We start from the raw sequence: 225,866 nt of genomic DNA on the forward strand, positions 1-225,866 counted from the left end.
TTTAGTGATGAATGCGCGTCGGACACATTAGCGTTAGGTAGGAGTCAGGGCATGGCGGGAGTGATGGATTCGGTAAACCAGCGCACACAGCTGGTGGGTCAGAATCGCCTGGAGCTGTTGTTGTTCCGTCTCGACGGCCGACAATTGTATGGGATCAACGTGTTCAAGGTTCGCGAGGTGCTGCAATGCCCCAAGCTGACCCTGATGCCGAAATCCAGTCCCGTCGTGTGCGGTGTGGCGAATATCCGGGGAGCGACCATCCCGATTCTCGACCTGGCGATGGCGACCGGTTCCGGCCGACTGCTGGACCAGAGCAATCCGTTTGTGATCATCACCGAGTACAACACCAAGACCCAAGGGTTCCTGGTGCGATCGGTGGAGCGCATCGTCAACATGAACTGGGAAGAGATCCATCCACCACCCAAGGGGACCGGCCGCGACCACTACCTCACGGCGGTGACCCGGGTCGATAACCAGTTGGTGGAAATCATCGACGTGGAGAAAATCCTCGCCGAAGTGGCGCCGACCCCGGAAACGATTTCCGTTGGCGTGATAGATGCCGAGACCCAGCACAAGGCGGTTTCCCTGCGGGTGCTGACCGTCGACGATTCCTCGGTGGCCCGTAAGCAGGTCACACGTTGCCTGCAAACGGTCGGCGTCGAAGTGATTGCGCTGAACGATGGGCGGCAAGCGCTGGATTACCTGCGCAACCTGGTCGACGAAGGCAAGAAGCCGGAAGAGGAGTTCCTGATGATGATCTCCGACATCGAGATGCCGGAGATGGACGGCTACACGCTGACATCGGAAATCCGCAGCGACCCGCGCATGCAAAAGCTGCACATCATCTTGCATACTTCGTTGTCTGGGGTGTTCAACCAGGCAATGGTCAAGAAGGTCGGCGCCGATGACTTCCTGGCCAAGTTCCGGCCCGATGACCTCGCTTCCCGAGTCGTCGAGCGAATCAAGTCAGCAGGCTAAAGGTCGGGCGCGTTGTGCGCCCGGCAAGTCAATACAGTGAAAAGAGGCGGTATTTTGTCTACGGGTAATTTGGATTTCGAACAGTTCCGGGTCTTCCTGGAAAAAGCCTGTGGCATCTTGCTTGGTGAAAACAAGCAGTACCTGGTGTCGAGCCGTCTCAATAAGTTGATGGAACAACAGGGCATCAAGTCATTGGGCGAGTTGGTTCAGCGTATCCAGACCCAGCCGCGCAGTGGCTTGCGCGAGATGGTCGTGGACGCCATGACCACCAACGAAACCCTGTGGTTTCGTGACACCTATCCCTTTGAGGTATTGAAGAACAAGGTATTGCCGGCGGCCATCAAGGCCAGCCCGGGCCAGCGCCTGCGGATCTGGTCGGCGGCCTGTTCGTCGGGGCAGGAACCTTATTCCTTGTCGATGTCCATTGATGAGTTCGAGCGCACCAACATTGGCCAGTTGAAAGGCGGCGTGCAGATCGTCGCCACCGACCTGTCCGGGACCATGCTCAACAACTGCAAGACCGGCGAGTACGACAGCCTGGCCATCGGCCGCGGCCTGTCGCCCGATCGCCTGCAACGTTATTTCGACGCCAAGGGACCGGGCAAATGGGTGGTCAAGGCGCCCATCAAGAGCCGCGTGGAGTTTCGCTCGTTCAACTTGCTGGACAGTTACGCCAGCCTGGGCAAGTTCGACATCGTGTTCTGCCGCAACGTGTTGATCTACTTTTCCGCTGAGGTGAAGAAGGACATCCTGACGCGCATCCACAGCACCCTGAAACCGGGTGGTTATCTGTTCCTGGGTGCATCCGAGGCGTTGAACGGCTTGCCGGACCATTACCAGATGGTCCAGTGCAGCCCGGGGATCATTTACCAGGCGAAGTGATTGGCTTGGATGGTAGAACGGGAGTCCCTAGGGGCTCCCGTTTTTTTTTGCGTGCTCATATTCAATCACCACTGTCCCCTGTGGGAGCGAGCTTGCTCGCGATAGCGGTATTGCAGACGACATCAACGTTGACTGACAGACCGCCATCGCGAGCAAGCTCGCTCCCACATTTTGATTTCCTTTGCCTGGATGAAAGCGGCAGAAAAGCGGCATCCGGCGGAAACCGATTGCCGCTTTTCTGGCATTGCCGCTTTGCCGTTGCCCGCAAAGCCCCGGTTTACGGGCTTTCGGAAAGTGGCACGGCGCTTGCTAAAGCCTTCGTACGTACATTCTGGTCACCCAAAGGTTTCCGACATGAGCATCAGCTTCGATAAAGCGCTCGGTATCCACGAACAGGCCCTGAGCTTCCGCGCCCAGCGTGCCGAAGTCCTGGCCAACAACATCGCCAACGCCGACACGCCGAACTACAAGGCCCGTGACCTGGACTTTTCCAAGGTACTCGCCGAGCAGAACGAGAAGACCAAGAACGGCCACTTCGCCTTGAACATGACCAACAGCCGTCATATCGAAGCCGAAGGCGTAGGCAGCGGCGACGAATCGTTGATGTATCGCACGCCGATGCAGCCCTCGGTCGACCAGAACACCGTGGACGCTCAACTGGAACAGTCCAACTACGCGGAAAACTCCGTGAACTTCCAGGCCAGCTTCACCCTGCTCAACAGTAAATTCAAAGGGCTGGTATCGGCCCTGCGTGGAGAGTAAGTCATGTCGATCGCGAGCGTTTTCAACATCGCCGGCAGTGCCATGAGTGCCCAGACCACTCGCCTGAACACCGTCGCCAGTAACATCGCCAACGCCGAGACCGTTTCGTCAAGCATCGACCAGACCTACCGCGCCCGTCACCCGGTGTTCGCCACCATGTTCCAGGGTGGCCAATCCGGCGGCAGCGATTCGCTGTTCCAGGACCAGGACGCGGCGGGGCAGGGCGTACAGGTGCTCGGCGTCGTTGAAGACCAGAGCAACCTCGAAGCACGTTACGAGCCAAACCATCCGGCCGCGGACGCCAAGGGTTATGTCTATTACCCGAACGTCAACGTCGTCGAAGAAATGGCCGACATGATTTCCGCCAGTCGTTCGTTCCAGACCAACGTCGAAATGATGAACACCGCCAAAACCATGATGCAGAAGGTCCTGACCCTCGGTCAGTGATAAGGGGCGATTCATATGAGCGTCACCAATACAACAGGCGGTTTGAGCCTCAACGAGATTCTGGCCAACTCCTCGGTCAAGACCAATACCAAGGCCGATGGCCTGGGTGCGGCGACCAATGCGGCGAGTGGCAACCAGGAATTGGGCAAGGATGCGTTCCTGCAACTGCTCGTGACCCAGCTGAAAAACCAGAACCCGCTGGAACCCCAGGACAACGGTGAGTTCGTGGCCCAACTGGCGCAATTCAGCAGCCTGGAAGGCATCACCACGCTCAACGAAACCGTGAGCGGCATTGCCGGCAACTACAACTCGTCACAAGCGTTGCAGGCTTCGTCCCTGGTCGGCCGCTCGGTGATCGCTCCGGGTGACAAGGCCGTGGTCGACACCTCCAAGAGCCTCAACGGCACCGTGGTGGTTCCGGCGGCGGTGTCCTCCCTCACCGTCAAGATCATGGACAAGGATGGCAAGACCGTCCGCACCATCGACCTGGGCAGCCAGAAGTCGGGCAACTCTGCCTTCATCTGGGACGGCAAGAACGACGCGGGCACGACGGTAGAGTCGGGCACGTACACCTTCGCGGCCTCGACCACCATCGATGGCAAGGCCACGTCGCTGATCACCAACCTGCCGGCCACGGTCAGCAGCGTGACGATCAGCCAGACGGGCGGTGAGCTGATGCTCAACCTGGCCGGGCTGGGCAGCATCGCCCTGTCCAAAGTACAAACTATTGGTATGTAGAGCCGACTAACCGGCAAAAGGAGTCAACATGTCTTTCAACATCGGCCTTAGCGGTCTCTATGCAGCCAACAAACAGCTGGACGTGACCGGCAACAACATCGCCAACGTGGCGACCACCGGTTTCAAATCGTCCCGCGCGGAATTCGAAGACGTCTACTCGGCCACCAAGCTGGGTTCGGGCAGCAAGACCGTCGGCAACGGCGTGCGCCTGGCCAACGTTTCCCAGCAGTTCGGCCAGGGTGACGTGAACAACACCGGCAACGTGCTGGACATGGGGATCCAGGGCCAGGGCTTCTTTGTCCTGAGCAACGACGGCTCCCTGAGCTACACCCGTGCCGGTACTTTCAAGACCGACAAGGAAGGCTACGTCACCAACAGCGATGGCACGGCTCGTTTGCAGGGCTATGGCGTGGATGCCAACGGCAAGATCCTCAACGGTATCCTGACCGACCTGCGCATCGACACCTCGAACCTGCCGCCGCAAGCCACCAGCCTGGTTTCGTCGACCATCAACCTGAACTCGACGGCGACGCCGATCACTGCCGCGTTCAACCCGGCTGACACGGCGACCTTTACCAAGCAGTTCACCACCCCGATCTACGACACCCAGGGTAACCAGCACTCGATGGACCAATACATGGTCAAGACAGGCTCCAATACCTGGAACGTCTATACCTTGATCGATGGTCGTAACCTCAATGGCAGCTTGCCGACCACGACCGGTGCGACCGCGCCTGTTCCTTCGACCATGAACTTCGATTCGAGCGGCAAGTTGACCACGGTCACCACTCCGCCAGCGACCGTCAATAGCGATCTGGTGTTGACCGGCTGGGTTCCGGGCACCGTGACCAACGGAACCTGGACCGCCAACGGCGCCGCCAGCGCACCGACCATCACGATTTCGATGGGCAACACCACTCAGTTCAACGCCGACACCGCTCGTTCGATTCCTGCCCAGAACGGCTACGCCACCGGCCAGATCACCAACCTGACCATCGATGGCAGCGGTGTGATGCTCGCCAACTTCAGCAACAACCAGACCAAGCCGATCGGCCAGATCGCCCTTGCCAGCTTCACCAACGAGCAAGGCCTGCAGCCAGTAGGCGGCACCAGCTGGAAGGAAACGTTCGCCTCGGGTATCCCGGGCTACGATGCTCCACAGACCGGCACCCTGGGGTCGATCGTCTCCAACTCCCTGGAGGAGTCCAACGTCAACCTGACCAACGAACTGGTCGAGCTGATCAAGGCGCAGAGCAACTACCAGGCGAACGCCAAGACCATCTCTACCCAGAGCACCATCATGCAGACCATCATTCAGATGGCTTGATGCCGAAGGTCGCTTGAAAGCTGCACAAGGAGCCCCTCGAAAGAGGGGCTTTTTCATGAGCTTCAGTTTTGTATTGTTTGGGCCTGCCTCTTCGCGAGCAGGCTCGCGAAGAGGCAGGCCCAGGCGCCTACTTTTCGCCAGGCAAAAGAAAACCCCCGATAAACCAGCGGTCTATCGGGGGCTTCTTTCAGCGGGCGCCTTTACGCGCCCACCCGCTCAGCTTATTGGCAAGCTTCGCAATCCGGCTCATCGATCGCGCAGGCTTTTGGCACTGGCGCAGGTCCTGCTGGAGCAGCCAGGACTGAGTCATCACCGTGGTTGCCGCCAGCGGAAACCGCGTTCAGCTTGCCGGTGTTGATGGTCGACTTCTCGGTGCTGGTGGCGGCCAAGGCACGGAGGTAATAAGTCGTTTTCAGGCCACGGTACCAAGCCATGCGGTAGGTCACGTCCAGCTTCTTGCCCGAGGCGCCGGCGATGTACAGGTTCAGCGACTGAGCCTGGTCGATCCACTTCTGGCGACGGCTGGCGGCGTCTACGATCCACTTGGTGTCCACTTCGAACGCGGTCGCATAGAGCGCTTTGAGCTCTTGCGGGATGCGCTCGATCTGCTGCACCGAACCGTCGTAGTACTTCAAGTCGTTGATCATGACCGAGTCCCACAGGCCGCGGGCCTTGAGGTCGCGAACCAGGTACGGGTTGATCACGGTGAATTCGCCCGACAGGTTCGATTTCACGTACAGGTTCTGGTAGGTCGGTTCGATCGACTGCGACACGCCAGTGATGTTGGCGATGGTGGCGGTCGGTGCGATGGCCATGATGTTGGAGTTACGGATGCCTTTCTGCACACGGGCGCGAACCGGTGCCCAGTCCAGGGTTTCGTTCAGATCCACGTCGATGTACTTCTCGCCGCGCTGGGCGATCAGGATCTGTTGCGAGTCCAGCGGCAGGATGCCCTGGGACCACAGCGAACCCTGGAACGTCTCGTACGAACCGCGCTCGTCGGCCAGGTCGCAGGAAGCCTGGATCGCGTAGTAGCTGACCGCTTCCATGGACTTGTCGGCGAACTCGACCGCAGCGTCCGAACCGTACGGGATGTGCTGCAGGTACAGCGCGTCCTGGAAGCCCATGATGCCCAGGCCGACCGGACGGTGCTTGAAGTTGGAGTTCTTCGCTTGCGGCACCGAGTAGTAGTTGATGTCGATCACGTTGTCGAGCATGCGCACGGCGGTGTTCACGGTGCGTTGCAGCTTGGCGGTGTCCAGCTTGCCGTCGACGATGTGGTTCGGCAGGTTGATCGAGCCCAGGTTGCAGACCGCAATCTCGTCCTTGTTGGTGTTCAAGGTGATCTCGGTGCACAGGTTCGAGCTGTGGACCACGCCCACGTGCTGCTGCGGGCTGCGCAGGTTGCACGGGTCCTTGAAGGTCAGCCATGGGTGGCCGGTCTCGAACAGCATCGACAGCATCTTGCGCCACAGGTCTTTGGCCTGGACGACTTTGAACAGCTTGATCTTGTTGTACTCGGTCAGGGCTTCGTAGTACTCGTAGCGCTCTTCGAAGGCCTTGCCGGTCAGGTCATGCAGGTCCGGCACTTCGGACGGCGAGAACAGGGTCCACTTGCCGTCATCGAAGACGCGCTTCATGAACAGGTCAGGGATCCAGTTGGCGGTGTTCATGTCGTGGGTACGACGACGATCATCACCGGTGTTCTTGCGCAGCTCGATGAACTCTTCGATGTCCATGTGCCAGGTTTCCAGGTAGGCACAGACCGCGCCCTTGCGCTTGCCGCCCTGGTTGACCGCAACGGCGGTGTCGTTGACCACTTTGAGGAACGGCACGACGCCCTGGGATTTGCCGTTGGTGCCCTTGATGTACGAGCCCAATGCGCGGACCGGGGTCCAGTCGTTGCCCAGGCCACCGGCGAATTTGGACAGCATGGCGTTGTCGTGGATTGCGCCGTAGATGCCCGACAGGTCGTCCGGCACGGTGGTCAGGTAGCAGCTCGACAGCTGTGGACGCAGGGTGCCGGCGTTGAACAGGGTCGGGGTCGAGGCCATGTAGTCGAAGGACGACAACAGGTTGTAGAACTCGATCGCACGGTCTTCACGCTGCTTCTCTTCGATCGCCAGGCCCATGGCCACGCGCATGAAGAAGACCTGCGGCAGTTCGAAGCGCACGCCATCCTTGTGGATGAAGTAACGGTCGTACAGGGTTTGCAGGCCCAGGTAGGTGAATTGCTGGTCACGCTCGTGGTTGATCGCCTTACCGAGTTTTTCCAGGTCGAATTCGGCCAGGACAGGGTTCAGCAATTCGTACTCGATACCCTTGGCGACATAGGCCGGCAGGGCCTTGGCGTACAGGTCGGCCATTTCGTGGTGGGTCGCGCTCTCGGCGACTTCCAGGAAGCTCAGGCCTTCGGCGCGCAGGGTGTCCATCAGCAGGCGCGCGGTCACGAACGAGTAGTTCGGCTCGCGTTCCACCAGGGTCCGCGCGGTCATCACCAGGGCGGTGTTGACGTCCTTGAGGGCGACGCCGTCATAGAGGTTCTTCAGGGTTTCGCGCTGGATCAGGTCGCCATCGACTTCTTCCAGACCTTCGCAGGCCTCGGTGACGATGGTGTTCAGCCGGCCCATGTCCAGCGGCGCGAGGCTGCCGTCGGCGCGTGCGATGCGGATCGAAGGGTGAGCCTGGACCGGCGCGTCGGCCGGCGCGCGGGTGGCGCGCTCCTTGGCGCGGGAGTCACGGTAGATCACGTAGTCGCGAGCCACTTTCTGCTCGCCGGCACGCATCAGGGCCAGTTCGACCTGGTCCTGGATTTCTTCGATGTGGATGGTGCCGCCCGAAGGCATGCGACGTTTGAAGGTCGCGGTGACCTGTTCGGTCAGGCGGGCGACGGTGTCGTGGATTCGCGACGAGGCGGCAGCGGTGCCGCCCTCAACTGCGAGGAACGCTTTGGTGATGGCGACGGTGATCTTGTCATCGGTGTAGGGAACGACAGTGCCGTTACGCTTGATCACGCGCAGTTGGCCCGGCGCGGTGGCGGACAGATCCGGGCTCGAATCGGCGGCCAGCGGCGCGGTGCCCTGCGGGTTCTCGCGAGTTGTGTCGGTGTGCATGGGTGTCTCCACGTTCTCTATGTTTATTTGGGCACCATCACGGTGCCCACCGTTCCGTCCTGAAGCACTACAACCGACTGGCGCCGGGTATAACAACTTCGGGACAGTAGGGCGCGGGCCTGCGGCGTCGCGTCCATCCGAAGTTCTTGGATCGCGAGCCTGGGCTCGGAACCTGGTTTATCAAGGTGGCAGCAAAGGACTGCAACACCCGTACCGTTCCGGTCGTTTTCGACCTTGGAAACGGTTGCCATCCGCAGGGGCGGTCTGGACTTGTGAAACAGCGGTGTTGCAGAAGGACAGAGGCGAGAAAAGCGCTTGAATTCTCTATCCGACTTGTGTTTGGTTTTTGGCCGAAAACCCTACATGTAGGGTTTTTTACGCGGCGGGCTACAAGATAATGCGTTTTCGGACATGAATCAACGTGCTGCCTGTGGATAAGCCTGTGCGTAATTTGTGTGCGAAACTAGGAACTCCTCTGTAGGCCGCGACCTAGCTGGAGCGAGCCTTTTTTCAACGATTCTGACGACTCGAAAACCGGCCGGAGTTTTTTGCGGGCGCGGACGTTACCACACAAATCCAACCCGACCGAACGCATTTGTCCGCTTGTTTTCTGCGCAAGCCGCGTTTATACAATCGGCCGGTGCATGGGCGTGTTTATCCTCCTTTAACATGACAAACGATGGAGGGGCGGTGGGCATTGTGGGAGCGAGCTTGCTCGCGATAGCGTCGGACCGGTAACGGTGATGCTGGCTGACCCACCGCCATCGCGAGCAAACTCGCTCCCACAGAGTTCCATGTGCCCCACAACAATAAGAGGCCCCCAGTGGAACAAGAAGCCTGGCAGATATTGATTGTCGAGGATGACCAGCGTCTGGCCGAGCTGACCCGCGAATACCTGGAAAGCAATGGCCTTCGCGTCGCCATCGAGGGCAACGGCGCGGTCGCGGCGCAGCGGATCATCGACGAGCAGCCGGACCTGGTGATCCTCGACCTGATGCTGCCCGGCGAAGATGGCCTGAGCATCTGCCGCAAAGTGCGCGAGCACTACGACGGCCCGATCCTCATGCTGACGGCGCGTACCGACGACACCGACCAGATCCAGGGCCTGGACCTTGGGGCTGATGACTACGTCTGCAAGCCGGTGCGGCCACGCCTGTTGCTGGCGCGCATCCAAGCCCTGTTGCGGCGCAGCGAGCCGGAGCCGTCCGTGCCGCAGAAACCGCGCCGCCTGGAGTTCGGGCCGCTGGTGGTCGACGACGCCTTGCGCGAAGCCTGGTTGCAGGACAAGGGGATCGAGCTGACCAGCGCCGAATTCGACCTGCTGTGGCTGCTGGTGTCCAATGCCGGACGCATCCTGTCTCGCGAGGAAATCTTCACTGCCCTGCGCGGGATCGGCTACGACGGCCAGGACCGCTCCATCGACGTGCGCATCTCGCGCATCCGCCCCAAGATCGGTGACGACCCCGACCATCCACGGTTGATCAAGACCATTCGCAGCAAAGGCTACCTGTTCGTTCCCGAAGCTTGCGTAGACGCCGCTCCGTGAACTCGATCTTCCTGCGCATCTATGGCGGCATGTGCGCGGCCTTGGTGTTGGTCGCGGTACTGGGCGTACTGGCGCTGCATCAGCTCAACCAGACGCGTGCCGAGCAGTACCGCGAGCGCCTGGCCCATGGCACGTTTTCCTTGATGGCCGATAATCTGCGGCCGATGAACGGCACGGAGCGCCGTCGTGCCCTGGCGGTGTGGGCGCGCCTGCTGGGCATCCCGCTGGAACTGCAGGCGCTCAGCCAGGCCGACCTCGACCTGGGCCAGCGCACCCGCGTGCTGCGCGGGCAGGTCCTGGTGGAACAGACCGGCCCCCACGCGGCGAAGGTCTATCGGCTGGTCAGCGACGGCGAGCAGTTGACATTGGTAGGGGAGGTTCGCCAGATCAGTGAGCAATTGGCCCGGGCGACAATCTATTTACTGGCCGACGAACTGGTGCGTTACCCGGTGGCCGAGCAGCCCGAGCGGCTTGCACAACTCAAACAGGAAAAGGGCTTCGGTTTCGATCTGCGCCTGATGACCGTCGACCAGGCGGACATGGACGAAGACCAGCGTCGTCGGGTGTCCGAGGGCGATACGGTGATGGCCCTGGGCAAGGGCGGCGACTCGATCCGGGTATTCGCCGGGATGGTTGGCACGCCGTGGGTCCTGGAAATCGGCCCCTTGTACCAGATGAATCCGTACCCGCCCGAATGGCTGGTGCTGATCGCGGCGCTGGGCTTGAGCCTGATCGGTTTGATCGTCTACCTGCTGGTACGCCAGTTGGAGCGACGGCTGCGCGGCCTGGAATCGGCCGCCACCCAGATTGCCCAGGGCAGCCTGGAGACCCGCGTGCCGGCCCGGGGCGCCGATTCGGTGGGGCGTCTGGCCGCTGCGTTCAACGCCATGGCCGAGCACTTGCAGCAGTTGTTGGCGATCCAGCGGGAGCTGGTGCGCGCGGTGTCCCACGAATTGCGCACACCGGTGGCGCGCCTGCGTTTCGGCCTGGAAATGCTCGGCAGCGCCAGCACGCCCGAGGCCCGGGACAAATACCTGGCGGGCATGGACCACGACATCGAAGACCTGGATCGGTTGGTGGATGAAATGCTGACGTATGCGCGCCTGGAGCAGGGGTCGCCGGCGTTGAACTTCCAGCGGGTGGATCTGGATGCGCTGGTCAATCAGGTCATAGAAGAACTGGGACCTTTACGCGCCGGGATCACGGTGGAGCGTGGCCTGTGCCTGTCGGCCGCCGATTGCGACGACGCCTGGGTCGAGGCTGAGCCGCGTTTCCTGCATCGCGCCCTGCAGAATCTGGTGGGCAACGCCATGCGCCATGCCCGATCACGGGTGACAGTGAGTTACCAGGTGGGCCAGTTGCGCTGCCGGGTCGACGTCGAGGATGACGGGCCGGGGGTGCCGGAGGCCGCGTGGGAACGGGTATTCAAGCCGTTCCTGCGCCTGGACGACAGCCGGGCCCGCGCCTCGGGTGGCCATGGATTGGGGCTGTCGATCGTGCGCCGGATCATTCATTGGCATGACGGCCGGGCCTTGATCAACAAGAGCAAAAGCCTGGGCGGGGCGTGTTTCAGCTTGAGTTGGCCGAGGCATCAGGATCGGTCCTGAAAGGTGCGGCGCCTATGCCGCCCCTTCGAGAGCAGGCACTGGAGGTCTCAGGCCTCGATCCCCACCAGGCTCAACAACTGCCCATCCCTCACCCCGAACTGCCCTTGCAACTCACTGCCATGGCGCCACTCGGGCGAAAGATCGGTCAGTAGTCGCAGCCGCACCTGCCCATCATGGGACCACTCCAGCACCTCGGCATGTTCGAAATAGAAACGTTGCCCAACGACCGGGTACAGCGCCTTGAACAGGCTTTCCTTGACCGAGAAGGTCAGCGTAACCAGCAGCGCACGATCATCGCGCGAGACGGTCGCCATGCGCAGCAGTTCCGCAGGCGTGAGGATTTCGCCCGCCAGGCGCTCGGCGCGTTCGGGGTCGAGCAGGTTTTCCAGGTCCATGCCCAGCCCTTGCCAACGCTGCTTCTTCGCGACAATGGCGGCCGCCCGGCCGGTACTGTGGGTGATCGAACCGCTGACATGGGCGGGCCACACCGGTGCGCGGTCTTCGCCGATGGCGGGAATACAGGCGATTCCATCAAGCCGATGCAAGGCCGCCCGGGCGCAGACTCGCCCGGCGAGGAACTCCGCCTGGCGCTTGGCCACCGAGCGCTGGATGCTCGCTGGCGGCTCGATAGCGCTGTTGGGGAAATCGGCGGCGACGAGCAGCAGCGGATCGAAACGCGTACTGAGCAGCACCGTATCGGCCAGGGCATCGGGCAGCAGCCACTGTTCATCCAGAGGCGAGCAGCAGGCGGGTAGGGCGGGGAGTGGGTTCATGCCCGGCATTTTGCCGGGTTGGCTTGAGGCTGGGTAGTGGGGGAGGCTGGGAGCCGGATGCTTTTGTGGCGAGGGAGCTTGCTCCCGCTGGGCTGCGAAGCGGCCCCAAGATTGTAGGCGACCGCTACGCAGTCGAGCGGGAGCAAGCTCCCTCGCCACAAGAACGGTATGTGTCAGAAAATCTTCTTGAAGAACTTCTGCATGTCCGCCCATGACTTCTCATCGGCTTCCTTGTTGTAGCCGATGTCCGGCCCGCCATGCTCGCCATGGCTCAGGCGGTCGGCGTCGGGGTTGCTGAAGCCGTGCTTGGCGCCGTCGAGGCTGACGAACTTATAGTCGGCGCCGGCCTTGTCCATCTCGCTCTTGAACGCGGTCACGTTGTCTTCGGTGACCATGCTGTCCAGCGCGCCGTGCTCCACCAGGATCTTGGCTTTGACACTGCCTGGGGTGGCCGGGGTTTTGGTGACGAGGGCGCCATGGAAACTCACCACGCCAGCCAATGGGACGCCCTGGCGAGCGGCGTCCAGCACCACCTTGCCACCGAAGCAATAGCCGATGGCGGCAAGTTTGTCCGGATCGGTCTGCGGTTGTTTCTTCAGGAGGTCGAGCCCGGCCTGAAAGCGCGCGCTAGCCGCCTTGCCGTCCTTGAGCGCGGCCTGCATGAAGGCCAGGGCGTCCTTGGGGTGCTCGGTATTCTTGCCGTCACCGTACATGTCGATCGCCAGGGCGCTGTAGCCCAGGCTGGCAAGGTCGCGGGCGCGGCGCTTGGCGTAATCATTCAGTCCCCACCATTCATGCACCACCACCACGCCCGGGCGCGGGCCCTTGACCGCGTCGTCGTAGGCGTAATAGCCGATCAGCTTCGTGCCGTCGGCACTGGTGTAGGGAATCTCCTGGGTCTGGATGGCGGCGTGGCTGGCGCTGCTCAAGGCCAGAAGTACAACGGCAAGCAATCTGCGCATGATCGATCTCCTTAAAAAAGTGGGTGCACACAGACTAGCCGATTCATTCAGCCCAGGTTCAGAGAACGTTCAAGGAGGGTTCAGGGAGCAATGGCTATCGTGGCGGCGACTTCACACAACCCTTGCTTCAAAAGGAACTGATCATGACTCATATGAAAAAACTGCTGCTTGCATTCACTGTATTGGGTGCCACTGCCATGGCCCATGCCGATGACAATTTCGCCAGCCTGACCCTCGGCCAGACCAGTGACAAGGTCAAGAAATCCAATGCGCTGGACCGGAACCTGGGCAATCCGAACGCCGATGGCGTCATTGGCAAGGACACCACCTACGGCCTGCGCCTGGGCCGGCAGAACGATCAAGGCCGCTACTACGCTACCTATGACAACGTGTCGGGGAGCCACAACGGCATCAAGTTGCGCCAGGAAAACCTGCTGGGTAGCTACGATGTGTTTTATCCAGTGACCAGCAGCACCAAATTGTTCGGCGGTGGCACGGCGGGGCTGACCAAGTTGACCCAGGACTCCCCGGGCTTCAGCCGCGACACCGACATCGGCTACGCCGTTGGCTTGCAGGGCGGCGTCCTGCAACAAATTTCGCGAAACACCTCGGTGGAACTGGGGTACCGTTACCTGCGCAGCAATGCCAGCACTGAGATGAGCCCGCACGGGGGCGCGAAGGTCGGCTCCCTGGACCTGACCAGCAGCGCCCAGACTTACCTGTCCGCGAACTACACGTTCTAGGCGGCAGGCAATGGAGACGTGCAGCCGGGTCGGCCCAAGACGACCCGGCGCCTTGTTCGATACCTGCTGTCTTGAATCGCCTGGGAGAGGCCCATGAAACTATTGGTTGTCGAAGACGAAGCGCTGTTGCGTCATCACCTGCAAACCCGTCTCACCGACAGCGGCCATGTGGTGCAGGCCGTGGCCAATGCCGAAGAGGCCTTGTATCAGGTCCGCGAGTTCAATCATGACCTGGCGGTGATCGACCTGGGCCTGCCGGGTATCAGCGGCCTGGAACTGATTCGCCGCCTGCGTTCCCAGGACAAGTCCTTCCCGATCCTGATCCTGACCGCCCGCGGCAACTGGCAGGACAAGGTCGAAGGCCTCGCCGCCGGGGCCGACGACTATGTGGTCAAGCCGTTCCAGTTCGAAGAGCTGGAGGCCCGGCTCAACGCCCTGCTGCGCCGCTCCAGCGGTTTCACCCAGTCGACCATCGTCGCCGGGCCATTGCTGCTCGACCTCAACCGCAAGCAGGCGTCCCTCGATGAAGAACCGCTGGCGCTGACGGCCTACGAATACCGCATCCTCGAATACCTGATGCGCCATCACCAGCAGGTCGTCGCCAAGGACCGCTTGATGGAGCAGTTGTACCCGGATGACGACGAGCGCGATCCCAATGTCATCGAAGTGTTGGTCGGCCGCTTGCGCCGCAAACTGGAAGCCCCGGCCGGCTTCAAACCGATCGACACCGTGCGGGGCCTGGGTTACCTGTTCAACGAGCGCTGCCAGTGATTCGTTCCCTGCGGCTGCGCTTGATGCTGGCCGCCATGACCCTGGCGGTGTTGTTCATGCTGGCGTTGCTGCCGGCGATGCAAGGCGCGTTCAGCCTGGCGTTGCAGGAATCCATCGAGCAACGCCTGGCGTCGGATGTGACCACGCTGATTTCCGCCGCCCGGGTGGAAAACAATCGACTGAAGATGCCGGCGCAATTGCCCGACGAACGCTACAACCTCGCCGATGCCCGGCTGTTGGGCTACATCTATGATCGCGACGGACGCCTGGTCTGGCGTTCGAAGGCGACCCAGGAAGAGCGCATCAATTACGTGCCGCGCTACGACGGGCAGGGCAACCAGTTCGCGCGGATCCGCGAGGATAACGGCCAGGAGTTCTTCGTCTATGACGTCGAGGTCAAGTTGTTGGGCGGCCAGAGCGCGGCGTTCAGCATCGTTACCCTGCAGCCGGTGCGCGATTATGAGGTCACCTTGCAAGGACTGCGGGACAATCTTTACCTGGGATTTGGCGCTGCCCTGGCGGTATTGCTGGCGCTGTTGTGGATCGGCCTGACCTGGGGGTTGCGCGCCTTGCGGCGCCTGAGCCAGGAGCTGGATGAAATCGAAGCAGGCACCCGCGAAAGCCTCAGCTCCGCTCACCCCCGCGAACTGTTGCGCCTGACCGGCTCCCTCAACCGCCTGTTGCACAGCGAGCGCGAGCAGCGCAGCCGTTATCGGGACTCCCTCGATGACCTGGCTCACAGCCTGAAGACCCCGCTGGCGGTGTTGCAAGGTGTCAGCGAAGACATGGCCCGGCGCCCCCAGGACCGCGGACAGGCGTGGGTGCTGCAAACCCAGATCGAACGCATGAGCCAGCAGATCGGCTATCAGTTGCAGCGCGCCAGCCTGCGTAAAAGCGGTCTGGTGCGGCACCAGGTGCCCTTGCGTCCAGTGCTGCAAAGCCTGTGCGACACCCTCGACAAGGTCTATTGCGACAAGCGCGTTCGGGTCGATTTCGATCTGCCTGAGCAGGGCCAGGTGCCGATCGAACAGGGCGCCCTCCTGGAGATGCTCGGCAACCTTTTGGAGAACGCTTATCGGCTATGCCTGGGGGAGGTTCGGGTCAGCATGCACCAGACCCTCGGCGGTACGGAGTTGAGCGTCGAGGACGACGGCCCGGGTGTGCCACCGGACCAGCGTGCGCGGATTCTCCAACGGGGCGAGCGATTGGATCGCCAGCATCCGGGGCAGGGAATCGGGTTGGCGGTGGTCAAGGACATCATCGAAAGCTACGGCGCGCGATTGACCCTGGGGGATTCGGAGTTGGGCGGCGCGGCGTTTCGGATTCTTTTTCCGGTGGTTTGAGTGGCGTTTCAGTGTGTCGCGGGCCCCTGTGGCGAGGGGATTTATCCCCGCTGGGCTACGCAGTAGCCCCAAATGGGTGGCGGTGGTGTGTCAGACAGAATGCAGGGGGCCGCTTCGCAGCCCAGCGGGGATAAATCCCCTCGCCACAGGGCAGCACACCACAGAAGTGGGATATCCCCCATCAGTTTTCCAACTCCCGATAAGCCCCCGGCGTCACCCCGGTCCACTTCTTGAACGCCCGATGAAACGCCGACGGCTCGGAGAATCCCAACTGTTCGGCAATCTGCTGCAACGACAGATCCGCCCGGCCCAAATGGTAGATGGCGATATCCCGCCGCAACTGATCCTTGAGCTCCTGAAAGCTGGTGCCTTCTTCGCGAAGGTGCCGGCGCAGCGTCTGGGCGCTGATGTGCAGGTGTGCGGCGACGGTGTCCAGGTCGGGCCAGCGCGCCGTGTCGCGGCTGAGGAGGCGGCGCAGTTGGCTGGTCAGGCTGTGGCCGTCGTCTGGGCGCGACAGCAGGTCGGCGGGGGAGCGTTCGAGAAAATGCTTGAGGGTTCGCTCGTCCTGCAGCAAGGGCATTTCCAGGTAGCGACCATGGAATAACAAGCTGCTGCGTCGGGCCTCGAAGACCAGCGGGCAAGGGAACAGCAGGTCGTATTCTGCGCCGTGGCTGGGCTTGGCGTAGCTGAAGGTGGCCTGTTCCAGGCCGATCCGTTGGCCGATCAGCCAACTGCCGAGGCGATGCCAGATGACCAGCAGGCTTTCCGCCAGGAAGTGATCAGGGTCGCGTAGCGTCGACTCGTCCAGGGTCAACCGTACCCGGTCGCCTTCGCTCTCCAGGATCAGGCTCGGCGCATCGGGAAACAGGCTGTAGAACAACAGGCCGCGTTGCAGGGCTTTGCCCAGGGTCCGACAGTGGATCAACGTGTGACACATCATGGCAAACGTCCCCGGTTTACTCGGGGCGCTGCCGAATCCCAGGTATTCGTCCCCCAACGCCACCCACAGCGCCTGCAACAGGCGGGCGAACTGCTCGGGCGCGATGCGTGCCCGCGGCTCGTCGAGCAACTCCGGGCTGATGCCCAGCTGTTGCAGCAGCGACGAATAGTCAAAGCCTTGCCGGCGCGCGCCACCCAGGGCTGCGCGGGCGAAATGGCTGGCAATTGTGCGTTGGCGCATGAGGCATAGATCCGTCCGTTAGGCGAGCGATGGTAGCAGGGCGTCTGCGCTGGACAAGGCGGATATCCGCCAAATCCAGGAGTGAGAAATGGAGTCTTGGCGGGAATCCGCCATCCTTCGCCACCTGTTTAATCGACGATGAATAAACAAAAACGTTATGGGACGCGGGTTGTAGGGCATTTCTTAAAAATGGCACGGGCCTTGCGATGTCCTGTGCAGGTCTGCCCCGTGCAGCCGACAAAACAAATCCCTCCAGTGCAGGAGGGTTCGCAATTGAGGTGTCGTGGACAACAGGTGGATGTTGTCATACGGGACTCTTGAGGAAGGTTTGCCATGACGACTCGTCAGCCCTTGTACAAATCCCTGTATTTCCAGGTAATCGTAGCCATTGCCATCGGCATTTTGCTCGGCCACTTCTACCCGCAGACCGGCGTTGCCCTCAAGCCGTTCGGTGACGGGTTCATCAAGTTGATCAAGATGGTCATCGCCCCGATCATCTTCTGTACCGTCGTCAGTGGTATCGGCGGCATGCAAAACATGAAGTCGGTCGGCAAGACCGGCGGCTACGCGCTGCTGTATTTCGAAATTGTCTCTACCATTGCCCTGCTGATCGGCCTGGTCGTGGTCAACGTCGTGCAACCGGGCAACGGCATGCACATCGACGTAACGACCCTGGACACCAGCAAGATCGCCGGCTTCATCAATGCCGGTAAAGACCAGAGCATCGTTGCCTTCATTCTCAACGTGATCCCTAACACCATCGTCGGCGCGTTCGCCAACGGTGACATCCTGCAAGTGCTGATGTTCTCGGTGCTCTTCGGTTTCGCCCTGCATCGCCTGGGTTCTTATGGCAAGCCGGTGCTGGACTTCATCGACCGTTTCGCCCACGTGATGTTCATCATCATCAACATGATCATGAAGCTGGCCCCGATCGGTGCGTTCGGCGCCATGGCCTTCACCATCGGCGCCTACGGTGTCGGTTCGCTGGTGCAACTGGGCCAGCTGATGATCTGCTTCTACATCACCTGCGTGGTCTTCGTGCTGGTGGTGCTGGGCGCCATCTGCCGCGCCCACGGCTTCAGCGTGGTCAAGCTGATCCGCTACATCCGTGAAGAACTGCTGATCGTGCTGGGTACCTCCTCCTCGGAATCGGCCCTGCCGCGCATGCTGATCAAGATGGAGCGCCTGGGTGCCAAGAAATCCGTGGTGGGTCTGGTGATCCCGACTGGCTACTCGTTCAACCTCGACGGTACTTCGATCTACCTGACCATGGCCGCGGTGTTCATCGCCCAGGCCACCGACACTCCAATGGACATCACGCATCAGATCACCCTGTTGCTGGTCCTGCTGCTGTCGTCCAAAGGCGCTGCCGGCGTGACCGGTAGTGGTTTCATCGTGCTGGCGGCAACCCTGTCGGCCGTGGGCCATCTGCCTGTGGCGGGCCTGGCGCTGATCCTGGGTATCGACCGCTTCATGTCCGAAGCCCGTGCCCTGACCAACCTGGTGGGCAACGCCGTTGCCACGATCGTGGTCGCCAAGTGGGTCAAGGAGCTGGACGAAGACCAGTTGCAGACCGAACTGGCCTCCGGTGGTCGCGGTATCTCCGACGTGCGTGAAGACGACGACGCGGTTGCAACGGCCGAAACCGCGCTGCCAACCAAGTAAGCTTCAGCCCGTAACAAGAAACCCGCTTCGGCGGGTTTTTTGTTGGGCCGTGCTTTCCGGGTGAAGTGCTTTTTGTGGCGAGGGAGCTTGCTCCCGCTGGGTTGCGGAGCGACCCCAGGATGTACCTGCCACTGAGGGGCTTCGTGTAATACGCAAGGGGCTGCTGCGCAGCCCAGCGGGAGCAAGCTCCCTCGCCACGACGGCCCTCTGGATTGAGCGGATTTGTCAGCCTAAACGACACGCTTGGTAATTGCCTCAACGCAAGCCCCTGCCTAGTCTTGGATGCACATCCGAAGCGGAGATTTTCCATGCAAGGCCCACTGGCATCGCTCAAGGTACTGGATTTCTCGACCCTGCTGCCGGGGCCGTTCGCCTCGCTGTTGCTGGCAGACATGGGCGCCGAGGTGCTGCGGATCGAGTCGCCGGACCGTCCGGATCTGTTGCGGATTCTGCCGCCCCATGATCAGGACGTCTCGGCCAGCCATGCCTACCTCAACCGCAACAAGCGCAGCCTGGCACTGGACCTCAAGCAACCGGCGGCGCTGGAAATCATCAAGCGACTGTTGGACGACCATGACATCCTGCTCGAGCAGTTCCGTCCCGGCGTGATGGAGCGATTGGGGTTGGGGTATGAAGCCCTGAAGGCGATCAATCCGCGGCTGATCTATGTGTCGATTACCGGCTACGGCCAGACCGGCCCCTATCAGGCGCGTGCCGGTCATGACATCAACTACCTGGCATTGGCGGGTCTGGCGAGCCACACCGGGCGTGTCGGCAGCGGGCCGTTGCCGATGGGGATGCAAGTGGCCGACATCGCCGGCGGCTCTTTGCACGGGGTGATCGGGCTGTTGGCCGCGGTGATTGCACGTCAGCAGACCGGGCAGGGGCAACACTTGGACGTGAGCATGACCGATTGCGTCTTCAGCCTGAACGCACTGGCTGGCGCCGGTTACCTGGCCTGCGATGTGACGCCTGGGTGGGAGAATCATGTGCTCAACGGCGGCAGCTTCTATGACTATTACCGTACACGCGACGGGCGATGGATGTCGGTGGGCAGCCTGGAGCCGGTCTTCATGCAGGCCCTTTGCGAGACGCTGGGGCGGCCGGAACTGGCGGTCCAGGGGCTATCGCCCAAGCTTGAACAGCAACAGGCCCTCAAACTGGCACTGCAAGCCGAGTTCGAGAAACACGACTTCGACGAGCTGTGCCGCTTGTTCGCGAGGGTCGACGCCTGCGTCGAGCCGGTGCTGAGCCTGGAGGAGGCCGTGGGGCATGCGCAATTGCAGGCTCGGGAATTGGTCAAGCAGGTGCCCCGAGGGGATGGTTCGACTCAGGCGCAGATGGCCTGTCCGTTGAAGTTTTCCGAAGGACTGCCCGAGCCTCGGCATATCGGCGCGAGGCTGGGAGCGCACACGGACCAGGTGTTGGGTGAGTTGGGGTTCAGTGAGGAGCGGATTGCCCGGCTGCGTGATGACAGGGTCGTTGTGTAGCGTCCTTTCTGCCTCATCGCGAGCAGGCTCGCTCCCACTTGTGGACGCCGAAAATCCAGCGTGGGAGCGAGCCTGCTCGCGAAAGCGTCAGCCTGGACACTACAAAAAACAGCTACTCGACCCGCGTCTCCCCACTGAACACCAAAGTATTGCGGCAGCTACGGCACAAGTACCGCCGCCCCTGGCGCACCAGGCGGTGGCGTTGCGCCGTGAATGGGAAGTCGCTGCCGTCGCAAGGGCATTTGTAGATGTACCGGGTTGCGGTACGGCGTTTGATCTCGTAGGTGTGGCAACGGTTGGGTGGCAGTTCGTAGACCCCACGCATGATCAGTTGCCATTCCTCTCCATGGGCCTGGATACGGTCGCCAAACAGTTGGTGGGCGATCAGGTGCGCGACCTCATGGGCCACCGTCTGCTTGAGGAAATCCTCGGCGTTCTCCTGGTACAGCTGTGGATTGAAGCGCAGCAGATTTTCATGAAGGTGCGCGACACCGGCCTTTTGGCCGCGCAACTTGAGGCTGACCACCGGACGTTTGAAAGGACGTTTGAAAAAGGATTCAGCTTGTTGATAACACTCTTCGACGCGGGTATTGAGTTGCTCGAGCATGCTTTACGGGTCTCCAGAAAGCCGAGTATGCCGCAAGCGTTGGCCGTTGCGAATCGTTGAGGCGCCCAGCGGTCGTCCCAGGCAGAACCACGCACAGAGGAAGGCCGCCTTGCGGCGGCCTGTGGTGGCAGATCGATTTTGGTTGGAGAGCCTTAATCCTTCAATAATCCTTCAATTGGTATAGACCGGGCCCACGCCCAGCCCCCAGACAATCACCGTGAACGCCATGATCGCCACCAGCACCACCAAACCCACGGCCAGCACCGAACTGGAAAACAGGAAACCTTCGTCCTGAGGGATGTTCATGAAGGTCGGCAGCCCTACGTACAACAGGTAGACCGTGTAGCAGATCGCCGCGGTCCCGACGATCATCCCCAGCCACATGTGGGGATAGAGCGCCGCCAGGCCGCCGATGAACAGCGGTGTCGCGGTGTACGTGGCGAACGCGACGCAGCGAGCCAGGCTCGGGTTGGCGTCATAGGTGCGAGCCATCCAGTGGATGAACGCTCCCATCACCGCCACGCCGCCCAACATGGCCAGGTAAGACATGATGGTCATCCACAGGGCGCTTTCCTGGGTGAGCATGACCGGTGGACGATTGCCGATGACCCATCCTACCTGCGTGGTACCGATGAACGCCGATACCGCCGGGATGGCCGCCAGGATCAGCGTGTGGGTGAGGTACATGTGGCTGATGCTTTCCTCCTGATCGCCACGGATTTCCTTCCATTCTTGATCAGGGTGGGTAAAGAGCCCCACGACATGATGGATCATAGTCAGTCACTCCTTTGTTATTGCCATCGCCCCCCAACGGAGCGCCTACGGGCCAATTGGCCAGGTAAGTAAAGGTCTGTAAGTGTGTGCGACCTTATGCCGCAGTATAAGAAGGAGTGGCCCTCAAGGGGATGGGGCGCTTAGAGCAAATCGCGCTGTAGCCGGGAACGCTAATCGCCGTTAGGTCTGTGCGCAGGGTTGCGCAACCCGACGGGGATAAATCCCCTCGCCATAAAGGCACCTGTCGTCAGCCTTCGCCGACAGCCAGTTTTTTGCGTAAAATGCCGGCCTTTCGTCACACCTCACGGATTTCGCGTCATGGGCACTCTTACGGTCAACCAGAACAAACTGCAAAAGCGCCTGCGCCGCCTGGCCGGTGAGGCGGTCGCCGACTACAACATGATCGAGGACGGCGACAAGGTCATGGTCTGCCTGTCCGGCGGCAAGGACAGCTACACCTTGCTCGACGTGCTGATGCATTTACAGAAGGTTGCACCGATCAAGTTCGACATCGTCGCGGTCAACATGGACCAGAAGCAGCCTGGGTTCCCGGAACATGTGCTGCCGGCCTACCTCGAGTCGCTGGGCGTCGAGTACCACATCGTCGAGAAAGACACCTATTCGGTGGTCAAGGAACTGATTCCCGAAGGCAAGACCACTTGTTCGCTGTGCTCACGCTTGCGCCGCGGAACGCTCTACACCTTCGCCGACGAGATTGGCGCGACCAAAATGGCCCTGGGTCACCACCGCGACGACATCGTCGAGACCTTTTTCCTCAACATGTTCTACAACGGCTCGCTCAAGGCCATGCCACCCAAGCTGCGGGCCGACGATGGGCGCAACGTGGTGATTCGCCCGTTGGCGTATTGCAACGAGAAGGACATCCAGGCCTATTCGGATTTCAAGCAATTCCCGATCATCCCGTGCAACCTGTGCGGCTCCCAGGAAAACCTGCAGCGCCAGGTGGTCAAGGAAATGCTCCAGGAATGGGAGCGCAAGACTCCGGGCCGTACCGAGAGCATTTTCCGCGGCTTGCAGAACGTCATCCCGTCGCAACTGGCGGACCGCAACCTGTTCGACTTCACCAACCTGCGCATCGACGAAAACGCCACGCCGCGGTTCGTCAATGTGGTGAACCTGTAAGGTTGCCAACCGGTTTTATCCACGGCGCTTGCGAGCGCCGTTTCTTTTTCAATACCAGGAGAGGGCATGCGCGATTACAAGTGGCTGCACGAGTATTGTCTGAACCGCTTCGGTTCGGCGGCTGAACTGGAAGCCCACCTGCCTGTACCCAAGACCCCGGCGCAACTGCGCAAGATCAGCGACGACCGCTACCTCTCGACCATGGCCCTGCGGGTGTTTCGCGCCGGGCTCAAGCACAGCCTGGTGGACGCCAAGTGGCCGGCGTTTGAAGAGGTGTTCTTCAAATTTGATCCGGAGAAAGTCGTGCTGATGGGCGCCGAGCACCTGGAGCGGCTGATGCAGGACGCGCGGATCATTCGCCACCTGGGCAAGCTCAAGAGCGTACCGCGCAACGCGCAGTTGATCCTGGACGTGGCCCACGAAAAGGGCAGCTTTGGGGCGCTGGTCGCCGACTGGCCTGTGACTGACATCGTGGGCCTGTGGACTTATCTGAAGAAACACGGCCATCAACTGGGCGGCCTGTCGGCACCGCGTTTCCTGCGGATGATGGGCAAGGACACATTCGTGCCCAGTTATGACGTGGTAGCGGCGCTCAATGCCCAAGACATCATCGACAAAGCCCCCACGAGCCTTCGGGATCTTGCGACGGTGCAGGCAGCTTTCAATCAGTGGCACGAGGAGAGTGGCGGGCGGCCGATGTCACAGATTTCGATGATGCTGGCTTATACCGTGAATCATTGAGACCGGGTTGCGGCCATCGTCGGAACGCCGCCCGGAGCAAGCTCGCTTTCACAGGGGATTTTCGGCGTTTACAAGTCCACTGTGGGAGCGAGCCCTTCTCGCGAAGGCGGCGTATCAGGCGACGGCGATATCGCCTTCGCCAGCCAACCGCCGCTTCAACTGAAACCGCCAGCGTACGTACAGCAACGCCGAGCAGAACACCGCCACGCTCGCTGCCATTTCCAGCAAGCCGAACACATGCCGGTTCGGATCGTAGGCGGCCAGGGCGCCCTTGATGAAATACAGATTGACCACGAAACACATCCAGGAATGCCCGCGGGCGCTGCCGCTGAGCATGCCCGGCGCGAGGATCAGCAGGGGCACCAATTCGATCAGCAAGATCACCCACGGGCGCGCGCCGTGCAGGTCGGCGATGAGCAAGTAATACGCGCTGAGCAACCCCACCAAGCCGAAAAAGCACAGCAGGCTGACGGCGCGGGCGATGCGTACGCGTGGCTCCAGCCATTGGATGGGCGGCAGGATTTTCGGCTTCTTAGCCACGGCCGTTCTCCAGCAACAGGGCGGTTTTCGCCAGGCGCAATCCCAAGGCGCGGCACAAGGCAACTTCGTGTTCGTTCAAGCCGCTTTTGCCATCGGCGCCAGCATGGTGGCTCGGCCCGTAGGGCGTACCGCCGCCCTGGGTATCGATCAAGGCTGACTCGCTGTAAGGCAGGCCGGTGATCAGCATGCCGTGATGCAGCAGTGGCAGCATCATCGATAACAAGGTGGTTTCCTGGCCGCCATGCAGGCTCGCGGTGGAGGTAAACACGCCGGCGGGCTTGCCGACGAGGGCTCCGGTGAGCCAAAGGTTGCTGGTGCCGTCGAGGAAGTATTTCAGCGGCGCGGCCATGTTGCCGAAACGGGTCGGGCTGCCGAGGGCCAGGCCGGCGCAATTTTTCAAGTCATCGAGCGTGGCGTACAGCGGGCCTTGTTCCGGAATGTCCGGCGACACCGCCTCGCACTCGGCGGAGATCGCCGGCACCGTACGCAACCTCGCTTCCAGGCCGGCCTGCTCGACGCCCCGGGCAATCTGCCGGGCCATTTCGTTGGTGGAGCCGCTGCGGCTGTAATACAACACCAGGATGTACGGCGTGCTCACGGCAGGATCTCCAGAATCTTTTCCGGCGGACGGCCGATCACGGCTCTGTCGCCGGCTTCGAGGATCGGCCGTTCCATGAGCTTTGGATGGGCGACGATGGCAGCGATCAGATCGTCCTCGCCCAGGTTCTCGTTGGCCAGGTCCAGCGCCTTGTACTCGTCCTCGCCGGTGCGCAGCAATTGCCGCGCGCTGATGCCAAGCTTGCCCAGCAAGGCCTTGAGCTGCTCGGCGTCGAGCGGGGTTTCCAGATAACGAATGACAGTGGGCGTCAGGCCGCGGGCCTCCAACAGTTCCAGCGCACCGCGGGATTTGGAGCAGCGCGGGTTGTGATAAAGCGTCAGATCAGTCATGAGCAGGTCGCATCTTGCGTAAGGTGGCGGCTATTCTACTGTGCAGCGCGGCGCCTAGCACGTGATGGGCGGCCAGCGTTCACATTTCAGACAAGGATTGGCACATGACAAGGCGATTGGCGGCGGCACTGGCTTTTTTCGGCATTCTATTGCTCGCCGGCTGTGGAAACGATTATGGGGTGGACCAGAACGGCCAGCCGATCGCTTCGAAGCGGTTGGACAAACAATGGGTGGTGCTCAATTACTGGGCCGAATGGTGCGCACCCTGCCGCACTGAAATTCCGGAATTCAACGCGCTCGCCGAGCAGCTCAAGGGTCGAAACGTGGGCGTGTTCGGTGTCAACTTCGATCAGGTACAGGGTGAAGAGCTCAGGAGCGCCAGCGAAAAAATGGGGATTCGCTTCAGCGTATTGGCCCAGGACCCGGCCGAATTCTTCGATATCCCTCGCAGCGAAGGATTGCCGGTGACCTACATCATCGATAACCAGGGCAAGGTGCGTGAGCAATTGCTTGGGGAGCAGACGGCGGCGGCGGTGATGGCGAAGCTGGAGGCGTTGCAGGCGCTGAAATAGCGGGTTCAGTGGCGAGGGAGCAATTTCCTCGCCAGTGCCTGGTCAGGCAAGGCTTCAGCCTTCCTCCAACCACCAGCGCAGCGGCTTGCCCTGGGCGGGCCAGAAACGCATCTGTTCGATAGGGGAAACATCCCAGCGTTCGACTTTCTGTAGCGCCTGCAAGAATCGCGTCTCCTGCTCCATCACTGCCGGGGGGCAGAGTTTGCGGGTGCTGCCGATCTTGCCGAAACTCAGCCGGTCGCCTTCCAGGGTGTAGGGCGCAAACCAATGGTTGCAGCCGGCATTGCCATAGGCCCGGCCATCATCGCCGAGGGTGATGGTCAGGTGGCTGTAGTCCATCAATGGCCGCTCACCGATCCATTCAAGAATATAGCTGCGGTTTTGCTGCAGCTGCACCGGATCGGCGGCGCAACCCATCAGGCCAGCGCCGACCAGCGTGGCCAGGAACAGGCGTTTCATCAAGCGGCTTCCTGGCATTGGGGGCACAGATGCCTCTCGCCGACCGTCTGCCAGCCCAGCTCGGCAATGCGCGCGGTGGCGGCCGGTTTCTGGGCCTTGGTGCCGAGCTTGGCATCGACGGCGAATTCGAAGCTCAGTTCCTTGGTGCAGCGGTCGCAATTGACCTGCCAGGTGTGGATCGCCAGTTCGCCGAATACCGGGCCGGTAGTCATGGCGGTCCACTGGCCCATTGGCTTGAGCAGATGGCGAACGGTGTCCACGGTCAGGCGCATGGACAGGTCCTTGCTGCCCTTGAGGGTCACGAGCAATACGTCGTTGGCCTGGATCGAACCGCCATTGCCAGTGACCTGGTAACGGCCTGGGGCCAGGGCGCGGACCTCGGTCAAGGTGTGCTGCGGGTTCATCAGGGTGTAGCGAAAATCGTGTTCGGCCATGGGTCCTCCAAATAGGCGCGACATGCTAGCACGGGGCATGGCTGGGGCATGGACTCGATGAAAGGTTGGCCGACGAAACTCCATTCACTGTGGGAGCCAGCTTGCTCGCGATAGCGGTGTGTCAGTCACTTCAAAGCTGGCTGATCCATTGCTATCGCGAGCAAGCTCGCTTCAAAGAAAGGCGAGTCAGCTATCTATCAGGTTCTGCGGCGCGCCGGCGGCCCAGGCTGCGATGTTATCCAGTGTGGTCGTGGCGATGGCGGCCAACGCTTCGTGGGTCAGGCACTGATGCGAGCCTCGCTGGCCAGGCGATTGATGGCCAGCTCCAGGTCTTCCAGGGCCGCCGCGGCCTTCGGATCCTTCTGCTTGAGCAGGGTTTCGCTGCGCTGGCAGGCCGCGCGCAGTTGCGGTACGCCGCAGTAGCGCGTGGCACCGTGCAGGCGGTGGACCCGCTCGATCAGGGCGTTGTGATCGTTGGCTTCGCTGGCCTGGCGAATCGCCTCCCGGTCGGCTTCGAGGGATGCCAGCAGCATCGCCAGCATATCCGCCGCCAAGTCGGCCTTGCCGGCGGCCAGGCGCAGGCCTTCTTCATGATCGAGCACCAGCAGCTCACCGCTGCGATGGGCGTCCGCGCCCCGGTCCGGCACCTGGTTGCGCAAGGCCAGGCCGGTCCATTTGAGCACGACCTGGGCCAGCTGCCGCTCGCTGATGGGCTTGGTCAGGTAGTCATCCATACCGCTTTGCAGCAGGGCGCGTTTTTCGTTGGCCATGGCGTGGGCAGTGAGGGCAACGATCGGCAGCGGTGTGCAATGCCGCTCACTTTCCCATTGGCGGATCGCCTCGGTGCTCTGGCGACCGTCCATGCCGGGCATCTGCACATCCATCAGGACCAGGTCGAAGGTTTCCTGTTGCACCGCCTCGACCGCGGCGTACCCGCTTTCCACCGCCAGCACCCGGGCGCCCAGGTCCTCGAGCAGGGTTTGCACCAACAGCAGGTTCGCCGGGTTGTCGTCCACGCACAGCACCTTTGGCGCTCGGCTGGCCACCGGTTCATTGGGTTCGTTGCGCGTTGGGCGCGGGTTGACCAGGTCGGAAAGCGACCGCCGCAACTTGCGCGTGCAGGCCGGCTTGGCCTGCAATTGGCTGTGGGGGTTCGGGACGGAGAGGTGGTACAGCGTTTGTTCGGTGGTAGGGCACAGCACGAGGACTTTGCAGCCCAGGTGTTCCAAGTCCCAGATGTGCTGGTTCAAGCGCTCGGGTGGCATGTCGTTGCTGGTGATGCCGAGCACCGCCAGGTCGATGGCCTGTTCGGTCTGGTGAGCAACCGTGACCCCGTTGGTCAGGTTCTCCAGCGTGTTGAACGGCGTGACCTGCAAGCCACAGTCTTCGAGCTGGTGCTGCAAAGCCTGGCGCGCCAACTCGTGATTTTCCAGGACGGCCACCCGCCGGCCCAGCAACGGCGGGCCGGGGAGATCCTCGGCGTCGTCGCGGGTCTTGGGCAGGCGCAGGCTGATCCAGAACTCCGAGCCTTCGCCTGGCGTGCTGTCCACGCCGATCTCGCCGCCCATCTGTTCCACCAGCCGCTTGGAAATCACCAGGCCCAGCCCGGTGCCGCCGGGTTGCCGGGACAAGGAGTTGTCGGCCTGGCTGAACGCCTGGAACAACGCGCGAACGTCCTGGCTGGACAGGCCGATACCGGTGTCCTGGATGCTGATGCGCAGCTGCACGCTGTCTTCGTGCTCGTCTTCGAGCATCGCGCGGGCGACGATGGTGCCTTCCCGGGTGAACTTGATGGCGTTGCTCACCAGGTTGGTGAGGATCTGCTTGAGACGCAGCGGGTCGCCCACCAGCGACAGCGGCGTGTCCCGGTAGACCAGGCTCACCAATTCCAATTGCTTGGCATGGGCGGCGGGGGCGAGGATGGTCAGGGTGTCCTGCAACAGGTCCCGCAAGTTGAACGGGATGCTGTCGAGCACCAGCTTGCCGGCCTCGATCTTCGAGAAGTCGAGGATTTCGTTGATGATGCCCAGCAGGCTGTCGGCGGATTTTTCGATGGTGCCCAGGTAGTCGAGCTGGCGCGGGGTCAGTTCGCTTTTTTGCAATAGATGGGTGAAACCCAGGATGCCGTTGAGCGGCGTGCGGATCTCATGGCTCATGTTCGCCAGGAACTCGGATTTGATCCGGCTCGCTTCCAGGGCTTCCTTGCGGGCCAGGTCCAGCTCGATGTTCTGGATCTCGATGGTTTCCAGGTTCTGGCGCACGTCTTCGGTGGCCTGGTCGATGCTGTGTTGCAATTCCTCCTGGGCGTTCTGCAAGGTCCCGGCCATGCGATTGATGCCCGACGCCAATTCATCCAGCTCTTGACTGCCCAGCGGTGGCAGGCGGGTTTCCAGGTGCCCATCCTTGAGCTGCGCCACGGCCTGCTTGATCTGGCTCAGCGGACGGTTGATGGTGCGGCCCATGCGCAAGGCCAATAGCCCGGTGCATCCCAGCCCGGCGGCGATCAGGAGCAGGCTGGCGAACAGGCTGCGGTAACCGCGCAGCAACATGCCGCTGTGGGACAACTCCAGCTCGACCCAGCCCAGCAGGCGGTCGGCCTCTTCGGGGATCAGTTCGCCGGCCAGGTTGCGGTGCTTGCCGAACACCGGCAGCAGGTAGCGGGTGGCGTCGTTGCCGGTGCGTTGCAGCAGTTGACTGCTGTTGCCTTCCGGTGCCCGGTTGAGCATGGTCGGGCCGGCGTGGGCCAGCGGAGCGCGGTCGGGGGCCAGGAAGGTCACGGCCCGGACATCGGCTTGCTCGAGGGACTGGGTGGCGATGCGCTCCAGCAGTTCGGTGTCTTGGCGGCTAAGGGCGGGGGCGACCAGCGGCGCCAGCTGTTCGGCGATCATTTCGCCCCTTTGCAGCAGTTGGGCGTGCAGGTCCGATTGCTGCATCCAGGTGAAATAGCCGCCCAGAACCAGCGCCATCAGGCTGGTTGGCAACAGGGTCAGCAACAGCACGCGGCCTTTGATTCCCAGTTTCTTGAGCACACCTTGTCTCCTGCATCCAGCGGTCTGATTGAGCTTTGCGCGCATCCGGCACGCAACACCTGCGCAGTGTAGCGATTTGCAGGCGAGCCTTCTCCGTAAAATTCATGTCGCCGTGCATCCGCGTCGCTGCCAGGATTGAGCGGGGCGATACGCGGCGGTTGCCTGTAGGGAAGCGATCTTGAATAATTGCTCAACTGAGAATTATTTGCAGAAACTGATGAGCCCCCACGCCACCGTGCCGCCCCGTATCCTTTCCATAGAAGACGACCCCGTACTGGGTGCTTATGTTCATGAGCATCTGGGCCGCAGCGGGTTCGACGTCACTTGGTGCCAGAACGGCCAGGAAGGCCTGGAAATCGCCTGCCGGCAGGCTTTTGACGTCGTGTTGATGGACATCCTGCTGCCCGGCCTGGACGGTCTCGCGGTGTTGACGCATTTGCGCAAGCGCCAGGCGACGCCGGTGTTGCTGATGTCCGCGCTGGGCGCCGAAGCGGATCGCATCAGTGGCTTTCGCCTTGGTGCTGACGACTACTTGCCCAAGCCCTTCAGCATGGTGGAGCTACGGGTGCGCATCGAGGCCATCCTGCGGCGAGTCGCGCTGGACCGACGTCCGGCCCAGGTGGCGATCCTGCGCCAGAGCCAGGATCTGGGTTTCGACGAAGAGCGCAGCGATGTGCAGGTCCAGGGACAATGGGCGGGGTTGACGCGCAGCGAATATCGCTTGCTGGACGTGCTGCACCGCAGCGGCGAAGAAGTGTTGAGCAAGGCCTTCCTGTACCAGCACGTGTTACAGCGCGGTTACGCCCCCCACGATCGCAGCCTGGACATGCATGTCAGCCAGATACGCCGCAAGCTCAAGGCCATCGGCTATACCCAGCGCGAATTGCGCACGGTGTGGGGCAAAGGCTATGTCTTGAGTGTTGTCGATGAAATGGTCTGACCTGCCCGGCAGGCACTCGCTGTTCTGGAAGCTGGCATGCCTGCTGGTAGCGTTCTGCTTGCTGATGATCTGGCTGAGCTGGTCCTGGGGGCGCTACATGGAAGTGCGCAATCAGTTCCTTTCGGACGAAGCCCGCGGCACCCTCACGCGTTACGCCGCCGAAGCTGAGCAGGCGTGGCTGACCGATGGAAGCGCGGGCGTCGATCAATGGGTCTACGCTATGCAATATCGTGAAGCGAGCTGGGTAGGGGTGATTGGCGGTGACTTGCAGTCACTGAGCGAACACCCGCTCACGGACAGGGAAATCGAGCGCCTCACCTTTCTGCGCGGCCTCGATTGGCCCATCCACAAAAAGGGACGGCCGTGGTTGCGGGTGCCTTTCCCAGAGAATCCGTCCATCGGCAGCTTGGTGATCGAACTGCCCGAGCGTTTCCTGCCGGGACGTTATCGAGTGTTCTGGCGCGTGATCACCAACGGTGTCATTCCTGGGCTGTTTACCCTGCTGCTGTGTGTCGGGCTGTATCGCTTGCTGGTGGTGCCGCTCAATCAGCTGCGCGAACAGGCCAATGCCTGGCGCGCCGATCAGTTGAACGTGCGCCTGCCTGCCCGTACCACCGATCGCGCCGACGAACTGGGCGAACTGGGCCGCGCTTTCGATCAAATGTCCGAACGCCTGCAATCCACCGTCGCCCTGCAACAGCAACTGCTGCGAGACCTGTCCCATGAATTGCGCACGCCCTTGAGTCGCTTGCAGGTGGCGGGCGACAGTGAGCAGGACCTGATTCGCCTGCGCGAGCGCGTCGCCCGGGAAGTCGACTGCATGCAGGGGCTGGTCGAAGACACCTTGCAACTGGCCTGGCTCGATACCGACCGGGCGCCGTTGCCCGCCGAGGCGATCCAGGTCCAGGCGCTGTGGGAAATGCTCACCGAAAACGCCTGCTACGAAACCGGCTGGCCGGCGAGCCAGTTGCAATGCGCCGTCGACGCCAGCTGCTGGGTGCAAGGCAACCTCAATACTTTGGCTCAGGCCTTGGAAAACATCCTGCGTAACGCTATTCGCCATTCACCGCCCGGCGGCATTGTGCGCCTGGATGGTCGGCGTGAGGATGGGTTCTGGTTGCTGTGGCTGGAAGATGAAGGCGGCGGCGTGGCCGAGCAGGATCTCAACCGCATCTTTGATCCGTTCATCCGCCTGGATGGCTCCCGGCCAGGGAACGGCGGGTTTGGATTGGGGTTGAGTATCGCTCGCAACGCGGTGGAGCGCCAAGGCGGGCGGGTGTGGGCGCACAATGGCGTGAAAGGGTTGCGCTTGAATCTGCGGCTGCTGGCCGTTGAGCCGCACACCGCCGACGTGGCGAGGGAGCTTGTTCCCGCTGGGGCGCGAAGTGGCCCCTTAAAAACGGCCTGAAATACCGCGAAGTCCCGATTGGGGCGGCTTTGCCACTCAGCGGGAGCAAGCTCCCTCGCCACGGGACTGCACCGATTCCTAAAGGCTTATTCCCATAAGCCATAACCCCCTCACTTTGCGTGATATGGCCTCGCCCGGTTTGCCGGTATGATAGGCGCCCCCGCAGCCCGGATTGCGAATACGCCATGACTTTGCAGTACCCAACCATCGCCGATTGCGTCGGCAACACTCCGCTGGTTCGCCTGCAGCGCCTGCCTGGCGCGACCAGCAATACGCTTTTGCTCAAGCTCGAAGGGAATAACCCGGCGGGTTCGGTCAAGGACCGACCGGCGCTGTCGATGATCACCCGCGGCGAATTGCGGGGCCAGATCCAGCCCGGCGATACGCTGATCGAGGCGACGTCCGGCAATACCGGCATCGCCCTGGCGATGGCGGCGGCGATCAAGGGCTACAAGATGATCCTGATCATGCCCGACAATTCCAGCGCCGAGCGTAAGGCCGCGATGACAGCCTATGGCGCCGAATTGATCCTGGTAACCCAGGAAGAAGGCATGGAGGGCGCCCGGGACTTGGCCGAACGCATGCAGGCCGAGGGGCGTGGCAAAGTGTTGGATCAGTTCGCCAACGGCGACAATCCAGAAGCCCACTACACCACCACCGGCCCTGAGATCTGGCGCCAGACCGACGGCACGATCACCCATTTCGTCAGCTCGATGGGCACCACCGGCACCATCATGGGCACGTCGCGCTATTTGAAAGAACAGAACCCGAACGTACAGATCGTTGGCCTGCAACCAATGGAAGGCTCGGCCATCCCCGGCATCCGCCGCTGGCCCGAAGAGTATCTGCCGAAGATCTACCAGGCCGACCGCGTGGACCGCATCATCGACATGGCCCAGAGCGAAGCCGAGGACGTGACCCGGCGCCTGGCGCGAGAAGAAGGCATCTTCTGCGGCGTGTCTTCGGGCGGTGCCGTGGCGGGCATGCTGCGCCTGTCCCGGGAAGTCGAGAATGCGGTGATCGTCGCGATCATCTGCGACCGTGGCGACCGTTACCTGTCGACCGGCATTTTCGACGCGCCCAACTGATGGCCAAGCAAGAAAGAGGCTTGCGCTTCCAGCCCAGCGGCGGAAGCCGGGCCCCGCAAGTGCCCACCGGTAAAAAGCAGCGCTTGACCATCGAACGCCTGGCCAACGATGGCCGGGGCATTGCGTTTGTCGACGGGCGCACCTGGTTTGTCATCGGCGCCCTGGCCGGTGAAGAAGTCGAGGCGCGGGTGCTCGGTGCCCACGGCAAGGTGGTCGAGGCCCGCACTGAACGGGTGTTTTCGCCCAGCGAGCTGCGTCGTGCCGCGCCGTGTGTCCATGCCGGTCGCTGCGGTGGATGCAGCGTGCAGCATCTGCCCCACAACGAACAACTCGCCCTTAAACAGCGCATGCTCGCCGAGCAGCTGTCACGGGTGGCGGGCGTTGAGCCGCAAGAATGGGCCGAGCCCTTGAGCGGGCCGGAGTTTGGCTACCGGCGTCGAGCCCGCGTGGCAGTGCGTTGGGATCAGAAAGCGAAGAAGCTCGAAGTGGGTTTGCGTGCCGTCGGCAGCCAGGACATTGTCGCCATCGACCAATGTCCGGTGCTGGTACAGCCCTTGCAACCGATCATGAGCCGCTTGCCCCAGATGCTTCGTCGCCTGGGCAAGCCCCAGGCGCTGGGCCATGTGGAATTGTTCGCCGGCTCGTCCCTCGCGCTGCTGTTGCGGCATATGGCGCCACTGTCGGAAGCCGACCTGACGATTCTCAAGGATTTTTGTGCGTTCCACGAAGCACAACTGTGGCTGCATGGCGAAGGCGAGCCGCAACCGGTCGATCCGGGACGCTCCCTGGGCTATCGCCTGGAAACCTGGGACCTGGACCTGGCTTACCGGCCAGGGGACTTCATCCAGGTAAACGCCGCCGTCAACGAAGCGATGGTCGCCCAGGCCTTGCAATGGCTAGCGCCTCGCTCCGAAGAGCGGGTGCTGGACCTGTTCTGCGGCCTGGGCAACTTTGCCTTGCCACTGGCCAAAAGCGTGCGCGAGGTGGTGGCGGTGGAAGGCGTGCAAACCATGGTCGACCGTGCCGCGGCCAACGCCGTCAGCAACAATTTGCATAACACTGCTTTTTTTCAGGCCGATTTATCCCAGCCGTTGGCGGGTGCCGAATGGATCGGCGAAGGCTTTTCTGCGGTACTCTTGGACCCACCCCGTGACGGTGCTTTCGAGGTGGTGCGCAAGCTGGCATCCCTGGGTGCCAGACGGTTGGTTTATGTATCGTGCAACCCGGCAACTTTGGCGCGGGACACGGTCGAATTGATCAAGCAGGGCTACCGGTTAAAACGTGCCGGGATTCTCGATATGTTTCCTCAGACGGCGCATGTCGAGGCCATGGCGTTATTTGAAGCGAGCCAGGATGGCTTGTCCGACTGACCCGTTCGTGCACTCCGCCACGGCCCTGGGCGGAAACACGGGCAACGAAGGTCAGCGATGTTGACGCATTGAATCTGCGTCGTAGGGAAGGTAAGTAAAGATGGTACAGGTGAGAGCACACCAGCCGATCAACACTGACGGCAGTATCAATCTCGAGGCTTGGCTCGATCACGCGGTCAGTATCGACACGGCACTGGATCGCGAAGCCTTGAAGGCCGCTTGCGAGTTCGCTCGCGAGGCGGAGCAGCAACACAATGCGGCGAAGAACCTGTGGTCCGAAGGCACGTCGAGTTTCCAGACGGGCCTGGAGATCGCCGAGATCCTCGCCGACCTCAAGCTGGACCAGGATTCGCTGGTCGCCGCGGTGCTGTACCGCGGCGTGCGCGAAGGGCAGATCCAACTGCCGGTCGTCAGCCAGCGCTTCGGCACCGTGGTCGCCAAGCTGATCGACGGTGTGCTGCGCATGGCGGCAATCAGCGCCAGCCTCAGCCCGCGGCAGTCCATGGTGCTGGGCACCCAGGGCCAGGTGGAAAACCTGCGCAAGATGCTCGTTGCCATGGTCGACGACGTGCGTGTCGCGTTGATCAAGCTCGCCGAGCGCACCTGCGCGATCCGCGCCGTGAAATCCGCCGACGACGAGAAGCGCAATCGCGTTGCGCGGGAAGTATTCGACATCTACGCGCCGCTGGCTCATCGCCTGGGTATCGGTCACATCAAATGGGAGCTGGAGGATTTGTCCTTCCGCTACCTGGAGCCCGACCAGTACAAGCAGATCGCCAAGTTGCTGCACGAGCGACGCCTGGATCGCGAACGCTTCATCACCGACGTCATGACCCAGTTGCGCGAAGAGCTGCAGGCCACCGGCGTGGAAGCCGATATCAGCGGCCGGGCCAAGCATATCTATTCCATCTGGCGAAAAATGCAGCGCAAGGGCCTGGAATTCAGCCAGATCTACGACGTTCGCGCCGTTCGCGTGCTGGTCCCTGAAATGCGCGACTGCTACACCGCGCTGGGTATCGTCCACACGTTGTGGCGGCACATTCCGAAGGAATTCGACGACTACATCGCCAACCCCAAGGAAAACGGCTACCGCTCGTTGCACACCGCCGTGATCGGCCCGGAGGGCAAGGTGCTGGAAGTGCAGATCCGCACCCACGCCATGCACGAGGAAGCCGAGCTGGGGGTCTGTGCCCACTGGAAATACAAGGGTACCGACGTCAAGTCCGGCTCCAACCATTACGAAGAAAAAATCTCCTGGCTGCGCCAAGTGCTGGAATGGCACGAGGAACTGGGCGACATCGGCGGCCTCGCCGAGCAATTGCGGGTCGATATCGAACCGGACCGGGTCTACATCTTCACGCCTGACGGCCATGCCATCGACTTGCCCAAAGGCGCGACGCCGCTGGATTTCGCCTACCGGGTGCACACCGAGATCGGCCACAACTGCCGTGGCGCCAAGATCAACGGGCGGATCGTGCCGCTCAACTACAGCCTGCAAACCGGTGAGCAGGTCGAGATCATTACCAGCAAGCACGGCACGCCGAGCCGCGACTGGTTGAACCCGAACCTGGGCTACATCACCACCTCGCGGGCACGGGCGAAAATCGTCCATTGGTTCAAGTTGCAAGCCCGCGACCAGAACGTCGCCGCCGGCAAGACCTTGCTCGAGCGCGAGCTGAGTCGCCTGGGCCTGCCGCAGGTGGACTTCGACAAGCTGGCCGAAAAGGCCAACATGAAGACCGCCGAGGACATGTTCGCCGCCCTTGGTGCCGGCGACCTGCGCCTTGCGCAACTGGTCAACCTGGCCCAGCAGCTGGTGGAGCCGGAGCGGGGCAACGAGCAACTGGAGCTGATTCCGCGCAAGGCCACCGGCTACAAGCCGGGCAAACGCGGCGACATCCAGATCCAGGGCGTGGGCAACCTGATGACCCAGATGGCCGGTTGCTGCCAGCCGCTGCCGGGGGATGCGATCGTCGGCTACATCACCCAGGGTCGCGGCGTGAGTATCCACCGCCAGGACTGTGCGTCAGTGTTGCAATTGGCGGGTCGCGAACCGGAACGGATCATCCAGGTCAGCTGGGGCCCGGTGCCGGTGCTCACTTATCCAGTGGACATCGTCATCCGCGCCTACGACCGTTCCGGCTTGCTGCGTGACGTGTCCCAGGTATTGCTCAACGAGCGCATCAACGTGCTCGCGGTGAATACCCGCTCGAACAAGGAAGACAACACCGCGCTGATGTCCCTGACCATCGAGATTCCGGGGTTGGACGCGTTGGGGCGGTTGCTGGGGCGGATTTCCCAGTTGCCGAACATCATCGAGACCCGGCGTAATCGGACGCCGGGCTGATCGCTGGTTGTCTTGGTTGATGTGGGAGCTCGCTCCCACATGTTTTTTTGTGACGGGACGGATTGATGTACAGCCTCGAAGACCTGCTCCACCTGATGAACCGGCTGCGGGACCCGCAGTACGGTTGCCCCTGGGACATCAAGCAAACATACGCCACCATCGTTCCCCATACCCTGGAAGAAGCGTATGAAGTGGCTGACGCGATCGAGCGTGGCGATCTTGATCATTTGCAGGGTGAGTTGGGCGACCTGCTGTTCCAAGTGGTGTATTACAGCCAGTTGGCCCGGGAGGAGAACCGTTTCGAATTCGCCGGCGTGGTCGACAGCATCACCCGCAAGCTGATCCGTCGCCATCCCCACGTGTTTCCCACCGGCGAGTTGTATGCGCCCGTGGATATTCCGCGCCTGAGCGAAGAGCAGGTGAAGCAGCGCTGGGAGGAAATCAAGGCACAGGAGCGAGCTGAAAAGACGTCGGCGCCCGAGCAATTGTCACTGCTCGACGATGTGCCAGCGGCGCTGCCGGCCTTGTCCCGTTCGGCAAAGTTGCAGAAGCGTGCCGCACAGGTGGGGTTCGACTGGCCGGGGCCGTTGCCGGTACTGGACAAGGTTCGCGAGGAGCTGGACGAAGTGCTCGAAGCCATGGCGGACAATGATCCGGCTGCCATCAATGACGAGGTGGGTGACCTGTTGTTCAGCGTGGTCAACCTGGCGCGACACCTCAAGGTCGATCCCGAGACTGCCCTGCGTGGCGCCAACGCAAAGTTCGAGCGACGGTTCCGATTTATCGAACAGGCATTGCGCGACACCCGTCGTCCCATGGAAGATTGCACCCTCGAAGAGTTGGACGCCTTGTGGGGCGAAGCCAAACGTCAGGAAAAGAATTTGCCCAGCTGTGGCTGAGGCCGTTGCCTAAGTGAGTAAGCACCATGAGCCTTTCCCTTCGCGACCAGTTGCTCAAAGCAGGGCTGGTCAACCAAAAGCAGGCCAAGCAGGTCGGCAAAGAGAAACAGAAACAGCAGCGCCTGGCCCACAAAGGCCAGGTCGAACTGGATGATTCCCAGCAGCGGGCGGCTCAGGAAGCCATGGCCGAAAAGGTCAAGCGCGACCAGGAGCTCAACCGTCAGCAGCAGGAAAAGGCCGAGCAGAAAGCCCGTGCGGCGCAGATCAAGCAATTGATTGAAGTCTCGCGCCTGCCAAAGCTGACCACTGACGACTACTACAACTTTGTCGATGACAAGAAGGTCAAGCGCATTTCGGTCAACGCGCTGATGCGCAACAAGCTGAGCAGCGGTTCCCTGGCGATCGTCCACCACGCCGGCGGCTATGAAGTGATTCCGCGTGAAGCGGCGCTTAAAATCCAGGAGCGCGATCCCAAGCGCATCGTCCAGCTCAACACCCAGACTGAAGAAGTCGATGCCGATGATCCGTACGCGGCTTATCAGATTCCTGATGATTTGATGTGGTGAGGATGAACTGATCGCAAGACCTGTGGACGACCTGTGGGAGCGAGCCTGCTCGCGAAAGCAGTGTGTCAGCCAATACTGTTTGACTGATGTACCGCTTTCGCGAGCAGGCTCGCTCCCACATTAGGGTATATGTTGTTTTTCAGGATTGCGCGATCTCACGCAAGCGCTGCAGTTCCTCTCGCTCCAGCTCGGCCTTATAGCTGCGGGCATCTGTTTCGGAGTGGAACATCCCCACCAGCAAATCCTGTTGATGCACATCCCAGATCCGGATGCCGGCGGCAATGCCTTCGTGGGACATGTGGGCGTCGTCGCGTTCAGTTACTTTCACAGTCATCTTGCAAGCTCCAATCTCTGTTATCTGCAGCAAGGCGTGTGCAGGGTTTTGTTATAGATTTTGATAGCGTGCTAGGTAAATCCCTCGGTTCGTTAAGAAGTTTTCATGGAAAGTCCAACGATCCTGGAGGCCAGGCGGTGCGCGGCATTCGGTCGCAGGTGGTTTTTCATGAAGAAGTTTTCATGTCGTCAAGCAGGCTCGCTCCCACAGGGGTAGGTGGTGGGCTTGGAATAGCGAACAAAAAAAAGCCCCGCGTATGCGGGGCTTCGTGTTGTTGATGTGGATCAGCTGCCTTTAACAGCCTTGCCGTTGACCGTGCCGTCCTGGAGCATGATGTTGTACTCCTTGCCGTCAGTCTCGACCTGTTGCAGGCGTACCAGCAGGTAGTCCCAGTCCTTGGCGAACCAAAGCACGGTGATGCGCTTGCTCTGTGTCGGGTCGCGCACGCGCTCGACCTTGATCGCGTCGATCTGGCCGGCCTTGGTGTCGACTTTCTCCGAGCCCAGCACGCGGAAGTCATAGGTATCGACTTCGCCATCATCAACGACCTGGTAGCTCATGCTTTTCTTGCCGGCCGCGACGTCATGCTGAAGGGCGAGCTGATAAGTGGATTTGTCGACCATGCCCCGGTTCAGCGGGATCTTGACCGCGTCACCGCGATCGGTGCCGGTGACCATCTTGGTGTTCCAGTCGAAGTCCAGATCAGCCTTCTTTGCCTTGCCCAGACCACCGCGCTCGAAGTGGTAGGACTGTGGCAGGAGAGTGTCCTTGTCCAGGGTCAGGGTGCTTTCTTCGGTCAGGCTGGCGATCATCATCGAAGCCTTGAAGCTCAGCTTCCAGATGCCGTTGGCCTCTTTGGTCAGGCTGCGTTCGGCGGTGCCGCTCATGGGCAACTGCTTCCAGTCGGCGGTGTAGCTGGCGGAGAACGGTTGAAGGTCTGCCGCTTGTGCCAGGGGCAGGGCAAGCAGAGCGCAAGCGAAGAGCAGGGCGCGACGCATAAAATCTCCTAGTATCGAATCAAATGGCCGCTGGCGGCGAGCAACTGGCCGTCCAGTGAGGCTCCCCGATCGTCGAGGGCCAGCCGGCCTTCGGCAAACCAACGCACGGCCATCGGGTAGATCTGGTGCTCGCGGGCATGGACCCGTTGCGCCAGGCTTTGCGGCGTGTCGTGCAACTCTACCGGTATTACTGCCTGTACGACCAGTGGTCCGCCATCGAGTTCCTCGGTGACGAAGTGCACCGAGCAGCCATGCTCCGTGTCTCCGGCCTCCAGCGCCCGCTGGTGAGTGTGTAACCCTTTGTATTTGGGCAGCAGCGAAGGATGGATATTGAACAGGCGGCCTTGGTAATGACGCACGAAGCCGGCGCTGAGGATGCGCATGAAACCGGCCAATACCACCAGTTGCGGATTGAAGGCGTCGATCTGTTCGATCAACGCGGCATCGAAGGCTTCGCGGCCTTCGTATGCCTTGTGATCCAGGACGCGGGTGTCGATCCCTGCGTCCGTGGCACGTTGCAGGCCGTAGGCATCAGCGCGGTTGGAAATCACCGCGCGGATACGGACCGGGCTGTCGCCGGTCCGCGTGCTGTCGATCAGGGCCTGCAAGTTACTGCCGGTGCCGGACAGCAGCACCACCACGTCACAGGTTGCGGACATCAGTGTGCCTTAAGGTTTTGCAGCTCGACTTGCGCAGCGCCTTCGGCCGCGGTGGCGATCTGGCCGATGACCCAAGGCTGTTCGCCTGCGTCACGCAGCACGTTCAGGGCAGTCTCGACGTGCTCCTGGGCCACGCAGATGACCATGCCCACGCCGCAGTTCAACACGCGGTGCATTTCGGTTTCGTCGACGTTGCCTTTTTCCTGCAGCCAGTCGAATACCGCCGGGCGGGTCCAGCTCGCCACGTCGACCACGGCCTGGGCGCCTTTTGGCAGCACGCGCGGGATGTTGTCCAACAGGCCACCACCGGTGATGTGGGCCATGGCCTTGACGGCGCCGGTGTCCTTGATCAGCTTGAGCAGCGGCTTGACGTAGATGCGGGTGGGGGCCATCAGCAGGTCGGCCAGCGGCTTGCCGTCGAGCTGGGTGTTCTCGATGTCCGCGCCCGAGACTTCGATGATCTTGCGGATCAGCGAGTAGCCGTTGGAGTGCGGGCCGGAAGAAGGCAAGGCAAGCAGGGCATCGCCGGCGGCAACTTTCGAGCCGTCGATGATTTCGGCTTTTTCCACGACGCCTACGCAGAAACCGGCCAGGTCGTAGTCTTCGCCTTCATACATGCCAGGCATTTCAGCGGTTTCGCCGCCCACCAGGGAGCAGCCGGACAGCTCACAGCCGGCGCCGATGCCGGTCACGACCTGGGCAGCGGTGTCGACGTTCAGTTTGCCGGTGGCGTAGTAATCGAGGAAAAACAGCGGCTCGGCGCCGCAGACCACCAGGTCGTTCACGCACATGCCCACCAGGTCGATGCCGATGCTGTCGTGCTTGTTCAGGTTCAGGGCCAGGCGCAGCTTGGTGCCGACGCCGTCGGTGCCCGAGACCAGTACCGGTTGCTTGTAGCCGGCCGGGATCTCGCAGAGGGCGCCGAAACCGCCCAGGCCGCCCATGACTTCCGGGCGCGCAGTGCGCTTGGCGACGCTCTTGATGCGTTCGACCAATGCTTCACCGGCGTCGATGTCCACACCGGCGTCCTTGTAGCTCAGGGAAGGTTGCTTGCTCATGATCCAGGCCTTTAAAGGGGGGAATTCTGGGTAACGACCGATCGCCGGGGCCCTTGGATAACCGATGTACGATTATTCCGGATGCCCAGCCATTGCCGGTCTGCGAAGGCGCGCGATTTTATCAGGCTTGTGGGGCAGCGGCCATCCTCGCGCCGACGGGCAGGGTCATATCCGCCAAAAAAACCGATATTTCTTCTGTTGGTACTGCACGGTGCGTCTGTATAAGGTGTAGCGGTAAGCGACTGTGGTTGTGACGGTGTCGAAACTTGCCTCGGGCGGCTGAATGTTTTGCCGGGCGCCGTGTCACAGCCATGCTCAGTCTTCTCCACACGGCCGGTGCCAGCCGTTTTGTCCGGGAATTTTCCATGCGTTTGTTCAAACTCTTGTCTGTTGGCTGCCTGTCGCTGATCAGCCTGGCGAGCCATGCCGAAACCCTCAACAACCTTTATCAGGTACGTGAACCGGTCAGCAGCCAGGCACCGGACGAGCGTAACCAGGCAACATTGCGAGCGCTGGATACCCTGGTGCTGCGCCTGACCGGCGACGCCAAGGCCGCGCAGAACCCTGGCCTGGCGGCGATCCGCAAGGACCCGCAACAAATCATTCTTCAATATGGCTACGACGCCGGCCCGCCGGAAAGTCTGCAGGTGGATTTCGATCCCGCCAGCACCGACCGGGCGTTGCGTTCGGCGGGGTTGTCGCTGTGGGGCGCGAATCGCCCCTCGATCCTGGGCTGGTGGCTCAACGACTCGGTAGAAGGTTCCAGCCTGGTGGGGGATGGACAGGCCAGCGCCACGCCGTTGCGCCGCGCTGCCCAGCACCGGGGCTTGCCGCTGCACCTGCCGCTGGCGGACTTGAGCGAGCAGATTGTCGCCACTGCGCCGAACCTTGAAGGCAACGACCCGGCGCCGTTGCGCGAGGTGTCGGAGCGTTATGGTTCCGACGCGTTGCTGGCGGTCCACGCCAAGGAAGAGGGTGGGCAGTGGCAAGCGACGTGGCGCCTGTGGCTGGGCGACCAGCGCGAGCAGGGCAGTGCCCAGGGCGGCGATTCTGCCGCACTGGCCGACGCCGTGATGTTGGCGGTGAGCCAGCGCTTGGCGCCGCGCTTCGTGGCCAAGCCGGGGGTGGCGACGGAACAATTGCTCGAAGTGCAGGGCATGAACCTCGAACGTTACGCGGCGCTAGGGCGGTTGCTCGAACCGTTCGGTGGGCAGTTGCAGCGGGTCGAAGGCGACGTGATCGTCTACAAGGTCAATGGCAGCGCCGAGCAGTTGAAGGCACAACTGGCCTTGGCGAAACTCCAGGAAGTACCCGCCGGTGAGGTTGTCGCGCCGCCGCCCGTGGCTCAGCCTGCTGGCGATGGAACAATCTCGCCCGCGCAGCCAACACCGGCGCCGACCCCGAACCTGCGGTTTCGCTGGTAGGATTTCTTCCTTTATAGAGTCAGGAGTGGTTCATGGGCGATACGCGGCGTTGGTTCTGGTTGGGTGGGGTCGCCCTGCTGATTGCGTTTATCTACTTGCTGCACCCGATTCTCACGCCGTTCCTGGTTGCGCTGCTGTTGGCCTATCTGTTCGATCCGGTGGTGGATCGCCTGGAAAAACTCGGCTTGTCCAGGACGTGGGGCGTGGTGGCGGTGTTCGCGCTGTTCACCTTGATCGTCAGTGCCCTGTTGCTGGTATTGATCCCCATGCTCGCCAAGCAACTGTTGCGCCTGTATGAGCTGGCGCCGCAGATGCTTGATTGGCTGCAACACACCGCGGTGCCTTGGGTGCAGTCGAAACTGGGGCTGGCCGATGGCTTCTGGAAGTTCGACAAGGTCAAGGCGGCCATCAGCGAACATATGGGACAGACCACCGACATCGTCGGCGTGGTGTTGAGCCAGGCCACGGCTTCGAGCCTGGCGTTGATCGGCTGGCTGGCGAACCTGGTGCTCATTCCGGTGGTAGCTTTCTATCTGCTGCGCGACTGGGACCTGATGATGGCCAAGATCCGCAGCCTGCTGCCGCGTCACCGTGAAGAACGCATCATGACGCTCACCGGCGAATGCCATGAAGTGTTGGGGGCGTTCGTGCGCGGGCAACTGCTGGTCATGGTCGCGCTGGGCTTTATTTATGCGGCGGGGTTGATGCTGGTAGGGCTGGAGCTGGGGTTGCTGATTGGCATGATCGCCGGATTGGCGGCCATCGTGCCCTACATGGGCTTCGTCATTGGAATTGGCGCGGCGTTGATCGCCGGACTCTTCCAGTTTGGCGGGGACCTGTATCCCATGGTTGGTATCGTGGCGGTGTTCATGGTCGGGCAGGCCCTGGAAGGCATGGTGCTGACGCCGTTGCTGGTGGGTGATCGTATTGGCCTGCATCCGGTGGCGGTGATCTTTGCGATCCTGGCGGGGGGCGAGCTGTTCGGCTTTACCGGGATCCTGCTGGCGCTGCCGGTGGCGGCGGTGATCATGGTGCTGGTGCGGCATATGCACGACCTGTACAAGGATTCGGACATCTACAGCGGCGTTGAAGACCCCGAACTGTAGGTTTAATCCAGGGCGGGACGTCAGGGAAACTGACGCTTCGCTCCCTTGTCGCTGCAAACCTTTGATTTTGCTCGTGGTCCGGCGCATTGTGCGGTCTGCGTCACGGGTATAAACTTTGCAAACTTTACACAGAGGCCACTAATGGTTCCTTTGGAGCCGTTCAGTCAGCATGAAACCGATTCAGCTGCCCCTTGGTGTGCGTCTGCGTGATGACGCCACCTTTATCAACTACTACCCAGGCGCCAATGCCGCTGCACTCGGCTATGTCGAGCGGCTTTGCGAAGCCGACGCTGGCTGGACCGAAAGCCTGATCTACCTGTGGGGCAAGGACGGAGTAGGGCGCACGCACCTTTTGCAGGCCGCCTGCTTGCGGTTCGAGCAGCTGGGCGAGCCGGCCGTCTACCTGCCGTTGGCGGAACTGATGGATCGCGGCGTTGAAATCCTCGACAACCTCGAGCAGTATGAACTGGTCTGCCTGGATGACCTGCAGGCCGTGGCCGGCAAGGCGGACTGGGAAGAGGCGCTGTTTCATTTGTTCAACCGACTGCGCGACAGCGGCCGACGCCTGTTGATCGCCGCATCGACCTCGCCACGGGAATTGCCGGTGAAGCTGGCGGACCTGAAATCGCGCCTGACCCTGGCGCTGATTTTCCAGATGCGTGCGCTTTCCGATGAGGACAAGCTACGGGCATTGCAACTGCGTGCTTCGCGACGTGGCCTGCACCTGACCGACGAGGTTGGTCATTTCATCCTCACCCGCGGCACGCGCAGCATGAGCGCGTTGTTCGAGTTGCTCGAACGCCTCGACCAGGCATCGCTCCAGGCCCAGCGCAAGCTGACTATTCCTTTTTTGAAAGAAACCTTGGGATGGTAGAACCACTATTCGTAGTGGCTGATGGCCTGCTCTGAATGCGACAAAACCCGCGGTCCTGCTGAACGGCAGGCCACGTGATGTTCAAAATGGGCTTAAGCGCTTAGATGTAAACGCAAAACCGAGAAGTCACATTTGCATCGATTGAATTTGCAAATGAGGTTGATAGAAGGCATAGTCTCGCCATCTTTACTACTTCAGCCACGGTCGTGCCCATGCTCAGTCGCTTCGCACCCCTCGTGCCTCTCGCACTCGTTACCCTGTTGTTCGGTTGCGCTGCCCACTCTCCAGTGTCCCAGCAAGCGCAGCAACCCCAAGTCAAGAGTTCTGTAACTGCCCAATCTTCCTCCGTTGCGTTCCAGGAAGAAGTGGCCTCCGATAAAGAGCTGGCAGACTTCGCCGGCAGCAAGCCTTATCAGCTTCCGGTGCTGGCGGACAGCATCCTGGAACGCGGCATGTCCTTGATTGGCACTCGTTACCGTTTTGGCGGTACCTCCGAGGCCGGCTTCGATTGCAGTGGCTTCATCGGTTACCTGTTTCGTGAAGAGGCGGGCATGAACCTGCCCCGTTCCACCCGCGAAATGATCAACGTAAATGCCCCGCTGGTTGCTCGCAACCAGCTTGAGCCTGGCGACCTGTTGTTTTTCAGCACCAATGGTCGTCGCGGTCGGGTCAGTCACGCCGGTATCTACCTGGGCGACAACCAGTTCATCCACTCCAGCAGCCGCCGCAGCGGTGGGGTGCGAATCGACAGCCTGGGCGACAGCTACTGGAGCAAGACCTTCATCGAAGCCAAGCGTGCCCTTGCCATGGCACCGACCGTGGTCACGGCTCGCAAGTAAGCGCACAGTTTGTAGGGCAAACTTAAAGTCTTACTTGAAGTTTGTCCCATAGCCGCTAGAATCCTAGATCATTGATTGATGGCAATCCGCCTGCGTACTACGCGGGCGGATTTGTTTCCATCTCCACGGCAGAAAAGCCGCATCCAGATCAGGATTGTTCCGCATATGTCGACGTCGGCCCGCCTCGTTCTGATTGTTCTTGCCGCGCTGCTAAGCGCCTGCGCCAGTCGCACCCCACCGCCCGCGCCGGTGCGGGCTCCAGTGGTATTCGCACCCTCCCAGACTTTTTCTCCCGCCGCTGAAGACGTGCTTTTCCGTGCGCTGGGCTTGGTGGGGACGCCCTATCGTTGGGGTGGCAACACGCCGGACTCAGGTTTCGATTGCAGCGGTTTGATCGGCTATGTGTACCGTGACGCTGCCGGGATCTCTTTGCCGCGTTCCACCCGCGAAATGATCAGCATGCACGCGCCAGAGGTCGGCAAAGATGCGTTGCAGACGGGCGACCTGGTGTTCTTCGCCACCAATGGTGGATCCCAGGTCAGCCATGCCGGGATTTATGTAGGGGAGGGACGTTTCGTCCACGCACCGGCCACCGGCGGCACGGTCAAGCTCGACAGTCTGTCCAAGGCCTATTGGCAGAAGGCCTACCTCGGTGCCAAGCGGGTGTTGCAACCGGAACATCTGGCGCGTAATCCCTGACCCTGACGATTGATTTTTTGCGACGCTGGATCGCTCTTGTGGCGAGGTAGCTTGCTCCCTCGCCACGGGGATCGGTTTGAGCGTTAATTTTTCGATACCCGCCAGATCTTGTTCCCTACGTCATCAGCCACCAACAACCCACCTTGTTTATCGATCACCACGCCCACCGGCCGCCCCTGGGCTTTTTCGTCTGCGTTGAGGAAACCGGTCAGCACGTCCACGGGCTGGCCCACGGGTTTGCCGGCATTGAACGGGACGAAGATTACTTTGTAACCACTGTGGGGCTTGCGGTTCCAGGAGCCGTGTTGCCCGATGAAGGCGCCTTCTGTAAACGGCGCGGGCAATGTGCTGCCTTCGGCGAAGGTCAGGCCCAATGAAGCCGTATGAGGGCCGACGGCATAGTCGGGAGCAATGGCCTTGGCCACAAGTTCGGGATTTTGCGGCTCGACGCGCACGTCGATGTTCTGCCCGTAGTAGCTGTACGGCCAGCCATAAAAGCCGCCGTCCTTCACCGAGGTGATGTAGTCCGGCACCAAGTCGCTGCCGATCTCATCCCGTTCGTTGACCGCCGTCCACAGGGCGCCGCTGCGAGGCTCCCAGGCCAGGCCGTTGGGGTTGCGCAGCCCTGAGGCGAAGATGCGGTGACTGCCGGTGGCCCGATCCACCTCCCAGATGGCCGCGCGGCCTTCTTCCGCGTCCATGCCATTTTCCGCGACGTTGCTGTTGGAGCCGGTCGTGACGTACAACTTGCTACCGTCCCGGCTGGCAATGACGTTCTTGGTCCAGTGGTGGTTGAGGGGGCCGCCGGGCAAATCGACAACCTTGGTGGGTTGCGCCTTTATTTGCGTATCGCCTTCCTTGTAAGGGAAACGGATCAACCGGTCGGTGTCGGCCACATAGAGGTCATTGCCCACAAGCGTCATGCCGAACGGGGAATTGAGGTTTTCCAGGAAAATCGTCCGGGTTTCGGCGACGCCGTCGTGATTGGCGTCCCGCAGCAGGGTGATGCGATTGGGGCTGGGGACGCCAGCGCCGGCGCGGTCCATGACTTTCTTCATGACCCAGCCACGAATGCCTTGGGTATCGTCGGGCTTGGGGGGAGCGTTGGTTTCGGCCACCAGCACATCGCCGTTGGGTAGCACGTAAAGCCAGCGCGGATGATCCAGGCCTTCGGCAAAGGCAACCACCTTCAGGCCTGGGGCCGGGGTTGGCTTGGCGCCGTCCGGCCATCCGATGGCTTCAGCGATGTTCACCGTGGGCATCAGGGTCTTGTTCGGCTCGGGCAGTTTCGGTGACGGGCCGATGCCGTCGGAAACCTGCAATGTCGACGACTCGCCGCAAGCGACAAGCCCTGTAGCAAGGGCGGCGATCAACAGGTGATTTGGCTTGAGCATGCGGACTTCCCTATGAGTGCATGTGATTACTCATAGAGAAGCGTAGACGTGGGATGGTTCAACGGTGGGTCGACCCGCCTGGCAAACGAATTTCCTGAGGGAGCGAGCCTGCTCGCGAAAGCAGGTCAACCTGGCAGTGAAATGCGGGTTGCTCCCCCGTCTAGCGAGCAGGCTCGCTGCCACAATCAACCATGAGCCTGCTTGAACAGCACCGCGACCCCTGGGTGATAGTGTCCGGCCTCGTTGCGCAACTTGCGGTAGGCATAAGGGAAGTACCAGGCCACGGCGCAGGTGTTTTCCTTTTGCAGGTCATCGATCATGTCCTGCAACTCTTCTGGCGTCGCGCTTTGCTGGGCTTTTTGCGGGGCGATGAACAGGCAACCCAGTTTCAGGTCGCTGGCGTAGCTGATCCGCTTGGCGTCGCTGGTGGCTTCCAGCAACGGTTGGGTCAGGTTCAGGTTGTTGACCTTCGGCCAGCGCTGCGTGCTCTGGATGTAGGCGCGTTCATCGCTGCTGGCAATCAACAGATCGGCGCTGACATTACGTTCGCCTTCTTCATTCTGCTTGCGAGTCGCTGCGTCCTGCAGCGTGACCATCTCCGCCATCCAGGCTGCGGCCGACAGCAGACCGAGATTGGCTTTTTCATTGTGCCAATAGGGTGTGTCGTTATCGCCGCGCACGGCGTTGTAGCGGTCGATACAATCGAACCAGCGTTCCAGCACCGGGCGCAGGAATTCCAGTTTCGGATTGCTGATGATCATGCCTTGCATCGCATTTGCCCTCTTGTTCTTGTGATATCGGGTCGTAGTGTCTCTTTGATATCACTTGCCGCAGGATCACACAAGATTGACGTCAGCTTATTGATCCCGGCCAATATCCATTGCGCTGCCCATCGCGGCTTTAATTGACGCTCAACCCCCAACCCTCTAACCTTCGCGGCTTGTTTCAGGTGCTCTATGGCAATGGCCGATAGGGTGAAACAGGGAAGCCGGTGCGTGCACACAAACCCGGCGCTGCCCCCGCAACGGTAGATGAGTCAAGGCTGCGTATAGGCCACTGTGTCGCATGACATGGGAAGGCGCACAGCCAGGCGTTACGCCGCTCATGAGCCCGGAGACCGGCCTGATTCATCCAACGGCATCACGGTGGGCGATGCCAGGCTCGTTGCCGTCCTTTTTTATGCCCGCCCGCCGTTATCCAGTCCCAACGGAGAGCTCCCCCATGACCGACACGCCCGATCGCGACGAACGCCACCTGGCGCGCATGCTGCGCAAGAAAGCCGTGATTGACGAGCGCATCGCCAATTCGCCCAACGAGTGCGGCCTTCTGCTGGTGCTGACCGGCAACGGCAAGGGCAAGAGCAGTTCTGCGTTCGGCATGCTGGCCCGGGCCATGGGGCACGGCATGCAATGTGGCGTGGTGCAATTCATCAAGGGTCGCAACAGCACCGGCGAGGAGCTGTTTTTCCGCCGCTTCCCGGAGCAGGTGCGCTTCCATGTCATGGGAGAGGGCTTTACCTGGGAAACCCAGGATCGCCAGCGCGACATTGCCGCCGCCGAAGCCGCGTGGGCGGTGTCCCGTGAGTTGCTCAGCGACCCGTCCATTGGGCTGGTGGTGCTCGACGAACTGAACATCGCCCTCAAGCACGGTTACCTCGACCTGGATCAGGTCTTGAGTGATCTGCAGGCTCGTCCGCCCATGCAACATGTGATCGTGACAGGCCGCGGCGCCAAGCCCGAGATGATCGAGCTGGCCGACACCGTGACCGAAATGGGCATGATCAAGCACGCTTTCCAGGCCGGGATAAAGGCGCAGAAAGGCGTCGAACTGTGAGCCGAGTGTCGACCGCCAGCCGCCATTGCCCGGCGGTCTTGATTGCCGCCCCGGCTTCAGGCCAGGGCAAGACCACCGTCACCGCGGCTCTGGCCCGGTTGCACCGCAACCAGGGGCGCAAGGTGCGCGTGTTCAAGTGTGGTCCCGACTTCCTCGATCCAATGATCCTTGAGCGAGCCAGTGGCGCGCCGGTCTATCAGTTGGACATGTGGATGGTCGGAGAGCAGGAAAGTCGCCGGTTGTTGTGGGAAGCCGCCGCAGAAGCGGACCTGATTTTGATTGAAGGCGTGATGGGGCTGTTCGACGGCACACCGTCTAGCGCCGACCTGGCCCGGCATTTCGGCGTGCCGGTGCTGGCGGTTATCGATGGCACGGCCATGGCCCAGACATTCGGTGCCTTGGCCTTGGGCCTGGCACGGTATCAGCCGGATTTGCCCTTCGCTGGGGTCTTGGCCAATCGGGTCGGCACCTTGCGCCACGCGCAATTGCTCGAAGGGAGCCTGACCGAAGGCTTGCGCTGGTACGGCGCGCTTTCGCGGGAAACCGGCATCGAGCTGCCGAGCCGCCATCTTGGTCTGGTGCAGGCCAGCGAATTGAATGACCTGGACGTGCGTCTCGATGCCGCCGCCGAGGCGCTGGCGGGCAGTTGTGAAGTAGCATTGCCGCCTTCGGTGGAGTTCGCGGCGCCGGAACTGACGGCCGTTGAGCGGTGGCTCGACGGCGTCCGCATTGCCGTGGCCCGTGACGAGGCATTTGCCTTTACCTATGGCGCCAGCCTCGATCTGCTGCAAGCCATGGGCGCGCAGTTGAGTTTCTTTTCGCCGATCCACGACACCCAATTGCCCGAGGCGGACAGCCTCTATCTACCCGGTGGATATCCCGAGCTGCACCACGTTGCCCTGGCGCAAAACGCGCCCATGCTGGCGGCGATCCGTGCCCACCATGCATCCGATAAACCCTTGCTCGCCGAATGCGGCGGCATGCTGTATCTGCTCGATTCACTCACCGACGTCGACGGCACGCGCGCCGAACTGGTGGGTATGTTGAGCGGCGATGCGCAGATGCAAAAACGCTTGGCGGCCCTCGCGCTGCAATCGGTGGATCTGCCGGAAGGCAACCTGCGCGGGCATACCTATCATCATTCCTTGACCAGCACCACGCTTGAGCCGATTGCCCGTGGGCATAGCCCCAATGGCGGGCGAGGGGCGGAGGCGGTTTTCCGACAAGGGCGGATGACGGCTTCGTACGTGCATTTTTATTTTCCGTCCAATCCGAGGGCGACTGCCGCTTTGTTTGCGCCGGACCGAGAAGCAGCCTTCGCGAACAGGCTCGCTCTCACAGGGGATGGTGTGATCTCCAGTACGACGCCTGCCAGTGTGGGAGCGAGCCTGCTCGCGAATCGGCCATGACAGACAGCACTTTTTCCCAGGCCGAACGCGAGGCCGTCTACCGCGCCATCGCCGAACGCCGAGACATGCGTCATTTCATCGGCGGCAGCGTCGAGCCGCAATTGCTGCGCCGGCTGCTCGAAGCCGCGCACCAGGCGCCTAGCGTCGGGCTGATGCAGCCGTGGCGGTTTCTGCGCATCAGCGATCGCGCCTTGCGCGGCGAAATCCAGAACCTGGTGGAAGAAGAGCGCATTCGCACCGCCGAAGCCCTGGGCGAGCGTAGTGATGAATTCATGAAGCTCAAGGTGGAAGGTATCCACGACTGCGCCGAAGTGCTGGTGGCCGCGTTGATGGACGACCGCGAGCGGCACATTTTCGGTCGCCGGACCTTGCCGGAAATGGACTTGGCCTCGCTGTCCTGCGCGATCCAGAATCTGTGGCTGGCGGCCCGCGTCGAAGGGCTGGGGATGGGCTGGGTGTCGTTGTTCGAGCCCCAGGCCATGGCCGATCTGTTGGGCCTGCCGGAGGGCGCAAAGCCCCTGGCGATTCTGTGCCTGGGGCCGGTCGAGGGCTTTTACCCAGCGCCCATGCTCGCCTTGGAAGGCTGGGCGAAACCGCGGCCGCTCGAGGAACTGATTTATGAAAATCGCTGGGGAGTGCGTCCATGAGCGTAGCGTTGCTCAGTGCCGCCGCGGTGGCGCTGGATGCGTTGCTGGGCGAGCCCCGGCGCTGGCATCCTCTGGTCGCGTTCGGCCGTCTTGCCAATCGTATCGAACAGCGTTTCAACTCCGGTGGACGGGGCTGGCGCAGTCACGGTGTCACGGCGTGGATCATCGCCGTGCTGCCCTTGACGTTGCTGGCCACAGCCTTGTCCTGGGCGCCCCTGGTAGGGTGGCTGGTGGACATTCTCGCGTTGTATTGCGCCCTCGGCTTGCGCAGCCTTGGTGAACATGTCGAGCCAGTGGCCCGGGCGTTGCGCAGTGGCGATCTGGACGAGGCACGCCAGCGGGTGAGTTATCTGGTCAGCCGCGAAACCGCCGAGTTGGATGAAAACGCCGTGGCCCGCGCCGCCACCGAGTCGGTGTTGGAAAACGGCAGCGACGCGGTGTTCGCCGCCTTGTTCTGGTTCGCGGTGGCTGGCGCGCCTGGCGTGGTGTTGTATCGGTTGAGCAATACCCTCGACGCCATGTGGGGTTATCGCAACGAGCGCTTCGAACGTTTTGGCTGGGCGGCGGCAAAGATCGACGACATGCTCAACTATATTCCCGCGCGCCTGGTGGCCCTGACCTACGCGTTGCTCGGCAAGACCCGACTGGCATTCAGATGCTGGCGCACCCAGGGGCCAACCTGGGACAGCCCCAATGCCGGGCCGGTGATGGCCGCCGGCGCCGGAGCGCTGGGCGTGGAACTGGGCGGCGCGGCGATCTACCACGGCGAGCTGCACCAACGTCCGTCCTTGGGCGAAGGCGTGCCGGCCAGTGCCGATTCCATTGATCGCGGCTGGCAATTGGTGCAACGCGGCGTATGGTTATGGCTGCTGATTCTCTGCCTCGGAGCCGAGTTTTATGCTTGAGCATGGTGGACGACTGCGCAAGGCTTCCCGGCAATATGGCATTGCCGAGGCCGACTGGCTCGACCTGTCCAGCGGCCTGGCGCCCTGGCCTTTCGACGTTCCGCCGATCCCGCTGCGGGCCTGGGCGCGCCTGCCCGAGGCCGAAGATGGATTGGAGCAGGCCGCCTGCGATTATTACGAAGCGACGCACGTGTTGCCGGTGGCCGGTTCGCAGATGGCCATCCAGCTGTTGCCGCGCCTGCGCCGGGCCGGCAAGGTGGGTGTTTTGTCGCCCTGTTACGCCGAGCACGCCGAAGCCTGGCGCCGCAGCGGGTACATCGTGCGCGAAGTGCTGGAGACGGAAGTCGATTTTTTCCTCGACAGCCTCGACGTGCTGGTGGTGGTCAATCCGAACAACCCCACGGGCCTGAGCCTGAGCCCCGAACGCTTGCTGAATTGGCACGCACGGTTGGCCCAGCGCGGTGGCTGGCTGGTGGTGGATGAAGCGTTCATGGACATGACACCGCATCTGAGCCTCAGCGCCCACGCCCATCAGGTCGGGCTGATTGTATTGCGATCGTTTGGCAAGTTCTTTGGCCTGGCCGGGGTTCGCCTGGGGTTTGTCCTGGCGGAGCGGCGTTTGCTCAAGCTGCTCGCCGAGCAAGTCGGACCCTGGGCGGTGAGCGGGCCGACCCGGGTCCTGGGCGAGGCGTGTCTTCTGGATACCGAGGCCCAGGTTCGTCAACGACAGCGCTGCGAAGAAACCAGCCAACGCCTGGCATCGACGCTGCAACGCTTCGGCTTCAAGCCCCAGGGCGGCTGCGCATTGTTCCAGTGGCTGGTCACCCCGCACGCCCAGGCCCTGTATGAATTCATGGCCCATCGCGGCATTCTGCTGCGCCTGTTCACCCACACCAGCAGCCTGCGTTTCGGGTTGCCCGCCGATGATGCCGGGTTCCTGCGCCTCGAGCAGGCTTTCGAGGCCTACGCCAAGGACATTCGATGACAACCTTGATGGTGCAGGGCACCACCTCCGATGCCGGCAAAAGTACCCTGGTCACGGCGCTCTGCCGTTGGGTTACGCGCCAGGGTGTGAAGGTGGTGCCGTTCAAGCCGCAGAACATGGCGCTCAACAGCGCGGTGACCGCCGACGGTGGCGAAATCGGCCGGGCCCAGGCTGTCCAGGCACAGGCCTGTGGCCTCGAGCCCCATACCGACATGAATCCGGTGCTGCTCAAGCCCAACAGCGATACGGGCGCCCAGGTCATCATCCATGGCCGTGCCGTGACCACCATGAACGCGGTGGCCTATCACGATTACAAAGCCATCGCGATGCAAGCGGTACTGGCCTCCCACGCGCGCTTGAGCGCGACATACCCGGTCGTCATGGTGGAAGGCGCGGGATCGCCGGCGGAGATCAACCTGCGGGCCGGGGACATCGCCAATATGGGCTTTGCCGAGGCGGTGGACTGCCCGGTGCTGCTGATCGCCGACATCAATCGTGGCGGGGTTTTCGCCCATCTGGTCGGCACACTGGAGTTGCTTTCGCCCAGCGAGCAGGCGCGGGTAAAGGGTTTCATCATCAATCGTTTTCGCGGCGATATCGCCTTGCTGCAGCCGGGGCTGGATTGGTTGGAAACGCGCACTGGCAAACCGGTGATCGGCGTGTTGCCGTATGTAATGGACCTGCACCTGGAGGCCGAGGATGGCCTCGACCAGCGCCAGGCCGACAAGGCTGAACAGGTGCTCAAGGTGGTGGTGCCGGTGCTGCCGCGCATCAGCAACCACACCGATTTCGACCCGCTGCGCCTGCATCCGCAGGTCGACCTGCAATTCATCGGCCCTGGCCAGGCCATCCCGCCTGCCGACCTGATTATCCTGCCCGGGTCCAAAAGCGTGCGCAGCGATTTGGCCTACCTGCGGGCTAATGGCTGGGAAACGGCCATCCAGCGCCACTTGCGCTACGGCGGCAAGTTATTGGGTATCTGCGGCGGTTTGCAGATGCTCGGCCAGCAGGTCCACGATCCGCTCGGGCTGGAAGGCGTGGCGGGTTCCAGCGCCGGGTTGGGCTTGTTGGATTTCGAAACGACCCTGGAGCGCGAAAAGCAACTGCGCAACGTCCGCGGGCGACTGAACCTGGAAGACGCCGAGGTCAGCGGCTATGAAATCCACGCGGGCGTCACCGTCGGCGCGGCCCTGGAACATGCGGCGGTGTGCTTGGACGATGGCCGTTGCGATGGCGCCCAGAGCCGCGATGGGCAGATTTTTGGTACTTATCTGCATGGGCTCTTTGAGTCGCCGGCAGCCAGCAGTGCATTGCTGCGTTGGTCGGGTCTGGAGGACGTACAGACGGTGGATTACCACGGCTTGCGCGAGCGAGATATCGAACGGTTGGCGGATTTGGTGGAGCGGCATCTGGACACCGGGCTGCTGCGTGAGCTCTGTGGGATCTAGGGTGGCTGGGCTGGCGTCATCGCGAGCAGGCTCGCTTCCACATTGGTCTTGCGGCGCACAGAGATCCTGTGGGAGCGGGCCTGCTCGCGAAGGGGCCGGCACCCACACCGCCTATTTTGAAAGGGTATGAACATGCTCCAACTGATCCTCGGCGGCGCCCGCTCGGGCAAGAGTCGCCTGGCCGAAAAACTCGCCGCGAGCACAGGCTTGCCGGTGACTTACATCGCCACCAGCCAACCCCTGGACGGCGAAATGAACGAGCGTGTCGCCCAGCACCGCGCCCGGCGCCCCGCCGAATGGGCGCTGGTGGAGGAACCGTTGGCGCTGGCGCGGGTGCTGGAAGAAAACGCCGCACATGATCAATGCCTGTTGGTGGATTGCCTGACGCTCTGGCTCACCAACCTGCTGATGCTTGATGACGCCGACCGGCTGGTCGCCGAGCGTGAAGCGCTGCTGGATTGCATCAGTGCGCTTCCTGGCGAGGTCATATTCGTCAGCAACGAGACCGGCATGGGCGTCGTGCCGCTGGGGGAGTTGACCCGTCGTTATGTCGATGAAGCCGGTTGGCTGCATCAAGCCCTGGCCGAACGTTGTCAGCGCGTCGTGTTGACCGTCGCCGGCTTGCCCCTGACCCTTAAAGGAACTGCGTTATGAATCACCGCTGGTGGCTGGACCCGTGCAAGCCCGTCGATACCCAAGCGCTGGAACAGGCCGCGGCCCGTCAGCAACAGCTGACCAAACCGGCCGGCTCCCTGGGGCGACTGGAATCGATGGCGGTGCAACTGGCGGGCCTGCAAGGGCAGGTCAAACCGAACCTTGACCGGTTGTGGGTTGCGATTTTCGCCGGTGATCATGGCGTCGTGGCCGAAGGTGTCTCGGCGTATCCCCAGGAAGTCACCGGGCAGATGTTGCTCAACTTCGTCAACGGCGGCGCGGCCATCAGCGTTCTGACGCGGCAATTGGGCGCGTCCCTGGAAGTGATCGACCTGGGCACTGTAACGCCTTCGCTGAATTTGCACGGCGTGCGCCATTTGAACCTGGGTCCTGGCACGGCGAATTTCGTCCGGGGGCCGGCGATGACCCTGGCGCAAGGCGAACAGGCCCTGCAAGCCGGACGCGACAGCGTGGCGCGCGCGGTCGCGGCTGGAACGCAATTGTTCATCGGCGGCGAGATGGGCATCGGTAATACCACTGCCGCCAGTGCCCTGGCCTGTGCCTTGCTCGACTGCCCGGTGACGCACCTGGTCGGGCCGGGCACGGGCTTGGACGCGGCAGGTGTCAGCCGCAAGGCCCAGGTGATCGAGCGGGCCCTGGCGTTGCACGGTGGTGCGAGCGGCGACCCGTTGCAGACATTGTTCAACCTCGGCGGTTTCGAAATCGCGGCGTTGGTCGGTGCGTACCTGGCCTGCGCTCAGCAGGGCGTCGCCGTGCTGGTGGATGGGTTTATCTGCAGCGTAGCGGCGCTGGTGGCGGTGCGGCTCAATCCCGGATGCCGCCCATGGCTGCTGTTCGGTCATCGCGGTGCCGAGCCGGGTCACCGGCACGTGTTGGAAACCCTCGGCGCCGAACCGCTACTGGACTTGGGCTTGCGCCTGGGCGAGGGCAGTGGCGCGGCGCTGGCGGTGCCGTTGTTGCGCCTGGCCTGTGACCTTCACGGGCAGATGGCGACGTTTGCCGAAGCGGCCGTGGCGGATCGCCCGGCATGACCTTGCGCCTGGACCTGCTGCGTCACGGTGAAACCGAGCTGGGCGGCGGCTTGCGCGGCAGCCTCGACGACGCCCTGACGGCCAGGGGCTGGGAGCAGATGCACGAGGCGGTCGCCCAGGGCGGGCCGTGGGATCGCCTGGTGTGCTCGCCATTGCAGCGATGCGCCCGTTTCGCCGAACACCTTGGCGCCCGGCTTGGCGTTCCGGTGCAGGCGGACAAAGACTTGCAAGAGTTGCATTTCGGCGCCTGGGAAGGTCGCAGCGCGGCGGCATTGATGGAGACCGACGCCGAGGCCCTCGGTCGCTTTTGGGCCGATCCTTACGCCTTCACACCTCCCGGAGGTGAGCCGGTGTTGGCGTTTTCGGCGCGGGTGCTGGCGGCGGTCGAGCGCTTGCACCTCGCATATGCCGGTCAGCGCGTGTTGCTGGTCAGTCATGGCGGCGTGATGCGCTTGCTACTGGCCCAGGCCCGGGGGTTGCCACGCGAGCAATTACTGAATGTCGAAGTCGGCCATGGTGCGCTGTTTTCCCTGGCGGTGTCCTCCGGCCCCGTGCTTAGAGAGGCTGGCTGAGCATGTTGCCCTTCTGGATCGCCCTGCAATTTCTCAGCAGCTTGCCGATTCGCTTGCCGGGCATGCCTGAGCCCCGCGAGCTGGGGCGTTCGCTGTTGTTCTATCCCGTGGTGGGGCTGTTGTTCGGCGGTTTGCTGTGGTTGCTCGATGCGCTGTTGGCGGGCGCGCCGGTGATGCTGCATGCCGCGCTGCTACTGATGGCGTGGGTGCTGCTCAGCGGCGGGCTGCACCTGGACGGCCTGGCCGACAGCGCCGATGCCTGGCTCGGCGGTTTCGGCGATCGTGAGCGTACGTTGCTGATAATGAAGGATCCACGCAGCGGGCCGATCGCCGTGGTCACGCTGGTGCTGGTGTTGCTGCTCAAATGGACCGCGCTGGTGGCGCTGATCGAGCAGGAGGATGCGTTGGCCTTGCTCGTTGTGCCGGTGCTGGGGCGTAGCGCCTTGCTGGGGTTGTTCCTCACCACGCCGTATGTGCGTGCCGGTGGGCTGGGCCAAGCGTTGGCCGATCATTTGCCGCGCCGCTCGGGCTGGCAGGTGTTGTGGGCCGGAGCGCTGGGGTGCGTGCTGGTGATGGGATGGGCGGGGCTGTGGACGTTGGCGGTCGCCGTGCTGGTATTTATCGGTTTGCGCCACATCATGCTGCGCAGGCTGCAGGGATGCACCGGCGACACGGCGGGCGCCTTGCTGGAATTGCTGGAAATGGCGGTTCTGGTGGCGTTGGCGTTGAGCTGAATCCCGGCTTGTCAGCGGTCAGGGCCTCATTTAAATTTGCATTCATTTAGTCGCGGGTATATACACGCATCATGCTTCCTTCCCAATGTCTGTGCATCAACCTGCGTCGCGCCGCGCGTGGCGTCAGCAGGTACTACGACGGCGCTCTCGATGGCTTCGGGATCAACGTTGCCCAGTATTCTTTGCTCAATAACCTGGCGCGCCTGGACCAGCCGAGCATTTCGTCCCTGGCCGAGGCCATGGGCCTGGACCGCAGCACCCTAGGGCGCAACCTACGGGTGCTGGAAGGCGAGGGGTTGGTGAAGTTGGCTGAGGGCGACGATTTGCGCAACCGCATCGTTGTGCTCACCGAGGCGGGAAATGCCCGGTTGGCGGCGGCATTGCCGGCCTGGGAAGCGGCACAACAGAAATTGATCGACAAGCTCGGTGCCGAAAAGCGCGCGACCTTGCTCGCCTTGCTGGATGAGTTGGCGTGACGCCGGTTCGTCCGATGATAAGTGGGTATATACCCGCGACCGGAGAATAAGAATGACATCGATGTGGCGTACCTGTGGTTGGGTCCTGGTGGGCAGTGCGTTGATCCTGGCGTTGTCCCTGGGCGTGCGGCATGGCTTCGGGTTGTTCCTGGCGCCGATGAGCGACGAATTCGGCTGGGGCCGGGAGGTGTTTGCCTTCGCCATCGCTTTGCAGAACCTGATCTGGGGCCTGGCGCAGCCTTTCACGGGCGCCCTGGCGGATCGCTTCGGTGCGGCAAAAGTGGTGCTGATCGGTGGTGTCCTGTATGCGGTCGGCCTGGTCTTCATGGGCATGGCCGACTCGTCCTGGTCGCTGTCGTTGAGCGCCGGCCTGTTGATCGGCATCGGCCTGTCCGGCACTTCGTTCTCGGTAATCCTTGGTGTGGTTGGGCGGGCCGTGCCGCCAGAGAAACGCAGCCTGGGCATGGGTATCGCCAGTGCGGCCGGCTCGTTTGGCCAGTTCGCGATGTTGCCGGGCACGCTGGGGCTGATTGGTTGGCTCGGCTGGTCCGCGGCGCTGTTGGCGCTGGGCCTGCTGGTGGCGTTGATCGTGCCCTTGGTCAGTATGCTCAAGGATGCACCGGCACCCCTGAGCGGCAACGAGCAGACCTTGTCCGAAGCGTTGCGCGAGGCGTGCAGTCATTCCGGTTTCTGGCTGTTGGCGGTCGGTTTTTTTGTCTGCGGTTTCCAGGTGGTGTTCATCGGCGTGCATCTGCCGGCCTATCTGGTGGACCAGCACCTGCCGGCCAGCGTCGGCACCACCGTGTTGGCACTGGTCGGTCTGTTCAATATCTTCGGCACCTACACCGCCGGCTGGCTGGGCGGGCGCATGTCCAAGCCGCGCCTGCTGACTGGCCTGTACCTGGTGCGGGCGGTGGTGATCGGCCTGTTCCTGTGGTTGCCAGTGACGACGACCACGGCTTATCTGTTCGGCATGGCGATGGGTTTTCTCTGGTTATCGACGGTGCCATTGACCAACGGGACGGTCGCCACGTTGTTCGGTGTACGAAATCTCTCGATGCTGGGTGGGATCGTGTTCCTGTTCCACCAGTTGGGCTCGTTCCTCGGTGGTTGGCTGGGCGGCGTCGTGTACGACCGCACGGGCAGCTACGACTTGATCTGGCAGGTGTCGATTTTGCTCAGCCTGCTCGCGGCTGCGTTGAACTGGCCGGTGCGTGAGCGCCCGGTTGCCCGCCTGCAAGCCCAGGCGGGTGCGGCATGAGCCGCGTCGGCCCATGGTTGATCGCAGCCGGCGCCGCCGCGCTGCTGGCGGTCGCCTGGTGGGGCTGGCGCCAGGGCGGGTTGGCTTTGATGCAGCTGGGCATGGGCAGCTGCTGACGTGTGGACGGCATCGGGCGCGCGGAGTAACGTCGTGGTCTGACAGGCTTACAAGGAAAATCCGACATGATGCGTTGGTTTGCTGTTCCCACCCTGTTGCTGGCTATGACCGGGCATGTATGGGCGGCTGAATGCCCGTCACTCTTGGAGGGTTCGCTGCCCAAGCTGCGGGCCAAGGAAACCGTCGATTTGTGCCAGCGTTTCGCTGGCAAACCCTTGGTGGTGGTCAACACGGCCAGCTTCTGTGGGTTCGCTCCACAATTCAAAGGGCTCGAGGCGCTTAATCAGCGCTATAAAAGTGAAGGGTTGGAAGTGCTGGGCGTGCCGTCCAACGACTTCAAGCAGGAATCCAAGGACGGCGCGGAGACCGCCAAGGTTTGCTACGTCAACTATGGCGTGACCTTTACCATGACCGAACCGCAACCGGTACGGGGCGCGGATGCCATTCCCTTGTTCAAGCACCTGGCCGAACAGTCCAGCGCGCCGAAATGGAATTTCTACAAATACGTCGTGGATCGCCAGGGCAAGGTGGTTGGCAGCTTTTCCAGTCGGATAAAACCCGACGATCCTGATTTCATCAAGGCGGTGGAGACGGCTATCGCTTCCAAACCCTGATCCTCAACCACGAAAAAGCCCCGCTTTCTTTACAGAGAGCGGGGCTTTTTTTTTGCTTCAGGTGGCGACCGGCTGTTTATGCCTGCTCGCCGTGGATCATCAGAAGCGGTAGGTTGCGCCGACGCCGAAGCCGTTGGCGCTGTTTTCGTATTCAGCGTTGTAGGCCTGGCCCAGGGCGTTGGCTCTGTTGACGTTGACTTTTTCTTCCTTGAGATAGGAATAGGCCACGTCGATGGTCAGGTCGTCGGTTGGGCTCCAGCCGGCACCCAGGCTGAAGATGGTCCGGTCGCCGGTAGGAATGCGAGGCGAACGGTCGGCGTTGTTGGTCGGCGACTGGTCGAAGGACAGGCCGGTGCGCAGTACCCATTGCTTGTTCAACTGGTAGGAGGTACCGATGGCGTAGGCCCAGGTGTCGTGCCAGTTCTGTTCTTCGGTGATGGTGCCGAAGAGGGTTGGGTTCAATGCGCCGCCGCCGGTGATGTCGTTGTTCACGGTGATGTCTTTCAGGCGGCTCCAGCGAGTCCAGGTGCTACCGGCATAGACAGTCCAGGCATCGTTGATTTCCTGGGTTACCGAGAAGTCCACGGACTCAGGGGTCGTGATGTCCAGCGATGCGTCGTATCGGTCACCGCTCAACAGGAAGCCTGGCGTACCAGCACCCGGGCTCACTTCGGTGTGGCCCTCAAGCTTGTATTTGACCTTCGAGTGGTAAGTCAGGCCGACACGGGTGGTGTCAGTGGCTTGCACCAGCAAACCGATGTTGTAGCCGTAGCCAATATCGTCGCCCTTGATCTGGACGTTGCCATCATTAGGCGAGAATGGCGTGGTCAACGCCGACTCCAGCGAGCCCGAAATCCGGTTGATAGTCGGGCCAAAACCGATCGACACCTTGTCATTGAAGGCGTAGCTGATGGTTGGCTGGAAGGTCACGACCTTCACTTCGCTCTTGCTGCCGAAATTGCGGCCCTGGAAGCTGCTTTCGTAGTCGGTGATCAGGCCGAAGGGGGCATAGACGCCCAGGCCGAATGCCCATTGATCGTCGATTGGCTTGACGTAGTAGCCCATCGGAACGCCGGTGAACGGGACCATGTCGCCATCGTTCGTACCGGACTGGGTGCCGCTGGCATCGTTGATGTCGGTGGATGCGTCGATGACGGCGAAGCCGCCGGTGACTTGTTGGCGCTTGAGGCGCGACATGCCGGCAGGGTTGCCAAACACAGTGCTCGCATCATCGGCAGAAGAAGAACGACCCGCGAAGCCAGTGCCCATGCCACTGATGCTTTGTTCGTTCAAGGCAAAGCCACTGGCGAAAATTTGGGTGGATGCCAAGGTAACGGCAAGGCCAAGGGTGGTTTTGAGCATCATTTTTTTCATTGTTAGAACTCCAGGTGATCACCGGGGCGAAAATTACCAACATTTTTGCCCAAGCGCTATAGCTTGTATGGCTTGATTTAGAGGGGTTTTGTAGGACAATCCGACCAAAATCGTCGCAGTTGTAGGAAGTTTCCTTTTTTCCATTCAGCAAGCGACCTGGTTCAAGGGTGAAACACAGTTTTGCCACGCGCAGGTGAAGTCCCGCAGGCGACCAGTGGGATGAAAAACCTGGCGCCAGATGCGGGCCATGGCCAGCAAATCGTTTGAATCGGGAAGCGGGGTGGCGTGTTCCTCCACCAGCAACCAAGCGATGGCCGTGGCGTAGCGCAAATTGACGGTCAATTCCTGATGAGGGCCGCTCAGGAAAGCATGCTGGCTCGCCAGGCCCCGCACCAGGCTGGCTCGTTCCGGATCCAACGCCAGATAATCGTCCCACAGGGCTTGATGGCGCGGTTCAGTGATGCGGTACAAGCCGTGCCCACGACGATCGTGCAACGCGGCGCCCAGGCCTGATTGACTGGCGGCGATCCCCAGCAACAGGTTTTCCGCCGTTGTGCTGTGGCTCCCCAGGTAAAGGAGCGTCGGGCGGATCACATAACGACACAGTTCGCTGGCAGCGATACCCATAAAATCCTCGAAACGGGAAATGGGCGGAGCCTGACGGTGTGGGCTTGGCAGCGGGTGGATCGGATCAGGCTCCGCCGAAGCGGATCATGCCGCTCGAGTTGAAGTGTAGTGTCATATCTGCGCTGTAAAGGCCTGTTTTTAAACCATGTTCATCGAACGGTTATGACCGTTATAGCTGTTTGTGCTTAAGCCGTTGCGCTTTATCGAGAAATGCCGGGCAATAAAAAGCCCCGCGTTTTGGGCGGGGCCTTGGATGCTTCAGTGTCCTGGCGTGTCAGGCAACGAGTGCCTGACGGGTACGCTCGATGACCGCCTGCAGCGGTTCTGCGCTGGAGTACTGGTCGGGATACAAGCGTTCGCTGTGACGGGCGATGCCGTGTTCGTTGACCAGCGTGAAGCTGAAGCAGCCTTTGCGAGCGGCCATGATCAGGCAGTTCATTGGAGCAAAGGCGTTGGTTAGGGTGCGGATGGCATCCTGTGTCTGGATTTGATTAGACATGTTATGGGTGTTCCTACAAATGACACGATTAAGAACCGTGCAACGTTAAAACGTTCCAGTAACGTCGACCACTATTGGTCGAACGAAGAACCCGACTGGAACAAAGCAGCCAGTTTGAGCGCTATAAAAGGGCGCGCTTGGGCTGGCAGGTAGGTACTTAGGAGGGCAGGCAACACATCGAGGGCAAAGGTTCTGGGCCCGGGGTGAAGATCCTGATCAATTTGCAGGTTGGTTCGGTCAGAATAATGAGCCTGGCGGCAGCTTCGGATTCGTTCGAAGTGCGCAGCGCGAGCATTACCTGGAAACCATCGAGGGGGGCGGTCTCTTTTTCGGCAGGCTTCCCGTGGGGATAGCTGACCGCTGAGATGTTTCCGACCCGGAATTGACTTTCAGCTTGGTACTAACGCCGCGGATACTATCGAATCAAGCCGCTTTAGGGAAGGCCGTTGGTCAGAAAAATGCCGGTGCTGCCGCTGGGGCGCGAAAGCGCGCAGCGTGTAAAAGTCTGGGATCGGGGCTTTTCCACAGGGTCTTGAGCGCCAGATGCGTCAAAAAAGCGCAGCGATATAACCACTTCAGCTGTTACTTGTACACACTCCTATTGGCCGCTGTCACCGTATTGTCATCTTTGAACAATCCGGGGCGGGTGCCTGTATCCAAAATTTAAGTCAATGAAAAACATCGCTTTTTTTTACTGGTGAAAAAATCGACAGTTTGAGCGCAGGCCCCGTTCCATAGGGCTTGCGGCGAGTTCAGGGTAGGTTGTCCACTGAGTTATCCACAGCTTCTGTGGATTGTCCCAAGCGCTTGCTCTAGAACGGGCGTGCCGGTTTTTTTCGACTTTACCCGTACGAAAAAAGGAGTAGAGTGGCGCGCCTTCCGATCTGTCCCGTAGTGCGTTATGAAGTTTCGCTCAGTATCAAATCCTGTTACCTCCGTACCCTCAGGTGTTACCCCTCCCAAGCGCATATCGATGCGAGTTGCCGAGTGGCTGCTGGACAGCCCGAGCCTGGGAGAGCGTCCCAGCGTCAAGCACCTGGCTGGACGCCTGCTCAAACAACCGGCGCGCGAAGGCGTGGTGGCCGCACAAAGTCGCCTCGGTCAGCTGATGTGCCGCGAATGCGGCAATGCACGGGACCGGCGTATTGGCCAGGACCTGCTGCGCCAGGCCGCGCGGGCCGGCGATCACCGTGCCCGCCAGGCATTGGGCGAGATCGAAGACTGAGCTGGGCAACGCCGGGTTGCTTGGTTAACCTTCGGGCTTTATCTCTTGCGCGGGAATTGTCATGGCGATGGATTTGACCAGCCTGTTGCTTGGCCTGGCAGGCGCTGCGGTGCCGCTGTTGGCATTGGCCTGGCACCTGCAACGCCAGGCAAGCGCGGCACAGACCGAGCTGGCGTTGATGGAAGAACGCCTGGCGACCGCCCACATGGCACACGATGGGTTGAATGCCCAGCTCGATGCCTGCCGCGACGAAATCAGTGACTTGGGCCAGGCCAATGCCGCCAGGCAAGCCGAGCTTGCGGCTGCGTGTCGCGAGGTCGAACTGCTGCAGATCGAGCGTGACAACGCAAGGGACGCGGCGCATGCCTGGAACCTGGAGCGTGCCAATAAGGAAGCTGAATTGCGACGCCTGGATGCCCAGGCTGCTTCGTTGCAGGCCGAATTGCGCGAACAGCAGGAGAGCCATCAGCAGCGCCTGGACGATCTTCAAGGCTCGCGGGACGCATTGCGGGCCCAGTTCGCCGAGCTGGCGGGAAAAATCTTCGACGAGCGTGAACAGCGTTTCGCCGAAACCAGCCAGCAGCGCTTGGGTCAGTTGCTCGACCCACTGAAGGAACGCATCCAGTCCTTTGAAAAACGCGTCGAGGAAAGCTACCAGGCCGAGGCCCGGGAGCGATTTTCCCTGGGCAAGGAACTGGAGCGCCTGCAACAGCTGAACCTGCGCCTGAGCGATGAAGCCACCAACCTGACTCGTGCGCTCAAGGGTCAGAAGACCCAGGGCAACTGGGGCGAGTTGATTCTCGAGCGGGTCCTGGAACATGCCGGCTTGGAGAAGGGCCGCGAATACCAGACCCAGGTCAGTCTCAAGGGGCCGGATGGCGAACGGTTCCAGCCGGACGTATTGATTTATCTGCCCGGCGACAAGCAGGTGGTGGTCGATTCGAAGGTCAGCCTCACGGCCTACCAGCAATATGTGGCGGCCGAAGACAATGCCATCGGCCAGTTGGCTCTCAAGCAGCACGTCGTGTCATTGCGAGCCCACGTCAAAGGCTTGGCCGGCAAGGACTACAAGCGTCTGGACGGTCTGCACAGCCTGGATTTCGTCTTGCTGTTCGTGCCGATCGAAGCGGCATTTTCCGCAGCCTTGCAAGCCGAGCCGAACCTGTTCCAGGAAGCTTTCGACCGCAACATCGTGATCGTCAGCCCGACCACGCTGCTGGCGACGCTGCGGGTGATCGACAGCTTGTGGAAGCAAGAGCGCCAGAGCCAGAACGCCCGGGAAATCGCCGAACGGGCGGGGTGGCTGTATGACAAGTTCGTCCTGTTTATCCAGGACCTGGACGAAATCGGCAGTCGCTTGCAGCAGTTGGACAAAGCCTACAGCGCCGCACGCAATAAGCTGACGGAAGGGCGCGGCAACTTGGTCAGCCGCAGCGAGCAGTTGAAACTGCTCGGCGCCAGGGCGAGCAAGAGCTTGCCTACGGAGTTGCTTGAACGGGCGATGGCGGACGTGGATGGGTTGCCAGAGGAGACCGGCGAAGAAAGCCAGGGTCAGTAGCCTCCAAGGTTTGCACCGGACCCCTGTGGCGAGAGAGCTTGCTCCCTCGCCACAGGGGTTTACTTATGCCCGTATTACAACGGCAAGTGCCGGCTCAACAACGCCCTCAACGCCGCCGGCTTCACCGGCTTGGCCAAGTAATCCAATCCCGCCGCATGCACCTGTGCCACGGTCTCGGGCCGGCCATCGGCACTGATCACCACTCCGGGCACCGGCTCGCCCATGCGCGTGCGCAACCAGGCCATCAGTTCGGTCCCGGTTTCGCCGTCGTCCAGGTGAAAATCCACCAGCGCCAGTTGCGGCCGCCCGCCCTGGGCGAGCCAGCGCTCGCATTCTTCACGATTACGCGCCGTCCATACGCGGCACCCCCAGCGGGTCAGCAGGCTGTTCATGCCGATCAGGATGCTGTCTTCGTTATCGACACACAGCACCTGTGCGCCGCTGGGCAAATGGCCGTTGGCTTCGATCACGACAGTGGGCTCGACGGCTTGGCTACTGGCCAATGGCACGCTGACGCTGAACACGCTGCCGCGCCCTGGCCAGGAACGCACGCGCAAGGTATGGCCGAGCACGCGACACAGTCCATCGGCAATTGCCAGGCCGAGGCCGAGCCCTTTTTCGGCCCGGGTCTGATGGCTGTCCAGGCGTTTGAATTCTTCGAAGATGACCTGCAGCTTGTCTTCGGCGATCCCCGGCCCGCGGTCCCAGACCTCCAGACACAGCTCGCCGTTGCCCCGGCGCACGCCTAGCAGCACCGGGCCCTTGGCGTAGCGGAAGGCATTGGTGAGGAAGTTCTGCAGCACGCGGCGCAGCAGCTTGATGTCGCTGTCGATCCGCAGCCGCGAGCCGCGAACCCGGAATTTCAAGCCTTGCTCTCGAGCCAGCACGGTGAACTCGGCGCCGAGGGTATCGAATAGATCATTGAGGACAAACGGCTTGCGGTCGGGGTTGATCTTGCCGTTTTCCAATCGGGAGATGTCCAGCAGGTCCGTGATCAAGTCCTCGGCCGAGCGCAACGAGCTGTCCAGATGTTGCACCAACTGCCGGGCTTCGCTCGGCAAGCCGTCGTGCTGATGGGAAAGCGCGGCGGAGAACAGGCGCGCGGCGTTGAGAGGCTGCATCAAGTCATGGCTGACAGCGGCCAGAAAGCGGGTCTTGGACTGGTACGCGGCTTCGGCCGTGCTCTTGGCTTCGGTCAGCGCGAGGTTGAGTTGCGACAGTTCGCGGGTGCGTTCGGCCACCCGCTGTTCCAGCCCTTCGTTGGCTTCGGTCAAGGCCTGTTCGGCTTCGCGGTAAGCAGTGATGTCCGTGAAACTCATGACGAAACCGCCGCCGGGCATCGGGTTGCCGATCAGCTCGATCACACGGCCGTTGGGGAACAGGCGTTCCGAGGTGTGCGCGCGGCCCTGGCGCATCCAGTGCAGGCGCCGGGCGACATGGACTTCGGCCTCGCCCGGGCCACAAAGGCCGCGCTCGGCGTTGTAACGGATGATGTCGGCGATCGGCCGACCGACGCTGATCAAGCCGTCGGGGTAGTTGAACAGTTCCAGGTATCGACGGTTCCAGGCCACCAGCCTGAGGGACTGGTCGACCACGCTGATGCCCTGGGTGATGTTTTCGATGGCGCCTTGCAGCAGCGCTCGGTTGAATTGCAGCACTTCGGACGCTTCGTCGGCGATCCGCACGACGTCTTCCAGTTGCATCTCGCGGCCTTCGATGGCCGCTTTCACCACGGCTCGCGTCGACGACGCGCCGAGTACACCGGCCAGCAGCCGCTCGGTATGGGCGATCCATTCGCTGTCGGCGTTCTGGCTCGGGTTGAAGCCTTTGCCTTGGCGATAGGCAAAGCGAATGAAGCTCTGGCGCGCCCGTTCTTCGCCGACGAAGCGGGCCGCCAGCTGCAACAGATCCTCGATCTGGACCGCCAGCATCGAGCGAGGATTGGGTCGGGCGCTGATCTCCTGACCGATGAAGCGTCCAGCCTGCCAATGCTCCGACACACGTGTGCGCGACAGGACCGAAACCCAGGCGAACAATATGAAATTGCCCGCCAGGGACAGGACGACACCTTGGGTAAGCGGCGTGATCGGCAAATCCAGCGGATTGCCATGCAGCCAGGCCAGGCCGGGGAAGCTGCTCAGTGACCAGCCCAGGCTATGGGCGGCGATCGGCAGCACCAGCGTGTAGAACCACAGGAATATGCCCATGGCGAGGCCGGCGAACACGCCGCGTCGATTCGCCTGTTTCCAGTACAGCGCGCCGATCATGGCGGGTGCCAGTTGCGTCACGGCGGCGAAGGCGATCTGGCCGATGGTGGCCAGGCTCGCGGTCGAACCCAGCAGCCGGTAGCTGACATAAGCCAATAGGAGAATCGCAACGATGCTCACCCGGCGTACCGACAGCATCCATTGGCGGAACACTTCGAAAGGCCGCTCGGCGTTGTTGCGGCGCAATAGCCATGGCAGCAGCATGTCGTTGGAGACCATGGTCGACAGGGCGACACTCGCCACGATGACCATGCCGGTGGCGGCCGAGGCGCCGCCGATGAATGCCAGCACCGCCAGCGCCGGATGGGCCTGGGCGAGTGGCAGGCTGATGACGAACGAATCCGGCAGTACCGAGCTGGGCAACATCATTTGCCCGGCGAGGGCGATCGGCACCACGAACAGGGCGGCCAGGGCCAGGTAGGCGGGGAACACCCATTTGGCCAGGCGCAGGTCCTGGGGTTCGATGTTCTCCACCACGGTGACGTGGAACTGCCGTGGCAGGCAGATGATCGCCATCATCGCCACGCCGGTTTGCACCACCATGGACGGCCAGTTGATGGTCTCCTTCCAATACTGCTCCAACCGTGGCGCGAGCATCGCCTGGTTGAACAGGTCGTCGAAGCCGTCATAAAGGCCAAACGTGACGAACGCGCCAACCGCCAGGAAGGCGAACAGCTTGACCAGCGATTCAAAGGCAATCGCCAACACCATGCCGCGGTGGTGCTCGGTGGCGTCGAGGTTGCGAGTGCCGAAGACGATGGTGAACAGCGCCAGGATCAGCGAGACGATCAACGCAGTATCCTGCGCTCGGGTGCCCATGGCGTCGGCACCGGCGCCGATCAACAGGTTCACGCCGAGCACGATGCCCTTTAGCTGCAAGGCAATGTAAGGCAGCACGCCGACCAGGCAGATCAGGGCGACCACCACTGCCAGTGATTGTGATTTGCCGTAGCGGGCGGCGATGAAGTCGGCGATGGAGGTGATGTTCTCCTGCTTGCTGATCATCACCATCTTCTGCAAGACCCACGGCGCCAGTACCAGCAGCAGGATCGGCCCGAGGTAGATCGGCAGGAATGACCAGAGCTGTTCGGCGGCCTGGCCCACGGCGCCGAAAAACGTCCAGCTGGTGCAATACACCGCCAGCGACAGGCTGTAGACCCACGCGCGCACACGTGGTGGCAGCGGTGTGCTGCGTCGGTCGCCGTAAAAGGCGATGGCAAACATGATGGCCATATAGGCCAGGGCGACAACGGCGATCAGCCCGCTGGACAGCGACATGGAAACTCCCAGACAAATACGCCCGGGCTTGGGCCCGGCAAGACAGTCTCGCACGCCCGCTCGGGTTCGTCAGTGTCGACCAAGGTCGAGGCGTGGCGGGGTGTCGCGGGTGGGATTTTTTTATGCAGCGATGTTGCCGGCCTCATCGCGAGCAAGCTCGCTCCCACAATGGCTATTTATCGAATACAAGATTTGTGGCACACCGAAATCCAATGTGGGAGCGAGCTTGCTCGCGATGGCATTTTCACTGATCCAACGCCATATCCACCAACCGATACAGCTCCTCGACCTCCAGCGGCGCAGTGGCGAAGAGGATGCGAAACACCGTCGGCGCCACGATCACGTTCACCAACCGCTCGATCCCGGGATTCGGCTCGTCGGGATAACGATCCAGGATGATCTGCAACTGGCCGCTGATAATGCCCACGCAATACCCCGGCGTGGCGCAAGCCTGGATGTCACGCATCATATTGCGGCCAGGTTCTGAACTCATCTCGTCGAGGTATTGCTCGGCCCAGGCGCGCAGGTCGCCGCGCAGGCTGCCGGTGTTGGCTGGCTCGCTGTCCGGGCGCATGCGCGCGATGGCAACGTCGGCCAACAGCGCCGGCAGATCGCCCCAGCGTCGGTAGATGGTGGACGGCGTGACCCCGGCGCGCGCGGCGATCTGCGGCACGGTCAAGGTGGCGCGGTCCTGCTCCTGGAGCAGGGCGCGTACCGCCGAGTGAATCGACTCCTGAACCCGGGCACTTCTTCCGCCGGGGCGTAAACCTTCTTTAATAGCCATGCATCGGACCTTAACACAAAGAATTTGCTTTAAGCGCATGCCGGTAGCACACTCCGCAAAAGCAAAAAATTAGCTTTTATGAATCTCCTCGTGGAGCGTGCCCATGTCTCGTCCAGCTTCGACCCGCGCCAGTCTCATCTTCCTGGCGATCACCTTGCTCGGTTTTCTGGCGGCCTCCAGCGCGCCGACGCCGTTGTACCACCTCTACCAGGAACATCTGCAGTTCTCTTCGGCGATCCTCACGCTGATCTTCGGTGTGTATGCGTTCAGTCTGTTGGCGGCCTTGCTGGTCGTCGGCTCGTTGTCCGATTACCTCGGTCGCAGACCGGTGATCTTCGCGGCATTATTGCTCAACATGCTAGCGATGCTGCTATTCATCAATGCCGACAGTGTGGGCTGGTTGATGGGCGCGCGACTGATACAAGGCTTCGCCACCGGCATGGCCACCAGTGTGCTGGGCGCCGCGTTGCTCGACTTCGATCGCCAGCAAGGCCCCCTAGTCACCAGCGTTGCGCCCCTGCTGGGCATGGCGTGTGGCGCGATGGGGTGTGGCCTGCTGGCAGAATTTGCGCCGATGCCGTTGCAACTGACTTATTGGCTGCTGCTGGCGTTGTTTCTGGTCCAGGCGGTTTATCTCTGGCGCCTGGCCGAAAGCGTTAGCCCGCAGCCCGGGGCCTGGCGGTCGTTGCGCCCCACCTTGCATGTGCCGGTCCAGGCCCGGCGCGCGTTGTGGCTGATCCTGCCGCTGGACCTGGCGGCCTGGGCGGTCGGTGGTTTCTATCTGTCCCTGGCGCCGTCCCTGGTTCGCGCCGCCACCGGTTCGACATCGAACCTGATCGGCGGCTCGCTGGTGGCCGTGCTGACACTCAGCGGCGCATTGTCGATCTACATGTTGCGTAACCGCGCCGCGCAAATGATGCTGCGTCTTGGCGCGACGCTGCTGGTGCTTGGCCTGGCCCTGGTGTTGATTGCCGTACACGCGGCCAGCCTGCCGTTGTTTTTCATCGGCACGCTGGTGACCGGCAGCGGTTTCGGCGCGGGATTCATCGGCGCGCTGCGCAGCATCATGCCCTTGGCCTTGCCCCACGAGCGGGCTGGCTTGATGTCGGCGTTCTATGTGCTCAGCTATCTGGCCTTCAGCCTGCCATCGTTGCTGGCGGGGAATCTGACCCGTATTTTCGGCCTGATTCCGACCACGGACGGCTACGGCGCGGTGTTGATTGTCATGGCCGCCGGCGCGCTGGTGGGTTTGTTGCGTGAACCCGCACGGCCGCTGGCGGACGGGCTTCGGCCCTGATTGGTTATCTATAGAACAGAATAGATATAGAGAAATTACCCGTTATATAGATATTCGATCCGGTTCTAGCATAGCTCCACCTCATCCGAGGAGAGGAGTGATCATGACCTGCTTTGCTGAAAACCGTTTTCGACCGCTGAGCCATTTGCCGGGGCCATTGGAAGTCGTCCGCCAATTCACGCCGAACTGGTTTGCCGCGACCATGGGCACCGGTGTGCTGGCGTTGGCCCTGGCGCAACTGCCTGGGGCCAACCCTGGCGTATATGCGATTGCGCAAGGATTGTGGCTGTTCAATATCGTCCTGTTTGCCCTGTTCACCGGGCTCTACACTGCTCGCTGGGTGCTGTTCTTCGACGAGGCCCGACGGATTTTCGGGCATTCAACCGTGTCGATGTTCTTCGGCACGATCCCGATGGGGCTGGCAACGATCATCAACGGTTTCCTGGTGTTCGGCGTACCGCGCTGGGGCGAGGGCGTGTTGTCGCTGGTCGAGGCGTTGTGGTGGACTGACGTGGCGATGTCGCTGGCCTGCGGTGTGCTGATTCCGTTCCTGATGTTCACCCGCCAGGAACACCGCATCGACCAGATGACCGCCGTGTGGCTGTTGCCCGTGGTGGCCGCCGAAGTCGCCGCCGTCAGCGGTGGCCTGCTGGCGCCGCACCTGGCTGACGTGCATTCGCAACTGATCATATTGGTCACCAGCTACATACTCTGGGCATTTTCCCTACCGGTGGCGTTCAGCATTCTGACCATCCTGGTGTTGCGCATGGCCTTGCACAAACTGCCCCACGAGAACATGGCCGCTTCGAGCTGGCTGGCCCTCGGCCCCATCGGCACCGGCGCACTGGGCATGTTGGTGCTGGGCGGCGATGCGCCGGTGATCCTTGCCGCCAATGGCCTGCCGGGCGTGGGCGAGGTTGCATCGGGCCTGGGGTTGGTCGCCGGTATCACCCTGTGGGGCTTCGGATTCTGGTGGATGTTGATGGCGCTATTGATCACCGCGCGCTATTTGCGTGAAGGCATCCCGTTCAACCTCGGCTGGTGGGGCTTCACCTTTCCCTTGGGCGTGTATGCGCTGACGACGCTGAAGCTGGCAAGCCTTCTGGACCTGGATTTCTTCAGCGTGTTCGGCTGCGGGCTGGTGGCGCTGCTGGTGGTGATGTGGCTGATCGTCAGCTGGCGCACGCTGGTCGGCGCCTGGCATGGCGAGTTGTTTGTGTCGCCGTGCCTAGTGTCCTGTACCTCAAATACTGCTCCTTCTTGACTGCGTCTGTTGTCGTCATGCAGCGTTGCTGCTCCTTGCCATAACGGGCTATGACTCGTTGCTGCGCCTTGCCTGACGACAACAGCCACTCGCCAAAAAGAAACGTATTTGCGAAACAGGACACTCTCAGTGCTGGGGAAATAATCGCCAAAGACAGGTAATGTGTGGCCTGGATCGAAAAAGCGTCATTCCAATAAGCGTCCACGCCACTCAGGAACATGGAAGATGAGTCACCCTTCACAGTTCACCTTGCTTCGCACGCGGCGCTTCCTGCCGTTCTTCGTTACGCAGTCCCTTGGCGCGTTCAACGACAACGTCTTCAAGCAATCATTGATCCTCGCCATCCTCTACAAACTGGCCATCGAGGGCGACCGCTCGATCTGGGTCAACCTTTGCGCGCTGCTGTTCATTCTGCCGTTCTTCCTGTTCTCGGCGCTGGCGGGGCAGTTTGGGGAGAAGTTCGCCAAGGACGCCTTGATCCGCCTGATCAAACTGGGCGAAATCGCGATCATGGCGGTCGGCGCGGTGGGTTTCCTGTTCGATCACCTGTGGCTGATGCTGGTGGCGCTGTTCGCCATGGGCACCCACTCGGCGTTGTTCGGGCCGGTGAAATATTCGATCCTGCCGCAAGCCCTGCGCGAAGACGAACTGGTCGGTGGCAATGGCCTGGTGGAAATGGGTACATTCCTGGCCATCCTGGCGGGGACCATCGGTGCGGGGATCATGATGTCTTCGGCGCACTACGCGCCGGTGGTGTCGGTGGCCATTGTCGGCATTGCCGTGGCCGGTTACCTCGCCAGCCGCGGCATCCCACGGGCGGCGGCGGCCTCGCCGCAGATGCGCTTGAACTGGAATATTTTCAGCCAATCGTGGGCGACCTTGAAGCTGGGCCTCGGGCAGACTCCGGCGGTGTCCCGCTCCATTGTCGGCAACTCTTGGTTCTGGTTCGTCGGGGCGATCTACCTGACGCAGATTCCCGCGTACGCCAAGGAATGGATGCACGGCGACGAAACCGTGGTGACCCTGATTCTCACGGTTTTTTCAGTAGGGATTGCCCTGGGTTCGATGCTCTGCGAAAGACTGTCAGGGCGCAAAGTGGAAATCGGCCTGGTGCCGTTCGGTTCGTTCGGGCTGACGGTGTTCGGCCTGCTGCTGTGGTGGCACTCCGGTGGAATCCCCGACAGCGCCGACGGCCATGGCTGGCTGCAGATTCTCGGGTTTGGCCACGCCTGGCTGGTCCTGATCGATATCCTCGGCCTGGGTATCTTTGGCGGCTTCTACATCGTGCCGCTGTATGCGCTGATCCAGTCGCGTACCGTTGAAAACGAGCGGGCGCGGGTGATCGCCGCCAACAATATTCTCAACGCCTTGTTCATGGTGGTCTCGGCGATCGTTTCCATCGTCCTGCTGAGCCTGGCCAAGCTGTCGATCCCACAGCTGTTTTTAGTGGTGTCGCTGCTGAACATTGGCGTCAACGCCTACATCTTCAAGATCGTCCCCGAGTTCAGCATGCGCTTCATGATCTGGCTGCTCAGCCATTCCATGTACCGTGTGGAGCATCGCAACCTGGAGGCGATTCCCGATGAGGGTGCCGCGCTGCTGGTGTGCAATCACGTGTCGTTTGTCGATGCCTTGTTGATTGGCGGTGCGGTGCGTCGGCCGATTCGCTTCGTGATGTACTACAAGATCTACAACCTGCCGGTCCTGAACTTTATCTTTCGAACCGCTGGGACGATTCCGATTGCCGGACGCCAGGAAGATATTCATATCTACGAAAAGGCCTTCAGCCGCATCGCCCAATATTTGGAAAACGGCGAGTTGGTGTGCATCTTCCCTGAAGGAAAGTTGACCGCCGACGGTGAGATCAATGAATTCAGGAGCGGCTTGACGCGCATCCTTCAGGAAACGCCGGTGCCGGTGATTCCGCTGGCGTTGCAGGGGTTGTGGGGGAGTTTCTTCAGTCGCGACCCAGGTAAAGGGATGTTCCGTCGGTTCTGGTCCCGCGTGACCTTGGTGGCGGGGACGGCGGTAGCGGTCGAGTCGGCTGAGCCTGCGAAGTTGCAGGCGTTGGTGGGCGAGTTGCGTGGGGCTGTCAGGTAATAGCTGTTATTTTGCGGGCCTCTTCGCGAGCAGGCTCGCTCCCACAATGGACCGCATTCACTCGGTCGACTGTGGGAGCGAGCGTGCTCGCGAAGGCGGTGGAGGCTTAAGCGCTGGCCTTGAGCCCGATCAGCCCGGCAATGATCAACGCGACGCTGGCCAATCGGATCAGTGCCATCGATTCACCAAACAGAATGATCCCGGCGATCACCGTGCCTACGGCACCGACCCCGGTCCAGATTGCGTAGGCCGTGCCCAGCGGCAGTTCCTTCATGGCAAGGCCCAGCAGGCCAAGGCTGATCGCCATGGCCGCGATGGTCAATGCGGTAGGAAGCGGGCGGCTGAAGCCGTCGGTGTATTTAAGGCCGACAGCCCAGCCGACTTCGAACAGGCCGGCAAAAAACAGAATGATCCAGGACATCACACACCTCATCGATGGATGGGGTCGTCCCCAGACAAAAACGCTATGGCGCGCAGGGTCGTCCCCGCATCGGGCGCCAGAATGCCCAATGCTGACTGTTCGGTCAAGTCCGCCTATCAGTCCGCCGTCTGCCGGGAGAGCTCTTCTCTGTCCTGCTTTTCGCTCATGCGACGGAACCAGGTCGAGAGCAGGGCGCCGGAGATGTTGTGCCAGACGCTGAACAAAGCGCTGGGCACCGCCGCCAGCGGCGAGAAGTGCGCACTGGCCAATGCCGCGCCTAGGCCGGAGTTCTGCATGCCTACTTCCAGGGACAAGGTTTTACGCTGGGCCAGTGGCAATCCAAACAGCCGACCGGTGAAATACCCCAGCAGATAACCGAAGCTGTTATGCAGGATGACGATAGCCATGATCAACAGGCCGGATTCGGCGATTTTCGCCTGGCTGGCCGCCACCACGGCGGCGACGATGATCACGATACTGACTACCGATACCAGCGGCAGGACTTCTACGGCGTGACGTACCCGCGCACCCAACAAGCGCTGGGCAACGATGCCCAAGGCAATGGGTAGCAACACGATTTGCAGGATCGACCAGAACAAGGCGGAGAACGACACCGGCAACCAGGCCGACGCCAGCAGCCAGATCAGCGCCGGGGTCAGCAAAGGGGCAAGCAGGGTGGTGATGGCGGAAATCGCCACGGCCAGCGCCAGGTCACCGCGTGCGAGCCAGGTCATGACGTTGGACGAGGTTCCACTCGGGCAGCAACCCACCAGAATGACCCCGACGGCGATTTCCGGCGGCAGGCTGAACGCTTGGCAGAGCAGCCACGCGGTGCCCGGCATGATCACGAACTGGGCAATCACGCCCAGGGCCACGCGTCCTGGACGACGAGCCACTTCGGCGAAGTCTTCCAGCTTGAGTGCCAGGCCCATGCCGAACATCACCAGTCCCAGCAGTGGCACGATGGCGACTTTCAAATCGACGAACCATTGCGGTTGCATGAACGCCAGCACCGCAAAGAACAGCACCCAATAAGCGAATGTATTGCCGACAAAGCGGCTTAACGCAGCCAACGCACGCATGACCTGATCCTTATTATTAAGAACACCAAATACTAATGTGGGAGCGAGCTTGCTCGCGATAGCGGCGTGTCAGTCAACACCTCGGTGGCTGTCATACCGCTATCGCGAGCAGGCTCGCTCCCACAGGGCAATCGTTACTTCTTAGATCCCCTGCGGAATCTCTTCCCCACCCAGCGCTTCAACCAACGCCGGCAGGAATTCGCCGAACGTCAGCATCATGAGGGTAAAGCTGGCATCCAGTTGGCCGAGGGCTTCATCGCCGCCATCCTGCTCCGCCTGGTCCTGCAACAGGTCTTCGAACTTGAGGCGCTTGACCACCATCTTGTCGTCGAGCACGAAGGACAGCTTGTCCTGCCAGGCCAGCGACAGCTGCGTCACCACCTTGCCGGTGTTCAAGTGCAGTTGGATCTCGTCACTGGTCAGGTCCTGGCGCTTGCAACGGACGATGCCACCGTCTTCATGGGTATCGCGCAGCTCACATTCGTCCAGCACGTAGAAATCATCCGCGGCTTTCTGCGTCTTGACCCAGTCGGTCATGATCGCGGTAGGCGCTGTCTTCACTGTGAGTGGGCGTACCGGCAGTGAGCCGATGACTTCGCGCAGGGTGGAGAGCAGGTCTTCGGCACGTTTCGGGCTGGCGGAGTTGACCAGAATCAGGCCCTGTTTTGGCGCGATGGCGGCAAAGGTAGACGAGCGTCGGATAAACGCACGAGGCAGGAACGCCTGGATGATTTCATCCTTGATCTGGTCCCGTTCCTTTTTATAGACCTTGCGCATTTGCTCGGCTTCGATCTCTTCGACCTTTTCCTTGACCGCGTCGCGCACGACGCTGCCCGGCAGGATGCGTTCTTCCTTGCGTGCGGCGATCAACAGGAAGTCCTGGCTGACGTGGACCAGGGGGGCGTCTTCGCCTTTGCCAAATGGCGCGACGAAACCGTAAGTGGTCAACTCCTGGCTTGCACAGGGGCGCGCCAGTTTGCTCGCCAGTGCAGTTTCCAACGCCTCGGCATCAAAAGGCAGATCTTGGGTCAGGCGATAGATAAGCAGGTTCTTGAACCACATGGGGTGAGTCTCTCCTTTATACAAAGGGGGGCATTATTCTCTTCGCGGCGTCATAGGCCAACCCTTCGCTAAGCCTTTGGAAGACCTGAAAAAATTAATTTAAAAAGTGCTTGCCAGGTCGGGGAGTGCTCCGTAGAATGCGCGCCACACCGAAAGTGAAGGGTGATTAGCTCAGCCGGGAGAGCGTCTGCCTTACAAGCAGAATGTCGGCGGTTCGATCCCGTCATCACCCACCATTCGCTTCCAGTGTTACGCGCAGCGGTAGTTCAGTCGGTTAGAATACCGGCCTGTCACGCCGGGGGTCGCGGGTTCGAGTCCCGTCCGCTGCGCCATATTCGGTTACCTGGAACACTGAACACCAGGTCACCACAGAAAGCCCGCTAACGCGGGCTTTTTGCTGTTTGCAGTTACCGCGGTGCGTGTGAATCACATTTTTTTGCTGAATTTATCAATTAAATCAGCACGTTATAAAAAACTGTGAGAGAATGCGCCCCGCATCGAAAGTGAAGGGTGATTAGCTCAGCTGGGAGAGCGTCTGCCTTACAAGCAGAATGTCGGCGGTTCGATCCCGTCATCACCCACCAAACTTTCAATGTTACGCGCAGCGGTAGTTCAGTCGGTTAGAATACCGGCCTGTCACGCCGGGGGTCGCGGGTTCGAGTCCCGTCCGCTGCGCCATATTCGGCACTTGGAACACTGAACGCCAAGTGCTAACCAAAAAGCCCGCTCATTGAGCGGGCTTTTTGTTGCCTGTCATTTGGCCCCTTGCTACTGCTCAGCGTTCCGGCTGTGGCGGTAATCGCTGACCGCCTCGTACACTGCCTTGCGCAAACGGTTGATCCCACCAATGGGGCGATGGGCCTCGATGCCAAACCAAGGGTTGAAAGACTGGTTGTCACACGCCAGGTTCAGCTTGGGCGTATCGAAATCCTGTGCCGGAACCTTGATCCGCGCCACCGTTTCGAACGGCGCATCGCTTTCCTTCCATTCAATACTGGTGTCTTCGATCGGCATGTATTTGCTCGGGTCCTGGCGCTGGATCTGCAAGACAAAACAGGCCGGCACGCGATCGGTGGATAACTGCTGATTCAGCGCGCTACGCAAGAAATTCGGCAGATCCTGGTTTTGGGGCGGCAAGGTGTAGCCTGGGCAACTGTCCGGATCCGGCGCGACGCGAAACTTGGCATTGGCTTCGCCGAATTTGTAAGGCGAAACCGAAAAGTAGGTGGTCTGGGTCGGGCTTGCCGGAGGCGGCGAAAGTGTCGCCAGGGCGATAAACAGATGGCGGATCTGCCAAGTGCGTGGGTCCAGGCTTGGAAAGAACGCCATTGCCTTTTTTCCATCGGCTTGCGCGGCCACATTCTGACGGTACTCGGCGACATCACTGACGAAGAAATTCGGATGATTGAACATCACGAAATCCTGCTCGCCCTGTGTTTGCCGATCAGCCAGCAGTTGCTTGCCGGGCACGTCCCGCAGTTTGATCGCCATTCCCCGCGCATCGCGCAGGCTATCGAACTGGGGATAAGCGTTGCCATTGGAGAGGCGGATCGTTGCCTGCCAAGTCTTGCCCGGTTCAGCGAACACACCCTGGCGCAATGGCGCAGGCAGGTCACTGGGCACCTGGACTTCGGCCATGACGCAACCGTGGGCTTTGGCATGGGCATCGCGCAGGTAGCGGGTACCTTCGCGGTGCTGGTCGACGATGCGGATGGCGGTCTGGATGATGTCCTGGGTCATGGCGCTTTCGGCGGGCGGTATCTGTTCCTTGTCCGGGACCGGTCCGCTGTGTTGCCAGGCGAACCAAGCGGCAGCCAGGGCCCAGCCGAGCAGCCCGATGCCCAGCAGCCATAGAAGCGTCTTGCCCAAAAAGGCGCCGAGGCGCAGCCAGAGCGTGATCAGCATGCAAACATCCTTTTACCTGTGGGGTTCGTCATTACAGTTGCGACTCCAGTGGCCCGCCGAGCACCTTTAAATACTCCAGCAAGGCCCAGCGCTCTTGCGGTTGCAGCAAGCGACCGATAACGCCATTGCCTCGCTCGCCCGCGCGGAACTCATGGCCGCTGTTGTGATTGCCAGTGACCCGCGTATCGAAGAGAAATCCATTGGCAAAGGCCTCCGTGCGATAGCCCAGGTGTCGCGGATCGTACTCGAAGCTGCCTTTATAGAAGGTGGTGGCCCGCTCAGCCTGGGGCGACAACAATTGATAGAGGGTTGGCACGGAGCCGTTGTGCAGGAAGGGCGGGGTGGCCCAGACGCCCGCCAGCGGTCGCGCTTTGTAGGCGCGCAGTTCACGCACGCCGATGGGCAGGCCAAAACCATCCAGGGCCGGGCGCTCGGCTGGCGTGACGCCGGCGTCGCGATAGGCGCGGTTTTCGACGAATGCCGTGACATAGGCCAGGCCCTTGGCGACCGAGACCCGGCTAAGGTCCAGTGGCTCTGTCGGGGTCGGGTGCAGTTGTACATCCAGCTTCGCCAGTTCGGCCGGATCCCATTGCAGACTGGTCAGATTGAAACGGTGGTCGGCGATATTGTTCGCAGTGCCGGGGTCGGTGCCGATCACTTTCACCGGCAGCATGTGCAATTGCTGGACCGGTCTGTCGGGGCCCTGGATAACCTTGGGCACATGGCAGCCGGCACAGTTTTCGGTAAACAGCTCCCGGCCTTTTGCGGCCAACGGCTTGTCGATCGAGCCCAGCAATGCTTCCGGCCACGCTGGGGGCTTGAGCAGTTGCAGGGTTTCTTCGATCTTGTTCAGGTCGCGCACGCGTACGCTGGATGGATAGCGTGCGTCGCCCTGTAGCGGTTTGCCCTGGGCGTCGAAGAAGCTCAACGTGGCACCGACGCCCAACGCTTCGCCGACATTGCGGGCCATCGGTTGCTGGGCCGAGCCGTTCCATTGCACCCAGTCGAATGTCCACATTTCCCATAATTGCGGGTAATCCACCGGCGCGTTGGCGACCCGGTAGTTTTCTGCCGAGATGGCATCGCCAAAGCTTGCATTGGCGATACGGCCGAAGGCGTCGGTACGGCCAGGGCCTTCCTCGGTAGGGTAGAGGCCGCGGTGGGTGTCGTTCCAGGCCGTGCGCAGAAAAGTGTTCAGGGACACCTTGAACGCCTTGCGCAACTCTTCATGGCGGGCGCCGTAGTCGTTGCCCAACACCTGGCGGGCGAAGCGTTCGAATTTCCATGGGTTGTAGTAAGTCGAGGCGAGACTCGCGACCAATGCCTGTCCGAAACTACCTCCGCGCAGCGTCGGAACAGTCGATGGCAACACGTGCTGGGCTGAACCGCCGTCGATCCGTATCGCTTGGCCCTTGAAGCGCAATTCGCCGGTGTGGCAGGCCGCGCAGGTGATGTCCAGATATTGCTCGCTGCTGCTCGCATTTTGGTGCCGCGTGAAGCCTACCGGCAGGTTGCCGGGGTTTTCCGGCGTGGCCTTCTGCGCCGGATCGACGAGGAAACCGAAGCGCGCCAGGTACTCCGGCGAAGCGAAGCGCTGTTGCGAAAAAGGAAGTTCCAAGGCGGTGAACCAGTCATAGCGCAGGCCTTTGACCTGGGTGCCCTGGGGCGTGAAGTAGTAGGTTTGGCGCTCGGCGGGGCTCCATTGCTCCAGGTAATGCACCTGTTCGACAGGTGTATAGGCGGGCAGGCGCGGGTTGGCGACGTAATAAAGCACCACGGCCGCGGCGACGACAAGCAGTGTGAGGATCAGCAAAAGAATGCGAGAGAGGAGGCGCACGGTAACGTCCTTGTTTTTTTTGATATGCCCTTATGCCTCAGTGCCGCTTGGCCGGCAAGTGGCCATTACCCTGGGCTGGCGGCGGGGCGGCTATTTGTCCCGGTTCGTAATAGATGACAGATGCTTCATCTGCCCAGGATTAAAAAGCGTTTGCCGGCCTGAACTTATCATCACTTTGCGGCTCACATGCCGGTAGCCATTGGTCGTGGCCGCCTGATAAGCTCGCGGCTTTACTCGATTGCCCTTTAGGCGCATGAACAAGGAAATAGCATGAAACAGCATCGGTTGGCGGCGGCGGTTGCCCTGGTTGGCCTGGTACTGGCGGGTTGCGACTCGCAGACCAGCGTAGAGCTGAAAACCCCGGCGCAGAAAGCTTCCTACGGTATCGGCCTGAACATGGGCAAGAGCCTGGCTCAGGAAGGTATGGATGACCTGGACTCCAAAGCAGTGGCCCAGGGCATCGAAGATGCCGTCGGCAAGAAAGAACAGAAGCTGAAAGACGAAGAGTTGGTCGAGGCCTTTGCCGCACTGCAAAAACGTGCCGAAGAGCGCATGGCCAAGATGAGCGAAGAGTCGGCTGCGGCTGGCAAGAAATTCCTCGAAGAAAATGGCAAGAAGGCCGGCGTGACCACCACCGCTTCGGGCCTGCAGTATGAAGTCGTCAAGAAAGCCGACGGCGCTCAGCCCAAGCCGACCGACGTAGTGACCGTTCACTACACCGGCAAGCTGACCAACGGTACTGTCTTCGACAGTTCCGTGGAGCGTGGTAGCCCGATTGACCTGCCTGTCAGCGGTGTGATCCCAGGTTGGGTCGAAGGCCTGCAATTGATGCACGTCGGTGAGAAGTACAAGCTGTACATCCCAAGTGACCTGGCGTACGGCGCCCAGAGCCCGAGCCCGGCGATCCCTGCCAACTCGGTCCTGGTGTTCGACCTGGAGCTGCTGGCCATCAAGGACCCGGCAAAAGAAGACGCAGCCAAGTAATCGCGTCTGCTATAAAGACAACGCCTCGCTCATGCGGGGCGTTGTTGCATTCGGCTTTCGGTAAATGAGCAAAAAAACCGAACGCCCGGCAGCGACCACAGTCATAGGCAATACAGGCGTCGTGCTAGACCCAGTCGGCCAATCAAGTCAATGAAATATTGGGTTTTTTTATGTGAGTAAAAAACGCCCGATCTAAGCCGAGCCCTTATGAACCGTGGGCTTCAGCGGTGAAATGCAGCTCTGTTCACAAGGTTATCCACAATTTGTGTGGATAACATTTCAGTGGGAGAAGAAATGAAGGCGCCGTGGAATTTCACGAGATTTCTGCCCCTGGCGGGACGGCTTTTGGCCCGCGGCCGATTGCCGACATTACTGTTTGCCGTCGCCAGCAAGGGCGCGCGTGAAGGAGGGCGGCTGGGCAAGCTCAAGGACGACCTGCGCTTGCTTCAGGCGTTGTGCCTGGCTTACTGGCGTGGTGAATACCGGGCAGTCAGCGCCAAGTCGTTGCTTTCGATAGTGGCCGGGCTCATGTATTTCCTGAGTCCCTTGGACGCGATTCCGGACTTGCTGCCCATGCTCGGCATGTTCGACGACATCGCCGTGCTGGCGTGGATCATGAAGACACTCGACGACGAACTGAGCGCCTTCCGTGCCTGGCGAGACCGGCAGTCACCCGAGAAGCTCGCGTTGGTGGAAAGACTTCCCGATACCCCGGAACAACTTCAGCTCCAACGCCCGAAAAAGATCTGATCCAGCCCTATCCCTTCAGAAGATCATCGCCCCCGCGACCTTAGCCGCTATTTAGGATTACACTTCCTAGGAAAAAAGCTGACTCGCTAAGTGTTGTTGTCCTACGGGGTAGTCATGGATATTCAAGTAATCACACGCGACGGAGAGCCCGAGTACGCGGTTTTACCGTGGGATCAATACCAGTCGGCATTGAAGGCAGCAGGCATTAAACAAGCTCCGCCGCGCGAGGCAGACGTCCAGCCTGCGGCGGCACCCGGCCAGGTTCTCCCTGGTCTGGATCAATTGCGCAGTCTGCGCGAAGGGAAGGGCATCGCCATCGAGGCGTTGGCCCGCACGGTAGGCATCAGCCCGTCTTATCTGGCCATGATCGAGAGTGGTGAGCGTCAGCCCGACGCCGCTATCAAGCGCAGTCTGGCCTGGGAACTGACGGTGCCGGGTTGGAGGGATGAATCGTGAGTGTACGCATCAGTCGGCAACATTGGGACGGGTTGTTGGGTGAGTTGGACCAGGCGCGGCGCCAGCGCCATTTGTTGACCTATCGCGCCTTGCTGGAACGCTTGCAACTCCCCAGCCCGGCCATGCAGACCTTGACCGCAGCGCTTGAACACCTGGCCGCGCTGGACGCCCGCGCCGAACAACCGCTGCGCAGTTCGCTGGTCATCAGCCAAGGCGCCAGCCGGCTGCCGCGTACTGGATTTTTCGAATGCGTCGAGCGTCTTGGGCGCTTTTCCGGTCCTTCCGACGGCGTAGCCGCCGCGTCCTGGCATGCTTCGGAAGTGGTCCGGGTGTTCGAGTACGAATATCCCGAATCGGCGGAAGCCTAGTGCTCTGGCGTATCAAGGCCCGGGCTGGTTATTGGCTCGCGCGCCGGTTGTTTCATTGGCCATGGTTCGTTCGACAGCCGCGTGGCTGGGCCTGGCTCGAAGGTCAGTTCGCACGCATGGCGAACCTGGGCGACGTTGGCGCCCAGAGTTTCTACGGGCACATCCTGACATTTCGTGGCCAAGGGCTGGGCGCCCGGGAAGAGGGCATTCGCTTGCTGCGCCTCGCCGCACTGGCCGGCGATGGCAAAGCCGCATACCAGCTCGGTGTCATCAGCCTTGCCGGCAGCACCACTGGCGCGCCGGATCCGGTGGAAGCGGCTCGCTGGTGGACCTTGGCCGCAAAGGCTGGGCACCCACTGGCTGAAATAAAGCTCAAGTCGCTCAAGGGCCAGGAACCTTAGTTTCCTCAGTCTTTATTCCCCCGTTCTGAGGGGGATTGCCCTGCGGGGCTAATCAAAGAATTGTCCTACGCGCTCCGCCTCCTTATCTGACTTATTTCCCAAGCCGTCCCCGGCAAAGTCTCGCGCTCCGATTTCTTGCGAGACGCTTGCCCATGCCCGATCGTTTTCTCCTGCCGGTTCTTGATCGAGCCATGCGCTGATGGATCAGGCGCGCCGCATCGAGGCTGAACTCGACAGCTTCCAGGACACCCTTTCGCTTTATCGCGAGCAGTTTGATCGTTGGTATAGCCGGGCTGCGGATCGCGTCAGCCAAGCGGCCGACCTGCCTTCGCTGATGGGCATGGAACGACTGATTCGTTTCGGCCAAAGCACTACGGCAGTCGACGTCCGGGACAGGGACTTTTTATCCGTCGTCGCCCAGTGCCCGCAAGGCGGGATCATGACGATCGAGAGCAAGCTCGAGTCCGTGTACGACATCCCGCTGGGCGATATCGTGGTGGATGTGGTGGCGGTGGACACGGGCGAGGCCACGCCGGTCACGCTGGATGCTCAGGGCGTGGGTCGCTTCAAGGGCGAGGCGGGGCGGTCTTACCGGGTGCGTGTCCAGGGCGAAGTGTCCCCCAAGCGAATCGATGAGCTGTTTTCTTCCTACGACGGCCTGACGAATGATCTGACGGACTGGCTTCGCGGCGAGTGGCAGGGCTTCAAGCCGCAGTGGGCCCAGCAGTCATTGGCGACTTCGGCGGCAGCGGTGGGCAATGGCTTGCTCGCCGGCGGTTGGGCGGCGATCGAAGGCGTGTGGGACAGCATCAGTTTGCTGTCGGACATCCTCAAGGATCCCTCCCGGTTCGGCGGACGGTTGGGCAGCAGCGCAGCCGAGCTGGCCCAGCTTGCCGAGTCGGCGCCGCTGGTCATGGCGAAGCTGCAATTGCTCGCCAGCGACGAAGCGGCGCTGTGCTTGTTGGTGCGCACCGCCAGTCTCTGGCTGGACATGCTGCCCCCCAGTGAACTGGCGGGCGACACGGCGACGGTGTTATCCACAGTGGTCGTGCAGTTGGTCATCGACCTGTTGATCGGCGTGGTGCTGACCTTCGTCGGGGCAGGCGCGGGCATTGCTTATCTCTCGATGCGCCTGGGCCGGCACGGTGCTCGTCTGCTGGATGCCGTGAAGCGTTTTATCAGTGCCATTTTCGAGCTGGTGAACGGCTTCATGGGCTACGTTGACCGCTACAAGGCTGTGGCCGCGCGGGGCATTGCCGCCGGCGTAAAGAAGGGACGCATGCAGTTGCGCTGGGATGCGCAGCGCAACACCACGCTGAAAAAGCAAGAACACCACGACGACGCCCCCGCCCAATCGAAAAACCCCAACGGCGACCCCGCCGACAGCGCCGCCCAGACCCGCACCGACGGTTGCCCGGTGTCCATGGTCACCGGCGAAGAGCTGCTCACCCTCGAAGACGGCACCCTCGACGGCCGCTTGCCCTTCGTCTTCACCCGCCTCTACCGCACCAGCGCCGCCGACCTGGACATCGGGCTCGGCCGCGGATGGACCCATGCCCTGGCCCATCGCCTTTTGATCGACGGCGAGCAGGTGACCTGGGTCGACCAGGAAAACCGCCGCACCACGTTTCCCCGGCCCAGCCTGCAACGCCCAGCCATCCACAACAGCCTGGCCCGCGCGGCGATTTACCTGAGCAACGAGCCGGACGAATTGATCGTCGCCCAGCCCGGCGAAGACGCTCCTTTCCTACATTTTCGCGACGGTCATCTGATCGCCCTGAGCGATCGGTACGACAACCGCCTGACCGTCCAACGCAACATCTACGGCGACATCAGCCGTCTGGACAACGGTGCCGGCCGCTGTTTGCGTTTGCGCTACGAGCATCGGCACCTGGTCGCCATCGACTATCAGAGCTTTCACCCGGCGCTGACCCTCGACGAAGCCTGGCGCACCGAACAGACCCTGGTGACCTACCGCTACGATGCGCGTTTACGCCTCATCGAAGCGACCAACGCCGCCGGCGAGAGCGAGCGCTACGACTACGACGACCAGCACGTCATCCTCCAGCGGCAACTGGCCGGGGGCGCGAGTTTCTACTGGGAGTGGCAAGGCCTCGGCCCGGCGGCGCGCTGTGTCCGGCATTGGGCCTCGTTCGCGCAGATGGACAGCCGCTACACCTGGGGCGACGACGGCAGCGTCACGGTCCGGCATATCGATGGCAGCCAGGACGTGTATGTCCACGACGACCGCGCGCGGCTGGTGCGCCAGGTCGATCCCGCCGGCGGCGAACACCTCAAGGCTTATGACGAACAGGGCCGGCTGATCGCCGAGCAAGACCCGCTGGGCGCCGTCACCGAATACCGCTACGACGAAGTCGGACGGCTGGTGGCGCTGATTCCGCCGGAAGGCGAGCCCACGTCCTACGAATACCGAAACGGTTTCCTGCACGCCCGGACTCGCGGCAAGGCCGTGTGGACCTACTGGCGCAATGCCCAGGGCGACATCATCGAAGTCGTCGACCCGGCTCGCCAAAGCACCTGGTATCACTACGACGACCAGGGGCAACTGAACACCATCAGCTACCCGGACGGCGGTGCCCATCATTTTGTGCGAAACCCGTTGGGCCAACTGACGGAAGAAATCCTGCCGGACGACGGCCAGCGAGTTTTTTCCTACGACGCCCTGGGCCGTCTGCTGACCCGTCAAGACGAACGCGGCGCCGTCACCCATTACCAATGGGACGCCGTGGGCCGCTTGCTACAGACCACCCTGCCCACCGGCGCGACCCGTGCATGGAGCTACAACGCCTACGGCAAGGTCACCGCGGAGCGGGACGAACTGGGGCGCATCACCCGCTACGAATACGCCGACGATCTGCACCTGGTCAGCCGCCGCCTCAACCCCGACGGCAGTGAACTGAAGTACCGCTACGACTCGGCGCGGCTGTTGCTGACCGAAATCGAGAACGAATCCGGCGAAAAATATCAGCTGGACTACACGCCCAACGGACTGATCCGACAGGAAACCGGCTTCGACGGCCAGCGCACCGGCTACGCCTACGACCTCAACGGCCACCTGCTGGAAAAGACCGAGTTCGGCGCCGACGGCAGCCAGCGGATCACCGCCTACCAACGCGACACCGCCGGCCGCCTGCTGCGCAAGACCTTGCCCGACGGTGCCACAGTCGAGTACGGCTACGACGCCCTCGGGCGACTGATCAGCGTTGAAGACGGCCATTGGCCGCTGGCCTACGAATACGACAACCAGGACCGCCTCGTCGCCGAACATCAGGGTTGGGCGAGCCAGCATTATCGCTACGACAATGTCGGCCGGTTGGTCCATTGTCGCCTGCCCGATCGCAGCACCCTGGATTACCGCCACCTGCGAGGCGGGGCGCTGATCGCCATCGACCTCAACGGCACGTGCCTGACCGAACACCGCTTCAAGGGCGGCCGCGAACGCCAGCGCCAGCAGGGCCAGCTGCTCAGCGACTACAGCTACGACGAACAGGGTCGCCTCAAGGCCCAGACCGTGTGGCAAAGCCAGCAAAAACAACTGTTCTGGCGCGACTATTCCTACACCGCCAACGGCAACCTCGCCGCGCTTTCCGACACGCGAAACCGACGCGGCTACCAGTACGACGCGCTGGATCGCCTGGTGCGCATCGACTACGCCCACAGCCAACCCCCGGAACACTTTTCCCACGACCCGGCCGGCAATGTGTTGTTCAACGACCGTCCCGGCCCGACCACCCTCAAGGGCAACCGCCTACTGATGGAGGGCGATCGTCACTATGACTACGACGCCTACGGCAACCTGGTCCGCGAACGCCGCGGCCATGCCCAGTGCCTCGTCACGCAATACCGCTACGACAGCCAACATCGGCTCATCGGCGTCACCACCCCCGACGGGAGCGAAACCTCCTACCGCTACGACGCCTTCGGCCGACGCATCGAAAAGACCGTGGACGGCCTCACCACGGAATTCATCTGGCAGGGCGACCAGGTCATCGCTGAAAGCAGCGACCGTCACTACCAGAGCTACGTCTATGAACCCGGCACCTTCCGCCCCCTGGCCCTGCTGGAAGGCGCAGGCCCGGAAAAAGCCACGCCGTTCTACTACCACCTCGACCACCTCGGCACCCCCCAGGAACTGACCAGCCACCAAGGCGAAGTCGTGTGGGCCGCGCGCTACAACGGCTACGGCAAACTCACCGAACTGCGCCACGGCGACGGCAAGCGCCTGGAACAACCGCTGCGCTTTCAGGGGCAATACCACGACCGGGAAAGCGGCCTGCATTACAACCGGCACCGGTACTACAATCCGGAGACGGGGCGGTATCTGACGCTGGATCCGAGCAAGCTCAAGGGTGGGCTCAATGGGTATCGGTACACCCTGAACCCGACGGGGTGGGTGGATCCGTTGGGGTTGGAAGGTTGCCCTGGCGACGGATGTAAAAAACCTGCCATTGGTAAACAAGACCCGGCGACTAAGGTTGGGGTGGATGAGGGTGAGCCTGCGCTGCCGATGACGGCGGAGCAGCGGAGGGCTCGGATTGATGCGTTGGCGGAAGCGAATGCTTATCGGCGTTTGGATGAGATGGAGCGATCGATACCAGGCGCGCATTTCCTACAGAAACATGGTGCTCAGACTACTACGGAGGCTCAGTTGGAGCGCGTTACGACAGGGCGAAATCCTGGCACTGGGCAAATCGATGTATATCACAGTGGAAGTAATGCAGGGCTACCTGCTATTCCGTCTGCCGCAACTCGTTTCCTTAATCATCGTGATCAGCTCAATGCTATTTATCGAGCTCAATTGATTTTCAGGCGAGCAGGAATCGCCGAGTCTAAAGAACCAATTGAAATGGGGCGGGTAATTGGTGAGGGTTATAAAATAGATGGTTTGGAGTATATACAGCAAACTAAGGCGATTGTTATTCTTGATACAAGTGGCCTACCTAAGACAGCTTATACAGGACCGAGCACATGAAAAAACCGTTTGATTTGCACTGTATTTGGGGGTTGCTTTTTGTTTTTAGTATTGAGAATACTAATGATGTGGCGCGTGAGGAAATAATAACTTCAAAAAATGTAAATGATGACGAGGAATTGAGCCAGCTATTTGACTTGTTGATTCGTCCGGATTTTTTATGTCACACTTCAAAAGAGCAGATTTTACTAATTGATACTCTTGCCTATTTCTTAGGGTGCGATGACAGTTTTGATAGAGTTTTTTTAAATTTGGATACATACTTCGATCAGAAGGTTGAAGATCAGCGCAGATTTATGAGGGTTCTACTGGCTTCTTTAATGAAGTATAGAGCCGAGGCAATCTGATTAAGTTAGGGTTGGTTATAAATCTAGAAACAGCCTACGCAATTAACCAGACACACAACGTTTTCCATAAGAGGGGCTGCTACGCAGCCCAGCGGGAGCAAGCTCCCTCGCCACAGGATTTGTAGCTGCCATGCCGTTGGGGTGAAGGCACCCATTTTCACACCGACAGCCCCAACTCCAGGACCGGTACCTGCTCGATCGCACCATTAATCAAGTACAAACTCCCCCCAACAATTTCCTTGGCATGATGCTTGGCCTGGGAAGCGAGTTCGGCCAGCTGACTGGCATCCAGCCCCGCACAAGCCTCCGAGCGCAGGTGCACCACCCCAATCGACAGCGACAGCAACGCAAATTCCTGCCGCACCCCCTGTCGGTTCAGCGCAGTAAAACAACCAGCCTCCAAGTGCTCGGGCCGGTAGAAGCGGCGGCAGTGGTTCTGGAAGTCTTTCAATAATTGGGTCAGGCGTTTGCGCCAATCATCCGGGCCGAGGACCAGTAGGAAGTCGTCGCCGCCGATGTGGCCGACGAAGTCGCGGCTGGGGTCGATGCGTTCGTTCAGGCATTGCGCCAGGCACAGTAGGACTTCGTCCCCGCGACCGTAGCCGTAGATGTCGTTGAAGGGTTTGAAGCTGTCGATGTCGACGTAGCAGATTACCGACTCCTGACGCTGCTGCAGCAAGCGGGTAAGGCATTGCTGGATCGGCACGTTGCCGGGCAGCAAGGTCAGCGGGTTGGCGTAGCGGGCCTGTTGGATCTTCAGTTCGGTGATGAGCTTGAGCACGTCGATCACGCGCCCCAATCCCATGTAGCTGCCATTGAGGGTGATGATGAAATCTTCTTCGATGCGTTGTCGGGCGCGGCTGGTGATCAGGCGGCTGACTTGTTGCAAGGATTGGTTGAGTTCCACCGCGAGGAAGTCGTCGCTCATCAGGCGGCTGATGGGCTTGCGCGCGAAGAGGTCGGTGGCGAAGGGTTTGAGCAGCGCGTCCGAGAGCGAATGACGATGGACGATGCCGCACGGCTGGGCACGGTCATCCAACACTGCTAGGGAGTTGAGGTTGGCCTGGCGGCGGAACGCATCCAGGACTGCCGCCGTCGGGGTGTCGTGGGCCACCGCCGGTTGTTCGTTGAGCAGGGCGCCGAGGTCGCTCACTTCATCGCCCAAGGGCACCACCCCGCTGTCCTGCCGGGGCATCAGCGCTTTGGCATCCTGGCACGGGTGTTCCTGGGGCCGGGCAAGCAGATAACCCTGGACCAGATCGACGCCCATCTCGATCAGCACGGCCAGTTCTTCCGGCAGTTCTATTCCCTCGGCGATCACTTGGGCCCGTGATGCCTGGGCGATTTTCAGGATGGAACCCACGAATTCTCGCTTGAGCGCGTCCTGGTGAATGCCATCGATGAAGTGCCGGTCGATCTTCACGTAATCGGGGCGCAGTTCCGACCAGAGCCGCAGGCTTGAATAACCGGCGCCAAGGTCGTCCAGCGCAATGGAAAAACCCATCGCCCGATAATGATGCAGAGCGGTTTGCAGGAGCTGGAAATCATCGATCGGGGTTTGTTCGGTCAGTTCGATGACGACCTGGCTGGGCGGGATGCCGAAGTCCTGCAACAACTGCAACGTACGACCGGTCTGGTGTGCCGATTCAAGCAGGGATTCGGGCGAGACGTTGAGAAACAGCTTGCCCGGCAGTTTTTGCTCATTGAAGCGCTGGCAGGCGCTGCGACGGCAGGCCAGCTCCAGTTCGCTGAGTCGCCCGGCCTGGCGAGCCACCGACAGCAATGCGACAGGGGAGTGCAAGGGGCTGTTGGACGGGCCGCGAGTCAACGCTTCGTAACCCAGGATGCGTCGTTCGGAGAGGCACACGATGGGTTGGAACAGACTGTGCAAACCGCTGTGACTCAGGATCGAGCTCAAGGCACCCAGCTGTTCTATCGTGGTCATGGCAGTCTCTGGCGATAAAAAAAGGACGGGCGCAACCCCTGCTGGGGCGCGCCCGGTCCTGTATTTCACGACAGACTGATGTCAGTTTGATGACACTCCGACGAGCATCACCATTAAATGGCCATCATCTCAGTGCTTGGCGACCGCCGTGTTGAGTTTCAGGTAATCCAAAAGGATTCGCCCGGTTTCACTCAGGTAGGCATCATCTTCCGGCTTGGTCTTTTCCGGCTCGGTAATCAGGTCTTCGTCTTCTTTCTTCAGTTCTTTGAGCGGCTCTTCGCCCTTGGCTTTGCGACGCAGGTTTTCCATCGCCAGTTGCTTGGCCTCGATGTCGGCATGCTGTGCGCGGCGGTCGGCTTCGTTGAGTGTGACGGTTTTTTCGGTCATCAATTTTTGCGCCAAGGCCAGCTTGTCGCGAATGAACACGAATTCAGCGTCCTGGGCGGTGCGGGTGTCATGTTCGGACTTGAGCTGGGCCAGGAATGGCTTGAATGGGTCCACGGCCGGCTTGATCGCGGGACGGATGGTGTCCCACGGCATGGCTTCGGGCAGGGCGCTTTCACCGATTTCCTTGGTGTCGATGATCGACGGGTAATCGATATCAGGCAGCACGCCCTGATGCTGAGTGCTCTGGCCGGAAACACGGTAGAACTTCGCCAGGGTCAGTTTCAGTTCGCCGTGGTTCAACGGCTGGATGGTCTGCACGGTGCCCTTGCCGAAAGTCTGGCCGCCGATGATCAAGGCGCGGTGGTAGTCCTGCATGGCACCGGCGAAAATCTCCGAGGCCGAAGCGGACAGTCGATTGACCAGCAAGGCCATCGGGCCTTTGTAGAAGGCGCCCGGGTTCTCATCTTCCAGCACATCGACCCTGCCATCGGCATTTCGCACAAGCACGGTCGGGCCTTTGTCGATGAACAGGCTGGTCAATTCGGTGGCTTCCTGCAGCGAGCCGCCGCCGTTGTTGCGCAAATCGATGACGACGCCGTCGACCTTCTCCTTTTGCAGTTCGGTCAGCAGCTTCTTGACGTCGCGCGTGGTGCTCTTGTAGTCCGGATCTCCGGCGCGGAAAGCCTTGAAGTCCAGGTAGAACGCCGGGATCTCGATGATGCCGAGCTTGTAGTCCTTGCCGTCCTGCTTGAGTTTCAGGACCGATTTCTTCGCGGCCTGTTCTTCCAGCTTCACTGCTTCACGGGTGATGGACACGACTTTGCTGGTCTGGTCATTTGGCGCATTGCTGGCCGGAATGACCTCCAGGCGGACGACCGAGCCTTTCGGGCCACGGATCAGCTTGACCACTTCATCCAGGCGCCAGCCGACCACGTCGACCATTTCCTTGTTGCCTTGGGCGACACCAATGATCTTGTCCGCCGGACCGACCTGCTTGGTCTTGTCCGCCGGGCCCGCGGGCACCAGGCGCACGATTTTGACCTGGTCGTTGTCGCTTTGCAGGACCGCGCCGATGCCTTCCAGGGACAAGCTCATGTTGATGTCGAAGTTCTCCGCGTTATCCGGCGACAGATAATTGGTGTGCGGGTCGTAGGACATTGCAAAGGTATTGATGTAGGCCTGGAAGATATCCTCGGCCCGGGTCTGGTCCAGACGCGCCAATTGGTTCTTGTAGCGCTTGGTCAGGGTTTCCTGGATCTGCTTGGGATCCTTTCCGGCGATCTTCATGCGCAGCACTTCGTCCTTGACGCGTTTGCGCCACAGGTCGTCGAGTTCGGCCGTACTTTTGAGCCAAGGCGCGTCCTTGCGGTCGACCAGCAAGGTTTCCTTGGCATTGAAATCGATTTTGTCGACACCCTTGTTCAATTCGGCAAGGGCGTAATCCAGGCGCGCCTTGACGCGGTCCAGGTAGCGCTTGTAGATAATGAACCCGGCGTTCAGGTCGCCGCTTTTGAGGAAGTCGTCGAATTGAGTCTTCCACTTGTCGAATTCGGCAATGTCACTGGCCAGGAAATAGCTGCGCGACGGATCAAGCAGCTTCAGGTAGCTGTCATAGATGATGACAGAGCGCGCGTCATCGAGCGGCGGCTTGCTGTAGTGATGACGCTTGAGCAACTCAACGACGTTAAGGCTGGCGATCACCTCGTCGCGATCGGGCTGAAGCTTGTCCCAGCTGTTGGCCGCGAGCGCAGTGCTCGAAAGCGTCGAAACGCCGAGGCCAATGAAGAGGGCAAGTGCAGTACTGGGGAACAAGTGCTTCATGCTGATTCGACGCAGGGACAATTGATAACGCATATTAGGCCGTCTTTGAAGTCGCCGGTTCCATGTGGCCCGGGCGCATAATGCAAGAAAGCCCGGCGTTATAGCAGCGGGCCCAGTCGAGACTCACTATGGAGGCACCGTGAAAGCATTGCAAGGCGTTGAAGGCCAAGTGGTATGGGCAGATGAGCCAAGTCCGGCCTGCGATGCGGGCCAAGTTCGCATCCGCGTGGCTGCCGCCGGCCTGAATCGGGCCGATTTGCTGCAAAAAGCCGGGCATTATCCACCGCCACCCGGCGCGAGCCAGGTGTTGGGGCTGGAATGTTCGGGAGTGATCAGTGAAGTCGGGCCGGGCTCCTCCTGGCAGGTCGGTGACCGGGTCTGCGCATTGCTGGCTGGCGGGGGAATGGCCGAAGAGGTAGTGGTCGATGGCCGCCATGTCTTGCCCGTGCCGGAAGGCCTGTCGATGGCCGAAGCGGCCGCGCTGCCTGAGGTCTACGGCACCGCGTGGCTGAATCTGTTCCAGCTTGCCGGCCTGCGGCCAGGCGAAAAAGTGTTGCTGCATGCCGGCGCCAGTGGCGTCGGTTCGGCGGCGATCCAGCTCTGCAAGGCGTTTGGCAACCCGTGCTGGGTCAGCGTCGGTTCGGCGGATCGCCTGGCCTATTGCGAAGCATTGGGGGCCCAGGGCGGCGTGGTTCGCACCGACGATATCAACAGCCTGAACGACTTCGCGCCCTTCGACGTCATTCTCGATCCGGTCGGCGCGAACTACGCCGGCCTCAACGTGAAACTTTTGTCAGTTGACGGCCGCTGGGTGCTGATCGGCCTCATGGGCGGCCGCACGACCGAACTCGACCTGGCCCAGGTGCTGGGCAAGCGCATCCAACTGCTGGGTTCGACCCTGCGCAGTCGCAACGATCAGTTCAAGGCTGACTTGATCAGCGAATTGGGGCAGAACGTATGGCCGCTGTTTACCGATAAACGCCTGAGTCCGCAGCTGGCCAGGACGTTTGCAATCACCGATGCCGAGGCGGCGTTTGCGGAGCTGGCGACCAATCAGGTGTCCGGGAAGTTGGTGTTGGTGATCGACGAGAGCTTGAGCTGATCGGTCCCCTGTGGCGAGGGAGCAAGCTCCCTCGCCACAAAGCCACAAAGCCACAAACGCTTCAGGTGTTCTGGAGTTGATCCGCTTCACTTCCAGGTATGAATCGGCCAGCCAGCCAACTCAGCGTGAGCTTTCAATACCGGGTCCGGATTCACCACATGCGGGTAATCCACCCGCAACAGCAACGGCAGGTCATTGCGCGAATCGGAGTAAAAACTGGCGCCTTCGAGGTTCTCTTCCTCGGCATCCAGCCAATCCAGCAAGCGGGAAATCTTGCCCTCACGGTAGGTCAGGGTGCCCACGGTCTTGCCGCTGTACACCCCATGGGCCACTTCGAGGTCGATCGCCAGGATCTCATCGATGCCCAGGCGGTCGGCAATCGGCTTGACCAGGTGCGTGCCCGAAGCCGAGATCACCAGGATCCGGTCGCCGGCCTTGCGGTGTTCGGCGATGGCCTTGGTGGCGTCGCTGAAGATGATCGGCTCGATGAAATCTTCCACCCACGGTGTCACCAGGTGCTCGATCTCTTCGGGCGTGCGGCCGATCATCGGTTCCAGGCTGAAGTCCATGTACTCTTCCATGCGCAATTTGCCGTGGCTGTAGGCATCCATCAGCTCGTTGTTGCGACGCATGAACGACTCGGGATCGACCCAACCCAGGCGCCCCATCTGTTCGCTCCAGAGGGTGGCGCAGTCGCCGTGGATCAGGGTTTCGTCCAGATCAAAAATTGCCAGGGCCATCAGCGCGTTTTCCTTCTCAAGATCAGCTTCAAAAATCAACAAGGCCGTCAGGCTACCTCACACAGCGCCGACGGATCGATGGAAAGTGCCAACCGCGCACCGTCAGGATGCAGGTCGGCGGCCGAACGGTTGAGCACATCGACCACCAGCTCCACGCCACGGGCCTCGACCCGGTAGCGGATGACGTTGCCCAGCAGGCTGTGGCTGCGGATCAGTGCATCGGGCTCTCCATTGCGACTCAGTTCGATGGCTTCCGGGCGAATGGCGATGCGACCGTTCACTGGGCGTTGCAGCAGCTTCGTGGCGCTGTCGGCGTCCAGCAGGTTGTAGTTGCCGATGAAGCCGGCGGCGAAGACATCGACTGGCGCAGTGTAAAGGGTCTCGGCATCGCCGCTCTGTACGATCTTTCCCTGGTTCATTAGGAAAATCCGGTCAGACATGGTCAGGGCTTCTTCCTGATCGTGTGTGACGAAGATCGTGGTCAAGCCCAGTTCGCGCTGGATCTGTCGGATCTGTTCACGCAGGTGTTTGCGAATCCGTGCGTCGAGGGCCGAGAGGGGTTCGTCCAGCAGCAACAGGCGCGGCCGGGTCACCAGGGAGCGGGCAAGGGCGACACGCTGGCATTGGCCTCCTGAAAGCTGGTGGGGATAGCGCGCTGCAAAATCGTGCAACTCCACCAGACGCAGGATCTCCAGTACACGCTGACGGCTGTCCGAGGCATCCACCTTTTGCATGCGCAGGCCGAAGGCGACGTTCTGTTCCACGGTCATGTTCGGGAACAAGGCGTAGCTCTGGAAGACCATGCCGATCCCACGCTTCTGCGGGCTCAACGGGACGATGTCCTGGCCGTCCAGCAGGATCTTGCCGTCATCCACCGCCGTCAGGCCGGCAATGCAGCGCAACAATGTGGACTTGCCGCAGCCCGAGGGGCCGAGAAGGGTGACGAATTCGCCCTTCTGGATTTCGCAGTTGATGTCGCTGAACACCGGCGTGCCGGCGTAGCTTTTTTGCAGGTGTTGGACGCTGACGTAGCTCATTGGCTTTTGTCCTTGTTCAAGATGTTGGCCGCCCAGGTCAGGACCAGTACGAAGAAAAAGTAGGAAATCACCAGCGCACTGGTGAAGTGGCCGCTGCTGTTGCGCATGTTGTTCAGGTACACCTGCAGGGTTTCATAGCGGGTGCCGACGAGGATGTTGGCGAACACGAACTCGCCGAACAGGAACGAGAAGGACAGCAACAGCGCCACCATCAGGCCCTTGCGCAGGTTCGGCAGCACCACCAGCAGGGCGGCCTGGAAAGTACTGGCGCCGAGCAGTTGGGCAGCGTCCATCAGGTCACGCAGGTTGATGGCTTGCAGGTTGTTGGTGATTGCTCGGTACATGAACGGCAGGGCGACGGTGAAATAGCAGCCGATCAGGATCCACGGCGTGCCAACCATCGCCAGAGGCCCGGAACCATAGAGTTGCAACAGCCCCACCGACGACACCACCGGCGGCACCGCGAAGGGGAGCAGGATGAGGATGTTCATCAGCGCATCGAGCTTGGGAAAGTGGTAATGCACCACGAACAGCAGCGGCAGGATCAGCACCACCGAGAGCACCAGCGCCCCCACACAGACGACCAGCGATTGGCCGAAAGCATGGAGAAAGCGCGGATCGCTCCACAACTGCACGTACCATTTGAAGGTAAAGCCGCTGGGTAACACGGTGGCCGACCAGCTGCTAGCGATGGAGTAGACCAGTGTCCCGACCAGGGGCAGCAACAGAATGGCGAACAGCAGGTACACCACCGCTCGATGATAGAGCCCGACGGAGCCCGATTCAGCGCGAGACATGGTAGCTCCTCTTGAGCAGCAATTGATGGACGATGGTTACCAGAGTCATCAGCGCCACCAGCACCACGGCCAATGCACTGGCCATGTTCGGGTCAAGGGAAATGTCGCCGGAGACCATGGCGGCGATGCGAATCGGCAGGACGTTGAAGTTGCCGGTGGTCAATGCATAGACCGTCGCGTAGGCGCCGAGAGCGTTCGCCAGCAGGATCACGAACGTGCCCAGCAGCGCCGGGGTCAGCACCGGCAAGCCGATGTGCCGCCAGAACTGCCAGCCGCTGGCGCCCAACAGGGCGGCGGACTCACGCCAGTCTTCACGCAGCGCGTCGAACGCCGGGTAAAGCAGCAGTACGCCCAGGGGAATCTGGAAATAGGTATAGAGAATGATCAACCCGGTTTTCGAGTACAGGTTGAAATCCTCGATGATGCCCGCCTGCTTGAGCATGATCGTGATACTGCCGTTGAACCCCAGCAAGATGATGAAGGCGAATGCCAGGGGCACGCCGGCGAAGTTGCTGGTCATGTTGGCGAATGCGTTGACGAAGTTGCGCAGCCGCGAATCCACCCGACGCAGGGAGTAGCTGCCGAGCACGGCGATAACGATGCCGAACACGCTGGACCAGAAGCTGATTTCCAGGCTGTGCTGGATCGCTTGCCGATAAAACTTCGAACTGAAGATCTTGCTGAAGTTGGCCAGGCCCCAGCCGAACTCTTCCGATTCCAAGCTGTTGACCAGCACCCAGAGCAGCGGGGCGATCTGGAAGACGATGAAGAATATCGCGAAGGGCACCAGGCACAACGCTGCCAGCCATTTGCCGCGCGTCATGGCGTTCACTTGAGCAACTCCTGGCAAAAGGGTTTGTCGTGGGCGATGCCAAGCAATTGGCAAATCGTGCCGCACAGTTCGGTTTGCAGGGGAGCCGCGTCGGCGTTCAGGCTGAAACCATCCCCGAGGACAAAGAGCGGCACTTCCCGTTCTTCCGCCAGCAGCCCGTTGTGGGAGCGATCGTTGTTCATGCCATGGTCGGACGTCACCAGCACTTGGTAACCGGCGTCGAGCCAGGCTTGCAGGTAGACGGCCAGGTTGATGTCGGCCGAGCGGGCACTGTTGCGGTATTGCGCAGTGTCGAGGCCGTGCTTGTGGCCGGCGTCGTCGATGTTCATCGGATGCACCAACAGAAAATTCGGCAAGTAGCGCTGCCGCAGGTGTTCGGCATCAGCGAACAGGTGGGAATCGGGGTAGTGGTCGTTCCAGTAGAAATGGCCGTATTGGATCGGCAGGTCGGAGTTATGTGTATGGCGGTCGCGACCGGCAACGAAGGGCGAAACGTTATAGAGCTCGCTGACCCAATGGTAGGCAGCGGCCGCCGTGCTCAGGCCGGCCTCGGTGGCGTAATGGAAAATGCTGCGCTGGTTCGACAGGCGCGAGACGTTGTTGTGCACGATTCCACTGTCGATAGGCACGACGCCGGTGAGTATGCATTCATAGAGCGGGCGGGACAGTGCGGGCAATTCACATTCCAGTTTGTAGAGCGCCGCGCGTCCTGCGCCGACATATGCCTGCAAATGTCCCATGGCATGCCGGGCGACCTCGTAGTTGAGACCGTCGAGCACCACCAGGATGACGTTGTGCTTCATGGGGACCGGGACTCCGGGCAAGAACCAAAAAACCGGGTTCACCAAGCGTCCAATGTGGGAGCGAGCCTGCTCGCGATTGCGGTGTGTCAGCCAATATTCATGTCGACTGATACTCCCTCATCGCGAGCAAGCTCGCTCCCACAATGGATCAGCGGTGATCCGGGAGTGGAAGCTAGCGCCTCACTTCATCTCGACGATGACTTCTTCATTCCACTGCTGCGGCAGTGCCTTGGAGGTCTTCTCCCACGCATCCGCATCCTTGATCGGGGTCACGCCTTTGTACTGCTCGTTCGGCAGCAGCTTTGCCTGGACCTCTTCCGGCAGTTTCAGGTGCTCGGCGCGAATCGGGCGGGCGTTACCCTTGGCAAGGTTGATCTGGCCGGCGTCGCTGAAGATGTATTCGCGGGTCAGCTTGGCGGCGTTCGGGTGCTTGGCGTATTTGTTGATGATGGTGGTGTAGCCGGAGATCACCGAGCCGTCGGACGGGATCAACACGACGTAGTCATCCGGGTTGGCCATCTTGGCCTTGTAGCTCAGGCCGTTGAAATCCCAGACCACGCCGACTTCGACTTCACCTTTTTCCATCGTGGCAATGGTCGGGTTGGCCATGGACAGGCGCCCTTGCTTGGCAATCTCGGCGAACATCAACAGCGCGGGCTTGATGTTCTTCTCGTCGCCACCGTTTGCCAGGGCCGCGGCCAGCACACCGTTCGCCGCCTGGGCAGCGGTGCTCACGTCACCAATCGAGACTTTGTATTTACCGGTTTTCAGGTCGGCCCATTTGGTCGGGACGTCGGAGCCATGCAGCAGCTTCTTGTTGACGATGAAGGCGATGGTGCCGGTGTAGGCCAGGGCCCAGTTGCCGTCCTTATCCTTGGCCCAGTCCGGCACCTGTTCCCAGGTGCTTGGCTTGTAGGGCTGGACCACGCCCTGCTTGACCGCAATCGGGCCGAAAGCGGCACCGACGTCGCCGATGTCGGCGCTGGCGTTGTCTTTCTCGGCCGCGAATTTGGCGATTTCCTGGGCGGAGCTCATGTCGGTGTCGATGTGCTTCAAGCCATAGAGCTTGGCCAGGTCGTCCCAGGTGCCTTTCCAGTTCGCCCAGTCATCGGGCATGCCGACGCTGTTTACGGCGCCTTCCGCTTTCGCAGCGGCTTCCAGTGTTTTCAGATCGGTATCAGCGGCCATGGCGGCTGTGCACATGGCGATGGTCGAGCCTAACATTGATGCCAGGAAAAGCTGTTTCATCCGAAGCTCCTATGGGCGTTTTCAACGCTGCGATTGCGGTTGTGTTGGTCTAGGTCAGCAATACCTGAGCCAATGTAGGTGTCTCCCATGACATTTTGATGTCGACTGCAAGCGCGCCAGCAATCGTCGGGCTCACGGAGGGTCGCTGCGTCATAAGCGTAGACCATGAGTAAACAACTGATCTGCAAGGACTTGGCCGTTTAATTGCAAGCCAGCAAATAGACCGTTCAGCGGTTGTGTCATCTCTCAGTCATGCTCAGCGCCTAGGCTTGCAGGCATGCGATACGGATCGAAGCGGCAAAGATCCCGCCCCGAAACAGTGCTGGTCTAGTCCAGATAGGTAACGTTGATGCGCGTTGAGGCAACCAAAGCGGTGACATCCATCGGACAAGTCCTGCAAGAGCAGATCGACCACGGCTTGCTGGCGGCCGGCAACAAATTGCCAGCCGAGCGCAAACTCAGCGAACTGTTCGGCACCACTCGGATTACCGTGCGCGAGGCATTGTTGCAGTTGGAAGCCCAAGGGCAGATTTACCGCGAGGAACGTCGGGGCTGGTTCGTTTCGCCACCGCGGCTGGCCTACAACCTGATGCAGCGCAGCCATTTCCACGCGATGGTTGCCGCTCAAGGCCGGGTGCCGCGCACCGAAGTCATATCGGCCCGCTTGCAACCCGCCTCGGCGGCAATCTGCGCCTGGCTTCAACTGCCGGCGCTGTCCAGCGTCATCCAGATCTGTCGCACCCGGCGTATCGATGAAAGACTGGTGCTTTATGTGGAGCATTATCTGAACCCGTCGTACTTTCCGGACATTCTCGCGTTCGATCTCAACCAGTCCATGACCGAGCTGTACGCCCGCCATTACGACTTGCATTACGGACGGGTGAAATTCGACATCGTGCCTACCTCGCTGCAACCCGAGGCCGCGGCGGCGCTGAAAGTGTCGGTCGGCAGCCCCGGGCTGCGGATTGCTCGGGTCAACTATGACCAGCACCAACGGCTGATCGATTGTGACTTGGAATTCTGGCGGCACGACGCGATCCACGTTGGCGTGGACGTGCCGGAACAACCCGCCTGAGGCGTATTCAGGAGGACTCGTTGAGCTTCGCCATAATCCTGAACAGCACTGTGATAAGGATCAGCAACATGCCGATCCACATGGCGAACACCCCGACATTTTTGTCTCGGAAGTTGAAGCCAATGGCCAGCAGGATCATGCCGGCGATGATGGGCACGAGCATGGCGTTGAACGAGGACATGGAGATCATTGCGACGGCCTTGTCGGGAGGGATAAGGTCAGTCTAGTTCGGGTTTGCTTGGGGTGTGGTGAGGTGTGTCATGAGTTATCCAGACCTTTTCGCTGGATACCCTTGTGGCGAGGGAGCTTGCTCCCGCTCCAGTGCGCAGCACTGGCAAAACCGGTTTGGGGTGGCTGCGCCACCCAGCGGGAGCAAGCTCCCTCGCCACGAAGGCTTTATGGCAACTCGCGAGAAGCGTAGAACGCGCTCAGCACTTTCACCAGGTGCGCCAGGTCTTGGCTACCGCACAGTTCGCGGATCGAATGCATGGCAAAGGTCGGCAGGCCAATGTCCACGGTGCGCACACCCAGTTGACTGGCGGTGATCGGGCCGATGGTCGAGCCGCAACCCATGTCGCTGCGCACCACGAAACTCTGCACCGGTACTTCTTCGGCCATGCACAGGTGGCGGAAGAAGCCGGCGGTTTCGCTGTTGGTGGCGTAGCGCTGGTTGGTGTTGACCTTGATCACCGGGCCGGCGTTGAGCTTGGGGCCATGATTGGCGTCGTGCTTGTCGGCATAGTTGGGGTGTACGCCGTGGGCGTTGTCTGCGGAGACCAGCAGGGATTTCTGAATGGTGCGTACGAAATCTTCACCGTCGGGCAGCAGACGGCGCAGGGTCTGTTCGAGCATCGGGCCGTCCGCGCCACACGCCGAAGTAGAACCGACCTCTTCGTGGTCGTTGCACACCAGCACGCAGGTTTCTTCGGTGTCGGCGGTCAGCAAGGCTTGCAGGCCGGCATAGCAGGAGAGCAGGTTGTCCAGTCGCGCGCCGGTGATGAAATCACCATGCAAACCGATGACCGCTGCGCTTTGGGTGTCATAGAAGCTCAGCTCGTAATCGAGCACCACGTCGGCGTTCAAGCCGTGTTCCCGGGCCAACTGGTCAGTGAGCACGGCGCGGAAGTCGACGCGTTCGTCGCCAGCAAACTGGGCGAGGATCGGCGGCAGCTCGTTCTGCGGATTGATCGCCCAGCCTTGGTTGGCTTCACGGTTGAGATGAATGGCCAGGTTTGGAATCGTGGCGATCGGCGCCTTGAAATCGATCAGCTGACTCTCGACCTTGCCGTCACGGCGGAAGGTCACGCGGCCGGCCAGCGACAAGTCGCGGTCGAACCACGGCGCCAGCAGTGCGCCGCCGTACACTTCCACGCCCAGTTGCCAGAATCCCTGGCGTTGCAGTTCCGGCTGGGGCTTGACCCGCAGGCAAGGGCTGTCGGTGTGGGCGCCGACCAGGCGGATGCCGTCGTGTAGCGCAGAGTTGCGGCCCAGTTTGAAAGCGATGATCGAGGAATCGTTGCGCGTGACGTAATAGCGGCCGTTGGCCTCGGTGGCCCAGGTTTCGCGCTCATCGAGACGCTGGTAACCCGCCGCCTCCAGGCGCTGGGCAAGGCTGGCGGTAGCATGGAACGGGGTGGGGGAGGCCTTGAGGAAGTCGATCAGGCCCTGGTTCAACTCTGCGCGCATAAATAACTCCAGACAGCAATGGGCGCAAGTTTACCCCATCGGGCAGCGACATAGCAGGGCCAATGCCGCGCCCCGAATGGCTCAGTCAAGCAGGAGCCGGCCTTGCAGGAACACTTCTCGGCGCTCCTTGCGGCCCAGGTGGCAGTGCTTGCTGACCTGATACACCTTGTTGAAGTTTTCCATCGAGACCGTTGGCTTGCGATCGAGGTATTCCTCGACCAGGCTGTCGTACCGTGCTTCGGTGATGTACCGGTAGATTTCACGGTGGTACAGGAACCCGAGCTGGAAGCCGAGTGTTTCGCTGTGAAACGGCGTCGGCCGGGAAAAACAGTTCTCGAAATCGATCGCCATCAGCGGACGTTGTGGATCAGCCGGGTGCATGAGATTGCCAGCCCAGAAATCCATGTGGCTTATGTTCCTGCTTGTCAGGGAATCCAGCAGTTCGAAGGCTTTGTGGGTGAATGTTTCAATTTGTCCGGGATGTTCCGCCAGCCATTTTGCGCCGTCGGTGTAATCCTCCAGCAACTCGGTGATCAGGAAGTAATCCTGGGCCAGGCCTAATCCACTCCTGGTGTAGCCAAACCCCTGGAGCGTCGGCATCCGGACGCCGCGATGCTGGGCCAGCAGCGTGTTCTGCAGCTCTTCCAGTGGCCAGTCAAAGCGCCCGTTGCGCTGGGGGGTGCCCAATGTGACGCGTACTTTGCTTCGCCAACTGCCCAGGCGCTGGACCTTGGCAAACAAAGCCTGTTTGCTGCCCGCAATGATTGCCGTCGCCCTGGTCACCGCGCGCTTGCGGCGATTGATGATGAGCTGGCGCAGCGCTTGCTCGGTGCGATGACAAGGTTCGTCCCGTAGATGTAAATCCGTATTCAAGAAGCGGAAGGTATAACGGTAGTCCTGCTGAAGCGGTGGAGAATCTGGCACGGGCGTCCTGGCCTTGGCTAAATGCCACCATCTTAAGCATATTCCATTGAATGTGAAGACTTTTCCTACACACGGTGTCCCGGTCGAGGCCTCTGGCGCGTATCGCCAGAAGGCTCGACTTCGTTTGATCCCTTGTTCAGAACGGTGCCGGGCACTCGAAACGCAAGCGCTCGCCGCTTTGCGGATGGGTAAAGCTGAGCATGCTGGCGTGCAGGCACAGGCGCGGCCAGGCCGCCAATGCCTGCGGATGGGCATAGAGTCCGTCGCCCAGCAACGGATGACCGATGGACAGCATGTGCACGCGCAACTGATGTGAGCGTCCGGTGATAGGCGTCAGTTCGACCCGACACCAGTCGCCGCAACGTTCGAGTACACGCCAGAACGTCAGGGCATGCTTGCCGTGCTCATGGTCCACGACGTGACGGGGCTTGGTCGGTGGGTCGTAGCGCAAGGGCAGATCGATGCTGCCACTGTCCAGCTCGGGCTGGCCCCAGCACAACGCGGTGTAGGCTTTTTCGGTTTCGCGGTCATGAAACTGGCGGGACAGTTCGCGATGGGTATCCGGATCGCGGGCTAGCAGGATGATGCCGGAGGTTTCCCAGTCGAGCCGGTGCACGATTCGCGCTTCCGGATAGCCGTTTTCCTGCAGGCGAGTGATCAGGCAATCTTTATTGTCGTCCGCCCGGCCAGGCACGGACAGGAGCAGGGTCGGCTTGTCGACCACGAGTACGGCGGCGTCCTGGTGGAGGATGCGGATGTTGGACAGGGGCATTAAACAGTCTCGTAACAAACGGCAACGGCGGCTCGGGCCCTTCTCCAATCCCAGGGGGAGAGGAGAGGGCCCGAGCCGCCGTGGCTCCCGCAGGGTCGATCAGCGATCCGGCAGGGTGATATTGAGTTCCAGAATCGAGCAGCTGCCCTGGCTTTCGAGCGCCACATGCACGTCATCGTTGCCGATGTTGACGTACTTGCGGATCACTTCCACCAGTTCCTTCTGCAAGGCCGGCAGGTAATCAGGGGTGCTGCGCTGGCCGCGTTCGTGCGCCACGATGATCTGTAGACGCTCTTTCGCGACCGAGGCGGTACTTGGCTTTTTGTTGGCACGAAAGAAGTCAAAAAGGTTCATTACCTACCTCCAAACAGGCGCTCGAAGAAACCTTTCTTCGTGACGTCGAGGAATCGATGTTCGACGGTTTTGCCCAGTAGACGATCGACTGCATCGCTGTACGCCTGGCCAGCGTCGCTCTGGTCGTCAAGAATGACCGGCACGCCGGAGTTCGAGGCCTTGAGTACCGCTTGGGATTCTGGAATCACGCCCAGCAGGGTGACCGCCAGGATTTCCTTGACGTCCTCGACGCCGAGCATTTCGCCGTCGCTGACGCGCTGAGGGTTGTAGCGGGTCAGAAGCAAGTGTTCCTTGATCGGCTCTTCGCCCTGCTCGGCGCGACGGGACTTGCTCGCCAGAAGGCCCAGCATGCGGTCGGAGTCACGCACCGACGACACTTCCGGGTTGGTCACGACGATCGCTTCGTCAGCGAAGTACATGGCCAGGTGGGCACCTTTTTCGATACCGGCCGGGGAGTCGCAGACCACGAATTCGAAGTCTTCCTTGAGCTGCATCAGCACCTTTTCCACGCCTTCCTGGGTCAGCGCGTCTTTGTCGCGGGTCTGGCTGGCGGCCAGCACGTACAGGTTCTCAAGGCGCTTGTCCTTGATCAGGGCTTGTTGCAGGTTCGCTTCGCCATTGACCACGTTGACGAAGTCATAGACCACGCGACGCTCGCAACCCATGATCAGGTCGAGGTTACGCAGGCCGACGTCGAAGTCGACGATGACTGTTTTGTGGCCGCGCAAGGCGAGGCCGGTACCGATAGCGGCGCTGGTGGTGGTCTTACCCACACCACCCTTGCCGGATGTAACCACGAGAATCTTGGCCAAGGTGTTTCACCCCTAAGGAAAAAGGACTTTGTCAGCCCCTGAAAAACATCTCTGGAAAACTGCTGCAACTGCACAGGCTTGGCTGGAATAGGACATTGGGCCGGGTCTACTTCTGGTAAACACTGCCTGATCCTTTTTCCTACGTCGTTAAGCTGTTTTCGCTACGTTTTAGAGATGCTTGGAAAATGCGGCAGTATCCGTTAAAGCCGAATGATGTTCAACACGTCGCCCGACAGGCTGACCTGGACGCCAGCCCCCCACAACGGGTCGCGACGCAAATCCTCGGAAACCTTGTAATGCCCGGCGATGGAGACCAGTTCGGCGCTCAACTGCTGACAGAAGATCCTTGCCTTGGTGTCGCCCTTGACACCGGCCAGCGCACGGCCGCGCATCGGGCCGTATACATGGATGTTGCCATCGGCCAGAAGTTCCGCGCCCGGACTGACCGAGGACACGACGACCAGATCGCCACCCTGGGCATAAATCTGCTGTCCGCCGCGTACCGGCGTGGTGATCACACGGGTTGGCTTGACGGTGGGCTCTGCTGGTTTCTCGGGTTTCTTCGGTTCGGCCGGGCTCAGTTCCAGCACCCGCTCACGAGCACCGGAAGGCGGTAGCACCGGGATGTCAATGGCGATGGCGGCGGCGATGTCTTCGATGCGGCTGGCGCGGATCGCCAGCGTGCGCAGGCCGTGTTGGCGGCAGACGCGCATCAGGCCAGGCAAGTCCACTGAACCTTCGCCGGCAGGCAGCTTGTCCAGTGCCAGTACCAGGGGGGCATTGCTGAAAAAATTCGGGGCCTGGGCGACTTTCGCCGCCAACTGCCGGTCAAGACCTTCCAGGTCGTTACGGGCCAGTTCCAGCACCGTAATGGCGAGCATGCTGCCCTTCAGCTGGAACACGGGATCTTGGTCTAGCGGTTCGGTTTGGCTCATGGTCGGCGTACAACGACTTGTCACTAAAAGTGCCGAGACTTATAACGAGATCGCCCGTCAGCCGCAACCCGGGTCGAACAATGTAGAATGCGCGGCCCAAGTCTTTGTGGAAGCTGTAATGGATCGCCCGCGTCTTCGAGCTGCATTTTTTCATCCGCGTTTCTGGCTGCTGTGGTGCGGCCTGGGGCTGTTGTGGCTGATCGTTCAGTTGCCGTATCCGTTGCTGCTGCGGATCGGCCGGGCGCTGGGCGCGCTGATGTACCGGGTGGCCGGCGACCGGCGGCGCATCGCCAGTCGCAACCTGGAACTGTGTTTTCCCGAGAAGTCCGCCGCTGAGCGCAAGCGCTTGCTCAAGGAAAACTTCGCCTCCACCGGCATCGCGTTCTTCGAAATGGCCATGAGCTGGTGGTGGTCGCGTTCGCGCCTGGCGAAGCTGGCCCATGTCGAAGGGCTGGAGCATCTCAAGCAGGCCCAGCGCGAGGGCCGGGGTGTGATCCTGATGGCGCTGCATTTCACCACGCTGGAAATCGGCGCGGCGTTGTTGGGCCAACAGCACACCATCGATGGCATGTACCGCGAGCACAAGAACCCGTTGTTCGACTATATCCAGCGCCGCGGTCGCGAACGGCACAACCTCGATTCCCTCGCGGTGGAACGCGATGATGTGCGCGGCATGCTCAAGTTGCTGCGCGCGGGCCGGGCGATCTGGTATGCACCGGACCAGGACTACGGCGCCAAGCAAAGTGTATTCGTGCCATTGTTCGGCATCCAGGCGGCGACGGTCACCGCCACCAGCAAATTTGCGCGCTTGGGCAAGGCACTGGTCGTGCCGTTCGTCCAGGAGCGCCTGGCTGATGGCAGCGGCTATCGTCTGGTGATCCAGGCGCCGCTGGAGGATTTTCCGGGTCAGACCGAGGAAGCCGATTGCATTCGCATCAACCAGTGGGTAGAAAAATCGGTCAGCCAATGCCCCGGGCAATATCTCTGGGCCCATCGGCGCTTCAAGACCCGTCCGCCGGGTGAGCCGAAGTTGTACGAAAAACGCGGTTGAAATGTAGCCTAATTGACTGAGCACGGAGCATCGCGATGACCCCAGCTGAACCGGTAACAGGTTTGATTCTTTCCGGCGGCGGGGCTCGAGCGGCATATCAGGTGGGCGTATTGGCGGCCATCGCCGAGTTATTGCCAGACGGCGCAGACAACCCGTTCCCGGTGATCGTCGGCACGTCGGCTGGCGCGATCAACGCGGTCAGCCTGGCAAGCGGTGCGATGGATTTCAAAAGCGCCATCGAGCGGCTGACGGCGTTCTGGCAAGCGGTGCGCAGCCACCAGGTGATGCGCAGCGATTGGCGTGGCGTGCTCGTCCAGGCGACGCGTTTCATAACGCACAGCCTGTTGGGCCTGGGGGCCAAGTTGCCGGTGGCGCTGGTCGACAGTTCACCGTTGCGCGAATTGCTCCGGGCACAATTCCATGCGTCGGGTATCGAGCAGGCGATCGCCGAGCACCAGCTGCGAGCGGTGGCGGTGACCGCGTTCGGCTACGAGTCCGGACAGGCGGTGACGTTCTATCAAGGTCGCGGCACTATAGATGCCTGGTTGCGGCACCGGCGCATCGGTGTCCCGACGCAGTTGTCGGTGGAGCATCTGCTGGCCAGTTCCGCGATCCCCTTGCTGTTCGCACCGGTCAAGATCGGCCCCCAGTACTTCGGCGACGGCGCGGTGCGCCAATCGGCGCCGATCAGTCCAGCCCTGCACCTGGGAGCCAATCGTGTGTTGGTCATCGGCGTCAGTGGCAACCCCCGCGGCGCGGGTGGGCAAACGCCCCAGGAGCGCAGCTACACCGGCCAGCAACCCACCCTGGCGCAGATCGGCGGACACATGCTCAACAGCACGTTCATCGACAGCCTGGAAAGCGACATCGAGTTGCTTGGGCGCCTCAACCAGTTCAGTCACCTCCTGCCCGAGGGCGTGCCTGCCCATACCCTCGGTGCGGCACCGGTGGAGGTGTTGGTGATTTCGCCAAGCCAACCGATCGACGAGATCGCCGCCCGTCATCGCCAGGAACTGCCCCGCGCGTTGCGGGTGTTCCTGCGCGGGCCGGGCGCGACCAAGACCAGCGGGGCTGGGGTGTTGAGCTATCTGCTGTTCGAGGCGGGGTACTGCGGCGAGCTGATCGAGCTGGGGCGCCAGGATGCGTTGGCGCAGCGTGAGGCGTTGAGCCGGTTCCTGGGCTTGGCTCAGGAGTAGCGGGTCTGACGCCATCGCGAGCAGGCTCGCTCCCACAAGGAATTCCCTGTGGATGCTGAGCGGGTTTCCGCTCCGGGAATCACTGTGGCAGCGAGCCTTGGTCGATCAGAAATGGTACTTCAGCAAGAAACTGGTATTGCTCTGGTTGGTCTTGAAACTACCGCTGTCTTCGATCGCGTATTTGTTTTTCCAGTAGTCGTATTCCACACCGACATACAGTTGCTTGGCGCCCAGTTTCAAGGCCTTGCCCAAGTCATATTTGATCTGCGGGACGATGTGCAGGTTGGCGTGGTAGGTGCCCTTTGAGTTGGTGTCGTTGTCCACGACCCAGTCGATGAAACCATCGATCAGGATATCGGACGACCCCACGGGCACGGTGTAGGCCCAGGCCGGTGTGATCTGCCAGACGTTGTCGCCGGCACGCGAGCCTTCGGTCTGGCGGTTGTAGAAATTGAGCTGGAAATAATCGAAACCGGGAATGGCCAGGTCGAAACCCGGGCCGATCAGGTAAGACTCGTTGTCGCCTTCGCCAAACTCATAGGTCATCGCCAGCAGCACGTCCTTGATCGGACCCAGTTCGAGCTTCTGGTCAAAAATCTTGCCGAACGACAAGCGTGGGCTGAACTCGCCGTAATAGGTATTCGGGCCGGACTGGCTGTCGTCCTGGCCGTTGTAGAAGATCCGGTCGAGGAAGAAAAAGTTGTCGCCGTATTTCCACGCATCGGCATGCTCGAACGTCACGGTCTGCTGGATGCGTGGGTTGATCTGGAAATCCTTGCCATACAGGTAGCTCAGGCTGTTGCTCTGCCATTGGAGCAGGTCGCCTGCCACGGCCTGTCCCCCTGCCAACAAAGATCCCGCAACGATCAGGTTGGTGCACGTGCGTTTCATTCGGTTTGCTCCCAAAGGTAAGTGGTATCGCGTTTCTTGTCGTCAGCGCTCTGGTGTGGCGCTTTTTCTACGGATAAACATCCGTTCGGTCAGCTTTTTGTTTGTGACAAGAGCTGAAAACAGCGGCGTCGGTCAGGATCCGATTGTTATTTGGAGACGTCCGGATTCGAACGGCCGCGCAGGATACGGGCTTGCATGGAGGGGCTCAAGTGCGTTGCGACAGCGCATGGGCAACGGATGCGGGGCGTGAGTGTGGAAAGTGTGCATGGGGTGCTTTCCTCTTGTTGTTATTGTTGAGGCGCAGGCGGCCGCTGACGGGCGACCGGCGTGTGCCGGTCTGCCCGTCAGCGGTATTGCTGTGGATCGAGGCTTGCTCGGGTGGACTAGTTGGTCCGTGCACCTTGGGTGATCCAGGCGCCAATCAAATCGCGCTCCTGCTGGGTCATCTGGGTGATATTGCCCAGTGGCATGATCTGGGTGGTCACGGCCTGGGCCTGGATGCGCGCGGCTTCCTGCTGGATCTGCTGTGGCGTATCGAACATCACCCCGCCCGGCGCCGCGCTGAACAGCGGGCTGGTGGGCTTGGCCGAATGGCAGACCGAGCAGCGTTCCTGGATCACGCTGTGGACTTTATCGAATGACGGGCCCTGGGCATTGGCAGCCTGGGCAGGCGCGGGCGCCTGCGCTGGTACTGCGGGTTTGGCGCCGCCGCCCACCGCCGTCTCCGGCAGTGGCTGATACTCGATCACGCCGGGAACCTTCGCGACTTCCGGCGCGCCAGGCATCGGCTTGGGACCTGTGACATAAGCCAGGCAGATCATCGCCAAGGCGCCCACCGGCAACGTCCAGGCAAACCGATTGCTGTCATGACGCGTGTTGAAGTAATGCCGCACCAACACCGCCGCCACTGCGATACCCGCCAGGATCAGCCAGTTGTATTGGCTGCCGTAGGTGCTTGGGAAGTGGTTGCTGATCATGATGAACAGCACCGGCAGGGTGAAGTAGTTGTTGTGGCGCGAACGCAACAGGCCTTTGGCCGGCAGCGCCGGGTCGGGGGTGCGGTTCTCGGCGATAGCCGCCACCAGCGCACGCTGGGCCGGCATGATGATGCGGAACACGTTGCCGACCATGATCGTACCGATGACGGCACCGACATGCAGGTAGGCGCCGCGACCGCTGAACACCTTGCTGAAGCCATAGGCCGCGGCGATCAACAGCACGAACAGAATCAGGCCGAGCAGGGCGGGGCGCTTGCCCAGGGCCGAATCGCAGAGAAAGGAATAGATGAACCAGCCGACCAACAACGAGCCGAGGCCCAGGGCGACGCCTTCAGGGCCGCTCAGGCTGCTGCCGGGGGCCAGCAGGTAGACGGTCGGGTTCCAATAGAACACCACGCACAACAGTGCGATGCCCGACATCCAGGTGAAGTAGGCTTCCCACTTGAACCAGTGCAGGTTGTCCGGCATGGCCGGTGGTGCGAGTTTGTATTTTTCCAGGTGATAGATACCGCCACCGTGGATGGCCCACAAGTCGCCGGCCAGGCCGCTCTTGGGGTTGACGCGATTGAGGTTGTTTTCCAGCCAGACGAAGTAGAACGACGCGCCGATCCAGGCTACGCCAGTGATCATATGAACCCAGCGAATGCTCAGGTTCAGCCATTCCAGCATATGTGCTTCCACAGTCTTTACCTCTCGCCCGTCACGCTTGTTTTCGCGTGATCGGACCTTCTCTTATTGGTGGGGGGCGAGGATCAAAAACTCATCCTCTTTGAAAAAATGCTCATCGCAGTTGTTGCCTGTGCCACTGCGATCAACCACCAGGAAGTCATCCCGCTTTTCGATCGTCAGCACCGGGTGGTGCCAGACGCCGCGATGGTAATTGATGCCCTGCCTGCCGTTGGTGACGAAGGCGCGGACCAAGCCTGATACAGGTGCATCGCCAAGTGGCGCGACCACGATCAGAAAGGGGTTGCCGAGCAGCGGAATGAAGGCCTGGCTGCCCAGCGGATGGCGCTCCAGCATGCGCACGGTCAGTGGCATCTCCAGCGCGTCGGCGCGGAAGATGCTGATGATCGCCTTGTCGTCCGGCGTGGCGGTTTCTACCGTCGCCAGGCGATGAAAGCGCATGGTCGAACCGTTGTTGATCATGAAGTGATCGCTGCCGTCGGTTTCGATCACGTCACCGAACGGGGCGAAGGCTTCTTTGGTCAATGGTTCGATCTTGAGAGTGCGCATGCTGGTCTTCTTTACCTTGAATTCATTGTTGTCTGTTCTATTGCTATCGCGAGCAGGCTCGCTCCCACATTTGACCGCCTACCCTGTGGGAGCGAGCCCTGCTCGCGATTGGCTTCACCGCTATTTAGCGACCTTGCCAAGCACCCGCAGGCGACTCACGCCACCATCCGGGAACACGTTCAGGCGGATATGGGTGATTGGCCCCAGCGCCTTGATCTGTTCGGCGAAGGTGTGTTCGGCGTGCATTTCCAGCTTCTGGCTCGGCAGCAGCTCGCGCCAGAACAGCGATTGGGTTTCGATCTGGCTGTCGGTGCCACCTTTGACGAATGCGCCCTGGATCGAGCAGCTGTCCGGGTAATTGCCCTTGAAGTGCAGGGTGTCGACGACGACTTGTTCAACGATACCGGCATGGCCCAGGGCGACGATTACCCAGTCATTGCCAGGCGTGCGACGACGGGCGGTTTCCCAGCCATCGCCCATGTTGATGCCGCGGCCAGGGTTGAGAATGTTGCTCATGCGGCCGAAGTGCTCGTCGGAGCAGGCCAGGGCGCGCCCGCCATTGAGGGCGGCGGCCAGGTCGATCTGTTCGTTGTCGCCCACGGCGGACCAGTCGCGATACGGAACACCATAGACCCGCAGGCGAGCCACGCCGCCATCCGGATAAATGTTGAAGCGCAGATGGCTGAATGCTTGCTCGTTGCTGATTTCGTGGTAGTGGTGGCTGTTGCCTTGCAGCTCGACGGCCGACAGCACTTCAGTCCACTGGGTGGTTTCGTCCGGCTCGCCTTCGGCCAGGAAGCAGGCTTCCAGGGAAGCCGATGGCGGGTAGTTGCCGGTGAAGAATGAAGTGTCGATGTCCACGCCCTTGATCGAGCCCGGCACGCCCAGGCGGATCACCGCGCTGTCGTAGCCTTCGAAGCGCTTGCGGCGCGACTCCCAGCCATCCATCCACTTGCCGTTGTCATCGAACACGCCCTCCTTCCACACGGCCGGGGTCGGCTGGAACAGGCGGTTGGCGTCGGCGAACCAGTCGTCGGTGACCGAGATGATCTTGGTGCCCAGACGGGCGTCGGCCAGGTTGACGAACTTTTCGAACGGTACGGCGTAAGCTTTCATTCTTCTTGTCTGCCTTTGATAAGTTGGCTGGGGATGCTTGCAGGACCTGTCTTCAGGAGCCGCTCGCTAAAGGGTCAGTAATCGGAACAACGCGATCTTGTTGATCTCTGCCAGCGCGCATTTGAATTCGGCGTCTGCCGAGTGGTGGATGCGCGTCTCGAACGCGGCGAGGATCTGGTGCCGGTTGCTGCCTTTTACCGCCATGATGAAGGGAAACTTGAACTTGGCTTTATAGGCCTCGTTCAGCTCGGTGAAGCGCTGGAACTCTTCGGCCGTGCATTGGTGGATACCGGCGCCAGCCTGTTCGTTGGTGCTGGCTTCGGTCAGTTGTCCCTGGACGGCGGCTTTGCCGGCCAGGTCCGGGTGAGCGTTGATCAGGGCCAGTTGGCTGGCGTGATCGGCACTCAACAGGATGTCGCTCATGCGCTGGTGCAGGGTTTCGATCTCGTCGATCGAAGGGTCCTGGCCCAGGTCGAAGGCCTTTTCGGCCACCCATGGCGAATGTTCGTAAATGTCAGCGAAGGCTTTGACGAACGCTTCGCGGCTCAAGGTGGAAGGCTTGAGGGTTTGGAAAGCGGTCATTTGGACGCTCCCTGATACGGATGGGTCTGCTGCCAATGGCGAGCGATGTCGACGCGGCGACTGAACCACACCTGCTCATGACCCTTGACGTATTCGAGGAAACGCTTGAGGGAGGCCAGGCGCGCGGGGCGGCCGATCAGGCGGCAATGCAGGCCGATGGAAAGCATCTTCGGCGCTTCGGCGCCTTCGGCATACAACACGTCGAAAGCGTCCTTGAGGTACTGGAAGAAATCGTCGCCCTTGTTGAAACCCTGCACTTGGGTGAAGCGCATGTCATTGGTGTCCAGGGTGTAAGGGATGACCAGGTGCGCCTTGCCGGTGGGGTTGTTTGGCTCCCAGTAGGGCAGGTCGTCGTCGTAGGTGTCGCTGTCGTAGAGGAAGCCGCCTTCTTCCATCACTAGCCGGCGGGTGTTCGGGCCGGTGCGGCCGGTGTACCAGCCCAGCGGACGCTCGCCAGTGATTTCGGTGAGGATGCGGATCGCTTCGAGCATGTGCTCGCGTTCCTGGGCCTCGTCCATATATTGGTAATCGATCCAGCGATAGCCATGGCTGCAGATTTCGTGGCCGGCGGCGACCATCGCGCGAATCACGTCCGGATGACGCTGGGCAGCCATGGCCACGGCGAAGATGGTCAGTGGTATATCGAACTCCTTGAACAGCTTGAGGATCCGCCAGACCCCTGCGCGGCTGCCATACTCGTACAGCGACTCCATGCTCATGTTGCGCTCGCCCTGCAGCGGTTGCGCCGCGACCATCTCCGAAAGGAACGCTTCGGACTCCTTGTCGCCATGCAACACGTTGCGCTCGCCACCTTCCTCATAGTTGAGTACGAAGGAGAGGGCGATGCGGGCATTGCCCGGCCATTGGGGATGGGGAGGGTTACTGCCGTAACCGATCAGGTCGCGTGGGTAGTCAGCGCTCACTGCAGTCTTCCTTCTTGTTCGAACCATGTAGGTGGCGCCCTGGCGATGGATATCGGGCTGGCGTCACGACGATGGACTGATTGTATACAACTTTGTCTTCGACTTGTAAGCCTGTTTTTTGCATTTTTTACCGCCAACGTTGCCGTATCGGTGCTGCAAGAAACTTGCCTACCCAGTCAGCTAATGTTGCATAAGCCCTTATATGCCTGGGGTTGGGGTAAAAACAAATGACGATTGCCGTGGTTGGCGAAGTGAAGCAGATATCTGTTTTTTATTGTGTACAATTCAGCTTTAAAGTGTCTTAATTCGCTCACTGCCGTGATCTTTCGTGCTTCGAAATGGTGCGGCTTGTCTTTCAACTGATTCAGGAGGCGCCGTGCCTGGCTGTTCCGCATCCGGGCACGCACAATCGATGGGACGTCTGACTACACACGTTTTAGATGCCGCACACGGCTGTCCAGGCAGCGCGATCAAGATCGAACTGTATCGCGTCGAAGGTTCAGAACTGCAACGGGTTGCCAGTGCAGTGACCAACAGCGATGGCCGTTGTGACGCACCACTGCTGCAAGGAGACGACTACCGCAGCGGGGTCTACCAGATCCAATTCCACGCCGGCGATTACTACCGCGCCCGTGGCGTGCAACTGTCCGAGCCGGCCTTCCTGGATGTGGTGGTGCTGCGCTTTGGCATTTCGCAAGAGCAGGAGCATTACCATGTGCCGTTGCTGATTTCGCCCTACGCCTATTCAACCTATCGAGGCAGCTGAGCCCCCAAGCAGCTGCCTTGCCCTGGAAGCGACTGCGCATAGAGCTTCTTTGGTTTTTAGCCCGCTCACACTGCGGGCTTTTTTTCGCCTATCAAATAGGCGAGGGCCTTATCGCGAGCAAGCTCGCTTCCACAATCGAATGCGTTTCAACTGTGGGAGCGAGCCTGCTCGCGAAGATTTTTTTCTCAGCGGCTCAGCAAGGAGGCCGCCCCGGCCCCGCTGAACAACCCGGCGCTGACCCGGTTGAACCAGCTCTGGCCCTTGCCCGTGCGCAGATAGCGGGCAGCGCCATGGGCACCGAGGCCATACGCCAGCTTGCAGAGCAGGTCGAGCACGGTCCAAGTGGCGATCATCACCAGCAGTTGCGGCAAGAACGGCTGCTCGGCACTCAGGAATTGCGGCAGGAATGCCGCGAAGAAAAGGATGTCCTTCGGGTTGCTCGCGCCGAGTACGAACGCACGGCCGAACAGCGCGCGGAAACGCGGAATGGGGGCGGCTTGCGGTACCTCGGCACCCTGGGAAGGCTGGCGCGATTGCTGCCAGCTCTGCCAGGCGAGGTAGAACAGGTACAGCGCGCCGACGATTTTCAAGGCGCTGAACAACTGCTCCGACGCCAGCAACAGGGCACCGAGCCCCAGCGCCGACGCACTCAACAAGCAGATCGATGCCACCACTCCACCAAGGAAAGCCGGGTAGGATCGGCGCAAGCCGTAGTTCAGGCTGTTGCTGATCATCAGTAACGATAACGGGCCGGGGATAAGGATTACCACCAACGCGGCACCACTGAACAACAACCAGGTTTCCAGATTCATTGCTTTGCTCCTGACGTACAAAAGCCCCACCCGACAGGGTGAGGCGGGTAAGGCTCGTGCCGCTTACAAGAAGATGAACTTGGCGATAAAGATCGCACAAAGCACCCAGAGACTGACGGATATTTCCTTGTGTTTACCGGTGCCAGCCTTGAGCACGACGTAAGTGATGAAGCCGAGCGCGATGCCATCGGCGACCGAGAACGTCAGAGGCATCATGATGGCGGTGACGATCGCTGGAATGCTGTCGGTCGCTTCGTCCCATTCGATATGGGCCATGCCACCCATCATCAGCATGGCGACATAGATCAGGGCGCCGGCTGTCGCATAAGCAGGGATCATCCCGGCCAGCGGCGCGAAGAACATGGCGGCGATGAACAGCACACCGACCGTGACTGCGGTAAGGCCCGTGCGGCCACCGGCCGCGACTCCGGCGGCGCTTTCCACGTAGCTGGTCACGGGCGGCACGCCGACCATGGCGCCGAACACGCTGGAGGCGCTGTCCGCCTTCAACGCCTTGGACAGGTTTTCGATCTTGCCATCCGGTTTCACCAGGCCGGCGCGCTGGGCCACGCCCATCAGCGTCCCGGCGGTATCGAACATATGTACGAACAGGAAAGCCAGCACCACGCTGATCATGCTGACGTTGAATACACCGGCCACGTCCATGGCCATCCAGGTCGGTGCCAGGCTGGGCGGCGTGGACATCACGCCGTTGTATTGCACCAGCCCCAGGCCCCAACCGGCCAGGGTCACGGCGATGATGCTGATGAGGATCGCGCCGAACACGCGGTGGTAGCTCAGCACGGCAATCATCAGGAAGCATACGGCAGCCAGCAGCGGTCCCGGTTCATGCAGCGAGCCCAGCTTGATCAGCGTGGCGGGGCTGTCGACGATGATGCCGGCGGTTTTCAGGCCGATCAGCCCGAGAAACAGCCCGACCCCCGCGCCCATCGCGTAGCGCAGGCTCACCGGGATACTGTTGAGCAGCCATTCACGCACCCGTGACAAGGTCAGGAACATGAACAGCACGCCGGAAATAAACACCGCGCCCAAGGCGGTTTCCCAGTTGTAGCCCATGGTGCCGACCACGGTGTAAGTGAAAAAGGCGTTTAATCCCATGCCCGGCGCGAGGCCCACCGGCCAGTTCGCGTAGAGGCCCATCAGCAGGCAACCCAGGGCGGCGGCAATGCAGGTGGCGACGAACGCGGCGCCATGATCGATGCCCGCGTCGGCCATGATGTTGGGGTTGACGAAAATGATGTAGGCCATGGTGATGAAAGTCGTCACACCGGCAATCAACTCGGTCTTCACCGTGGTGCCATGCAAGCTGAGTTTGAAGATGCGCTCCAGCCAGCCACTGCGTGATGGCGGCGAAAGATCCAAGGTCTGGGCTTCGGGTTTGCGGCTTTCCACAGCGAGTACTCCTCAAGAGTTTTATTGTTATTTCCGGCACCGCACGCCCCCTGAGGGTGGCGGCGAGGCATTGAGGCAGGTAAGGCTGGCGTAGTAGTTGACTTGTTGGTCAGGAACTCGCACGAAGCGAATTATGCTTTTGTATACAAATAAAGCAAATAATGTTTTCTGTTTTGTTGACGAAATTTCGAGCGATAGGGATATATCCCTTCTGCGGACGCTATCGCGAGTGAGCTCGCTCACACAGTGGGCTGTGATGAATGCGAGATTTGTGATCACCGCTGAACGCTGTGGGAGCGAGTTTGCTCGCGATAGCGTTGGACCAGACGCTTTCACTCGCCAGATTTACCCAAGGCCAGGTTCACCGCCAGCCAGCCATCCACCGCCGCTTCCCCGGCCTCGGCAAACACCCGCTCCAGCAATTTCACTTGTTCGCGGCGCAGCGCCTGTTCGAATCGCTGGCCCTCGGCGGTCAGCTCCAACAATCGTTTGCGCTTGTCGGCCTCGGACGCGACGCTGTTGACCAGATGCATTTCCATCAATTGCCGCAATGGCATGTTCAATGCCTGTTTGGTCACGCCCAGCAGCGCCAGCAACTCCTTGACGCTCAAGGATGGGTAACGGGCGATGAAAAAGACGATGCGCTGATGCACTCGGCTCAAGCCCCGGCGTTCGAGCATTTCATCGGCCTTGGCGGTGAAAGCCTGGTAACCAAAGAAGAATGCTTCCATGGCCATTTGCTGGGAGGTGGGGTTTTTAAGGTCAAGCATATTGACGTTTCCAGAAAGAGCGGGGTAATTTCAGTCAAGCAGTTTGACTTATATTTCCAACGCTTCGCTACAGGTGACCCCATGGCTTTTTCCGAACGTGTCTCGCGCCTCAAAAGTTCTCTTATCCGCGAAATCCTCGCCGCGGCGCAGCGCCCGGAAGTGATGTCGTTCGCCGGTGGCCTGCCGGCCGAAGCCATGTTGCCAAAAGTGGAGTGGGCGGCGATGCCGTTGTCCATGGGGCAATACGGCATGAGCGAAGGTGAGCCGGCCCTGCGCGAAGCGTTGGCGGCGCAGGCGCGGTCGTTAGGGCTGGCTTGTGAGGCGAGCCAGGTTTTGGTGGTCAGCGGTTCCCAGCAAACCCTCGACCTGACGGCGAAGTTGTACATCGACGTCGGCACCGAGGTGATGCTCGAGGCACCTACCTACCTGGCGGCCTTGCAGATCTTCCAACTGTTCGGCGCCGACTGCATCACCGTCCCCCTTGAGGCGGATGGCCCGGACCTGGAACAACTGCGGGCGCGCCTGGAGCGGCATCGCCCGGCGTTCATCTACCTGATCCCGACGTTCCAGAATCCATCGGCGGTACGCTACAGCGAGGCCAAGCGCGATGCCGTGGCGGCGCTGCTGGATGAATTCGGCGTGACCCTGGTCGAAGACGAACCCTATCGCGAACTGACCTTCGACGGTGGCAGCGCCACGCCAATCGCCAGTCGCTTGAAAACGGCCAGCTGGATCTACACCGGCACCGTGTCGAAAACCCTGCTGCCGGGGCTGCGCGTGGGTTACCTGATCGCCAGTCCGGACCTGTTCCCGCACCTGCTGCGGCTCAAGCAGTCGGCGGACCTGCACACCAATCGCATCGGCCAATGGCAGGCGCTGCAGTGGATTGGCACCGAGCAATATCGCCGCCATATGCAGGAGTTGAGAGATTTCTATCGGGATCGGCGCGACCGCTTCGAGGCTGCATTGCAAAGGCATTTTGCCGACATCGCCGATTGGAACACGCCCCAGGGTGGGCTATTTTTCTGGCTGACGCTCAAGCAACCGCTGGACACCCGCACCTTGCTCGCCGCAGCGCTGGCGGCTGACGTGGCGTTCATGCCAGGGGAACCGTTTTTCCCTGAGCCAGACAAGCATCCTGGCCACTTGCGCTTGAACTTCAGCCACATCGATCCGGCGCGACTGGATGAAGGGTTGAAGCGGTTGGCGGGGGTGGTACGGGGGGCGTTGGCGGCCAGGGCAGCCTGAGATATCCAGTGGATGGGCCGACCCCATCGCGAGCAAGCTCGTTCCCACAGGGGACCGTGCATGATTGCAGATTTGTAATCAGCACCAGCCTTCTGTGAGAGCGAGCTTGCTCGCGATGAGGCCTTGAAGCTCACTACAAAACAATCAGACCGCCGAAAACCGCTTATCCAGATAATCAATGATCACCTTGGATTCATACATCCAGGTGGTCTCGCCATTTTCTTCAATGCGCAGGCACGGCACCTTGATCCTGCCGCCCTGTTCCAGCAGCGTCTGGCGATCCTGCTCGTTGTTCTTGGCATCGCGCAAGGCCACCGGTACGTTCAGGCGACGCAGGGTCCTGCGAGTCTTCACGCAGAAGGGGCAGGCATGAAATTGATACAGGGTCAGGCTGCGAGCGGCCTGGTCGACTTGCGCCTGGGCGTCGGCCGGGCGCTGTTTCTTGCCGGGGCGGGTGATGAAATCGATAAGGATGATGAGCTGGCCCAGGCCAACTCGAAGCGCTTTGACGATCACGTTATAGCCTCACGGCAGGGAAGAAGAGGGCGCGCAGCTTACCTGATTTTTCGCAGGCGAAAAAAAACCGGCGATCAATGCCGGTTTTCTTCGAGCGACGTTTTTATTTGATCAGGCTTAGGAATTCCATGCGGGTCGCCGCATTTTCGCGGAATTCGCCCAGCATCACTGAAGTGATCATCGACGAGTTCTGCTTTTCCACACCGCGCATCATCATGCACATGTGCTTGGCCTCGATCACCACCGCCACGCCCAGGGCACCGGTCACCTGCTGGACCGCATCGGCGATCTGGCGACTGAGGTTTTCCTGGATCTGCAGGCGACGGGCGTACATATCGACGATGCGCGCGACCTTCGACAGGCCCAATACCTTGCCGCTCGGGATGTAGGCCACATGGGCCTTGCCGATAAACGGAAGCAAATGGTGTTCGCACAGCGAGTACAACTCGATGTCCTTGACCAGCACCATCTCGCTGTTGTCGGAGCTGAACAAGGCACCGTTGGTGACTTCTTCCAGGGTCTGTTCATAACCGCGGCAAAGGTACTGCATGGCCTTGGCAGCGCGCTTGGGCGTGTCGAGCAGGCCCTCGCGGGAAACGTCCTCGCCCAATTGGCCGAGAATCGCGGTGTAATTCTGTTCCAGAGACATGAAACTACCTGTGGGATTTTACGCAAAGGGCAAGGGTACGGTGGCGGACACGGCGCTGCAAGCTCGGCAATCGAGCGGTTACTCGTCGCGGCCTTCCATCATGGTGCGCTTGAGCATCACGTAGACCGCACCGGCGCCGCCGTGCTTCGCCTGGCAGGAGGTGAAGCCGAGCACTTGTGGGTGCTGGCGCAGCCAGGTGTTGACGTGGCTCTTGATCATGGGGCGCTTGCCGTCCAGCCGCACGGCTTTGCCGTGGGTGACGCGTACGCAGCGGATTTCGAATCTGGTGGCTTCGGCCAGGAAGGCCCAGAGGGTCTCCCGGGCTTTTTCGACGGTCATGCCGTGCAGGTCGAGGCTGCCTTCGAAGGGGATCTGGCCTACCTTCAGCTTGCGCATCTGGCTTTCCTGAACGCCGTCGCGCGCCCACATCAATTCATCTTCGGGGCCGACGTCGATGACGAACTGATCGGACAAGCCATCCACGGTTGTCGCGTCGGTGCGCACGGTTGCGGCCTGGCGCAGCTTGGCGATTTGTGCGCGATCGGCCTTGGGTTTGCCCGTTTCGGCGCGATCGTGTTTGATTGGTTTTACGCCCTGGATCGCACTTTTGAACAGGGAAAAGTCGTCGTCTTGCATGTCAGCCTCCGCGAAGGCCGGCCAGTTTACCCAACTCCCGGGGATTAGGGCGCGACAAAACGTCGGATGGCGGATCAGTCGTGTTTTTTCATCAGATGCGGAGCCATGGCCAGCTCCAGGGATTGGCGGGCGCGACGGCGGCAGCGCCGCCAGAGCCAGATGCCCAACAGCAGTACCAGCAGTCCGATTGCCAGGATGACCGCCGAACCCAGCGGTGTGGCGTTCAGCTCGCCCAGTGCGGGCGGGCGACCGAGTAGGCTTGCGGCGCCAGCCATCGCCAGTAGCACGCCGAGCGTCGCCAGCAGGGCCGCGATCCCCGCGCCGATACGAAATCGCCAGTTGCTCGGGCCCTTGGGCCGCAAGCGACGTGCGTCAAAACCATCGGATATCTTCATTCCGACCTTCCTCAATGGGTATCGGCCCTTCGACCGGAAGATGTTCGGGTTGTTCCTGATACTCCAGTAATTGAAGCAAATGAGAGGCTTTTGCGGATGAGCGGCGCAGCAGGCCGCTCATCGAGCGCTATCAGGTGAAATCGTGGGTCAAGGCCAGTGTGGCGAAGTTGTCTGCCATGATCGCCATTTCGGTCTGGTGCACGTGGTCGGCGCTGAGTACGCCGCCCTTGTGCGGCAGATCACGAGTGGCGCAGGCGTCCTCGACCAGGGTGCAACGAAAACCCAGGTTCTTGGCTGCCCGCACCGTGGTGCTGACGCTGGAGTGGCTCATGAAACCACAGACGATCAGGTCCAGGGGACCGAGGTCTTCCAGGCGCTTCTTCAGGTCAGTGCCGTGGAAAGCGCTCGGCAGCAGTTTTTCGATCACGGTTTCGTCGCCCTGGGGTTCAAGGCCCGGAATGAATTCGCCGCGCTCGCCCTGTGGATCGAACAGCCCGCCATGGGTGCCCAGGTGGCGCACATGTACGATCGGCCGGCCGGCGGCGCGGGCAGCGCCGAGCAATTGCTTGATGTTCGCGACCGCCGCATCCATGCCGCTCAGGGCGAGGGGGCCGGCGAGGTATTCTTTCTGGGCATCGATGATGATCAGGGTCGCTTGACTCAGGTTGGCCGCTGCGTAACCGCGGCCGCTGAGTTGAAACATCGTTTTTGGAACGGACATTCTGGGGCTCCTTCGAGTGGGGCTTTTGCGACATTGTCCTCTGGCGGAGCGGTTCTGTGAATCGCTTCCATCACAAGCACCGTCGTTGCTGGCCTACAGCCTTGTCAAGACAGGCATCTTGTTCAATAGGGTTGACGGAAAACGGAAGGATCCTACGATTGCAGCGATATTTACTGTCGTCCTTGGAGCGCGTTTGGGTAGGCATGCGTTTGGCTGGTAGACTCGCCCGTCGATTTTCCTGGAGTTTGCCGCCGTGATCACTTCCCGCCTTCGTACCCTGCGCGACCATATCCGTTGGGCCGTCAGCCGTTTCCATGGGGAGGATCTGTTCTTTGGCCATGGCACCGACAACGCCTGGGACGAAGCGCGCCAGCTAGTCCTGGGCGCGTTGCACCTGCCTTGGGAAATTGCCGACAGCTACCTGGACTGCCGTCTAGAAGACGAGGAGTTGGTGCATGTGCAGCGTCTGCTGCGCCGACGTATCGCTGAGCGCATTCCGGCCGCTTACCTGTTGGGCGAGGCCTGGTTCTGCGGCATGTCGTTCATCGTCGACGAACGCGTGCTGATTCCTCGTTCGCCCATTGGCGAGTTGATCGAAAAACGCTTCGAGCCTTGGCTGGGCCAGGAGCCCGCGCGAATCCTCGACTTGTGTACCGGCTCCGGTTGCATCGGGATTGCCTGCGCCTATGAGTTCCCCGAGGCCGAGGTGGTGTTGGCCGACCTGTCGTTCGAAGCGCTGGAAGTCGCCAACCAGAACATCGAGCGCCACGGTGTGGACGAACGGGTGTTTACCGTCCAGGGCGATGGTTTCGATGGGCTTCCTGGGCAACGTTTCGACCTGATCGTGTCGAACCCGCCCTACGTCGACGCGGAAGATTTCGCCGACATGCCTCAGGAATACCAGCACGAGCCTGAGCTGGGCCTGGCCTGTGGCGACGACGGTTTGAACCTGGTACGCCGGATGCTCGCCGAGGCGGCCGATCATCTGACGGACAAAGGATTGTTGATCGTCGAAGTGGGCAACAGCCAGGTTCATGTCGAGGCGCTTTATCCAGAAGTCGACTTCGCCTGGCTGGAGTTCGAGCGCGGTGGGCACGGCGTGTTCATGCTCAGCGCCGAGCAATGCCGTGAGCACCAGGCGTTGTTCGCTTCGCGGGTTTGACGCTGGCTGTGTGGGCGACCCCATTCGTGGCGAGGGGATAAATCCTCTCGCCACGGGAGTTGCGTCAGACACTTCTGAGCAGCCATCAATGCCGTGTAGCAATCCAGATCAGCAACCCGGCCTGGAACATCGCAAACGCCACCAGGCAGGTGATGGTGAAGCGCAGGCCCGTGTCTTCACGCTTGAACTTATTGACCTTCTCTTCCTGCTTCTGCAGCTTGACTTCCTGCTCCGCCAGATTCTGCTCGGCCTGTTGCAACATCTGCGCGGCTTCGAGAATCTCGACGAACTGCAGCTTCTCGGTGTTCCAGTCGCCCAGCAGCTCGCCAACCTGGGCTTGCTTGACGCTGCCCTTGAGGTGTTGGGCATCGGCGTAGACCACTTCGAAGCCGTGGGCTTTGAGGAAGTGATCACGACGCAAGCGGGTGTCTTCGTTCAGCGCGTCCTTATTGTTCAGGTCAGTGCCGTCAACCCGATAGGTCGACCAACGCTTCTTGGCCCAAGTGATGCCCTGGGCGGCGAGGAAGCGGCCAATGCCCCGGTTCAAGGGCTCGACTTGCAAGCTGTCGGGCGAGAAGAACAGGCGTTTCTCGACGTGGTCGGCCCACACGTCGAGGTGATTCTGTTCCTTGCGCACTCGCTGGCCGGGCAACTGAATGCTCATGCGCAGCAAGCTGCGTTCCTTGCTATGGCGCTCGGCATAGCTGAACTCGACAAACCGCAGCGGCCGCGCACCGGTGGCGCGATCGGTCTTGAGCGGGGCCAGCCGAAGCATCTTGTGATGTTCGGCCTCAACGTCCGTCCAAGGCAGCTCGGGCGCCGATGGGCCTGCTGGCGCGGCCGCTTCGGCGGCGATGTCGGGAGAAGTCTGAGTCTCAGTCATAACGGCAAAAATCCTGTCCAGGCCGGCTTGTCGGCAGCCATTGCGCTGTCCGACACCGGTTTATCGGCCGGATTTGCCAAGACTAGAGGGCTATAGGCCACCAAACGCGCTTAACGGGCGGCCAACGTGCCAATAAAACTCAGGATGTGGGCACTGAGCTCCGCCGCCAGGGGCAGGTTCGGATCCTTGTAGGAGGCCAGTTGCCGCTTGACGTCGTTGGGCACGATGCGCATCACATGGTTCATGCCCTTGATCAGCGCCAGTTCGGCGTCGGGCTTGGCCACTTTCAATTGCCGGGCATCGTCGACGCTGACTTGGATATCGTGGCTGCCCTGGATGATCAGCGCCGGCATTTTCAGGGCTGCGAAGGCCTGGGCCGGATCCTGGCGGAACAGCGAGATCAAGTAAGGCTGCACGCTGGGGCGAAAGATGACCTGCAGTTGCGCAGGAACATTCGGGTCGGGACGGCCGGCCTTGAGGCTGTCGAGCAACTCGTTGCTGCGCAGCATCAGCGGCGGTGGCAGGCGGGCGCTGAGTTGCTGGCGCAAGACCTCGTCGATGGGGCGCGCGCTGCCGGCCACCGAGATGACCGCCGCCGCGTTGGCCTGGGGCGCGGCGAGGCTGGCGATCAGCGCCCCTTCGCTGTGGCCCAGCAGGATCAGTGGGCCCAGGCGAGGATCGGCGGCCAGCTTGTGGCTCCAGGCCACGGCGTCGGCTACGTAGGCTTCGACGCTCAGGTTGCGTTCGTCCGGTGTGGCGGCGAGGCTGGCGGCCACCCCGCGCTTGTCGTAGCGCACGCTGGCGATGTTCTGCCGGGCCAACACCCAGGCCAGGCGCTTGAGGCTGTCATTGCGCCCGCCTTCGGGGTTGTTTCCGTCACGATCCGTAGGGCCTGAGCCAGAAATGATCAGGACGACGGGCACCGGCGTGTCGGACTTTGGCAGCAGCAGGGAGCCGAAAAGTTCACCGTTGCCGGTGTCGAGGCTGATGGGACGTTGCAGGACGGTGGCCTGGGCGACGCCGCAGACCAGGCCCGTGAAGAGGGTAAGGCTCAACACAAACAGTTTTAACATCATGACGCCATGAGTTGCGAAGGTGCCGGTTGGACTGGCGGGCACTGATAAGGTTCGAGGATGAACTACTCGGGGAGCCTGCGTATACTGGCGCCCATCTCGATTTCTCAGCGATTTCTCGGAGCACCCTGCATGTCCGGCAATACCTACGGCAAGCTGTTCACCGTCACCACCGCGGGCGAAAGCCATGGCCCGGCGTTGGTCGCCATTGTCGACGGCTGCCCGCCGGGCCTGGAGATTTCCCTGGACGACCTTCAGCGTGACCTGGACCGCCGCAAGCCCGGCACCAGCCGCCACACCACCCAGCGCCAGGAAGCCGATGAGGTCGAAATCCTTTCCGGCGTCTTCGAGGGGCGCACCACCGGCTGTGCCATTGGCCTGCTGATCCGTAACACCGACCAGAAGTCCAAGGACTACTCGGCCATCAAGGATCTGTTCCGCCCGGCTCACGCCGACTACACCTACCATCACAAGTACGGCGAGCGCGACTACCGCGGCGGCGGGCGCAGCTCGGCCCGGGAAACCGCGATGCGCGTGGCGGCCGGGGCGATCGCCAAGAAATACCTGGCCAGCCAGGGCATCGTCATCCGCGGCTACATGAGCCAACTGGGCCCGATCGAAATTCCGTTCAAGACCTGGGACTCGGTCGAACAGAATGCCTTCTTCAGCCCCGACCCGGACAAGGTGCCGGAGTTGGAGGCCTACATGGACCAGCTGCGCCGGGACCAGGATTCGGTTGGCGCGAAGATCACCGTGGTCGCCGAAGGCGTGATGCCTGGCCTTGGCGAGCCGATCTTTGACCGTCTCGACGCCGAGCTGGCCCACGCGCTGATGAGCATCAACGCGGTGAAGGGCGTGGAAATCGGCGCCGGTTTCGCCTGCGTCGCCCAGCGCGGCACCGAACATCGTGACGAACTGACGCCACAAGGTTTCCTGAGCAATAACGCCGGTGGGATTCTCGGCGGCATCTCGTCGGGCCAGCCGATCGTCGCGCACCTGGCCTTGAAGCCGACGTCCAGCATCACCACGCCGGGGCGCTCCATCGATATCCATGGCAACCCGGTGGACGTCATCACCAAGGGCCGCCATGATCCGTGCGTGGGCATCCGCGCCACGCCGATCGCCGAAGCGATGATGGCCATCGTGCTGATGGATCATCTGTTGCGCCATCGCGGCCAGAATGCCGACGTTCACGTCGGCACCCCGGTGCTGGGTCAGCTTTGATGGCTGGCCTGCCGACCGCCGTGGCCTGACGACCATGGCGGCGTTGCCGTACTGGCGGCTTTCCAGTTTCTACCTGTTCTATTTCGCGTTGCTCGGTTCCACTGCGCCGTTCCTGGCGCTGTACTTCGATCACCTGGGGTTCAACGCGGCACGCATCGGCGAGCTGGTGGCGATCCCCATGCTGATGCGCTGCGTGGCGCCGAATCTCTGGGGGTGGCTGGGGGACTACACGGGCCGGCGCCTGGCGATCGTGCGGTTCGGCGCGATCTGCACGCTGCTGAGCTTCTCCCTGATCTTCATCGACAAAAGCTACGCCTGGCTGGCGATGGTCATGGCGCTGCATGCATTCTTCTGGCACGCGGTGCTGCCGCAGTTCGAAGTCATCACCCTGGCTCACTTGAGCGGACAAGCCTCGCGCTACAGCCAGATCCGCCTGTGGGGCTCCATCGGGTTCATCATCACGGTCGTTGTGCTCGGCCGCCTGTTCCAATGGCTGAGCCTGGACATTTATCCGGTGGCCCTGGCCTTGATCATGGGTGGCATCGTGCTGAGCAGCTTCTGGGTGCCCAACGCTCAGCCGGTGCAGGGGCCGCGGGTGGCCGGGGACGGATTCCTGCGGCAGTTGCGCAACCCGGGGGTGCTGGCGTTTTATGCCTGCGTCGGCCTGATGCAAATGAGCCACGGGCCGTATTACACCTTCCTGACGCTGCACCTGGAGCGCCTGGGCTACAGCCGTGGATTGATCGGCGTGCTCTGGGCCGTCGGCGTCGTGGCCGAAGTGTTGGTGTTCCTGTTCATGAGCCGGATCCTGGCGCGGTATTCCGTGCGTCGGGTGCTGATGGTCAGTTTCCTGTTGGCGGCGCTGCGCTGGTTGCTGCTCGGCTCGCTGGCCGAATTCCTCTGGGTATTATTGTTTGCCCAGGTGCTCCACGCCGCGACGTTCGGCAGCTTTCACGCCGCTGCCATCCATTTCGTGCAACGTAGTTTCGGCCCGCGCCAACAAGGTCAGGGCCAGGCGCTGTACGCCGCGCTGGCCGGCACCGGTGGAGCGCTGGGGGCGTTGTACTCCGGCTATAGCTGGAATGCCATGGGCGCCGGTTGGACATTCAACATCGCCAGCCTCGCAGCCTTCGCTGCAGCCGTTATCATTGCCACACGCATGCAAGAGGACAGGCCATGAGCCTTACCCGTGAACAGCTCGCCCAGCAGATCATCGACGCCGGGCGTTTTTTGTACGGTCGCGGTTGGTCCCCGGCCACCAGCAGCAATTATTCGACCCGTTTAGCGCCCGACCAAGCCTTGCTCACCGTGTCGGGCAAGCACAAAGGGCAGTTGGGCATCGACGATGTGCTCGCCACCGACCTGGATGGCAACAGCCTGGAGCCGGGCAAGAAACCGTCGGCTGAAACCTTGCTGCACACCCAGCTGTATCGCTGGCGCCCACAGATCGGCGCGGTGCTGCATACCCACTCGGTAAACGCCACGGTGCTGTCGCGCCTGACCGGCGAAGCGTTCCTTGACTTTGAAGACTATGAACTGCAAAAAGCCTTCAGCGGCGTCACGACCCATGAGTCCCGGGTCCGCGTGCCGATTTTCGACAACGACCAGGACATCGCGCGCCTGGCCGCCAAGGTCCAACCCTGGCTGGACGCGCATCCCGATTGCGCCGGCTACCTGATCCGTGGCCACGGCCTGTACACCTGGGGGGCGGGCATGAACGATGCGCTGCGCCAGATCGAAGCGTTCGAATTCCTGTTCGAGTGCGAACTCAAGACCCGCGCACTCCTGAACCGATAATTGCTGGAGCCATTGCCATGAGCAGCCTGTCCGTCTACCACGTCTCAAGTCCCGAGATCCCGAACAAGGTACTGACCCACTTCGAGGACATCGCCTCGACCCTGGCCGAAAAGGGCGTGCGGTTCGACCGTTGGGAAGCCGCGGCGAAAATCCAGCCCGGCGCCAGCCCGGAAGAGGTGATCGCCGCCTACAAGTCCCAGATCGACCAATTGATGACCGAGCGCGGCTACGTCACGGTCGACGTCATCAGCCTCAACAGCGACCATCCCCAGAAAGCCGAACTGCGGGCCAAGTTTCTTGATGAACACCGGCATGGCGAGGACGAGGTGCGATTTTTCGTCGCCGGTCGGGGCCTGTTTACCTTGCACATCGACGATTACGTCTACGCGGTCCTGTGCGAGAAGAACGACCTGATCTCGGTGCCCGCCGGTACCCCGCACTGGTTCGACATGGGCGAGCACCCGCATTTTGTCGCCATTCGCCTGTTCAACAACCCGGAAGGCTGGGTCGCGAAATTCACCGGCGATGACATCGCCAGCCGCTTCCCGCGCCTGGAGGACTGACGTCGTGACGATCAAAGCCATCCTCACCGATATCGAGGGCACCACCAGCGCGGTGAGTTTTGTCTTCGACGTGCTGTTTCCCTATGCCGCCGAGCACCTGCCGGACTTTATCCGCCACAACGCCGGGCGCGCCGACGTTGCTCAACAATTGGACGCGGTGCGTCGGGACAGCGGCGAGCCGGACGCTGATATCGAACGGGTTATCGCGATCCTCTTGGGCTGGATCGCCGAGGACCGCAAGGCTACGCCGCTCAAGGCGTTGCAAGGCATGGTCTGGGAGCAGGGCTACGAGGCCGGGCAATTGAAAGGTCACGTTTATCCGGATGCGGTGGATGCGCTGAAACATTGGCATCAGCAAGGCTACCGGTTGTTTGTGTATTCCTCGGGCTCGATCCAGGCGCAAAAGTTGATTTTCGGTTGCTCCGAAGCCGGTGACCTGTCGCCGCTGTTCAGCGGTTATTTCGACACGACCTCGGGGCCCAAGCGGGACGTGCAGTCCTACCAGCGGATCAGCGAGGCGGTGGGTGTCGCGCCGGGGGAAATCCTGTTTCTGTCGGATATCGTCCAGGAACTAGACGCGGCTCGTGGCGCCGGGATGGCCACGTGTGGCCTGGCGCGTGACGGGGGCGACCTGTCCGGGCACGAAACCGTTGAAAGTTTTGCTCGAATCGATCCGTCCCGGTTCGGCGCTTGAACGGCGGACAAAAAAAATCAGGCCATGGAGCCATAAGCTCCAGGCCTGATCCCGGCACAGCGTGTCAGGCGCTGTGATAGGTCGGTAGCGCGAAACGATGCTGGCTTTGCAGCATCGCCACAGGCGGCAATTCGCTGGCTTGTTCAGCCAGATCGCGGCGAATGGCACTGATGGCCCAGGACAACTGGTCCCCGGCGTGCAATTGCGCATAGGAAATCGTGCGTTTGAACAGTTTGCCGTCGCTGTTGCGCAAGGTCAGCAGGATCCCGCCATCCGGGCGTGCCTGGGTAGTGACTTCGTAGTTGGAAAACAGCGATGCAAACTTCTCTTGAATCATGTTCATCGTTCATTGCTCCATGGTATGGCAAACCGTGGAGGGGTAGTTGCAGTGTCTGTGCCAGTATTTGATTTGTTAAAAAATCCTTTTAAAACAATGGCTTAATAAATATCTATATTTTTGCTTTCGTGCAAGTTGCATGAACGGCCATCGTGCATCCTGCATTTTGCGTGGTCCGACAATTATTTTTGGAACCAAACCGTGTCCCCGCGCTCACGCTTCGCCTGTTCCATGCAGCGGATACAAAACATTGCAAAAACCGCGTGTACAGCCTTGGAATCGCTGGCGTACTTTCGATCCAGATTTCGCATAACCCCACACAAGAACCGCGACCCATAAGGTCGGCCGGGGAAGGATCACCCATGAGTCGTACACCCAGCGACGCTATTACCTGGGGCATGATGTTGCGCAAGTTGCCCGCCATCGCCAGAGCTGTTCCCCGCATTGTCAAAGGCATGAAACTCGCCAACGTCCAGGACCCCGCGCAGCCCTGCGGCCTGGGTTGGTGCTTCGAACAAGCCACGCTACGCAACCCCCGAGGCCCGGCGCTACTGTGTGGCGATACGGTGCTGAGTTATGCACAGGTCAACGAGCAGGCCAATCGCATCGCCCATTGCTTGTTGGCGCGAGGCGTCGCGAAGGGCGACTGCGTAGCGATTTTCATCGAGAACCGTCCACAATTGCTGATCACGGTGCTGGCGGTGGCGAAAGTCGGCGCGGTCAGCGCGATGATCAATACCTCGCAAACGGGGGATGCACTGGTCCACAGCCTCGCATTGGTCGCGCCTGTTGCGGTGGTGGTCGGGGATGAGCGGGTCGCAGTGTTCAACGATGTGCGCGGTCGAACCGCGCTACCGGATGCTCGAACGTGGTGGGTGGCGGACCAGGATGCCTCCTCGGCGCCGTCCGGATTTGTCGACCTGATGGGCACAAGCCAGCAATTCCCCGGCGCCGACCCGGCCAGCAGCCAGCAGGTGTTTTTCAACGATCCCTGTTTCTATCTCTACACCTCCGGCACCACGGGGCTACCGAAGGCGGGGGTGTTCCGCCACGGCCGCTGGATGCGCACGTCCACCAGTTTCGGCCTGATCGCCTTGGACATGCAGCCCGACGACATTGTCTATTGCACGCTGCCGCTGTATCACGCCACCGGGTTATGTGTGTGCTGGGGCGCGGCGATCTGCGGTGCCTCGGGATTCGCGATCCGCCGCAAGTTCAGCGCCAGCCAGTTCTGGAGCGACGTGAGAAAGTATCGAGCGACGACCCTGGGTTACGTCGGTGAGCTGTGCCGTTACCTGGTCGATCAGCCTGCCAGCATCACGGACCGGCAGCACCGCGTGACGAAAATGATCGGCAATGGCCTGCGCCCTGACGCCTGGGCGGCGTTCAAGACACGTTTCGGCGTTGACCACATCTGTGAACTTTACGCGGCCAGCGACGGCAACATCGGGTTTACCAACATCCTGAACTTCGATAATACGGTCGGGTTTTCACTGATGGCCTGGGAGCTCGTGCAATACGATCACGACAGCGGCGCGCCCTTGCGCAACCTGCAAGGCCGCATGCAAAAAGTCCCCAAGGGCGAACCGGGCCTGCTATTGGCGCGCATCGACGAAAAGGCGCCGCTGGATGGCTATACCGATCCGGCGAAGACCGAGAAAACCATCCACCGGGACGTTTTCGTCCCGGGCGACCGTTATTTCAACACCGGTGATTTGCTGCGCAACATCGGTTTCGGCCACGGGCAGTTCGTCGATCGTCTCGGCGACACCTACCGCTGGAAAGGCGAAAACGTCTCCACCACGGAAGTCGAGAACGTGTTGCTGCAACATCCGCAGATTGCCGAGGCGGTGGCCTATGGCGTCGAGATCAACGGCACCAATGGTCGCGCCGGCATGGCCGCGATCACACCGGCCGAATCCCTGGCGACCCTGGATTTCAATGAACTGCTGCGGTTTCTCCAGTGCAAACTGCCCGCCTACGCGGTACCGCTGTTCTTGCGCATCAAGGTGAAGATGGACACCACCGGCACCTTCAAATACCGCAAAACCCGTCTCAAGACCGAGGCTTTCGACCCGTGCCAGACAGGCGATGAGCCGATCTACGCCTGGCTGCCCGAGACCTCGACCTATGTGCCCGTGGACCGGCAATTGGCGATGCGCATCCAAGGGGGACAGTACCGCTATTGATTCTGGCTATGAGCATCGCAGAGAAAAAAGGGATGACAGCCCCGGAGTCCCTCGGGAAACTAGCGGCTTTGTGATGAGCCTGATGGAGTTTTCCCATGTCTGATACAAGCCGCCAGATGACCCCGGAAGAAGCAGCGGAATTTGCCGAGCAGGTCTTCAACGTTGCCCGCCAGGGCGACGCCGCGATGATGGCCGCGCTGCTGAGCAAGGGCTTGCCGCCGAACTTGCGCAATCACAAGGGCGATACCTTGCTGATGCTGGCCGCGTACCACGGGCATGTCGAGACGGTAAAAGTCTTGCTGGAACACAAGGCCGATCCGGAAATCCGCAACGACAACGGTCAGAGTCCCATTGCCGGTGCAGCGTTCAAGGGTGACCTTGCGGTGGTTTCAGCCCTGGTGGACGGTGGCGCGCAAGTGGAAGGTTCCTCGTTCGACGGTCGCACGGCATTGATGATGGCGGCGATGTTCAACCGAGTCGAAATCGTCGATTACCTGATCGGCAAAGGCGCCGACCCGAAGGCCAAGGATGCCAACGGCGTCTCGGCACTCGACGCGGCCAGGACCATGGGCGCGGTGGACACCACGGCGCAATTGGAGAAGTTGTTGGGCTGACCTCGCCAAAGGGAGTGGGGGATGCGCTATCCTTCGCGCCCGAAAAAAACACATCGCCACAGGATCCGCCCATGAAAGCCGTACTCATCGAACTCATCAGCAAAATCAGCTCCGGCTGCCTGGGCGAGGCGGACATCGAGAAGATTGCCGATGAGGCGGCCCAGGCCTACGCCGACCCGGTGGCGTTCCTGGCGGCCAACCCGGACATCAATTACGACGACACTTTCCCCATCGCGCTGGGCGAGTGGGTGGTGGTGGGCAGCTTGCCCGATACCGTGTTGTTCCAGGCGGATACCTACGTCGAGTTGTTCGAGCAGATCGTCGCCTCGTTCGGCCCCGGCGTCGCGTTCAACCTCAAGCCCAAGCAACTGGCCAAGACTGAAGCCCTGACCGCACTCAACCGCATCCAGATCCAGATGAGCAGCCTGAACAAGGAAAACGGTGGCTACGTGCTGATGAATTTCAGCCAGTTGCTCGACGATGAATTGCAGATGGTGCTGGTGTACGGCAACGACGTGCCGCGCGTGCTGGAGTTGTGCGCCGAGGTGGGCATCGCCGCGGCACCGTCCTTGGAAGCGCTCAAGGTCGCGGTTCACGTCTGAAGCAATAAAACGGAACCCTTGCCCAGGGGCCGCTATCCTAAATGGGCATATCACCATTCGGGAGCGACACCATGGGTTCCACTTTCAACGGCCTGATTGGCCTGATTATCCTGGCGCTCGATATCTGGGCGATCATCAACGTACTCAAGAGTGGCGCGGGCACCGGGGCGAAAGTCCTTTGGGTACTGCTGATCCTGCTGCTGCCGGTGTTGGGCCTGATCATCTGGGCGATTGCCGGGCCGCGTGGCAACGTGCGGGTCTGACCGCCCGATAAAAAAAATGCCCGACAGGTCATGACCTGTCGGGCATTTTTATTTGCGCGCCGTTATCAGGCTGTCGCCAACGAGGCCTTCTGCGAAGCGCTCAAGAAACGCAGCAAAGCCAGCAGCGGGAAGGCGCTGCCGACGATCACCACCCACAGCCAGCCGCCGTGTTCGTAGACCGCACTGGCGATGGACGAACCGAACGCACCGCCGACGAAGATGCTGGTCATGTACAGCGCGTTCAGTCGGCTGCGACTTTTGGCGTCGAGGGCGTAGATGGTGCGTTGGCCCAGGACCATGTTCATCTGTACGCAGAAATCCAGGACCACGCCGGTCACCGCCAGGCCAATCACGCTGTAGGCCGGGTGAATGAAGGCGGGCAGGAAACTCAAGCTGGCGAACAGCATCGCCAGCAGCGAAGCGACGCGGGTGTGACCGGCATCCGCCAGGCGCCCGGCTATGGGTGCGGCTATGGCACCGATGGCGCCGACCAGGGCGAACAAGGCGATGTCCGTCTGGGTGAGACCATGGTTGCGCGCCAGCTCCAAGGGCGCGGCGGTCCAGAACAGGCTGAACGTGGCGAACATGCAAGCCTGGTAGAACGCCCGTTGACGCAACTGCGGTTGTTGGCGCAACAAGGTGCCGAGCGATCCCAGCAGCTGGCCGTAGGAAGCGCTGTGATCGGGCTGGCGCTTGGGCACGGTCAGCGCCAGGACGATGCTGATGGCCGCCATCAGCACGGCGGCGATCATGAACATCGCCCGCCAGCCGAAATGATCGGCGACGACGCTGGAGATCGGCCGCGCCAGCAGAATTCCAAGCAACAGGCCGCCCATGATCCCACCGACAACCCGTCCCCGGGATTCCTCGGGTGCCAGGTGCGCTGCCAGTGGAATCAGCACTTGCACCGAGACAGAACTGAAGCCAACCAGTAGCGAGACCAGCAGGAACACATTCGGCTGATCGGTGAAGGCCGCACCCAGTAGGCTGGCTATCGCGACCACGGTGGTGAGGATCATCAAGCGCCGGTTTTCCAGCAGATCGCCCAATGGCACCAGGAAAAACAGGCCCAGGGCATAACCGATCTGGGTCAGCGAGACGATCAGGCTGGCCATGGTGCTGGACAGGCCGACGTCGGGAGCGATCAGTTCGATGATGGGTTGGGCGTAGTAGATGTTGGCGACGATGGCGCCGCAGCAGAAGGCGAACAGCAGGACCATGCCGCGGGTCAGGGTGACGCCGGGCGAAGAGGGATGAGCACTCATGGCAATCTCGTCGATCGATTGAAAGGATGGCGTGAGGCTAAAGACTTGCAGGGCTCTGGAACAGGCTTTGCGGCTGATATCAGTCATGCCCGAGATTAATGATGGCCATCAAATTCCTGTGGGAGCGAGCTTGCTCGCGATAGCGGCTGCTTATTCAGCATCGTTGATGCAGACAGACCGTATCGCGAGCAAGCTCGCTCCCACAGGATGGGGCTTGGCTGACAGGCGGTGTTTATGTGAGTCGAGTCTTACTGTCCGCTATAGATCTGATCGAAAACCCCACCGTCATTGAAGTGAGTCTTCTGCACGGTGCGCCAGTCACCGAAGGTTTTCTCCACCGACAGGAAATCAACTTTCGGGAAGCGGTCCGTGTATTTGGCCAGCACGGCCGGATCCCGTGGGCGCAGGTAGTTGGCGGCGGCAATTTCCTGGCCTTCGGGTGACCACAGGTATTTGAGGTACGCCTCGGCGGCTTCGCGGGAGCGTTTTTTCTCGACCACTTTATCCACGACGCTCACTGGCGGCTCGGCTTCGGCGGACACGCTTGGGTAGACCACTTCGAACTGGTCGCGGCCAAACTCGCGGGCGATCATTTCCGCTTCGTTTTCAAAGGTCACCAACACGTCGCCAATCTGGTTGGTCATGAAGGTCGTCGTCGCGGCGCGGCCGCCGGTGTCCAGCACGGGGGCTTGTTTGAACAGCTTGCCGACGAAATCCTTGGCCTTGTTCTCGTCGCCGCCGTTCTTGAGCACGTAACCCCACGCCGACAGGTAGGTGTAGCGACCATTGCCGGAGGTTTTCGGGTTGGGCACGATCACCTGCACGCCGTCCTTGAGCAGATCAGGCCAGTCCTTGAGCGCTTTCGGGTTGCCCTTGCGCACGATGAAGACCGTGGCCGAGGTGAACGGCGCGCTGTTGTTCGGCAAACGAGTGACCCAGTTTTCCGGAACCAGCTTGCCGTTGTCCGCCAAGGCATTGATGTCGGTGGCCATGTTCATGGTGATGACATCCGCAGGCAGCCCATCGATCACCGAACGCGCCTGCTTGCTGGAGCCGCCGAAGGACATCTGCACGGTGATGTTCTCTTTGTGCTCGGCTTGCCAGTGCTTCTGGAACGCAGCGTTGTAGTCCTTGTAGAAATCGCGCATCACGTCATAGGAAACGTTCAGCAGGGTTGGGGCGGCGTTGGCCAGGCTGCCGAAGGTCAGGCCGGCGGCGAGAAGGGAGGCGCCAAAGAAGTTCTTCACTGCGAATTCCTTTTTATAGGGGGAGGCGGGCGAGTAGCCAGCACACTAATGGCAAGTCTATAGGCCTTCAAGAATTTAAAAGTACTTTGCTTATTCCGTTTTCCTGAAAAGCGCATTACCGCAACGAGAGCAGAAAGCAGCGCCATGTTCATGGTTGTTTTTGCTGCACACCGGGCAATCGTGCTTGAGCTGGTCGCCCCGCATGGCCGTGGCGAGTTCAGCCGTAAAAATACCCGTGGGCACGGCGATGATCGAGTAACCGGTGATCATCACCAGCGACGACACCACTTGGCCCAGGGGTGTCTTGGGCACGATGTCGCCAAATCCTACGGTGGTCAATGTCACGATAGCCCAATAGATGCCCTTGGGAATGCTGGTGAAACCGTGCTCGGGGCCCTCGATGACGTACATCAGCGTGCCGAATACGGTCACTAGGGTCGAGACGCTGACGAGGAACACGATGATCTTCTGCTTGCTGCCCCGTAGCGCCGCCATCAGGTAGTTGGCTTGCTTGAGGTACGGGCTGAGCTTGAGCACCCGGAAGATCCGCAGCATGCGGATGATCCGCACGATCAACAGGTATTGGGCATCGCTGTAGTACAGCGCCAGGATCCCCGGCACGATTGCCAGCAGGTCCACCAATCCATAGAAACTGAACGCATAGCGCAGCGGTTTCGGCGAGCAGTACAGGCGCAGGACGTACTCGACGAGAAAGATGAAGGTAAAGCCCCATTCGATGTAGGCCAGCAGGGCCGCGTAGTTCTTGTGCACGCTGTCGATGCTGTCGAGCATCACGATCACCAGGCTGGCAAGGATGATCAGCAGCAGCGTACTGTCGAAGCGCCGGCCGGCCACGGTGTCGGTCTGGAAAATGATCACATAGAGGCGTTCACGCCAGTTGTTGCTGCTGTCCATAACCTTCGCCTGAATCGATGATCAGCGAAGCCTAGGGCGATTGCCCCGCAGAGCGCAAGGCTCGTTATCAAGGATGGCCTGGTGCCAGAGCCGCTCTGTTGAGTGAACCAGCCAGCAGGCGAGGATGAATGGCGCTGTCAGTGGGGCCAGGCCCAGGGCGGCGAAGCCCGGCGTGAGAAAGACCGCCAGTAAAATGCCCGTCAGCGGCTTCCATGGTCCACGGGCCCGTTGACCCAGGGCCACGGCCACCAGCGCCGGGTTATAGCCGCCCAATCCGGACAGGGCGAGGCTACTGTCGTGTTGTAGCCAGGCGAACCCAAGGCCGACGACGGAGCCGAACAGCGCCCAGCCAGCGGCGCGGCGATTGGCGATCAACAGGCCGATCGCGATCAGCGCTCCGGCCAACGGGTGGTCGAGAAACATGACCTGGCCCAGCCCGATCAAAGGGGCCGTCAATAGATCGGGTAACGTCATGTCCAGCGCCGCGGGTGAGGGCGATGGCGGGGGGAAACCCAGCAACAACCAGCCCATCCCCACGAAGGGCGCGGTGTAGGCGGGCAAGCAGCGAGGGCCGGTGGTTCGCTTGAGCCATTGTTGGGTCAGCATCGCACCGAGGCCGCCACCGGCGATGATCAACGGTGGCAGCAACACCGACCACGGCAGGGCCAGGCTCAACAGCAATCCCAGCAGGATGCCGTTGTAGCTGAAGAGGCCAGCTTGTCGATCTTCCTTGGTATAGCCGCGTCGTTGCGCCGTCAGCAATCCAGCCACGCCGCCCAGCAGCGCACCGCCGAGCAAGGTGGGTGCGGTGAGCAGGATGGCCAACAGGCACAGCAAGCCGCACAGCGGATGGCGCTGGAGGAAAATCTGGCTGAAGCCGTTGAGCAGGGCGGTGGCCCAGTCGGGGCAGTGGGGGTTGGGCATGATAGGTGATGTCAGAGGGACCGAGTCGCCTTCATCGCGAGCAAGCTCGCTCCCACAGGGGGTTTGTGATCGCCGCAAATCCAGTGTGGGGCGAGCTTGCTCGCGATAGGGCCAGTACAGGCGCTAGATCAACGTCTCAATGCGCAACGAGTTGGTGGACCCCGGCTGCCCGAACGGCACGCCCGCCGTGATCAGCAAGGTGTCGCCACGCTGGGCCATGCCTTGGGCCTGGGCGATTTCCAGCGCCGTGGAGCACACTTCATCCACCTGCCGCAGCCGATCGTTGACCACCGAATGCACGCCCCAGGCCACGGTCAGGCGGCGAGCGGCCTGCAGGTTCGGCGTGAGGTTGAGGATCGGCACTGTCGGCCGTTCCCGTGCGGCCCGCAGGCTGGAGCTGCCCGACTCGCTGTAATTCACCAGCACCGCCACCGGCAGGACGTTGCTGACCCGGCGAATCGCGCAACTGATGGCGTCCGACACTGTCGCCTCGGCTTTCGGCCGGCTGACGTCCAGTTGCGCCTGGTAGTCGGGGCCGTTTTCCACCTGGCGGATGATCTTGCTCATCATCTGCACGGCTTCGAGGGGGTAATCGCCAGAGGCGGTTTCCGCCGACAGCATCACCGCATCGGCACCTTCGGCCACGGCGTTGGCAACGTCGGTGACTTCGGCGCGGGTCGGCGCCGGGGAGAACCGCATCGACTCCAGCATCTGCGTGGCCACCACCACCGGTTTGCCCAGGGCACGGCAGACGCCGATGATGTTTTTCTGGATATGCGGCACGCTCTCGGCCGGCACCTCGACGCCGAGATCACCACGGGCCACCATGATCGCGTCGCTCAGTTCGGCAATCTCTTGCAATTGGGTGACAGCCGAGGGTTTCTCGATCTTGGCCATCAGGAACGCCTTGTCGCCGATCAGCGCGCGGGCTTCGCGGATGTCCTCGGGGCGCTGCACGAACGACAGCGCCACCCAATCGACGCCCAGCTCCAGGCCGAAGCTCAAGTCGCGGCGGTCCTTGGCGGTCAGCGGGCTCAGGTCAAGCACGGCCTGGGGCACGTTCACGCCCTTGCGGTCCGACAGTTCGCCGCCGTTAAGCACCTCGGTGTCGATGGCGTCGGCATGCTGGGTGATTACCCGCAGGCGCAGCTTGCCGTCGTCCAGCAACAAGTCCATGCCAGGCTCCAACGCCGCGATAATCTCTGGGTGAGGCAGGTTCACCCGGCGTTGATCGCCCGGCGTCGGGTCCAGGTCCAGTCGAAGGGCCTGGCCCCGTTGCAGCAGCACCTTGCCGTCGGCGAATTTGCCAACCCGCAGCTTCGGGCCCTGCAAGTCCATCAGGATGCCCAGCGGATAATTGAGCTGCTGCTCGACTTCGCGAATCCACTGATAGCGCTGGGCGTGGTCGGCGTGATCACCGTGGCTGAAGTTCAGGCGAAAGATGTTCACACCGGCCTGCACCAGTTCGCGGATGTCATCGATGCCACGGGTGGCAGGGCCGAGGGTCGCGAGGATCTTGACCTTTTTATCAGGCGTCATTTTTTGGGGTCTCGAGGATCAGGATGGCGCGAAAGTCGTTCACGTTGGTGCGGGTCGGTTCGGTGACGATCAGCGCGTCCAACGCGGCGAAGTAGCCGTAGCCGTTATTGTTGTCCAACTCGTCGCTGGCGTTGAGGCCCAGCTCGGCGGCGCGGCGATAACTGTCAGGCGTCATGAGGGCGCCGGCATTGTCCTCGGAGCCGTCGATGCCATCGGTGTCGCCGGCCAGCGCATAGATGCCGGGATGGCCCTTGAGGCTGTCGGTCAGGCTCAGCAGGAATTCGGCGTTGCGCCCGCCACGGCCGTTGCCGCGCACGGTGACGGTGGTTTCGCCGCCGGAAAGGATCACGCACGGCGCCGCCAACGGTTGGCCGTGCAGGGCGATTTGCCGGGCGATGCCGGCATGGACCTTTGCCACCTCCCGGGATTCGCCTTCCAGGTCACCGAGGATCAATGGGCTGAAACCAGCCTGGCGCGCCTTCACGGCTGCGGCTTCCAAGGATTGCTGGGGGCGAGCGATCAGTTGGAAATGACTGCGGGCCAGGCTTGGGTCTCCGGGTTTGACGGTTTCCGATTCCGGGCTTTGCAGCCAGGTGCGTACCGAGGCCGGCACTTCAATGTTGTAGCGCTTGAGAATCGCCAGGGCCTCGGCCGAGGTGCTGGGGTCGGCCACGGTGGGGCCGGACGCGATGACCGTGGCGAGATCGCCGGGCACATCGGAAATCGCATAGGTGTACACCGTCGCCGGCCAGCAGGCCTTGCCCAGGCGTCCGCCTTTGATGGCCGAGAGGTGTTTGCGCACGCAATTCATCTCACCAATGGTGGCGCCGGATTTGAGCAAGGCTTTGTTGATCGATTGTTTGTCGGCCAGGGTGATGCCGGCCGCTGGCAAGGCCAGCAACGCCGAGCCCCCGCCGGACAGCAGGAAAATCACCCGGTCGTCTTCATTGAGGTTGCTGACGAGTTCGAGCACCCGTCCGGCCACTTCCAGGCCCGCGGCGTCCGGCACAGGGTGAGCGGCTTCGACCACTTCGATTTTCTGGCAGGGCGCGCCATGGCCGTAGCGGGTCACCACCAGGCCGCTGACCTCGCCTTGCCAGCAACGCTCGACCACTTGCGCCATGGCCGCCGCCGCCTTACCGGCCCCGATGACGATCACTCGGCCGCTGCGGTCGCTGGGCAGGTATTGTTCGAGGACTTGCTGCGGATGAGCCGCGTCGATGGCTGTGGCAAACAGCTCGCGCAGCAGTTGTTGCGGATCGACCGACATGGCGGGCTCCCGAGATTCTTGTTATTTGAGGGCAACGCAGACTCCTGTGGGAGCGAGCTTGCTCGCGATGGCTATTTCAGAACCAACAATGATGCTGACTGAACGACCGCTATCGCGAGCAAGCTCGCTCCCACAGGGTTATTTGAGTGTCAGTTGTCGCGAATCGAGAAATTCGCCATATGCTCCAGCCCTTTGATCAACGCCGAGTGGTCCCAGTTGCTGCCGCCGATGGCCGCGCAGGTGCTGAACACTTGCTGGGCGTTGGCGGTGTTGGGCAGGTTGATGTTCAGTTCCTTGGCGCCTTGCAGGGCCAGGTTCAGGTCCTTCTGGTGCAGGCTGATGCGGAAGCCCGGGTCGAAGGTGCCCTTGATCATGCGCTCGCCATGGACTTCGAGGATCTTCGACGAAGCGAAACCACCCATCAGCGCTTCACGGACCTTGGCGGGGTCGGCACCGTTTTTCGAGGCGAACAACAGGGCTTCGGCCACGGCCTGGATGTTCAGGGCAACGATGATCTGATTCGCCACTTTGGCGGTCTGGCCGTCGCCGTTGCCACCGACCAGGGTGATGTTCTTGCCCATGGCCTGGAACAGCGGCAAGGCTCGTTCGAAGGCAGCGTTGTCGCCACCGACCATGATGCTGAGGGTCGCGGCCTTGGCGCCGACTTCGCCGCCAGACACCGGGGCGTCAAGGTACTGCGCGCCCCTTTCATTGATTTTCGCCGCGAAGGTCTTGGTGGCGGTCGGCGAGATCGAGCTCATGTCGATCACTACCTTGCCCGCACCCACGCCGGCCGCGACGCCATCGGCGCGAAACAGCACGTCCTCGACCTGTGGCGTGTCCGGGACCATGACGATGATGAATTCGGCTTCCTGGGCGACTTCCCGAGGATTGGCCAATGCCACCGCGCCACCGGCCACGAGATCGGCCGGGGCGGCGTCGTGGTGCTGGGTCAGGAACAGGCTGTGACCGGCTTTTTGCAGGTTGAGAGCCATTGGGTGGCCCATGATGCCGGTGCCGATGAATCCGATTTTAGCCATGAGAAAAATCCTCTCTTATTAAAGTGCCCACGGACTCTGTGGCGAGGGAGCTTGCTCCCGCTGGGCCGCGAAGCGGCCCCAGAAATCCATCGGTGAAAAAACATGCGTCTGCTTCGCAGCCGAGCGGGAGCAAGCTCCCTCGCCACACGAGCTCTCGCCAGTCAGATTGCGTTATGGGTTTTCAACCAGCCCAAACCTGCTTCGGTCGTAGTGAGCGGCTTGTATTCGCAGCCGATCCAACCCTGGTAGCCGATGCGATCCAGGTGTTCGAACAGGAAGCGGTAGTTGATCTCGCCGGTGCCCGGCTCGTTGCGGCCCGGGTTGTCCGCCAATTGCACATGGTTGATCTCGCCCAGGTGCGCCGACAGGGTCCTGGCCAGGTCGCCTTCCATGATTTGCATGTGGTAGATGTCGTATTGCAGGAACAGATTGGCGCTGCCCACCTGCTCGCGGATCGACAGGGCCTGGGCCGTGTTGTTCAGGTAGAAGCCCGGGATGTCGCGGGTATTGATGGCTTCCATGACCAACTTGATGCCTTCGCCTTGCAGCTTTTCGGCGGCGTATTTGAGATTGGCGACGAAGGTTTTTTCCGCCAGTGCCTCGTCGCACTTCTGTGGACGAATCCCGGCCAGGCAATTGACCTGGGTATTGCCCAACACTTTTGCGTAGGCGATCGCCAGGTCGACCCCGGCGCGGAACTCTTCGACTCGGTCCGGCAGGCAAGCAATGCCGCGCTCACCGTCGGCCCAATTGCCGGCCGGCAGGTTGAACAGCACCTGGGTCAGGCCGTTGGCGTCGAGCAGGGCCTTGAGTTCGGCAGAGCTGTAATCGTAGGGGAACAGGTATTCGACTCCACTGAAACCGGCCTTGGCGGCCGCTTCGAAACGGGCGAGAAAATCCTGTTCGGTGAACAGCATGGACAGGTTGGCGGCGAAACGCGGCATGGTTGTCTCCTGTGGATAGTTGGCAGGCCCCCTTGTGGGAGCGAGCTTACTCGCTCCCACAAGGGGGCCACTCGGTCAGTCGAGCAATGAGATGGCCGTAGGTGCATCGTTGCCTACCAGCGCCAGGTCTTCAAATTCATTGACGGCGTTAATCTCGGTGCCCATGGAAATGTTGGTCACGCGTTCCAGAATGATCTCGACGATCACCGGCACCTTGAATTCCTCAATCATTTCCTGAGCCTTGCGCAGTGCCGGCTGGATGCCAGACGGTTCGAACACTCGCAGAGCCTTGCAGCCCAGGCCTTCAGCGACGGCGATGTGGTCAACGCCATAGCCGTTGAGTTCCGGGGCATTGAGGTTGTCGAACGACAGCTGCACGCAGTAGTCCATGTCGAAACCGCGCTGGGCCTGGCGGATCAAGCCCAGGTAGGAATTGTTCACCACGACATGGATGTACGGCAGCTTGAACTGCGCGCCCACCGCCAATTCTTCGATCATGAACTGGAAATCATAGTCGCCCGACAGCGCTACGACTTTGCGGTTCGGATCGGCCTTGACCACTCCCAGGGCGGCTGGGATGGTCCAGCCCAAGGGACCGGCCTGGCCGCAGTTGATCCAATGGCGTGGCTTGTAGACGTGAAGAAACTGCGCCCCGGCGATCTGCGACAGGCCGATGGTGCTGACGTAGCAGGTGTCCTTGCCGAACACCTGGTTCATTTCCTCGTAGACACGCTGCGGCTTGACCGGCACGTTGTCGAAGTGGGTCTTGCGTTGCAGGCTGGCCTTGCGTTGCTGGCAGTCCTGCAGCCAGGCGGTGCGGTTCTTCAGCTTGCCGGCCGCTTGCCATTCACGGGCCACCTCGATAAACACGGTCAGGGCCGAAGCGGCGTCGGAGACGATGCCCAGGTCGGGGGTGAATACACGGCCGATCTGGGTGGGTTCGATGTCGACGTGAATGAACGTGCGGCCTTCGGTGTAGACATCCACCGAACCGGTGTGACGGTTGGCCCAGCGGTTGCCGACGCCCAGCACGACGTCAGACTTGAGCAACGTAGCGTTGCCATAGCGATGCGAGGTCTGCAGGCCGACCATGCCGACCATCAACGGGTGATCGTCGGGGATGGTGCCCCAGCCCATCAACGTAGGAATGACCGGGATGCCGGTCAGCTCGGCGAATTCCACCAGGAGGTCGCTGGCATCGGCGTTGATGATGCCGCCACCGGCCACCAGCAAGGGGCGCTCGGCCTGATTGAGCATTGCCAGGGCTTTCTCGATCTGCACGCGGTTGGCCGCGGGTTTGGCCAGGGGCAGCGGCTGGTAGGCGTCGATGTCGAATTCGATCTCGGCCATCTGCACGTCGAACGGCAGGTCGATCAGCACCGGGCCGGGACGGCCGGAGCGCATTTCATAAAAAGCCTTCTGGAAGGCATAGGGCACCTGGCCGGGTTCCAGGACAGTGGTGGCCCACTTGGTCACTGGCTTGACGATGCTGGTGATATCCACAGCCTGGAAGTCTTCCTTGTGCATCCGGGCGCGGGGCGCTTGTCCGGTGATGCACAGGATCGGAATCGAGTCGGCCGACGCGCTGTAGAGGCCGGTCACCATGTCCGTACCAGCCGGGCCCGAGGTGCCGATGCACACGCCGATGTTGCCGGCCTTAGTCCGGGTGTAGCCCTCGGCCATGTGCGAGGCACCTTCAACGTGGCGAGCAAGGACGTGATCGATGCCACCCACCTTCTGCAGGGCGGAGTACAGCGGGTTGATCGCAGCACCCGGGATGCCGAAGGCGGTGTCCACGCCTTCACGGCGCATCACCAGAACGGCGGCTTCGATTGCTCTCATTTTGCTCATTATTTTGTGCCTCTTACGTTTTGTAATTGTATACAAGTGGCTGTGCGAAGAGTTTATTCACGGCGGATGGCGCAGGTCAATCCCTTTCCTCAAGCAGCTGTTTCATTCGTCGGCCGAGCTGGTTTATAACGGCTCTTTGCTGAATAAGGTGGGTTTGAGAAAATTATTGTATACAAAAACACAACGTGTTGTGTTCTATTTGTGGGGTTCGGTTTTGCTGCAAAGTGAAGCCCGAGGCTTTCCCATGACAAAAGAAGGACAGCACCCATGAGCGCTCTGACTTTGAAAATCGCCCTCGACCTGGCTGGGCAAGCCCTTGCCATCGGTCGTGAAATAAGCGCCGCACCCCTGACCGTCGCGGTCCTGGACAGCGGCGGGCACCTGGTTGCCTTGCAACGCGAAGACGGCGCCAGCCTGCTTCGCCCGCAGATCGCCATCGGCAAGGCCTGGGGGGCCATCGCCCTGGGCAAAGGCTCGCGGCTTCTCGCCCAGGACGCCCAGCAACGCCCAGCGTTCTTTGCCGCTTTGAATGGCTTGGGCCAAAGCAACATCGTGCCGGCCCCGGGCGGGGTGTTGATCAGGGATCAGGAGGGCAGGGTGTTGGGGGCGATCGGGGTGAGTGGGGATGTTTCGGATGTGGATGAGCAGGTGGCGGTGAGGGCGGTGGAGGCGGTGCAGTTGAGGGCGGATGCGGGGGCTTGATTTGCTCTGACTGAGCCTGCCATTTCGCGAGCAGGCTCGCTCCCACAAGGGATTTGGGTTGTTCGCAGTTTCGGAGTCAACAACGAACCCTGTGGGAGCGAGCCTGCTCGCGAAGGCAATCCTGCTGACACATCCAGCTAAAAGTTGGTACTGCGCCTGGTCATTCGGCGGGCTAGCCTTCCTCCAGACTCAACCAAAAAAGGACATGGAATGTCTGGTTTATCTGTTTCACATCGGCTTCGCGTCGGCCGCTATTCTGAGTCCAATCGGATCTACCTATTAACCACGAATACACTTGGGCGGGAGCCTGTTTTCAAGGACGTTGTCCTCGGCAGGTTGGTGGTTGATCAATTTCGAAAAGCTCAGGAGCAAGGCTGGGCCGATTCATTGGCTTGGGTGGTCATGCCTGACCACTTCCATTGGCTGATCGAGTTGCGCAAGGGATCTTTGAGTGAGTTGATGCAACGGACCAAATCATTGAGCACCAAAGCGGTAAACCTACGCTTGGACAATAAAATCAGCCTTTGGCAGCAGGGGTTTCATGACCGGGCATTGCGGCGAGATGAAGATTTGGTGTTCATGGCTCGCTATGTCATCTGCAACCCCTTGCGGGCAGGGTTGGTGAAAAGGCTTGGTGACTATCCGCTCTGGGATGCCATTTGGCTTTGACTGGATATCGAGTTGCCTTCTTCGCGAGCAGGCTCGCTCCCACAGGGGTTTTGTGGTGAAAAAAGAATCTGCAAGCAACCTGAGTCTCGTGTGGGAGCGAGCCTGCTCGCGATAATGGCGACTCGGTCCCCAGCCTAGCTAGCGATCCAGCTCACACCCCTTCAAAACCAACCGGATAATCGTCTGCGCCGCCGCTTCGTAATCCGCTTCATCCAGCTTGGCCTTGCCGGTCACGGCGCTGATCTGCCAGTCGAAATCGGCGTAGGTCTGGGTGGCGGCCCAGATGCTGAACATCAGGTGGTTGGGGTCGAGGGGGGCGATCTGGCCGCGGTCGATCCAGGTCTGGATGCAGTCGATGTTGTGCCGGGCCTGGGCGTTGAGCTGTTCCACCAGGTCCGCGCTCAGGTGCGGGGCGCCGTGCATGATTTCGCTGGCGAAGACTTTCGAGGCGAAGGGCAGGTCGCGTGAGATACGGATCTTGGAGCGGATGTAGTGGCTCAGCACTTCGCCCGGCTCGCCATCGGCGTTGAACGGTGTCGAGGCTTGGAGGATGGGTTCGATGATGCTTTCCAGGACCTCGCGATAGAGGTTTTCCTTGGACTTGAAATAGTAGTAGACGTTGGGTTTGGGCAGGCCCGCCTTGGCCGCGATGTCGCTGGTTTTGGTCGCGGCGAAGCCCTTGTCGGCAAATTCTTCGCTGGCGGCACGCAGGATCAGTTCTTTGTTGCGCTCGCGGATAGTGCTCATAAACCCTGGGTTTCCTTGCCGGTTCTGGCGGTTGCGCATGGTAGCACCGGCCTCGCGCGACGCTCAAGAATGCCCCTAGGATGCGTGGCTCGCGCTATGCTTCGCAGCATTATTTGTTCAAGGAGCCCCCCATGGCTGGAAGCAGTTTGCTGGTTTTGATCGACGACATCGCTACCGTGCTCGACGATGTGGCATTGATGACCAAGATGGCCGCCAAGAAAACCGCCGGCGTGCTGGGCGATGACCTGGCGCTCAATGCCCAGCAGGTGTCAGGCGTGCGTGCCGAGCGGGAGCTGCCAGTGGTCTGGGCGGTGGCGAAGGGATCCTTTATCAACAAGCTGATCCTGGTGCCGTCGGCGCTGGCCATCAGTGCCTTCGTCCCTTGGCTGGTGACGCCGCTGTTGATGGTCGGCGGCGCCTACCTGTGTTTCGAAGGGTTCGAAAAACTCGCCCACAAATTCCTTCACAGCAAGTCCGAGGACCAGGCCGAGCACGCGCAACTGGTCGAGGCGGTGGCGGATCCAGCGGTCGATCTGGTCGCCTTCGAAAAGGACAAGATCAAGGGCGCGGTGCGTACCGACTTCATCCTCTCGGCGGAGATCATCGCCATTACTCTCGGCACTGTTGCCGATGCGCCGTTGACCCAGCAGGTGATCGTGCTGTCGGGCATCGCCATTGTCATGACCGTCGGCGTCTACGGCCTGGTGGCGGGAATCGTCAAGCTCGATGACCTGGGCTTGTGGCTGACCCAGAAGCCAGGGCAGGCCGCCAAGAGCATTGGCGGGGCGATCCTGCGCGCAGCGCCTTACATGATGAAAAGCCTGTCGGTGATCGGCACGGCAGCGATGTTCCTGGTGGGCGGCGGCATCCTCACCCATGGCGTGCCGGCGGTGCATCACTGGATCGAAGGCGTTGCCGCGAGTGCCGGTGGCGCCGGGTTCATCGTGCCAATGCTGCTCAATGCGGTGGCGGGAATTGTCGCGGGGGCGATGGTGTTGGCGGGTGTGCTCGTCGTGGGCAAAATCTGGAAAGCGCTGAAAGGCTAGGGCCGCCAACACTAAGCAACTGTGGGAGCGAGCCTGCTCGCGAAGGCGGCGTGTCAGACGACTATTCGTAAACTGACACGACGCCTTCGCGAGCAGGCTCGCTCCCACAGTGTTTTTTGGGGGCGAACGTTACTCGGCGATCTGCAACTTCCGCGACTCGGTATACACGTACCGCACCTTTTCATACTCGAACGGCGAATTCAGCTGGCCGTAGCGGAAGCTCGTCTGGTAGCGCCTGTCCACGCCGCGCAGCAACAACAGTTCCGGGTGGTTGGAGCTGACCTCCGACACGTTGAGGAAGTTGATCGCCGATTCCGCCGTGTAGTCCACCAACAAGCCCGACGTGTCGCGCAGGTTCGAAGGGCCGAAAATCGGCAGCACGAAATACGCGCCGCCCGGTACGCCGTAGAAGCCAAGGGTCTGGCCGAAGTCTTCGCTCTGGCGCGGCAGGCCCATGGCGGTGGCCGGGTCCCACAGGCCGGCGATGCCGACGGTGGTGTTGAGTAGCAGCCGCGCCGTGGTTTCCATCGAACGCTTGCCCTTGAATTGCAGCAGGCTGTTCATCAGGTTCGGCACGTCCCCCAGGTTATTGAAGAAGTTGCTGACCCCGGTGCGCACAAAGGTTGGGGTGATGTAGCGATAGCCGTCGACCACGGGCAGGAACACCCACTGGTCGAAGCGGTAATTGAAGTGGTAGACGCGTCGGTTCCAGGATTCCAACGGGTCGTAGACGTTCAGCGCGTTGAGCGTCGAGCGTTCGAATTCCCGTTGATCCAGGCCCGGGTTGAACTTGAGTTTGGTCAGCGGCTCCTTGAAGCCGTCCGAGTCCACCACCACAGGCGCGTCGGCCTTGCTGTTATCGGCGTGGACCATGCCCGCGCTCATTAACGCGGCGATCAGCAGGAGGTATTTAGCCACGGAAGAACTCCAGCATGGCGTCGCTGTTGACGCGATAGTTAAGGTTGCCGCAATGGCCGCCCAGCGGGTAGACCGTCAGGCGATCACCAAAGGTCTTGCGCAGGAAGCCCAGGTCACCCGGGCCGAGGATCACATCGTCGGCGTTGTGCATGACCGCGATCTTCGGGCTGGCCTGCAAGTAATCCTTCAGTGCATAGAGACTGACCTGGTCAACCAGTTGCAGCAGGCTGCCGCCGTCAGTGCGTGCTCGCCACATCGGGATCACCTGCTCGGTGAGATAACAATCGAAGTCGCATTGCAGCGCGCGCTTGAGGAATGGCGTCAGGCTGGTGCTCTCGGTGATCGGAAACTTGGGCGGGGTGATGAGGCCGCGACGATTGATCAAATCCGAAGTGAAGGCGATGTCGGCCGCCGAGAAACGGAACGACGTGCCGATCAGCATCGCCATCTGCTCGTTGCTCAAGTGCTGCTTGGACTGCTGAAAGTCGTAGAGCAGCGCATCGTTGAGGTCGATGTAGCCTTTTTGCTGGAAGTAGCGGGTCAGCTTGTTCAGGACCAGTTCATAGAACGTGGTGGTGCTGTTGATGCCCTTGACCTCGGTCTGGACCAGCTTGTCCAGGTTGGTGATCGAGGTATAGAGGTTCACCGGTGGGTTGAGCAGCAGCACTTTCTTGAAGTTGAAGCTGCGTCGGGTTTCGTCCAGGTGCGCGACGAACGCTGCGTCCAGTGCGCCGAGGCTGTAGCCGGTCAGGTAGTACTCGGTCACGGGCACTTTTGGATTTTGCGCGCGCACGGCCTGCATCACTCGATACATGTCTTCGGCATCTTCCTTGGTGATGCCCGGTGTGGCGAAGCGCGAAGCGGCGCTCATGAAGTCGAAGCTGGTGGGCGAAGACAGCTGCACCACGTGGTAACCGGCCTTGTAATAGAGGCGCTTGAGGTATTCGTTGAGCGTGCTGTCATACCGCGCGCCGGTGCCGGCGATCAGGAAGATCAGCGGCGCCGGTTTGTCCTGGGTGGCCATGCGGTAGGTGAGGCTTTTCACCGGCCAGAAATTGTCCGGCAGGATGAACTCCCGTTCGGGGCGCAGGGTGACGTTGTAGTCCGCCTGGTCGATGTCTTCGTTCAGCGGCAGTTCCGGTCTAAGGTCTGGCGGCGTTGTCGCGATCGTCGCCTCGAACGGGTTGGTCAGGGGGTAGCCATAGCTGGCGGCGTCGACATCCACCGCCAGCGCGGACGCACTCAGGATAAGGCCGCCGAGGAGGGCAGCGAAGCGCAAGGAACGGAGCATGACTGGATCCCTTAGAGGAAGGTGCCGAATGAGGTTCGCAGCCTATGACCATCGAAGTGAAGCCAAGTGCCATGACGGCTGCAAAACAAGCGCGTGCGAGGCGCGACAGTAGCGGGACAATACACGTTGGAGCGTGGAGGCGGCTAGTGGAGCCGCCAGCTTCCTGGTACTGGCATGCAAAGTTTGGGCGAAAATGACCCTGCTAAACCGGTTAGATGGGTTGCTGGCTTTCTGATGTCGTTTCTCGCTGCTTCGGCGTCGCAGACAGAGCAGGTTCCAGATCGGCGCAGGTTGATGATCAGTCGGTCAGTACTCCACTGGCGTTCGGAGCGGTTTGCAGGCGAGCGTGATGGGGGCGCTGGGCACCATAACAATACGTTGAAGCCGCTCGGCATCCGCCGGGCGCAGCACTTTCGGGGAAGTAACGATGAAGATGCGACGACTCTTGGGCGCAGGTGCCGCACTGGTACTGGCGATCAGCTCCACCTTGGCCAGCGCCGAAACCAAAACCCTGAGCATTGGCTACGTTGACGGTTGGTCCGACAGCGTTGCGACCACTCACGTGGCCGCCGAAGTGATCAAGCAAAAACTTGGCTACGATGTGAAGTTGCAGGCTGTCGCGACCGGGATCATGTGGCAGGGCGTTGCCACCGGCAAGCTCGATGCGATGCTGTCGGCCTGGCTGCCGGTGACCCACGGCGATTACTGGACGAAGAACAAAGACCAGGTCGTCGACTACGGTCCCAACTTCAAGGACGCGAAGATCGGCCTGATCGTACCGGAGTATGTCAAGGCCAAGTCGCTCGAAGACCTGAAGACCGATGACTCCTTCAAGAAGCGCATCGTTGGCATCGACGCCGGTTCAGGCGTAATGCTCAAGACCGACCAGGCCATCAAGGACTACGACCTGACCGGCTATCAACTCAAGGCCAGTTCCGGCGCCGGCATGATCGCCGAGCTGACCCGTGCCGAGAAAAAGAACGAGTCCATCGCCGTCACCGGTTGGGTGCCGCACTGGATGTTCGCCAAGTGGAAACTGCGCTTCCTGGACGACCCGAAAGGCGTCTACGGCGCGGCTGAAACCGTGAACAGCATCGGCAGCAAGGAATTGGGCACCAAGGCGCCAGAAGTGGCCGAATTCCTGAAGAAGTTCCAGTGGGCCTCGAAAGACGAAATCGGCGAAGTCATGCTGGCGATCCAGGAAGGCGCCAAGCCGGACGCCGCCGCCAAGGATTGGGTCGCCAAGCACCCGGACCGCGTGAAGGAGTGGACCGGCAAGTAATCGGCCTGGTTTGACTGTTCCAAAAGCCGCATGACGTTGTGTCATGCGGCTTTTTTGTGCCCGCGATTCCTGGATTCTCCTCAAAACACTGTGGGAGCGAGCTTGCTCGCGATGACGACGCAATATTCAACAGAGATGCAAGCAGACACACCGCTATCGCGAGCAAGCTCGCTCCCACAGGAGGGTGATTATGGAAATGTGCGGCAAACTGGCGCAACCGTCATGTCGTTCTAATACTAAGGTCGTCTGGAACCTGGCCTTCAGCCGCATAGAGTAGAGCGGTACCAAATAAATCTGTGCTGCGAGGATAAAAACAATGAACGACAGCATTTACCTCTCGATTCAAAACAGCCCGCGCTTCAAGGAGCTGGTGAAAAAGCGAGAGAAGTTCGCCTGGATTCTCTCGGCGATCATGCTAGGGCTGTATTCCGGCTTCATTCTTCTGATCGCCTATGGGCCGCATATTCTCGGGGCCAAGATGTCGCCCGAGTCGACCATCACCTGGGGTATCCCTATCGGGATTGGCTTGATTCTGTCGGCCTTCGTTCTGACCGGCATCTACGTGCGACGCGCCAACGGCGAATTCGACGACCTGAACAATGCGATTCTCAAGGAGGCTCAGCAATGATCCGGCGTCTACTGGCTCTTTTCAGCATTGCAGCATTTGCACCGGGTGCCTGGGCGGCTGACGCCCTGACCGGCGCCGTGCAGAGACAACCCCTCAACGTCCCGGCTATCTTGATGTTCGTGGCCTTCGTGGGCGCGACCCTGTACATCACCTACTGGGCTTCCAAGAAAAACAACTCGGCGGCCGACTACTATGCGGCCGGCGGCAAGATCACCGGCTTTCAGAACGGCCTGGCGATTGCGGGCGACTACATGTCGGCGGCGTCCTTCCTTGGGATTTCCGCGCTGGTATTCACCTCCGGCTACGATGGCCTGATCTACTCCATCGGCTTCCTGGTGGGCTGGCCGATCATTCTGTTTCTGATCGCCGAACGCCTGCGTAACCTGGGTAAATACACCTTTGCCGACGTGGCGTCCTATCGCCTCGGGCAAACCCAGATCCGCACCTTGTCCGCCAGCGGCTCGCTGGTGGTGGTGGCGTTCTACCTGATCGCGCAAATGGTCGGTGCCGGCAAGCTGATCCAGCTGCTGTTCGGCCTGGACTACCACGTTGCGGTGATCCTGGTCGGCATCCTGATGTGCCTCTATGTACTGTTCGGGGGCATGCTGGCGACGACCTGGGTGCAGATCATCAAGGCGGTGCTGTTGCTGTCGGGTGCGTCGTTCATGGCCCTGATGGTGATGAAGCACGTCAACTTCGATTTCAACATGCTCTTCGCCGAAGCGGTCAAGGTTCACCCTAAAGGCGAGGCGATCATGAGCCCCGGCGGCTTGGTGAAGGATCCGATCTCGGCCTTCTCCCTTGGCCTGGCGCTGATGTTCGGTACCGCTGGCCTGCCACACATCCTGATGCGCTTCTTCACCGTGAGCGACGCCAAGGAAGCTCGCAAGAGCGTGCTGTATGCCACTGGCTTCATCGGCTACTTCTACATCCTGACCTTCATCATCGGCTTCGGCGCGATCCTGCTGGTCAGCACCAACCCGGCCTTCAAGGACGCGGCAGGTGCCTTGCTGGGCGGCAACAACATGGCGGCGGTGCACCTGTCCAACGCGGTTGGCGGCAGCATCTTCCTGGGCTTCATTTCGGCGGTGGCGTTCGCGACCATCCTGGCGGTGGTAGCGGGCCTGACCCTGGCCGGTGCTTCGGCGGTGTCCCATGACCTGTATGCCAGCGTGATCAAGAAGGGCAAGGCCAACGAGAAGGACGAGATTCGCGTCTCGAAGATCACCACCATTGCCCTGGCAGTGCTGGCGATCGGCCTGGGCATCCTGTTCGAGAAGCAGAACATCGCGTTCATGGTGGGCCTGGCGTTCTCCATCGCGGCAAGCTGCAACTTCCCGGTGCTGCTGCTTTCGATGTACTGGAAGAAGCTGACCACCCGTGGCGCCATGGTCGGTGGCTGGCTGGGCCTGATCAGTGCCGTGGGCCTGATGGTGCTCGGCCCGACCATCTGGGTACAGATCATGGGTCACGAGAAGGCGATCTTCCCGTACGAATACCCTGCGCTGTTCTCGATGATCATCGCGTTCGTTGGCATCTGGTTCTTCTCCGTTACCGACAAGTCGGCCGAAGGCGTCAACGAGCGGGCGCTGTTCTTCCCGCAGTTCGTGCGTTCGCAGACTGGCCTGGGGGCGAGTGGGGCGGTGAACCACTGATGCAGAGGTAAGTGCTTGAAGAAATACCCCGGTCGAGAGGCTGGGGTATTTTTTTGTGTAAGGTTTATGGAAGGCAGGCCTGCCCCCATCGCGAGCAAGCTCGCTCCCACACTGGAGCACGTTCATCCTGCGGGAGCGAGCTTGCTCGCGATGGCGCCGGGTCTGCCAATGCAGTTACCGGATCAGATTAAAAGAGGCATAAACAAAACAGCCCCCGCTCTTATATAAGAAGCGGGGGCTGTTTCAGTGCAGCTTGGGACCTATCGCAAGGCAGGTCTTACTTGCGGTCTTCCAGCTTGGTGATGTCACGCGACTCGTAGCCGGTGTACAGCTGGCGTGGGCGGCCGATCTTGTACGGGCTGGAGAGCATTTCCTTCCAGTGGGAGATCCAGCCCACGGTCCGCGCCAGGGCGAAGATCACGGTGAACATGCTGGTTGGAATGCCGATCGCCTTGAGGATGATCCCCGAGTAGAAGTCGACGTTCGGGTAGAGCGAGCGCTCGATGAAGTACGGGTCGGTCAGGGCGATCTCTTCCAGGCGCATGGCCAGTTCGAGTTGCGGATCGTTCTTGATCCCCAGTTCCTTGAGCACTTCGTCGCAGGTCTGCTTCATGACGGTGGCGCGTGGGTCGCGGTTCTTGTAGACCCGGTGACCGAAGCCCATCAGCTTGAACGGATCGTTCTTGTCCTTGGCCTTGGCGATGAACTTGTCGATGTTGGAGACATCGCCGATTTCATCGAGCATGGTCAGTACCGCTTCGTTCGCACCGCCGTGGGCAGGGCCCCAGAGCGCGGCGATACCGGCGGCGATACAGGCGAACGGGTTGGCACCCGACGAACCGGCCAGGCGCACGGTGGACGTGGAGGCGTTCTGCTCGTGGTCGGCGTGGAGGATGAAGATCCGGTCCATGGCCTTGGCGAGCACCGGGCTGATCGGTTTGATCTCGCACGGGGTGTTGAACATCATATGCAGGAAGTTCTCTGCATAGGTCAGGTCGTTGCGCGGGTACATCATGGGCTGGCCCATGGAGTACTTGTAGACCATGGCTGCCAGGGTCGGCATCTTCGCCACCAGGCGGATCGCGGAGATTTCGCGATGCTGGGGGTTATTGATGTCCAGGGAGTCGTGGTAGAAGGCCGAGAGGGCACCGACAACGCCGCACATGACGGCCATCGGGTGGGCATCGCGACGGAAGCCGTTGAAGAAGGTCTTCAACTGTTCATGAACCATGGTGTGGTTCTTCACGGTGCTGACGAACTGGGCCTTTTGCTCTGCGGTCGGCAATTCGCCGTTGAGCAGCAGGTAGCAGGTTTCCAGGTAGTCCGATTTTTCAGCCAGTTGCTCGATCGGGTAGCCGCGGTGCAGCAGGATGCCGTTGTCGCCGTCGATATAGGTGATTTTCGATTCGCACGAGGCGGTCGACATGAAACCTGGGTCAAAGGTGAAACGGCCCGTGGCCGTCAGGCCCCGTACGTCGATTACATCGGGACCAACGGTGCCGGTTAAAATGGGCAGCTCGACGGGGGCTGCGCCCTCGATGATCAACTGCGCTTTTTTGTCAGCCATGTGGCCTCCTATTAATGCTTGGAATCATCAGACAGACCCCCCACGCAGGGCCCGCACCACTATAGTGAGATAAATCCGAATGTCAATTTGCCTAAAGTCTTGCTCCAGAAGGCTTTAACCGGACTTTTTCCGCGAAATTGCCTGCCGTTTACGCCTTTTGCCTCATATGTGCAATGCGCTATTAGGGGAAGGTGAACGCGTTGTCATTAGTAGCCTAACTGTCTATACTCGGCCACCGACCGCCAGGGGCTTTTGGGCCTGCTTTCTTGGGGGTCGTCACTCCCTGGGTGGTGAGTACCTGACCAGTGCGCGCCCCAACAACTTTGCCCTGATTGTTAGGGGCTCTTCAGTGTGAAAAAAAAGCCGTGAAAAGCCAACGACCTGTAAACCTAGACCTAAGGACCATCAAACTCCCAGTCACTGCTTACACGTCCATTCTTCACCGTATTTCCGGTGTCATCCTCTTCGTCAGCCTGGCCATCATGCTTTATGCATTGGACAAGTCGCTCGATTCGGAAGAAGGCTTCGGTCAGGTGAAAGCGTGTCTGACCAGTCCGCTAGCCAAGCTAGTGATTTGGGGCATCCTGTCCGCCTTGCTGTATCACTTGGTCGCCGGTGTGCGCCACTTGATCATGGACATGGGCATCGGTGAGACGCTGGAAGGCGGCAAGCTGGGCTCGAAAATCGTTATCGCCGTTTCGGTGGTGGTAATCGTTCTGGCAGGAGTCTGGATATGGTAACCAACGTCACGAACCTCTCGCGTTCTGGCCTGTATGACTGGATGGCGCAGCGTGTGTCTGCGGTCGTTCTCGCGGCTTATTTCATCTTTCTGATTGGATATGTAGTCGCCAACCCCGGCCTGGGCTACGCCCAATGGCATGAACTGTTTGCAAACAACTGGATGCGTATCTTCAGTCTGCTGGCACTTGTCGCACTGGGCGCCCACGCCTGGGTCGGCATGTGGACCATCGCGACCGACTACCTGACGCAGATGGCGTTCGGCAAGTCGGCGACTGCCGTACGTTTCCTCTTCCAGGCAGTATGCGGCGTTGCGATGTTCGCTTACTTCGTCTGGGGTGTGCAGATTCTCTGGGGTATCTGATTCATGGCTAACATTCCAACGATTTCTTTCGACGCCATCATCATTGGTGGTGGCGGTGCCGGCATGCGCGCTGCGCTGCAACTGGCACAGGGCGGTCACAAGACTGCCGTGATCACCAAGGTTTTCCCGACCCGTTCGCATACCGTGTCCGCCCAGGGTGGCATCACCTGCGCCATCGCTTCGGCCGACCCGAACGATGACTGGCGCTGGCACATGTACGATACCGTCAAGGGTTCCGACTACATCGGTGACCAGGACGCTATCGAATATATGTGTCAAGAAGGCCCGGCCGCTGTGTTCGAGCTGGACCACATGGGCCTGCCGTTCTCGCGTACCGAAACCGGCCGCATCTACCAGCGTCCGTTCGGTGGTCAGTCCAAGGACTACGGCAAGGGCGGCCAGGCGGCGCGTACTTGCGCGGCGTCCGACCGTACCGGTCACGCTCTGCTGCACACCCTTTATCAGGGCAACCTGAAAGCCGGCACCACGTTCCTGAACGAGTATTACGCCGTTGACCTGGTGAAAAACCAGGACGGCGCGTTCGTCGGTGTGATCGCGATCTGCATCGAAACCGGCGAAACCACCTACATCCGCTCGAAAGCCACCGTATTGGCGACCGGCGGTGCAGGCCGTATCTACGCCTCCACCACCAACGCCCTGATCAACACCGGTGACGGCGTTGGCATGGCCCTGCGTGCTGGCGTGCCGGTGCAAGACATCGAAATGTGGCAGTTCCACCCGACCGGCATCGCCGGCGCTGGTGTACTGGTCACCGAAGGCTGCCGTGGTGAAGGCGGTTACCTGATCAACAAGCACGGCGAGCGTTTCATGGAGCGTTATGCTCCGAACGCCAAGGACCTTGCCGGTCGCGACGTCGTGGCTCGTTCGATGGTTAAAGAGATCATCGCCGGCAACGGCTGTGGCCCGAATGGCGACCACGTGATGCTCAAGCTCGACCACCTTGGCGAGGAAGTGCTGCACAGCCGCCTGCCAGGTATCTGCGAGCTGTCGAAGACCTTCGCTCACGTCGACCCAGTCGTTGCGCCGGTTCCAGTGGTTCCAACGTGCCACTATATGATGGGCGGCGTTGCCACCAACATTCATGGCCAGGCAATCACTCAGAACGCCGAAGGCGTGGACGAAATCATCCCTGGCTTGTTCGCCGTGGGTGAAGTGGCTTGCGTATCGGTACACGGTGCCAACCGCCTGGGCGGCAACTCGCTGCTCGACCTGGTGGTGTTCGGCCGCGCTGCCGGCCTGCACCTGGAAAAAGCGCTGACCGACGGTATCGAATACCGCGACGCCAGCGACACCGACATCGACGTGGCCCTAAAGCGTCTGGCTGGCCTCAACGAGCGCACCGAAGGCGAAGACGTCGCCACCCTGCGCCGCGAGCTGCAAAGCTGCATGCAGAACTACTTCGGTGTGTTCCGTACCGGCGAGTACATGCAGAAGGGTATTGCCCAGCTCGCACAATTGCGTGAACGAATCGCCAACGTGAAGATCAACGATAAGTCGCAGGCGTTCAACACTGCGCGTATCGAAGCGCTGGAGCTGCAGAACCTGCTGGAAGTGGCCGAAGCCACCGCCATCGCCGCAGAAGTGCGCAAAGAGTCCCGTGGTGCCCACGCCCGCGAAGACTTCGAAGACCGTGACGACGAAAACTGGCTGTGCCACACCTTGTACTTCCCAGGTGAAAAACGCGTCGCCAAGCGTGCCGTGAACTTCTCGCCGAAGACTGTTCCGACTTTCGAACCAAAAGTCCGGACTTATTAAGGGTGACCGCTATGTTGCAAGTCAGTGTTTATCGCTACAACCCTGATCAGGACGCCGCGCCGTTCATGCAGGACTTCCAGGTCGATACCGGTGGTAAAGACCTGATGGTGCTGGACGTGCTGGCCTTGATCAAAGAGCAGGACGAAGGTTTTTCCTATCGTCGCTCGTGCCGCGAGGGCGTTTGTGGCTCCGATGGCATGAACATCAACGGCAAGAACGGCTTGGCCTGCATCACGCCGCTGTCGGCTGTGGTCAAGGGCAACAAGCTGATCGTTCGTCCGCTGCCAGGTTTGCCGGTCATCCGTGACCTGGTCGTCGATATGAGCATCTTCTACAAGCAATACGAGAAGGTGAAGCCATTCCTGCAGAACGACACGCCGGCTCCGGCCATCGAGCGTCTGCAGTCCCCTGAAGAGCGTGAAAAGCTCGACGGTCTGTACGAGTGCATCCTGTGCGCTTGCTGCTCGACCTCGTGCCCATCCTTCTGGTGGAACCCGGACAAATTCCTGGGCCCGGCCGCCCTGCTGCAAGCGTACCGCTTCCTGGCAGACAGCCGTGACACCAAGACGTCCGAACGTCTGGCCGCACTGGATGACCCGTTCAGCGTATTCCGCTGCCGCGGGATCATGAACTGCGTCAACGTCTGCCCGAAAGGCCTGAACCCGACTAAGGCCATCGGTCACGTACGTAACATGCTGCTGCAAAACGGCGTGTGATTCAGCTGCTGTACCCGTAGAACCGCTGTACCCGTAGAGGCGAGGGCGTGGGCTTCAACCCACGTCCTGGCTATAACCAGAACAGCCGCTCACAAAGCGGTCGTTCTTATTTTGAAGAAATGAGACAAGCAGGGGCATCCGGGCTGGTACCCGGACTATCAGCGTGATCCTAAGTGGCTTGTTTTAGTCGCTGCACTCGGACTTCTGCAAGTTTGCTCGGTGTTTTCGCCGGTGGTGTTCCCCTAATCGAGGGTGACCAAGCATGCAAGAAAGCGTGATGCAGCGCATGTGGAACAGTGCCCACCTCTCCGGTGGTAACGCTGCCTATGTGGAAGAGCTCTACGAGCTCTACCTGCACGACCCTAACGCTGTGCCAGAAGAATGGCGCACCTACTTTCAGAAGTTGCCGGCTGACGGTAACTCTGCCACCGATGTTTCGCACTCGACGATTCGCGATCATTTCGTGCTGCTGGCAAAGAACCAGCGCCGCGCTCAACCGGTTTCTGCCGGCAGCGTGAGCTCCGAGCATGAGAAGAAGCAAGTTGAAGTGCTGCGACTGATCCAGGCCTACCGGATGCGTGGCCACCAGGCAGCCCAGCTGGACCCGCTGGGGCTGTGGCAGCGTCCTGCTCCTGCAGACCTGTCGATCACTCATTACGGCTTGACCAATGCCGATCTTGATACGACCTTCCGTGCCGGCGACCTGTTCATCGGCAAAGAGGAAGCGAGCCTACGCGAAATTCACGAAGCGTTGCAGCAGACATATTGCCGCACCATCGGCGCTGAATTCACGCACATCACCGATTCCGAGCAGCGCCAGTGGTTCCAGCAGCGTCTGGAAAGCGTTCGTGGCCGTCCGACGTACTCCGCCGACATCAAGAGCCACTTGCTCGAGCGCGTCACCGCCGGTGAAGGCTTGGAAAAATACCTGGGCACCAAATACCCAGGCACCAAGCGTTTCGGCCTGGAAGGCGGCGAAAGCCTGATTCCGATGCTGGACGAGCTGATCCAGCGCTCCGGTTCCTACGGCACCAAGGAAGTCGTTATCGGCATGGCCCACCGTGGCCGTCTGAACGTACTGGTCAACACTTTCGGCAAGAACCCACGCGAGCTGTTCGACGAGTTCGAAGGCAAGAAGAAGGTCGAGCTGGGTTCCGGTGACGTGAAGTATCACCAGGGCTTCTCGTCCAACGTGATGACCACAGGTGGCGAAGTCCACTTGGCCATGGCGTTCAACCCGTCCCACCTGGAAATCGTTTCCCCGGTGGTCGAGGGTTCCGTCCGTGCGCGTCAGGATCGTCGCAACGATCCGACCGGTGAGAAGGTATTGCCAATTTCCATCCACGGTGACGCGGCATTCGCCGGTCAAGGCGTGGTCATGGAAACCTTCCAGATGTCCCAGACCCGCGGTTTCAAGACCGGTGGTACGGTTCACATCGTCATCAACAACCAGGTCGGTTTCACCATCAGCAACCCGCTGGACTCGCGTTCCACCGAGTACGCAACCGACGTCGCGAAAATGATCCAGGCGCCGATTCTCCATGTGAATGGCGATGACCCGGAAGCCGTGCTGTTCGTGACCCAGCTGGCCATCGACTACCGCATGCAGTACAAGCGCGACGTGGTGATCGACCTGGTCTGCTACCGTCGTCGCGGCCACAACGAGGCCGACGAGCCAAGCGGCACCCAGCCGCTGATGTACCAGCAGATCGCCAAGCAGCGCACCACCCGTGAGCTGTACGCCGAGCGCCTGACCCAGAGCGGTGTTCTGGATGCCGAGCGCGTCCAGGAAAAAGTCGATGAATATCGCAACGCCCTGGATAACGGCCTGCACGTTGTGAAGAGCCTGGTCAAGGAACCGAACAAGGAACTGTTCGTGGACTGGCGTCCTTACCTGGGCCACGCCTGGACCGCTCGTCACGACACGCGCTTCGATCTCAAGACCTTGCAGGAACTGTCCGCCAAGCTGCTGGAAATCCCGGAAGGCTTTGTGGTCCAGCGTCAGGTCGCGAAGATCTACGAAGACCGGCAGAAGATGCAAGCCGGCGGCCTGCCGATCAACTGGGGTTACGCCGAAACCATGGCGTACGCGACCCTGGCGTTCGAAGGTCACCCGATTCGCATCACCGGCCAGGACGTAGGCCGCGGCACTTTCTCGCACCGTCACGCGGCGCTGCACAACCAGAAAGACGCCAGCACCTACATCCCGCTGCAACACCTGTACAAGGGCCAGCCACGTTTCGACCTGTACGATTCGCTGCTGTCCGAAGAAGCCGTCCTGGCGTTCGAATATGGCTATTCCACCACCGAGCCGAATGCGCTGGTGATCTGGGAAGCCCAGTTCGGCGACTTCGCCAACGGTGCCCAGGTGGTTGTCGACCAGTTCATCACCAGCGGCGAGCACAAGTGGGGTCGTCTCTGCGGCCTGACCATGCTGTTGCCACACGGTTATGAAGGGCAGGGGCCGGAGCACTCTTCGGCGCGTCTGGAGCGTTACCTGCAACTGTGCGCCGAGCACAACGTCCAGGTTTGCGTACCAACGACCCCGGCGCAGATCTACCACCTGCTGCGTCGTCAGGTCATCCGTCCGCTGCGCAAGCCGCTGATCGTGCTGACACCGAAGTCGTTGCTGCGTCACAAACTGGCGATTTCCACGCTCGAAGACCTGGCCGAAGGCTCGTTCCAGACCGTCATTTCGGAAATCGATACCCTGGACGCAGCGAAGGTGACTCGCCTGATCCTGTGCAGCGGCAAGGTCTACTACGACCTGCTGGAAAAACGTCGTGCCGAAGGCCGCGAAGACATCGCCATCGTGCGTATCGAGCAGCTTTACCCGTTCCCGGAAGAGGACCTGATGGAGGCCATCGCGCCTTACACCAACCTCACCCATGTGGTGTGGTGTCAGGAAGAACCGATGAACCAAGGCGCGTGGTACAGCAGCCAGCATCACCTGCGTCGCAGCATCGGCAACCATAACAAGGCCCTGGGCCTTGAATATGCCGGCCGTGATGCGTCTGCGGCACCTGCTTGTGGTTATGCATCGATGCACGCCGAGCAGCAGGAAAAGCTGCTGCAAGATGCCTTTACCGTTTAATGCCTTCGCGCACCTGAAACCGAATTTAAGGAACCACAGATAATGGCTATCGAGATCAAAGCCCCCACTTTCCCGGAATCGGTTGCCGATGGCACCATTGCCACCTGGCACAAAAAACCGGGCGACGCGGTCAAGCGCGACGAACTGATCGTCGACATCGAAACCGACAAGGTCGTGTTGGAAGTACTGGCCGAAGCTGACGGCGTCCTGGGCGCTATCGTCAAGAACGAAGGCGACACCGTGCTGTCCGCTGAAGTCCTGGGCTCCATCGAAGAGGGCGGTGCTGCCGCCGCCGCTCCAGCCGCCGCTGCCGCACCGGCTGCTGCTCAAGCCGACGCGCCTGCTGCCTCGGGCGAAGACGATCCAGTCGCCGCTCCGGCCGCTCGCAAGCTGGCTGAAGAAAACGGCATCAACATCGCTTCCGTTGCCGGTACCGGCAAAGGCGGTCGCGTGACCAAGGAAGATGTGGTTGCAGCCGTTGCCGCCAAGAAAGCCGCTCCAGCCGCTGCCCCGGCCAAGCCAGCCGCGCCTGCCGCTTCCGCGCCAGTGTTCGCTGCCGGTGACCGCGTTGAAAAACGCGTTCCGATGACCCGCCTGCGTGCCAAGGTCGCCGAGCGCCTGGTTGAAGCCCAGTCGAACATGGCGATGCTGACCACGTTCAACGAAGTCGACATGACCGAAGTCATGGCCCTGCGTTCGAAGTACAAGGACCTGTTCGAGAAGTCCCACAACGGCGTACGCCTGGGCTTCATGTCGTTCTTCGTCAAGGCTGCCACCGAAGCGCTGAAACGCTTCCCGGCCGTCAACGCGTCGATCGACGGTTCCGACATCGTGTACCACGGCTACGCCGACATCGGTGTTGCGGTCTCCAGCGACCGTGGCCTGGTGGTTCCGGTCCTGCGCAACGCCGAGCTGATGAGCCTGGCCGAAATCGAAGGCGGCATCGCTACCTTCGGCAAGAAGGCCCGTGACGGCAAGCTGTCCATCGAAGAGATGACCGGCGGTACGTTCACCATCACCAACGGTGGTACATTCGGTTCGATGATGTCGACCCCGATCGTCAACCCGCCGCAAGCGGCTATCCTGGGCATGCACAACATCCTGCAGCGTCCGATGGCGATCAACGGTCAGGTCGTGATTCGTCCGATGATGTACCTGGCACTGTCCTACGATCACCGCCTGATCGACGGCAAAGAAGCCGTGACGTTCCTGGTAACCATCAAGAACCTGCTTGAAGACCCGGCTCGTCTGCTGCTGGATATCTGATTTTCGCCGCGAGGGCCGGTCTGTCGACCGGCCTCTTGCTGAAACAACCGGTTTCGTCCCTCGACGGTCATCACAAGTGATCGTCCGGTTTGATTCGAAAAGGAATGACTCATGACTCAGAAATTCGACGTGGTAGTGATTGGTGCGGGCCCTGGTGGCTACGTAGCGGCCATCAAGGCTGCGCAACTGGGCCTTACCACTGCCTGCATCGAGAAATACACCGACAAGGAAGGCAAACAGGCCTTGGGCGGTACTTGCCTGAACGTCGGTTGCATTCCTTCCAAGGCGCTGCTGGACAGCTCCTGGAAATACAAGGAAGCGAAAGAAAGCTTCAACGTTCACGGTATCTCTACCGGTGAAGTGAAAATGGACGTCGCCGCGATGGTTGGCCGAAAGGCTGGCATCGTCAAGAACCTGACCAGCGGTGTCGCCACCCTGTTCAAGGCCAACGGCGTGACCTCCATCGAAGGCCACGGCAAACTGCTGCTGGGCAAGAAAGTCGAAGTGACCAAGCCGGACGGCTCGGTTGAAGTGATCGAAGCCGAAAACGTCATCCTGGCGCCAGGCTCGCGTCCGATCGATATCCCGCCTGCTCCAGTCGACCAGAATGTGATTGTCGATTCCACCGGCGCCCTGGAATTCCAGACCGTGCCAAAACGCCTGGGCGTGATCGGCGCTGGCGTGATCGGCCTCGAGCTGGGTTCGGTATGGTCGCGCCTGGGCGCTGAAGTGACCGTGCTCGAAGCCCTCGACACCTTCCTGATGGCCGCCGACGCCGCGGTTTCCAAGGAAGCGCTGAAGACCCTGACCAAGCAAGGCCTGGACATCAAACTGGGCGCCCGCGTGACCGGCTCCAAGGTCAACGGCGACGAAGTCGTGGTGAACTACACCGACGCCAACGGCGAACAGACCATCACCTTTGACAAGCTGATCGTGGCCGTCGGCCGTCGTCCAGTGACCACCGACCTGCTGTCCGCCGATTGCGGCGTGGAAATCGACGAGCGCGGTTTCATCGCGGTCGATGACCATTGCGCAACCGCCGTACCGGGCGTCTTCGCCATCGGTGACGTGGTTCGCGGCATGATGCTGGCCCACAAGGCTTCCGAAGAAGGCATCATGGTCGTCGAGCGCATCAAGGGCCACAAGGCCCAGATGAACTACGACCTGATCCCATCGGTTATCTACACCCACCCGGAAATCGCATGGGTTGGTAAAACCGAGCAGGCCTTGAAAGCCGAAGGCGTTGAAGTTAACGTCGGCACCTTCCCGTTCGCCGCCAGTGGCCGTGCCATGGCAGCCAACGATACCGGTGGTTTCGTGAAAGTCATCGCCGATGCCAAGACGGATCGCGTATTGGGCGTTCACGTCATCGGCCCAAGCGCTGCCGAGCTGGTCCAGCAAGGCGCGATCGGTATGGAATTCGGCACCAGCGCCGAGGACCTGGGCATGATGGTCTTCTCCCATCCGACCCTGTCCGAAGCCTTGCACGAAGCGGCCCTGGCTGTGAATGGCGGCGCCATCCACGTGGCCAACCGCAAGAAGCGTTAATAGATAATAAGAAACCACGGCGGTATCGGCCCGTCGTGAGCCTTGCGCGCAAGACTCACCGCGGAATGTCCGCTGGACGCAGTCTTGCGTAGCAGCACCGGTTGACCGGAACGCTACGCAAGCAGCAGTCACAGGTGGTGCGGCACCACAACGGTGCAGCACCGAATGCGCAGTACCTAACGAAGACGGTAATAAGCATGAATCTTCACGAGTATCAGGGTAAGCAGCTGTTCGCTGAGTACGGCCTGCCAGTATCCACCGGCTACGCTGTAGACACCCCGGAAGCGGCAGCAGAAGCTTGCGACAAAATCGGCGGCAGCGAATGGGTCGTCAAAGCCCAGGTTCACGCCGGTGGTCGCGGTAAAGCGGGCGGCGTCAAGCTGGTTCGCAGCAAAGAAGACGCCAAAGCCTTCGCACAGCAGTGGCTGGGCAAGCGTCTGGTGACCTACCAGACCGACGCCAACGGTCAGCCAGTCACCAAGATCCTGGTTGAATCGTGCACTGATATCGCTAAAGAGCTGTACCTGGGCGCTGTCGTTGACCGTTCGAGCCGCCGCATCGTGTTCATGGCTTCCACCGAAGGTGGCGTGGACATCGAGAAAATCGCTCACGACACCCCTGAGAAAATCCTCAAGGCCACCATCGATCCACTGGTTGGCGCACAGCCGTTCCAGGGTCGCGAGCTGGCATTCCAGCTGGGCCTGGAAGGTAAGCAGGTCACTCAGTTCGCCAAGATCTTCGTAGGCCTGGCCAAGCTGTTCCAGGACCACGACCTGGCACTGCTGGAAGTGAACCCGCTGGTGATCAAGGCCGACGGCGATCTGCACTGCCTCGATGCCAAGATCAACATCGACGCCAACGCCATGTACCGTCAGCCTAAGCTGAAGACTTTCCACGATCCGTCGCAAGACGATCCGCGCGAAGCGCACGCTGCCAAGTTCGAACTGAACTACGTAGCCCTGGAAGGCAACATCGGCTGCATGGTCAACGGTGCCGGCCTGGCCATGGGTACCATGGACATCGTCAACCTGCACGGCGGCAAGCCAGCCAACTTCCTCGACGTGGGCGGCGGTGCTACCAAGGAACGCGTTACCGAAGCGTTCAAGATCATCCTGTCCGACACCAACGTCGCTGCAGTACTGGTCAACATCTTCGGCGGCATCGTTCGTTGCGACATGATTGCCGAAGGCATCATCGGCGCCGTGAAAGAAGTCGGCGTGAAAATCCCGGTTGTTGTTCGCCTCGAAGGCAACAACGCTGAGCTGGGCGCTAAAGTACTGGCAGAAAGCGGTTTGAACATCATCGCTGCTACCAGCCTGACCGACGCTGCTCAACAAGTCGTTAAAGCTGCGGAGGGCAAATAATGAGCGTCCTGATCAACAAAGACACCAAGGTTATCTGCCAGGGCATTACCGGTTCGCAAGGTAGTTTCCACACCCAGCAAGCCATCGAGTACGGCACCCAGATGGTTGGCGGTGTAACTCCGGGCAAGGGCGGCACCGAACACCTGGGCCTGCCTGTCTTCAACACCGTGAAAGACGCCGTAGCGGCCACTGGCGCCACCGCCAGCGTGATCTACGTTCCAGCTCCTTTCTGCAAGGACTCCATCCTTGAAGCAGCGTTCGGCGGCATCAAGCTGATCGTTTGCATCACCGAAGGCATCCCGACCATCGACATGCTGGAAGCCAAGGTCAAGTGCGACGAACTGGGTATCACCCTGATCGGCCCTAACTGCCCAGGCGTGATCACTCCAGGCGAATGCAAGATCGGCATCATGCCAGGTCACATTCACTTGCCAGGCAAGGTCGGTATCGTTTCCCGTTCCGGTACCCTGACTTACGAAGCCGTGAAGCAGACCACTGACGCCGGTTTCGGTCAGTCGACTTGCGTCGGCATCGGCGGTGACCCGATCCCAGGCTCCAACTTCATCGACATCCTGAAGCTGTTCCAGGAAGACCCGAAGACCGAAGCGATCGTCATGATCGGTGAGATCGGCGGTTCCGCTGAAGAAGAAGCCGCTGCCTACATCAAGGCCAACGTGACCAAGCCGGTTGTTTCCTACATTGCTGGTGTGACTGCTCCTCCGGGCAAGCGCATGGGCCATGCTGGCGCAATCATCTCTGGCGGCAAAGGCACTGCAGACGAGAAGTTCGCTGCGCTGCAAGACGCAGGCGTGAAAACCGTGCGTTCGCTGGCAGACATCGGCAAGGCCCTGGCCGAGCTGACTGGCTGGGAAATGAAGAAGTAAGCTTCGGCTGACTTTTTTGTTTCAGCAACAAAGGCCACCTTCGGGTGGCCTTTGTCGTTTCTGGCATTGGGTCGCGTTTGCCCTTGTGCGAACCCGGTTAACCGGAAAAATAGATACGTAAACGCGACACAGAAACGTCGTGTATCGGATAGTTCGCCCTGTAACAGTGCGTTTTTCCGCCAAATTCGTTAGTCTGGCGGCCAATTTTGCGACCGCGGCCCACAAGGCGGCGATGCGCTCAACGGGTCGATCCCATACGGATCGGCAGCATTTCCCTCACCCTTCAGGGAAATCCCTCTCTAAATTCCGATTCAGTAGTGTGGTTTCCTTAATGAAAGTGTTGAAAGGTCAGGACATCCTGGCGCTTGGTTTCATGACATTTGCCCTGTTCGTCGGGGCCGGCAATATCATCTTCCCGCCTATCGTTGGTTTGCAGTCCGGGCCTCATGTCTGGATGGCGGCGTTGGGCTTCCTGATCACTGCGGTTGGGTTGCCGGTGATCACCGTCGTTGCGCTGGCGAAAGTCGGTGGCGCGATGGACGCGTTGAGCAGCCCAATCGGCAAGATTGCCGGTGGCTTGCTGGCGGCAGTCTGTTACCTGGCGGTCGGCCCGCTGTTCGCCACGCCCCGAACCGCCACCGTATCGTTTGAAGTAGGCCTGGCGCCGCTGACCGGCGAAAGTCCGTTGGCGCTGTTTCTCTATAGCGCGGTGTACTTCCTGCTGGTGTTCTTCATTTCGCTCTATCCAGGGCGCCTGCTCGATACCGTCGGGCGCTTTCTCGCGCCGCTGAAAATCATCGCCCTGGCCGTGCTCGGCATCGCTGCGTTTGCGCTGCCCGCAGGCGATATCGGCGTGGCGACACCCGAGTACGTGGCGGCTCCGTTTTCCCAAGGCTTCATCAATGGTTACCTGACCATGGATACCCTCGGCGCTCTGGTGTTCGGCATTGTTATCGTCAACGCCATCCGTTCTCGGGGCGTCGAGTCGCCGGCCTTGATCACCCGTTACGCCATCATCGCCGGGCTGATTGCCGGTGTGGGGCTGGCGCTGGTTTATGTCAGCCTGTTCCGCCTGGGCTCCGGTAGCCACGAAGTGGCGGCGGGCGCGACCAACGGCGCCGCTGTGTTGCACGCCTACGTACAGCACACCTTCGGCAGCCTGGGCAGCGGCTTCCTTGCGGTGTTGATTTCCCTGGCATGCCTGGTGACCGCCGTCGGCCTGACCTGCGCCTGCGCCGAGTACTTCAGCCGTGTACTGCCGCTGTCCTACAAGACCTTGGTGATCATCCTCGCGGCATTTTCGCTGCTGGTGTCCAACCTGGGCCTGACCAAGCTGATTGCCTTCTCGATCCCGGTCCTGACTGCGATCTATCCACCTTGTATCGCGCTGGTGGCCCTGAGCTTCTGCAAGGATTTCTGGCACGAGCAAGGTCGGATTGTCGGCCCGGTCATGCTGGTGTCGTTCCTGTTCGGCTTGATCGATGCGCTCAAGGGGGCAGGGCTGGCGGATTGGATGCCGGCGCAACTGGCCCATCTGCCGTTGAGCGAGCAAGGCCTGGCGTGGCTGGTGCCTTCGGTCATGACCCTGGCGGTCGCTGTGGTGTGCGATCGGTTGCTGGGCAAGCGCAGCGAAGCCTTGGCTTAAGCGTCTCGCTGCAGCTCACCGATAAGACCGAAATGCCCCGTATCAGTCGATACGGGGCATTTTTTTGCCCGCGGTGTCTCCCACAGGGTTCGCTGATACTATTGCCACCGATTTGTTTCTGCCACAGGGAATTGCATGTCATTCATCCAAGCCAACCTGATCCATCTCCTGGCCGCGGTATGGTTCGTCATCTGCTGGGCCGGTTATACCCGGTATGCCTCTTGGAAGGCTCGCGACACGGCATGCTTGGCCAGCGTTATGCATTTGTACCGTGAAGACTGGATGCGACGCATGTTGCTGCGTGACAACCGCATCGCCGACGCCAGCGTGATCGGCAACTTGGAGCGCAACGCGTCGTTTTTTGCCTCCAGTACGTTGATTATCCTGGCGGGTATCCTGACGGTGCTCGGAGCGTCTGATCGAGCGGTTTCGTTGCTGGCTGACCTGCCGCTGGTGCAGCAGGCCTCCCAAGGCATGGCGGAAGTGAAGCTGCTGTGTCTGGCGTTGGTGTTCGTCTATGCGTTCTTCACGTTCAGCTGGTGCATGCGCCAATACAATTTCGCCGCCGTCCTGGTGGGGTCGGCGCCGATGATCGGTGAGCGGCACGTGTCCGAGCTTGAGCGCAAGGCCTTTGCTTCGAGGGCGGCGCGGGTTATTTCCATGGCGGCCAACCAGTTCAACTTCGGTTTGCGTTCCTATTATTTCGGCATGACCATGTTGGCCTGGTTCGTCAGCCCGTGGTTGTTCATGTTGATGAGCGCCGGCGTGGTCTTTGTGTTGTATCAGCGCGAGTTCCATTCGGACGTGCTGAACGTCATGGTCTATACGCCTACCGAGGCGCCAGCGCCCGAAACCGGCAAGGAAACCGCCTGACGGCGTGGCTGGTTGAATCGCAGGCAAAAGAAAACCCGCACCAGGCGGGTTTTCTTTTACTGCTAAAACCGTATCAGTTGGTTTTAGGCGCGTCGGCAGGGGCTTGTTCCTGTTGCGCGGCATTGTTCGATTCAGCCTGATCTTTGGCGGCTTCGGCGTTTTCTTTCGCCGCGTCGTTCACTTTATCCTGTGCTTTGTTCATGTCTTGCTGAGCTTGTTCAGCGTGTTGTTGGGCATCTTGAGCCTTGTCCTCGGATTTTTTATCGCAGGCAGCGAGACCGAGAGAGGCGGCCAACATCAAGGCAATAGCTAAAGTCTTACGCATGGGGTGTTTCTCCTTATGGATATAACTACTGGCCTTTTGAACCGTGCCCTCAGGGTTAAGTTCCTCTCGCTCGTTAGATATATAACTTTGCACACCGATGGAACTTTGCCGGGTGCACCTGAAAGTCCCTGAAGGAGTTATCGGTCAATGGCTGAAGATCCCGTTTTTGAGCGCGCGACCCGTTTTTTATCGGCGCTCAGGCATTGCCACGTGCTAGGCATCAAACTGCACAGCGCCAGTCGCGATGGGTTGACGCTGGAGTTGCCCTACAGCGCGCATCTTGTCGGCAATCCCCTGACGGGCATTGTCCATGGCGGAGCGCTGACTTCATTGATGGACACCGCCTGCGGCATGTCGACCTTATGTGTACTGCCGCAATTCGAAGTCTGCCCGACATTGGACCTGCGCATCGACTACATGCACGCTGCCAGGCCCAACAAGGCCATCTATGGCTTCGCCCAATGCTATCGGGTGACGCCGGATGTGATTTTCAGCCGGGGATTTGCCTATCAGGATGATCCCGAGCAGCCCATTGCCCACGTCGTGGGTACTTTCATGCGCCTGGGCGATAGCGCCCGAGGACTCAAGGGAGGCGGCCCCACGGCTGCCGCGCTGACACCATGACCGATCTTACCGAGGTGCAACTGCGCCAGGCTTGCGAGCAGGGTGACGTCGCGATGCTGCTGGCTTCGATTCCCTATGCGCGGCTCATCGGCGTCGAATGCACCCGCCAGGGTGATGATCTGCTGTTTCGCCTGCCGGCCAATAAAGACAACATCGGTAACCCTTTACTGCCCGCTATCCACGGCGGGGTCATCGCCGGATTCATGGAGCTGTCGGCCGCCGTTCATCTGCTGATTGCCACCCGTGCGACTGGTGTGCCGAAGATCATCGATTTTTCCCTGGATTACCTGCGTGCCGGGCAGTTCCGCGACACCTTTGCCCGGTGCCAGGTCTGGCGCCAAGGGCGGCGCGTGGCCAACGTGGCGGTCACGGCCTGGCAAGAGTCCGAAGCCGAACCCATTGCCACCGCCCGTGCCCATTTCAAGATCCCGGCGCCCTCCAGGCCGAGCGGCCCTTGAAATCATCAACGTTGCCCCCACCTTGTGGACATCCCGCCGCCATTCTCTGCGAGGCGGACACCACCATCCACTTGGAGTTTGATGACCATGAGCGTGGAAACTCAAAAGGAAACCCTGGGCTTCCAGACCGAGGTGAAGCAACTGCTGCACCTGATGATTCACTCGCTGTATTCGAATAAGGAAATTTTCCTCCGCGAGCTGATTTCGAACGCCTCCGACGCTGTCGACAAATTACGTTTCGAAGCGCTGTCCAAGCCAGAACTGCTGGAGGGCGGTGCCGAGCTGAAAATCCGTGTGAGCTTCGACAAGGACGCCAAGACCGTCACCCTCGAAGACAACGGTATCGGCATGAGCCGCGACGAGGTGATCACGCACTTGGGCACCATCGCCAAGTCCGGCACCGCCGATTTCATGAAAAACCTGTCTGGCGACCAGAAGAAGGATTCCCACCTGATCGGTCAGTTCGGCGTCGGATTCTATTCCGCGTTCATCGTTGCCGATCACGTTGAAGTGTTCAGCCGCCGTGCCGGCCTCGCCCCGAGCGAAGGCGTGCACTGGTCCTCCAAGGGCGAGGGCGAGTTTGAGGTCGCGACCATCGACAAGGCCGATCGCGGCACCCGCATCGTCCTGCACCTCAAGTCTGGCGAAGACGAGTTCGCCGATGGCTGGCGCCTGCGCAACATCATCAAGAAGTACTCCGACCACATCGCGCTGCCGATCGAGCTGCCGAAGGAAGCCACCGCTGCCGAAGGCGAAGAAAAGCCCGAAGTGGAATGGGAAACCGTCAACCGCGCCAGTGCCTTGTGGACCCGTCCGCGCACCGAGGTAAAGGACGAGGAATACCAGGAGTTCTACAAGCACATCGCCCACGATTACGAAAATCCGCTGAGCTGGAGCCATAACAAGGTCGAAGGCAAGCTGGAATACAACTCGCTGCTGTACGTGCCGGCCCGCGCGCCGTTCGACCTGTACCAGCGCGAAGCGCCACGTGGCCTGAAGCTTTACGTGCAGCGCGTGTTCGTAATGGACCAGGCCGAATCGTTCCTGCCGCTTTACCTGCGCTTCATCAAGGGTGTGGTGGATTCCAATGACCTGTCGCTGAACGTTTCGCGGGAAATCCTGCAGAAAGATCCGATCATCGACTCCATGAAGTCGGCGCTGACCAAGCGCGTGCTGGACATGCTGGAGAAACTGGCGAAGAACGAGCCCGAGCAGTACAAGAACTTCTGGAAAAACTTCGGCCAGGTCATGAAAGAAGGTCCGGCCGAAGACTTCGCCAATAAAGAGAAGATCGCTGGCCTGCTGCGCTTTGCCTCGACCCAGGGTGAGGATGGCGAACAGATCGTTGGCCTGGCCGACTATCTGGCTCGCGCCAAGGAAGGACAGGACAAGATCTACTACCTGACCGGCGAGACTTATGCACAGGTCAAGAACAGCCCGCACCTGGAAGTCTTCCGCAAGAAAGGCATCGAAGTGCTGCTGCTGACCGATCGCATCGACGAGTGGCTGATGAGCTACCTCAACGAGTTCGACGGCAAGAGCTTCGTCGATGTGGCCCGTGGCGATCTCGACCTTGGCAACCTGGATTCGGAAGAAGACAAGAAAGCTGCCGAAGAAGTCGCCAAGAGCAAGGAAGGCCTGGTCGAGCGGATCAAGACTGCCTTGGGCGAAGCCGTCAGCGAAGTGCGGGTTTCCCACCGCTTGACCGATTCCCCGGCGATCCTGGCCATCGGTGAGCAAGACCTCGGTTTGCAGATGCGCCAGATCCTCGAAGCCAGCGGACAGAAAGTCCCGGACTCCAAGCCGATCTTTGAATTCAACCCGGCCCACCCGCTGGTGGAGAAGCTCGACAACGAGCAGAACGAAGAGCGTTTCGGCGACCTGTCGCACATTCTCTTCGACCAGGCGGCCCTGGCGGCTGGCGACAGCTTGAAAGACCCGGCTGCGTATGTACGTCGCCTGAACAAGCTGTTGGTTGAACTGTCAGCTTGATCAAGTGAGACAAAACCCGCTTCGGCGGGTTTTGTCATTTCTGGTGTTCAGTCAAAGAGGAGTCCGTCATGAGTCAGGTTACGGTTCGTTCGCTGGTCTATCAGGTCGATGGTCAAAGTTATGAGGGGCGCCTGGCCTTCGACGTCAATCAACAGGGCCCACGTCCGGGTTTGCTGATGGCGCCGAACTGGATGGGTGTTGGGGCGGGGGCCGAGGAAATCGCCAGGTCTGTGGCGGCAAACGGATATGTGGTGCTGATTGCCGACCTTTACGGGCAAACAGTGCGCCCGAGCAATGCCGATGAGGCGGGAGCGGCGATGATGCCGCTCAAGAACGACCGGGCGTTGTTGCGCAAGCGCATGCAGGCAGCGTTCGAGCAACTGCAGAGCCAGGACCAAGCGAAGGTCGACACGGCGAAGCTGGCCGCTTTTGGTTTTTGCTTTGGGGGATGCTGCGCCTTGGAGTTGGCTCGCACTGGCGCACCCCTGAAAGCGACGATCTCATTCCACGGCACCCTGGATACGCCGAACCCGGCTGATGCCCAGAACATCGAGGGCGCGGTATTGGTCCTGCACGGCGCCTCCGACCCGCTGGTGCCAAAGGAACAGCTGCCGGCCTTCGAAGATGAAATGAACGCGGCTGGGGTGGATTGGCAATTGCTGAGCTACGGCGGTGCGGTGCACTCGTTCACCGACCCGCAGGCCAATGTGCCTGGCAAGATGATGTACGACGCCAAGGTCGCCGGACGGGCGTTCCGCTCGATGCATAACCTGCTGGATGAAGTGTTCAAGGGCTGACGTCGGGCCCGGATCTCTTTTGTCTGGTACAAAGCCATCGCGAGCAAGCTCGCTCCCACATTGGATCAAGTTGTTCTCGGCATTTGTGAACCGCACCGATTCAGTGAGGGCGCGAGCTTGCTCGCGATGTCTGCCTGACAGGCAACCCTTGAATCAGGGCAACTCGATCCGCTCGCTTTCCCCTGGTACGGTTGGCCAGTCACCGGCCGCCCAGCGTCGGCGGGCTTCGTCTATGCGGGCCGGGTCGCTGGAGACGAAATTCCAATTCATCCGCCGTGGCCCATCCAAGGGCGCACCGCCGAACAGCACGGCATGGCACTCGGTGTCGGCAGACAGCGTCATTTCTTCCCCGGCAGGCAATATCACCAGCGAATGGGGCTCAAGCGGCTCACCGTCCAACTGCGCCTCGCCGTCCAGGATGTACAGTGCGCGTTCTTCATGTTCCGTGGGAATCAGCAACGTCGTTGCGGTCTGCAGGTTCAGTTCGGCATAAAGCGTAGGAGACAGCACCGGCACCGGCGATTCCAGGCAAAAGCCTGACCCGGCGATCATGCGGATGCTCACCCCCAGGTTCTCACTGACCGGCAGGCTCTGTGCCGGATGATGGCTGTAGTGCCCCGGACCTTCCTCGTGAGACTTGGGCGAGGCCAGCCAGATTTGCAGCCCATGCAGCACGAAGCCGCTCTCCAACAACGCTTTTGGTGTCCTCTCGACATGGGCAATGGCGCTGCCGGCGGTCATCCAACTGACATCCCCGGCGTTTACCACCTGATCGGAACCCAGGCTGTCCTTATGCTGGATCTGGCCCTCGAACAAGTAGGTGAGGGTGGACAGACCGATGTGTGGATGTTGGCGAATGTTCATGCCTCGACCGGCCGGGTAGGACGTTTGCAGCATATGGTCGAAAAACACGAAAGGTCCAACGCTGCGGCATTTAGCGGACGGCAAGGGCCGAAGAATCGGCTGGCCTTCCACGTCTTCTGCGCGGGGACGAACGATGAGGGGAGCGGTCATGGTGTCTTCCAGGTTGAACGACGGATGGGCAGAGCATAACCCGAGGTTGCAACGGACGGCAGCGCCGGCTTGAACCCAGGCGGGACGGCTGGGGTCTATGCTGCTCATGGCCTATGGAGAATGCCCGTGCCCTCGATCCGTTTGATGTTCGCCTGCCTGCTGGCCGTTACGTGCAGCACCGCCTCGGCTCGCGAATATGCCTACAGTGATGCGCACCTGCATTACGTCGATTTCTTCCAGGAAACCGCCGGCATGGCCAAGCTCCTCAAGGCCATGGCGGACAATCGCATCGAGCATGTGATGATTTCCGGCGTGCCCGTGGCGAAGAAATGGCACGAAGACGAACCCAAGCGACCGCGTTACTACGCCGGTGACGATGCGGACGCCTATTGGTACAGCGCCACCGATGTGATTGTCGCTGCCGCGGTGTCCAAGCTCCCCGCTGAGCAACGCCAGCATTTCCATCCATTCCTGTCGGGCTTCAACCCCAATGACAAGAACTCCGATGCGCATATCCAACGCATGCTCGATCTCTATCCGGGGCTGTGGCAAGGCATCGGCGAAGTGTTCACCCGTCATGACGACCTGACGGCGCTGACCTCCGGCGACACGCCGCGCGCCAACAACGAAGCCATGACCCGCATCTATCACCTGGCGGCGGAGAATGATCTGCCCGTGATGCTGCATTCCAACATCACGTCCAAGCGTGAGAGAAATCCGCTGTACCTGGCAGAAATCGAAGAACCGCTGCGCAACCATCCACACACACGGTTCATCTGGGCCCATGCCGGCACGAGCATGGAAATTCACCGGCACCAGACCCGGCTGGATTTTCTGCTGCCGACCCTGACGCGGATGCTGGAGTCTTATCCCAATCTTTTCATCGACCTGTCCTGGAGCATGCTCACGCCGTATCTACTGGATGAGGCGGGCAAGCCCCGGGATGAATGGTTGAAACTGGTGGAGCGCTTCCCGGAGCGGTTCATGGTGGGATCGGACGTGGTAGGACGATTCAACAAATTGGGTAAGGAGTTGCACAGCTTCGATCCGTTCCTGGATGCCTTGCCTGAGGATGTGGCGCGGAAGGTGGCGCGGGACAACTTTCTGGCCGTGTTGCCGCGCTCAGTCACCCGCTGAGCCCGCTCTTGTGGCGAGGGAGCAAGCTCCCTCGCCACAGGTCAACCCTGTATCCGGGCGTTAGCTGGCCTGTTGAACACCGCTTTGTCATCAGCCTGTCACCCCCGCGTCATACCCTCGCGCTCATCTCAATCAAGGAGCGCACCATGCACCTCACCCGTTCAAGCGCACTGCTCGCGCTGTTGTTGACCTGCGGCCTGGCCCAGGCGGAAGTTCGTGTCGAAGGCCCGGTGGAATATGGGGTATTCGAAGGGCCGAAGGCCGAGTTGCAATCGGGCGAGCGGGTCTTGCGTCGCAGCAATGAGCAGATCCGCCAGACCGAAAGTGTTCCGGCCAAGCTGGGCACCAAGTTCGGCATGCGCTATCAGTTGGCGGGCAAGGTCGCTGACGGCCAGCCGTTGACCCTGTTGTACTTCACCCCCGGTATCCGCACACCCGATGGCGTACGCCACGACAAATTCGAAGTCATCCAGAAACTGGTGGCCGGCGCGCCCCAGGACGTCATGGCCTATGAATTTACCGAAAGCCACGAAGTGGTGCCGGGGGAGTGGCGGTTCATGGTGTTCCAGGGGGATCGGCTGTTGACGCAGCAACGGTTTGTCGTGCGCTGAAACTTCATTTGCACAGATCAAAGTGTGGGAGCGAGCCTGCTCGCGAAGGCGGTATGACAGTCAGAGCGTTGTTGCTTGATACTCCGCTTTCGCGAGCAGGCTGAACTGGCCTAATGATTTTGGACACTTCAATCGGGCGCTATGATAGCGCCCAAATCTGAGGTGTTTGGATATGCGTAAATCTTATTCGAGTGAGTTCAAGCTCAAGGCTGCCAGCATGGTGCTGGATGAAGGCCAGCCGGTTACCGAGGTCTGTGCCAGCCTAGATATCGGCCCCACTGCTCTGCGCCGCTGGGTCGATCAAGTGCAAAAAGAACGCCTGGGTTCGACCCCGGTAGGGGCCAAGGCGATTACCGCTGATCAGCGAGAAATCCAGAGGCTCAAAGCCCTACTCAGGGAGAAAGACCTGGACATTGAAATCCTAAAAAAGGCCAGTGCTCTCCTGCTTTTGGACGCCAAAGATCATTCACGCTGATCGATGAGCTGGACGAGCAATACGGCGTTAAAAGGTGTTGCCGGGCGTTTGGGATCAACCGCAGTAGTTTCTACGCCTGGCGCCAGCGCCAAGGCAGAGCAAATCCTGAACGGGACAAGCTCAAAGCCGCGCTGGTCAGGCACCACAGGGCGTCCAGAGAGTCGGCCGGCGCACGTACTTTGTCCAAGGAGCTAAAAGCCAAAGGGCATCGTATCGGACGTTATATGGCTCGCAGTTTGATGCGCGAAGCTGGCATCGCTAGTCGTCAGCGCAGGCGCCATAAGTACAAGTCGCCGGGCGTTGAGGCATTGGTGGCGCCGCACGTGCTCAAGCGAAAATTTGATGTAACGGCGGTTAACCAGGTGTGGTGTGGCGACGTGACTTACATCAAGGTCGGCAAGCGGTGGATGTACTTCGCCGCCGTTCTGGATCTGTACGCTCGGAGGATCGTGGGTTGGTCGTTCTCGATGATTTCTGATGCCAACCTGACCTGCGAAGCGCTACGCATGGCGGTTGAGCTACGCGGCCACCCCCAGGATGTGTTGTTTCATTCAGACCAAGGTTGTCAGTACACCAGTCATAAATTCCGAAACGAGCTTGTGAAACACGGGTTTAGGCAAAGTATGAGCCGTAAAGGCGAGTGCTGGGACAACGCCCCCATGGAGCGTTTCTTTGGTAGTTTGAAATCAGAGTGGGTTCCTGAAACGGGCTACAAACTGGAACATGAGGCCCGGGCAGACGTGCAGCGCTATGTCTCGCGCTACAACATCAGCAGGCCTCACAGCTACAACGACTACAGGTCGCCGGTCGCGAAGGAAAGGTTGGCGGCGTGAACCTTAATCGGTGTCCAAGATTACTTGACCAGTTCAGGCTCGCTCCCACAAGGAATTCAGGCATATCCGTCAGACAAAAAAACGCCCCGAACCAGTCGGGGCGTTTTCGTGTGTGGCGTACCAGCGGGAATTACTTGCCCTGCCAGCGCTTCATCACCAGGGTAGCGTTGGTGCCACCGAAGCCGAAGCTGTTGCTCATCACGGTGTTGATGGTGGCGTTCTCGCGAGTTTGGGTCAGGATAGGCAGGTCGGCCACTTCCGGATCCAGTTCGTCGATGTTGGCGGAACCGGCCATGAAGTTGCCTTCCATCATCAGCATGCAGTAGATCGCTTCGTGAACGCCGGCGGCGCCCAGGGAGTGACCCGACAGGCTCTTGGTGGAGCTGATGGCCGGGGCCTTGTCGCCGAACACTTCGCGCACACCCTTCATTTCCGCGACGTCGCCGACCGGGGTCGAGGTGCCGTGGGTGTTCAGGTAGTCGATCGGTGCATCGACGGTGGACATGGCCATCTGCATGCAGCGCACGGCACCTTCACCGCTCGGTGCGACCATGTCATAGCCGTCGGAGGTGGCGCCGTAGCCGACGATTTCCGCGTAGATCTTCGCGCCACGGGCGAGGGCGTGTTCCAGCTCCTCGACCACGACCATGCCACCACCGCCGGCGATGACGAAACCGTCACGGTCGGCGTCGTAGGCACGGGAGGCTTTTTCCGGCGCGTCGTTGCGCTTGCTGGACAGGGCGCCCATGGCGTCGAACAGGAACGACTGGCTCCAATGTTCTTCTTCACCGCCACCGGCGAACACGATGTCCTGCTTGCCCATCTGGATCTGTTCCATGGCGGTACCGATGCAATGGGCACTGGTGGCGCAGGCGGAAGCGATGGAGTAGTTCAGGCCCTTGATCTTGAACGGCGTGGCCAGGCAGGCCGAAACGGTGCTGCTCATGGTCCGCGTGACGCGGTACGGGCCGACACGCTTGACGCCTTTTTCGCGCAGGATGTCCAGCGCTTCCATCTGGTTCAAGGTGGAGGCGCCGCCGGAACCTGCTACGAGGCCGGTCCGTACGTTGGAGACCTGCTCTTCGGTCAGGCCGGAGTCAGCGATGGCGTCTTTCATGGCCAGGTAGGCATAAGCCGCTGCGTGGCCGACGAAACGGTAGATCTTGCGATCGATCAGCTCTTCGAGGTTCAGGTCAATGGAGCCGGAAACCTGGCTACGCAGACCCATTTCGGCATATTCCGGATTGAACCGGATGCCAGGGCGACTTGCACGCAGGTTAGCGGAGACGGTCTCTTTGTCATTGCCCAGGCACGAAACGATGCCCAGACCAGTGATAACGACGCGGCGCATGCGGATAACCCTTAGAAGTTGTCAGTGGAAGTGAAAACGCCAACCCGGAGGCCTTCGGCGGTGTAGATCTCGCGACCGTCGACAGCCACCGAACCATCGGCGATGGCCATGTTCAGCTTGCCCTTGAGGACGCGTTTGATATGGATGTTATAGGTGATCTTCTTCGCAGTCGGCAGTACCTGACCGAAGAACTTCACTTCGCCCGAACCCAGGGCGCGGCCGCGACCCGGCAGGCCTTGCCAGCCGAGGAAGAAGCCGACCAGTTGCCACATGGCATCCAGGCCCAGGCAGCCGGGCATCACCGGATCGCCTTCGAAATGGCAGGCGAAGAACCACAGGTCCGGAGTGATATCCAGCTCGGCGACCAATTCACCTTTGCCGTACTTGCCACCCTCATCGCTGATATGGGTGATGCGATCCACCATCAGCATGTTCGGGGCGGGCAGTTGCGCGTTACCTGGGCCGAACAGCTCACCGCGACTGCAGCGCAGCAGATCTTCCCGAGTAAAGGCGTTTTGTTTGGTCATGCGAGCTCCTCAATAGTCCCATGCGGCAGGGTGGGGCAAATCTTCCCGACCGATCGAAGCGTTCATGCCTCGAGTCGGCAGCCTACTCATAGACTATTGCGTTGTAGTGAAAGTCACAGCACACGGGAAAATCAATGTACACCTGTGCACTGAAATAGTTATTCCTTCCCCGATCGAGGCGTGGCCGGGTGCTTAAGACTGCCGCACTTTCGCCTTTCACGCCAGTCGCAGATAGTCCTAGGCCCTGCATTTACCCGACCCAGCGTTGCAGAATCTGCTGCAAGTCGATTCGTTTGAAGGGTTTGGCCAGGTAATCGTTCATGCCCGCTGCCAGGCACGCTTCGCGATCACCCTGCAGTGCATTGGCGGTCAGGGCGATGATGGGCACGTCGGTGCAGCCGGGCAACTGGCGGATCTGCCGCGTGGCTTCGTAACCGTCGATGACCGGCAACCGGCAGTCCATCAGGATCGCTTCGAAAATCAGGCTCTCGGCGCTACGTACGGCCTGGGCGCCATCGGTGGCGACGCTGACCTTGAAGCCGAGGCTGCGCAGCATCGCTTCGATCACCGTCTGGTTAACCGGATTGTCTTCCACCAACAAGACATTGCGGCCTTCTCCGTTGCTACCGCCGCCGGGCAGGCGCGGGGGCAGGGTCGGTGGCGCCAGGCGCGACAGGGCCAGCGGGATTTCCAGGGTAAACACCGAGCCCTGGCCTTCCTGGCTCTGGGCCCGCAGCGTGCCGCCCATGCGTTCGGCCAGGGTGCGGGCGATCGGCAGGCCGAGGCCCGTGCCGCCGTAGCGTCTTGAAATGGAACTGTCGGCCTGCTGGAAGGCGTCGAACATGCGCTCCAGGCTTTCGGCCGGGATGCCAATGCCGCTGTCGCGCACGGTGCAGGTGAACCACAGCAATTCGTGATCAAGGGCCTGCCACTGGCACTGCACCGTAACGCGGCCCTGGTCGGTGAATTTCAACGCGTTGCCGATCAGGTTCACCAGGATTTGCCGGATCCGCGTCGGGTCGCCTTGTACCTGCAGCGGTTTCATGTCGTCGGGGACCAGCAGGTCCAGGCCCAGCTTGCGCTGCGCGGCGCTGTGCTGGAACGACTGCGCGCAACTGCCCACCAGCTCGGCCAGGTTGAACGGGATGTGCTCCAGCTCCAGCGCCGAACGCTCGATGCGCGAGAAGTCGAGAATGTCGTTGATGACCTTCAACAGGTGCTCGGTGGATTCCGATGCCAGCGCGGTGTATTCATGCTGCTCATCGGTCATATGGGTGGTTTCCAGCAATTGCAGCATGCCCAATACGCCATTCATGGGCGTGCGCAGTTCGTGGCTCATCATCGCCAGGAATTCCGACTTGGCGCTGTTGGCCTTTTCTGCTTCCTCCCGGGTCTTGATCAATTGAGCCATGGCCTGGTGCTGTTCGCGGCTTGCTTGTTCGAGGCCCGCGGCCAGGTTGTTGATGTGCCGCGACAGGGCGCCCAATTCCCCGTCGTCGACAATAGGCAAGGGCCTGCTGTAATCACCCTGCTGGATGGCCTTGACCGCATGGCCGATGTCGCGAATCGGCTGCGACAGGCTCGCTGCCAGGCGGCGCGCCACCAGGAACGTGAACAGCAGCGCAAACAGGGCCAGGACCGCTGCCTTGAGCAGGATCTCCTGCTGCCGTTGGCTGAAGGCGTCGCTGGACATGCCGACAATGACGCGGCCCAGGTAATCCTCGCCGGCCGCCTCGGTGGGCGGACTGTTGCCTTGCAGGAAATCATTGTTGAGGGCAATGCGCTGCAGGCGAACGGGGGCCTGGAATACTTCGACCTGCTGGGAATGGTTGCGGGTTTGCGACGGTTGTTCCACGTACACGAGAACCCGCTCGGTGCGGTCCTGGACTTCCAAAAAGCGCACGTGAGGCGTGGCGAGCGTGGCCGTCAGCAGGCTTTCCAGCACATCATTGTTACCGGATATGACGCCATACTCCGCGGCTGGAGCGAGTTGGTTGGCGATCAGCTGCCCGGTGTGGTTGAGTTCCTGGCGTAGGTCCTGGATTCGCACGAAGGTGAAGAAGCTGATCAACAGCACCGTCAGCAGCAGTGCCGGCCCCAGGGCGATGAGCTGGGTACGGGTATTGATATCCCAGCGGCGACGCAAGGTCATGGACGGTGTTCTCCTTCTGCCAGCTGCGTAGCGACGGATTCGACGTCAATCGGTTCGATCCCCAACGAGCGAGCGACCTGTTGATTGCTCAAGACTTTGAAGCGGGGCGGATACAGGCTGCGCGGCCACGTGGCGGCGGGGCGGTCCAGCAATTCGTCGAGAATCGCCAGCCAGTCTTCCTGGCCGCTGTAGGTGCTGGCCAGGCTGCCGGCCTTGACGAAGGCGGCGCTTGGCCCGATCAGCGCGCGTTGCCGGGCGTAACTGCTCAGCAGCAGGTTCTTCACGGTCTTGGGGTTATAAAGGTCGGGGTCGTCGAGGCCCAGCAAGACGTCGCTTTGGCCCAGCAGGTTTTGCAAAGGGCGGCTGTCGTTGATGTCGTCCCAGCGTTCGCTGACGATTTGCAGGCCCAGCGGCAACGCTGCCTGCTGAAGGTCCTTGAGCAGGAACTCGCTGTGCCTGTCGTACAGCACGCCGACCCGCCGTACTTGTGGCAGGACCTGACGAATCAGGCGCAACTGCCGGCCCATCGGTGGATCGCTCCAGAGCAGGCTCAGGTGTCCGGGCGTCCCGTCACCCAGGCGTTCCCGGGCTTGCTGACGGCTGATCCGCAGCACCAGAGTGGCCGGCCCGCGAGGCGTTTGCAGGCGCCAGTCGAGGCTCGGCGGGTCGAGCAGGATCAGGCGCACGTCATCCGGCAACCGATCCGGCGCCGGCAGGTTGGCCAATGGGGTGAATCGCACGCGGTCCTGGGGACGCCGGGCCTGCAAGGCCTGGGTGAATGACTGCACGCCGGGGCTGTCCTGGACGCCTGTCAACAGGACCTCGGCGGCCCGAGCCTCGAGCGTGACCAGCAGGCCGGCAAATGCCAGGCACAGTAACCACCACAGGCGGCCACGAAAGGGCGTCGTGCGGGGTTGGCACCGGGACATCTAGAAGGACAACTCCGCGCTGAAATACACCACATGGCGGGAATCGTAGCGGTTGTCGACGAACGTGGTCGGCTGGTCATCGAGGCGTTGCTGCAGGGTCCCCGCGACTTCCAGGCTGGCTTTGCCCAGGGGAATGCGCCGGGCGAGGCGGCTGTCGATCCGTTCGTAGCGGTAACCGTTGAGGGCGTCGGCGGCGTAATAGAAAACCGCGCTGTTCCAGCCCCGGCCCCAATCGCGCAGCCAGCCGGCCGAACCGCTGTTGCGGGCGGTCAGCTGTTCGTCGAGGGGGTTGCTGGCCAGCGCATCGACATAGGCGTAGGTCAGGCGCAGCCGGTCGGCCGCTGTCATCCGCCAATCGAATTGGGTTTCGGCGCCGGTGAACTGCGATTCGTTGCTGTTGCTGGCGATGTACTGGTTGTTGCGCAATGGTTCGCTGATCATTCCGGTGATTTGGTCGTGGAACAGCTTCACGTCCACCGCCAGGCCCAAATCCATGAAATAACCGTTGTAGCCAAGCTCACGCGAGCGCATGTGCTCCTGATCCAGGTTGCCAGGGCCGCGCGTTCGAACGAAATAACGGGCGCTGTCCTGACCAAAGGCGGCCGGCCGTAGATTGGTGACTTGATAACTCCAGTTGACGTTGTTCTCGAACATGTCCGGCGAGCGCACCGCCTCGGAATAGACCGCCCGGAGGCCGTGTCGCGGGGTGATCAGGTAGTTGATTGCCATCCGAGGGGTCAGCGAGCTGCCCGTCAGGCGTGCGTCCTCGAACATCGCGCCGCCCTGCAACAACCAGTGTTCGCTGGCCCGCCATTCGAGCTGGCCGAACAAACGGTAGGTGGTGTCGTCCAGGGTGCCGTTGAAGTACGTCTGCGAATCGGCCCGGTCGTAACGATAATTCACGCCGGTGACCAGCCGCAGGCTGTCGGAAAGACTGAGGGTGTCCTGAACCTCAAGGTCGTAGCGCGACTCCCGGGCGCTCTGGTCGATATCGCCACACAGTGTCCGGGAAGCACCGTTTCGCCATTGGTCGAGCACTTGATTGGCCAGTGCCTGTTCCTGGGCCGTGCCGGCGGGGACCCCGGTATTCAGGAAACTGGGAATATTGCGCGCCAGCTTCTCGGCATAGTTGGGGTTGAGCTGCCACAGATCGGTCAATTGCGGGCTGAACGACACCTCCGCATCGCAGGCGCGCCAAGTCTGCTGGCGATCCCAATGCTGCATCGAACCCTGGATATAAAGGCTGTGGTTAGGATTCAGGTCCAGGTTCCAACGCAGCGAAGCGGCGTAATCCTTGGCGCTGACGTCGGAGTTATCCCCAGCTTCGGTAATCCCGGCAAACACCGGACGGTAGGTGTAGGGCCGCTGGTTGGTCCCTTCCTTGGCATTCAACTGCCAGTCAATGCTCTGGTATTCATCCAGGGTTTGGCTGACGGACAGGTTGAAGCGGTTCAGGCGACGGCTGTCGCGGTAGTCGGCCCCGTTGCGGTTGCTGTCAAAACCGTCGTCTTGCTGGCCGGACAGCGACAATCGCATGTCACCGTCTTCCCAGCCTGTGCCCTGGCTGGCGTACCAGTCGCTGATGCCGTTCTGGCCTCGGGTAACCTTGAAACGGGTGCCGTGGCTGTCGGCCGGGGCGCGGGTGATGATGTTGACGACGGCCATCAGTGCATTGGCGCCATAGCTGACGGTGTTGGGGCCGCGAAAGACTTCGATCCGCTCGATGTCTTCCATGGCGACCGGTATATCGCTCCAGTCCACTGTCGCCAGGCCGGCCCGGTACACCGAGCGACCATCGATCAGCACTTGCATGCGCCGCGCTTCACTGGCACTGGTGCCGTGGTAGTTGGCGGTGGGCTGGTTGCCGCTGATGTTGCCGACCATCATGCCTGGCACCAGGCGCAACAATTCGCTGATCTCCCGAGCGCCGCTGGCCTTGATCAATTCACGGTCCAGCACGGTCATGCTGCCGGGTACCGCCGCCGGCGACTGCTTCAGGCGCGTGGCGGTCAATACCTGGGGGAGGGGCTGGTTGTCCACGAACAAGTCGTCGGCCACCGCTGGCGGGCTGATGATCAGCGCCAATAGCAGTGATGAGCCTGGACGGGTGGGGCCAACGAACACGGCACAGCCTTTGGATAGAAGAAGGATGGCGGGCATGTTAACCGAGCCGAACGACTTTTCCATTCACGTTGACAGCATTTTCCTAGGAATTGGTGGTCAGCTTCCTACAGCGATGGGTAATTGCGGACGGGGCTGGTCGCGCTCTGGCTGCTCCGTATAATGCCCGGCATTGCCACTTGGTATGGAAGAGCGGATTGCATATGACTGAACAGCGCCCGATTGCGGTCCTGGGAGGCGGGAGTTTCGGCACCGCCGTGGCTAACCTGCTGGCGGAGAATGGCCACGCGGTGCGCCAGTGGATGCGTGACCCGGAGCAGGCCGAGGCCATCCGGGTCAACCGGGAAAATCCGCGTTATCTCAAAGGCATCAAGGTCCGCCCTGAAGTCGAGCCGGTGACCGATTTGCAGGCCACGCTCCAAAATAGCGATCTGTTTTTTGTCGCCTTGCCCTCTAGCGCCCTGCGTTCGGTGCTGGCACCGCACGCCGAGCGCTTGAGCGGCAAATTGCTGGTGAGCCTGACCAAAGGCATCGAGGCGCAAACGTTCAAGCTGATGAGCGAGATTCTTGCGGACATCGCCCCCAAGGCGCGAATCGGCGTGATATCCGGGCCTAACCTGGCGCGGGAGATTGCCGAACACGCCCTGACCGCCACCGTCGTCGCCAGCGAAGATGAAGAGCTGTGCCAGCAGGTCCAGGCCGCGCTGCATGGCCGCACCTTCCGGGTCTATGCCAGCGCGGATCGTTTCGGCGTGGAGCTGGGCGGTGCGCTGAAGAACGTCTATGCGATCATCGCCGGCATGGCGGTCGCCCTGGGCATGGGCGAGAACACCAAGAGCATGCTGATCACTCGGGCGCTGGCGGAAATGACCCGTTTCGCCGTGAGCCAGGGCGCCAACCCGATGACCTTCCTCGGCCTGGCCGGCGTGGGCGATCTGATCGTCACCTGTTCCTCGCCCAAGAGCCGCAACTATCAGGTCGGTTTCGCACTCGGCCAAGGCCTGAGCCTGGACGAGGCCGTCTCGCGCCTGGGCGAAGTGGCCGAAGGGGTCAACACCCTCAAGGTGCTCAAGGCCAAGTCCCAGGAAGCCGGCGTGTACATGCCGCTGGTCGCCGGTCTGCATGCGATTCTGTTCGAAGGGCGCACGCTGGAGCAGGTGATCGAACTGTTGATGCGTGGCGAACCCAAGACCGACGTCGATTTCATTTCCACCAGCGGTTTCAACTGATTCCGTTGACCGCAAGCAGGAGCGAACCATGAACGATCCGAAAGGGCAGCCGCAATACGAATCCATCCTGCTGCGAGTGCTGTGGATGGTGATTTACCTGCTGGTCTGGCAGGTGGCGCAATTGATCCTCGGCGCCGTGGTGCTGGTGCAATTGATCTACCGGCTGATCTACGGCGCACCGAGTGCCAGCCTGATGAATTTTGGCGACAGCCTGAGCCAGTTCCTGGCGCAGATCGGTCGCTTCGGCACTTTCCATAGCGACCAGAAGCCTTGGCCATTCGCCGACTGGCCAACCCCACGCACACCGGAAGGTGAAACCCCCCACACCGTTGCACCGGCACCACATCCCGCCCGGGACGAGGAGCCGAAGCTATGAAATTGTGGGTGTTGCGTCATGGCGAGGCCGAGCCCCACGGTGTTCGTCCCGACCCTGAACGGGTGCTGACCATCCATGGCCGCGAGGAAGTCTTGCTCAGCGCCGGTCGGTTGATGGGCGAGCCCCTGCGGGCCATTTTTGCCAGCCCCTATGTACGTGCCCAACAGACCGCGCAATTGGTTCGCGAGGCGCTGGGGTTCGAGCCGGAGTTGGTCACGGTTGATTGGCTCACGCCGGAAACCCGTCCGGCCGAGGTATTGAAACACCTGGATGATCAAGACAACGTGCTGCTGGTCAGCCATAACCCACTGGTGGGCAGCTTGCTGGGGCTTTTGCAGCACGGTCATCTGCAGCAACCGGAACAAGTATCGACGGCAGGCCTGGCCGAGCTGGAGGGCGACCTGCCGCTGGCCGGTTCGATGAAACTCAAGAGCCTCAGGCACCCCTGAGAACAACCGTCCCAAGACAAAACAAAAACATAAAGGAAGGGCAGCGATGAGTCTGTGGCGCACCACCCCCAATATTGAACAACTGAACGCGGCCGGTAAGAACACCATCAGCGAAGTGCTGGACATCCGTTTCGAATCTTTCGACGACGAATCCCTGACCGCGAGCATGGTGGTCGATCATCGTACCCATCAACCGTTCGGCCTGTTGCACGGCGGCGCGTCCGTGGTGCTGGCCGAGACAGTCGGCTCCATGGCGGCCTATCTGTGCGTCGACACGAGCAAGTTCTACTGCGTCGGCCTGGAAATCAACGCCAACCACTTGCGTGGCGTGCGCAGCGGGCGAGTAACCGCGACGGCCCGGATGGTTCACCTGGGCCGCACCACCCAGGTCTGGGACATCCGCCTGGTCAATGATGACGGCAAGGTCAACTGCGTATCGCGCCTGACCATGGCGGTGGTTCCATTGGGTGAGCAGCCGCCGGCGCGCTAAGAGACGTTACAAGCTAAGCAGTCCCGCTTTTACTTGTAGCTTGCAGCTCGAGGGTCAATGTTGCTGTCATCATTCCTGTCAGTTCCGGTCATTGCCGCACCATCAGGTTCTGCGCAAAATCGGTCGCAGTTCTCGCAATGGATCGGCCAATATGTCGCAACAGGTGTTTTTCGCCCACGCCAATGGTTTCCCCTCCGCCACCTACGGTAAGTTGTTTGCCGCGCTGGCGCCGCAGTACGAGGTTTCCCACCTCGAACTGCACGGCCATGACCCGCGATTCCCGGTCGACGACAATTGGAACAATCTGGTGGACGAACTGATTCACCACCTTGAGCGGCAATCGCAGCCGGTGTGGGGCGTCGGGCATTCTCTGGGCGGCGTACTGCATTTGCATGCGGCGTTGCGCTGCCCGCAGTTGTATCGTGGTGTGGTCATGCTCGATTCCCCGGTCCTGACCCGCGCCGACCGCTGGCTGATTCTTGCCGCCAAGCGCCTGGGCTTCATCGATCGCTTGACGCCGGCCGGGCGAACCCTGGGGCGGCGGGAAGAATTCAACGACCTGGCGTCGGCGCGGGAATATTTTGCCGGCAAGACGTTGTTTCGCGGTTTCGACCCGGAGTGCTTCGAAGCGTACCTGCAACATGGTTTGCAGCCTGTTGGTGATCGGTTGCGGCTGCGCTTCGACCCGGCCACGGAAATCAGCATCTACCGAGGCGTGCCGCACACCAGCCCCGGGAGGGCTCGAAAGCTCGACATGCCGTTGGCGGTAGTGCGGGGCCGACAGAGTCGGGTGGTGATGCGTCATCACGCCCGATCCGTGAGCCGCATGCCCTTGGGCGAATCCTTGACCATGCCGGGTGGTCACATGTTTCCACTCGAATATCCCCAGGACACGGCCAACTTGCTCAAGGGCCTGCTGCAGCGCTGGCAGGGTCGTAGCCCATGAGCGTCGTCGAAGAAATTCGCCTGAGCCTGCCCCATATCGAGTTGGCGGCCCATTTGTTCGGGCCGGAAGATGGCCGGCCGGTGATTGCCCTGCATGGCTGGCTGGACAACGCCAACAGCTTCGCCCGGCTGGCGCCTATGCTCCAGGGCGTACGGGTGATTGCCTTGGACATGGCCGGTCACGGACATTCCGGGCACCGTCCGCCTGGCGCCGGCTATGCCCTGTGGGATTATGCCCACGATGTGCTGCAAGTCGCCGAGCAACTGGGCTTGAAGCGTTTCGGGCTGCTGGGGCATTCCATGGGGGCCATTGTCTCGCTGGTCCTGGCCGGTGCTTTGCCGGAGCGGATCAGTCACTTGGCATTGATCGATGGGGTGATTCCTCCTACAGCGAAAGGCGACAATGCGGCCGAGCGCATGGGCATGGCCCTGCAAGCGCAACTGGATTTGCCGCAAAAACGCAAACCCGTCTACAAAACCCTCGACCGGGCCATCGAAGCGCGTATGAAGGGACTGGTGGCAGTCAGTCGCGAAGCCGCCGAGCTACTGGCCCAGCGCGGCTTGATGCCGGTGCCGGGAGGGTTCACCTGGCGCACCGACAATCGCCTGACCTTGCCCTCGCCGCTGCGCCTGACCGACGAACAGGCCATGGCCTTCGTCGCGCGGGTCGCTTGCCCCGCGCACTTGGTAGTCGCGGCCGACGGCATGCTTGCCCAGCACCCCGAATTGCTGGAACGTCTACCCTTCAGTCATGAACAGTTACCTGGCGGCCATCATTTGCACCTGAACGACGAGGTCGGTGCCGCTCTTGTAGCAGACTGTTTCAATCGGTTCTTCAGCGTTTCTTGACTTGCGCCGGGCAAGTGTCGAGGCTGGGCGGGTTGAAAGGGAGCCAACCATGACAGATATCCATTCACTTGCCTTGCTGTGCATTGATGAACGCCTTTGCGTCGCGCGGACCCAGGCCAAGCCGATCCAATGAAACTATCCATTCGTTCATTCGTCCTGCTGGCACTGGCCGGTTTCAGCCCGCTATCCCTGGCTGCCGATGTACCCGGCAGCCAGGATCTGGAACGCGTGCCGCGCATGCCCGACGCGCAAATCGTCGATTATCGGCAAACCAGCGACCTTGAGCGTATCTACCCCATGGGGTCGATTCGCAAGATCAGCGGCCAACTGCGTTTCGACGGGCAGGTCGATGCCCGTGGCAACGCCACCTCGGTGACCTACGAACTGCCGCCGGAACATACCGCCACACAAGCGTTCACCGCCGCCCGCGAAGCCTTGCAGAAACAGGGCGCCGAGCTGCTGTTCTGGTGCCAGGCCCGCGATTGTGGCGAAAGCAGCCTGTGGGCCAACGAAGTGTTCGGCAATGCCAAGCTCTATGGCGCCGACAATGGCCAGGCCTACCTGTTGCTGCGCCTGGCGCCGCCGGCGGACAACACGCTGATCGCGCTGTATGCCATCACCCGTGGCAACCGCAAGGCCTACCTGCATGTCGAGCAGTTCGAAGCGAGCGCGCCCCTGGGGGATGTGCTGCCGACTTCTGCCACGTTGTTGCGCCAGCTCAAGGACACCGGCGTGCTGGACTTGCCGCGTCTTGCCGGCGAACCGGAGGAAGCCTGGCTACGCCTGTTGTCTCGGGCCTTGAACCTGGACACCGGCCTTCGGGTCAGCGTCGCCGGCCCACACGCCGAGGCGTGGCGCCAGGCGCTGGTCGAGCAGGGCGTCCGGGCGGCAAGAATGGAAGCGGCCGGCGGTAACACGGCGGGCTTGCACCTGGAGCTGTTGCGATAAGCTGACGTGGCAAACGCGCGTGTCGTCCTAGCCCGGCCTTGTTCATTTCTCGAGACCCTACATGCTCAATAACGATCGGCTGTTGGTGCAAATACTGCTCCTGGTGTTGTTCGGGGCCAGCCTCTGGGTGATGGCTCCGTTCTGGTCGGCGCTGTTCTGGGGGGCTGTGCTCGCTTTTGCCAGTTGGCCACTGATGCGCCTGCTGACCCGTTGGGTCAACGGTCGCGAATCCTTGGCGGCGGCCTTGCTGACGGTCGGCTGGATGTTGCTGGTGGCGGTGCCGCTGGTGTGGCTGGGCTTCAATCTCGCCGATCATGTGCGCGATGCCACGGCCTTTGTCAGGGATGTGCAGGTCGATGGCCTGCCCGAAGCCCCCGACTGGCTCGCCGGCGTACCGCTGGTGGGCGGGCGCCTGGTAACGCTCTGGAACAGCATCGACCAGCAGGGCGCGGCGATGATGGTGTCCATCAAGCCCTACCTGGGACGTGTCGGCAACTGGTTGCTGGCCCGTAGCGCGCAGATCGGCGGCGGAATCCTCGAACTGACCCTGAGCATCGTGTTCGTGTTCTTTTTCTACCGGGACGGCCCGCGATTGGCGGCGTTTGTCCAGGGGCTGCTGGAGCGGCTGATCGGTGATCGTGCCGGGTACTATGTCGAATTGGTGGCCGGCACGGTGCAGCGAGTGGTCAACGGGGTGATCGGTACCGCCGCGGCTCAGGCGGTACTGGCGCTGATCGGCTTTTTGATCGCCGGGGTGCCGGGTGCGCTGGTACTGGGTATCGTCACCTTCCTGCTCAGCCTGATTCCCATGGGGCCGCCGCTGGTCTGGATACCTGCCACGGCCTGGCTGGCGTGGAAGGGCGAGTATGGGATGGCGGTGTTCCTGGGTATCTGGGGCACGTTCATCATCAGTGGCGTGGACAACGTGCTCAAGCCCTACCTGATCAGTCGTGGTGGAAACCTGCCGCTGGTGATCGTGTTGCTCGGGGTGTTCGGTGGCTTGATCGCGTTCGGTTTCATCGGGTTGTTCATCGGTCCGACCCTGCTGGCGGTGGCGTACAGCTTGCTGACGGATTGGAGCAAGAGCCAGGCGCGGTAACGCAGCGGTTCAGGCCACACGGGGCACGCGAATCACCGCCGTCAACCCGCCGCCGGGTGTTTCTTCCAGGCTTAAGTGCCCGCCCAGGCGTTCGGCGGCCTCCCGGGCGATGGTCATGCCCAGGCCGACGCCTCCCGAGTTGCGGTTGCGCGAACCCTCCAGGCGAAAGAATGGCTCGAATACCGCTTCGCGCTTGTCCGCCGCGATGCCAGGGCCGTGGTCAATCACCCGGATCAGCAACTGGTGCTGCTGATCGTCCAGCACGATCGATGCGTCGCCCGCGTAACGCACGGCATTGTCGATGAGGTTGTTGATGCATGAACGCAGTGCCATCGGTTGCACCCGCAAGGGCGCGCAGGTACCGCTGGCATGCACATTGGCGCCGTGGTCCTGGGCGTTTTCGCTTAATGATTCAACCAGCGCCTGCACGTCCATCCATTGCAACGCTTCGCTGGTGCGTTGTTCGTGGAGATAGGTCAGGGTCGCGTCGAGCATGCCGATCATATCGTCCAGGTCTTGACGCATCTGATCCTGCAGCCGGGGGTCGTTGATCTGCTCCAGGCGCAGCTTGAGTCGCGCAAGTGGGGTGCGCAGATCATGGGATACCGCGCCAAGCATGCGCGAGCGTTGCTGTACCTGCTCGCGGATCCGTTGTTGCATCAGGTTGAACGTATGGGCGGCTTGGCGGGCCTCCCGCGGACCGTTCTCTTCCAATGGCGGGCTATGGAGGTCCTCGCTCAGCCGTTGGGCGGCGTCGCTCAGTCGCTGGATGGGCCGAGTCAACAGCTTGGCGCCGTACCAGGCCGCAACGATCAGGAACACAAATTGAAACGTCAGGGGCACCACAGGCCCGCCAAACCGGGGGCGTGGGCCGGGTGGCGGGCCGGAGTGCGAGGGACCTGCGGTTTGATGGGAAAATTCCGGGGGCGGCCCGGGAGGTGGCTTGTCGTAATGAAAAAACCAGGCAAAGGCCAGCAGGTGCGCCAGCACGATCGCCACCAGCAGCACGCCGAACAGGCGGCCAAACAGGGAATCGAAGCGCAGGCGCATCAACCGATATCCCGCGCATCGAACAGGTAGCCTTCACCGCGCACGGTCTTGATCAACTGCGGAGCCTTCGGATCGTCCCCCAGTTTCTGGCGCAAGCGCGAGACCAGCAGATCGATACTGCGGTCGAAGGCCTCGATCGAGCGACCGCGCGCGGCGTCCAGCAATTGTTCACGGCTGAGCACTCGGCGTGGTCGCTCGATGAACACCCACAACAGGCGGAATTCTGCGTTGGAGAGGGGCACTACCAGCCCGTTGGCGGAAACCAGTTGGCGCAGCACGCTGTTGAGCCGCCAGCTATCGAAGCGAATGTTGGCGCGCTGCTCGCTGCGATCGTCGCGCACCCGGCGCAGGATGGTCTGGATTCGCGCCACCAGCTCCCGGGGTTCAAAAGGTTTGGCCATGTAATCATCCGCGCCCAACTCCAGGCCGATGATGCGGTCGGTGGGTTCGCAGCGGGCCGTCAGCATCAGGATTGGAATATTCGACTCGGCGCGCAGCCAGCGGCACAGTTGCAAGCCGTCTTCGCCCGGCAGCATCAGGTCTAGCACGATCACGTCGAAGTGTTCTGCCTGCATCGCCTGGCGCATGGCCGCGCCATCGGTTACGCCACTGGCGCGAATGCCGAAGCGGCCCAGGTAGTCGATCAGCAGCTCGCGGATCGGTACGTCGTCATCGACGATCAGCGCGCGGGTGCTCCAGCGCCTGTCGTCGTCGGACACTTTCTGATCGCCAGAATTTGCAACAGGGGTGTACTGCATGAGATGCATCATCTGCCATTGGGGCTGCCAACCGAAAGAAGGCGGCGGGGGGGTGGGGTGAGCATAAGCTTCGCGGCGGTGGGCCGTGAAGCGTTGAAAGAGCGGCGTTCGGCGGCTGAGGGTAGCGTCCCGTCGTGTTGTGCGCATGTCATGAATGTATCGGCGTTGACACACATGACGGCAGGGCCGATCAATGATTTGCCGATCATCGGGTCCCGTTAGGGCGCTGGTTCCGCTACAATGCGCGCCGATTTCGACTTGCCTGAGAGCTCATCCATGTCCGCCTGCCAGACGCCTATCATCGTCGCCCTGGATTTTCCTACCCGTGACGCCGCCCTGAAGCTGGCCGACCAGTTGGACCCCAAGCTCTGCCGGGTCAAGGTCGGCAAGGAGCTGTTCACCAGCTGCGCGTCGGAAATCGTCGGAACCTTGCGGGACAAGGGTTTCGAAGTGTTCCTGGACCTCAAGTTCCACGATATCCCCAATACCACCGCCATGGCCGTCAAGGCCGCTGCGGAAATGGGCGTGTGGATGGTCAATGTGCATTGCTCCGGTGGCCTGCGCATGATGGCTGCCTGTCGTGAAGTGCTGGACCAGCGCAACGGCCCCAAGCCGTTGCTGATCGGCGTGACCGTGCTGACCAGCATGGAGCGTGAAGACCTGGCGGGCATCGGCCTGGACATCGAGCCCCAGGAGCAAGTGCTGCGCCTGGCGGCGCTGGCGCAAAAGGCGGGAATGGACGGCCTGGTTTGCTCGGCCCTGGAGGCCAACGCCCTGAAAACGGCCCACCCCTCGTTGCAGCTGGTGACCCCGGGCATTCGCCCGGCGGGCAGTGCCCAGGACGACCAGCGCCGCATCCTGACCCCGCGCCAGGCACTGGACGCTGGCTCCGACTACCTGGTGATCGGCCGGCCGATCAGCCAGGCAGCCGATCCGGCCAAGGCGCTGGCGGCGGTAGTGGCGGAGCTGGCCTGACCCAACTACGCGGGCCCCTGTGGGAGCGAGCTTGCTCCCACAGTTGTTTTGCGTCGGCCACTCACAGTGATGTGCCTCAGACCTTCAACACCAACTTCCCAAAATTCTCACCACTGAACAATTTGGTCAGCGTCTCGGGGAATGTCTCCAGCCCTTCGACGATGTCTTCCTTGCTCTTGAGCTGCCCCTTGGCCATCCAGCCGGCCATTTCCTGCCCGGCGGCGGCGAACTGCGAGGCATAGTCCATGACCACGAACCCTTCCATCCGCGCGCGGTTGACCAACAGCGACAGGTAGTTGGCCGGGCCCTTGACCGCTTCTTTGTTGTTGTATTGGCTGATGGCGCCGCAGATCACCACGCGGGCCTTGAGGTTCAAACGGCTGAGCACCGCATCGAGAATGTCGCCGCCAACGTTATCGAAGTACACATCCACGCCTTTGGGGCATTCGCGCTTCAGGCCGGCGTGAACGTCTTCACTCTTGTAATCGACGGCACCGTCGAAGCCCAGCTCATCGATCAGGAATTTGCATTTGTCGGCGCCGCCAGCGATGCCGACCACCCGACAGCCTTTGATCTTGGCAATTTGCCCGGCAATGCTGCCTACCGCCCCGGCGGCACCGGACAGGACCACGGTTTCGCCGGCCTTCGGTGCGCCGACATCCAACAGAGCGAAATAGGCGGTCATGCCCGTCATGCCCAGCGCTGACAGATAACGTGGCAGCGGCGCCAGTTTCGGATCGACTTTGTAGAAGCCTCGCGGCTCGCCGAGGAAATAATCCTGCACACCCAAGGCACCGTTCACGTAGTCGCCTACCGCGTATCCGGGGTTATTCGAGGCGACGACCTGGCCTACGCCCAAGGCGCGCATGACCTCACCAATGCCGACCGGCGGGATGTACGATTTTCCCTCATTCATCCAGCCACGCATGGCCGGGTCCAGGGACAGGTACTCGTTCTTGACCAGGATCTGGCCGGGTGCCGGCTCGCCGACCGGGACTTGTTGATAAGTGAACGTCTCACGGGTAGCGGCGCCCACCGGGCGTTTGGCGAGCAGGAACTGGCGGTTGGTCAGGGCGGTCATGACAGGCACTCAAGATGAATGAAGTCTTGTTGATAGACGCTTGGAGCCTTCGCTGCAAGGTTTGCCGATACAGCGAATGCACATCGATCCAACCCAGTGATAATCCGCCGGGTATCGTTATCACTGGCGTTCATGCGACGCCAACCGGCGGTTGGATAGTGCTGCCGCACCGAAGCGATGGATGGCTATATTGCAGCGACAACGGTAATTCTTCGAGGCATTGACGATGAGCATGACGTTTTCCGGACAGGTTGCCGTGGTGACGGGCGGCGCGGCGGGCATTGGTCGCGCCACGGCCCAGGCGTTCGCAGCACAGCACCTGAAGGTAGTCGTCGCCGACCTGGACGTCGCGGGTGGCGAAGGCACGGTGCAGTTGATTCGCGATGCGGGTGGCGAGGCTGTGTTCGTGCGCTGCGACGTGACACTGGACAGCGACGTGCAAAATCTCATGAATGAAGTCATCGGCGCCTACGGTCGCCTCGATTACGCATTCAATAACGCGGGCATCGAAATCGAGAAGGGCAAACTGGCTGACGGGACGCTGGATGAGTTCGACGCGATCATGGGCGTCAACGTTAAAGGCGTCTGGTTGTGCATGAAATACCAACTGCCCTTGCTGCTTGCCCAGGGCGGCGGCGCGATCGTCAATACGGCCTCGGTGGCAGGGCTTGGGGCGGCGCCAAAGATGAGCATCTACGCGGCGTCCAAGCATGCGGTGATCGGCTTGACCAAGTCTGCGGCGATTGAATATGCCAAGAAGAAAATCCGCGTTAATGCGGTGTGCCCGGCGGTGATCGATACAGACATGTTCCGTCGGGCCTATGAGGCGGACCCGAGAAAAGGCGAATACGCCAACTCGATGCATCCGGTGGGCAGAATCGGCAAGGTCGAGGAAATCGCCAGTGCCGTGTTGTATTTATGCTGCGACGGCGCGGCATTCACCACGGGCCAGGCGTTGGCGGTGGATGGGGGGGCTACGGCAATCTGATACCGACAAGCGCTTTTCTCGCTGCAGGACAAAGCCCGCACTGGTTGCGGGTTTTTCTTTGGAGGGCAAAGGTTCCCCTGATGGGTTTGCCATTGTATTTCAAGAAATGAGAATCAGCCGTTTTTGCGTGTTCTCTTACATCGCCCAGCATCGCCCTGTGCTTAACTGTTTGTGGAAATAAAACAAACGCTTAGGAGCTTGGTTACTCATGGAGTTGAGAATCGACCGGCAGGCCCTGGTGCCCGTCGTGCAGCAAATTGTCGATGCGTTGGCCTGCTGGATTCGACAGGGCGCGGTGGAGCCGGGGACTCGCCTGCCATCGATCCGCCAGCTGGCACGGGAGAACCTGCTGAGTCAGGCGAGCGTCCATGAAGCCTGCCAGCGTTTGGTCGCCCAGGGCTTGCTGGCGTCGCGCCATGGTTCGAGTTTTGTCGTGGCTCCGGCCGCTTGCGCAACGGAAGAAGCCTTGGCCCATGGCTGGCTGCAAGGTGTATTGGCCGATCATGACGCCCCGGCAGGCGTTATGTATCAAGCGCTGAAGCTGGGCGGCGGCGGGCTGCCTGAAAGCTGGCGCGAAAGTGATGACCTGGGGTATGCGATACGTCAGGTGACTCGCACCGACATGGCGGGGTTGTTCAACTACAGCACGCCACTGGGACTGCCAGCCCTGCGTGAGCAGCTGTCCAGGAGATTGAAACAGTTCGATATCGATGCCGATGAAAAACGCATCCTGACCACCCTGGGCGCTACCCACGGGCTCGACCTGATCGTGCGCACGCTTCTGCGACCGGGCTGCTGCGTGGTGGTGGAGAGCCCCGGTTACTCGAAGCTGTTCGACCTGCTCAGGCTGCACAAGATAGACATGATCGAGCTGCCCAGGACACCCCGTGGCCCGGACGTCGACGCCCTTCAACGCCTGCTGGCGATTCATCGACCCAGCGCTATTTTCGTCAACAGCGCCTGCCACAACCCAACCGGCAGCAGCCTGGCGCCGGCGGTGGCCCAGCGTCTGCTGCAACTGGCGCAAGAGCACGCGATGCTGGTTATCGAAGATGATGTCTACGCCGATTTCCAGGGGCCAACGCGGGCCCGATTGGCGGCGCTGGATACCGACGTGGTCTACCTGGGCAGCTTCTCCAAGACCTTGAGCAGCTCTTTACGCGTTGGGTTCATGGTGGCGACGCCCTCCGTCATCGCGCGTCTGGGCGAGATCAAGGAGATCACTTGCCGGGGCGGTTCCCGATTCGCCGAGTCCGTGCTGGCCAGCCTCCTGGCCAATGGCGCCTATCGCAAGCTGGTCCAGCGCCAGCGCCAGCGCCTCAATGCCGACATGGCGGTGGCGTTGCAGCTTTTGGAGGATGCCGACTGGAAAGTATTCGGCAAACCGGCGGGAGGCCTGTTCATCTGGGCGCGTCCGCCGCTGTGTGACTATGCTGAGGTACAGCGTCTGGCCAGGCGGTGCGGCATTCAGTTGTCATCCCGCACGGCGTTCAGCCCATCGGGTGCCGAGACGGATTGGCTGCGGGTCAACGTCGCCTATGCCCGGGATCCCAGGGCCTTGGCTTTCTTCCGGGCCACGGCTCTGGATCGACCTCAAATGTCCTGAAAACGACGCGGCTGTAGCTTTTTGCCATTATTCCGACGCCAGCATCTTGTGTTGCGGGGCGTCTCGTTGCGAATCTGCAATCAACACACACCGGCAGAGGACTGGGCGCAATGATTTCGGCCGTGCAAGGACGTTTTGCCAACCTGGGTATGGCAAAGAAATTGGGTATCGGCTTTGTCCTGGTGCTGCTGCTTACCGCAGTAGTGGCGGCCATTGGCGTCTGGTCCCTGCAAACCATCAGTCATCGCTTCGACGGCTTGAAGCAGATGTCATCCCTCAACAGCCGGTTGCTCAAGGTCCGGCTGCTGGAGCAGGAATTTGCCTTGCGTTCAGACCCCAAGTCCGCCGATGCCCTGCGACAGGGGGTCGATGGCTTGCTGGCCCTGGCGAACGACCTCAGGACACGGTCAGACGGCAATGCGGCGGTGATGAATGAGGTGGAGCAGGCGCTGACGGCGTATCGCAAGGCCTTCGATGAGTTCGTCGGGCTGAGCCAGAGCAAGGACCTGGCGCTGGAAATGGCCAGCTGGTCGGTGTCCAGTGTCGCCAACAACCTGGATGTATTGCAGGCCGGACTCGCCGATGATGGCGCCTATACCTTGAAGGATTCCGAGGGCAAGGAGGGTGCAGAGTTCATCGAGCAGGCCAACCAGGTCAGCGAAGTGTCGCGACTTATGCTGCAGTCGATGAACGAAGCGCGCGTTCGGTTGGACCAAAGCCGTAAAGGCAGTGATGAGGCTGCCGGGCAGGGCAATATCGAACAGGCCGAACAGGCCATGAAGTTGGCGGAAGCGCTCAAGGGCGCGGTCAAGGATCCGGGTTACCAGACCGTACTCAACGAGGTCGCCGGGCACATCGGCGGGTTCAATCAGCAACTGGCGGAATACACCGCGCTGCTGGCCAAGGAAAAAATCGTCTACCAGCAATTGCATGAGCGGGCCGATCAGGTGATGGCGCGGGTCGACCAGGCCTACAGCGCCGAAGACAGTGCCATGCAGGCGGAACTTAAGAAAAATTCGTTGATGATCATCGGCTCGTCGGCTTTGGCGCTGCTGGTTGGATTGGTCGCGGCCTGGGTGATTACCCGGTTGATCGTCGCCCCGCTGCGCAGTGTGATCCGTGTCGCCCAGCGGATCGCCGCCGGGGACCTGAGCGCCAAGGTCGAAGTGATGCGCCGGGATGAGATTGGCCAGCTGATGTTGGCGATGCAACAGATGGGTGCCGGCTTGAGCAGTATCGTCAGCGGTTTGCAGGCTGGCATCGACCAACTGGCCAGCTCCGCCCAGTCGCTGTCGTCCGTCACTGAACAGACCAACCTGGAAGTCAGCAGCCAGAAGGAAGAAACCGAGCAAGTGGCCACGGCGATGAACCAGATGACTGCCACGGTTCACGATGTAGCCCGCAATGCGGAGGAGGCGGCGCAAGCGGCCCAGACGGCTGATGATAAAGTCGAAAGCGGCCAGCAGGTCGTGCGCCAGAGCATGGTCCGTATCGAGCAACTGGCTGACTCGGCGACCATGGCGAGCACCAGCATCGAAAGCCTGAGCGCCGAGATACAAAACATCGGCACCGTGCTGAGCGTGATCAAGAGTGTCGCCGAGCAAACCAATCTGTTGGCGCTCAACGCAGCTATCGAGGCGGCGCGGGCTGGCGAACAGGGCAGGGGGTTTGCGGTGGTGGCCGATGAAGTGCGGGCCCTGGCCAGGCGCACGCAACAGTCCACCGAGGAAATCGAGCGCCTGGTCAGCGCGCTACGCTCTGCTGCTCAAGCGTCCGTACAGCAAATCCAGAGCAGTGGCGAGCTGGTAAAAATGGCGGTCAGCGATGCATTGCAGACCGAAAGCGCGCTAGGCAGCATCGCGGCGGCGGTGTCGTTGATCCAGCAAATGAACCAGCAGATCGCAGCGGCCGCCGAACAACAAAGCTCCGTGGCCGAAGAAATCAACCGCAGCGTCACCAGCATCCGCGCCAGCGCCGATCAATCATCCGTGGCCATGCAGGGTAATGCTGCCTCCAGCGTTGAACTGGCGCAGTTGGGCGTTGAGTTGAAAGGAATGGTGGGGCATTTCAAGTTGTGAGTTGGGGAGCTGTTGCTGCCACTATCGCCAGCAAGCTGGCCCCCACGTGGGATGTCCGGTGAACACAAGGTTCATGTCGCCGCAAATCCTGTAGGAGCGGGCTTGTCCGCGAAGAGGCCAGCACGTTCCAACCTTCTCACCCCATCCCGCTCCGCACCCCAACCTCAGTCGTAGACCTTCTTTTTCTTCCACTCGTCGTTCGCTTCGTCTTCCTTCAACCCCTCGGTCAACTGGTTCACCTCACCCTCCACAGGCTGAGTGCTCGCCAGGACCTGGGCATTGGCCCGAGCCAGAAGCTTTTCCAGATAAGCCAGCTGTTCAGCATAGACCTGCGGTTCCTGCTGCTTGCGCAAATACTGGACACCACGCTCGAACGCCAGGCGAGCCTGCCCGGGCTGTTCCTGCTGCAGCGCCTGCTGGCCGAGGTTGTTGAAGAATTCGATGTGCAGCAGCACCAGAATGTGCCGGACCTCGCGAACCCAGCGCTTGGCCTCGTTGGGCGGTAGGAAACCGTCCTGGGCCGCGCGGGTGATCTGGCCGTGCAAGGCCTCGAGCAGGAACCGAACATCCTTGGCCTTCGCTTCGGTCTGGATCGGCGCCGGCGGGTTGTTGACCGGAATCGATTCACCCTGGGCGGCAAGTGCAGTCAGTTCGTCCAGGCGTGCCTTGACCTGAGCGTTGGACTTGTCGAGATTCAGCAGGCGCTGGCAGACGTTCAGCTCAAGACGCGTGATCAACAGCTTCAGGGCAGGGGTCATCAACTGGCCGGGGAAGGTTTCGGTGAGCTCGCCACAACGACGCAGGCGGTCGTTGAGCTCGACCTTGGTGCGGGCCTTTTCCAGCTTGTTGTTTTCCACCACATGGTTCATGTAGCCAATGGCGATCAACAGTGCGATCCCGGCTACGACGAGCAGGGTGATCATGAGTGGTGTCACCGGTAAGACCTCTTTAATGGGGAACGCATGTCATGAGTGTAGTGGCTTGGCTTTTAAGCGCATAGGCCCGAGCGACGCGATTAGACGGGCGTCGTGCTGTTTATAGGGCTTACAGCGGAGTAGATGCACATTGCCACTATTTGCCTGGTGCGACTATAGCGCCTTGGCGGGTGACAGAATATAGGCGTCAGAGACCGGGCGGACAAAATTCGCGAAGCCGCTTCAAAGCGGGGGAAGTCATTGATTTAAATAAATTTATATCTGGGGGTTGACGACCCTCCAATCCATCCATAGAATGCGCGCCACTTACAGCGTAAAGCACCTAGCCAAACGCGATAAGCAGTGAATGTTGTACGTGTGTCCCCTTCGTCTAGTGGCCTAGGACACCGCCCTTTCACGGCGGTAACAGGGGTTCGAGTCCCCTAGGGGACGCCAATGCGGGAATAGCTCAGTTGGTAGAGCACGACCTTGCCAAGGTCGGGGTCGCGAGTTCGAGTCTCGTTTCCCGCTCCAATTTTAAACAGCGTTGCTTTCGGGCGGGGCTGAGTGAAGCCAGAGCCGACATCTTCGGATGCGGATTTGGGCACTGGAATACACACCATGTGTTCCAGTTAGTGTGTCCCCTTCGTCTAGTGGCCTAGGACACCGCCCTTTCACGGCGGTAACAGGGGTTCGAGTCCCCTAGGGGACGCCATTTGCGGGAATAGCTCAGTTGGTAGAGCACGACCTTGCCAAGGTCGGGGTCGCGAGTTCGAGTCTCGTTTCCCGCTCCAAATTCAAGAAAACGCCGCTCATTCGAGCGGCGTTTTTTTATGCGCCTATAAAAAGTCTCCTAGCCCTCCAGGCGGTCGCGAGCCGCGATGACTCAGCGATCGGGCTGGGTTGCGCTGCTCCACAGCAAAGAAAAAGCCCGCAAGGTGTAAGCCGTGCGGGCCTGTTTTTTACTGGCTGCGATCAGTGTTTGCTGTCCTGGTCCGACATCGCCAGCAATTGTTTTTCCTGGTTCCAATCGAAGGGCTCGTCGTTCTGCTCAGCTTCGAACCGACGTTCCTCCAAGGCCTGGTACAGGTTGATTTCTTCGTCGGGCATGTAGTGAAGGCAATCGCCGCCGAAGTACCACAGCAGGTCGCGAGGCACCAAGTGGGCAATCTGCGGATATCGGACGATCACTTGGCACAAGAGGTCCTGGCCCAGGTATTGGCTTTCGATCGGATCGACCGGCAACTGCGCGCGCAAATCATCAAAGCGTTCCAGAAACAGCGCATGGCTTTCTTCAGGCACCTGTTCGGCCTCACCCACGGCGACCAGGATGCTGCGCAAGTGGTCAAGCAAGACGAGGTGATCGGCAACGACGTTGGACACGAGATAAGTCCTCAAGAGCAAAACGGGCGCAGGAGTATAAAGCGCCTGCGCCCGCTTTTACATGCTGGTCGTCCGGATCAACGGACTTTGTCCTCAGTGAGCGTCAGCGCTTGCGGGTCGAAGTCGTCCACGTCGATGACCTTGCGGCGTGCCGTTTCAGCGGCTCGCAGGGTCTGCGCTTCAGTTGCATTCAGCACGCCCGCTTCGAGCGCTGCATCGATAAGGGGCTCTCCAGGTGCCGGGTCGAGCTGACCCTGCTTCAGTGCCGAGTGCAACTTCTTGTGCAGTGGATGGGCGGTGGCCAGCAGGTCGGCGGCGTATTGCAGCGCACCGACAGGATCATCCTGTGACTGTGGGCGATAGCAGCCTTGAAGCAACTCCTCCAAAGTCGGATCGCCCTTGGCGCGACCGATAACCGCTGCCACCTCGGCATCGAGCCGGTCGCTCGGACCTTTATGACGCCGGCCGAAAGGAAACACCACCACACGCAACAGGCAGCCCAGCAGCCGGCTTGGGAAGTTGGCCAGCAGCTCGTCCAACGCCCGCTCCGACTGACCCAGGCTTTCTTCCATGGCCCACTGGAACAGTGGCGCCATATGGTCCGGCGAATCGAGATCGTGGTAGCGCTTGAGTGCAGCCGAGGCCAGGTAAAGGTTGCTCAACACATCACCCAATCGGGCAGACAAGCGCTCGCGGCGCTTGAGCTCACCACCCAGCAACATCATGCTCAGGTCCGCCAGCAAGGCAAATGCCGCCGCTTGCCGGTTGAGGGCGCGGAAATAGCCTTGGCTCAAGGCGTTGCCTGGCACGTTATCGAAATGCCCCAGGCCGAGATTCAGCACCAAGGTACTGGCGGCATTGCTGACCGCGAAACCGATGTGCTTGAGCAGCAGTGCGTCGAATTCGAGCAATGCCTGGTCTTTGTCCTCGCGGGTGGCCAGGGCCATCTCCTTGAGCACGAACGGATGGCAGCGGATGGCACCCTGGCCGAAGATCATCAGGTTGCGCGACAGGATATTCGCGCCTTCGACCGTGATGAAAATCGGCGCGCCTTGCCAACTGCGTCCCAGGTAGTTGTTAGGACCCATGATGATGCCTTTGCCGCCGTGAACGTCCATGGCGTGGCTGATGCATTCGCGGCCACGTTCGGTCAGGTGGTACTTGAGGATCGCCGACAGCACCGAAGGTTTTTCGCCGAGGTCCACCGCGTTGGCCGTCAGCATGCGCGCGGCGTCCATCAGCCAGGCATTGCCACCGATGCGCGCCATGGCTTCCTGGATGCCTTCGAAGGCCGACAACGGCACGTTGAATTGTTCACGCACCTGGGTGTACTGGCCGGTGACCAGGCTGGTGAACTTCGCCGCGCCGGTACCGACCGCGGGCAATGAAATCGAGCGCCCGACCGACAGGCAGTTCATCAGCATCATCCAGCCCTTGCCGAGCATGGCCTGGCCGCCGATCAGAAAGTCCAGCGGGATGAAGACATCCTTGCCCCAGTTCGGCCCGTTCATGAAGGCGGCGCCGAGGGGCAGATGGCGACGGCCGATCTGAACGCCGGGCGTGTCGGTGGGGATCAGCGCCAGGCTGATTCCCAGGTCTTCTTCGTCGCCCAGCAAGCGGTCCGGGTCATAGGCCTTGAAGGCCAGGCCGAGGAGGGTGGCGACCGGGCCTAGGGTGATGTAGCGCTTTTCCCAGTTCAGGCGCAGGCCAAGGGTTTCCTCGCCTTGCCACTCGCCTTTGCAGATGATCCCGGTGTCGGGCATCGCCCCGGCGTCGGACCCGGCCAGTGGGCCGGTCAGCGCGAAGCAGGGGATGTCGTCGCCACGGGCCAGTCGCGGCAGGTAATGGTTGCGTTGTTCGTCGGTGCCGTAATGCAGCAACAGTTCCGCGGGGCCGAGGGAATTGGGGACCATGACGGTGGAAGCCAGGTCGCCGCTGCGGGTGGCGAGCTTCATTGCCACCTGGGAGTGGGCATAGGCGGAGAACCCCTTGCCACCGTATTCCTTGGGAATGATCAGGGCGAAAAAACCATGCTCCTTGATGTGTGCCCACGCTTCGGGCGGCAGGTCCATCGCCTGGCCGATCTGCCAGTCGCTGACCATCGCACAAAGCGCTTCGGTAGGGCCGTCGAGGAACGCCTGCTCCTCGTCGGTCAGACGAACCTTGGGGTAAGCCAGCAGCGTGTCCCAGTCTGGCCGTCCACTGAAAAGCTCGCCATCCCACCATACCGTGCCAGCGTCGATGGCGTCGCGCTCGGTCTGGGACATGGGCGGCAGGGTTTTCTGGAACCAGTCGAACATCGGCGCGCTGAAGTATTTGCGGCGCAGGTCCGGTAGCAGCAGCGGTGCCGCGATGGCGGCGAGCACCAGCCAGAGAGCGAGCATCAGCCAGCCGGGTGCATGGCTGGCGATGCCCATCACCAGCAGGTAGACGGCGACGATGCCTAGCGCCGGTAGCGGGGCGGTACGACGATGCGCCAGCCAGGCTACCCCGACGACCAGAACCAGTATCCACAACAACAGCATAAGTGATCCTCCGTGAACCAAGGCAAAACCGACCTTCAGAGCTTAGACGGCCCCTGCAAAACCGGCAGTCGGCGCGATGTGATTGATTTCGTGGGAAACCCTCGACGTATCGCGCCAGTCTGGTTGGCAACAACCGTGGGAAATCGTTCGTTGCCAGCGTGAGAAAACGCCATTGTTTGGCACAAATGCCGTGTCGGCCCCGGATGGGTCGACAGCGCGGGTCGGCTCCGTGGCGGGTAATGATTTGAGCCGTTCCTCATCCGGCGTATGCTGCTGCGGCATTTATCCTTTGAGGAAGCCGAGATGCTGAAGATTTGGGGCCGGAAGAACTCATCGAATGTTCGAAAGGCGTTGTGGTGTGCCGAGGAACTGGGACTGGCCTACGAGGCCATCGATGCCGGCGGGGCCTTCGGTGTGGTGGATACGCCGCAGTACCGCGCCAAGAACCCCAACGGTCGGGTTCCGATGCTGGAAGACGAAGGCTTCGTGCTCTGGGAGTCGAATACCATCGTTCGCTACCTGGCCGCTCGTCATGCATCGGGTTCGGCTTGGTACCCCGACGAAGTCCAGGCCCGGGCCAAGGCAGAGAAGTGGATGGACTGGACCACGTCCAGCTTCGCGGCCCCGTTTCGCACGGTATTCTGGGGCGTCCTGCGCACCCCGCCCGAGCAGCAGGACTGGGTTGCCATCAAGGCGGCGATCAAGGAGTGCGACGACCTGCTGGCGATGGTCGACCAGGCCCTGGCCGAACAGCCTTACCTTGGCGGTGATGAAATCGGCATGGGCGACATTCCCCTCGGCAGTTTCATTTATGCCTGGTTCGAGATGCCCATCGAGCGCGCCGCGCTGCCGAACCTCCAAGCCTGGTATGCACGGCTCAGGCAGCGTCCGGCCTATCAGAAAGCTGTCATGACCGCGTTGACTTAATAGTTACTATCGACACACTTCACTGTACTTGTGCGGCGACGCCACGCACCATTGCCTTCGTGCGCCATGGTTGCATTGCTCGCCGTGCGCCCTTATCTAGTGTTCTTCTTCCCCCTTCTTGGTGCGTAATCCGATATGAGTTCCGCTCTGTCCATACGGCAGTTAACCAAAACCTACGGCAACGGTTTCCAGGCCCTGAGTGGTATCGATCTGGACGTCGCCGAAGGTGATTTCTTCGCCTTGCTTGGCCCGAACGGGGCAGGCAAATCCACGACCATCGGCATTCTTTCCACTCTGGTGAACAAGACCAGCGGCACGGTCAATGTCTTCGGCCACGACCTGGACCGCGCGCCCGCCGCGCTCAAGCGCTGCATCGGCGTGGTGCCTCAGGAATTCAATTTCAACCAGTTCGAAAAGACCTTCGACATCGTCGTGACCCAGGCCGGCTACTACGGCATCCCACCGAAGATTGCCAACGAGCGCGCCGAACAGTACCTGACCCAACTGGGCTTGTGGGACAAGCGCGACGTGCCGTCCCGTTCGTTGTCCGGTGGCATGAAGCGACGTTTGATGATTGCGCGCGCGCTGGTGCATGAACCGCGCCTGCTGATCCTCGATGAACCGACCGCGGGCGTGGACATCGAACTGCGCCGTTCGATGTGGACCTTCCTGACCGAGCTGAACCAGAAAGGCATCACCATTATCCTCACGACGCATTATCTGGAAGAAGCCGAGCAGCTGTGCCGCAATATCGGCATCATCGACCACGGCACTATCGTCGAGAACACCAGCATGCGGCAGTTGCTGAGCCAATTGCACGTGGAAACCTTTTTGCTGGATCTCAAGCATGACTTGAGCGTCACCCCTCAGCTCGTAGGCTATCCGGCCCGGCTGCTGGACGGCCACACCCTGGAAGTCCAGGTCGACAAATCCGTCGGCATTACCGGGCTGTTCACCCAGCTGGCCCTGCAAAACATCGAAGTGCTGAGCCTGCGCAACAAGACCAATCGCCTTGAGGAGTTGTTCGTGTCCCTGGTGGAAAAAAACCTGGCGAAGGTGGCGGTATGAGTTCGGAACTGCGCCCCAACCTGATCGCCCTCAATACGATCGTTTATCGCGAAGTCCGACGCTTCATGCGGATCTGGCCGCAGACCTTGCTGCCCCCGGCCATCACGATGGTTTTGTACTTTGTGATCTTCGGTAACCTGATCGGCCGGCAGATCGGCGACATGGGCGGCTTTACGTACATGGACTACATCGTGCCGGGGCTGATCATGATGTCGGTGATCACTAACTCCTACGGCAACGTCGTGTCGAGTTTCTTCGGCAGCAAATTCCAGCGTTCGATCGAAGAACTGATGGTCTCACCGGTTTCGCCCCATACGATCCTGATCGGGTTTGCCTTGGGCGGTGTGTTGCGAGGATTGGCGGTGGGCCTGATCGTGACCCTGCTGTCGCTGTTCTTCACCGACCTGCAGGTGCATCACCTGGGCGTGACGATCCTGGTGGTGGTGCTGACGGCTACGATCTTTTCGCTGCTGGGTTTCATCAATGCCGTGTTTGCGCGCAACTTCGACGACATCTCCATCATCCCGACCTTCGTACTGACGCCGCTGACCTACCTGGGTGGAGTGTTCTATTCGATCTCCTTGCTGCCCCCGTTCTGGCAGACCGTATCGCTGGCCAACCCGGTGTTGCATATGGTCAACGCGTTTCGCTACGGGATCCTTGGGGTGTCGGACATTCGCATCAGTATCGCGATCACCTTCATGCTGGTTGCGACCGTGGTGCTTTACGTGGGGTGCGCGCGGTTGCTGGTGAGTGGGCGGGGAATGCGTACCTGAGATTGTCTTGGGTTCTTCGTTTTTTTGGGGTGCGTGAATACACACACCCCAAAATCATCACATCCGACTCCGCTTGCGCCGCCTCCATTGTCTGGTAACCCACCAGCGCCAGTACGCCATCGTCACGAAATATGCCAGCGCCCCAAGCACCAACCCGGTCACCACCGAACCCAACAGAAACGGCTGCCACAACGTCGCCAGCTGGTGGGTGATCCACTCCCAGGTCAATTCGTCCGGCAACGTCCGGGCTGGCACATCCATCAGCCAGGCGCCGGTTTGATAAGTGCAGAAGAACACCGCCGGCATGGTGATGGGGTTGGTCAGCCAGACCAGGCTCACGGCAATCGGAATGTTGCCGCGAACCGTGATGGCCAGCGCCGCGGCCAGCAGCATTTGCAGGGGAATGGGCAAGAAAGCGGCGAACAGGCCGACGGCCATCGCCCGGGCGACCGAATGGCGATTGAGGTGCCAAAGGTTGGGGTCGTGCAGCAGCGTACCGAGAAAGCGTAAGGATTTGTGTTCCCGAATGCTCGCTGGGTCAGGCATGTAACGTTTGAATAGGCGCCGGGGCATAAGGCTTCTCGGTCGGATCACAGCAGTCAGGCCGCAAGTATGTCCGGATTCTACGACTGACAGATTCAGACTTTGTGACAATTGATAACGCGCAGGGTGCCATTGAGCGTCTAAGCCTGGAGAGGGAACTCTCAAGGATGGGCTTATGCGCACGGCAATGGTCGCGCTTGCACTGGGGCTGCTGGCCCCGATTTTTCTACCGGCCTTGCCGCCGTCCTGGTTGATTGCAGCCATGACTGTGGCGGCATTGTTGGTGTTGCCGACGCGTACGTACTGGGCAGGCTTGTTCTTCATCGGGCTGGCCTGGGCCTGTTTTTGCGCACAGCTCGCATTGGACGATCGGTTGTCCGTCGCGCTGGAGGGTGAGACTCGCTGGGTCGAGGGGCGGGTCGTCGGTTTGCCGCAACAGGGTGATGGCGTCGTGCGTTTCGAGCTCGCCGATGCGCATTCCCGGCGTACGCGTTTGCCGGCGTCGATGCGCCTGGCCTGGTATGGCGGGCCGCTGGTCAGTAGTGGAGAGACGTGGCGCCTGGCGGTGAAACTCAAGCGACCCGCGGGGTTGCTCAATCCCCATGGCTTCGACTATGAGGCCTGGCTGTTGAGCAGGGGGATCGGTGCGACCGGCACCGTCAAGGATGGTTCGCTGCTACAACCGGCCAAGGGCGCCTGGCGCGATGGGGTGCGCCAGGCACTGGCAAAGGTCGATGCCCAGGGCCGTTCCGGTGCGCTGCTGGCGTTGATCCTCGGCGACGGCGCCGGGTTGAGCCGCGAAGAATGGCGGGTGCTGCAAGACACCGGCACCGTCCATCTGCTGGTGATTTCCGGGCAGCATATTGGCCTGCTTGCCGGCCTGGTCTATCTGCTGGTGGCGGGGGCGGCGCGTTATGGCGTCTGGCCGGCGCGTTTGCCGTGGTTGCCCTGGGCGTGCGCCCTGGCATTTGCCGCGGCCCTGGGGTACGGCCTGCTCGCCGGGTTCGATGTGCCGGTGCGACGGGCCTGCGCAATGATTGGCCTGGTGCTGTTGTGGCGCTTGCGTTTCCGCCAGGCTCAACCCTGGTGGGCCTGGATGGCGGCGTTCGTCGGGGTGCTGGTGCTGGATCCGCTGGCCAGCCTGCGGCCAGGCTTCTGGTTGTCGTTCGCTGCGGTGGCGATATTGATGTTCACTGTTGGCGGTCGCCTGGGGCCGTGGCGCTGGTGGCAGACGTGGACCCGCGCCCAGTGGTTCATTGCCCTGGGGCTGTGCCCGCTGTTATTGATCCTGGGACTGCCGGTCAGCCTCAGCGGTCCTTTGATCAACCTGCTGGCGGTGCCCTGGATCAGCCTGTTGGTGTTGCCCTCGGCACTGCTTGGCACGGCGTTGCTGCCGATCCCCTTCGTCGGTGAAAGCCTGCTCTGGATCGCCGGCGGGCTGCTCGATCTGCTGTTCAATGGGCTCGGCTTGGCTGCCGGGCAGGTGCCGGCCTGGGTGCCTCTCGCCATACCGCTGTGGGCGTGGTGCATTGCAGCGACCGGTGCTCTGCTGTTGTTGCTGCCCGAGGGCGTGCCCCTACGCCTCCTCGGATGGCCGATGTTGTTGCTGATGGTTTTTCCTCCCAGGGACGAAGTGCCTCCGGGCCAAGCGGAAGTCTGGCAATTGGACGTCGGCCAGGGGTTGGCGATCCTGGTGCGCACCCATCGGCATACCTTGCTCTACGACGCAGGGCCGCGCTTTGGCGAGGCGGATTCAGGCGAGCGCGTGGTCGTGCCGACCTTGCACAAGCTTGGTGTGGAAAAGATCGACCTTCTGTTGCTTAGCCACGCCGATGCCGATCACGCCGGCGGAGCCCAGGCCGTGCGCAACCGATTGCCAACGACTCGGGTCATCAGCGGTGATCCGCAAGCGCTGCCCGGGGATTTGCAGGCGGGTTCATGCGATAGCGGCGAGAGCTGGGCATGGGACGGGGTCAGGTTCGAGCTCTGGCGCTGGGATTCAGCTGTCGAAAGCAATCAGAAATCCTGTGTCTTAGTGGTCATGGCGGGCGAGGAGCGACTGCTGTTGACCGGCGACATCGATACCCACGCCGAGCGCGCCTTGCTCGAAGGTCCCTTGGCGGGACCGATCCAATGGCTGGCGGCACCGCACCATGGCAGCCGCAGCTCATCGTCGATGGCGCTGCTGGCGCGGCTCAAACCTCATTCGGTGTTGATATCCAGGGGGCGGAGCAACGCGTTCGGCCATCCGCACCCCTGGGTGATCGAGCGATACAGGAGGTTGGGCCTGTCGATTTTCGACAGCGCCGAGCAGGGCGCCATTCGTCTGCAACTGGGCGCCTTCGCGCCGGCGCGCACCCAGGCAGGTGTTCGGCGTTACTGGCGTGACCGGCTGGCCGCGGGGGCTTGGACAGAACATTGACCCAGCTCGTCAGTCATGGTCGTGTTGTCGGCGGCACGGGTCTGCACCGCGCGTCTGTATGATAAAGTGGCGCACTTTTTCGAGGGGGCAGTCACTGTGTGGGAATTGGTCAAATCCGGCGGCTGGATGATGTTGCCGATCATTCTGAGTTCCATCGCGGCATTGGGAATCGTTGCCGAACGCCTGTGGACCCTGCGGGTCAGCCGCGTGACCCCGGAGCATCTGCTCGGGCAGGTCTGGGTCTGGATCAAGGACAAGCAGTTGAACAAGGACAAGCTCAAGGAGTTGCGTGCCAGTTCGCCGCTGGGCGAAATCCTTGCGGCGGGCCTGGCGAACTCCAAGCATGGCCGCGAGATCATGAAGGAGTGCATCGAAGAGGCGGCTGCCCGGGTCATCCATGAGCTGGAGCGCTACCTCAATGCCTTGGGAACCATTGCCGCCATGGCCCCGTTGCTGGGATTGCTGGGCACGGTGCTGGGCATGATCGATATTTTCAGTGCGTTTACCGGGACCGGCATGACCACCAATGCATCGGTGCTGGCCGGTGGCATTTCCAAGGCGTTGATCACCACCGCAGCCGGTTTGATGGTGGGAATCCCCTCGGTATTCTTCCATCGTTTTCTGCAACGTCGCGTCGATGAGTTGGTGGTGGGCATGGAGCAGGAAGCTATCAAGTTGGTCGAGGTGGTGCAGGGCGACCGCGATGTGGACCTGGCCGGGGGGAAGAAGTGAAATTCCGCCGCAAACCACGGGAAAACATCGAGATCAATCTCGCGTCGCTGATCGACGTGGTATTCATCCTGCTGCTGTTTTTCGTCGTGACCACCACGTTTACCCGGGAGACCCAGCTCAAGGTCGAATTGCCGCAGGCCGTCAGTGGCTCGCCGGCCGAAGACCAGCAACTGAAGAACCTGGAGGTCACCATCAGCGCCGAAGGGACGTTCTCGGTCAACAACAATCTGTTGCCTAAAAGTGACCTGGCGAGCCTGATCGAGGCCCTGCAGAGGGAGTCCGGCGGCGATACCAGCCTGCCGCTCTCCATCAGCGCCGACGGAAAGACGCCTCATCAATCGGTCATCACCGCCATGGACGCCGCCGGCAAGCTCGGCTTCAGCCATCTGCGCATGACCACCGTCGAGGCGGCGCCCGCACCCTGATGGCCATGTCCGATCGATTGCTTGCCGCCTGGTATGAAGGGCATCCCGCCCTCGCGCTACTGCGGCCACTTGAATGGCTGTACCGACGCGTCGTGGTCGGCAAACGCGAGCGTTTCCTGGCAGGCGAGGGTGAGGTTTACCAGCCGCCCGTGCCGCTGATCGTGGTTGGTAATATCACCGTTGGCGGCACTGGCAAGACGCCGCTGATTCTGTGGATGATCGAACATTGCCGGCGCAGTGGCCTGCGGGTCGGCGTAGTCAGCCGGGGCTACGGCGCCAAGCCGCCGCAATTGCCCTGGCGGGTCGCGGCGGACCAGGGCGCCGACATCGCGGGCGACGAGCCGCTGCTGATCGTCCAGCGCACCGGCGTGCCATTGATGATCGATCCCGATCGCAGCCGCGCTGTCCGGGCTTTGTTGGAAAGCGAGCCGCTGGATCTGATCCTGTCCGACGATGGCATGCAGCATTATCGCCTGGCGCGGGACCTTGAACTGGTATTGATCGACAATGCCCGGGGCCTGGGCAACCGGCGTTGCCTGCCTGCCGGTCCGCTGCGCGAGCCGGTCGAGCGCCTGCAATCGGTCGACGCCGTACTGTTCAACGGCGCCAGCGCTGATCGCGAGGACGGCTTCGCCTTCCAGCTCCAACCCACCCTGCTGGTCAACCTGGCCAGCGGCGAACGGCGCCCCCTCGATCATTTTCCACCCGGCCAGGCCCTGCACGCCGTGGCCGGCATCGGCAATCCGCAGCGTTTCTTCACGACCCTTGAAACGCTACACTGGCGGCCAATACCGCACGGGTTTGCCGATCACGCCGAATACAGTGCCCAGGCGTTGAATTTTACGCCGTCCCTGCCGGTGGTCATGACGGAAAAGGACGCGGTCAAGTGCCGTGCCTTCGCCGCGCCCGACTGGTGGTACCTGGCGGTGGACGCAGCACCTTCGCCGGCCTTCGCGGCCTGGTTCGATACGCAGCTGATGCGCCTGTTGCCGGATCGGCTCTTGCCTTAAACGTTTTTCCAGGGGATTTTTCATGGACACCAAACTGCTCGATATCCTGGCTTGCCCGGTCTGCAAAGGCCCGCTCAAGCTCAGCGCCGACAAGACCGAGCTGATCAGCAAGGGCGCCGGCCTGGCCTATCCGATTCGCGACGGCATCCCGGTGATGCTCGAGAGCGAAGCCCGCACCCTGACCACCGATGAGCGCCTGGATAAATGACCACAGCCTTTACCGTCGTCATTCCGTCGCGCTTCGCCTCGACGCGCCTGCCTGGCAAGCCGTTGTTGTTGATCGCCGGCAAGCCGATGATCCAGCATGTCTGGGAACAGGCCAGCAAGAGCAGCGCCCAACGCGTAGTGGTCGCGACGGACGATGCGCGCATCGTTGAGGCGTGCGAGGGCTTTGGCGCCGAGGTGGTGATGACGCGCGAGGACCACAACTCTGGTACTGATCGCCTGGCGGAAGTGGCCGCGAAGCTCGGGCTGGCGCCCGATGCCATCGTCGTCAACGTGCAGGGCGACGAGCCATTGATACCGCCAAGTGTCATCGACCAGGTGGCCGCGAACCTGGCGGCCCATCCCGAGGCGCGCATGGCCACCCTGGCCGAGCCGATCGAGGACGTGCCGACGCTGTTCAACCCCAATGTGGTCAAGGTGGTCAGCGACCTCAACGGCCTCGCGCTCACTTTCAGTCGCGCCACCTTGCCCTGGGCCCGGGAGGCCTTCGCGCAGAGCCGCGACGTGCTGCCCGACGGTGTGCCGTACCGCCGCCATATCGGCATCTATGCCTACCGCGCCGGTTTCCTCCAGGACTTCGTCGCGTGGGGGCCGTGCTGGCTGGAAAATACTGAGGCCCTGGAGCAACTGCGCGCATTGTGGCATGGCGTGCGGATCCACGTTGCCGATGCCTTGATCGCGCCTCCGACCGGGGTGGATACCCCCGAAGACCTTGAGCGCGTTCGTCGCCTGCTGGAGGCTTGATGCGGGTTCTGTTCGTCTGTCTTGGCAATATCTGCCGGTCGCCCACAGCCGAAGGTATCTTGCGCCACAAATTGCGCGAAGCCGGGCTGCAAGAGCAGGTGGAAGTCGCTTCCGCCGGCACCGGCGACTGGCATGTCGGTAAAGCGCCGGACAAACGCAGCATGGCCGCGGCCCTGCGTCGCGGCTACGATTTATCGGCCCAGCGAGCCCGGCAGGTGACCCGCGCCGATTTCGCCACCTATGACCTGATCCTGGCGATGGACAGCAGCAACCTGCGCAACCTCAAGGTCTTGCAACCGGCCAATGCCCGAGCAGAGCTGGACCTTTTCCTGCGTCGCTACGAAGCCGAACTCGATGAAGTGCCTGACCCTTACTACGACGGTGAGCAAGGTTTCGAGCAGGTGCTGGATCTGATCGAGCGCGCCACGGATCGTCTGGTGATCGAATTGAAGGGGCGGTTATGACCTTGCAAGTCCAGACGGGCGTCAGCCTCAAGCCGTACAACAGCTTCGGCGTGGATGTCGGCGCCCGGCTGTTCGCCGAAGCCCACAGCGATACGGATGTTCGGGAAGCCTTGGCCTATGCCGCCGGCCACGACGTGCCGCTGCTGGTCATTGGCGGCGGCAGCAACCTGTTGCTGACCGGCGACATCAACGCGCTCGTGTTACGCATGGCCAGCCGGGGGATTCGCTTGCTCGTCGATGACGGCGAGCGGGTGGTGATCGAGGCCGAGGCCGGGGAGCCGTGGCATCCGTTTGTCCAGCACACGCTGGCGCAAGGTTGGTCGGGCCTGGAAAACCTCAGCCTGATTCCCGGTACGGTGGGGGCGGCGCCGATGCAGAACATCGGTGCCTACGGTGTGGAAATAAAGGATGTTTTCGCCGGCCTCACCGCGTTGGATCGCTACACCGGCGAGCTGCGCGATTTCACCGTCGACGAATGCGCCTTCGCCTACCGCGACAGCCTGTTCAAGCAGCAGCCGGACCGCTGGTTGATCCTGCGGGTGCGCTTTGCCCTCAGCCGTATCGCGCATTTGCACCTGGAATACGGCCCGGTGCGCCAGCGCTTGACCGAACAAGGCATCGACCAGGCGACGCCTGCCGATGTCAGCCGGGCGATCTGCAGCATCCGCAGCGAGAAACTCCCAGACCCCGCCGTACTCGGCAACGCCGGGAGTTTTTTCAAGAATCCATTGGTGCCGGCCGCTCACGTGGCGCATCTCAAGGCGCAATACCCCGACCTGGTGGCTTATCCACAGGCTGGTGGGCAGATGAAAATCGCCGCCGGCTGGCTGATCGAGCGGGCCGGTTGGAAAGGGTTCCGCGAAGGCGACGCCGGAGTGCATAAGTTGCAGGCGCTGGTGTTGGTCAACTATGGCAATGCCACGGGGCTGGAGCTGCTGGATCTGGCTCGACGGATTCAGAAAGACATCGCCGAGCGTTTCCAGGTCGAGCTGGAAATGGAACCTAATCGGTATTGATAGCCCTCGCAATCGCGTCAGGAAAAACGCCCTGCACCGCCCGCACAATGTGATTTGTGCAGGATTGTGCAGGGCGTTTTGCATGTTCCTGGGTTAATTTAACTGGCTGATGATGCGAGCATTCGCGTCCCAAGGCCCGGTGCAGACGCTTGCTTGCGTATGCGCAACGAAGAGCCCGATTAGCCTGAGCCAATCTGCGATACCGAACCGATTACCCAACGGCAGATGGCTCGACCCTCATAACTCGATAACGATGCGGGCGTGCCCATGATTACCCTGAAACTCAATGGAAAAGATCACTCACTGGATGTGACCGAGGACATGCCTCTGTTATGGGCGATCCGAGACGTGGCCGGCTATAACGGCACCAAGTTCGGCTGCGGCATGGGCCTGTGCGGCGCCTGCACCATCCACATCGACGGCGCCCCGGCGCGCAGTTGCATCACGCCGATCGGCTCAGTGAAGGGCCAGAACATCAGCACCATCGACGCGCTTCACGTCGATCCGGTCGGGCAGGTCGTGCAGAAGGCCTGGCTGGATACCGCCGTCGCCCAATGCGGCTATTGCCAGGGCGGGCAAATCATGTCCGCCACCGCGTTGCTCAAGACCAACCCCAACCCCAGCGACGAGCAGATCGAAGAAGCCATGGCTGGCAACATCTGCCGCTGCGGTACGTATAACCGGATCAAGACCGCGATCCGCCAGGCTTCCACTCACTTGAAGGAGGCCAAGGCATGAGCCGCTTGCCCGCTGATTTCGCGCTGAGCAACCTCAGCCGTCGTGGATTTCTCAAGGGCGCCAGCGCCACCGGCGTGCTGGTCCTGGCCGCCACTTGGGGCCTGCCGGATGCCTTTGCCGAAGAGAAGAAGTTCGGCGCCGAGGGCATGCCCCATGGCGCGATCGATGATCCGAAGGTGTACGTCAGTATCGCCGCCGACGGCAGCGTGACAGTGACCTGCAACCGTTCGGAAATGGGCCAGGGCGTGCGTACCAGCCTGAGCATGGTAGTGGCCGACGAACTGGATGCCGACTGGGCGCTCGTCAAGGTCCGGCAGGCGCCGGCGGACGAGGCGCGTTTCGGCAACCAGGACACCGACGGTTCACGCAGCATGCGTCACTGGTACGAGCCGATGCGTCGTTGCGGTGCCGCGGCCCGGACCATGCTCGAACTCGCCGCCGCTGCGCAGTGGAAGGTGCCGGCGCAAGAATGCCGTGCACAGCTGCACAAAGTGGTGCATGAACCTTCAGGGCGCGAGTTGGGTTATGGCGAGCTGGCTGCCGCCGCCAGTGCCCTGCCGGTACCGGCTCGCGACAGCCTACGCCTCAAGCAGCCCTCGGAGTTCCGCTACATCGGCAAGCAAGCGAGCCGCGCCATCGATGGCGCAGACATCGTCAACGGTCGTGCGGTCTTTGGCGCCGATGTGCATTTCGACGGAATGCTCTACGCCGTCGTGGCCCGTCCGCCGGTCTATGGCGGCAAGGTCAAGTCCGTGGATAGCAGCGCAGCGCTGAAAGTACCTGGTGTGGTCAAAGTGCTGCAGATCGAAGGGCGCCCGTTGCCTTCCGAGTTCCAACCCCTGGGCGGCGTCGCCGTGGTGGCGAAGAACACTTGGGCGGCGATCAAGGGCCGCGATGCACTGAAGATCCAGTGGGACGATGGCCCGAACGCTGGTTATGACTCCATTGCCTACCGCGGGGAATTGGAAGCGGCCGCCCTCAAGCCCGGAAAAGTCCTGCGCAGCACCGGCGATCTCGACGGTGCGCTGACCCAGGCTGATTCAACTCTTGACGCGTCGTATTACCTGCCGCACCTGTCCCAGTCGCCCATGGAACCGATGGTGGCCGTCGCCCGGTTCAAGGACGGTCAATGCGAGGCCTGGGCACCCAGCCAGGCACCGCAGGTGACCCGTGAACGCGTGGCCGAGCGCCTGGGCATTCCTTTCGAAAAGGTCACGGTGAACATCACGCTGCTGGGCGGCGGTTTCGGACGCAAGTCGAAACCCGACTTCGTCGTCGAAGCGGCTGTCCTCGCCAAGGAATTTCCCGGCCAGGCCGTACGGGTGCAATGGACCCGCGAGGACGATATCCATCACTCGTATTTCCATACGGTATCGGCTGAATACCTGAAGGCCGGCCTGGACAAGAACGGCATGCCCTCCGCTTGGCTGCACCGCACCGTGGCCCCGACCATCACCGCGCTGTTCGCGCCCGGCATGACCCATGAAGCACCATTCGAAGTGGGCATGGGCGTGACGAACATGGCCTACGCCATTCCCAACATGCGCCTGGAAAACCCCGAGGCGGTGGCCCATACCCGGGTTGGCTGGTATCGCTCGGTCTCGAACATTCCCCATGGCTTCGCGATCCAGAGTTTCATCGACGAACTGGCCCACAAGGCCGGCCAGGATCCGCTGAAATACCACCTCAAGTTGCTGGGCCCGGACCGCAAGATCGATCCGAATTCCCTGAATGACGGTTGGAACTACGGCGAATCCCCCGAGCGTTATCCCATCGACACGGCGCGGATCCGTACCGTGCTGGAAACCGCCGCGAAGGCCGCCGGTTGGGGACGTGAGCTACCCAAGGGGCGGGGATTGGGATTGGCGGTGCACTACAGCTTCGTCACTTATGTGGCAGCGGCGATCGAAGTCGAGGTCAAGGACGACGGCACGGTGATCGTGCACAAGGCGGACATCGCCGTGGACTGCGGCCCGCAGATCAACCCTGAGCGCATCCGCTCGCAGTTCGAAGGCGCCTGCGTCATGGGGCTGGGCAATGCGATGGTCGGCGAGATCAGCTTCAAGGATGGCAAGGTGCAGCAGGACAATTTCCATATGTACGAAGTGGCGCGAATGTCCCTGGCGCCCAAGGAAGTGGCGGTGCATCTGATCACTCCGCCGGGCGAGGTGCCGTTGGGCGGTGTTGGCGAACCGGGCGTGCCGCCCATTGCGCCGGCCTTGTGCAACGCGATCTTCGCTGCCACTGGCAAGCGTATCCGCAATCTGCCCGTGCGTTATCAGCTGCAAGGCTGGCAACAGGCCAAAGCCTGATGGACAGCGTTGACCTGAACGTATTGCGCAGCGTCCTGGAATGGCGCCGCGCTGGGCAGCGGGTAGTGTTGTTCACCGTGGTTCAGACCTGGGGCACCGCGCCCAGACCTCCGGGGGCCATGTTGGCCCTGCGCGAGGACGGCGTGGTGATCGGTTCGGTATCGGGCGGTTGTGTCGAGGATGACCTGATCGCCCGGCTGCACGACGGCCGTATTCCCGAGGACGGTCCGCCGGTGCAACTCATCACCTACGGCGTCACCCGCGAAGAGGCGGCGCGCTTCGGCCTGCCGTGTGGCGGTACGTTGCGCCTGACCGAAGAGCGGGTCGGCGATCCTGCCTGGGTCGCCGAATTGCTTGAGCGATGCGAGGCCCATGAAATCGTCGCCCGGGAGCTGACGATCGCCAGTGGCAATGTGACTCTGGCGCCGGCGAGCAAAACCGACGCCCTGGTGTTCGACGGGCAGCTGCTGCGAGCCATTTATGGCCCACGTTGGCGCTTGCTGCTGATCGGCGCTGGGCAACTGTCCCGTTACGTGGCGGAAATGGCCCGATTGCTGGATTTCGAGGTGCTGATCTGCGATCCGCGCAAGGAGTTTGTCTACGGTTGGGAAGAACAACATGGCCGCTTCGTTCCCGGCATGCCCGACGAAGCGGTTCTGGACATCCAGACCGACGAACGCACGGCGATCGTGGCCCTGACCCATGATCCGCGCCTGGACGACATGGCACTGCTCACCGCCCTGGATTCCAAGGCCTTTTACGTCGGCGCCCTGGGCTCGCGGGTCAACAGCCAGAAGCGCCGAGATAACCTGGCTCAGCTAGGCTTGTCCGCAGAGGCGATCGGACGCTTGCATGGACCAATCGGCCTGCACATTGGCAGCCACACGCCGGCGGAGATCGCTTTGTCGCTGTTGGCTGAAATCGTGGCCATCAAAAATGGCGTGGAACTGCGGCAGAAAAAAACGTTGTAGGCCGTGGACGAGGAGGGCGTATGGAAAAGTCGATTGGCGTGATCATCCTGGCGGCGGGATCGGGCAGTCGCTTTCGTCAGGTAGCCGGCGCGGACAAGGATAAGTTGCTGGCCGACTGCACGGGGCGTGACGGCGCCGTCAGATCGGTAATCGAGCATGTGTTGGTCAACCTGCCGGCATCCTTGGAACGGCGCGTTCTGGTGGTGAACAACGACCGGCCGCAAGCCATTCGCATGGCCCAGGCCTATGGCTGCGATATTGTGGAACTGAACTCCCCCGGCCTGGGGGATAGCATTGCCGCGGGTGTCCAGGCCTGCCCGGATGCCGATGGCTGGCTGATTATGCTGGGCGATATGCCTTTCATCCTGTCGTCGAGCATCGAGCAAGTGGCCGCGGTAATTAGCGAGGAGGGCATCAGCGTGCCGGTCCTCACCGGTGAGTACGGGCACCCGGTGGGATTTGGTCGTGGGTTCGGGCCGAAACTGATGGCACTGACCGGGGATTTTGGTGCCAAGGCGCTGTTTATCGGAGCGCAAGTGCTTGAGGTTCCGGTGGACGACCCTGGCGTAACCTGGGATGTCGATGTGCCAGATGCGCTGGCCTTCAAATAAACCATCGACGATGGACCATGACTGGTGTCGGCTGCACATCCCGTGTGAGAGCTTTAGGGGATAGAAATCCTGCGCCTGGCCCGAATTTCCTGTGGGAGCGAGCCTGCTCGCGATAGCCGTCTGGCATCCACCATGGGTGCAAGCTGAGCCGGCGCCATCGCGAGCAGGCTCGCTCCCACATTGGATCTTCAGTGGATATAAATCCTGAAGCCGGCCCGAATCCCCTGTGGGAGCGAGCCTGCTCGCGATAGCGGTCTGGCATCCACCCTGGTTGCAAGCTGAGCCGCCGCCATCGCGAGCAAGCTCGCTCCCACATTGGATCTTCAGTGGATATAAATCCTGCGCCTGGCCCGAATCTCCTGTGGGAGCGAGCCTGCTCGCGATAGCGGTCTGGCATTCACCATGGTTGCAGGCTGAGCCGGCGCCATCGCGAGCAGGCTCGCTCCCACATTGGGTCTTAAGTGGATAGAAATCCTGAGGCCGGCCCGAATCCCCTGTGGGAGCGAGCCTGCTCGCGATAGCGGTCTGGCATTCACCCTGGTTGCAAGTTGAGCCGGCGCCATTGCGAGCAGGCTCGCTCCCACATTGGGTCTTCAGTGGATATGAATCCTGAGGCCGGCCCGAATCCCCTGTGGGAGCGAGCCTGCTCGCGATAGCGGTCTGGCATTCACCCTGGTTGCAAGTTGAGCCGCCGCCATCGCGAGCAGGCTCGCTCCCACATTGGGTCTTAAGTGGATAGAAATCCTGAGGCCGGCCCGAATCCCCTGTGGGAGCGAGCCTGCTCGCGATAGCGGTCTGGCATTCACCATGGTTGCAAGCTGAGCCGGCGCCATCGCGAGCAGGCTCGCTCCCGCATTGGATCTTCAGTGGATATAAATCCTGAAGCCGGCCCGAATCCCCTGTGGGAGCGAGCCTGCTCGCGATAGCGGTCTGGCATTCACCATGGTTGCAAGCTGAGCCGGCGCCATCGCGAGCAAGCTCGCTCCCACATTGGATCCTCAGTGGATATAAATCCTAAAGCCGGCCCGAATCCCCTGTGGGAGCGAGCCTGCTCGCGATAGCGGTCTGGCATTCACCATGGTTGCAAGCTGAGCCGGCGCCATCGCGAGCAGGCTCGCTCCCACATTGGATCTTCAGTGGATATAAATCCTGAGGCCGGCCCGAATCCCCTGTGGGAGCGAGCCTGCTCGCGATAGCGGTCTGGCATTCACCATGGTTGCAAGCTGAGCTGGCGCCATCGCGAGCAGGCTCGCTCCCGCATTGGATCTTCAGTGGATATAAATCCTAAAGCCGGCCCGAATCCCCTGTGGGAGCGAGCTTGCTCGCGATAGCGGTCTAGCATTCCCCACGGGTGCAAGTTGAGCCGGCGCCATCGCGAGCAGGCTCGCTCCCACATTGGATCTTCAGTGGGTATAAATCCTGAGGCCGGCCCGAATCCCCTGTGGGAGCGAGCCTGCTCGCGATAGCGGTCTGGCATTCACCATGGTTGCAAGCTGAGCCGGCGCCATCGCGAGCAGGCTCGCTCCCACATTGGATCTTCAGTGGATATGAATCCTGAAGCCGGCCCGAATCCCCTGTGGGAGCGAGCCTGCTCGCGATAGCGGTCTAGCATTCACCATGGTTGCAAGCTGAGCCGGCGCCATCGCGAGCAAGGATGTGTTTGTATATCTGCGTGCATGAAAAAGCCCCGCCTGGCATCACCAGGCGGGGCTTTTTTACTGGGCGGTGGGATTAAGCGTGAGGTTTAGGCTCGTGCTCTTTTTCCAGCGCTTCAGTGTGACGCGGTGCGACTTCTTCAGCGGTGTGCTGAGGTTCGTCAAACGTCGGAGCCGGTTCAACCGGGGTTTCGGCGACCGGGGCAGGAGCTGCCTCGGCGACTTCTTCCACGGCCGGAGCGGGCTCGGCAGCAGGGGCTTGGGCGGCGGCAGCTTGTTCGGCTTCCTTCTGCAGACGCTCGGCTTCACGCTTGCGGCGACGCACTTCGCGCGGATCGTTTGGAGCGCGACCGTTCGGAGTCAAGGCGCTGACAGGGGCAGGCTCTTCAACCGGGGCAGGTGCTTCGACAACCACGGGCGCTTCGACCACTGGAGCAGGTTCGACCACTTCTGGCTCGGCCGCTTTCACGGGCTCTGGCGTCGGCTCAGGCTCGACAACGGCGGCCGTTGCGGCTGGCTCCGCGGTCCAGTTGAACGCAGTCTGCTCTTCGCGGGCAGGCTCTGGCGCCTTTTCCTCGATCGGTGCTTCGACAACCGGCGCAGGCTCGGCGGCGACTTCAACTTCAGGCTGGGCTTCGGATGCCGGTGCGAGTTCCACTTCAGGTGAAGCGGTAGCTTCCACCGGGGCAGAGGATTCGACCACAGGCGCTTCAACCGGCGCGTTTTCCACCGCAGCGGTGGCACGTTCAGCCTGCTCGTTTGCCTGGGCTTCGGCCGGGGCGCTGATCGCGCTGCTGGCAACTGCCGCAGTGACCGCCAGGCCAGCGGCCAGGTCAGCAGCGCTTGGCGTTTCGGCGTTCTCGGTGGATTCGGATTCTTCCGAACCTTCGATCACGTTGCCATTGGCGTCGCGCTGACGCTCACGACGGTTGCTGCGACGACGCTGGCCACGGGAGCGGCGGCGTGGACGATCGCCTTCGGCGGTGTCCTGGCCGTCTTCCTGCAACTGCTCTTCGGTGTTCAGCACTTCTTCTTCGCTGGCAGCGGCGGCTGCCTGCTCGGCGCGTGGCTGGCGTTCCTCGCGTGGAGGACGCGGTGCGCGCTCTTCACGAGGCTGGCGAGCCGGACGCTCTTCAGCGACGGCGGCGGCAACGGCCGGGGCCGCATCCAATGGCTCTCGCAGTTCGCGAACGCGCTCTTCACGCTCGCCGCGAGGCTTGCGGTCTTCACGCGGCGCACGCGGTTGGCGTTCTTCACGCGGCGGACGCGGTGCGCGCTCTTCGCGGGCTACGGCCGGCGCTTCCTCACGGGCTTCGCGAGGTTGGCGCTCTTCACGCGGCTCACGTTGCGCACGCTCTTCACGCGGGGCACGTTCTTCGCGCGGCTTGCGCTCTTCGTCGCGACGACCGTTGCGGTTGCGGGTCTGCTGGCGACCGTTGCGGCGTTCTTCGTTGCGGGCCGGACGCTCGGAAGCGGCGGGCTTGGCGACGACGGTCGGGGCAGCCGGCTCTTCCTTGGTGGCGAACAGGCTGACCAGCGACTTCACCAGGCCTTTGAACAGGCTCGGTTCCGGGGCGGCGGCCGGGGCGGCAACCGGAGCGGTCACTTCGGTCGGAACCGGAGCGTTGGCGCGGGCCGGAGCGGTCTTGACCGCTGCCTCCTGGCGAACCAGGGTGCGAGTGGCGGCGGCCGGCTGGATGTCTTCCACTTCGGCAGCGGCAGCGGCGATTTCGTAGCTGGACTGGTTGGTGTGGGCTTCCGGGCTGTCATCACGCAGGCGCTGCACTTCGAAGTGCGGCGTCTCGAGATGATCGTTCGGCAGGATCACGATGCGGGCGCGGGTGCGCAGTTCGATCTTGGTGATCGAGTTGCGTTTTTCGTTGAGCAGGAACGCAGCGACCGGGATCGGCACCTGGGCGCGAACTTCGGCGGTGCGGTCCTTCAGGGCTTCTTCTTCGATCAGGCGCAGGATCGCCAGGGACAGCGATTCAACGTCACGAATGATGCCGGTGCCGCTGCAGCGTGGGCAAACGATGCCGCTGCTTTCGCCCAGGGATGGACGCAGGCGCTGACGGGACATTTCCAGCAGGCCGAAGCGCGAGATACGGCCGACCTGTACGCGGGCGCGATCGGCTTCCAGGCATTCACGGACTTTTTCTTCCACGGCGCGCTGGTTCTTGGCCGGGGTCATGTCGATGAAGTCGATGACGATCAGGCCGCCGATGTCGCGCAGGCGCAACTGACGGGCGATTTCCTCGGCGGCTTCAAGGTTGGTCTGCAGGGCTGTCTCTTCGATGTCGCTGCCTTTGGTGGCGCGCGCCGAGTTGATGTCGATGGACACCAGGGCTTCGGTCGGATCGATGACGATGGAACCGCCGGACGGCAGCTCGACGACGCGCTGGAAGGCGGTCTCGATCTGGCTTTCGATCTGGAAGCGGTTGAACAGCGGAACGCTGTCTTCGTAGAGCTTGATCTTGCTGGCGTACTGCGGCATCACCTGGCGAATGAAGGTCAGGGCTTCGTCCTGGGCTTCGACGCTGTCGATCAATACTTCGCCGATGTCCTGGCGCAGGTAATCGCGGATGGCGCGGATGATCACGTTGCTTTCCTGGTAGATCAGGAACGGCGCGGAGCGATCCAGCGATGCTTCTTTGATGGCGGTCCACAGTTGCAGCAGGTAGTCGAGGTCCCACTGCATTTCTTCGCTGCTGCGGCCCAGGCCGGCAGTGCGCACGATCAGACCCATGTCGGCGGGGGCTACCAGGCCGTTGAGGGCTTCACGCAGTTCGTTGCGCTCTTCGCCCTCGATGCGGCGGGAGATGCCGCCGGCGCGTGGGTTGTTCGGCATCAGGACCAGGTAACGGCCAGCGAGGCTGATGAAGGTGGTCAGGGCGGCGCCCTTGTTGCCACGTTCTTCTTTTTCAACCTGGACGATGACTTCCTGGCCTTCGCTCAGCACGTCCTTGATGTTGACGCGGCCTTCAGGGGCTTTCTTGAAGTATTCGCGGGAGATTTCTTTGAGGGGCAGGAAGCCATGGCGCTCGGAGCCGAAATCGACAAAGGCAGCCTCAAGGCTTGGTTCGATGCGAGTAATCCGGCCTTTATAGATATTGGCCTTCTTTTGCTCGCGTGCACCGGATTCGATATCCAGGTCGTAGAGGCGCTGGCCGTCTACCAGTGCAACACGCAACTCTTCGGGTTGAGTTGCGTTAATCAGCATTCTTTTCATGTAGTACCGTCGGTTTCCGGGCTGCCGGAAACGGCGTTCGGCACACACGACTTCTCACGGTCGGTGTCAGGTGCGTCCTGGAAATGGCGGGGCCATTCCAGTGTCCAGCGAGTTCGACCCAATGATGGCGAAGTCGCGACGGACGCGTCCTGCTTGCTGGTACTCAAGCACTCAGTCAGGAGGAGGAATCAACCGGCGCCTGTGGACGAGATGAAGCGTCTAAATATAAGCCTAGTGCTACACAGTCCGACGGTTGTACATCTCCACCCTACACGTATCCCTGATAGTTCGGGTGCTGCCGCGCGCAGAATCCGCAGCGGGTTGGCATTTACCGTGAGCTCCGAAAGGGGAAGTCACGCATCATGGCTAATTTAGGCGTTGTTTCCGAAGCTCTCGCTCGGGGTCGTTCCCGGGTGACTGCACTTTGTGAACTGGCCGTGAATGTGGCGCGCAAGGCGAGTCAGAACTCTGCTTTGCGGCGTATTTCAGGCCTCATGTCACCTGCGCTCGTTGCACCTGCAAACTCTGCCGTTACGTAGCAAGAACCCCGTAGGACGGCCTCTCGTCCTCGTGAATTGCGTTGGTCAGGGCCGGTTTTTGACCGTTAGTCCGCTGTCCAGCCACTTTTGGCGGCGTTCGCGACTATAGCAGCAATGATTAAGTGCTTCAATTCCATAAAAAATTGTTATGATCGCCGCCATGACGACTACTGCCCCTTCGACCCCTGGCGTTCAACTGCTCGAGGTCTCGCCGGAATATGCCGGCCAACGAATCGATAATTTTCTCCTTGCCCGGCTCAAAGGTGTGCCCAAGACCTTGATCTATCGCATTTTGCGCAAAGGCGAAGTGCGGGTGAACAAAGGTCGGATCAAGCCCGAATACAAGCTGCAGGCCGGTGATGTCGTGCGTGTACCACCGGTTCGCGTGCCGGAACGTGACGAGCCGGTGCCTTTGGCCCAGGGCCTGTTGCAACGCCTGGAGGCTGCCATCGTCTTCGAAGACAAGACCCTGATCGTGGTCAACAAGCCTGCGGGTATTGCGGTCCATGGCGGCAGCGGCCTTAATTTCGGTGTGATCGAAGCCTTTCGTCAGTTGCGTCCGGACGCCAAGGAATTGGAGTTGGTCCATCGTCTCGACCGCGACACCTCCGGCCTGCTGATGATCGCAAAGAAGCGCAGCATGCTGCGCCACCTGCACGAGCAATTGCGCGGCGATGGCGTCGACAAGCGCTACATGGCGTTGGTGCGTGGCCGCTGGGAGACCTCTGTCAAGCAGGTCCGCGCCCCGTTGCTCAAGAGTAACCTGCGTTCAGGCGAGCGCATGGTGGAGGTCAACGAGGAAGGCAAGGAAGCGCTGACCGTATTCAAGGTGCTTCGACGCTTCGGCGA

Annotated in this window: 209 protein-coding genes, 8 tRNA genes, 2 pseudogenes and 1 riboswitch (1 of these 220 running past the window's edge); of the genes and pseudogenes, 130 read left to right on the forward strand and 89 right to left on the reverse strand. The window is 61.1% G+C overall.

What is annotated here, in order from left to right:
* Positions 1–51 precede the first annotated feature (51 nt).
* The 6 genes from J3P76_RS06680 (at position 52) to flgE (ending at position 5,134) form a co-directional block, all read left to right on the forward strand.
* The gene (locus J3P76_RS06680; protein WP_420767484.1) at positions 52–978 is read left to right on the forward strand and encodes a chemotaxis protein CheV; all 927 of its coding nucleotides are present in this window, start codon (positions 52–54) and stop codon (positions 976–978) included.
* 54 nt (positions 979–1,032) lie between these two features.
* A complete protein-coding gene (cheR, locus tag J3P76_RS06685) occupies positions 1,033–1,860 on the forward strand; it encodes a protein-glutamate O-methyltransferase CheR (RefSeq protein WP_434607332.1) in 828 nt (275 codons plus the stop codon).
* A gap of 354 nt (positions 1,861–2,214) precedes the next feature.
* Positions 2,215–2,622, forward strand: a complete 408-nt coding sequence (flgB, locus tag J3P76_RS06690; RefSeq protein ID WP_420767482.1) for a flagellar basal body rod protein FlgB — start codon at positions 2,215–2,217, stop codon at positions 2,620–2,622.
* A gap of 3 nt (positions 2,623–2,625) precedes the next feature.
* Positions 2,626–3,069 (forward strand): flagellar basal body rod protein FlgC, encoded by a 444-nt coding sequence (gene flgC, locus J3P76_RS06695; protein ID WP_039591882.1) that lies wholly within the window; start codon positions 2,626–2,628, stop codon positions 3,067–3,069.
* A gap of 15 nt (positions 3,070–3,084) precedes the next feature.
* Complete coding sequence (gene flgD, locus J3P76_RS06700) at positions 3,085–3,807, forward strand: flagellar hook assembly protein FlgD (protein ID WP_420767481.1); 723 nt, start codon at positions 3,085–3,087, stop codon at positions 3,805–3,807.
* A gap of 28 nt (positions 3,808–3,835) precedes the next feature.
* A complete protein-coding gene (gene flgE, locus J3P76_RS06705; RefSeq protein WP_434607330.1) occupies positions 3,836–5,134 on the forward strand; it encodes a flagellar hook protein FlgE in 1,299 nt (432 codons plus the stop codon).
* Positions 5,135–5,355: 221 nt separating this feature from the next.
* On the opposite strand, the gene J3P76_RS06710 is transcribed toward flgE, so the two are convergent.
* On the reverse strand, positions 5,356–8,247 hold the full coding sequence (locus J3P76_RS06710) for a ribonucleoside-diphosphate reductase subunit alpha (protein ID WP_434560221.1): 2,892 nt from the start codon (positions 8,245–8,247) through the stop codon (positions 5,356–5,358).
* 823 nt (positions 8,248–9,070) lie between these two features.
* Here J3P76_RS06710 and J3P76_RS06715 point away from each other — a divergent pair.
* A complete protein-coding gene (locus tag J3P76_RS06715; protein ID WP_420767478.1) occupies positions 9,071–9,793 on the forward strand; it encodes a response regulator in 723 nt (240 codons plus the stop codon).
* On the forward strand, positions 9,790–11,400 hold the full coding sequence (locus tag J3P76_RS06720) for an ATP-binding protein (RefSeq protein ID WP_420767477.1): 1,611 nt from the start codon (positions 9,790–9,792) through the stop codon (positions 11,398–11,400). The genes J3P76_RS06715 and J3P76_RS06720 overlap by 4 nt, the downstream gene beginning before the upstream one ends.
* A gap of 47 nt (positions 11,401–11,447) precedes the next feature.
* Here J3P76_RS06720 and J3P76_RS06725 read toward each other — a convergent pair whose 3' ends face one another.
* Both J3P76_RS06725 and J3P76_RS06730 read right to left on the reverse strand, forming a co-directional pair.
* Positions 11,448–12,173, reverse strand: coding sequence for a 4'-phosphopantetheinyl transferase family protein (locus J3P76_RS06725; RefSeq protein ID WP_434607326.1), 726 nt, complete (start codon positions 12,171–12,173; stop codon positions 11,448–11,450).
* 173 nt (positions 12,174–12,346) lie between these two features.
* Positions 12,347–13,135 (reverse strand): dienelactone hydrolase family protein, encoded by a 789-nt coding sequence (locus tag J3P76_RS06730; protein ID WP_434607323.1) that lies wholly within the window; start codon positions 13,133–13,135, stop codon positions 12,347–12,349.
* Between the two features lie 143 nt (positions 13,136–13,278).
* Between J3P76_RS06730 and J3P76_RS06735 the strand changes: the two genes are divergently transcribed.
* The 3 genes from J3P76_RS06735 (at position 13,279) to J3P76_RS06745 (ending at position 15,992) form a co-directional block, all read left to right on the forward strand.
* The gene (locus tag J3P76_RS06735) at positions 13,279–13,878 is read left to right on the forward strand and encodes a hypothetical protein (protein WP_420767474.1); all 600 of its coding nucleotides are present in this window, start codon (positions 13,279–13,281) and stop codon (positions 13,876–13,878) included.
* 93 nt (positions 13,879–13,971) lie between these two features.
* Positions 13,972–14,649 (forward strand): response regulator, encoded by a 678-nt coding sequence (locus J3P76_RS06740; protein WP_434560215.1) that lies wholly within the window; start codon positions 13,972–13,974, stop codon positions 14,647–14,649.
* Positions 14,646–15,992: an ATP-binding protein gene (locus J3P76_RS06745; protein ID WP_434607320.1), complete on the forward strand. Its 1,347-nt coding sequence runs from the start codon at positions 14,646–14,648 to the stop codon at positions 15,990–15,992. The genes J3P76_RS06740 and J3P76_RS06745 overlap by 4 nt, the downstream gene beginning before the upstream one ends.
* A 181-nt stretch (positions 15,993–16,173) precedes the next feature.
* On the opposite strand, the gene J3P76_RS06750 is transcribed toward J3P76_RS06745, so the two are convergent.
* Positions 16,174–17,172: an AraC family transcriptional regulator gene (locus J3P76_RS06750; RefSeq protein WP_420767471.1), complete on the reverse strand. Its 999-nt coding sequence runs from the start codon at positions 17,170–17,172 to the stop codon at positions 16,174–16,176.
* Positions 17,173–17,505: 333 nt separating this feature from the next.
* On the opposite strand from J3P76_RS06750, the gene J3P76_RS06755 reads away from it, so the two are divergent.
* Both J3P76_RS06755 and J3P76_RS06760 read left to right on the forward strand, forming a co-directional pair.
* Positions 17,506–18,837: a dicarboxylate/amino acid:cation symporter gene (locus tag J3P76_RS06755; RefSeq protein WP_420767470.1), complete on the forward strand. Its 1,332-nt coding sequence runs from the start codon at positions 17,506–17,508 to the stop codon at positions 18,835–18,837.
* 308 nt (positions 18,838–19,145) lie between these two features.
* A complete protein-coding gene (locus tag J3P76_RS06760) occupies positions 19,146–20,327 on the forward strand; it encodes a CaiB/BaiF CoA transferase family protein (protein ID WP_434701685.1) in 1,182 nt (393 codons plus the stop codon).
* A gap of 112 nt (positions 20,328–20,439) precedes the next feature.
* Here the strand turns inward: J3P76_RS06760 and J3P76_RS06765 are convergent, their stop codons facing one another.
* Complete coding sequence (locus tag J3P76_RS06765) at positions 20,440–20,934, reverse strand: SprT family zinc-dependent metalloprotease (RefSeq protein ID WP_030142420.1); 495 nt, start codon at positions 20,932–20,934, stop codon at positions 20,440–20,442.
* A 171-nt stretch (positions 20,935–21,105) separates the two neighbouring features.
* On the reverse strand, positions 21,106–21,708 hold the full coding sequence (locus tag J3P76_RS06770; protein WP_039591896.1) for a Yip1 family protein: 603 nt from the start codon (positions 21,706–21,708) through the stop codon (positions 21,106–21,108).
* Between the two features lie 318 nt (positions 21,709–22,026).
* Between J3P76_RS06770 and ttcA the strand changes: the two genes are divergently transcribed.
* Positions 22,027–22,851, forward strand: a complete 825-nt coding sequence (ttcA, locus tag J3P76_RS06775; protein ID WP_030142418.1) for a tRNA 2-thiocytidine(32) synthetase TtcA — start codon at positions 22,027–22,029, stop codon at positions 22,849–22,851.
* 66 nt (positions 22,852–22,917) lie between these two features.
* Complete coding sequence (locus tag J3P76_RS06780) at positions 22,918–23,592, forward strand: DNA-3-methyladenine glycosylase I (protein WP_420767466.1); 675 nt, start codon at positions 22,918–22,920, stop codon at positions 23,590–23,592.
* A gap of 114 nt (positions 23,593–23,706) precedes the next feature.
* Here J3P76_RS06780 and J3P76_RS06785 read toward each other — a convergent pair whose 3' ends face one another.
* From J3P76_RS06785 to arsC, 3 genes are read right to left on the reverse strand one after another with little or no spacing between them, the layout of a single operon-like run.
* Positions 23,707–24,132: a DUF2069 domain-containing protein gene (locus J3P76_RS06785; RefSeq protein ID WP_434607309.1), complete on the reverse strand. Its 426-nt coding sequence runs from the start codon at positions 24,130–24,132 to the stop codon at positions 23,707–23,709.
* Entirely contained in the window at positions 24,125–24,730 is a 606-nt protein-coding gene (gene wrbA, locus J3P76_RS06790) for an NAD(P)H:quinone oxidoreductase (RefSeq protein ID WP_420767464.1), read from the reverse strand. The genes J3P76_RS06785 and wrbA overlap by 8 nt, the downstream gene beginning before the upstream one ends.
* Positions 24,727–25,080 carry an arsenate reductase (glutaredoxin) gene (arsC, locus tag J3P76_RS06795; RefSeq protein ID WP_434607305.1) on the reverse strand — a complete coding sequence of 118 codons (354 nt, stop codon included), beginning with the start codon at positions 25,078–25,080 and terminating at the stop codon, positions 24,727–24,729. Before arsC ends, wrbA begins: the two co-directional genes overlap by 4 nt.
* A 104-nt stretch (positions 25,081–25,184) precedes the next feature.
* Here arsC and J3P76_RS06800 point away from each other — a divergent pair, with 104 nt between their 5' ends.
* Complete coding sequence (locus J3P76_RS06800; RefSeq protein ID WP_434560205.1) at positions 25,185–25,652, forward strand: TlpA family protein disulfide reductase; 468 nt, start codon at positions 25,185–25,187, stop codon at positions 25,650–25,652.
* Between the two features lie 54 nt (positions 25,653–25,706).
* On the opposite strand, the gene J3P76_RS06805 is transcribed toward J3P76_RS06800, so the two are convergent.
* The 4 genes and pseudogenes from J3P76_RS06805 to J3P76_RS06820 form a co-directional block, all read right to left on the reverse strand.
* Positions 25,707–26,111, reverse strand: coding sequence for an META domain-containing protein (locus tag J3P76_RS06805; RefSeq protein WP_420767461.1), 405 nt, complete (start codon positions 26,109–26,111; stop codon positions 25,707–25,709).
* Positions 26,111–26,545, reverse strand: coding sequence for a hypothetical protein (locus J3P76_RS06810; RefSeq protein ID WP_434607300.1), 435 nt, complete (start codon positions 26,543–26,545; stop codon positions 26,111–26,113). The genes J3P76_RS06805 and J3P76_RS06810 overlap by 1 nt, the downstream gene beginning before the upstream one ends.
* A gap of 186 nt (positions 26,546–26,731) precedes the next feature.
* A pseudogene (locus tag J3P76_RS06815) lies at positions 26,732–26,839 on the reverse strand (2-hydroxyacid dehydrogenase); the annotation flags it as partial.
* Positions 26,824–29,574, reverse strand: coding sequence for a response regulator (locus tag J3P76_RS06820; RefSeq protein ID WP_434560203.1), 2,751 nt, complete (start codon positions 29,572–29,574; stop codon positions 26,824–26,826). The gene J3P76_RS06820 and the pseudogene J3P76_RS06815, both read right to left, overlap by 16 nt.
* Positions 29,575–29,791: 217 nt before the next feature.
* On the opposite strand from J3P76_RS06820, the gene J3P76_RS06825 reads away from it, so the two are divergent.
* From J3P76_RS06825 to J3P76_RS06855, 7 genes are all read left to right on the forward strand, one after another.
* Positions 29,792–30,514 carry a response regulator transcription factor gene (locus J3P76_RS06825; RefSeq protein WP_434611645.1) on the forward strand — a complete coding sequence of 241 codons (723 nt, stop codon included), beginning with the start codon at positions 29,792–29,794 and terminating at the stop codon, positions 30,512–30,514.
* Complete coding sequence (locus tag J3P76_RS06830; RefSeq protein ID WP_434607297.1) at positions 30,501–31,922, forward strand: histidine kinase sensor domain-containing protein; 1,422 nt, start codon at positions 30,501–30,503, stop codon at positions 31,920–31,922. The genes J3P76_RS06825 and J3P76_RS06830 overlap by 14 nt, the downstream gene beginning before the upstream one ends.
* 185 nt (positions 31,923–32,107) lie before the next feature.
* Positions 32,108–33,010 (forward strand): cysteine synthase CysM, encoded by a 903-nt coding sequence (gene cysM, locus J3P76_RS06835; RefSeq protein WP_420767457.1) that lies wholly within the window; start codon positions 32,108–32,110, stop codon positions 33,008–33,010.
* A complete protein-coding gene (gene rlmD, locus J3P76_RS06840; RefSeq protein WP_434607295.1) occupies positions 33,010–34,380 on the forward strand; it encodes a 23S rRNA (uracil(1939)-C(5))-methyltransferase RlmD in 1,371 nt (456 codons plus the stop codon). Before cysM ends, rlmD begins: the two co-directional genes overlap by 1 nt.
* A 100-nt stretch (positions 34,381–34,480) precedes the next feature.
* Entirely contained in the window at positions 34,481–36,727 is a 2,247-nt protein-coding gene (relA, locus tag J3P76_RS06845; RefSeq protein ID WP_030142406.1) for a GTP diphosphokinase, read from the forward strand.
* A 65-nt stretch (positions 36,728–36,792) separates the two neighbouring features.
* Entirely contained in the window at positions 36,793–37,626 is an 834-nt protein-coding gene (gene mazG / locus J3P76_RS06850; RefSeq protein ID WP_420767455.1) for a nucleoside triphosphate pyrophosphohydrolase, read from the forward strand.
* A gap of 26 nt (positions 37,627–37,652) precedes the next feature.
* A complete protein-coding gene (locus tag J3P76_RS06855) occupies positions 37,653–38,192 on the forward strand; it encodes a DUF2058 domain-containing protein (RefSeq protein WP_420767454.1) in 540 nt (179 codons plus the stop codon).
* 139 nt (positions 38,193–38,331) lie between these two features.
* On the opposite strand, the gene J3P76_RS06860 is transcribed toward J3P76_RS06855, so the two are convergent.
* The 4 genes from J3P76_RS06860 to purM form a co-directional block, all read right to left on the reverse strand.
* Positions 38,332–38,526 (reverse strand): hypothetical protein, encoded by a 195-nt coding sequence (locus J3P76_RS06860; RefSeq protein WP_434607292.1) that lies wholly within the window; start codon positions 38,524–38,526, stop codon positions 38,332–38,334.
* A 284-nt stretch (positions 38,527–38,810) separates the two neighbouring features.
* The gene (locus J3P76_RS06865) at positions 38,811–39,524 is read right to left on the reverse strand and encodes a DUF3108 domain-containing protein (protein WP_420767452.1); all 714 of its coding nucleotides are present in this window, start codon (positions 39,522–39,524) and stop codon (positions 38,811–38,813) included.
* Positions 39,525–39,532: 8 nt separating this feature from the next.
* The gene (purN, locus tag J3P76_RS06870; protein WP_434560195.1) at positions 39,533–40,183 is read right to left on the reverse strand and encodes a phosphoribosylglycinamide formyltransferase; all 651 of its coding nucleotides are present in this window, start codon (positions 40,181–40,183) and stop codon (positions 39,533–39,535) included.
* Positions 40,183–41,241, reverse strand: a complete 1,059-nt coding sequence (gene purM, locus J3P76_RS06875; protein ID WP_434607289.1) for a phosphoribosylformylglycinamidine cyclo-ligase — start codon at positions 41,239–41,241, stop codon at positions 40,183–40,185. The genes purN and purM overlap by 1 nt, the downstream gene beginning before the upstream one ends.
* 365 nt (positions 41,242–41,606) lie before the next feature.
* On the opposite strand from purM, the gene J3P76_RS06880 reads away from it, so the two are divergent.
* The 5 genes from J3P76_RS06880 to J3P76_RS06900 all read left to right on the forward strand — a co-directional run bounded on the left by J3P76_RS06880 (position 41,607) and on the right by J3P76_RS06900 (position 46,183).
* The gene (locus J3P76_RS06880; RefSeq protein ID WP_434701686.1) at positions 41,607–42,665 is read left to right on the forward strand and encodes a DUF2066 domain-containing protein; all 1,059 of its coding nucleotides are present in this window, start codon (positions 41,607–41,609) and stop codon (positions 42,663–42,665) included.
* Between the two features lie 32 nt (positions 42,666–42,697).
* The gene (locus tag J3P76_RS06885; RefSeq protein ID WP_420767448.1) at positions 42,698–43,771 is read left to right on the forward strand and encodes an AI-2E family transporter; all 1,074 of its coding nucleotides are present in this window, start codon (positions 42,698–42,700) and stop codon (positions 43,769–43,771) included.
* 169 nt (positions 43,772–43,940) lie between these two features.
* Positions 43,941–44,645 carry a DnaA regulatory inactivator Hda gene (gene hda / locus J3P76_RS06890; protein WP_420767447.1) on the forward strand — a complete coding sequence of 235 codons (705 nt, stop codon included), beginning with the start codon at positions 43,941–43,943 and terminating at the stop codon, positions 44,643–44,645.
* 212 nt (positions 44,646–44,857) lie between these two features.
* Positions 44,858–45,484 carry a C40 family peptidase gene (locus J3P76_RS06895; RefSeq protein ID WP_420767446.1) on the forward strand — a complete coding sequence of 209 codons (627 nt, stop codon included), beginning with the start codon at positions 44,858–44,860 and terminating at the stop codon, positions 45,482–45,484.
* Positions 45,485–45,649: 165 nt separating this feature from the next.
* Positions 45,650–46,183 carry a C40 family peptidase gene (locus tag J3P76_RS06900; protein WP_434560191.1) on the forward strand — a complete coding sequence of 178 codons (534 nt, stop codon included), beginning with the start codon at positions 45,650–45,652 and terminating at the stop codon, positions 46,181–46,183.
* An 83-nt stretch (positions 46,184–46,266) separates the two neighbouring features.
* Here the strand turns inward: J3P76_RS06900 and J3P76_RS06905 are convergent, their stop codons facing one another.
* Together J3P76_RS06905 and J3P76_RS06910 are read right to left on the reverse strand one after the other, a co-directional pair.
* A complete protein-coding gene (locus J3P76_RS06905; RefSeq protein WP_434607284.1) occupies positions 46,267–47,577 on the reverse strand; it encodes a PQQ-dependent sugar dehydrogenase in 1,311 nt (436 codons plus the stop codon).
* A 185-nt stretch (positions 47,578–47,762) separates the two neighbouring features.
* Positions 47,763–48,347, reverse strand: a complete 585-nt coding sequence (locus tag J3P76_RS06910) for a hypothetical protein (protein WP_434560187.1) — start codon at positions 48,345–48,347, stop codon at positions 47,763–47,765.
* Between the two features lie 160 nt (positions 48,348–48,507).
* Positions 48,508–48,717: riboswitch (cobalamin riboswitch) on the forward strand.
* Between the two features lie 81 nt (positions 48,718–48,798).
* Here J3P76_RS06910 and cobO point away from each other — a divergent pair.
* From cobO to J3P76_RS06975, 13 genes are all read left to right on the forward strand, one after another.
* Positions 48,799–49,410: a cob(I)yrinic acid a,c-diamide adenosyltransferase gene (cobO, locus tag J3P76_RS06915; RefSeq protein ID WP_420767442.1), complete on the forward strand. Its 612-nt coding sequence runs from the start codon at positions 48,799–48,801 to the stop codon at positions 49,408–49,410.
* The gene (locus J3P76_RS06920) at positions 49,407–50,819 is read left to right on the forward strand and encodes a cobyrinate a,c-diamide synthase (RefSeq protein WP_434607281.1); all 1,413 of its coding nucleotides are present in this window, start codon (positions 49,407–49,409) and stop codon (positions 50,817–50,819) included. Before cobO ends, J3P76_RS06920 begins: the two co-directional genes overlap by 4 nt.
* Positions 50,816–51,466, forward strand: coding sequence for a 5,6-dimethylbenzimidazole synthase (gene bluB, locus J3P76_RS06925; protein ID WP_434607278.1), 651 nt, complete (start codon positions 50,816–50,818; stop codon positions 51,464–51,466). Before J3P76_RS06920 ends, bluB begins: the two co-directional genes overlap by 4 nt.
* Positions 51,463–52,371 (forward strand): adenosylcobinamide-phosphate synthase CbiB, encoded by a 909-nt coding sequence (gene cbiB / locus J3P76_RS06930; protein ID WP_434675999.1) that lies wholly within the window; start codon positions 51,463–51,465, stop codon positions 52,369–52,371. The genes bluB and cbiB overlap by 4 nt, the downstream gene beginning before the upstream one ends.
* Entirely contained in the window at positions 52,364–53,356 is a 993-nt protein-coding gene (gene cobD / locus J3P76_RS06935; RefSeq protein ID WP_434607273.1) for a threonine-phosphate decarboxylase CobD, read from the forward strand. Before cbiB ends, cobD begins: the two co-directional genes overlap by 8 nt.
* On the forward strand, positions 53,353–54,804 hold the full coding sequence (locus J3P76_RS06940) for a cobyric acid synthase (protein WP_434607271.1): 1,452 nt from the start codon (positions 53,353–53,355) through the stop codon (positions 54,802–54,804). The genes cobD and J3P76_RS06940 overlap by 4 nt, the downstream gene beginning before the upstream one ends.
* Before the next feature lie 132 nt (positions 54,805–54,936).
* The gene (gene cobU / locus J3P76_RS06945; RefSeq protein WP_420767519.1) at positions 54,937–55,458 is read left to right on the forward strand and encodes a bifunctional adenosylcobinamide kinase/adenosylcobinamide-phosphate guanylyltransferase; all 522 of its coding nucleotides are present in this window, start codon (positions 54,937–54,939) and stop codon (positions 55,456–55,458) included.
* Positions 55,455–56,510, forward strand: coding sequence for a nicotinate-nucleotide--dimethylbenzimidazole phosphoribosyltransferase (gene cobT, locus J3P76_RS06950; RefSeq protein ID WP_434607268.1), 1,056 nt, complete (start codon positions 55,455–55,457; stop codon positions 56,508–56,510). The genes cobU and cobT overlap by 4 nt, the downstream gene beginning before the upstream one ends.
* Entirely contained in the window at positions 56,507–57,082 is a 576-nt protein-coding gene (gene cobC / locus J3P76_RS06955) for an alpha-ribazole phosphatase family protein (protein ID WP_434701687.1), read from the forward strand. The genes cobT and cobC overlap by 4 nt, the downstream gene beginning before the upstream one ends.
* A gap of 2 nt (positions 57,083–57,084) precedes the next feature.
* Positions 57,085–57,816, forward strand: a complete 732-nt coding sequence (locus J3P76_RS06960) for an adenosylcobinamide-GDP ribazoletransferase (RefSeq protein WP_434607264.1) — start codon at positions 57,085–57,087, stop codon at positions 57,814–57,816.
* A 71-nt stretch (positions 57,817–57,887) separates the two neighbouring features.
* The gene (locus J3P76_RS06965; protein WP_030142382.1) at positions 57,888–58,292 is read left to right on the forward strand and encodes a MarR family winged helix-turn-helix transcriptional regulator; all 405 of its coding nucleotides are present in this window, start codon (positions 57,888–57,890) and stop codon (positions 58,290–58,292) included.
* Positions 58,293–58,344: 52 nt separating this feature from the next.
* Positions 58,345–59,553, forward strand: a complete 1,209-nt coding sequence (locus J3P76_RS06970; protein WP_434701688.1) for an MFS transporter — start codon at positions 58,345–58,347, stop codon at positions 59,551–59,553.
* Between the two features lie 182 nt (positions 59,554–59,735).
* Positions 59,736–60,284, forward strand: a complete 549-nt coding sequence (locus J3P76_RS06975; protein ID WP_420767432.1) for a glutathione peroxidase — start codon at positions 59,736–59,738, stop codon at positions 60,282–60,284.
* Between the two features lie 99 nt (positions 60,285–60,383).
* Here the strand turns inward: J3P76_RS06975 and J3P76_RS06980 are convergent, their stop codons facing one another.
* The 3 genes from J3P76_RS06980 to J3P76_RS06990 all read right to left on the reverse strand — a co-directional run bounded on the left by J3P76_RS06980 (position 60,384) and on the right by J3P76_RS06990 (position 62,784).
* Complete coding sequence (locus J3P76_RS06980) at positions 60,384–61,658, reverse strand: OmpP1/FadL family transporter (protein WP_434560167.1); 1,275 nt, start codon at positions 61,656–61,658, stop codon at positions 60,384–60,386.
* A 144-nt stretch (positions 61,659–61,802) separates the two neighbouring features.
* A complete protein-coding gene (locus J3P76_RS06985) occupies positions 61,803–62,285 on the reverse strand; it encodes a hypothetical protein (RefSeq protein ID WP_420767882.1) in 483 nt (160 codons plus the stop codon).
* Between the two features lie 274 nt (positions 62,286–62,559).
* Positions 62,560–62,784, reverse strand: coding sequence for a hypothetical protein (locus tag J3P76_RS06990; protein WP_249875763.1), 225 nt, complete (start codon positions 62,782–62,784; stop codon positions 62,560–62,562).
* Positions 62,785–63,685: 901 nt separating this feature from the next.
* Here J3P76_RS06990 and J3P76_RS06995 point away from each other — a divergent pair.
* Complete coding sequence (locus tag J3P76_RS06995; protein ID WP_080942569.1) at positions 63,686–64,009, forward strand: hypothetical protein; 324 nt, start codon at positions 63,686–63,688, stop codon at positions 64,007–64,009.
* A 175-nt stretch (positions 64,010–64,184) separates the two neighbouring features.
* Complete coding sequence (gene rmuC, locus J3P76_RS07000; protein ID WP_434611644.1) at positions 64,185–65,567, forward strand: DNA recombination protein RmuC; 1,383 nt, start codon at positions 64,185–64,187, stop codon at positions 65,565–65,567.
* Positions 65,568–65,641: 74 nt separating this feature from the next.
* On the opposite strand, the gene J3P76_RS07005 is transcribed toward rmuC, so the two are convergent.
* Positions 65,642–69,112 (reverse strand): hybrid sensor histidine kinase/response regulator, encoded by a 3,471-nt coding sequence (locus tag J3P76_RS07005; RefSeq protein WP_434607257.1) that lies wholly within the window; start codon positions 69,110–69,112, stop codon positions 65,642–65,644.
* A 244-nt stretch (positions 69,113–69,356) separates the two neighbouring features.
* Positions 69,357–69,896 carry a TetR/AcrR family transcriptional regulator gene (locus J3P76_RS07010; protein ID WP_420767880.1) on the reverse strand — a complete coding sequence of 180 codons (540 nt, stop codon included), beginning with the start codon at positions 69,894–69,896 and terminating at the stop codon, positions 69,357–69,359.
* 103 nt (positions 69,897–69,999) lie between these two features.
* On the opposite strand from J3P76_RS07010, the gene J3P76_RS07015 reads away from it, so the two are divergent.
* The 3 genes from J3P76_RS07015 to J3P76_RS07025 all read left to right on the forward strand — a co-directional run bounded on the left by J3P76_RS07015 (position 70,000) and on the right by J3P76_RS07025 (position 74,557).
* On the forward strand, positions 70,000–71,193 hold the full coding sequence (locus J3P76_RS07015) for an MFS transporter (protein ID WP_434701689.1): 1,194 nt from the start codon (positions 70,000–70,002) through the stop codon (positions 71,191–71,193).
* 103 nt (positions 71,194–71,296) lie between these two features.
* Complete coding sequence (locus J3P76_RS07020) at positions 71,297–72,457, forward strand: TDT family transporter (protein WP_434701690.1); 1,161 nt, start codon at positions 71,297–71,299, stop codon at positions 72,455–72,457.
* 225 nt (positions 72,458–72,682) lie between these two features.
* On the forward strand, positions 72,683–74,557 hold the full coding sequence (locus J3P76_RS07025; RefSeq protein ID WP_420767877.1) for an MFS transporter: 1,875 nt from the start codon (positions 72,683–72,685) through the stop codon (positions 74,555–74,557).
* 106 nt (positions 74,558–74,663) lie between these two features.
* Here J3P76_RS07025 and sugE read toward each other — a convergent pair whose 3' ends face one another.
* From sugE to rdgC, 3 genes are all read right to left on the reverse strand, one after another.
* Positions 74,664–74,978, reverse strand: coding sequence for a quaternary ammonium compound efflux SMR transporter SugE (gene sugE / locus J3P76_RS07030; RefSeq protein ID WP_420767876.1), 315 nt, complete (start codon positions 74,976–74,978; stop codon positions 74,664–74,666).
* Between the two features lie 116 nt (positions 74,979–75,094).
* Positions 75,095–76,060 (reverse strand): bile acid:sodium symporter family protein, encoded by a 966-nt coding sequence (locus J3P76_RS07035; protein WP_420767875.1) that lies wholly within the window; start codon positions 76,058–76,060, stop codon positions 75,095–75,097.
* A 141-nt stretch (positions 76,061–76,201) separates the two neighbouring features.
* Positions 76,202–77,122, reverse strand: a complete 921-nt coding sequence (rdgC, locus tag J3P76_RS07040) for a recombination-associated protein RdgC (RefSeq protein WP_434560149.1) — start codon at positions 77,120–77,122, stop codon at positions 76,202–76,204.
* A 160-nt stretch (positions 77,123–77,282) separates the two neighbouring features.
* Here rdgC and J3P76_RS07045 point away from each other — a divergent pair.
* From J3P76_RS07045 to J3P76_RS07060, 4 genes are all read left to right on the forward strand, one after another.
* Positions 77,283–77,358: transfer RNA gene (locus J3P76_RS07045), tRNA-Val, on the forward strand.
* 19 nt (positions 77,359–77,377) lie between these two features.
* A tRNA-Asp gene (locus tag J3P76_RS07050) sits at positions 77,378–77,454 on the forward strand.
* A 176-nt stretch (positions 77,455–77,630) separates the two neighbouring features.
* Positions 77,631–77,706 (forward strand) — tRNA-Val (locus tag J3P76_RS07055).
* Positions 77,707–77,723: 17 nt separating this feature from the next.
* Positions 77,724–77,800: transfer RNA gene (locus J3P76_RS07060), tRNA-Asp, on the forward strand.
* 90 nt (positions 77,801–77,890) lie between these two features.
* Here J3P76_RS07060 and J3P76_RS07065 read toward each other — a convergent pair.
* Together J3P76_RS07065 and J3P76_RS07070 are read right to left on the reverse strand one after the other, a co-directional pair.
* A complete protein-coding gene (locus J3P76_RS07065; protein WP_434701691.1) occupies positions 77,891–79,027 on the reverse strand; it encodes a catalase family protein in 1,137 nt (378 codons plus the stop codon).
* A gap of 31 nt (positions 79,028–79,058) precedes the next feature.
* Positions 79,059–80,864: a di-heme-cytochrome C peroxidase gene (locus J3P76_RS07070; RefSeq protein WP_434701692.1), complete on the reverse strand. Its 1,806-nt coding sequence runs from the start codon at positions 80,862–80,864 to the stop codon at positions 79,059–79,061.
* A gap of 270 nt (positions 80,865–81,134) precedes the next feature.
* Here J3P76_RS07070 and J3P76_RS07075 point away from each other — a divergent pair, with 270 nt between their 5' ends.
* The 7 genes from J3P76_RS07075 to J3P76_RS07105 all read left to right on the forward strand — a co-directional run bounded on the left by J3P76_RS07075 (position 81,135) and on the right by J3P76_RS07105 (position 89,163).
* Positions 81,135–81,848, forward strand: coding sequence for an FKBP-type peptidyl-prolyl cis-trans isomerase (locus tag J3P76_RS07075; protein WP_030142016.1), 714 nt, complete (start codon positions 81,135–81,137; stop codon positions 81,846–81,848).
* Positions 81,849–82,142: 294 nt separating this feature from the next.
* Entirely contained in the window at positions 82,143–82,598 is a 456-nt protein-coding gene (locus tag J3P76_RS07080) for a YkvA family protein (protein ID WP_420767871.1), read from the forward strand.
* Between the two features lie 114 nt (positions 82,599–82,712).
* A complete protein-coding gene (locus tag J3P76_RS07085; RefSeq protein WP_434701693.1) occupies positions 82,713–83,054 on the forward strand; it encodes a helix-turn-helix domain-containing protein in 342 nt (113 codons plus the stop codon).
* Positions 83,051–83,422, forward strand: a complete 372-nt coding sequence (locus J3P76_RS07090; RefSeq protein WP_003179080.1) for a hypothetical protein — start codon at positions 83,051–83,053, stop codon at positions 83,420–83,422. The genes J3P76_RS07085 and J3P76_RS07090 overlap by 4 nt, the downstream gene beginning before the upstream one ends.
* Complete coding sequence (locus J3P76_RS07095) at positions 83,422–83,823, forward strand: sel1 repeat family protein (RefSeq protein ID WP_434560141.1); 402 nt, start codon at positions 83,422–83,424, stop codon at positions 83,821–83,823. Before J3P76_RS07090 ends, J3P76_RS07095 begins: the two co-directional genes overlap by 1 nt.
* Before the next feature lie 199 nt (positions 83,824–84,022).
* Complete coding sequence (locus J3P76_RS07100) at positions 84,023–88,816, forward strand: RHS repeat-associated core domain-containing protein (RefSeq protein WP_434701694.1); 4,794 nt, start codon at positions 84,023–84,025, stop codon at positions 88,814–88,816.
* On the forward strand, positions 88,813–89,163 hold the full coding sequence (locus J3P76_RS07105) for a hypothetical protein (protein WP_420766993.1): 351 nt from the start codon (positions 88,813–88,815) through the stop codon (positions 89,161–89,163). The genes J3P76_RS07100 and J3P76_RS07105 overlap by 4 nt, the downstream gene beginning before the upstream one ends.
* A 157-nt stretch (positions 89,164–89,320) precedes the next feature.
* Here the strand turns inward: J3P76_RS07105 and J3P76_RS07110 are convergent, their stop codons facing one another.
* Together J3P76_RS07110 and J3P76_RS07115 are read right to left on the reverse strand one after the other, a co-directional pair.
* Positions 89,321–91,108 carry a bifunctional diguanylate cyclase/phosphodiesterase gene (locus J3P76_RS07110; RefSeq protein WP_434607235.1) on the reverse strand — a complete coding sequence of 596 codons (1,788 nt, stop codon included), beginning with the start codon at positions 91,106–91,108 and terminating at the stop codon, positions 89,321–89,323.
* A 129-nt stretch (positions 91,109–91,237) separates the two neighbouring features.
* A complete protein-coding gene (locus J3P76_RS07115) occupies positions 91,238–93,316 on the reverse strand; it encodes a carboxy terminal-processing peptidase (RefSeq protein ID WP_434564134.1) in 2,079 nt (692 codons plus the stop codon).
* Positions 93,317–93,455: 139 nt separating this feature from the next.
* Between J3P76_RS07115 and J3P76_RS07120 the strand changes: the two genes are divergently transcribed.
* Complete coding sequence (locus tag J3P76_RS07120; RefSeq protein WP_434607232.1) at positions 93,456–94,418, forward strand: zinc-binding dehydrogenase; 963 nt, start codon at positions 93,456–93,458, stop codon at positions 94,416–94,418.
* Between the two features lie 86 nt (positions 94,419–94,504).
* Here J3P76_RS07120 and J3P76_RS07125 read toward each other — a convergent pair whose 3' ends face one another.
* The 6 genes from J3P76_RS07125 to J3P76_RS07150 all read right to left on the reverse strand — a co-directional run bounded on the left by J3P76_RS07125 (position 94,505) and on the right by J3P76_RS07150 (position 99,875).
* Positions 94,505–95,158, reverse strand: a complete 654-nt coding sequence (locus J3P76_RS07125) for an HAD family hydrolase (RefSeq protein WP_420766990.1) — start codon at positions 95,156–95,158, stop codon at positions 94,505–94,507.
* A gap of 47 nt (positions 95,159–95,205) precedes the next feature.
* Positions 95,206–96,195 carry an ABC transporter ATP-binding protein gene (locus J3P76_RS07130; protein ID WP_420766989.1) on the reverse strand — a complete coding sequence of 330 codons (990 nt, stop codon included), beginning with the start codon at positions 96,193–96,195 and terminating at the stop codon, positions 95,206–95,208.
* Positions 96,192–96,992: an ABC transporter permease gene (locus J3P76_RS07135; RefSeq protein WP_420766988.1), complete on the reverse strand. Its 801-nt coding sequence runs from the start codon at positions 96,990–96,992 to the stop codon at positions 96,192–96,194. The genes J3P76_RS07130 and J3P76_RS07135 overlap by 4 nt, the downstream gene beginning before the upstream one ends.
* Positions 96,979–97,815, reverse strand: a complete 837-nt coding sequence (locus J3P76_RS07140) for an ABC transporter permease (protein ID WP_420766999.1) — start codon at positions 97,813–97,815, stop codon at positions 96,979–96,981. Before J3P76_RS07140 ends, J3P76_RS07135 begins: the two co-directional genes overlap by 14 nt.
* A gap of 5 nt (positions 97,816–97,820) precedes the next feature.
* A complete protein-coding gene (locus tag J3P76_RS07145; protein WP_434607225.1) occupies positions 97,821–98,627 on the reverse strand; it encodes an alkaline phosphatase family protein in 807 nt (268 codons plus the stop codon).
* A gap of 180 nt (positions 98,628–98,807) precedes the next feature.
* Positions 98,808–99,875, reverse strand: coding sequence for an ABC transporter substrate-binding protein (locus J3P76_RS07150; protein WP_434607223.1), 1,068 nt, complete (start codon positions 99,873–99,875; stop codon positions 98,808–98,810).
* A 349-nt stretch (positions 99,876–100,224) separates the two neighbouring features.
* Here J3P76_RS07150 and J3P76_RS07155 point away from each other — a divergent pair, with 349 nt between their 5' ends.
* Positions 100,225–100,950 (forward strand): UTRA domain-containing protein, encoded by a 726-nt coding sequence (locus J3P76_RS07155; RefSeq protein WP_420766985.1) that lies wholly within the window; start codon positions 100,225–100,227, stop codon positions 100,948–100,950.
* A 7-nt stretch (positions 100,951–100,957) separates the two neighbouring features.
* Here the strand turns inward: J3P76_RS07155 and J3P76_RS07160 are convergent, their stop codons facing one another.
* The 7 genes from J3P76_RS07160 to minC form a co-directional block, all read right to left on the reverse strand.
* On the reverse strand, positions 100,958–101,140 hold the full coding sequence (locus J3P76_RS07160; protein ID WP_420766984.1) for a hypothetical protein: 183 nt from the start codon (positions 101,138–101,140) through the stop codon (positions 100,958–100,960).
* Between the two features lie 206 nt (positions 101,141–101,346).
* A complete protein-coding gene (locus J3P76_RS07165; RefSeq protein ID WP_420766983.1) occupies positions 101,347–102,636 on the reverse strand; it encodes a M18 family aminopeptidase in 1,290 nt (429 codons plus the stop codon).
* Positions 102,637–102,717: 81 nt separating this feature from the next.
* Positions 102,718–103,560 carry a lipopolysaccharide kinase InaA family protein gene (locus tag J3P76_RS07170; protein WP_434607221.1) on the reverse strand — a complete coding sequence of 281 codons (843 nt, stop codon included), beginning with the start codon at positions 103,558–103,560 and terminating at the stop codon, positions 102,718–102,720.
* Positions 103,561–103,696: 136 nt separating this feature from the next.
* Positions 103,697–104,332: an RluA family pseudouridine synthase gene (locus J3P76_RS07175; RefSeq protein WP_420766981.1), complete on the reverse strand. Its 636-nt coding sequence runs from the start codon at positions 104,330–104,332 to the stop codon at positions 103,697–103,699.
* Positions 104,333–104,431: 99 nt separating this feature from the next.
* Complete coding sequence (gene minE / locus J3P76_RS07180) at positions 104,432–104,686, reverse strand: cell division topological specificity factor MinE (protein WP_039594520.1); 255 nt, start codon at positions 104,684–104,686, stop codon at positions 104,432–104,434.
* Complete coding sequence (gene minD, locus J3P76_RS07185; RefSeq protein ID WP_025214989.1) at positions 104,686–105,498, reverse strand: septum site-determining protein MinD; 813 nt, start codon at positions 105,496–105,498, stop codon at positions 104,686–104,688. The genes minE and minD overlap by 1 nt, the downstream gene beginning before the upstream one ends.
* Before the next feature lie 200 nt (positions 105,499–105,698).
* Positions 105,699–106,433, reverse strand: a complete 735-nt coding sequence (gene minC, locus J3P76_RS07190) for a septum site-determining protein MinC (RefSeq protein ID WP_420766980.1) — start codon at positions 106,431–106,433, stop codon at positions 105,699–105,701.
* Between the two features lie 118 nt (positions 106,434–106,551).
* Here minC and J3P76_RS07195 point away from each other — a divergent pair, with 118 nt between their 5' ends.
* The gene (locus tag J3P76_RS07195; protein WP_434607218.1) at positions 106,552–107,484 is read left to right on the forward strand and encodes a lipid A biosynthesis lauroyl acyltransferase; all 933 of its coding nucleotides are present in this window, start codon (positions 106,552–106,554) and stop codon (positions 107,482–107,484) included.
* Positions 107,485–107,519: 35 nt separating this feature from the next.
* The gene (locus tag J3P76_RS07200) at positions 107,520–108,680 is read left to right on the forward strand and encodes a patatin-like phospholipase family protein (RefSeq protein WP_420766978.1); all 1,161 of its coding nucleotides are present in this window, start codon (positions 107,520–107,522) and stop codon (positions 108,678–108,680) included.
* A 105-nt stretch (positions 108,681–108,785) separates the two neighbouring features.
* On the opposite strand, the gene J3P76_RS07205 is transcribed toward J3P76_RS07200, so the two are convergent.
* The 6 genes from J3P76_RS07205 to puuE all read right to left on the reverse strand — a co-directional run bounded on the left by J3P76_RS07205 (position 108,786) and on the right by puuE (position 114,426).
* On the reverse strand, positions 108,786–109,571 hold the full coding sequence (locus J3P76_RS07205; protein WP_434560121.1) for an outer membrane protein OmpK: 786 nt from the start codon (positions 109,569–109,571) through the stop codon (positions 108,786–108,788).
* A 383-nt stretch (positions 109,572–109,954) separates the two neighbouring features.
* Positions 109,955–111,250: a urate hydroxylase PuuD gene (locus tag J3P76_RS07210; RefSeq protein ID WP_434607215.1), complete on the reverse strand. Its 1,296-nt coding sequence runs from the start codon at positions 111,248–111,250 to the stop codon at positions 109,955–109,957.
* A 51-nt stretch (positions 111,251–111,301) separates the two neighbouring features.
* Positions 111,302–111,805 carry an ureidoglycolate lyase gene (locus J3P76_RS07215; RefSeq protein ID WP_025214983.1) on the reverse strand — a complete coding sequence of 168 codons (504 nt, stop codon included), beginning with the start codon at positions 111,803–111,805 and terminating at the stop codon, positions 111,302–111,304.
* Between the two features lie 120 nt (positions 111,806–111,925).
* Positions 111,926–112,921 carry an allantoicase gene (gene alc / locus J3P76_RS07220; protein ID WP_434648628.1) on the reverse strand — a complete coding sequence of 332 codons (996 nt, stop codon included), beginning with the start codon at positions 112,919–112,921 and terminating at the stop codon, positions 111,926–111,928.
* A 66-nt stretch (positions 112,922–112,987) separates the two neighbouring features.
* The gene (uraD, locus tag J3P76_RS07225) at positions 112,988–113,503 is read right to left on the reverse strand and encodes a 2-oxo-4-hydroxy-4-carboxy-5-ureidoimidazoline decarboxylase (RefSeq protein ID WP_420766974.1); all 516 of its coding nucleotides are present in this window, start codon (positions 113,501–113,503) and stop codon (positions 112,988–112,990) included.
* Complete coding sequence (gene puuE, locus J3P76_RS07230; RefSeq protein WP_420766973.1) at positions 113,500–114,426, reverse strand: allantoinase PuuE; 927 nt, start codon at positions 114,424–114,426, stop codon at positions 113,500–113,502. Before puuE ends, uraD begins: the two co-directional genes overlap by 4 nt.
* A gap of 412 nt (positions 114,427–114,838) precedes the next feature.
* Between puuE and uraH the strand changes: the two genes are divergently transcribed.
* Positions 114,839–115,192: a hydroxyisourate hydrolase gene (gene uraH / locus J3P76_RS07235; RefSeq protein WP_420766972.1), complete on the forward strand. Its 354-nt coding sequence runs from the start codon at positions 114,839–114,841 to the stop codon at positions 115,190–115,192.
* Positions 115,193–115,377: 185 nt separating this feature from the next.
* On the opposite strand, the gene J3P76_RS07240 is transcribed toward uraH, so the two are convergent.
* The 3 genes from J3P76_RS07240 to J3P76_RS07250 form a co-directional block, all read right to left on the reverse strand.
* A complete protein-coding gene (locus J3P76_RS07240; RefSeq protein ID WP_420766971.1) occupies positions 115,378–116,004 on the reverse strand; it encodes a LysE family translocator in 627 nt (208 codons plus the stop codon).
* Positions 116,005–116,067: 63 nt separating this feature from the next.
* Positions 116,068–117,417 carry an NCS2 family permease gene (locus tag J3P76_RS07245; RefSeq protein ID WP_434560115.1) on the reverse strand — a complete coding sequence of 450 codons (1,350 nt, stop codon included), beginning with the start codon at positions 117,415–117,417 and terminating at the stop codon, positions 116,068–116,070.
* A 332-nt stretch (positions 117,418–117,749) separates the two neighbouring features.
* Positions 117,750–118,187, reverse strand: a complete 438-nt coding sequence (locus J3P76_RS07250; protein ID WP_420766969.1) for a MarR family winged helix-turn-helix transcriptional regulator — start codon at positions 118,185–118,187, stop codon at positions 117,750–117,752.
* Positions 118,188–118,268: 81 nt separating this feature from the next.
* On the opposite strand from J3P76_RS07250, the gene J3P76_RS07255 reads away from it, so the two are divergent.
* A complete protein-coding gene (locus tag J3P76_RS07255; RefSeq protein WP_434607207.1) occupies positions 118,269–119,435 on the forward strand; it encodes a PLP-dependent aminotransferase family protein in 1,167 nt (388 codons plus the stop codon).
* Positions 119,436–119,579: 144 nt separating this feature from the next.
* Here J3P76_RS07255 and J3P76_RS07260 read toward each other — a convergent pair whose 3' ends face one another.
* From J3P76_RS07260 to J3P76_RS07280, 5 genes are all read right to left on the reverse strand, one after another.
* Positions 119,580–119,951, reverse strand: a complete 372-nt coding sequence (locus J3P76_RS07260) for a glutathione S-transferase N-terminal domain-containing protein (RefSeq protein ID WP_434560111.1) — start codon at positions 119,949–119,951, stop codon at positions 119,580–119,582.
* Between the two features lie 103 nt (positions 119,952–120,054).
* Entirely contained in the window at positions 120,055–120,600 is a 546-nt protein-coding gene (gene folE / locus J3P76_RS07265; protein WP_030142335.1) for a GTP cyclohydrolase I FolE, read from the reverse strand.
* Positions 120,601–120,678: 78 nt separating this feature from the next.
* Positions 120,679–121,236, reverse strand: a complete 558-nt coding sequence (locus J3P76_RS07270) for a Smr/MutS family protein (RefSeq protein ID WP_045156639.1) — start codon at positions 121,234–121,236, stop codon at positions 120,679–120,681.
* A 74-nt stretch (positions 121,237–121,310) separates the two neighbouring features.
* Positions 121,311–121,631 carry a hypothetical protein gene (locus tag J3P76_RS07275; protein WP_420766966.1) on the reverse strand — a complete coding sequence of 107 codons (321 nt, stop codon included), beginning with the start codon at positions 121,629–121,631 and terminating at the stop codon, positions 121,311–121,313.
* 130 nt (positions 121,632–121,761) lie between these two features.
* A complete protein-coding gene (locus J3P76_RS07280) occupies positions 121,762–122,352 on the reverse strand; it encodes a cysteine hydrolase family protein (protein ID WP_420766965.1) in 591 nt (196 codons plus the stop codon).
* Positions 122,353–122,605: 253 nt separating this feature from the next.
* Here J3P76_RS07280 and prmB point away from each other — a divergent pair, with 253 nt between their 5' ends.
* On the forward strand, positions 122,606–123,514 hold the full coding sequence (gene prmB / locus J3P76_RS07285) for a 50S ribosomal protein L3 N(5)-glutamine methyltransferase (RefSeq protein ID WP_420766964.1): 909 nt from the start codon (positions 122,606–122,608) through the stop codon (positions 123,512–123,514).
* 85 nt (positions 123,515–123,599) lie between these two features.
* On the opposite strand, the gene J3P76_RS07290 is transcribed toward prmB, so the two are convergent.
* The gene (locus J3P76_RS07290) at positions 123,600–124,397 is read right to left on the reverse strand and encodes a hypothetical protein (protein ID WP_420766963.1); all 798 of its coding nucleotides are present in this window, start codon (positions 124,395–124,397) and stop codon (positions 123,600–123,602) included.
* A 110-nt stretch (positions 124,398–124,507) separates the two neighbouring features.
* The gene (locus J3P76_RS07295) at positions 124,508–125,473 is read right to left on the reverse strand and encodes an alpha/beta hydrolase (RefSeq protein ID WP_434607203.1); all 966 of its coding nucleotides are present in this window, start codon (positions 125,471–125,473) and stop codon (positions 124,508–124,510) included.
* A 129-nt stretch (positions 125,474–125,602) separates the two neighbouring features.
* Between J3P76_RS07295 and aroC the strand changes: the two genes are divergently transcribed.
* From aroC to mtnC, 5 genes are read left to right on the forward strand one after another with little or no spacing between them, the layout of a single operon-like run.
* Positions 125,603–126,694: a chorismate synthase gene (gene aroC / locus J3P76_RS07300; protein ID WP_434560105.1), complete on the forward strand. Its 1,092-nt coding sequence runs from the start codon at positions 125,603–125,605 to the stop codon at positions 126,692–126,694.
* A gap of 34 nt (positions 126,695–126,728) precedes the next feature.
* Entirely contained in the window at positions 126,729–127,874 is a 1,146-nt protein-coding gene (locus J3P76_RS07305) for an MFS transporter (RefSeq protein WP_434564133.1), read from the forward strand.
* A complete protein-coding gene (locus J3P76_RS07310) occupies positions 127,871–128,491 on the forward strand; it encodes a methylthioribulose 1-phosphate dehydratase (RefSeq protein ID WP_434607201.1) in 621 nt (206 codons plus the stop codon). The genes J3P76_RS07305 and J3P76_RS07310 overlap by 4 nt, the downstream gene beginning before the upstream one ends.
* A gap of 17 nt (positions 128,492–128,508) precedes the next feature.
* The gene (locus tag J3P76_RS07315; RefSeq protein WP_434560101.1) at positions 128,509–129,054 is read left to right on the forward strand and encodes a 1,2-dihydroxy-3-keto-5-methylthiopentene dioxygenase; all 546 of its coding nucleotides are present in this window, start codon (positions 128,509–128,511) and stop codon (positions 129,052–129,054) included.
* A 4-nt stretch (positions 129,055–129,058) separates the two neighbouring features.
* Positions 129,059–129,748 (forward strand): acireductone synthase, encoded by a 690-nt coding sequence (mtnC, locus tag J3P76_RS07320; RefSeq protein ID WP_434607199.1) that lies wholly within the window; start codon positions 129,059–129,061, stop codon positions 129,746–129,748.
* Between the two features lie 64 nt (positions 129,749–129,812).
* Here the strand turns inward: mtnC and J3P76_RS07325 are convergent, their stop codons facing one another.
* Positions 129,813–130,091, reverse strand: coding sequence for a DUF3509 domain-containing protein (locus J3P76_RS07325; protein ID WP_030142324.1), 279 nt, complete (start codon positions 130,089–130,091; stop codon positions 129,813–129,815).
* Between the two features lie 356 nt (positions 130,092–130,447).
* Between J3P76_RS07325 and J3P76_RS07330 the strand changes: the two genes are divergently transcribed.
* The 4 genes from J3P76_RS07330 to J3P76_RS07345 all read left to right on the forward strand — a co-directional run bounded on the left by J3P76_RS07330 (position 130,448) and on the right by J3P76_RS07345 (position 133,753).
* Positions 130,448–132,274 (forward strand): long-chain-acyl-CoA synthetase, encoded by a 1,827-nt coding sequence (locus tag J3P76_RS07330; protein ID WP_434607196.1) that lies wholly within the window; start codon positions 130,448–130,450, stop codon positions 132,272–132,274.
* 95 nt (positions 132,275–132,369) lie between these two features.
* Complete coding sequence (locus J3P76_RS07335) at positions 132,370–132,888, forward strand: ankyrin repeat domain-containing protein (RefSeq protein WP_420766956.1); 519 nt, start codon at positions 132,370–132,372, stop codon at positions 132,886–132,888.
* Positions 132,889–132,959: 71 nt separating this feature from the next.
* The gene (locus J3P76_RS07340; protein WP_420766955.1) at positions 132,960–133,490 is read left to right on the forward strand and encodes a hypothetical protein; all 531 of its coding nucleotides are present in this window, start codon (positions 132,960–132,962) and stop codon (positions 133,488–133,490) included.
* A gap of 71 nt (positions 133,491–133,561) precedes the next feature.
* Complete coding sequence (locus tag J3P76_RS07345) at positions 133,562–133,753, forward strand: PLDc N-terminal domain-containing protein (protein ID WP_053149901.1); 192 nt, start codon at positions 133,562–133,564, stop codon at positions 133,751–133,753.
* Between the two features lie 65 nt (positions 133,754–133,818).
* Here J3P76_RS07345 and J3P76_RS07350 read toward each other — a convergent pair whose 3' ends face one another.
* From J3P76_RS07350 to gcl, 9 genes are all read right to left on the reverse strand, one after another.
* Positions 133,819–135,018 (reverse strand): MFS transporter, encoded by a 1,200-nt coding sequence (locus J3P76_RS07350; RefSeq protein WP_434648610.1) that lies wholly within the window; start codon positions 135,016–135,018, stop codon positions 133,819–133,821.
* Positions 135,019–135,266: 248 nt separating this feature from the next.
* On the reverse strand, positions 135,267–136,265 hold the full coding sequence (locus J3P76_RS07355; protein WP_434701695.1) for a sulfate ABC transporter substrate-binding protein: 999 nt from the start codon (positions 136,263–136,265) through the stop codon (positions 135,267–135,269).
* Positions 136,266–136,355: 90 nt separating this feature from the next.
* Entirely contained in the window at positions 136,356–137,180 is an 825-nt protein-coding gene (locus J3P76_RS07360) for an ion transporter (RefSeq protein WP_434701696.1), read from the reverse strand.
* 21 nt (positions 137,181–137,201) lie between these two features.
* A complete protein-coding gene (locus J3P76_RS07365; protein WP_434701697.1) occupies positions 137,202–138,104 on the reverse strand; it encodes an urea transporter in 903 nt (300 codons plus the stop codon).
* Positions 138,105–138,227: 123 nt separating this feature from the next.
* Entirely contained in the window at positions 138,228–139,643 is a 1,416-nt protein-coding gene (gene pyk, locus J3P76_RS07370; protein WP_434607189.1) for a pyruvate kinase, read from the reverse strand.
* Positions 139,633–140,913 (reverse strand): glycerate kinase type-2 family protein, encoded by a 1,281-nt coding sequence (locus tag J3P76_RS07375; protein WP_434607188.1) that lies wholly within the window; start codon positions 140,911–140,913, stop codon positions 139,633–139,635. The genes pyk and J3P76_RS07375 overlap by 11 nt, the downstream gene beginning before the upstream one ends.
* A 149-nt stretch (positions 140,914–141,062) precedes the next feature.
* Positions 141,063–141,953, reverse strand: a complete 891-nt coding sequence (locus tag J3P76_RS07380) for a 2-hydroxy-3-oxopropionate reductase (protein WP_420766948.1) — start codon at positions 141,951–141,953, stop codon at positions 141,063–141,065.
* Between the two features lie 161 nt (positions 141,954–142,114).
* Positions 142,115–142,897: a hydroxypyruvate isomerase gene (hyi, locus tag J3P76_RS07385; protein ID WP_434607185.1), complete on the reverse strand. Its 783-nt coding sequence runs from the start codon at positions 142,895–142,897 to the stop codon at positions 142,115–142,117.
* A 75-nt stretch (positions 142,898–142,972) separates the two neighbouring features.
* Positions 142,973–144,748 carry a glyoxylate carboligase gene (gcl, locus tag J3P76_RS07390; protein WP_434560083.1) on the reverse strand — a complete coding sequence of 592 codons (1,776 nt, stop codon included), beginning with the start codon at positions 144,746–144,748 and terminating at the stop codon, positions 142,973–142,975.
* Positions 144,749–145,015: 267 nt separating this feature from the next.
* Here gcl and J3P76_RS07395 point away from each other — a divergent pair, with 267 nt between their 5' ends.
* Entirely contained in the window at positions 145,016–145,450 is a 435-nt protein-coding gene (locus tag J3P76_RS07395) for a GlcG/HbpS family heme-binding protein (RefSeq protein WP_434607183.1), read from the forward strand.
* A 210-nt stretch (positions 145,451–145,660) separates the two neighbouring features.
* The gene (locus J3P76_RS07400; RefSeq protein WP_434607181.1) at positions 145,661–146,119 is read left to right on the forward strand and encodes an REP-associated tyrosine transposase; all 459 of its coding nucleotides are present in this window, start codon (positions 145,661–145,663) and stop codon (positions 146,117–146,119) included.
* A 138-nt stretch (positions 146,120–146,257) separates the two neighbouring features.
* Here J3P76_RS07400 and J3P76_RS07405 read toward each other — a convergent pair whose 3' ends face one another.
* The gene (locus J3P76_RS07405) at positions 146,258–146,866 is read right to left on the reverse strand and encodes a TetR/AcrR family transcriptional regulator (RefSeq protein ID WP_420766943.1); all 609 of its coding nucleotides are present in this window, start codon (positions 146,864–146,866) and stop codon (positions 146,258–146,260) included.
* Positions 146,867–146,997: 131 nt separating this feature from the next.
* Here J3P76_RS07405 and J3P76_RS07410 point away from each other — a divergent pair, with 131 nt between their 5' ends.
* Positions 146,998–147,912: a DUF808 domain-containing protein gene (locus J3P76_RS07410; protein WP_420766942.1), complete on the forward strand. Its 915-nt coding sequence runs from the start codon at positions 146,998–147,000 to the stop codon at positions 147,910–147,912.
* Between the two features lie 129 nt (positions 147,913–148,041).
* Here the strand turns inward: J3P76_RS07410 and J3P76_RS07415 are convergent, their stop codons facing one another.
* Entirely contained in the window at positions 148,042–148,830 is a 789-nt protein-coding gene (locus J3P76_RS07415; protein WP_434607178.1) for an MlaA family lipoprotein, read from the reverse strand.
* Complete coding sequence (locus J3P76_RS07420; protein WP_420766940.1) at positions 148,823–150,121, reverse strand: serine/threonine protein kinase; 1,299 nt, start codon at positions 150,119–150,121, stop codon at positions 148,823–148,825. Before J3P76_RS07420 ends, J3P76_RS07415 begins: the two co-directional genes overlap by 8 nt.
* A 427-nt stretch (positions 150,122–150,548) precedes the next feature.
* On the opposite strand from J3P76_RS07420, the gene J3P76_RS07425 reads away from it, so the two are divergent.
* From J3P76_RS07425 to J3P76_RS07435, 3 genes are all read left to right on the forward strand, one after another.
* Positions 150,549–151,403 carry a glycine betaine ABC transporter substrate-binding protein gene (locus J3P76_RS07425; RefSeq protein ID WP_420766939.1) on the forward strand — a complete coding sequence of 285 codons (855 nt, stop codon included), beginning with the start codon at positions 150,549–150,551 and terminating at the stop codon, positions 151,401–151,403.
* 316 nt (positions 151,404–151,719) lie between these two features.
* On the forward strand, positions 151,720–152,031 hold the full coding sequence (locus tag J3P76_RS07430) for a DUF485 domain-containing protein (RefSeq protein ID WP_420766938.1): 312 nt from the start codon (positions 151,720–151,722) through the stop codon (positions 152,029–152,031).
* Entirely contained in the window at positions 152,028–153,686 is a 1,659-nt protein-coding gene (locus J3P76_RS07435; RefSeq protein ID WP_434648595.1) for a cation acetate symporter, read from the forward strand. Before J3P76_RS07430 ends, J3P76_RS07435 begins: the two co-directional genes overlap by 4 nt.
* A gap of 277 nt (positions 153,687–153,963) precedes the next feature.
* Here J3P76_RS07435 and gltA read toward each other — a convergent pair whose 3' ends face one another.
* Entirely contained in the window at positions 153,964–155,253 is a 1,290-nt protein-coding gene (gene gltA / locus J3P76_RS07440; RefSeq protein WP_003172803.1) for a citrate synthase, read from the reverse strand.
* A gap of 365 nt (positions 155,254–155,618) precedes the next feature.
* Between gltA and sdhC the strand changes: the two genes are divergently transcribed.
* The 11 genes from sdhC to J3P76_RS07495 all read left to right on the forward strand — a co-directional run bounded on the left by sdhC (position 155,619) and on the right by J3P76_RS07495 (position 169,521).
* Positions 155,619–155,993 carry a succinate dehydrogenase, cytochrome b556 subunit gene (sdhC, locus tag J3P76_RS07445; protein ID WP_024780620.1) on the forward strand — a complete coding sequence of 125 codons (375 nt, stop codon included), beginning with the start codon at positions 155,619–155,621 and terminating at the stop codon, positions 155,991–155,993.
* On the forward strand, positions 155,987–156,355 hold the full coding sequence (gene sdhD, locus J3P76_RS07450) for a succinate dehydrogenase, hydrophobic membrane anchor protein (RefSeq protein WP_003179222.1): 369 nt from the start codon (positions 155,987–155,989) through the stop codon (positions 156,353–156,355). The genes sdhC and sdhD overlap by 7 nt, the downstream gene beginning before the upstream one ends.
* A gap of 3 nt (positions 156,356–156,358) precedes the next feature.
* Positions 156,359–158,131, forward strand: coding sequence for a succinate dehydrogenase flavoprotein subunit (gene sdhA / locus J3P76_RS07455; protein WP_039594132.1), 1,773 nt, complete (start codon positions 156,359–156,361; stop codon positions 158,129–158,131).
* 11 nt (positions 158,132–158,142) lie between these two features.
* Entirely contained in the window at positions 158,143–158,847 is a 705-nt protein-coding gene (locus J3P76_RS07460) for a succinate dehydrogenase iron-sulfur subunit (RefSeq protein WP_039594133.1), read from the forward strand.
* Positions 158,848–159,109: 262 nt separating this feature from the next.
* Entirely contained in the window at positions 159,110–161,941 is a 2,832-nt protein-coding gene (locus J3P76_RS07465) for a 2-oxoglutarate dehydrogenase E1 component (protein ID WP_420766934.1), read from the forward strand.
* A gap of 42 nt (positions 161,942–161,983) precedes the next feature.
* Entirely contained in the window at positions 161,984–163,207 is a 1,224-nt protein-coding gene (gene odhB, locus J3P76_RS07470; protein ID WP_420766933.1) for a 2-oxoglutarate dehydrogenase complex dihydrolipoyllysine-residue succinyltransferase, read from the forward strand.
* 111 nt (positions 163,208–163,318) lie between these two features.
* Positions 163,319–164,755, forward strand: a complete 1,437-nt coding sequence (gene lpdA / locus J3P76_RS07475) for a dihydrolipoyl dehydrogenase (protein WP_434560075.1) — start codon at positions 163,319–163,321, stop codon at positions 164,753–164,755.
* Positions 164,756–164,952: 197 nt separating this feature from the next.
* On the forward strand, positions 164,953–166,119 hold the full coding sequence (sucC, locus tag J3P76_RS07480) for an ADP-forming succinate--CoA ligase subunit beta (protein WP_003179235.1): 1,167 nt from the start codon (positions 164,953–164,955) through the stop codon (positions 166,117–166,119).
* Positions 166,119–167,003 (forward strand): succinate--CoA ligase subunit alpha, encoded by an 885-nt coding sequence (gene sucD, locus J3P76_RS07485; RefSeq protein WP_039594137.1) that lies wholly within the window; start codon positions 166,119–166,121, stop codon positions 167,001–167,003. The genes sucC and sucD overlap by 1 nt, the downstream gene beginning before the upstream one ends.
* Before the next feature lie 331 nt (positions 167,004–167,334).
* Entirely contained in the window at positions 167,335–168,648 is a 1,314-nt protein-coding gene (brnQ, locus tag J3P76_RS07490; RefSeq protein WP_420766931.1) for a branched-chain amino acid transport system II carrier protein, read from the forward strand.
* Positions 168,649–168,783: 135 nt separating this feature from the next.
* Positions 168,784–169,521, forward strand: coding sequence for a DUF599 domain-containing protein (locus tag J3P76_RS07495; RefSeq protein ID WP_434701698.1), 738 nt, complete (start codon positions 168,784–168,786; stop codon positions 169,519–169,521).
* 73 nt (positions 169,522–169,594) lie between these two features.
* On the opposite strand, the gene J3P76_RS07500 is transcribed toward J3P76_RS07495, so the two are convergent.
* A complete protein-coding gene (locus J3P76_RS07500; protein ID WP_420766929.1) occupies positions 169,595–169,846 on the reverse strand; it encodes a hypothetical protein in 252 nt (83 codons plus the stop codon).
* A gap of 147 nt (positions 169,847–169,993) precedes the next feature.
* Here J3P76_RS07500 and J3P76_RS07505 point away from each other — a divergent pair, with 147 nt between their 5' ends.
* From J3P76_RS07505 to J3P76_RS07520, 4 genes are all read left to right on the forward strand, one after another.
* Positions 169,994–170,470, forward strand: coding sequence for a PaaI family thioesterase (locus J3P76_RS07505; protein WP_420766928.1), 477 nt, complete (start codon positions 169,994–169,996; stop codon positions 170,468–170,470).
* Positions 170,467–170,928 (forward strand): PaaI family thioesterase, encoded by a 462-nt coding sequence (locus J3P76_RS07510; protein WP_434648589.1) that lies wholly within the window; start codon positions 170,467–170,469, stop codon positions 170,926–170,928. The genes J3P76_RS07505 and J3P76_RS07510 overlap by 4 nt, the downstream gene beginning before the upstream one ends.
* An 87-nt stretch (positions 170,929–171,015) precedes the next feature.
* A complete protein-coding gene (gene htpG / locus J3P76_RS07515; RefSeq protein ID WP_434676025.1) occupies positions 171,016–172,920 on the forward strand; it encodes a molecular chaperone HtpG in 1,905 nt (634 codons plus the stop codon).
* 68 nt (positions 172,921–172,988) lie between these two features.
* Positions 172,989–173,717, forward strand: a complete 729-nt coding sequence (locus tag J3P76_RS07520) for a dienelactone hydrolase family protein (RefSeq protein ID WP_420766925.1) — start codon at positions 172,989–172,991, stop codon at positions 173,715–173,717.
* Positions 173,718–173,870: 153 nt separating this feature from the next.
* Here the strand turns inward: J3P76_RS07520 and J3P76_RS07525 are convergent, their stop codons facing one another.
* The gene (locus J3P76_RS07525) at positions 173,871–174,731 is read right to left on the reverse strand and encodes a pirin family protein (protein WP_434701700.1); all 861 of its coding nucleotides are present in this window, start codon (positions 174,729–174,731) and stop codon (positions 173,871–173,873) included.
* Between the two features lie 120 nt (positions 174,732–174,851).
* On the opposite strand from J3P76_RS07525, the gene J3P76_RS07530 reads away from it, so the two are divergent.
* The 3 genes from J3P76_RS07530 (at position 174,852) to J3P76_RS07540 (ending at position 177,787) form a co-directional block, all read left to right on the forward strand.
* Positions 174,852–175,868 carry an amidohydrolase family protein gene (locus tag J3P76_RS07530; protein ID WP_434648583.1) on the forward strand — a complete coding sequence of 339 codons (1,017 nt, stop codon included), beginning with the start codon at positions 174,852–174,854 and terminating at the stop codon, positions 175,866–175,868.
* Positions 175,869–176,014: 146 nt separating this feature from the next.
* The gene (locus tag J3P76_RS07535; protein WP_434701701.1) at positions 176,015–176,479 is read left to right on the forward strand and encodes a DUF3859 domain-containing protein; all 465 of its coding nucleotides are present in this window, start codon (positions 176,015–176,017) and stop codon (positions 176,477–176,479) included.
* A 172-nt stretch (positions 176,480–176,651) separates the two neighbouring features.
* A protein-coding gene (locus J3P76_RS07540) for an IS3 family transposase (protein WP_434627779.1) occupies positions 176,652–177,787 on the forward strand; the annotation gives its coding sequence in 2 pieces (ribosomal slippage) (positions 176,652–176,901 and positions 176,901–177,787; 1,137 coding nt in all).
* 130 nt (positions 177,788–177,917) lie between these two features.
* Here the strand turns inward: J3P76_RS07540 and fabB are convergent.
* The 5 genes from fabB to J3P76_RS07565 all read right to left on the reverse strand — a co-directional run bounded on the left by fabB (position 177,918) and on the right by J3P76_RS07565 (position 184,906).
* On the reverse strand, positions 177,918–179,138 hold the full coding sequence (gene fabB / locus J3P76_RS07545; RefSeq protein WP_420766921.1) for a beta-ketoacyl-ACP synthase I: 1,221 nt from the start codon (positions 179,136–179,138) through the stop codon (positions 177,918–177,920).
* Between the two features lie 11 nt (positions 179,139–179,149).
* The gene (fabA, locus tag J3P76_RS07550; protein WP_030138344.1) at positions 179,150–179,665 is read right to left on the reverse strand and encodes a 3-hydroxyacyl-[acyl-carrier-protein] dehydratase FabA; all 516 of its coding nucleotides are present in this window, start codon (positions 179,663–179,665) and stop codon (positions 179,150–179,152) included.
* Positions 179,666–179,915: 250 nt separating this feature from the next.
* Complete coding sequence (locus J3P76_RS07555) at positions 179,916–181,817, reverse strand: ATP-binding protein (protein WP_434701703.1); 1,902 nt, start codon at positions 181,815–181,817, stop codon at positions 179,916–179,918.
* Positions 181,814–182,746, reverse strand: a complete 933-nt coding sequence (locus J3P76_RS07560; protein ID WP_434701704.1) for an ABC transporter substrate-binding protein — start codon at positions 182,744–182,746, stop codon at positions 181,814–181,816. Before J3P76_RS07560 ends, J3P76_RS07555 begins: the two co-directional genes overlap by 4 nt.
* Positions 182,747–184,906: a TonB-dependent receptor plug domain-containing protein gene (locus tag J3P76_RS07565; RefSeq protein WP_434701705.1), complete on the reverse strand. Its 2,160-nt coding sequence runs from the start codon at positions 184,904–184,906 to the stop codon at positions 182,747–182,749.
* Positions 184,907–185,070: 164 nt separating this feature from the next.
* Between J3P76_RS07565 and J3P76_RS07570 the strand changes: the two genes are divergently transcribed.
* From J3P76_RS07570 to J3P76_RS07605, 8 genes are all read left to right on the forward strand, one after another.
* The gene (locus tag J3P76_RS07570; protein WP_434648579.1) at positions 185,071–186,096 is read left to right on the forward strand and encodes an NAD(P)H-dependent glycerol-3-phosphate dehydrogenase; all 1,026 of its coding nucleotides are present in this window, start codon (positions 185,071–185,073) and stop codon (positions 186,094–186,096) included.
* 28 nt (positions 186,097–186,124) lie between these two features.
* Positions 186,125–186,472, forward strand: coding sequence for a DUF4389 domain-containing protein (locus J3P76_RS07575; RefSeq protein WP_420766916.1), 348 nt, complete (start codon positions 186,125–186,127; stop codon positions 186,470–186,472).
* Positions 186,469–186,921 carry a phosphohistidine phosphatase SixA gene (sixA, locus tag J3P76_RS07580; protein ID WP_420766915.1) on the forward strand — a complete coding sequence of 151 codons (453 nt, stop codon included), beginning with the start codon at positions 186,469–186,471 and terminating at the stop codon, positions 186,919–186,921. Before J3P76_RS07575 ends, sixA begins: the two co-directional genes overlap by 4 nt.
* A gap of 46 nt (positions 186,922–186,967) precedes the next feature.
* Entirely contained in the window at positions 186,968–187,411 is a 444-nt protein-coding gene (locus J3P76_RS07585) for a hotdog fold thioesterase (protein WP_420766914.1), read from the forward strand.
* 151 nt (positions 187,412–187,562) lie between these two features.
* Positions 187,563–188,357, forward strand: coding sequence for an alpha/beta fold hydrolase (locus tag J3P76_RS07590; RefSeq protein ID WP_434607151.1), 795 nt, complete (start codon positions 187,563–187,565; stop codon positions 188,355–188,357).
* Positions 188,354–189,205 (forward strand): alpha/beta hydrolase, encoded by an 852-nt coding sequence (locus tag J3P76_RS07595; RefSeq protein ID WP_434701706.1) that lies wholly within the window; start codon positions 188,354–188,356, stop codon positions 189,203–189,205. The genes J3P76_RS07590 and J3P76_RS07595 overlap by 4 nt, the downstream gene beginning before the upstream one ends.
* A gap of 129 nt (positions 189,206–189,334) precedes the next feature.
* On the forward strand, positions 189,335–190,153 hold the full coding sequence (locus J3P76_RS07600; RefSeq protein ID WP_434676030.1) for a DUF4892 domain-containing protein: 819 nt from the start codon (positions 189,335–189,337) through the stop codon (positions 190,151–190,153).
* A gap of 61 nt (positions 190,154–190,214) precedes the next feature.
* Positions 190,215–191,252 carry an AI-2E family transporter gene (locus J3P76_RS07605; RefSeq protein ID WP_420766910.1) on the forward strand — a complete coding sequence of 346 codons (1,038 nt, stop codon included), beginning with the start codon at positions 190,215–190,217 and terminating at the stop codon, positions 191,250–191,252.
* Between the two features lie 9 nt (positions 191,253–191,261).
* On the opposite strand, the gene J3P76_RS07610 is transcribed toward J3P76_RS07605, so the two are convergent.
* Together J3P76_RS07610 and J3P76_RS07615 are read right to left on the reverse strand one after the other, a co-directional pair.
* The gene (locus tag J3P76_RS07610) at positions 191,262–192,302 is read right to left on the reverse strand and encodes a sensor histidine kinase (protein WP_434560046.1); all 1,041 of its coding nucleotides are present in this window, start codon (positions 192,300–192,302) and stop codon (positions 191,262–191,264) included.
* Positions 192,302–193,060 carry a response regulator gene (locus tag J3P76_RS07615; protein ID WP_434607144.1) on the reverse strand — a complete coding sequence of 253 codons (759 nt, stop codon included), beginning with the start codon at positions 193,058–193,060 and terminating at the stop codon, positions 192,302–192,304. The genes J3P76_RS07610 and J3P76_RS07615 overlap by 1 nt, the downstream gene beginning before the upstream one ends.
* A 276-nt stretch (positions 193,061–193,336) precedes the next feature.
* On the opposite strand from J3P76_RS07615, the gene pyrF reads away from it, so the two are divergent.
* Entirely contained in the window at positions 193,337–194,035 is a 699-nt protein-coding gene (pyrF, locus tag J3P76_RS07620) for an orotidine-5'-phosphate decarboxylase (protein WP_420766907.1), read from the forward strand.
* 76 nt (positions 194,036–194,111) lie between these two features.
* Here pyrF and J3P76_RS07625 read toward each other — a convergent pair whose 3' ends face one another.
* On the reverse strand, positions 194,112–195,116 hold the full coding sequence (locus J3P76_RS07625) for an NADP-dependent oxidoreductase (protein WP_434701707.1): 1,005 nt from the start codon (positions 195,114–195,116) through the stop codon (positions 194,112–194,114).
* Between the two features lie 226 nt (positions 195,117–195,342).
* Here J3P76_RS07625 and J3P76_RS07630 point away from each other — a divergent pair, with 226 nt between their 5' ends.
* The 4 genes and pseudogenes from J3P76_RS07630 to J3P76_RS07645 all read left to right on the forward strand — a co-directional run bounded on the left by J3P76_RS07630 (position 195,343) and on the right by J3P76_RS07645 (position 199,788).
* Entirely contained in the window at positions 195,343–196,104 is a 762-nt protein-coding gene (locus J3P76_RS07630; RefSeq protein ID WP_420766905.1) for an SDR family oxidoreductase, read from the forward strand.
* A gap of 208 nt (positions 196,105–196,312) precedes the next feature.
* Entirely contained in the window at positions 196,313–197,710 is a 1,398-nt protein-coding gene (locus J3P76_RS07635; RefSeq protein WP_434701708.1) for a PLP-dependent aminotransferase family protein, read from the forward strand.
* A gap of 1,022 nt (positions 197,711–198,732) precedes the next feature.
* Positions 198,733–198,879 (forward strand): annotated as a pseudogene (locus tag J3P76_RS07640) (HAMP domain-containing protein); the annotation flags it as partial.
* Positions 198,880–199,083: 204 nt separating this feature from the next.
* On the forward strand, positions 199,084–199,788 hold the full coding sequence (locus J3P76_RS07645; protein WP_434635635.1) for a methyl-accepting chemotaxis protein: 705 nt from the start codon (positions 199,084–199,086) through the stop codon (positions 199,786–199,788).
* A gap of 164 nt (positions 199,789–199,952) precedes the next feature.
* Here J3P76_RS07645 and J3P76_RS07650 read toward each other — a convergent pair whose 3' ends face one another.
* Positions 199,953–200,711: a hypothetical protein gene (locus tag J3P76_RS07650; protein WP_434560042.1), complete on the reverse strand. Its 759-nt coding sequence runs from the start codon at positions 200,709–200,711 to the stop codon at positions 199,953–199,955.
* A gap of 371 nt (positions 200,712–201,082) precedes the next feature.
* Between J3P76_RS07650 and J3P76_RS07655 the strand changes: the two genes are divergently transcribed.
* The 4 genes from J3P76_RS07655 (at position 201,083) to J3P76_RS07670 (ending at position 201,496) form a co-directional block, all read left to right on the forward strand.
* Positions 201,083–201,158, forward strand: a tRNA-Glu gene (locus J3P76_RS07655).
* A gap of 2 nt (positions 201,159–201,160) precedes the next feature.
* Positions 201,161–201,236 (forward strand) — tRNA-Gly (locus J3P76_RS07660).
* Between the two features lie 105 nt (positions 201,237–201,341).
* A tRNA-Glu gene (locus tag J3P76_RS07665) sits at positions 201,342–201,417 on the forward strand.
* Positions 201,418–201,420: 3 nt separating this feature from the next.
* Positions 201,421–201,496: transfer RNA gene (locus J3P76_RS07670), tRNA-Gly, on the forward strand.
* 181 nt (positions 201,497–201,677) lie between these two features.
* On the opposite strand, the gene J3P76_RS07675 is transcribed toward J3P76_RS07670, so the two are convergent.
* Together J3P76_RS07675 and J3P76_RS07680 are read right to left on the reverse strand one after the other, a co-directional pair.
* The gene (locus J3P76_RS07675) at positions 201,678–202,085 is read right to left on the reverse strand and encodes a PA2817 family protein (RefSeq protein WP_420766902.1); all 408 of its coding nucleotides are present in this window, start codon (positions 202,083–202,085) and stop codon (positions 201,678–201,680) included.
* A gap of 77 nt (positions 202,086–202,162) precedes the next feature.
* Positions 202,163–204,610: an acyl-CoA dehydrogenase gene (locus J3P76_RS07680; RefSeq protein ID WP_434701709.1), complete on the reverse strand. Its 2,448-nt coding sequence runs from the start codon at positions 204,608–204,610 to the stop codon at positions 202,163–202,165.
* Positions 204,611–204,913: 303 nt separating this feature from the next.
* Here J3P76_RS07680 and J3P76_RS07685 point away from each other — a divergent pair, with 303 nt between their 5' ends.
* The 3 genes from J3P76_RS07685 (at position 204,914) to J3P76_RS07695 (ending at position 207,381) form a co-directional block, all read left to right on the forward strand.
* Positions 204,914–205,537 (forward strand): glutathione S-transferase family protein, encoded by a 624-nt coding sequence (locus tag J3P76_RS07685; RefSeq protein ID WP_434701710.1) that lies wholly within the window; start codon positions 204,914–204,916, stop codon positions 205,535–205,537.
* 135 nt (positions 205,538–205,672) lie between these two features.
* Positions 205,673–206,605, forward strand: a complete 933-nt coding sequence (locus J3P76_RS07690) for an ABC transporter ATP-binding protein (protein WP_434607138.1) — start codon at positions 205,673–205,675, stop codon at positions 206,603–206,605.
* Positions 206,602–207,381, forward strand: a complete 780-nt coding sequence (locus tag J3P76_RS07695; RefSeq protein ID WP_420766898.1) for an ABC transporter permease — start codon at positions 206,602–206,604, stop codon at positions 207,379–207,381. The genes J3P76_RS07690 and J3P76_RS07695 overlap by 4 nt, the downstream gene beginning before the upstream one ends.
* Before the next feature lie 57 nt (positions 207,382–207,438).
* Here J3P76_RS07695 and J3P76_RS07700 read toward each other — a convergent pair whose 3' ends face one another.
* Complete coding sequence (locus J3P76_RS07700; RefSeq protein WP_420766897.1) at positions 207,439–207,954, reverse strand: DUF2062 domain-containing protein; 516 nt, start codon at positions 207,952–207,954, stop codon at positions 207,439–207,441.
* Positions 207,955–208,099: 145 nt separating this feature from the next.
* On the opposite strand from J3P76_RS07700, the gene J3P76_RS07705 reads away from it, so the two are divergent.
* The 12 genes from J3P76_RS07705 to J3P76_RS07760 all read left to right on the forward strand — a co-directional run bounded on the left by J3P76_RS07705 (position 208,100) and on the right by J3P76_RS07760 (position 219,594).
* Entirely contained in the window at positions 208,100–210,346 is a 2,247-nt protein-coding gene (locus tag J3P76_RS07705; protein ID WP_434701711.1) for a DNA internalization-related competence protein ComEC/Rec2, read from the forward strand.
* Between the two features lie 96 nt (positions 210,347–210,442).
* Positions 210,443–211,078: a MotA/TolQ/ExbB proton channel family protein gene (locus tag J3P76_RS07710; RefSeq protein WP_420766996.1), complete on the forward strand. Its 636-nt coding sequence runs from the start codon at positions 210,443–210,445 to the stop codon at positions 211,076–211,078.
* Positions 211,075–211,503 carry an ExbD/TolR family protein gene (locus J3P76_RS07715; protein WP_420766895.1) on the forward strand — a complete coding sequence of 143 codons (429 nt, stop codon included), beginning with the start codon at positions 211,075–211,077 and terminating at the stop codon, positions 211,501–211,503. The genes J3P76_RS07710 and J3P76_RS07715 overlap by 4 nt, the downstream gene beginning before the upstream one ends.
* Positions 211,503–212,513, forward strand: coding sequence for a tetraacyldisaccharide 4'-kinase (lpxK, locus tag J3P76_RS07720; protein ID WP_434701712.1), 1,011 nt, complete (start codon positions 211,503–211,505; stop codon positions 212,511–212,513). Before J3P76_RS07715 ends, lpxK begins: the two co-directional genes overlap by 1 nt.
* 22 nt (positions 212,514–212,535) lie before the next feature.
* Positions 212,536–212,721 (forward strand): Trm112 family protein, encoded by a 186-nt coding sequence (locus J3P76_RS07725; RefSeq protein WP_003179363.1) that lies wholly within the window; start codon positions 212,536–212,538, stop codon positions 212,719–212,721.
* Entirely contained in the window at positions 212,718–213,482 is a 765-nt protein-coding gene (gene kdsB / locus J3P76_RS07730) for a 3-deoxy-manno-octulosonate cytidylyltransferase (RefSeq protein ID WP_420766893.1), read from the forward strand. The genes J3P76_RS07725 and kdsB overlap by 4 nt, the downstream gene beginning before the upstream one ends.
* On the forward strand, positions 213,482–213,946 hold the full coding sequence (locus J3P76_RS07735) for a low molecular weight protein-tyrosine-phosphatase (protein ID WP_434607127.1): 465 nt from the start codon (positions 213,482–213,484) through the stop codon (positions 213,944–213,946). The genes kdsB and J3P76_RS07735 overlap by 1 nt, the downstream gene beginning before the upstream one ends.
* A complete protein-coding gene (gene murB / locus J3P76_RS07740; protein ID WP_434560030.1) occupies positions 213,943–214,962 on the forward strand; it encodes a UDP-N-acetylmuramate dehydrogenase in 1,020 nt (339 codons plus the stop codon). The genes J3P76_RS07735 and murB overlap by 4 nt, the downstream gene beginning before the upstream one ends.
* A gap of 267 nt (positions 214,963–215,229) precedes the next feature.
* On the forward strand, positions 215,230–215,700 hold the full coding sequence (locus J3P76_RS07745; protein ID WP_420766995.1) for a (2Fe-2S)-binding protein: 471 nt from the start codon (positions 215,230–215,232) through the stop codon (positions 215,698–215,700).
* On the forward strand, positions 215,697–218,012 hold the full coding sequence (locus tag J3P76_RS07750) for a molybdopterin cofactor-binding domain-containing protein (protein ID WP_434701713.1): 2,316 nt from the start codon (positions 215,697–215,699) through the stop codon (positions 218,010–218,012). The genes J3P76_RS07745 and J3P76_RS07750 overlap by 4 nt, the downstream gene beginning before the upstream one ends.
* Positions 218,012–218,983, forward strand: coding sequence for an XdhC family protein (locus tag J3P76_RS07755; protein ID WP_434607120.1), 972 nt, complete (start codon positions 218,012–218,014; stop codon positions 218,981–218,983). The genes J3P76_RS07750 and J3P76_RS07755 overlap by 1 nt, the downstream gene beginning before the upstream one ends.
* A gap of 20 nt (positions 218,984–219,003) precedes the next feature.
* Complete coding sequence (locus tag J3P76_RS07760) at positions 219,004–219,594, forward strand: nucleotidyltransferase family protein (RefSeq protein WP_434607118.1); 591 nt, start codon at positions 219,004–219,006, stop codon at positions 219,592–219,594.
* 1,731 nt (positions 219,595–221,325) lie between these two features.
* On the opposite strand, the gene rne is transcribed toward J3P76_RS07760, so the two are convergent.
* Positions 221,326–224,469 carry a ribonuclease E gene (gene rne, locus J3P76_RS07765; protein WP_434701714.1) on the reverse strand — a complete coding sequence of 1,048 codons (3,144 nt, stop codon included), beginning with the start codon at positions 224,467–224,469 and terminating at the stop codon, positions 221,326–221,328.
* Positions 224,470–225,177: 708 nt separating this feature from the next.
* Here rne and rluC point away from each other — a divergent pair.
* On the forward strand, positions 225,178–225,866 hold the 5' portion of the coding sequence (gene rluC / locus J3P76_RS07770; RefSeq protein WP_434607114.1) for a 23S rRNA pseudouridine(955/2504/2580) synthase RluC. Its footprint extends 268 nt past the window's final position; only the first 689 of its 957 coding nucleotides appear in the window; its start codon is at positions 225,178–225,180; the stop codon falls past the right edge of the window.

It is taken from the genome of Pseudomonas sp. D1-36 (genome assembly GCF_051132205.1).
GTDB lineage: Bacteria > Pseudomonadota > Gammaproteobacteria > Pseudomonadales > Pseudomonadaceae > Aquipseudomonas.

What these genes read in the sequence shown, in the direction of transcription:
- pyrF (WP_420766907.1), top strand. Translation starts at nt 193,337, where the DNA reads ATGTCCGCCTGCCAGACGCCTATCATCGTCGCCCTGGATTTTCCTACC.
- cobD (WP_434607273.1), top strand. Translation starts at nt 52,364, where the DNA reads ATGCTTGAGCATGGTGGACGACTGCGCAAGGCTTCCCGGCAATATGGC.
- J3P76_RS06985 (WP_420767882.1), bottom strand. Translation starts at nt 62,285, where the DNA reads ATGGGTATCGCTGCCAGCGAACTGTGTCGTTATGTGATCCGCCCGACG.
- J3P76_RS07735 (WP_434607127.1), top strand. Translation starts at nt 213,482, where the DNA reads ATGCGGGTTCTGTTCGTCTGTCTTGGCAATATCTGCCGGTCGCCCACA.
- J3P76_RS07110 (WP_434607235.1), bottom strand. Translation starts at nt 91,108, where the DNA reads ATGACCACGATAGAACAGCTGGGTGCCTTGAGCTCGATCCTGAGTCAC.
- J3P76_RS07010 (WP_420767880.1), bottom strand. Translation starts at nt 69,896, where the DNA reads ATGGCTATTAAAGAAGGTTTACGCCCCGGCGGAAGAAGTGCCCGGGTT.
- lpdA (WP_434560075.1), top strand. Translation starts at nt 163,319, where the DNA reads ATGACTCAGAAATTCGACGTGGTAGTGATTGGTGCGGGCCCTGGTGGC.
- J3P76_RS07345 (WP_053149901.1), top strand. Translation starts at nt 133,562, where the DNA reads ATGGGTTCCACTTTCAACGGCCTGATTGGCCTGATTATCCTGGCGCTC.
- sixA (WP_420766915.1), top strand. Translation starts at nt 186,469, where the DNA reads ATGAAATTGTGGGTGTTGCGTCATGGCGAGGCCGAGCCCCACGGTGTT.
- J3P76_RS07565 (WP_434701705.1), bottom strand. Translation starts at nt 184,906, where the DNA reads ATGCCCGCCATCCTTCTTCTATCCAAAGGCTGTGCCGTGTTCGTTGGC.
- J3P76_RS07400 (WP_434607181.1), top strand. Translation starts at nt 145,661, where the DNA reads ATGTCTGGTTTATCTGTTTCACATCGGCTTCGCGTCGGCCGCTATTCT.
- cobU (WP_420767519.1), top strand. Translation starts at nt 54,937, where the DNA reads ATGCTCCAACTGATCCTCGGCGGCGCCCGCTCGGGCAAGAGTCGCCTG.
- J3P76_RS07520 (WP_420766925.1), top strand. Translation starts at nt 172,989, where the DNA reads ATGAGTCAGGTTACGGTTCGTTCGCTGGTCTATCAGGTCGATGGTCAA.
- J3P76_RS07610 (WP_434560046.1), bottom strand. Translation starts at nt 192,302, where the DNA reads ATGCGCCTGCGCTTCGATTCCCTGTTTGGCCGCCTGTTCGGCGTGCTG.
- flgB (WP_420767482.1), top strand. Translation starts at nt 2,215, where the DNA reads ATGAGCATCAGCTTCGATAAAGCGCTCGGTATCCACGAACAGGCCCTG.
- cysM (WP_420767457.1), top strand. Translation starts at nt 32,108, where the DNA reads ATGACTTTGCAGTACCCAACCATCGCCGATTGCGTCGGCAACACTCCG.
- J3P76_RS06740 (WP_434560215.1), top strand. Translation starts at nt 13,972, where the DNA reads ATGAAACTATTGGTTGTCGAAGACGAAGCGCTGTTGCGTCATCACCTG.
- J3P76_RS07270 (WP_045156639.1), bottom strand. Translation starts at nt 121,236, where the DNA reads ATGCAAGACGACGACTTTTCCCTGTTCAAAAGTGCGATCCAGGGCGTA.
- J3P76_RS07140 (WP_420766999.1), bottom strand. Translation starts at nt 97,815, where the DNA reads ATGACGCGCGGCAAATGGCTGGCAGCGTTGTGCCTGGTGCCCTTCGCG.
- J3P76_RS07595 (WP_434701706.1), top strand. Translation starts at nt 188,354, where the DNA reads ATGAGCGTCGTCGAAGAAATTCGCCTGAGCCTGCCCCATATCGAGTTG.
- J3P76_RS07250 (WP_420766969.1), bottom strand. Translation starts at nt 118,187, where the DNA reads ATGCTTGACCTTAAAAACCCCACCTCCCAGCAAATGGCCATGGAAGCA.
- J3P76_RS06865 (WP_420767452.1), bottom strand. Translation starts at nt 39,524, where the DNA reads ATGCGTCGCGCCCTGCTCTTCGCTTGCGCTCTGCTTGCCCTGCCCCTG.
- murB (WP_434560030.1), top strand. Translation starts at nt 213,943, where the DNA reads ATGACCTTGCAAGTCCAGACGGGCGTCAGCCTCAAGCCGTACAACAGC.
- J3P76_RS07365 (WP_434701697.1), bottom strand. Translation starts at nt 138,104, where the DNA reads ATGCCCAACCCCCACTGCCCCGACTGGGCCACCGCCCTGCTCAACGGC.
- J3P76_RS07605 (WP_420766910.1), top strand. Translation starts at nt 190,215, where the DNA reads ATGCTCAATAACGATCGGCTGTTGGTGCAAATACTGCTCCTGGTGTTG.
- J3P76_RS06770 (WP_039591896.1), bottom strand. Translation starts at nt 21,708, where the DNA reads ATGATCCATCATGTCGTGGGGCTCTTTACCCACCCTGATCAAGAATGG.
- rne (WP_434701714.1), bottom strand. Translation starts at nt 224,469, where the DNA reads ATGCTGATTAACGCAACTCAACCCGAAGAGTTGCGTGTTGCACTGGTA.
- J3P76_RS07410 (WP_420766942.1), top strand. Translation starts at nt 146,998, where the DNA reads ATGGCTGGAAGCAGTTTGCTGGTTTTGATCGACGACATCGCTACCGTG.
- J3P76_RS06830 (WP_434607297.1), top strand. Translation starts at nt 30,501, where the DNA reads ATGAAATGGTCTGACCTGCCCGGCAGGCACTCGCTGTTCTGGAAGCTG.
- J3P76_RS07315 (WP_434560101.1), top strand. Translation starts at nt 128,509, where the DNA reads ATGAGCAGCCTGTCCGTCTACCACGTCTCAAGTCCCGAGATCCCGAAC.
- J3P76_RS07705 (WP_434701711.1), top strand. Translation starts at nt 208,100, where the DNA reads ATGCGCACGGCAATGGTCGCGCTTGCACTGGGGCTGCTGGCCCCGATT.
- J3P76_RS07215 (WP_025214983.1), bottom strand. Translation starts at nt 111,805, where the DNA reads ATGCGCACTCTCAAGATCGAACCATTGACCAAAGAAGCCTTCGCCCCG.
- kdsB (WP_420766893.1), top strand. Translation starts at nt 212,718, where the DNA reads ATGACCACAGCCTTTACCGTCGTCATTCCGTCGCGCTTCGCCTCGACG.
- J3P76_RS06860 (WP_434607292.1), bottom strand. Translation starts at nt 38,526, where the DNA reads ATGACTGTGAAAGTAACTGAACGCGACGACGCCCACATGTCCCACGAA.
- J3P76_RS07680 (WP_434701709.1), bottom strand. Translation starts at nt 204,610, where the DNA reads ATGCTGTTGTTGTGGATACTGGTTCTGGTCGTCGGGGTAGCCTGGCTG.
- J3P76_RS07685 (WP_434701710.1), top strand. Translation starts at nt 204,914, where the DNA reads ATGCTGAAGATTTGGGGCCGGAAGAACTCATCGAATGTTCGAAAGGCG.
- J3P76_RS07350 (WP_434648610.1), bottom strand. Translation starts at nt 135,018, where the DNA reads ATGAGTGCTCATCCCTCTTCGCCCGGCGTCACCCTGACCCGCGGCATG.
- J3P76_RS06960 (WP_434607264.1), top strand. Translation starts at nt 57,085, where the DNA reads ATGTTGCCCTTCTGGATCGCCCTGCAATTTCTCAGCAGCTTGCCGATT.
- J3P76_RS07405 (WP_420766943.1), bottom strand. Translation starts at nt 146,866, where the DNA reads ATGAGCACTATCCGCGAGCGCAACAAAGAACTGATCCTGCGTGCCGCC.
- J3P76_RS07125 (WP_420766990.1), bottom strand. Translation starts at nt 95,158, where the DNA reads ATGGCCCTGGCAATTTTTGATCTGGACGAAACCCTGATCCACGGCGAC.
- J3P76_RS07750 (WP_434701713.1), top strand. Translation starts at nt 215,697, where the DNA reads ATGAGCCGCTTGCCCGCTGATTTCGCGCTGAGCAACCTCAGCCGTCGT.
- J3P76_RS07510 (WP_434648589.1), top strand. Translation starts at nt 170,467, where the DNA reads ATGACCGATCTTACCGAGGTGCAACTGCGCCAGGCTTGCGAGCAGGGT.
- J3P76_RS07625 (WP_434701707.1), bottom strand. Translation starts at nt 195,116, where the DNA reads ATGACCGCCCTGACCAACCGCCAGTTCCTGCTCGCCAAACGCCCGGTG.
- mazG (WP_420767455.1), top strand. Translation starts at nt 36,793, where the DNA reads ATGTACAGCCTCGAAGACCTGCTCCACCTGATGAACCGGCTGCGGGAC.
- J3P76_RS07760 (WP_434607118.1), top strand. Translation starts at nt 219,004, where the DNA reads ATGGAAAAGTCGATTGGCGTGATCATCCTGGCGGCGGGATCGGGCAGT.
- aroC (WP_434560105.1), top strand. Translation starts at nt 125,603, where the DNA reads ATGTCCGGCAATACCTACGGCAAGCTGTTCACCGTCACCACCGCGGGC.
- rlmD (WP_434607295.1), top strand. Translation starts at nt 33,010, where the DNA reads ATGGCCAAGCAAGAAAGAGGCTTGCGCTTCCAGCCCAGCGGCGGAAGC.
- J3P76_RS06710 (WP_434560221.1), bottom strand. Translation starts at nt 8,247, where the DNA reads ATGCACACCGACACAACTCGCGAGAACCCGCAGGGCACCGCGCCGCTG.
- J3P76_RS07340 (WP_420766955.1), top strand. Translation starts at nt 132,960, where the DNA reads ATGAAAGCCGTACTCATCGAACTCATCAGCAAAATCAGCTCCGGCTGC.
- J3P76_RS07075 (WP_030142016.1), top strand. Translation starts at nt 81,135, where the DNA reads ATGAAACAGCATCGGTTGGCGGCGGCGGTTGCCCTGGTTGGCCTGGTA.
- minE (WP_039594520.1), bottom strand. Translation starts at nt 104,686, where the DNA reads ATGAACCTTTTTGACTTCTTTCGTGCCAACAAAAAGCCAAGTACCGCC.
- cobO (WP_420767442.1), top strand. Translation starts at nt 48,799, where the DNA reads ATGACCGACACGCCCGATCGCGACGAACGCCACCTGGCGCGCATGCTG.
- J3P76_RS07330 (WP_434607196.1), top strand. Translation starts at nt 130,448, where the DNA reads ATGAGTCGTACACCCAGCGACGCTATTACCTGGGGCATGATGTTGCGC.
- J3P76_RS06765 (WP_030142420.1), bottom strand. Translation starts at nt 20,934, where the DNA reads ATGCTCGAGCAACTCAATACCCGCGTCGAAGAGTGTTATCAACAAGCT.
- J3P76_RS07700 (WP_420766897.1), bottom strand. Translation starts at nt 207,954, where the DNA reads ATGCCCCGGCGCCTATTCAAACGTTACATGCCTGACCCAGCGAGCATT.
- hyi (WP_434607185.1), bottom strand. Translation starts at nt 142,897, where the DNA reads ATGCCGCGTTTCGCCGCCAACCTGTCCATGCTGTTCACCGAACAGGAT.
- J3P76_RS07080 (WP_420767871.1), top strand. Translation starts at nt 82,143, where the DNA reads ATGAAGGCGCCGTGGAATTTCACGAGATTTCTGCCCCTGGCGGGACGG.
- J3P76_RS07745 (WP_420766995.1), top strand. Translation starts at nt 215,230, where the DNA reads ATGATTACCCTGAAACTCAATGGAAAAGATCACTCACTGGATGTGACC.
- odhB (WP_420766933.1), top strand. Translation starts at nt 161,984, where the DNA reads ATGGCTATCGAGATCAAAGCCCCCACTTTCCCGGAATCGGTTGCCGAT.
- fabB (WP_420766921.1), bottom strand. Translation starts at nt 179,138, where the DNA reads ATGCGCCGCGTCGTTATCACTGGTCTGGGCATCGTTTCGTGCCTGGGC.
- J3P76_RS06805 (WP_420767461.1), bottom strand. Translation starts at nt 26,111, where the DNA reads ATGAAACGCCTGTTCCTGGCCACGCTGGTCGGCGCTGGCCTGATGGGT.
- J3P76_RS07085 (WP_434701693.1), top strand. Translation starts at nt 82,713, where the DNA reads ATGGATATTCAAGTAATCACACGCGACGGAGAGCCCGAGTACGCGGTT.
- J3P76_RS06755 (WP_420767470.1), top strand. Translation starts at nt 17,506, where the DNA reads ATGACGACTCGTCAGCCCTTGTACAAATCCCTGTATTTCCAGGTAATC.
- J3P76_RS07695 (WP_420766898.1), top strand. Translation starts at nt 206,602, where the DNA reads ATGAGTTCGGAACTGCGCCCCAACCTGATCGCCCTCAATACGATCGTT.
- J3P76_RS07360 (WP_434701696.1), bottom strand. Translation starts at nt 137,180, where the DNA reads ATGGACAGCAGCAACAACTGGCGTGAACGCCTCTATGTGATCATTTTC.
- alc (WP_434648628.1), bottom strand. Translation starts at nt 112,921, where the DNA reads ATGAAAGCTTACGCCGTACCGTTCGAAAAGTTCGTCAACCTGGCCGAC.
- J3P76_RS07160 (WP_420766984.1), bottom strand. Translation starts at nt 101,140, where the DNA reads ATGATCTCCATGTCCTCGTTCAACGCCATGCTCGTGCCCATCATCGCC.
- J3P76_RS07420 (WP_420766940.1), bottom strand. Translation starts at nt 150,121, where the DNA reads ATGCTCCGTTCCTTGCGCTTCGCTGCCCTCCTCGGCGGCCTTATCCTG.
- J3P76_RS07165 (WP_420766983.1), bottom strand. Translation starts at nt 102,636, where the DNA reads ATGCGCGCAGAGTTGAACCAGGGCCTGATCGACTTCCTCAAGGCCTCC.
- J3P76_RS06885 (WP_420767448.1), top strand. Translation starts at nt 42,698, where the DNA reads ATGGGCGATACGCGGCGTTGGTTCTGGTTGGGTGGGGTCGCCCTGCTG.
- J3P76_RS07255 (WP_434607207.1), top strand. Translation starts at nt 118,269, where the DNA reads ATGGCTTTTTCCGAACGTGTCTCGCGCCTCAAAAGTTCTCTTATCCGC.
- gltA (WP_003172803.1), bottom strand. Translation starts at nt 155,253, where the DNA reads ATGGCTGACAAAAAAGCGCAGTTGATCATCGAGGGCGCAGCCCCCGTC.
- ttcA (WP_030142418.1), top strand. Translation starts at nt 22,027, where the DNA reads ATGGGCACTCTTACGGTCAACCAGAACAAACTGCAAAAGCGCCTGCGC.
- J3P76_RS07005 (WP_434607257.1), bottom strand. Translation starts at nt 69,112, where the DNA reads ATGTCGCTGTCCAGCGGGCTGATCGCCGTTGTCGCCCTGGCCTATATG.
- J3P76_RS07200 (WP_420766978.1), top strand. Translation starts at nt 107,520, where the DNA reads ATGACCCCAGCTGAACCGGTAACAGGTTTGATTCTTTCCGGCGGCGGG.
- J3P76_RS07020 (WP_434701690.1), top strand. Translation starts at nt 71,297, where the DNA reads ATGACCTGCTTTGCTGAAAACCGTTTTCGACCGCTGAGCCATTTGCCG.
- J3P76_RS06800 (WP_434560205.1), top strand. Translation starts at nt 25,185, where the DNA reads ATGACAAGGCGATTGGCGGCGGCACTGGCTTTTTTCGGCATTCTATTG.
- uraD (WP_420766974.1), bottom strand. Translation starts at nt 113,503, where the DNA reads ATGACCGCTTTCCAAACCCTCAAGCCTTCCACCTTGAGCCGCGAAGCG.
- sugE (WP_420767876.1), bottom strand. Translation starts at nt 74,978, where the DNA reads ATGTCCTGGATCATTCTGTTTTTTGCCGGCCTGTTCGAAGTCGGCTGG.
- J3P76_RS07175 (WP_420766981.1), bottom strand. Translation starts at nt 104,332, where the DNA reads ATGCCCCTGTCCAACATCCGCATCCTCCACCAGGACGCCGCCGTACTC.
- hda (WP_420767447.1), top strand. Translation starts at nt 43,941, where the DNA reads ATGAAACCGATTCAGCTGCCCCTTGGTGTGCGTCTGCGTGATGACGCC.
- J3P76_RS07525 (WP_434701700.1), bottom strand. Translation starts at nt 174,731, where the DNA reads ATGACCGCTCCCCTCATCGTTCGTCCCCGCGCAGAAGACGTGGAAGGC.
- J3P76_RS06855 (WP_420767454.1), top strand. Translation starts at nt 37,653, where the DNA reads ATGAGCCTTTCCCTTCGCGACCAGTTGCTCAAAGCAGGGCTGGTCAAC.
- J3P76_RS06735 (WP_420767474.1), top strand. Translation starts at nt 13,279, where the DNA reads ATGACTCATATGAAAAAACTGCTGCTTGCATTCACTGTATTGGGTGCC.
- J3P76_RS07035 (WP_420767875.1), bottom strand. Translation starts at nt 76,060, where the DNA reads ATGCGTGCGTTGGCTGCGTTAAGCCGCTTTGTCGGCAATACATTCGCT.
- J3P76_RS07145 (WP_434607225.1), bottom strand. Translation starts at nt 98,627, where the DNA reads ATGAAGCACAACGTCATCCTGGTGGTGCTCGACGGTCTCAACTACGAG.
- J3P76_RS07615 (WP_434607144.1), bottom strand. Translation starts at nt 193,060, where the DNA reads ATGCAGTACACCCCTGTTGCAAATTCTGGCGATCAGAAAGTGTCCGAC.
- J3P76_RS07650 (WP_434560042.1), bottom strand. Translation starts at nt 200,711, where the DNA reads ATGATCACCCTGCTCGTCGTAGCCGGGATCGCACTGTTGATCGCCATT.
- J3P76_RS06810 (WP_434607300.1), bottom strand. Translation starts at nt 26,545, where the DNA reads ATGGCCGAACACGATTTTCGCTACACCCTGATGAACCCGCAGCACACC.
- J3P76_RS06680 (WP_420767484.1), top strand. Translation starts at nt 52, where the DNA reads ATGGCGGGAGTGATGGATTCGGTAAACCAGCGCACACAGCTGGTGGGT.
- J3P76_RS06970 (WP_434701688.1), top strand. Translation starts at nt 58,345, where the DNA reads ATGACATCGATGTGGCGTACCTGTGGTTGGGTCCTGGTGGGCAGTGCG.
- J3P76_RS07465 (WP_420766934.1), top strand. Translation starts at nt 159,110, where the DNA reads ATGCAAGAAAGCGTGATGCAGCGCATGTGGAACAGTGCCCACCTCTCC.
- J3P76_RS07690 (WP_434607138.1), top strand. Translation starts at nt 205,673, where the DNA reads ATGAGTTCCGCTCTGTCCATACGGCAGTTAACCAAAACCTACGGCAAC.
- rdgC (WP_434560149.1), bottom strand. Translation starts at nt 77,122, where the DNA reads ATGTGGTTCAAGAACCTGCTTATCTATCGCCTGACCCAAGATCTGCCT.
- J3P76_RS06730 (WP_434607323.1), bottom strand. Translation starts at nt 13,135, where the DNA reads ATGCGCAGATTGCTTGCCGTTGTACTTCTGGCCTTGAGCAGCGCCAGC.
- arsC (WP_434607305.1), bottom strand. Translation starts at nt 25,080, where the DNA reads ATGACTGATCTGACGCTTTATCACAACCCGCGCTGCTCCAAATCCCGC.
- J3P76_RS07290 (WP_420766963.1), bottom strand. Translation starts at nt 124,397, where the DNA reads ATGACTGAGACTCAGACTTCTCCCGACATCGCCGCCGAAGCGGCCGCG.
- J3P76_RS06975 (WP_420767432.1), top strand. Translation starts at nt 59,736, where the DNA reads ATGATGCGTTGGTTTGCTGTTCCCACCCTGTTGCTGGCTATGACCGGG.
- J3P76_RS07560 (WP_434701704.1), bottom strand. Translation starts at nt 182,746, where the DNA reads ATGTCCCGGTGCCAACCCCGCACGACGCCCTTTCGTGGCCGCCTGTGG.
- sdhD (WP_003179222.1), top strand. Translation starts at nt 155,987, where the DNA reads ATGGTAACCAACGTCACGAACCTCTCGCGTTCTGGCCTGTATGACTGG.
- J3P76_RS06965 (WP_030142382.1), top strand. Translation starts at nt 57,888, where the DNA reads ATGCTTCCTTCCCAATGTCTGTGCATCAACCTGCGTCGCGCCGCGCGT.
- J3P76_RS07155 (WP_420766985.1), top strand. Translation starts at nt 100,225, where the DNA reads ATGCGCGTTGAGGCAACCAAAGCGGTGACATCCATCGGACAAGTCCTG.
- J3P76_RS07645 (WP_434635635.1), top strand. Translation starts at nt 199,084, where the DNA reads ATGACTGCCACGGTTCACGATGTAGCCCGCAATGCGGAGGAGGCGGCG.
- J3P76_RS07635 (WP_434701708.1), top strand. Translation starts at nt 196,313, where the DNA reads ATGGAGTTGAGAATCGACCGGCAGGCCCTGGTGCCCGTCGTGCAGCAA.
- J3P76_RS07310 (WP_434607201.1), top strand. Translation starts at nt 127,871, where the DNA reads ATGAGCCTTACCCGTGAACAGCTCGCCCAGCAGATCATCGACGCCGGG.
- brnQ (WP_420766931.1), top strand. Translation starts at nt 167,335, where the DNA reads ATGAAAGTGTTGAAAGGTCAGGACATCCTGGCGCTTGGTTTCATGACA.
- minC (WP_420766980.1), bottom strand. Translation starts at nt 106,433, where the DNA reads ATGAGCCAAACCGAACCGCTAGACCAAGATCCCGTGTTCCAGCTGAAG.
- J3P76_RS07395 (WP_434607183.1), top strand. Translation starts at nt 145,016, where the DNA reads ATGAGCGCTCTGACTTTGAAAATCGCCCTCGACCTGGCTGGGCAAGCC.
- J3P76_RS06880 (WP_434701686.1), top strand. Translation starts at nt 41,607, where the DNA reads ATGCGTTTGTTCAAACTCTTGTCTGTTGGCTGCCTGTCGCTGATCAGC.
- J3P76_RS07600 (WP_434676030.1), top strand. Translation starts at nt 189,335, where the DNA reads ATGAAACTATCCATTCGTTCATTCGTCCTGCTGGCACTGGCCGGTTTC.
- bluB (WP_434607278.1), top strand. Translation starts at nt 50,816, where the DNA reads ATGACAGACAGCACTTTTTCCCAGGCCGAACGCGAGGCCGTCTACCGC.
- J3P76_RS07495 (WP_434701698.1), top strand. Translation starts at nt 168,784, where the DNA reads ATGTCATTCATCCAAGCCAACCTGATCCATCTCCTGGCCGCGGTATGG.
- gcl (WP_434560083.1), bottom strand. Translation starts at nt 144,748, where the DNA reads ATGAGCAAAATGAGAGCAATCGAAGCCGCCGTTCTGGTGATGCGCCGT.
- J3P76_RS06780 (WP_420767466.1), top strand. Translation starts at nt 22,918, where the DNA reads ATGCGCGATTACAAGTGGCTGCACGAGTATTGTCTGAACCGCTTCGGT.
- J3P76_RS07435 (WP_434648595.1), top strand. Translation starts at nt 152,028, where the DNA reads ATGATCCGGCGTCTACTGGCTCTTTTCAGCATTGCAGCATTTGCACCG.
- J3P76_RS07755 (WP_434607120.1), top strand. Translation starts at nt 218,012, where the DNA reads ATGGACAGCGTTGACCTGAACGTATTGCGCAGCGTCCTGGAATGGCGC.
- J3P76_RS07240 (WP_420766971.1), bottom strand. Translation starts at nt 116,004, where the DNA reads ATGAATCTGGAAACCTGGTTGTTGTTCAGTGGTGCCGCGTTGGTGGTA.
- J3P76_RS07295 (WP_434607203.1), bottom strand. Translation starts at nt 125,473, where the DNA reads ATGATGTTAAAACTGTTTGTGTTGAGCCTTACCCTCTTCACGGGCCTG.
- J3P76_RS07065 (WP_434701691.1), bottom strand. Translation starts at nt 79,027, where the DNA reads ATGCTGATCACGCTCTGGCTGCGCCTCGGCGCCTTTTTGGGCAAGACG.
- J3P76_RS07015 (WP_434701689.1), top strand. Translation starts at nt 70,000, where the DNA reads ATGTCTCGTCCAGCTTCGACCCGCGCCAGTCTCATCTTCCTGGCGATC.
- fabA (WP_030138344.1), bottom strand. Translation starts at nt 179,665, where the DNA reads ATGACCAAACAAAACGCCTTTACTCGGGAAGATCTGCTGCGCTGCAGT.
- J3P76_RS07575 (WP_420766916.1), top strand. Translation starts at nt 186,125, where the DNA reads ATGAACGATCCGAAAGGGCAGCCGCAATACGAATCCATCCTGCTGCGA.
- J3P76_RS07135 (WP_420766988.1), bottom strand. Translation starts at nt 96,992, where the DNA reads ATGTCTCGCGCTGAATCGGGCTCCGTCGGGCTCTATCATCGAGCGGTG.
- J3P76_RS07150 (WP_434607223.1), bottom strand. Translation starts at nt 99,875, where the DNA reads ATGAAACAGCTTTTCCTGGCATCAATGTTAGGCTCGACCATCGCCATG.
- J3P76_RS06995 (WP_080942569.1), top strand. Translation starts at nt 63,686, where the DNA reads ATGAAGTTTCGCTCAGTATCAAATCCTGTTACCTCCGTACCCTCAGGT.
- J3P76_RS07430 (WP_420766938.1), top strand. Translation starts at nt 151,720, where the DNA reads ATGAACGACAGCATTTACCTCTCGATTCAAAACAGCCCGCGCTTCAAG.
- sucD (WP_039594137.1), top strand. Translation starts at nt 166,119, where the DNA reads ATGAGCGTCCTGATCAACAAAGACACCAAGGTTATCTGCCAGGGCATT.
- sucC (WP_003179235.1), top strand. Translation starts at nt 164,953, where the DNA reads ATGAATCTTCACGAGTATCAGGGTAAGCAGCTGTTCGCTGAGTACGGC.
- J3P76_RS07205 (WP_434560121.1), bottom strand. Translation starts at nt 109,571, where the DNA reads ATGAAACGCACGTGCACCAACCTGATCGTTGCGGGATCTTTGTTGGCA.
- J3P76_RS07505 (WP_420766928.1), top strand. Translation starts at nt 169,994, where the DNA reads ATGGCTGAAGATCCCGTTTTTGAGCGCGCGACCCGTTTTTTATCGGCG.
- J3P76_RS07555 (WP_434701703.1), bottom strand. Translation starts at nt 181,817, where the DNA reads ATGACCTTGCGTCGCCGCTGGGATATCAATACCCGTACCCAGCTCATC.
- pyk (WP_434607189.1), bottom strand. Translation starts at nt 139,643, where the DNA reads ATGACGCCTGATAAAAAGGTCAAGATCCTCGCGACCCTCGGCCCTGCC.
- J3P76_RS07585 (WP_420766914.1), top strand. Translation starts at nt 186,968, where the DNA reads ATGAGTCTGTGGCGCACCACCCCCAATATTGAACAACTGAACGCGGCC.
- J3P76_RS07380 (WP_420766948.1), bottom strand. Translation starts at nt 141,953, where the DNA reads ATGGCTAAAATCGGATTCATCGGCACCGGCATCATGGGCCACCCAATG.
- relA (WP_030142406.1), top strand. Translation starts at nt 34,481, where the DNA reads ATGGTACAGGTGAGAGCACACCAGCCGATCAACACTGACGGCAGTATC.
- J3P76_RS06725 (WP_434607326.1), bottom strand. Translation starts at nt 12,173, where the DNA reads ATGAACCCACTCCCCGCCCTACCCGCCTGCTGCTCGCCTCTGGATGAA.
- flgD (WP_420767481.1), top strand. Translation starts at nt 3,085, where the DNA reads ATGAGCGTCACCAATACAACAGGCGGTTTGAGCCTCAACGAGATTCTG.
- J3P76_RS07725 (WP_003179363.1), top strand. Translation starts at nt 212,536, where the DNA reads ATGGACACCAAACTGCTCGATATCCTGGCTTGCCCGGTCTGCAAAGGC.
- uraH (WP_420766972.1), top strand. Translation starts at nt 114,839, where the DNA reads ATGGGACGTCTGACTACACACGTTTTAGATGCCGCACACGGCTGTCCA.
- J3P76_RS07500 (WP_420766929.1), bottom strand. Translation starts at nt 169,846, where the DNA reads ATGCGTAAGACTTTAGCTATTGCCTTGATGTTGGCCGCCTCTCTCGGT.
- J3P76_RS06980 (WP_434560167.1), bottom strand. Translation starts at nt 61,658, where the DNA reads ATGAAAAAAATGATGCTCAAAACCACCCTTGGCCTTGCCGTTACCTTG.
- J3P76_RS07325 (WP_030142324.1), bottom strand. Translation starts at nt 130,091, where the DNA reads ATGAACATGATTCAAGAGAAGTTTGCATCGCTGTTTTCCAACTACGAA.
- cbiB (WP_434675999.1), top strand. Translation starts at nt 51,463, where the DNA reads ATGAGCGTAGCGTTGCTCAGTGCCGCCGCGGTGGCGCTGGATGCGTTG.
- sdhA (WP_039594132.1), top strand. Translation starts at nt 156,359, where the DNA reads ATGGCTAACATTCCAACGATTTCTTTCGACGCCATCATCATTGGTGGT.
- J3P76_RS07460 (WP_039594133.1), top strand. Translation starts at nt 158,143, where the DNA reads ATGTTGCAAGTCAGTGTTTATCGCTACAACCCTGATCAGGACGCCGCG.
- J3P76_RS06750 (WP_420767471.1), bottom strand. Translation starts at nt 17,172, where the DNA reads ATGCGCCAACGCACAATTGCCAGCCATTTCGCCCGCGCAGCCCTGGGT.
- J3P76_RS07530 (WP_434648583.1), top strand. Translation starts at nt 174,852, where the DNA reads ATGCCCGTGCCCTCGATCCGTTTGATGTTCGCCTGCCTGCTGGCCGTT.
- J3P76_RS07275 (WP_420766966.1), bottom strand. Translation starts at nt 121,631, where the DNA reads ATGAAGATATCCGATGGTTTTGACGCACGTCGCTTGCGGCCCAAGGGC.
- folE (WP_030142335.1), bottom strand. Translation starts at nt 120,600, where the DNA reads ATGTCTCTGGAACAGAATTACACCGCGATTCTCGGCCAATTGGGCGAG.
- J3P76_RS06825 (WP_434611645.1), top strand. Translation starts at nt 29,792, where the DNA reads ATGAGCCCCCACGCCACCGTGCCGCCCCGTATCCTTTCCATAGAAGAC.
- J3P76_RS07335 (WP_420766956.1), top strand. Translation starts at nt 132,370, where the DNA reads ATGTCTGATACAAGCCGCCAGATGACCCCGGAAGAAGCAGCGGAATTT.
- purM (WP_434607289.1), bottom strand. Translation starts at nt 41,241, where the DNA reads ATGAGCAAGCAACCTTCCCTGAGCTACAAGGACGCCGGTGTGGACATC.
- J3P76_RS07130 (WP_420766989.1), bottom strand. Translation starts at nt 96,195, where the DNA reads ATGAGCTACGTCAGCGTCCAACACCTGCAAAAAAGCTACGCCGGCACG.
- J3P76_RS06940 (WP_434607271.1), top strand. Translation starts at nt 53,353, where the DNA reads ATGACAACCTTGATGGTGCAGGGCACCACCTCCGATGCCGGCAAAAGT.
- J3P76_RS07425 (WP_420766939.1), top strand. Translation starts at nt 150,549, where the DNA reads ATGAAGATGCGACGACTCTTGGGCGCAGGTGCCGCACTGGTACTGGCG.
- J3P76_RS06905 (WP_434607284.1), bottom strand. Translation starts at nt 47,577, where the DNA reads ATGCTCAAGCCAAATCACCTGTTGATCGCCGCCCTTGCTACAGGGCTT.
- htpG (WP_434676025.1), top strand. Translation starts at nt 171,016, where the DNA reads ATGAGCGTGGAAACTCAAAAGGAAACCCTGGGCTTCCAGACCGAGGTG.
- J3P76_RS07100 (WP_434701694.1), top strand. Translation starts at nt 84,023, where the DNA reads ATGGATCAGGCGCGCCGCATCGAGGCTGAACTCGACAGCTTCCAGGAC.
- J3P76_RS07375 (WP_434607188.1), bottom strand. Translation starts at nt 140,913, where the DNA reads ATGTCGGTCGATCCGCAACAACTGCTGCGCGAGCTGTTTGCCACAGCC.
- J3P76_RS07105 (WP_420766993.1), top strand. Translation starts at nt 88,813, where the DNA reads ATGAAAAAACCGTTTGATTTGCACTGTATTTGGGGGTTGCTTTTTGTT.
- J3P76_RS07535 (WP_434701701.1), top strand. Translation starts at nt 176,015, where the DNA reads ATGCACCTCACCCGTTCAAGCGCACTGCTCGCGCTGTTGTTGACCTGC.
- J3P76_RS06895 (WP_420767446.1), top strand. Translation starts at nt 44,858, where the DNA reads ATGCTCAGTCGCTTCGCACCCCTCGTGCCTCTCGCACTCGTTACCCTG.
- J3P76_RS06760 (WP_434701685.1), top strand. Translation starts at nt 19,146, where the DNA reads ATGCAAGGCCCACTGGCATCGCTCAAGGTACTGGATTTCTCGACCCTG.
- J3P76_RS07280 (WP_420766965.1), bottom strand. Translation starts at nt 122,352, where the DNA reads ATGTCCGTTCCAAAAACGATGTTTCAACTCAGCGGCCGCGGTTACGCA.
- cobC (WP_434701687.1), top strand. Translation starts at nt 56,507, where the DNA reads ATGACCTTGCGCCTGGACCTGCTGCGTCACGGTGAAACCGAGCTGGGC.
- purN (WP_434560195.1), bottom strand. Translation starts at nt 40,183, where the DNA reads ATGTCCGCAACCTGTGACGTGGTGGTGCTGCTGTCCGGCACCGGCAGT.
- J3P76_RS07115 (WP_434564134.1), bottom strand. Translation starts at nt 93,316, where the DNA reads ATGAAGCACTTGTTCCCCAGTACTGCACTTGCCCTCTTCATTGGCCTC.
- J3P76_RS06910 (WP_434560187.1), bottom strand. Translation starts at nt 48,347, where the DNA reads ATGCAAGGCATGATCATCAGCAATCCGAAACTGGAATTCCTGCGCCCG.
- lpxK (WP_434701712.1), top strand. Translation starts at nt 211,503, where the DNA reads ATGGCCATGTCCGATCGATTGCTTGCCGCCTGGTATGAAGGGCATCCC.
- cobT (WP_434607268.1), top strand. Translation starts at nt 55,455, where the DNA reads ATGAATCACCGCTGGTGGCTGGACCCGTGCAAGCCCGTCGATACCCAA.
- J3P76_RS06990 (WP_249875763.1), bottom strand. Translation starts at nt 62,784, where the DNA reads ATGTCTAATCAAATCCAGACACAGGATGCCATCCGCACCCTAACCAAC.
- J3P76_RS07570 (WP_434648579.1), top strand. Translation starts at nt 185,071, where the DNA reads ATGACTGAACAGCGCCCGATTGCGGTCCTGGGAGGCGGGAGTTTCGGC.
- flgC (WP_039591882.1), top strand. Translation starts at nt 2,626, where the DNA reads ATGTCGATCGCGAGCGTTTTCAACATCGCCGGCAGTGCCATGAGTGCC.
- J3P76_RS06900 (WP_434560191.1), top strand. Translation starts at nt 45,650, where the DNA reads ATGTCGACGTCGGCCCGCCTCGTTCTGATTGTTCTTGCCGCGCTGCTA.
- J3P76_RS07025 (WP_420767877.1), top strand. Translation starts at nt 72,683, where the DNA reads ATGAGTCACCCTTCACAGTTCACCTTGCTTCGCACGCGGCGCTTCCTG.
- J3P76_RS07590 (WP_434607151.1), top strand. Translation starts at nt 187,563, where the DNA reads ATGTCGCAACAGGTGTTTTTCGCCCACGCCAATGGTTTCCCCTCCGCC.
- J3P76_RS07195 (WP_434607218.1), top strand. Translation starts at nt 106,552, where the DNA reads ATGGATCGCCCGCGTCTTCGAGCTGCATTTTTTCATCCGCGTTTCTGG.
- J3P76_RS07630 (WP_420766905.1), top strand. Translation starts at nt 195,343, where the DNA reads ATGAGCATGACGTTTTCCGGACAGGTTGCCGTGGTGACGGGCGGCGCG.
- J3P76_RS07305 (WP_434564133.1), top strand. Translation starts at nt 126,729, where the DNA reads ATGGCGGCGTTGCCGTACTGGCGGCTTTCCAGTTTCTACCTGTTCTAT.
- flgE (WP_434607330.1), top strand. Translation starts at nt 3,836, where the DNA reads ATGTCTTTCAACATCGGCCTTAGCGGTCTCTATGCAGCCAACAAACAG.